Annotated in this window: 202 protein-coding genes and 1 riboswitch (1 of these 203 cut by a window edge); of the genes, 88 read left to right on the forward strand and 114 right to left on the reverse strand. The window is 43.1% G+C overall.

Features of this window, described 5'->3' with window-relative positions; translation table 11 throughout:
- Positions 1–149: 149 nt before the first annotated feature.
- The 7 genes from aer2 to L4D20_RS00055 all read left to right on the forward strand — a co-directional run bounded on the left by aer2 (position 150) and on the right by L4D20_RS00055 (position 9,251).
- Positions 150–3,296: an aerotaxis transducer Aer2 gene (aer2, locus tag L4D20_RS00025; protein WP_428800714.1), complete on the forward strand. Its 3,147-nt coding sequence runs from the start codon at positions 150–152 to the stop codon at positions 3,294–3,296.
- Positions 3,281–4,150 carry a CheR family methyltransferase gene (locus L4D20_RS00030; protein ID WP_428799518.1) on the forward strand — a complete coding sequence of 290 codons (870 nt, stop codon included), beginning with the start codon at positions 3,281–3,283 and terminating at the stop codon, positions 4,148–4,150. Before aer2 ends, L4D20_RS00030 begins: the two co-directional genes overlap by 16 nt.
- Before the next feature lie 96 nt (positions 4,151–4,246).
- The gene (locus tag L4D20_RS00035) at positions 4,247–4,888 is read left to right on the forward strand and encodes a chemotaxis protein CheD (protein ID WP_428800715.1); all 642 of its coding nucleotides are present in this window, start codon (positions 4,247–4,249) and stop codon (positions 4,886–4,888) included.
- Positions 4,888–5,922, forward strand: coding sequence for a protein-glutamate methylesterase/protein-glutamine glutaminase (locus L4D20_RS00040; RefSeq protein ID WP_428799519.1), 1,035 nt, complete (start codon positions 4,888–4,890; stop codon positions 5,920–5,922). The genes L4D20_RS00035 and L4D20_RS00040 overlap by 1 nt, the downstream gene beginning before the upstream one ends.
- 111 nt (positions 5,923–6,033) lie before the next feature.
- Positions 6,034–7,179 carry a methyl-accepting chemotaxis protein gene (locus L4D20_RS00045; protein WP_428799520.1) on the forward strand — a complete coding sequence of 382 codons (1,146 nt, stop codon included), beginning with the start codon at positions 6,034–6,036 and terminating at the stop codon, positions 7,177–7,179.
- A 9-nt stretch (positions 7,180–7,188) separates the two neighbouring features.
- Complete coding sequence (locus L4D20_RS00050) at positions 7,189–7,488, forward strand: STAS domain-containing protein (RefSeq protein WP_428799521.1); 300 nt, start codon at positions 7,189–7,191, stop codon at positions 7,486–7,488.
- Positions 7,489–7,550: 62 nt separating this feature from the next.
- Positions 7,551–9,251 carry an ATP-binding SpoIIE family protein phosphatase gene (locus L4D20_RS00055; protein ID WP_428799522.1) on the forward strand — a complete coding sequence of 567 codons (1,701 nt, stop codon included), beginning with the start codon at positions 7,551–7,553 and terminating at the stop codon, positions 9,249–9,251.
- A gap of 61 nt (positions 9,252–9,312) precedes the next feature.
- Here the strand turns inward: L4D20_RS00055 and L4D20_RS00060 are convergent, their stop codons facing one another.
- From L4D20_RS00060 to L4D20_RS00085, 6 genes are all read right to left on the reverse strand, one after another.
- Positions 9,313–10,134, reverse strand: coding sequence for a heme ABC transporter ATP-binding protein (locus L4D20_RS00060; RefSeq protein ID WP_428800716.1), 822 nt, complete (start codon positions 10,132–10,134; stop codon positions 9,313–9,315).
- A 44-nt stretch (positions 10,135–10,178) separates the two neighbouring features.
- Positions 10,179–11,231 (reverse strand): FecCD family ABC transporter permease, encoded by a 1,053-nt coding sequence (locus tag L4D20_RS00065; RefSeq protein ID WP_428799523.1) that lies wholly within the window; start codon positions 11,229–11,231, stop codon positions 10,179–10,181.
- 8 nt (positions 11,232–11,239) lie between these two features.
- Positions 11,240–12,034: a heme/hemin ABC transporter substrate-binding protein gene (locus L4D20_RS00070; protein WP_428800717.1), complete on the reverse strand. Its 795-nt coding sequence runs from the start codon at positions 12,032–12,034 to the stop codon at positions 11,240–11,242.
- An 80-nt stretch (positions 12,035–12,114) separates the two neighbouring features.
- Entirely contained in the window at positions 12,115–12,543 is a 429-nt protein-coding gene (locus L4D20_RS00075; protein WP_428799524.1) for an ExbD/TolR family protein, read from the reverse strand.
- The gene (locus L4D20_RS00080; protein WP_428799525.1) at positions 12,540–13,313 is read right to left on the reverse strand and encodes a MotA/TolQ/ExbB proton channel family protein; all 774 of its coding nucleotides are present in this window, start codon (positions 13,311–13,313) and stop codon (positions 12,540–12,542) included. Before L4D20_RS00080 ends, L4D20_RS00075 begins: the two co-directional genes overlap by 4 nt.
- Before the next feature lie 2 nt (positions 13,314–13,315).
- On the reverse strand, positions 13,316–14,164 hold the full coding sequence (locus L4D20_RS00085; protein WP_428799526.1) for an energy transducer TonB: 849 nt from the start codon (positions 14,162–14,164) through the stop codon (positions 13,316–13,318).
- Between the two features lie 147 nt (positions 14,165–14,311).
- Between L4D20_RS00085 and hutW the strand changes: the two genes are divergently transcribed.
- From hutW to L4D20_RS00115, 6 genes are all read left to right on the forward strand, one after another.
- A complete protein-coding gene (gene hutW, locus L4D20_RS00090; protein WP_428799527.1) occupies positions 14,312–15,700 on the forward strand; it encodes a heme anaerobic degradation radical SAM methyltransferase ChuW/HutW in 1,389 nt (462 codons plus the stop codon).
- A 10-nt stretch (positions 15,701–15,710) separates the two neighbouring features.
- A complete protein-coding gene (hutX, locus tag L4D20_RS00095; protein WP_428799528.1) occupies positions 15,711–16,229 on the forward strand; it encodes a heme utilization cystosolic carrier protein HutX in 519 nt (172 codons plus the stop codon).
- Entirely contained in the window at positions 16,226–16,771 is a 546-nt protein-coding gene (hutZ, locus tag L4D20_RS00100) for a heme utilization protein HutZ (RefSeq protein ID WP_428799529.1), read from the forward strand. Before hutX ends, hutZ begins: the two co-directional genes overlap by 4 nt.
- 180 nt (positions 16,772–16,951) lie before the next feature.
- Positions 16,952–19,081, forward strand: a complete 2,130-nt coding sequence (locus L4D20_RS00105) for a TonB-dependent hemoglobin/transferrin/lactoferrin family receptor (RefSeq protein WP_428799530.1) — start codon at positions 16,952–16,954, stop codon at positions 19,079–19,081.
- Positions 19,082–19,263: 182 nt separating this feature from the next.
- Complete coding sequence (locus L4D20_RS00110; protein WP_428800718.1) at positions 19,264–20,970, forward strand: ABC transporter ATP-binding protein; 1,707 nt, start codon at positions 19,264–19,266, stop codon at positions 20,968–20,970.
- Positions 20,971–21,252: 282 nt separating this feature from the next.
- Positions 21,253–22,929, forward strand: a complete 1,677-nt coding sequence (locus tag L4D20_RS00115) for a flagellar assembly protein A (protein WP_428799531.1) — start codon at positions 21,253–21,255, stop codon at positions 22,927–22,929.
- 514 nt (positions 22,930–23,443) lie between these two features.
- On the opposite strand, the gene L4D20_RS00120 is transcribed toward L4D20_RS00115, so the two are convergent.
- A complete protein-coding gene (locus L4D20_RS00120) occupies positions 23,444–25,273 on the reverse strand; it encodes an ABC transporter ATP-binding protein (protein WP_428799532.1) in 1,830 nt (609 codons plus the stop codon).
- 309 nt (positions 25,274–25,582) lie between these two features.
- Here L4D20_RS00120 and L4D20_RS00125 point away from each other — a divergent pair, with 309 nt between their 5' ends.
- Entirely contained in the window at positions 25,583–26,581 is a 999-nt protein-coding gene (locus L4D20_RS00125) for an arginine deiminase-related protein (RefSeq protein ID WP_428799533.1), read from the forward strand.
- A gap of 83 nt (positions 26,582–26,664) precedes the next feature.
- Here the strand turns inward: L4D20_RS00125 and L4D20_RS00130 are convergent, their stop codons facing one another.
- The gene (locus tag L4D20_RS00130) at positions 26,665–28,338 is read right to left on the reverse strand and encodes an amidohydrolase (RefSeq protein ID WP_428799534.1); all 1,674 of its coding nucleotides are present in this window, start codon (positions 28,336–28,338) and stop codon (positions 26,665–26,667) included.
- Positions 28,339–28,553: 215 nt separating this feature from the next.
- Here L4D20_RS00130 and L4D20_RS00135 point away from each other — a divergent pair, with 215 nt between their 5' ends.
- Together L4D20_RS00135 and L4D20_RS00140 are read left to right on the forward strand one after the other, a co-directional pair.
- A complete protein-coding gene (locus tag L4D20_RS00135) occupies positions 28,554–28,814 on the forward strand; it encodes a DNA polymerase III subunit epsilon (protein WP_428799535.1) in 261 nt (86 codons plus the stop codon).
- A gap of 231 nt (positions 28,815–29,045) precedes the next feature.
- A complete protein-coding gene (locus tag L4D20_RS00140; protein WP_428799536.1) occupies positions 29,046–29,825 on the forward strand; it encodes a TSUP family transporter in 780 nt (259 codons plus the stop codon).
- Here the strand turns inward: L4D20_RS00140 and L4D20_RS00145 are convergent.
- The 5 genes from L4D20_RS00145 to L4D20_RS00165 all read right to left on the reverse strand — a co-directional run bounded on the left by L4D20_RS00145 (position 29,767) and on the right by L4D20_RS00165 (position 36,267).
- A complete protein-coding gene (locus tag L4D20_RS00145; RefSeq protein ID WP_428799537.1) occupies positions 29,767–30,621 on the reverse strand; it encodes a LysR family transcriptional regulator in 855 nt (284 codons plus the stop codon). The two genes, L4D20_RS00140 and L4D20_RS00145, sit on opposite strands and share 59 nt — an antisense overlap.
- A gap of 36 nt (positions 30,622–30,657) precedes the next feature.
- Entirely contained in the window at positions 30,658–31,314 is a 657-nt protein-coding gene (locus L4D20_RS00150; RefSeq protein ID WP_428799538.1) for a hypothetical protein, read from the reverse strand.
- A gap of 308 nt (positions 31,315–31,622) precedes the next feature.
- Positions 31,623–32,786 (reverse strand): acetyl-CoA C-acyltransferase FadA, encoded by a 1,164-nt coding sequence (gene fadA, locus L4D20_RS00155; protein WP_428799539.1) that lies wholly within the window; start codon positions 32,784–32,786, stop codon positions 31,623–31,625.
- 15 nt (positions 32,787–32,801) lie between these two features.
- Positions 32,802–34,946 carry a fatty acid oxidation complex subunit alpha FadB gene (gene fadB / locus L4D20_RS00160; protein ID WP_428799540.1) on the reverse strand — a complete coding sequence of 715 codons (2,145 nt, stop codon included), beginning with the start codon at positions 34,944–34,946 and terminating at the stop codon, positions 32,802–32,804.
- Between the two features lie 13 nt (positions 34,947–34,959).
- On the reverse strand, positions 34,960–36,267 hold the full coding sequence (locus tag L4D20_RS00165; RefSeq protein WP_428799541.1) for an acetyl-CoA hydrolase/transferase family protein: 1,308 nt from the start codon (positions 36,265–36,267) through the stop codon (positions 34,960–34,962).
- Between the two features lie 376 nt (positions 36,268–36,643).
- Here L4D20_RS00165 and L4D20_RS00170 point away from each other — a divergent pair, with 376 nt between their 5' ends.
- The 10 genes from L4D20_RS00170 to L4D20_RS00215 all read left to right on the forward strand — a co-directional run bounded on the left by L4D20_RS00170 (position 36,644) and on the right by L4D20_RS00215 (position 50,299).
- Entirely contained in the window at positions 36,644–37,423 is a 780-nt protein-coding gene (locus L4D20_RS00170) for a hypothetical protein (protein ID WP_428799542.1), read from the forward strand.
- A 43-nt stretch (positions 37,424–37,466) separates the two neighbouring features.
- Complete coding sequence (locus tag L4D20_RS00175) at positions 37,467–38,438, forward strand: linear amide C-N hydrolase (protein ID WP_428799543.1); 972 nt, start codon at positions 37,467–37,469, stop codon at positions 38,436–38,438.
- Positions 38,439–38,645: 207 nt separating this feature from the next.
- Entirely contained in the window at positions 38,646–39,653 is a 1,008-nt protein-coding gene (locus L4D20_RS00180) for a helix-turn-helix domain-containing protein (protein ID WP_428799544.1), read from the forward strand.
- A gap of 222 nt (positions 39,654–39,875) precedes the next feature.
- Positions 39,876–41,900: an oxidoreductase gene (locus L4D20_RS00185; protein ID WP_428799545.1), complete on the forward strand. Its 2,025-nt coding sequence runs from the start codon at positions 39,876–39,878 to the stop codon at positions 41,898–41,900.
- Positions 41,901–42,107: 207 nt separating this feature from the next.
- Positions 42,108–44,573, forward strand: coding sequence for a diguanylate cyclase (locus L4D20_RS00190; RefSeq protein WP_428799546.1), 2,466 nt, complete (start codon positions 42,108–42,110; stop codon positions 44,571–44,573).
- 289 nt (positions 44,574–44,862) lie between these two features.
- A complete protein-coding gene (glgC, locus tag L4D20_RS00195; protein ID WP_428799547.1) occupies positions 44,863–46,080 on the forward strand; it encodes a glucose-1-phosphate adenylyltransferase in 1,218 nt (405 codons plus the stop codon).
- 100 nt (positions 46,081–46,180) lie between these two features.
- Positions 46,181–46,774 (forward strand): LysE family translocator, encoded by a 594-nt coding sequence (locus L4D20_RS00200; protein ID WP_428799548.1) that lies wholly within the window; start codon positions 46,181–46,183, stop codon positions 46,772–46,774.
- Between the two features lie 36 nt (positions 46,775–46,810).
- The gene (locus L4D20_RS00205; RefSeq protein WP_428799549.1) at positions 46,811–47,659 is read left to right on the forward strand and encodes an AraC family transcriptional regulator; all 849 of its coding nucleotides are present in this window, start codon (positions 46,811–46,813) and stop codon (positions 47,657–47,659) included.
- Positions 47,660–47,896: 237 nt separating this feature from the next.
- Entirely contained in the window at positions 47,897–49,654 is a 1,758-nt protein-coding gene (locus tag L4D20_RS00210; RefSeq protein ID WP_428799550.1) for a methyl-accepting chemotaxis protein, read from the forward strand.
- A gap of 213 nt (positions 49,655–49,867) precedes the next feature.
- Positions 49,868–50,299 carry a hypothetical protein gene (locus L4D20_RS00215; protein ID WP_428799551.1) on the forward strand — a complete coding sequence of 144 codons (432 nt, stop codon included), beginning with the start codon at positions 49,868–49,870 and terminating at the stop codon, positions 50,297–50,299.
- 79 nt (positions 50,300–50,378) lie between these two features.
- On the opposite strand, the gene L4D20_RS00220 is transcribed toward L4D20_RS00215, so the two are convergent.
- Both L4D20_RS00220 and L4D20_RS00225 read right to left on the reverse strand, forming a co-directional pair.
- A complete protein-coding gene (locus L4D20_RS00220) occupies positions 50,379–52,079 on the reverse strand; it encodes an O-antigen ligase family protein (RefSeq protein ID WP_428799552.1) in 1,701 nt (566 codons plus the stop codon).
- A gap of 54 nt (positions 52,080–52,133) precedes the next feature.
- Entirely contained in the window at positions 52,134–55,421 is a 3,288-nt protein-coding gene (locus L4D20_RS00225; protein WP_428799553.1) for a carboxypeptidase regulatory-like domain-containing protein, read from the reverse strand.
- Positions 55,422–55,664: 243 nt separating this feature from the next.
- On the opposite strand from L4D20_RS00225, the gene L4D20_RS00230 reads away from it, so the two are divergent.
- On the forward strand, positions 55,665–56,387 hold the full coding sequence (locus tag L4D20_RS00230; RefSeq protein ID WP_428799554.1) for a winged helix-turn-helix domain-containing protein: 723 nt from the start codon (positions 55,665–55,667) through the stop codon (positions 56,385–56,387).
- A gap of 46 nt (positions 56,388–56,433) precedes the next feature.
- On the opposite strand, the gene L4D20_RS00235 is transcribed toward L4D20_RS00230, so the two are convergent.
- Positions 56,434–57,321 carry a LysR substrate-binding domain-containing protein gene (locus tag L4D20_RS00235; protein ID WP_428799555.1) on the reverse strand — a complete coding sequence of 296 codons (888 nt, stop codon included), beginning with the start codon at positions 57,319–57,321 and terminating at the stop codon, positions 56,434–56,436.
- A gap of 140 nt (positions 57,322–57,461) precedes the next feature.
- Here L4D20_RS00235 and L4D20_RS00240 point away from each other — a divergent pair, with 140 nt between their 5' ends.
- Positions 57,462–58,421, forward strand: a complete 960-nt coding sequence (locus L4D20_RS00240; protein ID WP_428799556.1) for a DMT family transporter — start codon at positions 57,462–57,464, stop codon at positions 58,419–58,421.
- Between the two features lie 105 nt (positions 58,422–58,526).
- A complete protein-coding gene (locus L4D20_RS00245) occupies positions 58,527–58,949 on the forward strand; it encodes a GNAT family N-acetyltransferase (protein WP_428799557.1) in 423 nt (140 codons plus the stop codon).
- A 132-nt stretch (positions 58,950–59,081) separates the two neighbouring features.
- Here the strand turns inward: L4D20_RS00245 and L4D20_RS00250 are convergent, their stop codons facing one another.
- From L4D20_RS00250 to L4D20_RS00270, 5 genes are all read right to left on the reverse strand, one after another.
- Positions 59,082–59,855 (reverse strand): AAC(3) family N-acetyltransferase, encoded by a 774-nt coding sequence (locus L4D20_RS00250; RefSeq protein WP_428799558.1) that lies wholly within the window; start codon positions 59,853–59,855, stop codon positions 59,082–59,084.
- A 126-nt stretch (positions 59,856–59,981) separates the two neighbouring features.
- On the reverse strand, positions 59,982–60,986 hold the full coding sequence (locus L4D20_RS00255) for an enolase C-terminal domain-like protein (protein WP_428799559.1): 1,005 nt from the start codon (positions 60,984–60,986) through the stop codon (positions 59,982–59,984).
- A 9-nt stretch (positions 60,987–60,995) separates the two neighbouring features.
- The gene (gene dgcN, locus L4D20_RS00260) at positions 60,996–61,994 is read right to left on the reverse strand and encodes an N-acetyltransferase DgcN (protein WP_428799560.1); all 999 of its coding nucleotides are present in this window, start codon (positions 61,992–61,994) and stop codon (positions 60,996–60,998) included.
- Positions 61,995–62,104: 110 nt separating this feature from the next.
- Positions 62,105–62,977, reverse strand: a complete 873-nt coding sequence (locus L4D20_RS00265; RefSeq protein WP_428799561.1) for a LysR family transcriptional regulator — start codon at positions 62,975–62,977, stop codon at positions 62,105–62,107.
- Between the two features lie 134 nt (positions 62,978–63,111).
- Positions 63,112–64,017: a LysR family transcriptional regulator gene (locus L4D20_RS00270; protein WP_428799562.1), complete on the reverse strand. Its 906-nt coding sequence runs from the start codon at positions 64,015–64,017 to the stop codon at positions 63,112–63,114.
- Between the two features lie 137 nt (positions 64,018–64,154).
- On the opposite strand from L4D20_RS00270, the gene L4D20_RS00275 reads away from it, so the two are divergent.
- Together L4D20_RS00275 and L4D20_RS00280 are read left to right on the forward strand one after the other, a co-directional pair.
- Positions 64,155–64,604 carry a DoxX family protein gene (locus L4D20_RS00275; protein WP_428799563.1) on the forward strand — a complete coding sequence of 150 codons (450 nt, stop codon included), beginning with the start codon at positions 64,155–64,157 and terminating at the stop codon, positions 64,602–64,604.
- Positions 64,605–64,673: 69 nt separating this feature from the next.
- Positions 64,674–65,498, forward strand: coding sequence for a DODA-type extradiol aromatic ring-opening family dioxygenase (locus L4D20_RS00280; RefSeq protein ID WP_428799564.1), 825 nt, complete (start codon positions 64,674–64,676; stop codon positions 65,496–65,498).
- Positions 65,499–65,596: 98 nt separating this feature from the next.
- Here the strand turns inward: L4D20_RS00280 and L4D20_RS00285 are convergent, their stop codons facing one another.
- Complete coding sequence (locus tag L4D20_RS00285; RefSeq protein ID WP_428799565.1) at positions 65,597–66,031, reverse strand: acyl-CoA thioesterase; 435 nt, start codon at positions 66,029–66,031, stop codon at positions 65,597–65,599.
- Positions 66,032–66,262: 231 nt separating this feature from the next.
- Between L4D20_RS00285 and L4D20_RS00290 the strand changes: the two genes are divergently transcribed.
- Complete coding sequence (locus L4D20_RS00290; protein WP_428799566.1) at positions 66,263–67,900, forward strand: sensor domain-containing diguanylate cyclase; 1,638 nt, start codon at positions 66,263–66,265, stop codon at positions 67,898–67,900.
- Positions 67,901–67,983: 83 nt separating this feature from the next.
- Here the strand turns inward: L4D20_RS00290 and L4D20_RS00295 are convergent, their stop codons facing one another.
- A complete protein-coding gene (locus L4D20_RS00295; RefSeq protein WP_428799567.1) occupies positions 67,984–68,877 on the reverse strand; it encodes an EamA family transporter in 894 nt (297 codons plus the stop codon).
- 145 nt (positions 68,878–69,022) lie between these two features.
- Here L4D20_RS00295 and L4D20_RS00300 point away from each other — a divergent pair, with 145 nt between their 5' ends.
- Positions 69,023–70,408 carry an aminotransferase-like domain-containing protein gene (locus L4D20_RS00300; protein ID WP_428799568.1) on the forward strand — a complete coding sequence of 462 codons (1,386 nt, stop codon included), beginning with the start codon at positions 69,023–69,025 and terminating at the stop codon, positions 70,406–70,408.
- A gap of 114 nt (positions 70,409–70,522) precedes the next feature.
- On the opposite strand, the gene L4D20_RS00305 is transcribed toward L4D20_RS00300, so the two are convergent.
- Together L4D20_RS00305 and L4D20_RS00310 are read right to left on the reverse strand one after the other, a co-directional pair.
- A complete protein-coding gene (locus L4D20_RS00305; RefSeq protein WP_428799569.1) occupies positions 70,523–71,839 on the reverse strand; it encodes an amidohydrolase in 1,317 nt (438 codons plus the stop codon).
- 251 nt (positions 71,840–72,090) lie between these two features.
- On the reverse strand, positions 72,091–74,097 hold the full coding sequence (locus L4D20_RS00310) for an alkyl/aryl-sulfatase (RefSeq protein WP_428800719.1): 2,007 nt from the start codon (positions 74,095–74,097) through the stop codon (positions 72,091–72,093).
- A 284-nt stretch (positions 74,098–74,381) separates the two neighbouring features.
- Between L4D20_RS00310 and L4D20_RS00315 the strand changes: the two genes are divergently transcribed.
- From L4D20_RS00315 to L4D20_RS00330, 4 genes are all read left to right on the forward strand, one after another.
- Entirely contained in the window at positions 74,382–75,278 is an 897-nt protein-coding gene (locus L4D20_RS00315) for a LysR family transcriptional regulator (RefSeq protein WP_428799570.1), read from the forward strand.
- A 373-nt stretch (positions 75,279–75,651) separates the two neighbouring features.
- Positions 75,652–76,206, forward strand: a complete 555-nt coding sequence (gene ectA / locus L4D20_RS00320) for a diaminobutyrate acetyltransferase (protein WP_428799571.1) — start codon at positions 75,652–75,654, stop codon at positions 76,204–76,206.
- Between the two features lie 10 nt (positions 76,207–76,216).
- Entirely contained in the window at positions 76,217–77,482 is a 1,266-nt protein-coding gene (ectB, locus tag L4D20_RS00325; protein ID WP_428799572.1) for a diaminobutyrate--2-oxoglutarate transaminase, read from the forward strand.
- A 15-nt stretch (positions 77,483–77,497) separates the two neighbouring features.
- Positions 77,498–77,884 carry an ectoine synthase gene (locus L4D20_RS00330; RefSeq protein WP_428799573.1) on the forward strand — a complete coding sequence of 129 codons (387 nt, stop codon included), beginning with the start codon at positions 77,498–77,500 and terminating at the stop codon, positions 77,882–77,884.
- A 182-nt stretch (positions 77,885–78,066) separates the two neighbouring features.
- On the opposite strand, the gene L4D20_RS00335 is transcribed toward L4D20_RS00330, so the two are convergent.
- Entirely contained in the window at positions 78,067–78,996 is a 930-nt protein-coding gene (locus tag L4D20_RS00335) for a LysR family transcriptional regulator (RefSeq protein ID WP_428799574.1), read from the reverse strand.
- Positions 78,997–79,067: 71 nt separating this feature from the next.
- Between L4D20_RS00335 and L4D20_RS00340 the strand changes: the two genes are divergently transcribed.
- From L4D20_RS00340 to L4D20_RS00360, 5 genes are all read left to right on the forward strand, one after another.
- Positions 79,068–80,039 (forward strand): DMT family transporter, encoded by a 972-nt coding sequence (locus L4D20_RS00340; protein ID WP_428799575.1) that lies wholly within the window; start codon positions 79,068–79,070, stop codon positions 80,037–80,039.
- 23 nt (positions 80,040–80,062) lie between these two features.
- Positions 80,063–80,434: a nuclear transport factor 2 family protein gene (locus tag L4D20_RS00345; RefSeq protein ID WP_428799576.1), complete on the forward strand. Its 372-nt coding sequence runs from the start codon at positions 80,063–80,065 to the stop codon at positions 80,432–80,434.
- Positions 80,435–80,456: 22 nt separating this feature from the next.
- Positions 80,457–81,038, forward strand: a complete 582-nt coding sequence (locus L4D20_RS00350) for an NAD(P)H-dependent oxidoreductase (protein ID WP_428799577.1) — start codon at positions 80,457–80,459, stop codon at positions 81,036–81,038.
- A 66-nt stretch (positions 81,039–81,104) separates the two neighbouring features.
- Positions 81,105–81,905: a helix-turn-helix transcriptional regulator gene (locus L4D20_RS00355; protein ID WP_428799578.1), complete on the forward strand. Its 801-nt coding sequence runs from the start codon at positions 81,105–81,107 to the stop codon at positions 81,903–81,905.
- A 77-nt stretch (positions 81,906–81,982) separates the two neighbouring features.
- On the forward strand, positions 81,983–82,615 hold the full coding sequence (locus L4D20_RS00360) for a LysE family translocator (RefSeq protein ID WP_428799579.1): 633 nt from the start codon (positions 81,983–81,985) through the stop codon (positions 82,613–82,615).
- A 127-nt stretch (positions 82,616–82,742) separates the two neighbouring features.
- On the opposite strand, the gene L4D20_RS00365 is transcribed toward L4D20_RS00360, so the two are convergent.
- The 3 genes from L4D20_RS00365 to L4D20_RS00375 all read right to left on the reverse strand — a co-directional run bounded on the left by L4D20_RS00365 (position 82,743) and on the right by L4D20_RS00375 (position 86,255).
- A complete protein-coding gene (locus tag L4D20_RS00365; RefSeq protein ID WP_428799580.1) occupies positions 82,743–84,260 on the reverse strand; it encodes a protein adenylyltransferase SelO in 1,518 nt (505 codons plus the stop codon).
- 80 nt (positions 84,261–84,340) lie between these two features.
- Positions 84,341–85,615, reverse strand: coding sequence for a sensor histidine kinase (locus L4D20_RS00370; protein ID WP_428799581.1), 1,275 nt, complete (start codon positions 85,613–85,615; stop codon positions 84,341–84,343).
- Entirely contained in the window at positions 85,587–86,255 is a 669-nt protein-coding gene (locus tag L4D20_RS00375; RefSeq protein ID WP_428799582.1) for a response regulator transcription factor, read from the reverse strand. The genes L4D20_RS00370 and L4D20_RS00375 overlap by 29 nt, the downstream gene beginning before the upstream one ends.
- 108 nt (positions 86,256–86,363) lie before the next feature.
- Between L4D20_RS00375 and L4D20_RS00380 the strand changes: the two genes are divergently transcribed.
- Positions 86,364–87,623, forward strand: coding sequence for a DUF5666 domain-containing protein (locus tag L4D20_RS00380; protein WP_428799583.1), 1,260 nt, complete (start codon positions 86,364–86,366; stop codon positions 87,621–87,623).
- 82 nt (positions 87,624–87,705) lie between these two features.
- On the opposite strand, the gene L4D20_RS00385 is transcribed toward L4D20_RS00380, so the two are convergent.
- The 10 genes from L4D20_RS00385 to L4D20_RS00430 form a co-directional block, all read right to left on the reverse strand.
- Positions 87,706–88,560, reverse strand: coding sequence for a carbon-nitrogen hydrolase family protein (locus tag L4D20_RS00385; RefSeq protein WP_428799584.1), 855 nt, complete (start codon positions 88,558–88,560; stop codon positions 87,706–87,708).
- On the reverse strand, positions 88,557–89,564 hold the full coding sequence (locus L4D20_RS00390) for an ABC transporter ATP-binding protein (RefSeq protein WP_428799585.1): 1,008 nt from the start codon (positions 89,562–89,564) through the stop codon (positions 88,557–88,559). Before L4D20_RS00390 ends, L4D20_RS00385 begins: the two co-directional genes overlap by 4 nt.
- The gene (locus tag L4D20_RS00395) at positions 89,542–90,567 is read right to left on the reverse strand and encodes an ABC transporter ATP-binding protein (protein ID WP_428799586.1); all 1,026 of its coding nucleotides are present in this window, start codon (positions 90,565–90,567) and stop codon (positions 89,542–89,544) included. Before L4D20_RS00395 ends, L4D20_RS00390 begins: the two co-directional genes overlap by 23 nt.
- Before the next feature lie 31 nt (positions 90,568–90,598).
- Positions 90,599–91,492 (reverse strand): ABC transporter permease, encoded by an 894-nt coding sequence (locus tag L4D20_RS00400; RefSeq protein ID WP_428799587.1) that lies wholly within the window; start codon positions 91,490–91,492, stop codon positions 90,599–90,601.
- Positions 91,493–91,495: 3 nt separating this feature from the next.
- The gene (locus L4D20_RS00405; protein WP_428799588.1) at positions 91,496–92,515 is read right to left on the reverse strand and encodes an ABC transporter permease; all 1,020 of its coding nucleotides are present in this window, start codon (positions 92,513–92,515) and stop codon (positions 91,496–91,498) included.
- Positions 92,516–92,539: 24 nt separating this feature from the next.
- Positions 92,540–94,105, reverse strand: coding sequence for an ABC transporter substrate-binding protein (locus L4D20_RS00410; protein WP_428799589.1), 1,566 nt, complete (start codon positions 94,103–94,105; stop codon positions 92,540–92,542).
- 431 nt (positions 94,106–94,536) lie between these two features.
- Positions 94,537–95,331: an alpha/beta fold hydrolase gene (locus tag L4D20_RS00415; RefSeq protein ID WP_428799590.1), complete on the reverse strand. Its 795-nt coding sequence runs from the start codon at positions 95,329–95,331 to the stop codon at positions 94,537–94,539.
- A gap of 73 nt (positions 95,332–95,404) precedes the next feature.
- Positions 95,405–96,013 (reverse strand): class I SAM-dependent methyltransferase, encoded by a 609-nt coding sequence (locus tag L4D20_RS00420; protein WP_428799591.1) that lies wholly within the window; start codon positions 96,011–96,013, stop codon positions 95,405–95,407.
- 12 nt (positions 96,014–96,025) lie between these two features.
- Positions 96,026–97,201: a MerR family transcriptional regulator gene (locus tag L4D20_RS00425; RefSeq protein ID WP_428799592.1), complete on the reverse strand. Its 1,176-nt coding sequence runs from the start codon at positions 97,199–97,201 to the stop codon at positions 96,026–96,028.
- A gap of 99 nt (positions 97,202–97,300) precedes the next feature.
- A complete protein-coding gene (locus L4D20_RS00430; protein WP_428799593.1) occupies positions 97,301–98,218 on the reverse strand; it encodes an NAD(P)H-binding protein in 918 nt (305 codons plus the stop codon).
- Positions 98,219–98,301: 83 nt separating this feature from the next.
- Here L4D20_RS00430 and L4D20_RS00435 point away from each other — a divergent pair, with 83 nt between their 5' ends.
- Positions 98,302–99,180, forward strand: coding sequence for a LysR family transcriptional regulator (locus tag L4D20_RS00435; RefSeq protein ID WP_428799594.1), 879 nt, complete (start codon positions 98,302–98,304; stop codon positions 99,178–99,180).
- A gap of 92 nt (positions 99,181–99,272) precedes the next feature.
- Here L4D20_RS00435 and L4D20_RS00440 read toward each other — a convergent pair whose 3' ends face one another.
- Together L4D20_RS00440 and L4D20_RS00445 are read right to left on the reverse strand one after the other, a co-directional pair.
- Complete coding sequence (locus tag L4D20_RS00440; RefSeq protein ID WP_428799595.1) at positions 99,273–99,554, reverse strand: hypothetical protein; 282 nt, start codon at positions 99,552–99,554, stop codon at positions 99,273–99,275.
- Positions 99,555–99,741: 187 nt separating this feature from the next.
- Complete coding sequence (locus L4D20_RS00445; RefSeq protein WP_428799596.1) at positions 99,742–100,740, reverse strand: NADP-dependent oxidoreductase; 999 nt, start codon at positions 100,738–100,740, stop codon at positions 99,742–99,744.
- Positions 100,741–100,898: 158 nt separating this feature from the next.
- Between L4D20_RS00445 and L4D20_RS00450 the strand changes: the two genes are divergently transcribed.
- Positions 100,899–101,798, forward strand: coding sequence for a LysR family transcriptional regulator (locus L4D20_RS00450; RefSeq protein ID WP_428799597.1), 900 nt, complete (start codon positions 100,899–100,901; stop codon positions 101,796–101,798).
- Positions 101,799–102,024: 226 nt separating this feature from the next.
- Positions 102,025–102,504, forward strand: a complete 480-nt coding sequence (locus L4D20_RS00455; protein ID WP_428799598.1) for a YehS family protein — start codon at positions 102,025–102,027, stop codon at positions 102,502–102,504.
- A 174-nt stretch (positions 102,505–102,678) separates the two neighbouring features.
- On the opposite strand, the gene L4D20_RS00460 is transcribed toward L4D20_RS00455, so the two are convergent.
- From L4D20_RS00460 to L4D20_RS00525, 14 genes are all read right to left on the reverse strand, one after another.
- Positions 102,679–102,981: a hypothetical protein gene (locus L4D20_RS00460; protein WP_428799599.1), complete on the reverse strand. Its 303-nt coding sequence runs from the start codon at positions 102,979–102,981 to the stop codon at positions 102,679–102,681.
- A gap of 154 nt (positions 102,982–103,135) precedes the next feature.
- Positions 103,136–104,056, reverse strand: a complete 921-nt coding sequence (locus tag L4D20_RS00465; RefSeq protein WP_428799600.1) for a LysR family transcriptional regulator — start codon at positions 104,054–104,056, stop codon at positions 103,136–103,138.
- 196 nt (positions 104,057–104,252) lie between these two features.
- Positions 104,253–105,665, reverse strand: coding sequence for a hypothetical protein (locus L4D20_RS00470; RefSeq protein WP_428799601.1), 1,413 nt, complete (start codon positions 105,663–105,665; stop codon positions 104,253–104,255).
- Positions 105,666–105,839: 174 nt separating this feature from the next.
- Positions 105,840–106,961 (reverse strand): carbohydrate porin, encoded by a 1,122-nt coding sequence (locus tag L4D20_RS00475; RefSeq protein ID WP_428799602.1) that lies wholly within the window; start codon positions 106,959–106,961, stop codon positions 105,840–105,842.
- A 135-nt stretch (positions 106,962–107,096) separates the two neighbouring features.
- The gene (locus L4D20_RS00480) at positions 107,097–108,446 is read right to left on the reverse strand and encodes an MATE family efflux transporter (RefSeq protein ID WP_428799603.1); all 1,350 of its coding nucleotides are present in this window, start codon (positions 108,444–108,446) and stop codon (positions 107,097–107,099) included.
- A gap of 47 nt (positions 108,447–108,493) precedes the next feature.
- Entirely contained in the window at positions 108,494–109,594 is a 1,101-nt protein-coding gene (locus L4D20_RS00485) for an ABC transporter ATP-binding protein (RefSeq protein ID WP_428799604.1), read from the reverse strand.
- A gap of 5 nt (positions 109,595–109,599) precedes the next feature.
- Positions 109,600–110,433, reverse strand: coding sequence for a carbohydrate ABC transporter permease (locus L4D20_RS00490; RefSeq protein WP_428799605.1), 834 nt, complete (start codon positions 110,431–110,433; stop codon positions 109,600–109,602).
- 56 nt (positions 110,434–110,489) lie between these two features.
- Positions 110,490–111,401, reverse strand: a complete 912-nt coding sequence (locus tag L4D20_RS00495) for a carbohydrate ABC transporter permease (protein ID WP_428799606.1) — start codon at positions 111,399–111,401, stop codon at positions 110,490–110,492.
- A 107-nt stretch (positions 111,402–111,508) separates the two neighbouring features.
- The gene (locus tag L4D20_RS00500) at positions 111,509–112,765 is read right to left on the reverse strand and encodes an ABC transporter substrate-binding protein (RefSeq protein ID WP_428799607.1); all 1,257 of its coding nucleotides are present in this window, start codon (positions 112,763–112,765) and stop codon (positions 111,509–111,511) included.
- Positions 112,766–112,770: 5 nt separating this feature from the next.
- Complete coding sequence (locus L4D20_RS00505; RefSeq protein ID WP_428799608.1) at positions 112,771–113,553, reverse strand: inositol monophosphatase family protein; 783 nt, start codon at positions 113,551–113,553, stop codon at positions 112,771–112,773.
- Entirely contained in the window at positions 113,550–114,257 is a 708-nt protein-coding gene (locus L4D20_RS00510) for an MBL fold metallo-hydrolase (protein ID WP_428799609.1), read from the reverse strand. The genes L4D20_RS00505 and L4D20_RS00510 overlap by 4 nt, the downstream gene beginning before the upstream one ends.
- 143 nt (positions 114,258–114,400) lie before the next feature.
- Entirely contained in the window at positions 114,401–115,195 is a 795-nt protein-coding gene (locus L4D20_RS00515; RefSeq protein ID WP_428799610.1) for an inositol monophosphatase family protein, read from the reverse strand.
- A gap of 138 nt (positions 115,196–115,333) precedes the next feature.
- The gene (locus tag L4D20_RS00520) at positions 115,334–116,329 is read right to left on the reverse strand and encodes an ABC transporter substrate-binding protein (RefSeq protein ID WP_428799611.1); all 996 of its coding nucleotides are present in this window, start codon (positions 116,327–116,329) and stop codon (positions 115,334–115,336) included.
- A gap of 312 nt (positions 116,330–116,641) precedes the next feature.
- Positions 116,642–116,833 (reverse strand): hypothetical protein, encoded by a 192-nt coding sequence (locus L4D20_RS00525; RefSeq protein ID WP_428799612.1) that lies wholly within the window; start codon positions 116,831–116,833, stop codon positions 116,642–116,644.
- Positions 116,834–117,154: 321 nt separating this feature from the next.
- On the opposite strand from L4D20_RS00525, the gene L4D20_RS00530 reads away from it, so the two are divergent.
- Both L4D20_RS00530 and L4D20_RS00535 read left to right on the forward strand, forming a co-directional pair.
- On the forward strand, positions 117,155–117,415 hold the full coding sequence (locus L4D20_RS00530; RefSeq protein WP_428799613.1) for a DUF5062 family protein: 261 nt from the start codon (positions 117,155–117,157) through the stop codon (positions 117,413–117,415).
- Positions 117,416–117,490: 75 nt separating this feature from the next.
- A complete protein-coding gene (locus tag L4D20_RS00535; protein WP_428799614.1) occupies positions 117,491–117,850 on the forward strand; it encodes a GNAT family N-acetyltransferase in 360 nt (119 codons plus the stop codon).
- Between the two features lie 99 nt (positions 117,851–117,949).
- Here L4D20_RS00535 and L4D20_RS00540 read toward each other — a convergent pair whose 3' ends face one another.
- Positions 117,950–118,510, reverse strand: coding sequence for a type II secretion system protein (locus tag L4D20_RS00540; protein ID WP_428799615.1), 561 nt, complete (start codon positions 118,508–118,510; stop codon positions 117,950–117,952).
- 150 nt (positions 118,511–118,660) lie between these two features.
- Between L4D20_RS00540 and L4D20_RS00545 the strand changes: the two genes are divergently transcribed.
- Positions 118,661–119,191 (forward strand): GNAT family N-acetyltransferase, encoded by a 531-nt coding sequence (locus tag L4D20_RS00545; RefSeq protein ID WP_428799616.1) that lies wholly within the window; start codon positions 118,661–118,663, stop codon positions 119,189–119,191.
- 81 nt (positions 119,192–119,272) lie between these two features.
- Here L4D20_RS00545 and copI read toward each other — a convergent pair whose 3' ends face one another.
- From copI to L4D20_RS00585, 8 genes are all read right to left on the reverse strand, one after another.
- Complete coding sequence (gene copI / locus L4D20_RS00550) at positions 119,273–119,836, reverse strand: copper-resistant cuproprotein CopI (RefSeq protein WP_428799617.1); 564 nt, start codon at positions 119,834–119,836, stop codon at positions 119,273–119,275.
- Between the two features lie 97 nt (positions 119,837–119,933).
- A complete protein-coding gene (locus L4D20_RS00555) occupies positions 119,934–123,083 on the reverse strand; it encodes an efflux RND transporter permease subunit (RefSeq protein ID WP_428799618.1) in 3,150 nt (1,049 codons plus the stop codon).
- Positions 123,080–124,798, reverse strand: coding sequence for an efflux RND transporter periplasmic adaptor subunit (locus tag L4D20_RS00560; RefSeq protein ID WP_428799619.1), 1,719 nt, complete (start codon positions 124,796–124,798; stop codon positions 123,080–123,082). The genes L4D20_RS00555 and L4D20_RS00560 overlap by 4 nt, the downstream gene beginning before the upstream one ends.
- A gap of 24 nt (positions 124,799–124,822) precedes the next feature.
- The gene (locus L4D20_RS00565) at positions 124,823–126,286 is read right to left on the reverse strand and encodes a TolC family protein (RefSeq protein ID WP_428800720.1); all 1,464 of its coding nucleotides are present in this window, start codon (positions 126,284–126,286) and stop codon (positions 124,823–124,825) included.
- A 90-nt stretch (positions 126,287–126,376) separates the two neighbouring features.
- Positions 126,377–126,754 (reverse strand): hypothetical protein, encoded by a 378-nt coding sequence (locus L4D20_RS00570; protein WP_428799620.1) that lies wholly within the window; start codon positions 126,752–126,754, stop codon positions 126,377–126,379.
- Positions 126,755–126,916: 162 nt separating this feature from the next.
- Positions 126,917–129,106 carry a bifunctional diguanylate cyclase/phosphodiesterase gene (locus L4D20_RS00575; protein ID WP_428799621.1) on the reverse strand — a complete coding sequence of 730 codons (2,190 nt, stop codon included), beginning with the start codon at positions 129,104–129,106 and terminating at the stop codon, positions 126,917–126,919.
- 523 nt (positions 129,107–129,629) lie between these two features.
- The gene (locus L4D20_RS00580; protein ID WP_428799622.1) at positions 129,630–129,833 is read right to left on the reverse strand and encodes a pyrophosphatase; all 204 of its coding nucleotides are present in this window, start codon (positions 129,831–129,833) and stop codon (positions 129,630–129,632) included.
- A 313-nt stretch (positions 129,834–130,146) separates the two neighbouring features.
- On the reverse strand, positions 130,147–130,533 hold the full coding sequence (locus tag L4D20_RS00585; protein ID WP_428799623.1) for a PilZ domain-containing protein: 387 nt from the start codon (positions 130,531–130,533) through the stop codon (positions 130,147–130,149).
- 445 nt (positions 130,534–130,978) lie between these two features.
- Here L4D20_RS00585 and L4D20_RS00590 point away from each other — a divergent pair, with 445 nt between their 5' ends.
- Together L4D20_RS00590 and L4D20_RS00595 are read left to right on the forward strand one after the other, a co-directional pair.
- A complete protein-coding gene (locus tag L4D20_RS00590) occupies positions 130,979–132,283 on the forward strand; it encodes a DEAD/DEAH box helicase (protein ID WP_428799624.1) in 1,305 nt (434 codons plus the stop codon).
- 99 nt (positions 132,284–132,382) lie between these two features.
- Positions 132,383–132,574 (forward strand): YwbE family protein, encoded by a 192-nt coding sequence (locus L4D20_RS00595; RefSeq protein WP_428799625.1) that lies wholly within the window; start codon positions 132,383–132,385, stop codon positions 132,572–132,574.
- On the opposite strand, the gene L4D20_RS00600 is transcribed toward L4D20_RS00595, so the two are convergent.
- Together L4D20_RS00600 and L4D20_RS00605 are read right to left on the reverse strand one after the other, a co-directional pair.
- On the reverse strand, positions 132,571–132,741 hold the full coding sequence (locus L4D20_RS00600; RefSeq protein WP_428799626.1) for a hypothetical protein: 171 nt from the start codon (positions 132,739–132,741) through the stop codon (positions 132,571–132,573). The two genes, L4D20_RS00595 and L4D20_RS00600, sit on opposite strands and share 4 nt — an antisense overlap.
- Positions 132,742–132,946: 205 nt before the next feature.
- Positions 132,947–133,432 carry a VOC family protein gene (locus L4D20_RS00605; RefSeq protein ID WP_428799627.1) on the reverse strand — a complete coding sequence of 162 codons (486 nt, stop codon included), beginning with the start codon at positions 133,430–133,432 and terminating at the stop codon, positions 132,947–132,949.
- A 398-nt stretch (positions 133,433–133,830) separates the two neighbouring features.
- Between L4D20_RS00605 and L4D20_RS00610 the strand changes: the two genes are divergently transcribed.
- Positions 133,831–134,202 carry a hypothetical protein gene (locus tag L4D20_RS00610; RefSeq protein ID WP_428799628.1) on the forward strand — a complete coding sequence of 124 codons (372 nt, stop codon included), beginning with the start codon at positions 133,831–133,833 and terminating at the stop codon, positions 134,200–134,202.
- A gap of 135 nt (positions 134,203–134,337) precedes the next feature.
- Here the strand turns inward: L4D20_RS00610 and L4D20_RS00615 are convergent, their stop codons facing one another.
- Positions 134,338–134,631 (reverse strand): 4-fold beta flower protein, encoded by a 294-nt coding sequence (locus L4D20_RS00615; RefSeq protein WP_428799629.1) that lies wholly within the window; start codon positions 134,629–134,631, stop codon positions 134,338–134,340.
- Between the two features lie 298 nt (positions 134,632–134,929).
- On the opposite strand from L4D20_RS00615, the gene L4D20_RS00620 reads away from it, so the two are divergent.
- The gene (locus tag L4D20_RS00620) at positions 134,930–135,940 is read left to right on the forward strand and encodes a LacI family DNA-binding transcriptional regulator (RefSeq protein ID WP_428800721.1); all 1,011 of its coding nucleotides are present in this window, start codon (positions 134,930–134,932) and stop codon (positions 135,938–135,940) included.
- 792 nt (positions 135,941–136,732) lie between these two features.
- Here the strand turns inward: L4D20_RS00620 and edd are convergent.
- Complete coding sequence (gene edd / locus L4D20_RS00625) at positions 136,733–138,529, reverse strand: phosphogluconate dehydratase (RefSeq protein ID WP_428799630.1); 1,797 nt, start codon at positions 138,527–138,529, stop codon at positions 136,733–136,735.
- Positions 138,529–139,059 (reverse strand): gluconokinase, encoded by a 531-nt coding sequence (locus tag L4D20_RS00630; protein ID WP_428799631.1) that lies wholly within the window; start codon positions 139,057–139,059, stop codon positions 138,529–138,531. The genes edd and L4D20_RS00630 overlap by 1 nt, the downstream gene beginning before the upstream one ends.
- A gap of 175 nt (positions 139,060–139,234) precedes the next feature.
- Between L4D20_RS00630 and L4D20_RS00635 the strand changes: the two genes are divergently transcribed.
- From L4D20_RS00635 to hpf, 3 genes are all read left to right on the forward strand, one after another.
- Positions 139,235–140,611, forward strand: coding sequence for a GntP family permease (locus L4D20_RS00635; RefSeq protein ID WP_428799632.1), 1,377 nt, complete (start codon positions 139,235–139,237; stop codon positions 140,609–140,611).
- 127 nt (positions 140,612–140,738) lie between these two features.
- Complete coding sequence (locus tag L4D20_RS00640) at positions 140,739–141,347, forward strand: bifunctional 4-hydroxy-2-oxoglutarate aldolase/2-dehydro-3-deoxy-phosphogluconate aldolase (RefSeq protein ID WP_428799633.1); 609 nt, start codon at positions 140,739–140,741, stop codon at positions 141,345–141,347.
- Between the two features lie 391 nt (positions 141,348–141,738).
- The gene (hpf, locus tag L4D20_RS00645) at positions 141,739–142,095 is read left to right on the forward strand and encodes a ribosome hibernation-promoting factor, HPF/YfiA family (RefSeq protein WP_428799634.1); all 357 of its coding nucleotides are present in this window, start codon (positions 141,739–141,741) and stop codon (positions 142,093–142,095) included.
- 88 nt (positions 142,096–142,183) lie between these two features.
- Here hpf and L4D20_RS00650 read toward each other — a convergent pair whose 3' ends face one another.
- From L4D20_RS00650 to L4D20_RS00670, 5 genes are all read right to left on the reverse strand, one after another.
- Positions 142,184–142,501 carry a hypothetical protein gene (locus L4D20_RS00650; RefSeq protein WP_428799635.1) on the reverse strand — a complete coding sequence of 106 codons (318 nt, stop codon included), beginning with the start codon at positions 142,499–142,501 and terminating at the stop codon, positions 142,184–142,186.
- A 226-nt stretch (positions 142,502–142,727) separates the two neighbouring features.
- A complete protein-coding gene (locus L4D20_RS00655; protein WP_428799636.1) occupies positions 142,728–143,288 on the reverse strand; it encodes a dihydrofolate reductase family protein in 561 nt (186 codons plus the stop codon).
- Positions 143,289–143,509: 221 nt separating this feature from the next.
- Positions 143,510–144,256, reverse strand: a complete 747-nt coding sequence (locus L4D20_RS00660) for a hypothetical protein (RefSeq protein WP_428799637.1) — start codon at positions 144,254–144,256, stop codon at positions 143,510–143,512.
- 139 nt (positions 144,257–144,395) lie between these two features.
- Positions 144,396–144,884, reverse strand: a complete 489-nt coding sequence (locus L4D20_RS00665) for a hypothetical protein (protein WP_428799638.1) — start codon at positions 144,882–144,884, stop codon at positions 144,396–144,398.
- A gap of 80 nt (positions 144,885–144,964) precedes the next feature.
- Complete coding sequence (locus L4D20_RS00670) at positions 144,965–146,779, reverse strand: alkyl sulfatase dimerization domain-containing protein (protein WP_428799639.1); 1,815 nt, start codon at positions 146,777–146,779, stop codon at positions 144,965–144,967.
- Between the two features lie 171 nt (positions 146,780–146,950).
- Here L4D20_RS00670 and L4D20_RS00675 point away from each other — a divergent pair, with 171 nt between their 5' ends.
- Positions 146,951–147,865 (forward strand): LysR family transcriptional regulator, encoded by a 915-nt coding sequence (locus L4D20_RS00675; RefSeq protein WP_428799640.1) that lies wholly within the window; start codon positions 146,951–146,953, stop codon positions 147,863–147,865.
- Positions 147,866–147,873: 8 nt separating this feature from the next.
- Here L4D20_RS00675 and L4D20_RS00680 read toward each other — a convergent pair whose 3' ends face one another.
- Both L4D20_RS00680 and L4D20_RS00685 read right to left on the reverse strand, forming a co-directional pair.
- Complete coding sequence (locus L4D20_RS00680) at positions 147,874–148,173, reverse strand: hypothetical protein (protein ID WP_428799641.1); 300 nt, start codon at positions 148,171–148,173, stop codon at positions 147,874–147,876.
- A gap of 113 nt (positions 148,174–148,286) precedes the next feature.
- Positions 148,287–149,495 carry a DUF1254 domain-containing protein gene (locus L4D20_RS00685; protein ID WP_428799642.1) on the reverse strand — a complete coding sequence of 403 codons (1,209 nt, stop codon included), beginning with the start codon at positions 149,493–149,495 and terminating at the stop codon, positions 148,287–148,289.
- Positions 149,496–149,708: 213 nt separating this feature from the next.
- Here L4D20_RS00685 and L4D20_RS00690 point away from each other — a divergent pair, with 213 nt between their 5' ends.
- Positions 149,709–150,623 (forward strand): LysR family transcriptional regulator, encoded by a 915-nt coding sequence (locus L4D20_RS00690; RefSeq protein WP_428799643.1) that lies wholly within the window; start codon positions 149,709–149,711, stop codon positions 150,621–150,623.
- 89 nt (positions 150,624–150,712) lie between these two features.
- Here the strand turns inward: L4D20_RS00690 and L4D20_RS00695 are convergent, their stop codons facing one another.
- From L4D20_RS00695 to L4D20_RS00705, 3 genes are all read right to left on the reverse strand, one after another.
- The gene (locus L4D20_RS00695) at positions 150,713–151,180 is read right to left on the reverse strand and encodes a hypothetical protein (protein WP_428799644.1); all 468 of its coding nucleotides are present in this window, start codon (positions 151,178–151,180) and stop codon (positions 150,713–150,715) included.
- A gap of 9 nt (positions 151,181–151,189) precedes the next feature.
- Entirely contained in the window at positions 151,190–153,145 is a 1,956-nt protein-coding gene (locus L4D20_RS00700) for an alkyl/aryl-sulfatase (RefSeq protein ID WP_428799645.1), read from the reverse strand.
- 223 nt (positions 153,146–153,368) lie between these two features.
- A complete protein-coding gene (locus L4D20_RS00705; RefSeq protein ID WP_428800722.1) occupies positions 153,369–154,232 on the reverse strand; it encodes an AraC family transcriptional regulator in 864 nt (287 codons plus the stop codon).
- 151 nt (positions 154,233–154,383) lie between these two features.
- Between L4D20_RS00705 and L4D20_RS00710 the strand changes: the two genes are divergently transcribed.
- A complete protein-coding gene (locus L4D20_RS00710) occupies positions 154,384–155,532 on the forward strand; it encodes an iron-containing alcohol dehydrogenase (protein ID WP_428799646.1) in 1,149 nt (382 codons plus the stop codon).
- A 261-nt stretch (positions 155,533–155,793) separates the two neighbouring features.
- Positions 155,794–156,942 (forward strand): iron-containing alcohol dehydrogenase, encoded by a 1,149-nt coding sequence (locus L4D20_RS00715; protein WP_428799647.1) that lies wholly within the window; start codon positions 155,794–155,796, stop codon positions 156,940–156,942.
- A gap of 129 nt (positions 156,943–157,071) precedes the next feature.
- Here L4D20_RS00715 and L4D20_RS00720 read toward each other — a convergent pair whose 3' ends face one another.
- Complete coding sequence (locus tag L4D20_RS00720; RefSeq protein ID WP_428799648.1) at positions 157,072–158,349, reverse strand: HAMP domain-containing sensor histidine kinase; 1,278 nt, start codon at positions 158,347–158,349, stop codon at positions 157,072–157,074.
- 62 nt (positions 158,350–158,411) lie between these two features.
- A complete protein-coding gene (locus L4D20_RS00725; protein WP_428800723.1) occupies positions 158,412–159,107 on the reverse strand; it encodes a response regulator transcription factor in 696 nt (231 codons plus the stop codon).
- Between the two features lie 393 nt (positions 159,108–159,500).
- Between L4D20_RS00725 and L4D20_RS00730 the strand changes: the two genes are divergently transcribed.
- Positions 159,501–161,123, forward strand: a complete 1,623-nt coding sequence (locus L4D20_RS00730) for a hypothetical protein (RefSeq protein WP_428799649.1) — start codon at positions 159,501–159,503, stop codon at positions 161,121–161,123.
- A 76-nt stretch (positions 161,124–161,199) separates the two neighbouring features.
- Positions 161,200–161,688 (forward strand): type II secretion system protein, encoded by a 489-nt coding sequence (locus L4D20_RS00735; RefSeq protein WP_428799650.1) that lies wholly within the window; start codon positions 161,200–161,202, stop codon positions 161,686–161,688.
- 79 nt (positions 161,689–161,767) lie between these two features.
- Here the strand turns inward: L4D20_RS00735 and L4D20_RS00740 are convergent, their stop codons facing one another.
- Positions 161,768–163,369, reverse strand: coding sequence for an MFS transporter (locus tag L4D20_RS00740; RefSeq protein WP_428799651.1), 1,602 nt, complete (start codon positions 163,367–163,369; stop codon positions 161,768–161,770).
- A 356-nt stretch (positions 163,370–163,725) separates the two neighbouring features.
- Here L4D20_RS00740 and L4D20_RS00745 point away from each other — a divergent pair, with 356 nt between their 5' ends.
- Positions 163,726–164,088, forward strand: coding sequence for a MarR family transcriptional regulator (locus tag L4D20_RS00745; protein WP_428799652.1), 363 nt, complete (start codon positions 163,726–163,728; stop codon positions 164,086–164,088).
- Positions 164,089–164,276: 188 nt separating this feature from the next.
- On the opposite strand, the gene L4D20_RS00750 is transcribed toward L4D20_RS00745, so the two are convergent.
- The 3 genes from L4D20_RS00750 to L4D20_RS00760 form a co-directional block, all read right to left on the reverse strand.
- Positions 164,277–165,719, reverse strand: a complete 1,443-nt coding sequence (locus L4D20_RS00750) for a DUF1254 domain-containing protein (RefSeq protein WP_428799653.1) — start codon at positions 165,717–165,719, stop codon at positions 164,277–164,279.
- A gap of 101 nt (positions 165,720–165,820) precedes the next feature.
- Entirely contained in the window at positions 165,821–166,462 is a 642-nt protein-coding gene (locus L4D20_RS00755; RefSeq protein ID WP_428799654.1) for a Crp/Fnr family transcriptional regulator, read from the reverse strand.
- A gap of 145 nt (positions 166,463–166,607) precedes the next feature.
- Positions 166,608–167,759 carry a DUF1254 domain-containing protein gene (locus tag L4D20_RS00760; protein ID WP_428799655.1) on the reverse strand — a complete coding sequence of 384 codons (1,152 nt, stop codon included), beginning with the start codon at positions 167,757–167,759 and terminating at the stop codon, positions 166,608–166,610.
- Between the two features lie 167 nt (positions 167,760–167,926).
- On the opposite strand from L4D20_RS00760, the gene L4D20_RS00765 reads away from it, so the two are divergent.
- Entirely contained in the window at positions 167,927–168,847 is a 921-nt protein-coding gene (locus tag L4D20_RS00765) for a LysR family transcriptional regulator (RefSeq protein WP_428799656.1), read from the forward strand.
- A 47-nt stretch (positions 168,848–168,894) separates the two neighbouring features.
- Here L4D20_RS00765 and L4D20_RS00770 read toward each other — a convergent pair whose 3' ends face one another.
- The gene (locus L4D20_RS00770) at positions 168,895–169,878 is read right to left on the reverse strand and encodes a hypothetical protein (protein ID WP_428799657.1); all 984 of its coding nucleotides are present in this window, start codon (positions 169,876–169,878) and stop codon (positions 168,895–168,897) included.
- A 260-nt stretch (positions 169,879–170,138) separates the two neighbouring features.
- On the opposite strand from L4D20_RS00770, the gene L4D20_RS00775 reads away from it, so the two are divergent.
- The gene (locus tag L4D20_RS00775) at positions 170,139–170,687 is read left to right on the forward strand and encodes an outer membrane beta-barrel protein (RefSeq protein ID WP_428799658.1); all 549 of its coding nucleotides are present in this window, start codon (positions 170,139–170,141) and stop codon (positions 170,685–170,687) included.
- A 73-nt stretch (positions 170,688–170,760) separates the two neighbouring features.
- Entirely contained in the window at positions 170,761–171,171 is a 411-nt protein-coding gene (locus L4D20_RS00780) for a hypothetical protein (protein ID WP_428799659.1), read from the forward strand.
- Between the two features lie 39 nt (positions 171,172–171,210).
- Here the strand turns inward: L4D20_RS00780 and L4D20_RS00785 are convergent, their stop codons facing one another.
- A complete protein-coding gene (locus tag L4D20_RS00785) occupies positions 171,211–172,239 on the reverse strand; it encodes a polysaccharide deacetylase family protein (protein ID WP_428799660.1) in 1,029 nt (342 codons plus the stop codon).
- 445 nt (positions 172,240–172,684) lie between these two features.
- Here L4D20_RS00785 and L4D20_RS00790 point away from each other — a divergent pair, with 445 nt between their 5' ends.
- The gene (locus tag L4D20_RS00790; RefSeq protein WP_428799661.1) at positions 172,685–172,903 is read left to right on the forward strand and encodes a DUF6500 family protein; all 219 of its coding nucleotides are present in this window, start codon (positions 172,685–172,687) and stop codon (positions 172,901–172,903) included.
- A gap of 83 nt (positions 172,904–172,986) precedes the next feature.
- Here the strand turns inward: L4D20_RS00790 and L4D20_RS00795 are convergent, their stop codons facing one another.
- Both L4D20_RS00795 and L4D20_RS00800 read right to left on the reverse strand, forming a co-directional pair.
- Positions 172,987–173,166, reverse strand: a complete 180-nt coding sequence (locus L4D20_RS00795) for a putative periplasmic lipoprotein (protein ID WP_428799662.1) — start codon at positions 173,164–173,166, stop codon at positions 172,987–172,989.
- A gap of 226 nt (positions 173,167–173,392) precedes the next feature.
- Entirely contained in the window at positions 173,393–174,094 is a 702-nt protein-coding gene (locus L4D20_RS00800; RefSeq protein ID WP_428799663.1) for a glutathione S-transferase, read from the reverse strand.
- A gap of 277 nt (positions 174,095–174,371) precedes the next feature.
- Between L4D20_RS00800 and L4D20_RS00805 the strand changes: the two genes are divergently transcribed.
- The gene (locus tag L4D20_RS00805) at positions 174,372–175,019 is read left to right on the forward strand and encodes a hypothetical protein (protein ID WP_428799664.1); all 648 of its coding nucleotides are present in this window, start codon (positions 174,372–174,374) and stop codon (positions 175,017–175,019) included.
- A 159-nt stretch (positions 175,020–175,178) separates the two neighbouring features.
- Here the strand turns inward: L4D20_RS00805 and tenA are convergent, their stop codons facing one another.
- The 9 genes from tenA to L4D20_RS00850 all read right to left on the reverse strand — a co-directional run bounded on the left by tenA (position 175,179) and on the right by L4D20_RS00850 (position 183,663).
- A complete protein-coding gene (gene tenA / locus L4D20_RS00810) occupies positions 175,179–175,865 on the reverse strand; it encodes a thiaminase II (RefSeq protein ID WP_428799665.1) in 687 nt (228 codons plus the stop codon).
- A gap of 37 nt (positions 175,866–175,902) precedes the next feature.
- Positions 175,903–176,853 carry an ABC transporter substrate-binding protein gene (locus tag L4D20_RS00815; protein WP_428799666.1) on the reverse strand — a complete coding sequence of 317 codons (951 nt, stop codon included), beginning with the start codon at positions 176,851–176,853 and terminating at the stop codon, positions 175,903–175,905.
- Between the two features lie 101 nt (positions 176,854–176,954).
- The gene (locus tag L4D20_RS00820) at positions 176,955–177,806 is read right to left on the reverse strand and encodes an ABC transporter permease (RefSeq protein WP_428799667.1); all 852 of its coding nucleotides are present in this window, start codon (positions 177,804–177,806) and stop codon (positions 176,955–176,957) included.
- Entirely contained in the window at positions 177,799–178,629 is an 831-nt protein-coding gene (locus tag L4D20_RS00825; RefSeq protein WP_428799668.1) for an ABC transporter ATP-binding protein, read from the reverse strand. The genes L4D20_RS00820 and L4D20_RS00825 overlap by 8 nt, the downstream gene beginning before the upstream one ends.
- Positions 178,619–179,515: a bifunctional hydroxymethylpyrimidine kinase/phosphomethylpyrimidine kinase gene (gene thiD, locus L4D20_RS00830; RefSeq protein WP_428799669.1), complete on the reverse strand. Its 897-nt coding sequence runs from the start codon at positions 179,513–179,515 to the stop codon at positions 178,619–178,621. The genes L4D20_RS00825 and thiD (L4D20_RS00830) overlap by 11 nt, the downstream gene beginning before the upstream one ends.
- A gap of 101 nt (positions 179,516–179,616) precedes the next feature.
- Positions 179,617–179,728: riboswitch (TPP riboswitch) on the reverse strand.
- A 112-nt stretch (positions 179,729–179,840) separates the two neighbouring features.
- Positions 179,841–180,779 (reverse strand): ParB/Srx family N-terminal domain-containing protein, encoded by a 939-nt coding sequence (locus L4D20_RS00835; RefSeq protein WP_428799670.1) that lies wholly within the window; start codon positions 180,777–180,779, stop codon positions 179,841–179,843.
- A 136-nt stretch (positions 180,780–180,915) separates the two neighbouring features.
- Positions 180,916–181,710, reverse strand: coding sequence for a carbon-nitrogen hydrolase family protein (locus tag L4D20_RS00840; RefSeq protein WP_428799671.1), 795 nt, complete (start codon positions 181,708–181,710; stop codon positions 180,916–180,918).
- Positions 181,711–181,794: 84 nt separating this feature from the next.
- Positions 181,795–182,130 (reverse strand): hypothetical protein, encoded by a 336-nt coding sequence (locus tag L4D20_RS00845; RefSeq protein ID WP_428799672.1) that lies wholly within the window; start codon positions 182,128–182,130, stop codon positions 181,795–181,797.
- A gap of 69 nt (positions 182,131–182,199) precedes the next feature.
- Positions 182,200–183,663 (reverse strand): aminotransferase-like domain-containing protein, encoded by a 1,464-nt coding sequence (locus L4D20_RS00850; RefSeq protein ID WP_428799673.1) that lies wholly within the window; start codon positions 183,661–183,663, stop codon positions 182,200–182,202.
- A 96-nt stretch (positions 183,664–183,759) separates the two neighbouring features.
- Here L4D20_RS00850 and L4D20_RS00855 point away from each other — a divergent pair, with 96 nt between their 5' ends.
- Positions 183,760–184,659, forward strand: a complete 900-nt coding sequence (locus L4D20_RS00855; RefSeq protein WP_428799674.1) for a DMT family transporter — start codon at positions 183,760–183,762, stop codon at positions 184,657–184,659.
- Positions 184,660–184,770: 111 nt separating this feature from the next.
- Here the strand turns inward: L4D20_RS00855 and L4D20_RS00860 are convergent, their stop codons facing one another.
- Entirely contained in the window at positions 184,771–185,601 is an 831-nt protein-coding gene (locus L4D20_RS00860; protein WP_428799675.1) for an HDOD domain-containing protein, read from the reverse strand.
- A gap of 156 nt (positions 185,602–185,757) precedes the next feature.
- On the opposite strand from L4D20_RS00860, the gene thiD (L4D20_RS00865) reads away from it, so the two are divergent.
- On the forward strand, positions 185,758–186,579 hold the full coding sequence (thiD, locus tag L4D20_RS00865; protein ID WP_428799676.1) for a bifunctional hydroxymethylpyrimidine kinase/phosphomethylpyrimidine kinase: 822 nt from the start codon (positions 185,758–185,760) through the stop codon (positions 186,577–186,579).
- A gap of 214 nt (positions 186,580–186,793) precedes the next feature.
- The gene (locus tag L4D20_RS00870; RefSeq protein ID WP_428800724.1) at positions 186,794–187,504 is read left to right on the forward strand and encodes a phosphatase PAP2 family protein; all 711 of its coding nucleotides are present in this window, start codon (positions 186,794–186,796) and stop codon (positions 187,502–187,504) included.
- Between the two features lie 70 nt (positions 187,505–187,574).
- Here the strand turns inward: L4D20_RS00870 and L4D20_RS00875 are convergent, their stop codons facing one another.
- Positions 187,575–189,236, reverse strand: a complete 1,662-nt coding sequence (locus L4D20_RS00875; protein ID WP_428799677.1) for a methyl-accepting chemotaxis protein — start codon at positions 189,234–189,236, stop codon at positions 187,575–187,577.
- Between the two features lie 254 nt (positions 189,237–189,490).
- On the reverse strand, positions 189,491–190,255 hold the full coding sequence (locus L4D20_RS00880) for a DUF4344 domain-containing metallopeptidase (RefSeq protein WP_428799678.1): 765 nt from the start codon (positions 190,253–190,255) through the stop codon (positions 189,491–189,493).
- Between the two features lie 150 nt (positions 190,256–190,405).
- Here L4D20_RS00880 and L4D20_RS00885 point away from each other — a divergent pair, with 150 nt between their 5' ends.
- Positions 190,406–190,762, forward strand: coding sequence for a YibL family ribosome-associated protein (locus tag L4D20_RS00885; protein WP_428799679.1), 357 nt, complete (start codon positions 190,406–190,408; stop codon positions 190,760–190,762).
- Between the two features lie 130 nt (positions 190,763–190,892).
- On the opposite strand, the gene malT is transcribed toward L4D20_RS00885, so the two are convergent.
- The gene (gene malT / locus L4D20_RS00890) at positions 190,893–193,601 is read right to left on the reverse strand and encodes an HTH-type transcriptional regulator MalT (protein WP_428799680.1); all 2,709 of its coding nucleotides are present in this window, start codon (positions 193,599–193,601) and stop codon (positions 190,893–190,895) included.
- A 508-nt stretch (positions 193,602–194,109) separates the two neighbouring features.
- Between malT and L4D20_RS00895 the strand changes: the two genes are divergently transcribed.
- From L4D20_RS00895 to L4D20_RS00910, 4 genes are all read left to right on the forward strand, one after another.
- Positions 194,110–196,563, forward strand: coding sequence for a glycogen/starch/alpha-glucan phosphorylase (locus L4D20_RS00895; RefSeq protein WP_428799681.1), 2,454 nt, complete (start codon positions 194,110–194,112; stop codon positions 196,561–196,563).
- 142 nt (positions 196,564–196,705) lie between these two features.
- Entirely contained in the window at positions 196,706–198,886 is a 2,181-nt protein-coding gene (gene malQ, locus L4D20_RS00900; RefSeq protein ID WP_428799682.1) for a 4-alpha-glucanotransferase, read from the forward strand.
- 204 nt (positions 198,887–199,090) lie between these two features.
- Positions 199,091–201,271, forward strand: coding sequence for a 1,4-alpha-glucan branching protein GlgB (gene glgB / locus L4D20_RS00905; RefSeq protein WP_428799683.1), 2,181 nt, complete (start codon positions 199,091–199,093; stop codon positions 201,269–201,271).
- 459 nt (positions 201,272–201,730) lie between these two features.
- On the forward strand, positions 201,731–202,480 hold the full coding sequence (locus tag L4D20_RS00910) for a TerC family protein (RefSeq protein WP_428799684.1): 750 nt from the start codon (positions 201,731–201,733) through the stop codon (positions 202,478–202,480).
- Between the two features lie 104 nt (positions 202,481–202,584).
- Here the strand turns inward: L4D20_RS00910 and L4D20_RS00915 are convergent, their stop codons facing one another.
- On the reverse strand, positions 202,585–203,508 hold the full coding sequence (locus L4D20_RS00915; protein ID WP_428799685.1) for a LysR substrate-binding domain-containing protein: 924 nt from the start codon (positions 203,506–203,508) through the stop codon (positions 202,585–202,587).
- A gap of 102 nt (positions 203,509–203,610) precedes the next feature.
- Here L4D20_RS00915 and L4D20_RS00920 point away from each other — a divergent pair, with 102 nt between their 5' ends.
- On the forward strand, positions 203,611–204,867 hold the full coding sequence (locus L4D20_RS00920; protein ID WP_428799686.1) for a D-amino acid dehydrogenase: 1,257 nt from the start codon (positions 203,611–203,613) through the stop codon (positions 204,865–204,867).
- Positions 204,868–204,893: 26 nt separating this feature from the next.
- Here the strand turns inward: L4D20_RS00920 and L4D20_RS00925 are convergent, their stop codons facing one another.
- Together L4D20_RS00925 and L4D20_RS00930 are read right to left on the reverse strand one after the other, a co-directional pair.
- A complete protein-coding gene (locus L4D20_RS00925) occupies positions 204,894–205,385 on the reverse strand; it encodes a phosphatase PAP2 family protein (protein ID WP_428799687.1) in 492 nt (163 codons plus the stop codon).
- A gap of 312 nt (positions 205,386–205,697) precedes the next feature.
- Positions 205,698–206,579: a LysR substrate-binding domain-containing protein gene (locus L4D20_RS00930; RefSeq protein WP_428799688.1), complete on the reverse strand. Its 882-nt coding sequence runs from the start codon at positions 206,577–206,579 to the stop codon at positions 205,698–205,700.
- 127 nt (positions 206,580–206,706) lie between these two features.
- On the opposite strand from L4D20_RS00930, the gene L4D20_RS00935 reads away from it, so the two are divergent.
- Genes L4D20_RS00935 through L4D20_RS00950 form a run of 4 tightly spaced genes read left to right on the forward strand, consistent with a single transcriptional unit; the run spans position 206,707 to position 211,215 of the window.
- Positions 206,707–208,050 carry a 6-phospho-beta-glucosidase gene (locus L4D20_RS00935; RefSeq protein WP_428799689.1) on the forward strand — a complete coding sequence of 448 codons (1,344 nt, stop codon included), beginning with the start codon at positions 206,707–206,709 and terminating at the stop codon, positions 208,048–208,050.
- Positions 208,050–208,835: a carbohydrate deacetylase gene (locus tag L4D20_RS00940; protein WP_428799690.1), complete on the forward strand. Its 786-nt coding sequence runs from the start codon at positions 208,050–208,052 to the stop codon at positions 208,833–208,835. Before L4D20_RS00935 ends, L4D20_RS00940 begins: the two co-directional genes overlap by 1 nt.
- Entirely contained in the window at positions 208,831–210,294 is a 1,464-nt protein-coding gene (gene nagE / locus L4D20_RS00945; RefSeq protein ID WP_428800725.1) for an N-acetylglucosamine-specific PTS transporter subunit IIBC, read from the forward strand. The genes L4D20_RS00940 and nagE overlap by 5 nt, the downstream gene beginning before the upstream one ends.
- Positions 210,295–210,300: 6 nt before the next feature.
- Positions 210,301–211,215: an SLAC1 family transporter gene (locus tag L4D20_RS00950; RefSeq protein ID WP_428799691.1), complete on the forward strand. Its 915-nt coding sequence runs from the start codon at positions 210,301–210,303 to the stop codon at positions 211,213–211,215.
- Positions 211,216–211,510: 295 nt separating this feature from the next.
- Here the strand turns inward: L4D20_RS00950 and L4D20_RS00955 are convergent, their stop codons facing one another.
- The 4 genes from L4D20_RS00955 to L4D20_RS00970 form a co-directional block, all read right to left on the reverse strand.
- On the reverse strand, positions 211,511–211,990 hold the full coding sequence (locus L4D20_RS00955; RefSeq protein WP_428799692.1) for a P-loop nucleotide/nucleoside kinase family protein: 480 nt from the start codon (positions 211,988–211,990) through the stop codon (positions 211,511–211,513).
- Between the two features lie 66 nt (positions 211,991–212,056).
- Positions 212,057–212,623: a pyridoxamine 5'-phosphate oxidase family protein gene (locus tag L4D20_RS00960; RefSeq protein ID WP_428799693.1), complete on the reverse strand. Its 567-nt coding sequence runs from the start codon at positions 212,621–212,623 to the stop codon at positions 212,057–212,059.
- 43 nt (positions 212,624–212,666) lie between these two features.
- Positions 212,667–212,972 (reverse strand): antibiotic biosynthesis monooxygenase family protein, encoded by a 306-nt coding sequence (locus L4D20_RS00965; RefSeq protein ID WP_428799694.1) that lies wholly within the window; start codon positions 212,970–212,972, stop codon positions 212,667–212,669.
- Between the two features lie 145 nt (positions 212,973–213,117).
- A complete protein-coding gene (locus L4D20_RS00970; protein WP_428800726.1) occupies positions 213,118–213,699 on the reverse strand; it encodes a LysE/ArgO family amino acid transporter in 582 nt (193 codons plus the stop codon).
- Positions 213,700–213,862: 163 nt separating this feature from the next.
- Here L4D20_RS00970 and L4D20_RS00975 point away from each other — a divergent pair, with 163 nt between their 5' ends.
- On the forward strand, positions 213,863–214,762 hold the full coding sequence (locus L4D20_RS00975) for a LysR family transcriptional regulator ArgP (RefSeq protein WP_428799695.1): 900 nt from the start codon (positions 213,863–213,865) through the stop codon (positions 214,760–214,762).
- A 208-nt stretch (positions 214,763–214,970) separates the two neighbouring features.
- On the opposite strand, the gene phnX is transcribed toward L4D20_RS00975, so the two are convergent.
- The 3 genes from phnX to phnW form a co-directional block, all read right to left on the reverse strand.
- Entirely contained in the window at positions 214,971–215,789 is an 819-nt protein-coding gene (phnX, locus tag L4D20_RS00980) for a phosphonoacetaldehyde hydrolase (RefSeq protein WP_428799696.1), read from the reverse strand.
- A 67-nt stretch (positions 215,790–215,856) separates the two neighbouring features.
- Positions 215,857–217,263, reverse strand: coding sequence for an aspartate aminotransferase family protein (locus tag L4D20_RS00985; RefSeq protein ID WP_428799697.1), 1,407 nt, complete (start codon positions 217,261–217,263; stop codon positions 215,857–215,859).
- Positions 217,260–218,381 carry a 2-aminoethylphosphonate--pyruvate transaminase gene (gene phnW, locus L4D20_RS00990; protein WP_428799698.1) on the reverse strand — a complete coding sequence of 374 codons (1,122 nt, stop codon included), beginning with the start codon at positions 218,379–218,381 and terminating at the stop codon, positions 217,260–217,262. Before phnW ends, L4D20_RS00985 begins: the two co-directional genes overlap by 4 nt.
- A 245-nt stretch (positions 218,382–218,626) precedes the next feature.
- Between phnW and L4D20_RS00995 the strand changes: the two genes are divergently transcribed.
- The 4 genes from L4D20_RS00995 (at position 218,627) to L4D20_RS01010 (ending at position 224,730) form a co-directional block, all read left to right on the forward strand.
- The gene (locus L4D20_RS00995) at positions 218,627–219,634 is read left to right on the forward strand and encodes a putative 2-aminoethylphosphonate ABC transporter substrate-binding protein (protein WP_428799699.1); all 1,008 of its coding nucleotides are present in this window, start codon (positions 218,627–218,629) and stop codon (positions 219,632–219,634) included.
- A gap of 153 nt (positions 219,635–219,787) precedes the next feature.
- Positions 219,788–221,167: a (R)-1-hydroxy-2-aminoethylphosphonate ammonia-lyase gene (gene pbfA / locus L4D20_RS01000; protein ID WP_428799700.1), complete on the forward strand. Its 1,380-nt coding sequence runs from the start codon at positions 219,788–219,790 to the stop codon at positions 221,165–221,167.
- Positions 221,168–221,255: 88 nt separating this feature from the next.
- A complete protein-coding gene (locus L4D20_RS01005; protein ID WP_428799701.1) occupies positions 221,256–222,656 on the forward strand; it encodes an FAD-dependent oxidoreductase in 1,401 nt (466 codons plus the stop codon).
- A gap of 328 nt (positions 222,657–222,984) precedes the next feature.
- Positions 222,985–224,730, forward strand: a complete 1,746-nt coding sequence (locus tag L4D20_RS01010; protein WP_428799702.1) for a hypothetical protein — start codon at positions 222,985–222,987, stop codon at positions 224,728–224,730.
- Between the two features lie 99 nt (positions 224,731–224,829).
- Here the strand turns inward: L4D20_RS01010 and L4D20_RS01015 are convergent, their stop codons facing one another.
- Both L4D20_RS01015 and L4D20_RS01020 read right to left on the reverse strand, forming a co-directional pair.
- Entirely contained in the window at positions 224,830–225,189 is a 360-nt protein-coding gene (locus L4D20_RS01015; RefSeq protein ID WP_428799703.1) for a glutaredoxin family protein, read from the reverse strand.
- Positions 225,190–225,266: 77 nt separating this feature from the next.
- Entirely contained in the window at positions 225,267–228,395 is a 3,129-nt protein-coding gene (locus L4D20_RS01020; protein ID WP_428799704.1) for an EAL domain-containing protein, read from the reverse strand.
- 541 nt (positions 228,396–228,936) lie between these two features.
- Here L4D20_RS01020 and L4D20_RS01025 point away from each other — a divergent pair.
- Both L4D20_RS01025 and L4D20_RS01030 read left to right on the forward strand, forming a co-directional pair.
- Positions 228,937–230,043: a putative 2-aminoethylphosphonate ABC transporter ATP-binding protein gene (locus L4D20_RS01025; RefSeq protein ID WP_428799705.1), complete on the forward strand. Its 1,107-nt coding sequence runs from the start codon at positions 228,937–228,939 to the stop codon at positions 230,041–230,043.
- 15 nt (positions 230,044–230,058) lie between these two features.
- Positions 230,059–230,686, forward strand: the 5' end (the start) of a protein-coding gene (locus L4D20_RS01030; RefSeq protein ID WP_428799706.1) for a putative 2-aminoethylphosphonate ABC transporter permease subunit. 1,094 nt of this gene lie beyond the right edge of the window; the window shows 628 of its 1,722 coding nt (coding positions 1–628); it begins with the start codon at positions 230,059–230,061; its stop codon lies off the right edge, out of view.

Raw genomic sequence — 230,686 nt, forward strand, 5'->3', positions numbered from 1 at the left:
CCACAGAAGAGCATTTGATTGGCTACTGTATTGATGGCTTCCATAAAGACCCATCGCACCAGCGTCAACTGCTCTCTAATGTAAACAACCTACCTTACAACACCGTGATTGATGTGAAGGGCGTGAAAATAGAATTGAACGTATCGGCTATGATCGACTCGGAAGGTAACTACGTAGGTAATACGCTCGAGTGGGATGACGTCACTGAGAAGTTCAATCGAGACAACGAAGTGGCGCGCTTACAAGCTTCTGTAGACCAATCGCAAACCGCGATGATGATGGTCGATCGAGACTTCCTCATTACCTACGCCAACGCCAAAACACTCACATTGTTGAAAACGCACGAAGCCTTATTCCAAACAGTGTGGTCAAACTTCAAAGCCACAGAAGAGCATTTAATTGGGTACTGTATTGATGGCTTCCATAAAGACCCCTCGCACCAGCGTCAATTGCTTGCGGATGTAAACAACCTACCTTACAACACAGTGATTGATGTGAAAGGGGTGAAGATTGAGCTCAACGTAGCGGCCATGATCGACTCCGAAGGGAATTATGTGGGTAATACGCTTGAGTGGGATGACGTCACAGAGAAGTTTAATCGAGACAATGATGTGGCGCGCTTACAAGCTTCTGTGGATCAATCTCAAACGGCGATGATGATGGTCGACCGAGACTTCCTCATTACCTACGCCAACGCTAAAACGTTCAAGTTGTTGCAAACGCACGAAGCGTTATTCCAAACCGTGTGGTCAAACTTCAAAGCAACCGAAGAGCACTTAATTGGTTACTGTATTGATGGTTTTCATAAAGACCCGTCGCACCAACGTCAACTGCTCGCGGATGTAAACAACCTGCCTTACAACACCGTGATTGATGTGAAAGGGGTGAAGATTGAGCTCAACGTGGGGGCAATGATCGACTCGGAAGGGAATTATGTCGGTAACACCCTAGAGTGGGATGACGTTACTGAGAAGTTCAATCGAGACAACGAAGTGGCACGCTTACAAGCGTCCGTCGATCAATCGCAAACGGCGATGATGATGGTCGACCGAGACCTAATCATCACCTACACCAATGCGAAAACCATTGAGTTACTGAAAACCCATGAAGCCTTGTTCAAAACTGTGTGGTCGAACTTCGAGGCAACGGAAGAGCATTTGAATGGCTACTGTATCGATAACTTCCATACTAATCCTGCGCATCAGCGCCAGTTATTGGGTGACCCTAATAACTTGCCTTTTAGCACTGTTATTGATGTGAAAGGGGTGAAAATACAGTTAGACGTATCCGCAATGCTGGACTCAGCAGGCAACTACGTAGGTAATACGCTCGAATGGGATGACGTAACTGAGAAATACGCAAGAGATAATGACGTAGCAAGGCTTCAAGCAGCCGTTGGTCAAGCGCAAACTGCGATGGTGATGATTGATCGTGACTTCCTGATTACCTATGCAAACGATTCAACAATAACGCTATTCGCAACGATTGAAGATCAATTAAGAACCGTATGGCCAGGGTTCACAGCCTCGGAAGAGTGGTTAATGGGGCGTTGTATCGATGAGTTCCATAAGAACCCACCGCATCAACGTAAGCTGCTATCTGACCCTGCGAACTTACCGTACAAAACCGATATTCAAATTGCCGATGTGCTGATTGAGCTGAATGTAGCCGCAATAACCGACGCAGAGGGAGAGTACATTGGTAATACGCTTGAGTGGGCTGATGTAACAGCCGAAAGAGCGAAAGAGCAGCAAATCGGCCGCTTAGCGTCAGCGGTTGAAGGGATGACCACCAACCTGATGATGGCCGACAGTGAAGGTATTATCCGAGACATTAACCCCTCACTGATGACATTGCTGAAATCTCGTGAGTCGGAACTAAGGGCGGTACTGCCAGCCTTTGATACCAATAAATTAATTGGCGCGAACATTGATATTTTCCATAAAAACCCAGCGCACCAACGCAGTATAATAAGTAACCCTGATGCTTTACCGTTTACTTCAAATATTGCCGTTGGTGGTCTGGAGTTCACGTTAACCTGTATAGCGATGCGAGACTCAGAAGGCACTTACATAGGCCCTGCCCTACAGTGGGAAGATATCACTGAGCAGCAAGATGGCCAGCGTCAAGTAGAGTCGCTGATTCAAAAAGCTATTGTGGGTGACTTGAGCGAACGAATTGATACCACTGTCTATAACGGCTTTATGAAAGAACTAGGTGATGGTGTTAATAACTTACTCGATACGCTTGTTAAGCCACTAGGAGAGTGTATCGATGTTATGAGTGGGGTTGCCGACGGTAACTTAAAAGACAGTATGTCTAACGACTACAACGGTGAATTTGCTCGCTTAGCGGATGCGGTCAATACCTCTATCGTGAACCTAAGAAACATGGCCGAAAAAATCACAACCTCTTCGGCCCGTGTAGCCACCGCTTCTTCTGAAATTGCTGATGGTAATGATGATTTGAGCCAACGTGTTGAAGCGCAGGCTGCCAATCTAGAAGAAACCGCAGCTAGTATGGAAGAGATGACCGCAACCGTAAGACAAAACGCTGACAACGCCAAAGGCGCTAATGAACTGGCTGATGACGCTGCGACGAAAGCGGGCAAAGGTGGTGATGTGGTCGGGCAAGCCGTTGCGGCGATGTCGGGCATTAACAACGCGAGTAAGAAAATTGCAGACATCATCGGCGTTATTGATGAAATTGCCTTCCAAACTAATCTACTTGCACTGAACGCCGCGGTAGAGGCTGCTAGAGCGGGTGAACAAGGTCGAGGCTTTGCGGTTGTGGCGGGTGAGGTTCGTAACCTTGCACAGCGAAGTGCCGCAGCAGCAAAAGAGATCAAAGGGCTTATCAACGACAGTGTTGAGAAAGTGGATGAAGGTTCTCGCTTAGTCGATGAATCGGGTGCCACACTTAAAGAGATCGTTGATGCGGTTGCTAAAGTAACAGAGCTTATCGCACAGATAGCCTCTTCAAGCATTGAGCAATCGAGCGGTATCGATGAAATCAACCGAGCCATTGCCACCATGGATGAAATGACTCAGCAGAATGCCTCTCTGGTAGAAGAAACATCTGCCGCCAGCGCCTCGTTGAAAGACGAAGGGAAAGTTCTGCTTAACCTGATGAACTTCTTCACAACAGACAGCAATGTCGCAACGCTTGAGTCTAAAAAAATAGAAACTAAAGCACCGGAAGCTCCTCAAAATAATGTCAGTGAACTACGCTCTAATAAGGCGGTAAATTCTGGTTTTGATATGGGCGAGGATAGCGACGAATGGGAAGAGTTTTAACTCAGGCTGAGGGCACAGCCACGATGGAAAGAGAGTTCGAGCTTACCGATAAAGACTTTAAGTATATACAGTGGTACATGCATAAACACGTCGGGATTTACCTGTCCGACCGTAAACGAAATATGGTTTACGGTCGGTTAAGCCGACGAATGCGGGCCGCAAGAGTGCTTAAATTTGCTGACTATCGGACGATAATTGAAAGCTCAGAAACCGAGCGGATTAATTTTATTAACGCCCTTACAACCAATAAAACCGAGTTCTTCAGAGAGTACCACCACTTTGAATTTCTAGAAGGTCCAGCTATAGAACAGTGGCGACACCAGGGAAATAAAAGCGTCAACATTTGGTCTGCTGGGTGCTCAACAGGGCAAGAGCCATATAGCTTAATCTCTTCACTGTATGTGGCGGGGGCATTTGATTTTTTTGATAACGTGAACCTGTTTGCCTCGGATCTTGATACCGCCGTCCTAAATCATGCAAAAGAAGGCGTCTACGACGAAGAGGCGATAGAGAGTATTCCAGACCGTTATTTAAAATCGTGTTTTGTAAAAGGAAGGGGGACACACCTAGGCAAGATAAAGATTAAGCAAGGCTTGCAGAAGCAAATTATATTCAATCAGCTCAACTTGTTTGATAAGTGGCCGAAGATGGCAAAATTTGATCTTATCTCTTGTCGCAATGTGATGATCTATTTTGATAGGGATACGCAAGCTAAATTGTTACAGCGGTTTTATGAAGCACTAACGCCCACTGGCATTTTGTTTATCGGCCATTCAGAAAGTGCCGCTTCAAGCAGTGATCTTTTTCATCATCTTGGGCATACCATTTACGTAAAAAAACAAGAAGAACAATAGCTAGCTGCCTCCATCAACAAACATAAAGATAATTGGAAAGGTAGAACAGTCAGTCGATTTAAGAAAATACGTTTCATACAACGAGGCTCATAAATGATGGCATTTCACGTTCAAAAGCGGCACACAGAAAACGCACACTTTAGCCGCTTTTATCATCCTCGGCATCAAAGTCACGTCGTTAAGGTTATGCCGGGTGGCCTTTATTGTACTGATCATGATGAAGTCATCTGTACGGGTCTTGGTTCGTGTGTTGCCGCGTGTATTTGGGATAAAGAGTTACACATTGGCGGTATGAACCATTTTCTCTTACCTTTTGATAGCAGTGACCAACTTCGTCACTGGCACGCAACTGAGGTTGTTTCTACCGCATCACGCTATGGAAGCCATGCGATGGAGATGCTAATCAATACCCTTATCTCAATGGGATCTGACCGATCGCATCTGCGCGTGAAACTATTTGGTGGTGCACAAATGCTCGGGCGTTATTCAATGATTGGAGAGAAGAATATTGAATTTATTAACCGCTATGTCGAACAAGAGCAATTGATAGTAGAAGCCCATGATTTAGGTGGTTTAGAGCCGCGGAAAGTTATTTTTGAACCAATGACGGGCAAAGCGTGGCTAAAACGAATTCCATTTACTGAAGTTCATCAATTGCAGCATCAAGAAGAGAAATACGCGACAGAGCTGGGTAAAGAGAGTCACAAAAATCATGATGATGATGCGGAGTTATTTTAATGAGAAAAACCAAAGTACTTGTTGTTGATGATTCACCTGTTTTTAGAGCCTTATTGACTCAGATTATCAATTCAGACAAAGAGCTAGAGGTAATCGCTGCGGCAGAAGATCCGTATGAGGCTCGGAAAATGATCAAAGAGTTTAATCCTGACATCATCACTCTTGATATAGAAATGCCCAAAATGAATGGTGTTCAGTTTTTACGAAATTTAATGCGTCTACGACCTATGCCAGTGGTGATGATATCCACGTTAACTCAGCATGGGGCAGAAGCGACACTTGAAGCGCTTGAAGCCGGAGCTGTTGACTATTTCCCCAAACCTTCAGTCGAAGAGACCGGTGAGATTGTTGATTACAAAACCGAAATAAATGACAAGATTCGAATGGCGGCGAAAGCCAATGTACAAACGGCTAATTCGGTTGAGGCCGCACCAGAAATCGATCCTTGTAGTAAGCAAACAGATATTGAAATTATTGCTATCGGTGCATCAACCGGGGGAACGGAAGCAGTTAAAAATGTTATGTCTGCACTTCCCGCTGGATTACCACCAATTATCATCACACAGCACATCAGCGCGATGTTTACCCGCTCGTTTGCCAAGCGTTTAGATGATGCCAGTGACATTGAAGTGAAAGAGCTCACCGCGTCGAAAGCCCCGCTTGTTAATGGCTGTGCATACGTTGCTCCAGGCGATAAACATTTGACGGTCTTTCGTCGTGGTAACCATCTATTTTGTCAGTTAGATGATAGCCCGCCAATGAGTCGTCATAAACCGTCGGTCGATATGATGTATCACTCTGTCGCAGAAGTTGTTGGTGATAAGGCGATAGGTGTATTGCTGACGGGCATGGGGAGCGATGGAGCGGAAGGCATGCTGAATATGAAAAACAAAGGCGCCATAACCTTAGCGCAAGATGAGCAATCTTCCGTTGTGTGGGGTATGCCCAAAGTAGCTTATGAAATTGGAGCGGTAAAAAAACTAGTGTCGCTCTCACAGGTTCCAAAACAGTTGTATGACTATATTTATAAGTAAGAATGTAGCAATACGGTAAGCGTTAGAAAATAAAGACGCTGTAGTCTATCAAAACCGTCATATATAGATAAATGATAATTAAAACTCACTGATACGTCAGGAAAAAGGCTTATGAATCAACGTAGACTTTCTAAAAAGTCCAAGAACCTTATCGCATTGGCTGTACAAGTTGCCCTTCTTGCTGTTTGGATGTTCCTATCACAAAACATATTTCACCTAGGGCTGATGCTCATTGTTGCAGCCGTTCCGTGGCTTGTATTGTCAGCTGGTGAGCCTGAGGTCATTGACGATGGCAATAGTGAAGAATCAGAGCTGCAACATAGTATTGCTGAAGAGCTAAAACTTATTTTGAAAGATGGAATTCCTAAAGTAGCTGACCCACTGGGAAAGCAACACAGTATTATCGATGAGTCGGTGGAAACACTTAACAACAGCTTTTTTAGTTTGCAAAAAGCCAGTGAAGAGCAGAGTGCGGTTTCAGGCTCTTTAGTTGATGGGTTACTGGCGAACCAAGACAGTGAATACGATCTTGCATCGGTTCTACCTAAAATTGAAAAAATCATTTCAGAATTTGTTGGCACTATGGTCAATATCTCAGAGAAAAGTATCTCCGCTGTGCACAGTATCCATGATATGTCGGACAAGTTAGGTACGGTATTCAAACTATTAGCACAAGTGAGAGGCTTGTCAGAACAGACTAACTTGCTAGCACTAAATGCAGCCATCGAGGCTGCAAGAGCGGGAGAAGCCGGCCGAGGTTTTGCCGTGGTTGCGCAAGAGGTAAGAAATTTATCTAAGCAGGCAGAAGAGCTTAACTCGGAGATTGAAAAAGAGATCAATATTGCTCAAAGCACCGTAAAAGAAGCCAACAGCACTGTTGGAGAGATGGCATCTATTGATATGTCCACCGCTATTGAATCGAAAGAACAAGTGGATGATATGTTGAAAGGTGTTCACCAAGTCAATATCGAGATAGAGCAAGAAGTGCATAAGATTCGCCAACTTGGTGTTGAAATGCATCGTCACGTGGGGGATGGGGTTCGGGCATTGCAATTTGCTGATATCGTTATGCAGCAGGGTGATTATGCCAAGGAGTCAATGGAATACTTGATGGAAGTGGTGAATGCACTAGAGACTCACCATGAGGATGCAGAGCTTAAAGAGGTGTTATCAGACATATTAAGCCGCTCAAAAAACAGACGAGCACCAGCTGCAAGCCAATCAAGTATTGAAGAAGGCGAAGTGGAATTATTCTAAGGAAAGCATATGACGGTTGAAACAAAAATAGACACAACTTCGAAAAAAGTGACTATCGCGATTGAAGGTGCATTTGGCTTTAATTTGGTTCAGGAATTTAGAAAAAGCTACACCGATAGGAAGGAGTATCGTTTTACCATCGATTTACGCAAGGTTGATTACATCGACAGTGCGGGCTTAGGTATGTTGCTTAATATGCAAAACTATTTGAGCCAACCTGATGGATCGATCAACATCACCAACACCTTGCCGCAAGTGAAGAAAATATTGCTTATTTCTCGTTTCGATAAGAAGTTTCAAATTGACTAACCCTAGGTTCAAGGGCTTTTACAGAGTCTATTTTTACTAGGGAAGAGCAAGGGAGAAGAGCAATGCGATTAATGATTGTTGATGATCATGTGACCAATCGAGAGTTATGTGCCTGCATACTAGCGGATCTCGCGACTTCTATTGATACATTTGAAACGGGCGAAGGTGTCGTCTCTTCTATGAAAAAAATGGAAGAACTGCCTGACGTTATTCTACTTGATGTGATGATGCCGAAAAAAGATGGTTTCACCACTGCTGCTGAGATACGTGAAGCCTTTCCCGATATCCATATCCCTATCATCTTTTTAACCGTACTTGACGACCATACGTCTTATGAACGTTGCCTAACCTTAGGTGATGACTTTATTGCCAAGCCTGTGGAACGTAATGTCATTATTGCGAAGGTTCAAGCACACTACCGTATTGTAAAAATGCACAAAGAAGTGGTCCACCAGCGCGATCAACTGAGCCACTTTCAAGAACAAGTTCAATATGATTACTCTATTTCTGAGTCCATTTTTACCAACTTGATGGAAGAGATGAGCTCGCAGGTGAGTCATATTTACGGTGTAAATTATATCTCCACGCCATCCACCGTCTTCAATGGCGACTTAATTGTAGTAGCCAACCGCCCTCATGGCGGCGCGTATGTGATGGTTGCAGATGCGACAGGGCACGGGCTTCCTGCTGCTATCTCTGCCATTCCTGCAACTCGAGCCTTTTTTAGCATGGCGGAGAAAGGGTTATCGCTTGGCGAGATCGTTAACGAGATTAATAACTCGCTGTCAAAATTTCTTCCTATGGGAATGATGCTGGCAGCCAGTGTCTTTGAGATCCGGGCTAATGGTTTTGAAGTTTCTTGGTGGGGCGGAGGCCTTCCTGATACTTATGTACTGGATAAAGATGGACAGATCATTCGCCGATTGAGGTCTAATCATATGCCATTAGGGGTTTTAGATTCCCATGAATTTGAAACAGATATTGTGCATCTCACCTTAGAGCCTGATCAGCAAATCTTAAGTTATACCGACGGCGTTACAGAGGCCATGAATGAGAGTGGGGAGCAATTTGGTCAAGATCGTCTTGAAGCGGTACTGCAAAATGGAAAGGCGAAAATACCGACTATCTATGATGCGGTAAGAGAGTTTTCCAATATGAAGGCGGATGATGACCTTTCTGTGTTGTCTATGACATTCCCAATCATTAATGGTAACGACAGTGAATCGATACCGACTGACTTTTACTACAGTCATATTCCATTAGAAACCACGCTTCATTTTCCTGCGCACGTGTTAAAAACGGTCAGCGTTCTCAGTGAGGTTCGCCAATATTTATCAGGGATCTTAAACGGTGGTCAACATTTAGATTTGGTTTGCTCGGTACTTTCAGAGCTGTTTGCCAATGCGATAGAACATGGCTTATTGGGGTTGGAGTCCTCTTTAAAAGAAGACCCTGATGGTTTTTTTGAATTTTATCAACTAAGAGAGGAGCGTTTAAAAGCACTGAGAGTAGACGCTTGGGTTAAGCTACACGTCGACTATCAGCCGGAAGATGAGAAGCTTACTATGACGTTAGAAAACAACGGGGCGTCATTTGATTATCATCACCTCAATGATATCGATGAGAGCAACAGCTTAACGCACGGGCGTGGTATCGTCCTCGCAGCTGAGTTGTGTGACTCTCTTAGGTACTCTAATGAAGGTAAAAGGGTCACCGCGGTATATCGCTTTAACTCACCACACGGTTTCCCAAGTTCAGCATAGCGTTAGGTCTAGTGTCTGTGGGACTAGTCTAATCGATAGACAGCGGATTAGACCTAGCAAACTAACTAAGAATCACAGGGTGTCCCTGCTTTGGATGAGGCATCACGCTGACGCTAAAATCATAAACCTGTTCAATAATCGTTTCTGTTAAGACCTGCCATGGTGTCCCATCAGCAACAATATTTCCTTGGTTCAATATCATGACTCTATCGGCGTACTGCGCGGCGAGATTTAGGTCGTGCATGACAATAACGACTGCCGCCCCTTGCTCAGTTAACCGTTTAGCCAGCGATAAGGTTTGGTGCTGATGAGAGAGATCCAGTGCCGACGTGGGTTCATCTAAGAGCAATATTTTTTGTCCGTTAGACTGCGCCAATTGAGTTAACACCCGAGCAAAATGTACTCGTTGCTTCTCCCCGCCAGATAAGCTTGGATACAAACGGTCTGCTAGATGTTCAGTATCCGTAAGTTGCATGTTCTGTTTCGCTATGTCGGTGATAGTCGAGGCACTTGCTTGCAGTGGAATACCGCCTAATTCAACCACTTCTTTCACGCTAAAATTGAAACTCAAACTGCTCGATTGAGGAAGCACGCCAAGATGTTTTGCGAGGATTTGTGGGGCCCATTGTTCAGATTTTTTTTCGAAGAAGTGAATATCACCTTGTGATGAATACTCACCCGTAATCATTTTAAGCAGTGAGCTTTTACCTGTTCCATTAGGGCCAAGCAAGATGGTCAATTCGCCAGCATTAATATGAGTGCTTACTTTATCCAAAATCATTTTACTGCCAAGAGTCAGGCTTACTTGGTTAATCGAGATAACGTGCTCGGAAGTGGCAGATGATTGAGTGACAGGTTGTTGAGTAATAGAGTGTTGAGCCATAGAGTGTTGAGTATGCGAGTGAGACAATTGCGCGGTATGAGACATTAGATGCGCCCTTTCTGTTTTATAAGTAGCCAAATGAAAAATGGTGCGCCTATCAAGGCTGTAACGATTCCTACGGGCATATCGAGTGGAGCGACAGCTGTTCGTGCCAACATATCGGCAATGAGCAGTAGCAACGCGCCAATTAGCATAGAGATAGGAAGCAGTGATTTATGATTAGGGCCGATCATCATTCGCCCAAGGTGCGGAACAATTAAGCCAACAAAACCGATCATTCCCGATAAGGCGACGGTGACGCCAACCCCTGCAGCAGTCAGCAAGATAAGTTGTCGTTTTAGCTTTTGCACCTCAATCCCCATGTGCTTGGCCTCTGCTTCACCGAGCAGAAGTGCGTTCAATGGTTCTGCCTTGCGGTAGAATAGAATGAATAGCGTAATCAAAGTGAAAAACGCAAGGAGCAAACCGCCCCAGTTAGCGCCAGCAAGTGATCCCATGGTCCAAAGTGATAGGTCACGTAATGCTTGATCGTCTGCGTAGTAGTTCATCAAACCAAGGCCAGAACCTGCTAGCGCCCCGATTGCTACGCCAGCCAGAAGCATCATCGTGACAGACGTGCCGTTTGCACTTGTTCCTAGGCGATAAACCACCACGGTCGTCAATGCACCACCAATAAATGAAAACAGCGGTACGGTGCCAAACAGAAGTAATTGTGGGTAGCTTTGAGCCAGAGAGCCAAATAGAACAATCGCTATCGCCGCACCAAGCGATGCACCAGCACTGACCCCAATAATGCCGGGGTCTGCGAGTGGGTTACGAAATAGCCCCTGCATGACGGTGCCACACAATGCCAATATTGCTCCCACAGCAATTGCCAATAAGGTGCGAGGTAATCGAATCTGCTGAATGACTAAGGTGATGTGTGCGGGCAGATCAGCACTTCTTAATGACATTGGAAGTAGAGCCTGAATGCTATCGATGATCGATATATCCATTGGCCCTAAAGCGACTGAGCTGATGATGGCGCAGTAAAGAGCGACAAATCCCGTTAGAAATAATAGGCGTGCTGGTATGCGGGTAATGCTTGATACAGACATAAAATTAACTACTTATTGAAACGTTGGTTGAGCTGCTTGGCGACTTCTAAGCTATGCAGACCGAACCCCCCAATTAATGCACTGCTTGGAACTGAGATGATTTGCTGCTTACTTCCTGCTGGTGTAGCGGCAAGCAACGGAAGTTTTTTGAGGATCTCTTCTTGCCCACCAAATGTTGCCCAAGAACGGTCACTAACAAGGATGTAGTCTGGTTGCAGGGCAATAATGGCTTCGTAAGAAAGAGGCTTATACGAATGAATCATTTCGGCAGCTGGATTCTTAGCGCCGGAAAGAGAAATGATTTTATCGACGGGAGTTTCTGTTCCAGCCGCTGTTGCTGGACGATCTTCACTGAGCATGAGAAAAATAACCGTAGGTGATTTATCAAGTGCTTGGTGGGACAGCTCTTCAATTTCACTGTCAACTTGTTGTTTGAGTTGTTCGGCTTCGATCTGTTTATTCGCGATCTCACCAACAATATCGATACGCTGATGAAGCGCTGATAAAGAGTTATCCGATGGGAGTGTCATTACTTCAACATCACTCGCTTTTAATAGTTGTAACGTTGTCTCTGGGCCCATTTCACTAGAACCAATGAGGCGCGTGGGATTCAAAGCCATGAGACCTTCAGCAGACAGTTGGCGGTGATAACCAACTTGTGGGATCTCCATGTCTTTGACAAAGCTCTTACTTGTCACATCAACTGCGACAAGTTGCTCTTCAGCCCCAAGAGCAAAAAACAGCTCAGTAATGTTCGAGCCAGCGCTGATAATGCGCTCCTCTGCGACAGCAGAAAATGACATTGTCGTACAAGCCAGAGTAGTAACCGTTAGTGTTTTAAGTAACAGTGCTTTTACAGCACGAGAAGTGGGTACGTTTTTCATTATTTTGTCTCTTCATCCATAATGATGCTGGTGGCGTTCATTTTATTTTTTTGCATAAAAGCAAGCAGTTGGAGCATTTTTTCGACCGGTACACTTTTATCTGAACCGATGACAAGATCTCGCTTGGGGTACTGATTAGAAGTAGCAATTAGCGCTTTGGCGAATGAATCCCAATCGCTAAAAGTCTGTTGTTCTATGGCCCAGTAGGGAGCTTGGAGCATGAGATTGATGGCAATCACCTCTGAGTCAACTTGGGTCAGTACGCTTTGCTGTTCTGTGGTTGGAATATCAACATCCATTGTTTTGATATCGATATTGGCCGTTAATAGTAAGAACACCATGACGATAAAAATGATATCCAGTAGCGGGGTTAAATCCGGTTTGAGATCGTCACCATTAAAGACTGAATTTTGTTTGCTTGTGATCATGCGGCGTGTTTGCTATCTGATGTTGTTGATTGCTGAGAACAATCCGAAGATAACGAAGATTGGTGCGGTGTCGATGTACTGTTTTTTGGAGCACTCTGTTTATTTCTTAAGTGGCACTGTTCATTTCGTAAATCGCATTGATCAAAACTTATCCCTTCTAATAGAAGGTTGCAGTGGTTGAGCCCGTGTTCAATTTTGCTTAAGTTACTGTCAGCCCACAGGTTAAACAGCTGAGCGGCTGTGATGGCGGGCAGTGCAATCAGAAGGCCAGCAGCTGTCGTTGACATAGCAAGGCCCAAGCCTTCAGCAAGTAAAGAGGGTTCAATCGAACCTTGAGATTCCCCCAGAGTTTGAAACATATCAATCAGCCCTAATACGGTACCTAACAGACCAACTAACGGCGCAATGACACCAATAATGGAGAGGATTTTTAAACCCGAGGTGTACGCTTGTCGTTTTTTTTGTAGCCAGATGCTGACGGCTTCTTCTCGCAATGATTTTTCAAAATAACGATGGCTAAGGAGCATCCCCGCGCCTTGTTCAAGGGTATGCTTTTTCGCAATGAGTACATTTGAATACTCATTGACACTCTCCGCGTTTTTCATATCAAGTTGGCGCAATGTGTGCAGTAGAGATTTACTTCTTGTCCGGGTATTGAGGAGTAAAAAAACAGATCGTTCTAATAAGAGCATGATGACTAGAAATGACATGATCGTAAGCGGCCATGTCATGAGCCCGAGCTGAGAGTGGATAGAATTAAGAATATGCATAATTAGTTTAGTTTGAAATTGACTGGAATTTGAACACGGTGAGCGATTGCTCGTCCGTCATTTTGGTGTTGGCGAAATTGCCACTCCGAGATCCCTTTCAGTGCAGCACTATCGAGAATTTGATGGCCAGATGAGTTAACGATCAACAACTTAGTTTGATCTCCCTCAGGGTCAAGCCACACTTCGACTAAGACAACGCCCTGGATATTTCGACGCTTAGCGCTACGCGGATAATCGATCGCAGAAGGTCGAGTTTCAAAGGTTGGTTTGGTGATAAGTTTCGGTGACGCACTCGTCGCATTGGCGGTAGTAACTGGTGACTCTGGTTTTTGCTCAACAGACTCGCTAGGCGTCTTTTGTGATGCGAGTTGTTTAGGTTCAGCCTGTTCTGGTTTGTTTGTTTTTTCTTCTGCTGGTTTCTGTGCTGGCTGTTTAATGGGCTTGTTTGACGTTTTAGCCTGCGCCACTGGATCGTTTTTTAGCTGTGGCGCTTCTACTGGCTTCGCTTTTGGTTTCTCTGGCTTTACTTTTGGCTGCACAGACTTAGCTCGTACAGATTGAGCTAGTACAGGTTCTGCCAATACAGGCTCAGCCTTAGGTTGCGGTTTTATAGTCGATGCAACTTTCGTTTTAGTGGTGGTTTCAGTCTTACTAATTGGATTCTCTTTAGTTACCTCGGTTGCGGTGCTCTGTTCTACAGCAGGTGCAGGGGCAATAAATTGGATACTGACAGATTTTCCAGCAGTAGAAGCAACAGGTGAAATCGTTATAGGTTTGTAGCTTGCAGAGAATGCAGCACTATGAATTGCAACGGAAAGCCCAGCAAAGATAGCGTACCTTTTTAACTCCATATACCTATTCCTTCGGTCCATTTCAATCATCAATAAGACTGATTATCCACTATATGCGAATGAGATCAATTATTATTTACATTATTGTTTGGTCGGTATACCATACAGTCAAATTGAACGGATCGATAAAATAAACATATAAATCTTATGGTTACGATTGATACCTCAGACGTCGATTTAGTCGGCCTCTCTACACCAGACCCACTTCGCTTTGCATTCGGTAAAAAAAAGGGTGCTCATGCAGGTGGGAACATGAGTGCCGTATCGCCCGATAAAGTGCAGATGCAGCTGAATACCGCTTTAAGTGTCTCGGCGACAAAAAGAGGGTCTGCTCGCTGTCTTTATATCCACATTCCGTTTTGTCGAGTTCGTTGTACTTACTGTAATTTCTTTCAGTACGCCTCATCTAAGCAACTCATGAATCAATACTTCGAAGCACTAGTGAAAGAGATTCGTTGGAAGTCTTCGTTTGAATGGACGCAATCTGCACCGTTTCAAGCGGTGTACGTTGGTGGCGGAACACCAACGGATCTCTCTGCTGAGCATTTAGAGGTGCTGGGGAAACTGATTCGTTCTTCGTTCCCGTTGACGGCTGATTGTGAGATTACCCTCGAAGGGCGAGTTAACCGCTTTGATGACCAAAAGTTTGAGTCAGCTTTAGAAGGTGGCTTTAACCGTTTTTCTTTTGGTGTTCAGAGCTTTGACAATACAGTTCGACTGGCGGCCAAACGTTTAGACAAAAGCGATTATGTGATGGACAGGCTGCAATCGATGGTGAGCTATAACGCGGCTCCCATTGTTATCGATCTACTGTATGGGCTGCCGCATCAAACCCTAGAAAATTGGCTGCATGATCTTGATAGTTATATTGAATCAGGTGTAGACGGTGTTGACCTTTACCAGCTTATTGAAATGAAAGGGCTGCCGATGGAGCGCGCGGTTGAGCAAGGCAAGTTGCCTATGCCTGCTGACACGGCAATGAAGGCGAGCATGTTTAAAATGGGTGTTGAGTTTATGGCTACGCACCATCAAAGACGATTAAGTGTTAATCACTGGGCATCGGGCAACCGCGAGCGCAGCGTTTATAACAGCCTAGCTAAAACAACGGCTGAAGTGTTGCCCATTGGTGCAGGTTCGGGTGGCAATGTAAACGGTTTTGCCATGATGCAATATCGAGATATGGATAAGTACATTGAGGCGATCGACCAGAAGCTCTTTCCTATTAATGGTTTGATGCAGGTTTCTGAGCAAGCCCCTATCAACAGCGCTATTAAGTCTGCGTTTGACCGTGGCGTATTGTCTCAAACAAGTTTAGATAAAATCGCGGGTTATCCATTATTTTCAGCGTTAAAGCCTTTGTTCGATGCATGGCAAAAGAATGGCTTAGTAGAAGCAGATTATCAATACGTACAACTCACGTTAGCGGGTCAGTTTTGGTCAGTCACATTGGCGCAAAATGCCATTCAAGTGATTCAGTCATTTTCTAAACAAAAGATCAGCTCACAAAAATTAGAAACAGCTACCGCAGTAGCGTAACGGAGATAGGATGTTTGTAAGTAATTCATACCTAGAAGTAAAACAAAAAGTAGCGAATGTGTTAGCCCAAGATAACGGCACGCCAGTCTCTTCAATGGCAGAACAGCTCGGCTTGACCGAAGGTGAGGTGACGTTCGCACTCCCTGATGAGTGTGTGGTAACCATTAATGGTGTCCATACAGAAGCGATCCTAACTCAACTTCCAGATTGGGGAAAAGTAACCACTATCGTGCACTCTTTTGGCTCCATTTTTGAATTTAAAAACCCGTTCCCTAAGGGAAAAGTAGCGCATGGCTATTACAACATCATGGGTAAAGAAGGGTTGCACGGACACCTGAAAATTGACTTAGTGAAGCATATCGCTTTTGTCAGTAAACCTTTTAGGTCAATGGAAAGTCACTACATTGGTTTTTATACCCATGATGGCCACTGCATATTTAAAGTTTACCTTGGTCGCGATAAAAGCCGCCAATTAATCCCACAGCAAATAGAAGCATTTAAAGAGTTAAAGAAGGAATTCATCGCGTGATAGATAAACAGCAAAGACTACAAGACCGTCTAGGACCAGAGATTCAAGAGTTTAGAGACAACTGTCAGACACTGCAACTGGCGACGCTTAATAACGGTGTGCCTCATGTTAGTTATGCTCCTTACGCACACACTGAAAATGGTTACTTTATTTTGATCAGTGATATTGCTCAGCATGGCCAGAATTTAAAGCATACCAAGTGTGTGTCTATCATGATGATCGAAGATGAGTCTCAAGCGAAGTCTATTTATGCTCGCCGTCGTTTAAGCTTTGACTCACAAGCTTCGTGTGTGGATAAACAGTCAGAGATGGGTGTTGAAGGTATCACGGCGTTGCGTCAACGCTTTGGTGACATCATTGATAATCTCAGCACATTAGATGACTTTAACCTTTATCAGCTGGTACCAGAACAAGGCCGCTATGTAAAAGGCTTTGGTAAAGCGTTCAATGTGTCTGGTGATGACCTACTCAGCTTCCTTCATCTTTCGGAAGGGCATATGAGAGATAAAAAAGAGGCTCAGTTGGCAGTAGAGCCAAGCTAGTCACTCGTTATTTCTAAATCACACATTATTTCTAAATAACTTAGCACTAAATAATAGATTAGCTCTACTGCTCAATAGAGCCGTTTAAATTAATTAGAACAATAACAAATCAACAGTTAGACCAGTTCATTGTGAGCTGGTCAGGGGACTTTTCGCCTCAAATTTAGGGAATGGATTAACATGTACAACAAAACACCTTTAGCAGTGATGGTCACTGCGATCTTGGCTTCTAACGCTGTCATGGCTGAAGAAGAGGTATTTACCTTAGATCAAGTCGTCGTTTCATCGACTCGCACCAACCAAACGATTCAAGATACCGCCGCTTCTGTCACGGTAATTAGCGATCAAGAGATCGAAGAGAACATGGTTAACTCTGTGGCTGAGCTGTTTAGCTATACGCCGGGCGTTGATGTTCAATCGGATTCTCGCCAAGGTATTCAGAGTATTAATATCCGTGGCATGGAAGGGAACCGTATTAAGATTTTGGTCGATGGTGTATCTCAGCCTAACCAGTTTAAAAACGAGTATTCATTCATCAACTCTGGTCGTGTTGATGTTGATGTCGATATGCTGAAATCGGTTGAAGTGGTCAAAGGTGCGGCATCCTCGCTACAAGGTAGTGATGCTATTGGTGGTATTGTTGCATTTGAAACAAAAGATCCAACGGACTTTCTAAAGGACGGTAAAGACTTTGGCGGTCATGCGAAATTTAACTTCTCGTCAGCAGATAACACATTTAGTGAATCTGTTGCGCTTGCTAACCGAGTAGGCGATCTTGAAACTTTAGTCGCGTATACGCGTCGAGATGGCGAAGAAGTGGATAACTTTGGCAACATGGACGAGCAAAGCTCAGATGCCAATAACCTGCTTTTAAAACTTCAGTATCAAATCAATCCAGCTCACCGTGTTGAGTTTACTGGAGAGTACGTTAACAGCACGGTGAAAACTGACTTTACCGATGATGCTTACACCAACTACACAGGTGAAGATATCAGCGATCGCTACCGTATTGGCCTTAAGCACATCTGGGATATGCAAGCGGCTGCGGCTGATACACTGACTTGGCAGCTTGATTACCTAGCCAAAGATCAGCAAGGCATTACTAATCGTACCTATATTACGCCGAGCCGATCATACAGTGCTGGTAATGTACAAAAGAAAGATTACGTATACAGCGATAAAGGCGTTCAAGCCGATGTTCAGCTAGACAAGTACTTTGAAACCGGATCAGCAGAACACTTTGTGGTGTATGGTGCTTCATTCTCTAACAAAGACATTTCAAACACTAACCATGAATATAACTCAATTCAAGATGACATCACGGTGTTCTACATGCCAGAAGCCTCTGAAACCCGTTATGGTTTCTTTGCTCAAGATGAAATCACCATTGGTAATCTGATTTTAACTCCTGGTGTACGTTTTGACTCATTTGAAACAGACCCTGGCAGTAACTTCCCTGATGGAACTTATGATCCAACTCTTTACAAAAAGTATTCTGATTCTGCAGTAACAGGTCGACTGGGTGGGCTTTACACTGTAAACCAAGAAAACAAAATTTTCGCGCAAATTAGCCAAGGCTTCCGTGCCCCTGATTTCCAAGAGCTATTCTATTCATTTGGTAACCCAATGCATGGCTATGCGAGCGTTCCAAACCCAGATTTAGAAGCAGAAGAAAGTGTGTCTTATGAGCTAGGTTGGAGACACGATGTTGCGGCGAGTTCAACTGAGTTTGCCATTTTCTATAGTGACTATGATAACTTCATTGATACGGATTCAACGTATGCAAGTAGCGGTCTGTTGGAATATCAATACGTGAACATTGATGAAGCAACGATCAAGGGTGTTGAAGTTGGTAATACTCTAGATTGGTATGAGCTAACCGGTAGTGCTGAAGGTATAACGACTCGTATTGCAGCAGCGTACACAGAAGGTAAAGATGGTAATAATGATGCATTAAACTCGGTGAACCCGTGGAATGCAGTCATTGGTCTTAATTATGATGCGCCTTCAAACGTTTGGGGTTCTTCACTAAAAGTGACTTATACAGCGAAGAAGAAGCAAAGCGATGTGACACCAGGTACTGACCGTATGGGTAACACTGAAGACGCGTTCACACCAGAAAGTTCAACGGTTGTTGATCTAACCGCTTACTATGTTCCAATGAAAGACGTAACACTTCGCGCTGGTATCTTTAACGCGACAGATGAAGAGTATTACAACTGGAGTGATGTTCGCGGTCTAACTGAGGAAGATAAGTTCTATACTCAAGCTGGCAGAAGCTTTGCGGTGACAGCGAAATATGAGTTCTAATTTCTCTTTTTAAATAGGGAATGCTTTTCTTAATAAAGAAAATCCTAAGTTACCGCTCTTCTTATGAAGAGCGGTTTTGTTATATTGGTTCGTTATTATTTTTTAAGGTATAAACTTTGACGACATTATTTATTAATCGAACGTGGCTTATTGAGCAAGCTTCTAAGCATAAACGAAAGCTTATTTCCGCGAATATTGTTGCGGTTTTTGCAACGATATTGAGCGTGCCCATTCCTTTGCTTATGCCGTTGTTGATTGATGAAGTGGTGTTGCACCAACCTGCCTCTGGTATTGCGCTGATTAACCAGATAGTGCCACTGAGTTGGCAAACCCCTTTCGGCTATGTCGTGATAGTAACGGCGCTTGTGGTGATCATGCGTATTGCTAGTCAAGCGTTGAATATCTATCAGACTAGGCAATTTACACTGATCTCTAAATCTCTCACTGGGAAGATACGTGAGCAGTTACTGACTAAGCTTGGCAGGATTAGCATGCGTCAGTATGAAGAGAGAGGCAGTGGCTCTCTGACGTCCCACTTCGTGACTGATATTGAAACGATAGACAAATTCATTGGCAGTGCGTTGAGCCGATTTTTAATCGCGATATTGAGCACCATCGGCATTGCAGCGGTTTTGTTCTGGCTTGATTGGAAACTGGCGCTCTTCATTGTGTTGTTGAATCCTGTGATTGTCTATTTGTCGCGTTTGATGGGGCAAAAAGTCAAGACGCTGAAAAAGCGAGAGAATAAATCCTTTGAGCGATTTCAGCAGCGCCTTGTTGAAACACTAGAGGGTTTGTATCAGTTACGAGCCTCCAACCGTGAGCAACAATACCTGACCAAGTTAAAGAGTGATTCGAACGATATTCGAGTTGATGCCGATAATTACGCATGGCAATCAGATGCCGCCAATCGCATGTCATTTTTAATGTTCTTGGTGGGCTTTGAGATATTCAGAGCGGCGGCGGTGGTTCTAGTGCTTATGGGCGATTTAACCGTAGGGCAGATCTTCGCTATTTTTGGTTACCTTTGGTTCATGCTCTCGCCAATTCAAGATCTACTTAATATCCAGTACTCATGGTTTGGCGCGAATGCGGCGATGAAACGGATTAATACTATTCTCGCGCTTGAAGAAGAACACCGACCAACCCCAACGGTTAACCCATTTAAAGACAATGAATCCTTTGAGATTGAGTGTCGCAACGTCAGCTTTTCATTTGATGGTGAGCGCAAGGTATTAGATAACTTGAATATTACCGTTGCGAAAGGTCAGAGAGTGGCGCTTGTTGGTGCATCTGGCGGTGGTAAGTCGACCTTGATTCAACTGTTGTTAGGCATCTATCAAAAAGAGAGTGGCGACATATTGATCAATGGTTACCCTATTGAACAAGTGGGTTATGAAGCTCTACGGTCTAAAATAGCCCCCGTGTTACAGCAACCGATGATCTTCAATGACACGGTTAGGCAGAACTTGACGCTTGGTGAGTCCTATACGGATGCTCAGCTTAATGAGGCACTATCTGTAGCTCAGCTTACAGAGGTGGTTGAAAAAATGCCTGATGGACTCAGCTCTCAGCTTGGAAGGCAGGGGGTTCGCCTTTCTGGGGGACAAAGACAACGGTTAGCGATTGCGCGTATGGTACTGACCAATCCTGATTTTGTTATTTTAGATGAAGCAACATCAGCGTTAGATACTGCGACTGAATCTGCACTTCATCGAGCTATGAGTGAGTTTTTAGTGGGTAAAACCACGCTCATTGTCGCGCATAGACTTTCTGCGGTGAAACAAGCGGATGTGATTTATGTGCTTGAGGATGGCAATGTTATCCAATCAGGACAACATCACGAGTTAGTCGAAGAAGAGGGACTGTATCAAACTCTATATGGTTGATTAGATCGGTAAGAAATTATAGAAAGTGATTTAATAACCCGTTATTGCATTAATGTAGTAACGGGTTTTTTTGTATGCTTTGTCCGTTATGGCTTCATTTATGCAGGTTATTGGTAACGCGTTAAAATGCATCTTAATCTACTATTAAGTTACCGTTACAATTTATGGAATAAAGGTCACCTTAGTGATGCATGCCTTAATTTTGAGAATGATGTATTTTTCACCTAAAATAAATTGTATAAACTGTAAAAAATGGACCCATTCCTTTAACAGGTACGTTGTATGTGGAAAAACTTCATCTCTTTTTCAGATGATAAACAGCAAGTCATTGCGCGATTGACAGTAGATATTACTGTCGATAATAACTTCGATGCGAGAGGTCTGGAAGAAGCTCTTACCAATATCGAGGCGGGACATCTTTGTGTTATTGAAGAGAATGTCTTACGTTTTGTTACGCGTGCCAAAGAGCTAAAAAAAGACGCATACGACGGAATATTAGTGGCAGAAATTCGCAACGCAGAAGCGAAAGTCGATCTTTCTGACCATGATATGTTAGCAAGTATTACTGTTACTGGCGCTTATGGTGGGCGTGGTTTAAGAGGCAATGAAATTGTTCACTGCTTGTCACAAGCACACATCACTAAAGGGATTAATAAACTCGCGCTTAAAAAAGTGCTGGTGGTGAGTAATCAGCTGAAAGCGGGAGAAACCTTCACTCAGGTTGTGGCGAAAGGAGTGAGCCAGATTCAAGGTAAAGACTCCAAGTTCATCCCTATGGTAGAAGATGTGACTAGCCAAGTGTTAGCGCCTCAAGCTGAAGGTGAGGATGACAAAGTTGATATGCTTAACCTGGGCGAGACGATTACCGTTGATGTTGACCAGCCGTTAATGAAGCGTATTCCAGCAACAAAAGGCACAGCAGGCATTACCGTACAAGGCAAAGTGATTCCCCCGAAACCAGGTAATGACAAACCACTTTCTGCGGGCAAAGGATCCCACATCTCTCCGACTAACCCCAATCTATTACTTGCTAGTCTATCTGGTATGCCTATCTTGAAAGAGAGAACGGTTGATGTAGATAACGCACTTGTCCTTAATAATATTGGTGTCGCAACAGGCCATATAAAATTCAAAGGTTCTATTGTTGTGAGTGGCAATATTGAGTCAGATATGGTGGTGCGAGCAACCGGATCGATTACTGTTGGCGGTTTTATTGAAAGTGCTGATGTACAAGCTCAGGGCGATATTGAAGTGGCTAAAGGGATCATTGGCCATACTACTTCTGAAGGTGATGCCAAAAGTTGTGTCGTTAAATCAGGCGGGCTAATTCGAGCCAATTACGCTCAGTTCTCAGAGTTGCAGGCTGCGGAAGATATCTTTTTGTCAGTACACTGTTTAAATAACGTTTTGCGCTGTGGCAAAGACCTACACGTCAATGATAGTTCAGACAAGCAGGGAACTTTAAGTGGCGGTATTGCGAAGGTTGGCGGTAAGGTGACGTGTATTAACCTTGGTGTGGAAGGTGATACTGCAACGCATGTAGAGGGTTTTGCTAAGTTCCCCATGTTTAAAGAGCGCATTTCTAAGCTAAAAGCACGCTATAAGCTCGCACAAGAGTCGACCATGGAAGTGATTAGGCGTGAGTTAGAGTTTAAGAAAATCCCAAAATCTCAGCGAACTGAAGAACAAGAGAGCGAGCTTGAGGCGTTTAAGCTTCAGGCCAATACTAAGCTCGAAAAAGCCAAGTTTGCGGTCGATTCATGCAAAGAAGAATTTGACGCGTTATTAGCGACGAATACCGTTGAGGTGAAAAATAAAGTCTATTCGCATGTCACGGTACAGTTTGGCGATGATAAAGTGATTACCAAGCGCAGCCACGGACCAAGCGTCTTTACGTATAACCAATACGAAATTAATTGTGCGTCGATGATGGGTGATGAAGCGGTTGCAGAGCTATAATGAAGCGGATAATACCTAATTATTTAGATTCAAAAATACTTACATGATAAAAATACTTAGGCTCTAAAAATGTTAAAGCTGGCTATAAGCCAGCTTCTTTTTGGTTAAACATTTTATTGGTAAGCCAGTTTACGGCTTCTTTGCATCTTTATTGGTGTCTTTCCAATACTGAATTCTGACGCGATGCAATTGTGCTCTTCTTGTTTTTTTCATTATATCCCTCACTTTATACAACAGGGCGCTCTTCACTGAGCTAACTATTGACTCTATCTTCGTTTGAGTCTGTATTGAATTTAGCCTTGAATTGCACATTTCGCCACGATCTACCTCACATTATTTAGTAACAATAGTAAGACATTGAGTCGATATTGTGATCTGTATTGATGATTTTTGACTGGGTGGTCAGAGTAATTTTCGAGGTGAATTGAAGCGGGATTTCTATTAATCATTAATATATAAGAAAAAAGGGAGCATATAGCTCCCTTAGTCATCATTATTAAAACGAGTTTAAGAGTTACTCTTCAGAGATAAAGCCACCCGTTTGATGTGCCCAAAGTTGCGCATAGATTCCCTTTTGAGTAATGAGCTCTTGGTGCGTACCTTGTTCAACCACACTGCCTTTATCAAGAACGATTAAACGGTCCATAGCTGCGATGGTGGACAGTCGGTGTGCAATGGCAATAACGGTTTTTCCTTGCATCAACTCATTCAAGCTCTCTTGAATTGCAGCTTCTACTTCAGAGTCGAGTGCAGAGGTTGCTTCATCCAGTACCAGTAAAGGTGCATCTTTTAATAGCACGCGAGAGATAGCCACGCGCTGGCGCTGGCCACCAGAGAGCTTAACGCCACGTTCGCCCACTTGAGCATCGTAACCCGTATTACCAAATGGGTCGGTCAGCGCTTCGATAAACTCATCGGCGTGTGCCTGTTTGGTTGCTTTAATCAATTCCTCTTCAGACGCATCAGGGTTGCCGTATAAAATGTTGTCTCGAATAGAGCGGTGCAGCAGTGAGGTATCTTGTGTCACCATACCGATATTGCTGCGCAGTGAATCCTGAGTAATATCAGAGATCACCTGGCCATCAATTTTAATCTTGCCACTTTCCACATCATGGAAGCGCAGAAGAAGATTAACCAAGGTGGATTTACCAGCCCCTGAACGCCCAACAAGACCCACTTTTTCACCTGGTTTGATATCAAGGTTGAGGTTACTAATCACACCTTTGTTTTCACCATAGTGAAAACTGACATCTTCAAAGCTAATCCCGCCGTGAGGTACGGTCAACGGCTTAGCTTCTGGCTTATCTTGAATATCTACAGGTTTGGCCAATGTTTTCATGCCATCAACGACAGTACCCATATTTTCAAATAGAGCACTGACTTCCCACATGATCCACATCGACATACCGTTAATACGCAGCGCTAAACTGATCGCTATGGCGATGGCACCAACCGTAATCGAACCGTCCATCCACAAAAATATAGATAATGCAGCGACTGAGAAAACCAGTACGTAATTGGTGATTTCGACTAAAACATCAAAACCAGTTACAAGACGCATCTGTTTGTAGACAGTACCAAGGAAACCTTGCATGCCTTCTTCAGCGTATTCCGTTTCCCGTTTGCTATGAGAGAACAACTTAACCGTAGCAATGTTGGTATAGCTATCAACTATGCGCCCCGTCATGGTTGATCGAGCATCAGCTTGTTCGGCTGCAATTTTCTTGAGTCGTGGTACAAAATAGAGCTGAATCCCAACATAACAACCAAGCCAAACTAGCATGGGTATCATTAATCGCCAGTCAGCATAAGCAAGCAGCACCACCATAGAGCCGAAGTAGACCGATACGTAAACGAATACATCCATCGATTTCATGACGGTTTCACGTACTGCAAGCGACGTTTGCATTACTTTGGTGGCAATTCGGCCCGCAAAATCGTCTTGATAGAAATTTAGGCTCTGTTTTAGTAAGTATCGATGCGCCAACCAACGGATCGACATGGGATAGTTACCCAACAGCGTTTGATGAATCAATAGGGAGTAACCAATGACAAGCACCGGCATGACGATAAGCAATAGCACGCCATAGCCCATTAATGAGCTGCCGTAATCTTGCCAAAATGTCTCAGGGTTACTGGTCGATAGCCAATCAACAAGCTGGCCCATGGCACCAAAAAGTGACACTTCAACAATAGCGACAATCATAGACATGACTGACATGATTATCAGTGGGATTTCAAATCCACGGGTGTAATAACGACAAAATGCAAAAATACCGGTTGGTGGCTGTCCTGGCTCTTCGTCGGGAAAAGGCTTAGTGAAACCTTCGAATTTTTTGAACATAAATCATCCTAATATTAAGCCCATTCTTAGTGTATTTATCAGTTGGTGGTAAGTACATAAGAGAAAAAGTAAGGCCAAGCCATGTTATAACGATTGGATATGAAATGTCATCAATATGTTGTGCTGTGGTGGTTACCCACAACGGGTTATATAAATATTTATCGAATACGAGACAGTAAATTTAACTGAAAAATCCTCAAGGCACAGGAAAAACCAATTGTTGCTGACTGATTTATTAGTAACTTCAGTAAAATCACTCTTAACAATGTGTTTACAATTGCAAATCGTAAGTTAAAAAGAGCCAAGACGATGTTGCAAAATAAAAAGCAGACGGCTGCACCTGACCAAATTTCAAATATGCGTAACGTGCACATTCAAAACGCGAACTGCGTGGTAATGGTGTCACCAAAGGAGTTCTCTTTTAATCCAGAGACCGCAGCAGACAATGAGTTTCAACATCGACCCGATCTAACACCAGAGCAGGTTCATCAACAAACGATGAATGAGTACCGTACGATGGTTGCGGGGCTTCGTGGTGAAGGGGTGCAGGTGATCGATTTTGATTATTCGATATCAGACACAGCGACCCCCGATGCTGTTTTTCCGAATAACTGGTTTAGCACCACCTCATCAGGTGATCTCTTTACTTTTCCAATGGCATGTAAAAACCGCAGACATGAGGTGCGCGTTAATGAGCTTATTTCAGCGCTGAACGATTCTGGCCGAAATGTTGACCATGTCGATACACTAGAGGACTATGCCGAGCAGCAAGCGTACTTAGAAAGTACGGGGGTGATGGTTAAAGATCACGTCAACCGCACTATCTATGCCGCTCTATCACAACGCTGTGACAGAGAAGTTCTAGAAGAGTACGCAAAACGTATTGGCTATCACCGTGTGATTTCGTTTCAGACTGCTCTAGAGTCAGGCCAGCCTGTCTATCACACCAATGTGATGATGGCGATTGGCGAAGGGTTTAGCGTGATTTGTGACGAAGTTATCCCTGAGTTCGAACGCCGATTTGTAATTAAGTCGCTGTCGAAAAGCAAGCAAGTGATTTCAATTTCTGTCGAGCAGATGAATCAGTTCTGCGGCAACATTCTTCAATTAGAAACTGTTAATGGCAATAAAGTCATCGCGATGTCGCAATCGGCGTACGATGCGTTTTCGCCTGCTCAATTAGCTCAACTATCCACGCATGGAAAACTGCTGCCCTTTGATGTCAGTACCATTGAGTCGATTGGTGGTGGTAGTGTGCGATGCATGCTTGGTGAGGTGTTCTTACCAACACGCAAGAAGCTGCTATAACCTGAGTCAGGGCCATTAATCTCGTGATTTTGGCCCTTTTTGTTTTTGTTATCTTTTACGTTGTGCGCTGTAATTTTCGTTATTTACTCTTCACTATCAAAGACGATATTTCCTCGTAGCAGCGTCATAAGAATTTCAGTCTCTGCAATTTCATTCGCTGGAAGTTGCGTTATATCATTAGCCAAAACAACCAAATCAGCAGATTTCCCTAACTCAATCGAACCTGTAATGTCATCAACTCCTAAGCTTCTCGCTGCATTGATGGTGTAAGCACTGATAGCGGAATGAATATCAGGAAGGCCCGTCTTGTTCATCTTTAAGCTGTTCGCGATGCCAACAAGCGGATTGATATCATGGACGTTCCAATCGCTGCTTAAGGTGACGTTAGCGCCGGTGTCGAAAATCGCTCTCGGGTTCATCAATGAATCTGCACGCTTAGCTCCTATAAACGCTTCTGCCCATTGATGGTCATGCTGCGCGACATAATCAGACCCGCCTTGAAAATCAGCGGTTACTTCTAGCTTGGCGAAACGAGGGATGTCTTTAGAGTCGACTAATTCGGCATGGGTTAATGTATAGGCCTTGTCGGAACCTTGCTTTTGAGCATGTTCGATAGCGTTTAATGACTCATGAACCGCACCATCACCAATGGCATGAATGTGAGCGCTGTATCCGATTTTATCAAGCGCATCTAGCCACGACTTCATCTTCTGTGGGGGAATGTAATTGATGCCATACGGCTCATCAGGAATGTAGGTGTTTAAATAGGGGGCCAGTGTTTTTGCAGTGCCGTTAATCAAGATGCCATCACTGTACATCTTTACTTGGTCAACAATGAGCAAGCGGGACTTATCACTGGAATGGACAGATTCTAGGAACTCCAATTGTGGAGGCATAGAGTCGGTTGGGTAAATCCACGGACGCAAAGATACTCGAGCGGTTAACTCATTATTCTTTTCGGCCTCTTTCCATACTTCATACCAGCCTCGCTTCCAATATAGGCGTCCATCGCCAATGGTGGTAATACCATGTTTTGCCGCTTCCTCAAGGCCGTTCATTAATCCTTGGTAGCTTTGAGAGAACTGATTATCAAGGCTATTCCACGCCATTTCCATCACGAGATCCCCTGCATTATCAAAGAGGATCCCGTTAAGCTCGCCGCTTTGATCGTCTTTGAGGATCTTTCCCCCTTGAGGCTCAGAGGAGGTCTTAGTGATTCCGGCTTTTTTAAGCGCGGCCGAGTTCACCCACATCGAATGCGACGTTTGTTCCATTAGTACGACGGGTTGCTTTGGAAAGATACGGTCAATGATCTCAAGAGGCGTGTAGCGATCTTCGTCACTCAATATGGCTGCCAAGGAAAAACCATAGCCCATGATCCAGTCGTCTGATTGGGCGTTTTCACGACATGCGTTTAAATAAGGGATCTGCTCTTCCAGTGTGGCATCTAAGCTTAGTTCGCAATTTCCGCCTGCTTCTGAAGCCGCTTCGAAAACATGGTTGTGATTATCAATAAAGCCGGCCATGACATAGGCGTGTTCAAGGTTGATGACCTCTGTTTTGTCCGTCATGTAAGGCTTTATTTCTGAACTCTTCCCAATAAACATAATCTTGCCATTGTTAATCGCAATCGTATCAGCCTGATTGTGTCCGTAAATAATGGCGTCGGTTAACAGAGTATCGGCTTTCATCGCGGCTTGAGTGAAAGGACTCGTGGTTAGGCTTGCGATAATAGCCAATAGATAAGCGTGCTTCATGCTTCTTCCTTATGTATGACAATCATTGTGAGTATAGATTGTGATTCCGTATGTTTAAAAAAGAGCCAACTATCGTGGTCAATATAAATTGCAGCGTATGTCTCGAAGGCTATTATGCTAAAATCCTTTTATCAGCACTATGAATGTTCAATACATCTCATTTTCAACTGAGCACATTGAAATAGTACAACGATTAATTAAACAGGATATGAGAGATGAGCAAGTTAACAGCCGCAGAACGTAAAGCTCGTGATGACGAACGATTTTCGCAGCGAGTGAGTGAGCGTAGAGAAAAAGGTGAAGACGTCATTGCCTATGCGCTTGCTACTAAAAAAGCGGTGAAGTTTCTTACTAAATCAGAGCGTAAGGCGATGAATGTGAGAAAAGCAGAACTTCAAGAAGAGAAGCGCCTTAAAGAAAAAGAAGAGCTTGCAAGGATTGAAGCGTCGTTTAATGGTCAGGAAGATCAAGAGTAAGCAGACTCCAAGCCTTAAAACAATAACCCCATTTATTATTTCAAATAAATGGGGTTTATTTTTATCTATTCACAATGAAGGCTGATGAGGATACCCACTGACCCTATTAAGTAATGCTTAGGTTTGATGTTAAACAATTCCTATATGGAATAGGTTTCTATCCTCTATTTCGCTAGTGTTGTTTTTATTAATGGGTAACATTACGTCATCATTTTCAATTTAGTGGATGTAATGGATATCACATTAGACGTACTCGCGATGCTTTTTTTCATCGCAGGCCTAGCGGGCTTTATTGATGCAATGGCTGGCGGTGGCGGGCTTTTGACTCTACCTGCGCTGCTTTCGGTTGGTGTTCCTCCGACTCAAGCGCTTGCAACCAATAAATTACAAAGTTCATTTGGTAGCTTCTCGGCCTCTTGGTATTTTGTGCGTAATGGCATCGTAAACCTAAAAGAGATGCGACTTGCAATCTTGTGTACATTTATCGGCTCCGCCATCGGTGCGGAGTTAGTTCAACATATCGATGCGGGCGTGCTGACGAGCCTCATTCCCATCCTTCTACTTGGTATTTCACTTTATTTCTTATTAGCACCACAAGCCGGTGAGGGCGGTGGAAAGCCGAAATTATCGGAATCGATGTTTGCTTTTTCAGTAGGGACGGGCGTTGGTTTTTATGATGGTTTCTTTGGCCCCGGTACGGGTTCAATTTTTACTATCTGTTTTGTTGCTATTGCGCAGCTTTCAATAGTTCATGCGACAGCTAGAACCAAAGTGCTTAACTTTACCTCTAATTTGGCGGCACTGTTGTTCTTTATTATGGCGGGTTTACCTATCTGGGAGATAGGACTAGTCATGGCAGTAGGTGGTTTTATTGGTGCAAGAATGGGCGCAAAAATGGTAGTCACTAAAGGCAAAAAGTACATTCGTCCACTGGTTGTTGTGATGTCGATGGTTATGGCGTTAAAGCTACTTTGGGCACAGAATTCTCAATGGCTGCTATCACTAATTTAACACGTGGAAGTTTAAGGGCTGAAGGGCGATACACAACATGAACTGGGCGAGTTAACGAGGCCAAAAACTCAAAGTCAAAACAGTGAGCTTCACTTATATGCAGCGTTTTGATAATAGAAAGCGGTACTAAGGCAGGCGATACACCTTGAATTGCTAATTGTGCCGCAGCAGTATACGAGTCCATCTGCATGCTTGGGGTTATGCCCGCTTGTTGCAGCAAACCTGCTTGGTAAGTGTTCGCTGGATTATTTAAATCGTTAGTGATTAAGCTCGGCGGTGGGGCGGTAAGTGGGGACTTACTCACTACCTTAAAGGGTTCATTAAACAGATGAGTCGCATGAAGGCCGATTCGTGCATTGAGATGTCCTGCGCACAGACCAATTAGTGCATCACCAGATTTTACGTGCTCAATAATTCTAGGCGTGTGATTGGTGGTGATTGTGACATATGGGTCTTGCATGAGAATGTTAGGTAACATTTCACTTAGATAACCCGCCACTAATGTCTCTGAACAATCGATACGAATGACCGAGTGATCATCAATCGTTTGCTCTTCTGCTATTAGACCTCTTAGCTCATTAAGGCTTGGACCAATTTTCTCGATCAATGCGATAGCATCGGAGGTTAGCCTTATCTGCCGACCTTCAGGCTCAATTAACTTTTTCCCAAGCTTCTTTTCAAGGTTCGCTATGCGTTTGCTAACCGCCGATTGTCCAATATAAAGCCGGCTTCCAGTGCGGCTCATGGTTTTTTCTTGAGCGAGAACTAACAGGGTTTCGATGCCTTCTAGTAGCATGGTTATCCGATGAAAATTAGGAATTAGAGTTAGATACTAGCACAGTGAAGTATTAGTTTGGCTCAACCGGTTAAGGTTATCGCGATCCTCCATTAATAAATTCATCGCATCGAGATACTGATACAAACCATTTCCGTCTAGTTGATATGCAGTGATTTTCCCTTCTTCATCCACCAAACCACTGTTTTTAATGTCATCATCTAAGCCTGCTGCGACTAATAAGCGGTGCAGACAACCACTTTGTTTATTCTCTACCGCCAGAGCCTCTTGCCGAAGCTTATTGTTGAGTGTGAATAGCTCTTCTCTTTCCTTAGGCAGCTCTATTTCGGGTGAAAACTTATGGTGCAGCAAACTGCCGACAAAGTAACTGAATATCAAACCCACAACAGTAAAGATATTAATACCCGTAGCGAAGTGGCTGACCAAGATAACCAGTAATGACAATGAAGTGATCCAACTTAATCGATACAGCTTTTGCTTTCTTGCCTGCTTACGCTCGGCGGCAAGTGTGGCTTTGTTTAATTCAAGCAGCTTTATGCAGCCCGGCTTCAAATGAGAGTCGTACAGTTCAATGGCGGCTGAAATATCTTCAGTTAGCGTCTGTTTCATTGATTGTTTTTTGCTTCCATCGACTTGAGAGAGGAGAGGCTCTATGGTTATTTCGGTATCTCGTGCGCTTTCTTTGTGATTCATAGGCGATCTCTTTCTGTCTTAGTTTGCTCGGGTTTAGTTAGATGCTAGCAAGTAGGAAGGGTTTGATTGGTGACTGACAAATAAGATTAATGAAAAGAAAAAGGTGTTATCGAATTTTATGATTTTAATCCTTCATCTGACTTTTACACTGTAAAGCCGCACTGTTTATTGGTGGCAAATATCAATTAATTGTTCAAACAAAGAAGCCCTAAACTCGTTGTTTCGAATAAGAGTTCAGGGCTTTTTATTGCACATATATCTAGACAGATCTGTTATTTATCTAAAGCAACTTAGATAAATGGCGTAGGTTACTCGACACGCTCAATAATAGTCGCGATACCTTGTCCCATACCGATACACATGGTCGCTAGGCCGTAACGACCTCCACGCTGTTCCATGATATTGATAAGTGATCCCACAATACGTGCACCAGAACAGCCCAGTGGGTGCCCAAGAGAAATTGCGCCACCGTGAAGGTTGACTTTGTCTTCACGTGAGTCCCACAAACCTAAATCTTTTAGACAAGGAATAGCTTGCGCGGCAAAGGCTTCATTCACCTCTGCAAAGTCTATGTCGCTGATTGATAAGTCTGCTTTTTTAAGCGCGCTGTTGGTGGCTGGAACTGGTCCGTAACCCATAATTGCAGCGGGTACGCCTGCTGTTGAAGCCGAAATGACACGTGCTCTTGGTTTTAGGCCCAATTCACGTGCTTTGTCTTCACTCATGACAAGTAAACAAGAGGCACCGTCGGACAATGCAGATGATGTACCTGCCGTCACCGTACCGCTCACCGGGTCGAAGACAGGGCGTAGCTTCCCAAGTGACTCAACGGTTGTTTCTGGACGAATTACTTCATCGTACTTTACCAGAGTAGGGCAGCCATTCTCGTCGTGACCCATCATAGGTACTATTTCATCATCAAAACGGCCCTCTAGCGTCGCTTGATGTGCAAGTCTGTGTGAACGAGCGCCAAGCTCATCTTGCTCTTCACGACTGATCTTATGCATTTTACCTAACGCTTCTGCGGTTAACCCCATCATGGCAGAGGCTTGCGCCATGTGTTTATTGAACGGGTTCATGCTGATGCCTTTCGTCATCGGAACGTGGCCCATATGTTCTACACCGCCGACTAAGACAATATCTGCATCTTCGGCTTTAATTGCTCGCGTTGCCATGTGCAGCGCATCCATCGAAGAGCCACACAAACGGTTAACCGTAGTTGCTGGTGTTTCCTCGGGTAAACCTGCTTGCAGCGCAGCGGTTCGAGCCAAGTTAGCACCTTGCTCTTCTGTTTGCTGAACACAGCCCCAAATGACATCATCAATTAACGATGCAGCCACTTTCGGCTGACGCTCAAACATTGCTTTCATTAGGTTTGCAGATAAATCATCCGCACGCGTGTGTCTGAATACACCATTTTTTGAACGCCCCATCGGAGTACGAATCGCGTCAACAATTACTACATTTCTCATTGTTCTTCTCCGAAGTTAAGCGTAAAAAGCTTGGTTTTTGGTGGCGCGTTCAGTAAGCCCTTTCGGTACTTTGTAAAGCTCGCCAAGGTGTTGGTATTTTTCGGCAACGGTAAGCAAGTTATCTAAGCCAAATTGGTCCATGTAGTAGAACAGACCGCCTCTGAATGGAGGGAACCCTGTACCATAGACAAACGCAATGTCTCCCTCAGCAGCGGAAGCAATGATGCCTTCGTCTAAACAACGAATTGCTTCAAACATCATTGGTAGCATCATACGCATTTGGATATCTTCGCTAGTGAGCGATTGTGGTGCGTTTACATGCTCCGCTAGAAGAGCGTTGGATGATTCACTGGCAACAGGTTTGATGCGACCACGGCGGTCGGCTTCGTGCGCGTAGAATCCGCAGTGAGATTTTTGACCAAGCTTACCGTTATCAACGAATTTCTGAATCAGATTCACTTTTGGAGTCGCCAAGCGCTCGCCAAATGCCTCATTCATGACGTCGATACAGTGAGAAGCGGTATCCAAGCCAATAACATCAAGTAGTAATCCTGGTCCCATCGGCCAGCCAAACGACTTACTCATCACTTTATCGATGGTTGTAAGGTCGCCACCGTCAACGACGAGTTGGTTGAAGGCAAGGAAGTATGGGGTTAAGCAGCGGTTGACGAGAAAACCTGCGCAGTCGTTGACTACGATAGGCGTTTTACCTAGTGACAGCACATAACTCACGGCTGTCGCGATGGTTTCATCAGAGGTCTTCTCACCTCTAATCACCTCAACTAATGGCATCTTATGTACAGGGTTGAAGAAGTGGATGCCGCAGAAGTTTTCTGGATGCTTAAGCGCATGAGCAAGGCCGCTGATCATCAAGGTTGATGTGTTTGAAGCGATAACCGCGTTGGGAGCGACTTGCTCTAACTCTGTTAGCACTTTCTCTTTGATGATTGGGTTCTCAACGACTGCTTCAATAACAAGGCTGTTCTTCTCCAAAGAGATATTATGTAGCGTTGGCGTGATGCGGTTTAGAACCTCCCCCATAGCAGCTGGCTTCTTACGGCCTCTTTCGACTTGCTTGGAGAGCAGTTTGTTGGCCTCGGCTAAACCTAACGCGAGGCCCTGTTTATTGATGTCTTTCATCACCACATCAATGTTTTTGTCAGCGGTTACATAGGCGATTCCACCGCCCATGATACCTGCGCCAATCACGCCTACTTCATCAATTGATTGGGCAGACTTAGCCGTAGATTTGGCTTTTGATTTCACGTTCAAATCACTGACATAAACGTTAACTAATGCGCCAGCAACGCCTGACTCTACGCACTTCACCACGCCAGCGCGTTCAAGTGATAATGCTTCGTCACGACCTAGTTTAGCCGATTTAAACATGGTGTTTAAAATGACGTTAGGTGCAGGGTAGTTCGGCCCTGCCACCTTTGCAGCCATGCCTTTTGCGACGGTAATAGACATGGAAACTTCGTGGTCATTCATTGGAAGTGGAGAGCGCTTCTCTTCCTGACGTTGACGCCAATCCAAATCACCATTTAAACAGGATTGTAGAATTTTCTCTGCTTGCTCAAGTAGGCAGGTGGTTTTAGGGTTGATGACACCATCGATAACGTGATGCTCTAACGCTTGTTCCGCTTTAAATTGCTTACCTGTGGTGATCCATTGAATGGCGGTATCGAGCCCTGCGATTCGAGGTAAACGTGTCACACCACCCCAGCAAGGCATGATGCCAAGTTTAACTTCAGGTAGTAGTAGCTTTGCTTTCGGTGTTGCTATTCGGTATTCAGCTAGAAGCGACAGCTCGACCGCACCACCTGCTGCAAAGTTATTGATCACAGCGACTTTAGGTGTGTCAAGGTCCTCTAATCGATTGAGAATGCCTTGTGACCACGCAAGGTAGCGATCAATGGCATTTTCCCCACCATCAAAAATACCTTCAAACTCTTTGATATTCGCGCCAGCGCTAAACACAGTTTTGGTCGAGTGAAATATGAGTCCAGCAGGCGTGTTGCTCTCTAGCTGCTCAATGCACGTTTCCAGCTCGGTTAATGCACTTTCACTCAGCGTGTTCATGTGATCTTTTTGCGAGTCTAAAACGAGTTCGATAAACTCACCGCGTTGAATCAGGCTAAAATGTTGGCCTTTAAACATAATGACAGTCCTATTATTTGATTAAGCCACACGCTTTAGCGTCAGACAGGAGTGATTCACGAAATTCAGGATGGGCGATGTTGATAAGAGCCAAAACGCGCTCTGGTGTGTTTAAGGCACGTAAATCCGCGGCGCCGAATTCAGTCGCTACCACTTGAACATCATTTCGTAGGGTGGTGACAGGTGTGCCAGCAGGAAGAGCTGTTCGAATCGTCGATTCTAAACCTTGCTTGCCTTTGTGGGTCGATGCCAGTGCTAGAATGCTGATGCCGCCTTTAGACATGCGCGCTCCACGCACGAAGTCGACTTGACCACCAGAGCCAGATATTTGAGAGTGACCAACACCTTCTGAGGCGACTTGACCAACTAAATCAACCATCACGCAGGTATTGATTGAGGCAAAGTTATCGTTTTTAGCAATGATGTTAGGATTGACCACATCGGTGACACAACCCATCTCTATTTGGGGGTTACCATCAATGTAATCGATGAGATCTTGTGACCCTGCCGCAAAGGCTGTCACAATTTTATTTGGCTTGTAGTTCTTGCTTGCACAGCTTACCGCGCCCGCTTTACATAGCTCCATCATTGACTCAGTAAACATTTCGGTATGAATACCTAGATTAGCGTGACCTTTCAAAGCCATACCCAATGCATTTGAGATAGTGCCGATACCGATTTGTATGGTCATGCCATCTTTAATGTAGGGGGTTACGTGCTCAGCGATGGAGATCTCTAAGTCAGAAGGCTCCGCCCCTTTAGGGCCAGCGATTGGATGGTGGCCTTCGGTTAAGAAGCTAACTTCATCAACATGAATCAAATTGTCTTTATTGGTGATTTTGGGCTGGAACTTATTCACCACAGCGATGATTTTTGTTGCGCTTTGCAAAGCGACTTTATTGCCAACGCCTCCGCATGCACCCATGCTCATGTAGCCATTTTCATCAGGTTCAGTTACTTCAACCATCATACAATTAGGTTGAATACGGTTGAAAATTTCATCGAAGTTTGAGAAATGGAAGTTGGTGACTTCAATGTTGCCATGTGCTTGAATTTTTCGCTCAAGTGGCCCCATAAACAGGCTTTTATGATGGACGATAGATTTATATTGCGGTTTTAAAAAATCGAAGGGGTGAGTCAATAGACCGGCATAAAGCTCGAAAGGCTCCAGTTTATCTAGGTGTTTATCTAATTCAAGTAAAAGCATTATTGGTGAAGATAATAAACCACCAGCCCAAACCTTATCGCCTTGCGATAACTTATTAACTGCTGAATTAAGGCTTATTGTTTTTTCACTGTAACGTTCTTGCCATTTGTTCATAATTATCATCTCTATAGTAATTAAATAACTGAATATATTAATTGTAGATTTATAAATATATTAAGTTCCTAATGTAGGGTAGAGACTTTCCATGTCTTCTCTTTCTAAATTACATGGATACGAATGTCGATACTTGGCTTAATAGGTCAGTAATTTAACTAAACTAGACAATGTTTTTTTCTATGGATTAGATCACAAAACACTCAAGTAAAACTGGTTGTATATTCGTGGTTTATTTGTCGTGAAAATAACTATATTTCTTTGGCACTTTAGGACATTCGTTATACTTATTTGGTCACAAAAATAGAAATTCGATCAGCGTCAATAATTGATATTTTTATCGATTTAGACTGGCCTCAAATTCAATTGAGGATTAATGATGAGACGACTTAAGAAGTGCATGTACCCAATAGTGTGTGTGGCAGTGCTACCGTTGAGTGCATATGCACAAGAGACAACAGAAGTTGACCCTGGAGATATGACAAAAGTCTATACCCAAGTGGGAGCATCCATTGATAGTGATAGCAACATAAAACTGTTGGGCTCAATTTCAGGCACGTATGACAATAATGATAGCTTCCTTCTCTATGGTGAAGTTACCTTTGGTGATGCGGGTTTCGATGATGAAGATTACGGTGTTGGCTACAATAACGGGCGCTTGCAATATTTTCATGTGATGGACAGTGGGGTGACAAGCTTTCCTAAAGTTGGTTTTTCCGTTGATCTTATTCATAGCGCTCTTCCTCAAGTCAATAATGAAGATGATATGACGCTCGCCTCGTTCGGTGTAGTGGGTATGGTAAACCCAATGTATACCGAGAAGTTTATGGCATTCCCAAATATCGCTTATACAAAAGGAAAAATGTATGGCGAAGATGTTGATGGGTATTTAGCTACGCTATTCTTAACACGTCGTATTTCCGAAAATAGAAGCTATATTGGCTTCTTCCCTGAATATATGTCTATTTCTGGTGATGATATTGAGCGTGAAAGCGCTAAATTAAAGTTCCAAATCGGCACACCTATTACTGATAGCCAGAGACTTTGGATGATGACAACGTATGAGCATCAGGAATCAAAATTAAATTATTTAAATATAAATCAAGGGTGGGTCAACTCTTCACGCATAGAACTTGGATTTAAATATTACATCTAATGTTGTCAAATTATTAATATAACCAACAAAAATAGGTATCCGCATGAAAAAATCAATTATTGGTTCCGCTTTACTTGGTGCTCTAATTTCTTCAGGGTCAGTACTGGCTTGTTCAAATGTATTTTGGGATAGCCCAGAAGGTGTTGTTTTAACACGGACAATGGACTGGATGGAATCAACGCAACCATTACTATTGACCGTAAGGGAAGGAGAGAAGAGATACTTCCATGGTAGTGAGTCTGAAAACTCATACACGGTAAAACATAACTTCTTGGCTGTTGCTGGCTATGGAAAATTAGTGGGTGAAGGGGTGAATGAAGAAGGACTTCATAGCAGTTTACAGTATTACCAAGATATGAGTGCAGAGAAGGCATCTGAAACTCAAATCAGCCAGAACGAATACGTCGCTTACATTCTTGCTAATTACGCATCGGTACAAGAAGTACTCGATAACGTCGAAAGTATTGATTTCGGTCTGACAACCATTCCTACGATGGCAGAGCCTCCGCTTTGGCACTATATCGTTTCAGACAAATCCGGTGACCGTGCTGTTATTCAATACGATAAGGATGGCATCAAGATTCACCGAGGTGAAGATGCTCGAGTTGTTACTAACACTAGCCAAGCCGGTTTACTTGAATCGTGGAATAAAAAAGAAAAAGAGCTAAAAGACTCTGGTGGGTATAACAGCACTTTTGCTCTAGGGGCGGGTAACACGGAATCAGAGCAAAGATTCCTTTACGCGAATTACTACGTGTCTCAACTAGAGACGGCTACCTCACCGTTAAATGCAATGATGGCAGTAGAAGGAACGGCGTTTAAGGTGCCTCAACAGGCGGCGTATAAGCCGGGTACTGTACTAGCGACTTATGCTACGGAATACACAATTACTTATAATCTTAACTCTGGTGATGTGGTGTTCAAATACAGCGGAGAGAATTGGTCTCAAGAGCAGTGGAACTACAAAACGATCCTAGCGTCTGATGTCGATTTAGCTAAGCCGCTTTATTTGTAATAAAGAGATGTAAAAAGGTGAGTCGTAGAAAGGAAGCGTAAGAAAAAAGAGCAAGGATAGCAGGTAAGCTTTTTAGCGTAGTTAGCGTCGAAAGGCAGATCTGTGGATAGTCGAAGTAGAGTCTATTCACAGATTCGCTTTTTGGAGTTTGTTTTTCAAATAAAGTTTTTTATCATCAAAGGGCTCTTTTATTAAGGTGTTATTTGTATGAACAGTTCGATTCCTCCTTCCTTGTCGGTACACAAAGGGTGGTTAACGCTCATTGCTAAAGGGTCCAAGGAGTGCGGCCTAAATATACATGATCACTTTCCTGGCAGTTTTAATAAAAGTCTTCGTCATAACGTGTTGGATATGCGCAATACTCTTCAGCACATGCATGCAAGTCAATCGGGTGATCTCGTTTGTCTCAAAAGCGCCAAATATGTCGACCCTTTAACTTTCGGTTCGTATTCTTTAACACTTTGGACTGCCCCTGACCTAAAAACACTACTTAAATATGCTTGCGATTATTGCGCAGTGCTAGGAGCGCCAGTACGCCTTAATTACCACGAAAGTCAGATAGGGGATGCCGAACTCTGGTTGTCCAATAATGAACCGAAAAACAAAGAATCCCATGTGACCTATTTAGGGATCACCTTATATTTGGCAACGTTGGCCACGATGATTCAGGCGATTGTTGGAGACGAGTCGTTAAAGGTTCATTTCAAGCTAGTCGATTTCCCATATTCGGAAAGCAAAAAGTCTCTGATCGAGCAGCATTTAAACTGCATTATTTCTGAAGGCAGCCCAATTAGAAAGCTCTGTATTGAGCGAAAGTATCTTCACTTACCTTTACCAGGTTATGACCAAGAGATACATTTTAATGCGAAGAATATCTTAAGAAGAGAGGCTGCTGAGCTAGAGAAGAATGACATCGTCTTACAAGTTTACAATACGCTCAATCAGTTCAAAAACTTAGAAAATATGTCGGGTGAAAAAGTAGCAGGGGCGATGCTACTTAATATCAGAACCTTGAACCGAAGGCTGGCAGAGGTAAATACGAGTTATCGTGGTGTATTAGAAAAATACAAGCTTGAACGTGCACTTCATTTACTGGAAAACCCGGCCATCAATATGACCGAAATTGCTTTTCAACTTGGATTCTCTGATCTCAGTACTTTTTCTCGCGCCTTTAAACGCTGGACCGGAAAAAGCCCAACTAAGATTATTCAATGAGACCAAGTTGTACGACTATAGTTACTAAAAGGTTATGTAATTCAATGGCTTTTGGTCTTGCCTCTGACTGGGCTAATGATCTAAATCAAAGCAATGTGTATCGTGACATTTTGGCCAAACCTATGTCCTATAGAGCCAAACTTGAATGCTGAAATATTGATTAAATAGCTCCAGATTCTGCAAATCTACGATATTTGCATTTAATTTACTGGAGCAATATTGATGCTAAAAACAAATCACAAAACCTTATTTGAACCCATGCATATCGGTAAAGTGAAACTTAAAAACCGATACTCAATGGCACCAATGGGGACGCTCGGCTGTGTTGACGCTGATGGAGCCTATAACAGTCGCGGCGTTGAGTATTACGCAGCGCGTGCCCGTGGCGGTGTAGGCCTTATTATCACGGGTGTGCAGATGGTTGAGAATGAACTTGAACAGTTCCCTATGCCCTCACTCCCTTGTCCAACCAATCACCCAACAGCCTACATCCGAAGTGCTAAAGAGATGACTGAACGTGTTCATACATACGGTACGAAAATCTTTGCCCAGTTAACCGCAGGGTGGGGCCGTTCATGTATTCCTGGTTTTACTCCTGTAGATAAATCGATCGCCCCTTCTGAAGCACCCAACCGTTTTGACCCTTCGATTACCCATCGTGAATTGACCACGGAAGAAGTGCAGTATTTTATCAGCAAGTTTGTTGAGTCGGCCGCCATTGCGCAGAAATCTGGTTTTGATGGGGTTGAAATACACGCAGTACATGAAGGTTACCTACTTGACCAGTTCACCATGAAGTTCTTTAACCAAAGAACGGATCAATACGGTGGCAGTTTTGAGAATCGCTACCGTTTTGCGGTTGAAATCGTTCAAGGCATTAAAGCGGTATGTGGTAAAGACTTTCCTGTATCACTGCGTTACTCAGTTAAAAGTAATATGAAAGGTTTCGGCCAAGGCATATTGCCTAATGAAGTCGCTGAAGAAGTTGGCAGGGATATGGAAGAGGGCCTAGAAGCTGCTACATATTTACAAAATGCAGGTTACGATGCGTTAAATGTGGATGCTGGAACCTATGACTCATGGTACTGGAATCACCCACCAAACTATTTTGAGCCAGGTATGTATCAACCATACTGTAAAGCGGTATCTGAAGTTGTAGATATACCTGTATTAATGTCAGGAAGAATGGAGAATCCTGATCTCGCAGCACATGCAGTCGAAAACGGCATTGCTGATGGTATTAGTATGGGACGTCCATTGTTGGCAGATCCTGATGTAGTGAATAAAATTCGTCGTGGCCGCTTTGATGAAGTGCGCCCATGCCTTTCTTGTCACTTAGGCTGCTTGGGCAGAATGGCTGAGATAGGTAATCTTTCATGTGCGGTTAACCCAAGTTGTGGACGTGAAGAAGAATTCAAACTTACGCCCGCCTACAAACATAAGAAAGTCGTCGTGGTTGGTGGTGGTGTTGCTGGTATGGAAGCCGCTCGTATTGCTGCGGATCGAGGCCATAGCGTTACGTTACTAGAAAAGTCTTCTGCACTAGGTGGTAATGTTATCCCAGGTTCTCAGCCGGAATTTAAGCACGATGATAAGCTTCTTATTCAATGGTTTGAAGGTGAAATGACGCGCAAGAACGTTGATGTTCGTTTTAATACCGAAGCGAATAAAACAACGATCGAAGATCTACAGCCAGACAGTGTTATTTTCGCGACAGGTTCACGTCCGTTAGATCTAAATTGGCTTGAAGGTAAAGATCTTAAGCATGTGATGACAGCAGAGAAACTGTTGATGTCACCTGATCTTATCTCAGGTGAAAACGTGTCGATTGTTGGTGGTGGTCTTGTTGGTGCAGAAGCGGCGCTTTGGATGGCGCAAAAGGGCAAACAAGTAACATTGATTGAAGCTGATGACGATATTATTGGTGGCCCACACGGGACATGCTTTGCAAACTATCAGATGTTGAAAGAGTTGCTGGTTCAAGAAGAAGTGACCACCTTGACGTCTACAAGGTTAGTTAAGGTAACGCCAAACGGTATTGAGGTGAAGCTAGAAAGCTCGGAGCTAAACCTAATTCAAGCCGACCATGTCATCTTAGCTTTGGGCTATAAAGCGGAAGACCATTTGCACGAAGCGTTGGCTAATGAATTGGATGTTGATGAAGTCTTTAATATTGGCGATAGCCAACAAGCAAGAACCATCATGACCGCGATTTGGGATGGCTATGAAGTAGCTCGTCACCTTTAGATTTAACTAACGACTCGCTCTAATACCGCCGACTTAAACAGTCGGCGTTTTATTTTAAAGATTATTATACTGGTAAGCACTCTTACTGAGTGCTCACTATCTCCGCTATCTTGACCGTCAATCACCGCTTGGCTGTAGATCAAGGCCGAATAATTGACTGGAGAATAGACTGCTATACTTGAGAAAATCCATCGTTTAGCCGTACCGATGAAAATTCCCTTAATATTGCTTCTGTACTTACTCCTACCATTACATGTCATGGCGACAGAGATCGCGCTGTTTGTTCCTCGTAACGAGACCCTTGCATGGCAATCTCAGATCAAATTTGCTCAGGCAGCGGCCAATGATCTCGGTATCACGTTGCGAGTTTATAACGCAAATAACCAGTCAAAAACGATGCTAAGTCAGGTAAACGAAGCTTGTAAACAAGGGGTCGATGGGATTTTGTTTATGAACTACGAGCAGATTGGTGAAAAAATATTATCAATAACCGAGCGCTATAGAACCCCTGCAATTTTGTACAACACAGGCTTTATTTCCGATGACTTAGTCCCTAGAACGAAGTATAAATTTTGGATAGGAAGTATTACTCCTGACGATCAAAAAGCAGGTGCGTTGCTGGCTGAACAACTTCTCATTAGTGCGGATGAGGAGGAGCTTAAAGAAGTGAATATGCTGGTCATAAATGGCAATCAAAAAGAGCTTTCTGCACAACAGCGTAATCAAGGCCTTTACCAAATAATAAAGCACCATCCAAAAGTTTCGGTTATTGCTGAAGGTGATACTGGGACAAGTTGGAGCCGGATTGAGGCGAAAAATCAGTTTAAGAAACATTTCAAACAACACCCGGAAATTAATGTTATTTGGGCTGCTTCAGACGAACTTGCTTTAGGCGCTAGGGATGCAATGGCTGAGCTTTCCTTGCCAATGGATAGCGTCATTGTGGGTGGTATTGATTGGTTGCCGGAAGCGCTTGAAATTGTCAAAGGGCCATTACCTTATGTCTCTGTCGGTGGCCATTTTACCGAATCAGCTTGGGGATTAATCCTGTTAAAAGATTACCTTGCTGGTAATGATTTTGCTGCTGAGTCGAGCCAGTTTCATACCCGGATGTATGCAATTAATTGGAACAACATAAATACATTCGACAGCTTTATTAGTGATAATTGGCAACTCATCGATTTTAAAGCACTCTCAAAAGAACACGATAACGAAAAGCTATACAATTTCAGCATCAAGCATCTACTTGATACCTACTATCAAAATACCAAAGAACTTGAACTGACCGATGAAGAAACGGATTGGTTGAAACAGCACAAGACTCTTCGGTTGGCCATTGATATCGACTGGCCCCCGTTTGAATACGTTAACAAAGAGGAGAGATACCAAGGTATCGCAGCTGATTATATAAATCTGATTGGTGAGCGCTTGGATGTAAAACTGATCCCAAGTATAAATATGAGCTGGGCGGAAGTGGTCAACGCTGCTAAGCGGCGAGAGCTGGATATCTACCCTGCGTTAGCGATTACTGATGGCCGGAAAAGTTATTTGAACTTCACTCAGCCCTATCTTAGTTTTCCAATGATGATCATCACCAATCAAGATATCCCTTATGTCGCCGACATTAACGCATTGAATGACGCAGAAGTAGCGGTTGTTAAGGGATATGCCTCTCATGAGCTGCTCCTTGAGCATCATCCAGGAATCAAGCTGTTTGAAGCTGATAATATCTCTGATGCATTGAAAGCGGTCTCTTCAGGTAAGGTTACTGCATATATTGGCAATATTGCGACGGCCAATTATGTGATGACGCGTGAGGGCTTTACCAATCTGAAAGTTTCTGGTGTTACTCCATATCGTTTTGAGCTGAGTATGGCGGTTCGAAGTGATTGGCCAATCTTACAACGCATCTTGCAAAAGGCGCTCGACTCAATTTCAGAAGCGGAGAAGAAGGCGATCTATTCTCGATGGGTGACGGTTCGTTATGAGCACGGTGTTGATTACAGTCTTGTTTGGACGGTTGTGGTTGTATCGTTACTGGTTTTAATGCTGCTCAGTTACTGGACTCGGAAGCTCTCAAGCCTGAACCACAAGTTGAACAACGAAGTTATGGAGCGAAAAGAGATTGAGCAACAATTGCGGCAGGAAAAAAAGAAGATTGAAAAACTTGCCATCACTGATTCTCTGACTGGACTATTTAATCGTCGCCATTACAACGAAGCATTACCTTCTGAGATTCACAGAGCGAAACGAAGTGAGGAATGGCTCAGCTTTGTGATTCTAGATATCGACTATTTTAAGCAGTACAACGACAACTATGGCCACCATAATGGTGATCACCAACTGATCTCGCTTGCTAATGTCTTGATGGAAAAATGTCACCGAGCATCAGATTTCTGCTTTCGATTGGGGGGCGAGGAGTTCGGGATTATCTTTTCAGGTCTATCTCCTGAAGAGGCTGAAACCTTTGTTGAAGGGATTAGACAAGCCATTGAGGCATTACAGCTTGAACACAAATATAGCAATGCAGCATCCGTGCTGACAGCATCATTTGGCCTTGTGACCTCTAAAGCGCCAAAACAAAAGATGGAGGAACTGTATGAGGCAGCAGATGCAGCGTTATACAGGGCCAAAGATACTGGGCGTAATCGAGTTGAAAGCTTAGTACTCTGATTGGTGTTGTTAACGGGCTTAGGGCTTCTGTATTCGAAGGACGACTCTGACGGGTTCTACTCTAATAACTCACATGACAGCGTATAACCTGCGCCTCGCCACTTACCTAAATGCAACTTTATAGTGCATATAAGCCTGCAATGAGCCCTCCTTTGGTTCAATCTTAATTAATCTGTTAAAAATATCTTTATATTACAGTCTGTTAATCATTGGAACGATATTTGTACTGCATTACTTCATAGGATTTAATGATTAAATTCGTAATGGACGTAGTTAGGGAGTGATGGATATGAAAGAGACGTTGACGGTAGTACTCGCCGGAGGAATGGGGTCACGCCTATCGCCACTGACGGATAATCGAGCTAAGCCCGCTGTGCCTTTTGGGGGGAAGTTTCGAATCATTGATTTTACACTCGCCAACTGCCTTCATTCCGGGCTACGACGAATCCTAGTGCTGACGCAATATAAATCACATTCACTCCAGAAACACTTACGGGACGGGTGGTCAGTGTTTAACCCTGAGCTTGGAGAGTACATTACGGTCGTTCCACCACAGATGCGTAAAGGTGATAAATGGTACAGCGGAACGGCTGATGCTATTTACCAAAATTTATGGTTACTATCGCGAAGTGAAGCGAAATACATTGTCGTACTGTCAGGCGATCATATCTATCGAATGGATTATGACCCAATGTTAGAGCAACACAAAAAGAGCGGTGCAGATCTGACGATTGCTTGCATGAACGTTCCGGTACAAGAGGCAACAGAGTTTGGAGTTATGGCCATTGATGAACAAAAGAAAATTGTCTCTTTTGAAGAAAAACCAGAAACCCCGGCTTCACTTCCCGATGACCCCGACCATAGCCTAGCTTCTATGGGTATTTATATTTTCACCTCTGAAGCACTTATTGATGCGCTAGAAAATGATGCAAAAACTACGGGTTCAAGTAACGATTTCGGTAAAGATATCATTCCAAAACTGATTGATAAGGGGAAGGTATTTGCCCACAAATTTGGTGGTGATGATGGGCGAGTTACGAAAGATGCTTATTGGCGAGATGTCGGTACCATCGACTCATTTTATCAAGCCAATATGGATCTTTTAACGCCCGTTCCGCCTATGGACTTGTACCAAAAGGACTGGACTATACGTACGTACGAGCGTCAATTACCTCCAGCAAGAACGACATCCTCAGCAACAGGCAATGAAGGCATCTTTATTAACTCACTGATCTCAAGTGGCGTGGTTAACTTTGGAGGGGCGGTTCAAAACTCCGTGCTCTCATCAAATGTTAAGATTAACGATGGTGCGACTGTCGCTGACAGTATTCTCTTTGATTACGTTGAAGTTGGAGAAAGCTGCCAATTAAAAAACTGCATTATCGATAAACATGTCAAAATCCCTTCTGGTACGGAAATAGGGATTAACCCGGCAGAAGATGCCAAAAAATTCACGATCTCTGAAAGAGGAACCGTCGTGGTACCGGAAAGCTATGTGTTTGAGTAACCATAATCAAAAGAGTTAACGGGAATTCTAGGCTGCAATATCGTTCAATACTGTAAATCCGTCATCATTTATCTTGTCTGCATAAAAGGAGAATGATGATATGAACAGTTTGTTTTTTGCCATGGTGGTGTTTGCATTTGTAGGTGCTGTTACGCCCGGTCCTGTTAACTTATTGGCGACAAGTACTGCAGTGAATAGTGGTATGAGAGAGGCGTTAAAGCATGTGACAGGCGCTTCAATTGCTTATGCTTTAGTGGTTTTTTTTTCCGGTAGCCTGCTGCAGAGTATGGCCAAATTATTGCCTAAGTTGGAGCTTGTTATGCAGCTGGTTGGTAGTGCTTTTCTTCTCTATCTTGCTTATCGAATATACACAGCGCCCACTGCCTCAATTGAAACTCAAACCAGTAACGGCATGAGTTGGTGGGTTGGCGCATTGACTCAACTACTAAATCCTAAGGCTTGGCTCGTAGCCATGTCAGGGGTAAGTTTGTACGTGATAGGGCAAGACAGCCCCCAGCAGTCGCTGGTTTTATTTACTTCGGTTTCACTCGTTGTTTGCTTTATTGGTGTTGGAGTTTGGGCAGTGATCGGGCAACTATTAGCCAAAAAACTTGAAAATCCAGTAAAACAGCGTCAGTTTAATAGAGTGATGGCGGTGATGCTTGGAGTGTCGGTGAGCTTGATCTGGGTTTAATTTTTGTTTATTAATCGAATTACTTAGGGATGGGTGATGAAAAAGGATAACAGCGCGAGCTTTAAGCAGAGTACGTTGATCCCTTGGATAGAGCTCAGAGTTGCCGATCGTAGCACTGCTTGTTATCAAGCTCACTCCCATGATGAGTTTTCTTTTGGTCTGATACAGCAAGGTCGTGCTGCTTATCAAAATCGTGGTTCAACCCACCAGATCGGAGCCGGCGATATCGTAACAATCAATCCTGCTGATGTGCATTCATGTAACCCAGAAGCAGGAACATGGTCTTATAGCATGCTGTTTGTCGATACCTTGAAAATGGGTGAGTTTCAAAAAGAGGTATTAGGCTATGACCGAAAAATGCCGCTGGCAGATTACACACCATTTCTTCATGATCTAGAGCGCAGTCATGAAGTGGCTGCCAAATTTCAAACACTATTTGGCTCATTGCAGTCAGAGTCTAGCCCATTACAAGCACAGGCATGCTTGTATGATTTTATTGAGGCAAGTTTAGGTAAGGCATCCGCTCAATCTAAGAGAGAGCAGCAGCACCCTCATCTTAACCGTGTTCGCGAGAAACTCTTGGATGGTATCGATCATGTGATTCAGTTAGAAGAGCTAGCGGAAGAAGTGGGTTTAAGCCGTTATCAGTTATTGAGAGCATTTAAAAACCAATATGGTTTACCCCCTCATGCGTATTTGATGGACGAGAAAATCAAGCGTTCTAAACGTATGCTGAAAACAGGACAAGATATCTCTGAAGTCGCCTATCAATTGGGATTCTCCGATCAAGCCCATTTTCAACGCCAGTTTAAGAAAAAACTCGCGGTGACACCGAAGTTCTATCAATCTCACTTTATTACACCGAACACAGTCATCAACAAATAACACTGAGCTATACGCTTTTATCTCGATATTCAGCTCCTACAAAAAGTAACTCGTTGAACCTCTTCCCCAATCCCACTTTTTATATTTGATAAGTGAATACATGCACTGAACTCTGGTGCTTTGTCTATTTTGTGAGCTATTTATAATTATCATGTTGCGATAATGTTAATATCGACAATAAGTTAACACTATTTCTCATAATTAAGACGTAGCTCACTCGACAGAAGGGATCCGATCATGTGGCTAAATTGGCTAACGAATGTTTCATTTCGAATCAAGATGTATGTGCTAGTAATGGGTATTATCGCTATTACTATTATTACCTCTTACTTAAGTGCGAATTACTTTATAGGTAAGTCGGTACACGAGATGGATTCAAAGAACCTTGATATTCAAATGTCGTTAATTAAAGACAAAATTCAAGGTGATATTGAGCAGCAAATTAGCATGGCTGAAAACCTTCAATTCAGTTTGTTAGACATTACAAGAATCGTTGAAACGACTAATTTTTATGACGTTGTTAAAGTCACCATGGGTATCTCTTTCTCTAAAGATGGCGCAGTGGATGATGAGGTTCGAGCTGAGCTATTTCAAACCATGCTAGAGGCCGCAAACGGAGAAGTACAGGTGAGTAATATCATCACTCACGATGGCAAACCTATGCTGACCGTAGTGGTTCCTAGAAGGAAAGGGCTTGGGGATATTTTCTATATCGACCTGACTCAAACTCAGAGCCTATTTGATGACTTTTCCAGTCAAGGTTTCAATTTCGTATTAAACGATGTGGCGGGAAATGAGCTTAAAAGTGGCGATCTTGTTGGTAATTTCATCGAAATTCCAGATAACTTTAACATAAAGGGTGGTCAATGGAGTTTAACTGGCTACATTGATGCGAATGTTATTCAAGAGAGCGTCTCTTCAATTAACCAACAAATTACTTTGGCTCTATTTATCTCTTCATTGGTGATTGCGCCATTGGGGATTGTTCTTATTAATGTCGCCTTTAGGCCCATTGTTTCTTTACGTCAGATCATTCTCGACCTTGCCAGTGGTGATGGCGATCTTACTCAGCGTTTGTCGGTTAAAACGAAAGGGGATCTTGGTTGGATAGCTGACGGTGTAAACCGATTTATTGAGAGTTTGCAGTTGATGATGATTGATATCAGTAAGTTTACCCAACAGACGAATGGTGAAGTGCAGACATTGCAACAGCGAGCAGAATCGAATCAAGCGTTATTGAATGAACACCAGAAAGAGACCGAGCTTGTTGTGACTGCAGTTGAAGAGATCAATGCAACGACCAGTTCTGTTGCCCAAAACGCAGCTGTTGCTGCAGAGCTGACGACTCAGGCCGCGCAAGAGGCGTCAGAAGCAAAAGAGATGGTTAACGTGGCAGTAAACAGCGTGAATGCCCTTGTTGAAGAAGTCGATAGTATGTCTCATTCGGTAATGACGATGAGTAACGACACCAAACAGATAGCCGATTCGTTGCATGTGATTGGAGAGATTGCGGCGCAGACGAATTTACTTGCGTTAAATGCAGCAATTGAAGCGGCGAGAGCAGGGGAGCAAGGCCGAGGCTTTGCGGTTGTTGCCGATGAAGTCAGAAACCTAGCGTCACGAACACAAAATAGCACCACTGAAATTGAAGAGATGCTGAATAAACTGCGACAAGCCAATGACAAGGTTGTCTCGAACATGGACATCACTAAATCCAGTTGTCATGAGACCGCAGAAAATACCAGCCAAGTTATCAACTGCCTTGATGCAGTGAATACATCTGTTTACAAAATCAGCGACTTATCAGCAGAGATCTCAGTAGCAGCTGAAGAGCAGAGTCAAGTCTCTGAGGAAGTGAGTCGTAATATGTCAGCCATTGGAAAAGTGATCCATACCATTAATAACAACGGCCTTGAAAGCGTTAAAAGCGTGACCGAGCTAAGCTTACATAACCAACAATTGGCTAGCATTGTTGGCAAATTCAAGGTTAGTTAACTACCGATATGTGCCCATAACTTGAAGTTTTGGGCACACTAGCCAAAGCTATTTTCCTATGTTAAGTTACCCGCAGGCTGATTGGACGCCTACCTCGCAAAAGCATCCGTACCAATATCAGCAACCTAATCAGTTGCACATACAATTTATTCAGTTTATACGCTGAACACCTTCTGAAACCGATAGCGAGTAGGTTCAATATAGGAGAATATTATGCGTATTGAACAAGTAAACCTTGTCGAAATATGGCTTTATGAAGCCAAGTTATTACAAAAATCAACCAAATCTGATCAGCTTTCAAGCTCTCTGCCGATTTTACGTCGACTGTTAAAACACAGTGTGCTCGTTGGGTTATCACTGCCTGAATTGCAAAAAGACGTGACCATTATTCAGCGTAAGCACTTACTTCAGCTTATCTCGATAGAGAACGGTTTTAAAAGTTGGGTCGAGTTTAAAAGTGTTCTCGAATCATCAATCAATTCTTCTGATAAGTACTTACCTCAGCGCATTAAGCTGAAGAATATTGGTTACCCTGCGCTGTGGTTTTCAACCATGGATGAAGCACAGTCATACGCCAATATTCATGGTGGCGAGGCGATATCAGTGGGTACTCAAGCGGTGATCGCGCCAAGCAATGATGAATAATTAAGGTGATAAGTAAAGAGCATGACTGATACTGAAAGTGATGCTCTTTACTTTATCTTGTATACCTATCAGGTGTACGTTAATACGAATTTTGTTTTGCTTGGCAGTTAGCACTTTCTTCAATCAGCCTAGTCGCATCAGCGTAGCTAGGGTAGTGGGAAAGAAGACGGGCAAGAGTATATATGGCCTGTTCACACTGCTGGTTCTTCAGTAGCAATTGGGCAAAATAATAACGACCATAAATATGTTCTGGGTTTAACGCTAAAAACTGCTTGATAGTTATTAACGCGCTTTCTTTATCGTTATGCCTCTGATAATACGCTTGGGAAAGGCTCAGTAGCGCTCGGTCATTACCTGGATAAATGGCTGCTGATTTTTTGAGTTTGCTGAGTTCTATATTGTACCCCGCGCTATGGTGATAGTAATGAGAGGTCAAGGTGATGATAGTGTACATAGGCACGAAGAGCATCAAATAGGAAACCCCTTTCATTAAGTTATTACTTTCTAAGGGCTCTGATTCCTTATGTCCAGTTAAGCAACTGAATAGCAGTATGGCGAAAATATAACTTAGAGGTGATAAAAACACCTGGCTCATTAATGAATGAAGTAGAAATGTCGATGTGGCTATTAATACCCAACCATGCATAGGTTTTTTCCATACGAACTTTAATGTTTGAATGACTAACCACGCATACATTAATAGAAAGAGAGTCCCACCTACCCAACCTATTTCTGTGTACATTTTAACGATGAAGTTATGCGGTGTTCTTAGAATTTGACGCTCATTGATGTAGTTAGATGCGTTTTTTTCTCCTACTTTTGCGTAGGCAGGATGGTGATACTCAAAATTATTGATTCCAACACCTAAAGGGTTGTCAATAAGCATATCCCAACTATTCATTAGCATATTTAATCTAGGTTGATAGGCACTAACCGGGCTGGTGGTGATGGTCGACAACTGTGATAGTACTTGGGTTTTGTTTTTCGGGCTTGAAACTGAGTATGTGCCCAGTATGTTGATGGCAAATAGAGAGATGCACAAACTAAGGACTATGAACAATGAAAGTTTTAGTTGGGAAGTGAAAGCGTATCGCCTCGTGTATAGACTACGAGCTAGGTAAATAGCAACCAGCGCTAAGCTTGACAAAATTAGGCCAACCATCGTGGTTCGTATATTCGAAATTTGTAATACGTAAAGTAAGACAGAGATGGCAAATAAGGTTGGTAATAGTGTGGTTTTGGGGTGTTTTTTACGAAACAGATAAAAGAATAATGCGGGTAGCCAAATATTGAAAATGTGGCCTGCGTTATTGGTAAAACCGATGGGAGTAAATGCTCCATTACTAACATGTAAGCCAATCACACGCTCTATTAGAAAAGCAATGGAAAAGACAATGCTGGATGCGACAGAGCTATGAATGAGGAGCGTTATCCGTTGGGCGTGAGTGTACGCTCTGTTGAGTATGGAGAATGAAAGGCCAAAAAGGACAAAACGTAAGACAAACTCAATGCTGGCGTATTGGTGGCTTGCCCAAAATATTGAACTCACCATTAAATACCCAACAGATATAAACAGTAGACTTACTAGGGACTGATCAATGGATAAGTATCGTCTTTGGGTAAAGATGAAAGTACAAAGAAGAATGTCGATGACTAGCCACTTTGGCACGTCATGGCTGTAATAAAATCCGCTCCAATGTAGGCTTGAAGTGACGGCAAGCACCAGAGGAAAAACCCGTAGCCAAGTGCAGTTAGTAGGCTGAGAGTAGTCAATATTCATAAAATACACTCGGTATGAGGAAGGTAGGAGGTTCTCCTCCTACCTTTAGGTTGGCTAGTGAGCGAACTCTACAACAAGTTCTAATTGATCTAACCTAAGAGAAGAGTGCACTGTACTTTCGTTATTCATGGCGAGTAGTTTAAGAATAGTACTGCCCATTACCGCGTTATTTAGAGCGTTGAGTCCATTTTGTGTCAGTGCGCCTTCAGAACCTGACTGACTAGTTGGAATGGTAGATAAAAGGCAATCTTCATCAGCTCGTACGCATGCCGAATCAAACGTTGTATACACTCCCTCTACTGTCAAAGTCTCATTTTGATTGCCGAGATAGATATGAGCATCAGCATTGCTCCATGATTTATGCACTAGCTTAGCACTAGTAATGAGCGCACCTTGCGGGACAGCACTTAAATCAAAAGCAAAGTATCCACGTGTGTTTTCACCGGTAAATGTTGGATTTCTTTCATAGTATGAATACGAATGTATGCACGCTTGTTCTTCACCAGAGCTAGGAGCGTAGGGGTCACCGTAAGGGTCTGTTATGGTCCAGCAATAACCCATTTGGCCATCATGGGTTTGTAAGGTAGAAAGGGTGATTGATTCCTGAATGATCTGGGTACTGTCAAGAACGGTTATTAAAGGAATGAGGGTCTCACCACTAGCATCATTGCTTATAAATTTAACTTTAGCACGGTCCTGAGCCCAATTGCTTCCTGTATATGTTACTGAAACCGGATTCTCATCATTCTGAGCAAGAACCATTTGAGGAGGGGTCACTTGCCAGTTTGTAGCAGTGCTTCCATCATTGTTAATTACTTTTATGCTATCTATATTTAATAATTGACTGCCTTTGTTTTTAACTTTTAAGACCGTTGGAATACTATTTTTACTTACTTTTACCGATGATCCATTGTGTTCGACACCTCTCAACTGATTATTAATTTCTGCCTTTACTGTTAGATACGCTTGTGAACCATCGAGTACAATTGTCCTTGAATAGGCTTTCCCGTACCCTGCTTTTCCTTCAGTATGCTCTAGATAAAATTGCATTGAGCTTGGTTTACTACTTAATCTATTATTAATATCTAAATCAGATTGGCTCTGTTCAGCTGATACAGTGTATGAAATAGATTCCCATTGCTCTTGAGTTGCGGTTGGCGAAAAAGGCACTTTAGTGGTAATTCTACCTAAATGATCGGCTGTGACTGTTTTTCCATAAGCAAAGTTCCCTTCCCCTTGTAGGTGGATATTAGCATAAGGTACAGCATTCCCTTCAATATCCACAACATCAAATGTCACTCGTATCCATGGGCAATAACTAGATGTAATAACACCACACGAGTAGTCAAAATTCCACCAACTAAAATGAGATACTTCACCAACATATTGACCGTCAATAAGAGTAGCAACACCATCTTCAACCCATTGGCCCGTTGATTCATCTAAGTGCCACAATGGTAAAGTTAAAGGTGCGGTATCAGGATTGGCAATAGACATACGAATTGTGGCTTTTTTATCATTAGCTAGTTTGATTAGATTACCACTGCCGTCGGATAGTTGCGCAGCAATGACACCGAAGGAAATAATATCAACTTCTTGTGGATCTCCTTGATCGTCAATCGTAATTCCGGTAAACCCTCCCGGGAAAGCGTCAAGGAAACTAGAATCTGATGGATTTAAAGCGATATGCGCAACTTGTACGTTTCCGGTGTACAGGCTGCCATCTTCCAAGACGAAAGCATTGTTTGGGAATTCGATAGTCGCAGTCTTTTTAGGGTAATCGATGTCGGAAGTTATTATTCCACCAGAGGTGCCATTAACTGTAGAATAGTCAGCAATAAACAGTCGTATGATTTCTTTATTTGTGGAACGATTAGATGCAATCTGAACCTGTTCTATGAAAGAGAGATAGCCATTGCGTGAGACCTCAAGTGTGTACTTACCTGATGGAATCGCTTCTATCTTGAATTCCCCAGTGTCTTGGTTGCCAAAGTTACTTGCATCGTAGTGCAATTCATTACCTTGTTCATTAGTAAGAGTAACTAAATAGTCATTTATTGGGGAGTTAGTATGTTTATATTTCACAAACCCAGTTAGTGAGCCTTGCTCAACGACGATAGTTTGATCACCTGTTACTTCAAATTCATAACTTGCCGAGCCACTGCGTTCTCCTAATAAATTGAAAGCGACAACATCAAGTCGATAGTGACCGGATATGTATTTGCCGTTAAAAGTTGTAGTAAGTGGAGATGTTGCGGTATTTACAGTAAACGAAGAGCCAAACTCAACGAGTTGACCATTTAGATACCAAGTTCGAATGATATTGCCATAGCTATCATCGCCTTCTGGTACATCTGCGGTGACGGTGAACTCTGTTCCGGAATCATAAGCAAATTGTGTTGGATGACTATCAGGGTTTGCGATATTGATAGGCAATTTATTGTTGAGGTTGAGTTCAATACCAAGGTCAATTGAACCGATACCTTTTACGCCTTTTAGCGTTTGGTTTACGACGGTCGGTTGTCCTGCAATGATTCTTATTGTCTCTGCAAATCCACTCGATAGGTGAACTTTAGCGTCTGAGTTATTGCCATCGTGTATAGTAAATACTAGTGCGTAGTATCCAGAATCAATGCTGTTATCAAGACTAAATCTAGTCACATAGTTATCAGCATCATAATCGGACACTGCAATAGATATTCCATTAACTTCCTCACCATCATTGTTCTTTAGTTCAATGGTAGGGGTTGGAGAAAGTGCAATGTTTTTGGGCCAAATAACTTCAAACTCAAATGTCCCTTTTCCTTCTTCCATTGTCAGTTCAACTATAGACGGTGTGGTCTGGTCGGCATTTACCGTCATGGTCTTCTGGCCACGTGCGAACTCATTACCATTCTTATCTCTTGCAGTTACGGTGACATTCCATGGGCCAATAGCTAGCCCTTGTACACTTCTTGCCCCTCGGTCGTTAGTTGCGAATTCGAAAGTCTCGCCATCAGGCCCAGAGCCCTGAACCAAAAAACTATCGGCTTCTAAGTCCAGCGTAGGCTCATTTGTTGTGTGGCTGTATGGTGAAAGTTCGGTATTATAGTTTGAAATATTTGAATCGGAAAAAGTTGTCGTATTTTGCTTATTGCTTCTATTTAATAATGTAGAGTGTGTAGAATCTGATTTAAATTGTGATGCGTTAGTCTCATCTTGTAAGATTATATCTAGTGTCCCCGTTCTTCCTGAGTTGCTACTTACACCAGAGTTATCTCCATCGCTTCCGCCATTACATCCTGTAATGATTACAGAAAATAGCAATATATAGATGTAATATAATCGTTTGCTTATATTCATTTGTCTACTCTCCAATTGAGTTGTTTTCATTATTTGTTGGTTTTTGTTGTTGAGCGTAATAAATGTATTTGATCTATTTGATTGCGTTTGTCTGTATTTACACTTTGTTACTTAAAGTGATGATTAATTGTCTTTAGATGGGCATGAATGGATTATTTACAAACTGTTACTTTCGACTGTTGAAGAAGGGAATTTATTAAGGAATATTGTTAATACCATTAGTCTTAATAGGTTGGAAATGCTATGGATAGCAATGCATACAAGGTTCTTTACGTATCAGATAAAAAGGTTGGCCACAGCTTATATCTGTCATTTTTTGAGTTGGGTATGGAGGTAGTTAGGTTTGAATACACACGGTCTAGATTTAATCGACTATCAGATTTTATTGATAACTCCAACAGTAAAATTCATTCGATAATAATAGATGTGGATTGTATCGATGAACTTTCAAAGAATGATATTAATATGGTTCTATCGATTATTGATGTAATTAAAATTATTAGAAGTAAGTCTTTGTCTAAGATAGAGAGAATACAATTTATGAATAGTGGTATTGATGATATTGTAATTAACGGGATGGATGAAGATGAATTGGCCGTTAAAATGATAAACCTAATACAGAGAGTGTTTCCAAATCCTGAGATCGGATTCGATTTGTTTAAAATAAACTATGGGAAAATAAGGCTTGACCCTGAAACTCGACTATTAAAGGTTGAAGGAGAAGAGACGTTATTGACAGATGGAGAGCATCAGATATTACTGCATTTGATAGGAAACAGAGGGCGATATAACTCAAGACAAGAGCTTTCTAAAGCACTGGGTAAAAACTATCACTCAATAAGTAGTCGTTCAATAGACATGCTTATTGGACGATTGAGGCGAAAGATTCATGATGATCCTAAAAAGCCTGAGTATATCGTAACTTCACGTGGGCAGGGTTATATGCTAACTGATCAGTATATGTAACTCGTGACAAAAATAAGCGAGTCAGTTTGGATATATGTATATACACTCATATGGAGAACTCGCTTTGAAGCCATGATCTTAGCGCTAGAACACTCTCAGATTTTAACTTTTCAGGTAAACACGCAAAATAGAAGCTCTGCTTAGGGTGTTTGATTGAGCTACCTACCTCGACAAGCATGCCGTGTTTGATTTCGTCTTTAACAAACTGTTTGTGAGTCACAAATACGCCGAGTTTTCTTGAGGCGGCTTGCACGGCGTGGACTGAGGCAATAAAACTCAAGTTTCTATGCTGGCTTGGTGTTGCAACCTTATTGGCGAGGCACCAATACTGCCAATCCCCGTCTCGGCGATCATTGGTGGCAAAAATAGCGGGGAATCTGTCCAGTAGCTCTTTTACGGTTGAACCTTCTTCAGCCAAATCTGGATGACACACCATCACCAGTTCATCATCGCCTAGCTTTTCGCAGTGATAATCTTGCCAATCTTCATGTGTCCCATGAATCAGCGCAACATCGACGTTCTCTCGTTCAAGATTGAAAGAGCCAATGAGGTTGGACACACGCACATCGAGATTAGGCGCATGCTGCTGAAATTCTTGCATACGTGGGATCCACCAATGAATCGCCAATGAGTTAACCATATTGAGAGTAATACGATTGGCATGTTCAGGCTGCTGAATGGATACCGATGCATCAACGATCTGCTCAAGGGCTGGCGCTACCTTCTTATAGTAAATTCTTCCCTGACTGTTGAGCTCTACCTGACGGCCGACACGTTTAAAAAGAGGCAGTCCAAGTTGCGTTTCTAGACTCTTTACCGATTGGCTGACGGCAGAGTGGCTGATATTAAGCACTTCTGACGCTTTCGTCATGCTGCCTGTCTCTGCTACGGCAATAAAAGCGTAGATGCCTTTGAGGGGAACGAGTGCTTTCATGGTTAATCCCATTTTCATTTAAGTAATAGACTATTTAGTGAATAGATTATTGTTAAGTTTTTCTAACAGGTTTGGTTGATATTACTCGCTTTTTTGTTGTACGTCATTTTCATAGACTACGCGCATCAAAGGAGAGTTGTATGTCCACTGAATATAAAGCCGCACTGCTTATGCTGTGCTCGACCTTAAGCCTATCTATGACAGGCCTTGTCGCCAAGTTTCTGACCGGAGAGTTTAGTCTCATGACTTTACTGTTTTTGCGTCTGTTTATTCCCGCAGCCTTAATGTTGACTGCAGTAGCGAGTATCAAATTTGTTCTTCCTAAGAAAAACTTAATAAAACCGATAATGACGCGAGCTGTGTGTGTTGTCGGGTGTCAGATGTGTTTTCTCGCATCCTTAACTCAATTAACCTTGGTTGAAAGTGTGGTGCTCTTTGCAACGGGGCCACTGTTTATTCCTGTGCTTGAGCGCGTGTTTTTTGGCATCAAGATTAAGACAATTACAAAGCTTGCGTTGTTGGTTACGTTTTCCGGGGTGTTACTGCTGACAAGTGATGGAAGCAGCATAACCTTTAAACCTGAGATGTTGATAGGCTTGGGGGCTGGGATGTTCAACGCAGGATCGCAGCTGAGTTTGTATCGCTCAACTAAGGGAGATATGTCGCCAAGTGCCATCAATGGATGGAGCTTTCTCTTCAGTTCGATATTGGTGTTACCAATCAGTTTATGGTTTGGGTTATCAGAGTTGGACATGGTTATTCTATCGGCGCCAACAGAGTACTGGCCGATATGGCTTGCCCTATTAGCGTTAGCAACGGTGACGATTAGCAATCAAATATTCCGCTCTATGGCGTATAAATTGGCAGATAGTAACTCACAGTTAGCACCGCTAATTTTTACTCACTTGTTGTTTACTCTGGCTTGGCAGCTGATGTTTTTCGATGCGGAGATGACGCAAGAAAAAATACTAGGTGTAACACTGATTGTCGTTGCAAGCTTAATGCAAACGCTGATGCCTAAATTGAAGCAGATGTTTAAGTCGAATGGTCTACCAAGGTTGGTTCGGCTGCCTAAATTGCAGAGGATAGAAAGGCTGTAAGGTAGGAAAGCTGTAGGTTCGGTAACGTTAGTCGCGTACTTGTATTTTCTCCTTTTATTAGAGATGCTTCAGCAAATATTATAAGTAAGTAATACTGGTGGAAAAATGCAAAATATCGATTTCTCAAAAGGAGAACTGGGCGAGCATGAGCAGAGCCAGTTGACCGAAGGATTTGAAACGCATAGCCAAGTTCAAGAGGCGCCTCCTTATCAAAAAGATCGTCTAAATTGGACGGTTAAAGATGATAGCGGGAAGCTTGTTGCAGCCATTACTGCTGATCTTCTGTGGGGATGGTTGTATATCGATGAGTTATGGGTTGATGAAAGCTGTCGAGGAACTGGGATGGGTAAACAGCTGATGAGTAAAGCCGAACATCATGCTAAGTCGAAAGGCTTATCGGGCATATGGCTATGGACTCAAAGTTGGCAAGCACCAGGTTTTTATCAGAGTTTAGGTTATGAAGAATTTACCCGATTTGAGGATTTCCCTAAAGGGCATAGTCGCATCGGTTTAAGAAAATATTTGTAGGAAAGGGTTGTAAGAAAACGCTTATAAGAATGTATTTATAAGAAAAATATGGATAAGCAAGTTCAAGCCCTTTGCTGTAGAAGGGCTGATTTTCCACTCATATCTAAAGTGTTTATTTCTCTAAACAGAATATCAATACCAAGATTTAGGAATAGGCTTGTTGTCGAGAAATAAGTCTTGGTTTTGCTTTAGAAAGGCTGTCGTGATATCAGCCATCTGTTTCGCACTAGCAAGAAAAACGCTTGCTTCTCCTACTTGTCCCCAGTGGCCAATGCCAAGCTTGATAAATGGCTTTTCTAGTTTGCCATAATGTTCATGGATACTTTTAATCGGACTCTTGTGGCGATGTAAGACCGTGTCAATAATATGCTCACCTTTGACAATCTTGATTGCTTCAGGGATTGGGTCTATTCGGTTTGGGATTTCGCACCACTCTTCCACACCGTGGATATAAGTGTTTCGTGTCAGCGGACAGCCGAGAAATAGAATTTGTGCATCTGCATCATACAACTTTCCCCATACTCCATCTCTTGGACAGGGTGACGTCGCCTTTTCTTCTCCAGCAATAAATTGTTCTGCATTGTTCCCAAGAGCAGCAACTGAGTGGGTAGGGTGAAGCGACCGAACGACACCGGTTCTGTTTCTAAATAACTCACTCAATATCCCCACACATGTTGGCTCTTTCTCAGGGTCAAATATGCCATCAGCCAGATTGTGCTTGTCCCAACTGTGAGTGGGTAATAATAGTAGACCGTTAGACATGAGCTCAGATAAGGCATCGAGTACGGTGTCTGCACCACCTTCAACCGATCCTATTGCCTTCATGGAAGAGTGAACAAGCAAAACACCATTAGGGTCGATGCCAAGACGATTTAAATCATCAATAAGATTTTGTTTAGTGAACATAATGCTTTTTCTTCTATCTTCTATGTAGGTAGAAATGGGTAGAAAGTTATTTTACAAAACTATCAGTGAAAAACCACTCTCAGCGACAAGCATAACTTGTAACGAAGAGTGGCTAAGCAGCTGAAGCTATTCGGTTGTAGATTGGGCCATTGGCACCAAAATTTGACCTGATTGATATTCCAACCCATTGATTTCTGGCACGCCTAATAATACAGGACCGTCTAAATCAACAACCTCAGCTCTCGTCGCAATGGGTAACGCGGCTTTCATCGCGATGGATGTTCCTAGCATACAACCAACCATGATACTCAAGCCTTGCTGCCTAGCTTGGCGCTCCAGATTGAAGGCTTCTGTTAGCCCGCCTGTCTTGTCGAGCTTGATGTTGATCATTTCATAGCAGCCTAAAAGTGCAGGGAGATCTGCTGAAACATGGCAGCTTTCATCGGCGCACAGTGGAATAGGGTGCTCGATATGACGCAAACATTCATCTTCCCCTTTCGGGACAGGCTGTTCAATCATGGCCACTTGATAATCAGCCAACTCGTTAAAGAGCGACTCTAACGGTAACCCTAGCCATGCTTCATTAGCGTCTAAAATCAATTTGGCTTGTGGGGCTGCGCCACGCACGGCAGCAACACGCTCGATGATTTGTTCACTGTCCAATTTCACCTTTAGAAGTGTCGCTCCTAACTTTACATAGCCTTTCGCCTGCTCTGCCATCGCTGATGGAGAGTCTATAGAGACTGTCATTGCGGTTTCAATTTGTGAGGAAACATCAAAATAAGGGCTTGGGAATGTACTCTCTGCTTGTAGAGCCGAAAGCTGCCATAGTGCACAATCAATTCCATTACGAGCAGCGCCAGCGTGGACTTCATCTTGCAGTAATTGCTTAACTTCATCAGCACTCGGTGGAGACGCTAGAGATTGCATTTTGTTGGAAAACTGATTGATTTGTTCTATGACGGATTTCACTGACTCGCCATACCGCGCATAAGGCGTGCACTCACCAACAACCGTAATGCCAGCTTGCTCAATCGTGACACGTACAACATCAAGGTGAGTACGGGTTCCACGCGCAATACTAAACGGCCTTGCGAGTTTAATGGCTACGTGTTGAGCGGATATTTTCATGCGATTTTCCTAAACAAGCTGATCGATAATGCTTTCTACACTAAATCGTACTGGGTCGGTAACTGGAAGTTTATAGTGTTCACTCCACTGCGCACAAAGCTCTCTGGCTTCATCTTCTGTGAGGCTAGAAGTATTTAAACAGATGCCGACCACAGATGCATTAGGATTGGTTAATCTTGCCGCTTGTTGATTAGCTGCAATCGTCTGTTCAATCGTGGGTAGTTTTGCGTGAGGAAGGTGTCGGATATGTTGGCGACCTATCTCATGGCAAAGTACCATTGCATCTGGTTGTGCGCCATGCAATAGCCCCATACTCACACCCGCAAATGAGGGATTAAATAGTGAGCCCTGACCTTCGATAATATCCCATTCATGATCTGTAAAATCTGGGCTTACCGCTTCAACGGCACCTGATATAAAATCGGCAACCACGGCGTCAATAGAAATCCCGCTACCTTGAACCAAAATACCGGTTTGTCCGGTTGCTTTAAATTGGGCATTCACGTTACGCGCTTTAAGCGCTTTCTCTATTGCAAGAGCAGTAAACATTTTGCCAACAGAGCAGTCTGTCCCCACAGTTAATAAGCGTTTACCAAGGCGCTTTTTACCTGACCCTACATCTAGTGGTTCGTCAAAATGACGCACATCATGTAAGCGGGTTTTCCCTGCTTCTTTTAGTGTTTGTAAGGGTTCTAAGTCAGACAACCTTTGGTGCATTCCGGACGCAATTTCAAAGCCCATTTCAGCAGCAGTAGTGAGTGTCTCTTGCCAGCTTTCAGGGATCACGCCACCCGCATTTGCCGTACCAATCACCAATGTTTTGGCGCCTTGAACTTGCGCTTCTTGCAAGGTTAAGTCGTTCAACCCTAATGACACTGTTTCTTCGGTCAAACGGAGTTGTCCAACGCAAACATGAGGTCGCCATTGATGAATACCGCGCGCTGTTTTAGCGGCTAGTGGATCAGTAACATCACCAAGAAAAAGTAAATAAGGTTGAGAGATAGACATAAGAATCCTTGCGTTATAGCCATTAACAGTTGAAGCGTCAGCTTAAGCAATACTGTCCGCCGTGCCGAATACCTATCTATTAATAGCCTATAACGTTAGGTTATACCTGGCTAGGAAATCGCCTCTTTTAACTGCTGAATGAATTGCTGCGCGGTGATGGAAAGGGGCTGATGTTCGGCATGTAAAATCGAGACATGCAAAGGAATAGTGGGTTCTAGTTGTAGGATCTGAACCTCTTTTGAATGTTGATACTGTTGCGCCGTCCATGGATCTACAATAGCTGATCCTGCTTTGTGTCGAACCAATTCCGCGGCAGCACTGTAGCTTCGCACTGAAATTTGGTGATGGTAGTCAGGAGCCGCACGCCCGATAGCTTGATGCAATAACTGCCCAAGCGGATCACGAGGATCCAGACCGATAAGTGGCAATGAATCTTCCAGTAACTCTGTCAGAGTAATGGTTTTTTTCTCTTGAGCCATCGGTGTTAGCGTCACCATACAACGGGTCAATAGTCTTTCATGGTTTACGCCTGCTGGTGCGTCGTCTCCAAAACAGACGGCAACATCCAATTCGTTTTTGAGCAGTGACTGACACAATTCATCACGATTTGCTGTCGACAGCTCAACAGATAAGTTTTTATCGTCACATAGAGCAGAGATAATAGGGCTGAGTAAAGCGCTGGCCAGAACAGGAGGCGCACCAACTCTTAGGTGCAAGTTTCCTTTTTTTACCTTGTTGGTTAAGGAGCGAAACTGGCCTAATTGTTGATAGATGCGTTCGGCTTCAGGTAACAGGGTTTTCGCTTCTTGGGTCGGTACTAAGCGACCTTTGACACGGTCAAACAACTGAAAACCAAGCTGCATTTCGGTATGAGACAGGACTCTTGTCACATTGGGTTGAGAGACATGGAGGTTTTTGGCCGCTCCCGAGATCGTTCCCGCTTGCATAATGGCATAAAAAATTTCGAGTTGTCTCAGGTTCATTACGATTCAGTCCTTAAAGTCACGATTTCATTCTATTACAGCCGAAAATTGAAAGCTGTAGCTGAACACTAAATTCAAACTATCTGATGGGTGAAGTGGTTGTTGTCCATTGCTGTGTATGTAAGCCACTGCGTTTATTCTTCCTCATCCCAATAGGGAGTATCTCCAAAGTAACCGCTGACAAAATCAATAAAGGCGCGTGTTTTTACAGGCAAAAATTGGCGGTTAGCGTAGATAAGGTATAACCCAATCGGTTTTGGTTGATGCTCGGGTAAGAGCTTAATTAGCTGACCACTCTTAATCGCATCTCCGGCGATAAAGGTCGGCTGGATGGCGATTCCGCCCCCCCAAATTGCAGTATTAACCAATAGGTCTCCATTATTGGCAGTAATTGCGCAGCGAAGGTTTCTATCTGACACACTTGTTCCGAGTATGTTCATCACCAAGTTTTGATCGGCATACGAATAGTTTAGAAAGTCATGTTCTGCGAGATCTTCCTGCGTTTTCGGTGTGCCGTGTTTCTGCAAGTAATCAGGGGAGGCTAACAGGGCAATCTGAATGTCGGTGATCCTTTTAGCGATGATGGTTTCACTTTTTAAATCACCGATTCTAAGCGCGACATCAACCCCTTCTTCGACGATATTGACCTTGTGATCGGTGAGATTCAAATCGATTTTCACTTCAGGATAACGCTGTTGAAAGTCGATGAGCAGCTTTGGCAAATGACGATGACCAAAAGACATTGGCGCGTTGATGGTCAGAACGCCTGCCACTTTTTGGTGCCAATCGCCTAAAGAGTTTTCCATTTCATTAATATCACTCAGCACTTGAGCACATCGAATGGAATAGAGGTGGCCCGCTTCGGTTAGATTGATTTTACGTGTGGTTCGATGTAGTAACCGAGTTTGAAGATTATCTTCGAGTGCTGAAACGTACTTACTGGCCAGTTGTGGTGAGATTCCCCGTTTCTCGGCCGCTTTAGAGAATGCGCCTTCTTGGACCACCGACATGAAGGTTTTCATCATTTCTAATTTATCCATACCTCACCTTTATAAACACTGTGTTGATAATTATTCAATGTTAGCGTTATTTATCAATAAATACACTTCAATTAATCTAGCTACATCAACACGAACCTTCATAACAATAACGTCGAAGTCCAAAAAGGAATAGAGCCATGAATACTCAACTAATCAACAAAATCTTTAACTCAAACAATAGCTTTGCACCACTTCTTCTTCGCCTACCACTAGGCCTAATTTTGATGGGTCACGGTGCTCAGAAACTCTTTGGTTGGTTTGGTGGCTACGGGTTAGAAGCCACAGGGCAATGGATGGCGAGCATTGGTTACACCCCCGGTTTTCTAATGGCATTACTGGCCGGTAGTGCAGAATTCTTTGGTGGGTTGGCATTGGCAATCGGCGTGTTAACGCGTCCAGCCGCAATTGTCAGCGCATTCACTATGCTGATGGCCATGATGGTACATATCGGTAACGGCTTGTTCTTAAGCAACAACGGCTACGAGTTTGCTCTTATCTTGCTCGCATCTACCTTATTCCTTGCTGTATCTGGCGCAGGTCGTGTATCAGTCGACAAACTCATCAGCGCTAAGCTGGCTAAAGCCTAAGTATTAACGAAAACCTAAGCATTAACCAAAGCCTAATTGATTAAGACGTGGGTAATAAAGGAGATGAGCATGAATACTAACAAACAACCGGCGTATTTTATTTCCCACGGGTCACCTATGCTGGCGATAGACAACAGCGAAACGGCTCTGTTTTTACAGAGTCTGGGTCAAAGTATTAGTAAGCCCAAAGCTATCGTTGTGTTCTCTGCACACCTAGACACACAGGAGTCTATTACGATTACATCGGCGAAAAATCCGACATTGATCTACGACTTTTACGGCTTTCCTGCGCCTTTATATGATATTCAATATCCAGCGCCAGGTGATCCTAAGTTGGCACAAAGAATCGATTCTATGATTCGTGAAAAAGGGCTGTCATCCAATTTGGATTCTCAGTTAGGGTGGGACCACGGAGTCTGGATGCCATTGAACTTGATGTTTCCACTGGCTGATGTTCCAGTGGTGCAGGTGTCAATCAGTAGTGCCCTTGGCCCTGAAGTGAACTACTTATTAGGTCAAGCGTTAGCACCATTACGAAACGAGGGTGTCATGCTGATTGGGTCGGGAGGCATTAGTCACAACCTTCGAGAGCTATCAAGTACTCGACCAACGCCGAACCGTGAGGGGAAGATGAAAGAGTTTACCTCGTGGATAGAGACAAAACTAAGTGAAGGTGATCACCCATCGTTACTTAACTATCTCGATGATGCACCGTATACCCTGTTTAATCACCCGACACAAGAGCACTTTTTACCACTACTGGCAGTGTTGGGTAGTACTTTAGATGAGACTGACAGCTCAGAGAAAGTGGCTAACTCGAGCGATAAGGTTCAGCGGCTGCATAGCGGTGTACAGCATGAGATACTAGCAATGGATGCTTATCAGTTTGGTTAGTTGAATATTATTGTAGATTGAAACTAACCAACTTTCTGATTCACACTGTAAATTAGAATAAGCGGGAATGTTTCCCACTTGGCACCTCAATCGACAGATTAATATGCCGCCTCTTCTAAATTAAGAATCGATTTTCGTATCTCTTCTGGAAGTTCCGCTTTGGTGTTGCTTTTGAAATTAAACATTACACAAGTCGCCTGGCCGACGGTACTAATTTTTCCTAGCTTCTTACTGGCGATATGATATTCCATCGTAAATCGGTCAGATTGAATATCCGTAACTTTAGTGCCAATCAATAGCGTGTCAGGGTAGGTAATCGGAAGCTTATAGCGACAGTTCGTTTCACCAAGAACTGGGCCTACCTGGCTTTGCGCAATATCCACAAGCAGACCAATCTTTTCGAAGTACTCTAGTCGAGCCGATTCAAAGTAACGAAAATAGACGGCATTATTAACGTGCTGTAGAGCGTCCATCTCCCCCCACGCGACTGGGATTTCAGTGATAACGGGAAACCCTTCCAATAAATTGTCCATTACTGTTCCTTGCTTAGATTATTAATTGAGTTTTTATTCTAAATCGAATTATTAAAGCGGTGGGAATAATTGTTAATGAAATGTGACGTGTAGATGCTTGGGTGACTTTCAACGTATTAAATCTAGACTCATTCAAAACGAAAAGGTTGCTGTAATTACCGTATAGAATCCGTTGACTGCTTAATCTCTGCTAAATTTATAGAATCGATGTCATTAAAGTAGGGAGGGGAAATGGTGCCAACAGTTAGAACTGTATTGCTGCCCTCATCTATTTTGATTGTACTTGGCATCATTGGATTGGTTGTGATTGATCATCAGCTGCGCAGTAAGATGGCTTTAAGAGTCGAAAATGAATTGCGTCGTATGGCTGAGTCCTCGCTTGTTGCGGTAGAGCTTTCCAACAGACCGCTATCAATAAAAAATATTGATCCTGTTGCTAAGCATATTGGTTTGGCGACGAGAATGAGGATCACCTTCATCGATATGTCGGGAAAAGTTATGGGGGATTCCAGTGTTGGGGAAGACTTGATTGCATCAATGTCGAATCACTTAGATCGAAGTGAGCTTCTTAAAGCAAAAGAATTAGGAATTGGTGATGCAATTCGCTATAGCGATTCACTCGGCGATGACTACTTTTATGTCGCTATTTATAAGCCGATAGAAGTGCAAGGCGAAGAAGTTTACTACTACACAAGAGCGGCGATACCCGTTGATGTCCTTAAACATCAAATCATTGAGATGCGGATGACTTTGTCGTCGATTCTATTCGCAGCCGTAATAATCATGAGTGCAATCGCCTTTCTCATTATTCGCTGGGGAGCTCTCTCTACATTGCGAAAACAGGCTTCATTAGAAACTGAAATTAACCAAAAAACAGAAGAGATAGAGCGAATGCATGACTTGGATTCATTGCTCAATGCGAGCAGTGATTTGGCAGACGCGAGAAAAGTGGTCAGTAAAATTATCCCTACTTTGCTAAATGAGACGTCAGGCTCTATCTCAATCTATAAGTCATCCCGTAATCAACTTAAAATGCAGCTTTTTTGGGGTGAAGAGTGGCAAGACGGCCTCTATTTCAATTCAGATCAATGCTGGGCTTTGCGTAAAGGTCACGAGCATCTCTCTCGGCTGGATGCTTCGCAAGTCGATTGCGAGCACTTTACTCAAGATAAAACCAATGCAACGCTTTGTATCCCGCTAATTGCTCACGGAGAAACTATCGGCGTTATGCATGTATTGAAAGCTGATTTCGAAGAGAAAGCGCTTGTCATTGCTAAGGCGATAGCTAAACGTTTAGCCATGTCGATTGCCAACATTGAGTTAAAAACTAGCCTACGGCAATTGGCGTTCAAAGATCCTTTAACGCGTCTGTATAACCGCCGCTACCTGTTTGAAACACTTCAACAATGGGTCTCTATCTCGCAACGAAAACAGACTGAAATCGGCATTATTATGATCGATCTTGACCACTTCAAGCAGCTTAATGATAGCTATGGGCATGATGTGGGTGACAAGGTTCTCAAGACGCTATCGCAATACTTTTTAGAGGCAATGCGAGCCAGTGACATTGTTTGTCGCTATGGGGGCGAGGAGTTCTGTATCGCTATCTCTGATACGAATGCGAATGACCTTATCCACGTTGTACAAAAATTGTGTGAAGGCGTGGCAGCGGTCTCGATAAAGTTAGATAGAACGCAGAGCATAAGTGTGACAGCATCAATGGGCGCATCTATCTATACCAAAGAATGCAATACCATTGAAAATACCATTACAGAAGCCGATGAAGCTTTGTACAACGCAAAAGAAGAAGGACGAAACTGCGTCCGGTTCTCTAGTTTTTTGAACAATAAACTAACCAAGTCTGGTTGAACCGAACAGGGGTCCCATTACTAATGGAGAAAGTGAACGCATACGATCATCCCCATGATTAGCATGCGTTCTTATCCCGTTTACTACTTTACGGTAGCCGGTATTGAAGCGATAGAATGCGAAGATTTAGGTGGTCTCACTATCAAACTGATTCCGACCAGAAATAGGCTACATGCAACAACCTGAGCTGTCGATAATGTCTCTTCGAAAATCACAAAGCCACTTAATAATGCGAATACAGGAACCAATAGACTCAGCGGTGCAACGGTACTGATTGGGTAGCGGATCAGCATTTTGTTCCAGACCCAATAGCCAAACAACGTGGTTGGGTAGGCTTGGAAACCAACGGCTAAGGTCGTGTTCCAGGTCCAGTGCTGTATTGAATCCCAAAGTACCTGTTCACCATGGATAAATACAGCCAGTAGAAGAAGTGGCAACGGCGCAACCAACATTCCCCATACGTTAAATACGAAAGCATTTTTGGTTTTCGATGCTTTGACGATTAAGCCAAAGGCGGTCCAAGAGACGGCGGAAATAGACACCAAAAATAGCCCGAACCCAGTGACGTTACCATTGGTGAACGCGATTGAAATGACGAGTGCAATCGTTGCGATAAGAGCGCCGATGAGCTTACGAGTAGGCAAACTCTCTTTGAGAATGAAAACACCGACCGTCATACCAATTAATACATTGGTTTGAAGTAGCACTGATGACATCCCAGACGAGAGCCCGGCGGTAATTGACCAAGAGGCCATTCCCCAAACACCAACACCAAAGAGCAGTCCATAACTAATGACATAGCGCCATGGTACGTCTGGTTTTGGAATAAAGAAAACCACGGGAATAGCGGCGATGGCGAAGCGAGCTGCCGTTGAAACCAGTGGGTTCACATCTGAAACCCCAAGCTTGATCATTGAAAAGTTAAACCCCCAAATGATCATTACAGTAATGCTGAGTAATAAATCTGTTCTGTTCATAATGCTCTCCCTTGTTTGTAACGGCCCCTCCGTTGAAAATCAGTATCTCTTGAATCACAATTAGGATACAGATACAATTTTTTACAATTAAAGCAGTACAATTTACGGTCTGTTGCGTTAACACAAGCGGTGAGTCTAAAAAACTATGAGTCTATATAAGAGCTTGGCAAAACAATTTATTGATGACATTCAAGCTGGTCAGTTAGTCCAAGGCAGTCGGCTGCCGTCACTGCGTCAACTATCCAAACAGCACTCGGTGAGCCTATCAACGGCGGTGAGTTGTTATCAAGAGCTAGAGTCAATGGGTTGGATTACCGCTCGGCCTCAGGCAGGTTATTATGTTAGTCAAAAGTCATCACCTCACTCGACGCCTAACTGGGTTGCGTTTAAAAGCCGAGTGTCCACCCCCTCATCAAACTCTCCGGTCTATTCTCAATTTAGTGGCCCGCTAGGTGTGTCTAATTCTGATATCACTGACGATACGGCGTTAGAGTTGGAACGCAGTTTTCGGCGAGTGATGAAGCGAATGGGAAAACGACTGACACGTTATCCTGAGTTCCAAGGCGAATTGCTGCTTAGAGATGCGTTATCCCATCATTTCTCAAAGCAAGGTGTCCATTTTCCATCGCAAGATCTAGTGATCACCTCTGGGTGCTTGTCCGCCATTAAAGCAGCGTTAGAGTCTTGCAGCCACGAAGGTGATGCCATCGCGATAAGCTCACCCTGTTTCAATGGCATCATAGAACTGCTCGGCCAGATGTCTCGTAAGATTGTTGAAATACCCTCGTTGGAAGACGGCATCGACTTAGACCAATTGGAAACACACTTTCAGCAAGGGAATGTACGCGCTGGAATATTTTGTACGTCTCACATGAACCCGCAAGGGATCACCATGTCGACGCAGCAAAAGCAGCGCTTGGCAATAATGGCAAACCAATATCGCATTCCCGTCATTGAAGATGATGTGTATGTTGAGCTCTCATATTCTGATCACTACCCTTTACCCGCCAAATATTACGATACCGATGGTTATATTTTATGGTGTGGTTCGATCTCAAAAAGCTTATCACCTAGCTATCGATTGGGTTGGTGTTTACCGGGACGTTATCTGGATAAATACCGGAGTCGGTTTGGTTCAGGTTGCTATGGTGTCGCGATCCCGCTTCAATTAACGATTGCTGATTTAATAGAATCGGGCCATTACGCAAAACATCTGAAAAAAAAGCGTTACGATTTGCTGGCGTATCGTATTGACTACCTAAATTACTTGTCTAAACACTTGTCGGCTGAGGCATTGATCAGTGATTCGCAGGGTGGATTGGTTCTATGGCTACAAATACCGGGTTTGGATGGGGAAAAATTGGCTCGTGACGCCATTCAGCAACAGCTTGATATTAGGGTAGGCCAGACGTTCACGACGCTCGATTTTTATAAAGATTGTGTCAGAATCAATATCGGTCACCCGCTGCAAGGGCAAGCCAAAACAGACTTGCAGCTATTGATTGATCTAATTGAACAAAATCTGAGTTAAGGAGAGAGCACAAGGATGGATAGGGAAGACCGTTAACCCGTCACTAATAGACGGGTCAATAGTTATGGATCAGGGTTAATAGTTAAGGATCTCAGCTTTAATACTGCCCTTAGCTTAATCTAGAAACTCCATTACCACAGAAGTGAGTGCGGCAGTGCCTGTCGGTACAGCGCCTTGCTCAACCACGAATCTAGGATTGTGGTTGATGACTTCAGGCATTTTACCTTCATTGATGAATCCATCCCAAACGGCTTTTTTGGCTGCGCCGACTTCAACGTAAACAATTGGTACCTCAGGGTATGGATGAGACAGCATATGGAAATCTTCAGAGCCCATCACTGGCGGGAACCCTGCGTAAACGCGCTCTGCTCCTAGTGCCTCTTTCATTGCATTCGCGGCAATTTCACTTTCTGCTACAGGGTTGATCACAGGCGTAGAATAGCCTTTCATTTCGTAGCTAGGCATTTTGTCTTCAGACATACCGTACATGCGAGCAACGTTATCAGTGACATCTTTGATGCCCTTTAGCATCGCGTCTCGCTCTTGAGTGCGATACCAGCGTAAGTTTAGTTTTAAGGTTGCGCTATCAGGAATGATATTGTTTTCAGAGCCCACATCAATCGCGCCAACGGTGAGTACCGCGGGCTCACCTTGGTCGGTCATGCGAGAGATGATGGTTTGGTAACCCATGACCGACATCGCTGCCATCACGACAGGGTCTTTCGCTGCGTGAGGTGTTGAACCATGACCACCGACGCCTTGGATGGTGACATCAATTTGGTCTGTCCCAGCCATTCTTCGGCCATCACTGATCGCAACAGCATCTTCAGGAAGGACAGGATGCGTGTGACCCGCAATCAAAATATCAGGAACAGGGACTTTGTCGTATAGACCGTCTTCAACCATGGCAGTGGCACCCATGATCATCTCTTCTGCTGGTTGAGCCACCAAAATAACCGTACCTTGCCATTCATCTTTTCGTTCGACTAACTGTTTTGCCATGCCAATCAACCAAGTGGTATGCGCATCGTGACCACAGGCGTGCATCGCCCATATGTCATTGCCAAAGCGGTCAACGCTCATTGTTTGAGATCGGTAATCTAGGTCTGTCTGCTCTTTGATTGGTAGGGCATCCATATCTGCGCGAAACATAACCGTCGGCCCATCACCATTTTTCATAACGCCTGCAACACCAGTACGTGCGATACCTTCATGAACTTCAAAACCAAGCTCCTTTAGTTCAGCTGCAACCAGTTCAGCGGTTTTAAACTCCATAAACCCAATCTCAGGGTTAGCATGAAGGTGTTCAAAGATTTCAACAAGGCGAGGAGTGTCGTCTTCAACTGACTCCAAAATAGTCGATTCAGACGCCAAACCAACACCACTCCATAGGCCAGTTGTAATGATTAAAGTAAGCAGTGATTTTTTCATGGTTAACCCTTAATGAGTTGTAATAGTCAGGTAACTAGACGCTTGGCCTAGGCTGAAAGGTCGATTTACACTCAATATACAGAATAGGATTAGTCAGGTTAAATTACGTGTGATGGATCAAGTCCTCACATTGCTTTAAGGGGTGCAGAGGTGTTGAATTGAATACTGTGGTTTTTTTCGTCAATAAAAAAGCCACAGACTCAAAGGAGCTGTGGCTTAATCGTTTTATTCAACAGAGTTTGGGTTATTCGTTACTCTTTGATAAGAGGAAGAATATCAAACTTACGGTTTGGCTGTTCCATTGCTCCTTGAAGCGCTTGAACGTTCGCGGCTTCACCAGAGAATCCTGCCATACCCGTTTCAAGTAGCTTACCTAGCGTCACTTGCTGAAGCAGTACGTTAGAGAAATCTGCTTTGTGGATGAAGAAAGTCGTATCTGCATCTAGCTGTTTGTCTGTTTGTACCGTTGTCATGTTGCCGTTTGATACTTCAGTGTAGAAGAACTCGTTCGTATCTGGATGAACGGTCGTCAATGTGAAGTCCAGACCAGCTTCGATGGCTTTCACGGAATTCACACGAACTGCGAACATATCAAAGATTTTAGCCGTTGGAGCGTTAGCAATGATATCGGCAGACATTTGATCCACACCGTCTTTCACTTCATTTGTACGTAGCTCAACTGCGCCTTGCAGGTAGCTGTTACGCCAAGCCATTGTTTCTGACTGGTAACCTTGCTGCTCAAAGCTATCCGCCAAAGCATTACGGAATGTCTCGTTGGCTGGGTCACACTGAACAAGGTCGTTAAACAGCTGTGACGATTGTTGGTAACGACCCGCTTCAAAGTGAACCATACCGGCATTGTATAGCGTATCTGCGCCTGCAGCTTCAACATAAGTACATGACTTATCAATGGTAGTCAGTGGGTTGGTGTTCACTGGGTTCATGTCGTGGTAACCCAAGTACAGGTTAACAACAGCGCGAGCATTGTGGCTGTATGAGCCGTGGTAACCATTGGTGTGCCATGTATTAAACTGCACTTCAGGGATAATTTTTTCAATTTCACGACCCACATCGTTAATCGTTACACCGTTGTTGGCCAAACGCATTGACTGGTTGTGAATGAAGCCGTAGTTATCACGTTGAAGCGTGATGTACTCATTGATGGCTTCTGTTTCCCAAACAGGTGCTGAGTGAGATGAAGTCAGTGCTTCGATACGGTCACCGTAAGCAATCTTGATTTCAGTTAGGTACTTAGTCCAAGCAAGAGAGTCACGTACTTTTGCGCCACGGAACGTATAGATGTTGTGCATGCCGTGGTAGGTTAATTCACCCGTAAAGAGCGTTTTGTACTCTTCAACCCACGTTAGGATTTCAACTGGAGCTTCTGCGCCTGGTACGTTAGTAAATTCAAACGTTAGGCCATCAATTTTGTGTTGCTCAACTTTATCAACGATTTCAAAGTTAGGCGTGATAAGTGTTAGGCCACCTTTGGTGCCTTTCGTTAGGCCGATAGCCATGTCAACTTGACCACGAGCGTTTAAGCCAAGAGTCGTGCCGTATTGGTAGTCAGTACGACGTGACATGGCATTACCCGCAACCATGTTTTCATCAGCAAGCGCGGCTACAAAACCTTCAGGAGCTATGATTTTTACATCTTCAGCAAAATCAGCTTCCAGACCTCGAACGCCTCCAAAGTGGTCACCATGCGGGTGAGAATAGATCACCGCGTGAATAGTGTGAGGTGCTGGAAGGTGCAATTTAGCGAATTCCCACGCATCTTTCGTTGTATCGTCAAGTAGGCCTGGATCGTTGATTACGTAGCCTGTTTCTGTACGAAATACTGTGATGTTAGAAACGTCACTACCGCGGATCTGGTAAACACCTTCAACGACTTCATAAAGGCCTTGAGCTTGATAGTTCATCAGGCCTTGGCGGAAGATAGAAGGGTTCACTGTGTCAGGGTATTGCTCTGGGTTAACATTTTGCATGAAATCAATGAATGGAATACGCGCTAAGCCTGCATCGTGGTCGCCGAATGAAGCGATAAGGCCACGTTTTTGCTCTTCAAATGCCGTGCGGTTTTTAAAGGGAAGGCGCTCGGCTAGTTGACGGTTGGCTTCAATCGTATGTTCAGTCGCTGCATTACCTTTGTAGCGTGCCATTTCATAAGCGTCGAAGTGCTCATGATCGTGTGATTGCGCCGCAACATTTAAAGACAGCGTACTTAGAATAGCGATAGATAGAGTCGTATTTCGCATCATTGTTTCTCTCAAATATAAGTAACAAGTAGTGGTATGTATCGGCCCCTTCGCAGATTCATTTTCTGCTTGGCCTTTACCGTTGTCGATAGAATACGCCTGCCCTCAATGCTCTCCAATAAACCAGACTTTAGTTAAAACATGAATAAATCGTATGTTTAATTTATATTTGGCTTAATTATTTTGTATATGAATTATGATTAATTGACCTGATGTTTGATCTGTATCACTAATGAATATTCGGAAATAGATACTTTATAAGCTCAATTAAGGTAAGAGTTGCTATGGAAAACAGATTTGATTTTAATTTGCTGGTTATTTTTCTAGAGGTCTATCAACAGCGTTCGATCACCTTGGCGGCCGACTCGTTAGGTCTTACGCAGCCAGGTGTGAGTTACGCTTTGAAGCGATTACAAAAGACTTTGGGTGTTGAGCTGTTTGTGCGTGAAGGTAGAGGGATCTCGCCAACATTAAGTGCGATACAGTTAGCGAACCAAATTTCACCAGCGTATAGCACAGTTACCGATGCGATCAGTAATGTGTCAGGTTTTGACAAACAAACGCCGCGTTCTTTTCTTGTGCACGTTAATGAATCGATGATGAATCTTTTGTTGCCTTTGACACTTCAAGATACTGACATGGGCAATTGTGAAATCGAATTTAGGCTAACGCCAGACAGTGAAGATGAACTGCTACAACAACTTAATCTACAAAAAGCAGACTTGGCGATCGATATTGGGAGCCTGCCTAGTCAATCCTATAACAGTGAGTTTTTCTTCCAAGAAGAAGCAACATTGGTATGCAGTAAAGACCATCCCCGTATTCAAGGTGCAGTTACCCGCCAGCAGTTTTATGAAGAGAAGCACATTACGTCGAAACTACGAAGAGGAGACTTAACCGTTTTAGAGTATATTGCAGATGAGGTGATGTCTGAACGAAAAGTAAGCTGTGAATGTAGTTCACTGGTTTCACTTATGGGGTTGGTTTCTGAGAGTGATTGCTTAGGGATAACCTCAACCAGTATTGCCAATAAATACTCGGAGAAATTAGGTCTTCAATGCTTAACGCCACCAATAAAAAGTAAACCCGTCGTCCACAATATGATGTGGCATAAACGAAACGAATTTCACCCTGCACATATTTGGTTGCGCCATAAACTCACTTCTCTGATTGCTAATTGAAGCTAAATTTACGTCCTTACCCTTTTATTTAGTCCTTATTTTTTTCCAATATTTCATGTCTTTTTTATTCAGTTTCTAGCGCTCATAAACTCTTAAAAACACGGTGTTGTATGAGCGTCATATCTTGCGTTTTATTCGTGATAAAAACGGCCGAAAACTATCTTATTTATGCACTGTAAAAGAGCGTTTCTAATGAGTGCATAATGAAAATAGATTAGAGTTCTAACCATTTTGTTTTGAGCTAATTGCCGTTATATGTTGATCAAGATCGCAAAAATTGGTGTTTGTTTTACCAATGTTTGATTTTGGTCTCCTAATATGGACGATAGTGTTTAAAAGATTTGTTTAGAGTTCAAAGGAAATGTATCTACATATGATCGCATCAGCACCTTGGGTTATGTACCCAGAGATAGGTGAAGACCCTATTAAAAAATGGACTTTTTTTGAGCCTAAAGCAGAAGATGGAGATGATGTTTATAGCCTGATTGCTTCGTGTCCCCCTCTCGACGTTAACTCGTCATATTGCAACTTTCTTCAATCAACGCATTTTAGCCAAACCTGTGTTCTTGCGCGATGCGATGGTGACATTGCTGGCTTTATTTCGGGTTACAGAAAACCAGATGAGCCCAATACTCTGTTTGTTTGGCAAGTGGCCGTTTCTCCTCGATATCGAGGTAAGGGTTTGGCGTATAGCATGCTAGAGGAGTTATTGAATAGGGATATTCTTAACGACATAGATGCTGTGGAAACCACGATCACTGAAGAAAATGATGCTTCTTGGGCACTGTTTAAGAAACTGGATAAATGCAATGGGGAACGTGGTGAAGTCAGTACGTTTCTCGATGAAAAAACACATTTTAAAGGAAAACACGATACCGAATATTTGTATCAGATTCCCTTAATTCAATTACCTAAAAAAGGAATATAAACCGTCTATCATGGATATTTTTAGCAAGCAAGAATCTAAAGTACGTTCATACTCAAATAGCTTCCCAGTTGTTTTTAAAAAAGCGAAAGGGTGCTGGCTTGAGACCAACAAAGGTGAGCGTTACTTAGACTTTCTTGCCGGTGCGGGATCACTTAATTACGGCCACAATAATCCTATTCTCAAACAGGCATTACTTGAATATATTGAGATGGATGGGATCACCCACGGTCTCGATTTGCACTCAAGCGCAAAGGCTGGGTTTCTCACGGCATTGGAGCGCTATATTCTTAGTCCCCGTGAACTTAATTACAAAGTTCAATTCACTGGCCCAACAGGAACGAATGCGGTAGAAGCCGCACTTAAACTCGCGCGTAAAGTCACAGGCCGTAGTTCCATTGTTGCATTCACTAATGGCTTTCATGGCTGTACTGCAGGTGCCCTTGCGGCAACGGGCAATCAGCACCATCGCCAAGGGGCGGGGATGAGCCTTAACAATGTCACTCGAATCCCTTTTGAAGGGTATGCGGACATTGATGGCCTTAAACTTTTTGAAACTATGCTTGCTGATAACTCGGCAGGGATGGATAAGCCTGCTGCAGTGCTTCTTGAAACCGTTCAAGGAGAGGGCGGCTTGAATGTGGCGTCGAATGAGTGGCTACAGCGACTTAGCCTGATTTGTAAGCAAAACGATATATTGCTTATTGTTGATGACATTCAAGCGGGTTGTGGTCGAACTGGTACGTTCTTTAGCTTTGAGCCTTCTGGTATTAATCCTGACATGGTGACCTTGTCTAAATCTATTGGTGGCTACGGTTTACCAATGGCCGTGGTATTGCTAAAGCCGGAATTAGATATTTGGCAGCCGGGCGAACATAACGGCACATTCCGTGGCAATAATCATGCGTTTGTCACAGCTGCGAAAGCATTGGAAGTGTATTGGTCTGATAATCAGTTTGAAACGCATATTACTCAGTGTTCAGAGACAGTTTCAGCGGTTATTGAACGTTGCATCAAGCGCCACCCTAAACTGTTTGTTCAACAGAAAGGCCGAGGCATGATGATCGGTGTTGAATGCGTCAATGGTGATCTGTCGAGCGAGATCGCAAAGGTCTGTTTTGATACCGGTATGGTGATTGAAACCGCCGGCCCTAATGATGAAGTCGTGAAGTTTTTCTGCCCACTAACCATCACCAAATCAGAGCTAGAACAAGGCTTAAGTATTTTTGAAAATGCAGTTGAGCTTGTTGTAGAGAAGCACTTCAAAAAAGCATCGTAATTAAGGAAGAGTAAGATGATTGTTAGAACATTGGATGAGTGCCGTGACAGCGAGCGCAGAGTAGCATCGGAAACGTGGGAAAGCGTTCGTATGCTCCTTAAAGATGACAATATGGGTTTCTCTTTCCATATTACGACCATCTTTGAAAACACAGAAACGCACATCCATTATCAGAACCATTTAGAGTCGGTTTATTGCATGATCGGCGAAGGTGAAATTGAAGTGGTTGGTGGTGAAACTTACCCAATCAAGCCGGGTACGCTGTACATATTAGATAAGCACGATGAACATTATCTAAGAGCGTACAAGGACAAAGAGATGGTCATGGCGTGTGTGTTTAATCCGCCAATTACCGGAAAAGAAACGCACGATGAAAATGGTGTTTATCCTCTCATCGATTAATGACGCTTAGAGGTGTGATCATTAGATCAACGACGATCTGATTCGTCGACATAATAAAAATATAGCCCCTAAGACTTTAGTCATTCCTTGAAATCTTAGGGGTTCTTTTATTAGTGATGTTTAACTGGATTGAACTCTACAGTAGCTCGTTAAAAGTAACAGTAAAGTTACTGGGGAAAGTATTACTTGCTTAGAGCCTCGCCTAAATAATCAACAAATGCCCTTACTTTGACTGGCATATGGGCACGCTCAGGAAAAATAGCCCAAATGTTTTTTTCTGGCATTTGGTACTCTGGTAGTAATTGAATTAGCTCCCCGTTATCTATGTATGGCTGCGCGATGAAGTCAGGTAAACGTGCGACTCCCGTTCCCTGCAAGCATGCGGCTAACAGCGCTTCACTGTTGTTAACTCGGTAATTCCCCCTAACCGCGACAATCTCTATCCCATTTTTATGTTCAAAGTGCCACTCAGTCGTTTTCGATGAATAGCTGTAAATCAGAGCATTAAGTTTGGAAAGGTCAGTAGGGGTGCTAGGCGATGAAATTTCGTCTAGATAGTCGCCAGAAACACAAATAAGGCTTCGGCTCGGCAATAGTTTTCGGGCAACTAAGGAAGAGTCGCTAAGCTCACCGCCTCGAATCGCAATGTCATACCCTGATTCAATAATGTCCGAATATTGATCGTCCATGACCATTTCAATGTCGACTTTTGGGTACTTTTTTAGAAAGCCGGGAATGAGTGGTGCGATCTTCAATCGACCGAAAGACATAGGAACGCAGATTTTAAGCTTGCCAATGGGAAGTTGCTGACGGCTTGTTGCAGAGTATTCAGCTTGTTGCATCCAGTAAACTGCGTTTTGAGCGTTACTAAAATAGTGTTGCCCAGCTTCTGTCAGGCTTACTTTTCGAGTGGTTCTATGAAGTAAACGCACCCCCAATGTGGCTTCTAATTGATTGACGCGTTTACTGACGGCTGAGCGAGAGACATCGAGGTGACGGGCCGCTTCGGCAAAGCTTTCTTGCTCGGCTACGGCGAGAAAGTAGGGTATCGCGTCTAGGTTTTCCATTAGTATTGTAGAGTTATTGGAAACAATGTAATGAGTGTATGCCATATTATCATTCAAATCGATTGATAATATTCTTTCCGTTATTGAGTCAGAGTAAATAACGTTGAGGAAGCATCATGGCCAACCATTCTTTGGTATCAGGAAAGACGAATCAAACCAAATCGGTTGAATCGGACACGTCGCAAGTCTCCTCATTGTTGTACATTATCTGCGTTGGTGTTTTCGTCGCGGTAAATTTTTCCTTGGCGAAGTACAGCGTCATGAGTGGTCTTTCGCCATTAGTGGTTTTAGCATTGCCACTGCTAGGAGCGACGGCGATTCTATTGAGCTACCTGGCTTTTAAAGCTCAATTGAATTCACTCAAAGTTGGTCACCTACGCTATTACGTTGTTGCTGGCCTATTGGGTGTAAGCCTGCCCAATTTAGCGTCAAACTTTGCACTTCAGGAGCTCGAAGCCAGTACATTTAGCATCCTGATCACCTTATCACCCTTATTCACATTATTGCTTTCCGTGCCATTTCAAAAGCAAGGCTTGTCTTTCAATCGAATCATTGGAATAGGTATTGGCTTTGTCGCCGTTTCATTTGTGACCTTATCTCCCGAACTCGATTTAAAAGAGGATGGTCAAGTTCTACTGCTTGCGGTGTCAGTGCCGTTATTTTTAGCCATGGGCAATATCTATCGCAGTAAAGCGTGCCCGATTGATTCGGACCCCATTGCGCTAGCAACTGGCGTTCTGTGTATTCAAAGCCTGATTTGGTTGCCTGTAAGTCTGAGTGTCGACGGTATTGATGGGATTTACGTTGTTCCACATTTGAACAGCCTTATTTTACTGCTGATGGCTCTCATATCTGCATCCGGTTATTTACTGACTTTTAAATTACAGAAGTTAACCGATGGCTTGGGCTTTAGTCAGGTCGGTAATGTGGTGACAGTGACAGGGGTGGGCATTGGTATCTTGTTTTTTTCTGAGATATTCCACTACCGTTTGATCATTTCTTTAGTGCTGCTATTTGTTGGACTTGCCTTAACGAATGCACCGTCAAAGCCCATTACTCCATTCAACAACACGCAAAGAAAAATCTGATATAAACCCACAAGGAAATGAAAATGAATAATCCAACCGAATATATTCAAGCACTCTACCAAATTGTTGATAGTCGAGATGCGACCGCTCTGTCTGAATTGCTTCACCCAGAGATAAGTTTCAGGTTTGGCAACGTAGATCCAGTTCAAGGCAAAGATTCTGTCGTGGACGTCAATCATCAATTTTTCGATTCTATCGCAAAAATGGGTCACAGTTTTGATGGTATCTGGCAACAAGATGATGTCATTATCTGTAATGGCGAGGTTAATTACGTAAGAAAGGATGGCAGTTTTTATGCAGCCAAATTTGCGACATTTTTAACCGTCAAAGAGGGACTGATTATCGATTACAAAATCTATGCCGATGTATCTCAGCTCTACGCCACAAACACATGACTTGAAAGATAAGGAATACGTAGTGAAATGTTTGGTTGTATTAGCCCACCCGCTTGAAAATAGTCTTTGCCGTCATTTATCCGATAAAACAGTCGAACACCTAGGCTCCAAGGGATATGAAATAACCGTTAAAAACCTTTATCAAGACGAATTTGACCCAGTATTGAGCCAATCGGAAAGGCACAGCTATTATACGAACCCCTTTGATTCGACACGGCTTTCCAGTGATATTGCTCAATTACGTGAAGCGGAGTCACTCGTACTGATATTTCCGACATGGTGGTTTGGCTTTCCAGCGATCTTGAAAGGGTGGTTTGACCGCGTATGGGCTCCGGGCCATGCTTATGACCACGCCTCTGATCTTGGTGCGATTACACCTCGATTGGATAACTTAAAAGAAGTGAAGGTACTGACGACATTAGGCTCACCGTGGTGGGTAGATACTTTTGTCTTATGGAAACCAGTAAAACGAATTCTAAAAATTGCTTTATTAGGGGCATGCACCAAGGGATGCAAATTCAAAATGTTGTCATTCTACAAAAGCGAGAGTGCTTCAACGTCTCGTGTTGAGCGTTTTGTTGGTAAAATTAAGGCAACGTTTTAGTGACAAATTCTTGAGGATGTCAGTCGTATTGATTCAAATGATCACGCTAAGGATTGGAGGATAGATTTGGAAACATCGAAAATATGGCGAAACGAAACGTTTTCAGGTGTAGAGCTTTTGTCTGCAAGTTACACCACGTTTGAGTTTTCCAAACATTGGCACGACGAATTGGCGATAGGCATTATCGAAGAGGGTGCTGAAGGCCTTCTCTATCGTGGAAGTAATCTAATCATACCCAAGCGTCATATCGTCGCCATCAACCCAGCTGAAGTTCACACCGGATTTTCAGGAGGTTCTGATGGTTGGCGCTATCGAATGTTCTACTTCAACCTCGAAGAATTGGCTCATCAATTTGCCAATCATGGCATGCCAATTAACCCGATTATTGAACGTCCACTGATCTTTGATGAAGCACTGTTTGATGAATTATTGCAGCTTCACATATCGTTAGAACAGTCAGCCTTTGAGTTGAGCAAAGAGTCGTTCTACATACTGGCACTTGAGAAGCTGTTTACTCGCTACGGCTCTGCGAGGGAAGATAAAGCGTATAGCATTTGTAGCCAAAGCAGTTATTTAGCGAGAGACTTTATATGCGATAATTTTGATTCCAACCCTTCTCTGGCTGAATTAGAACAAGTCTCTGGTTGCTCAAAGTTTCAATTGATTCGAAGCTTTAAAGCCGTATTTGGTATTACTCCGCATCAATACCTTCTTTTGATAAAAGTGAAGAAGGCCAAAGCGCTGCTAGCGCAAGGCTCAAGTTGTGTCGACGCTTCGCTAGCCTGTGGTTTTTATGATCAAAGCCATTTTACGCGTAATTTCAAAAAGGCGTTTGGCATCTCCCCGTCGAATTATCGAGCTCGATAAATCCGTTTGTCAATTTTGTACAAGATCCCACATGGCTGATTGATTACTGTTTCATTTCTTTTTCAAGGAGGTGAAATATGAGTCTGTTTTTGACGTGGTTGGGGGTAATGTTCCCTCTGGTGTTTAGCCCTGGCCCTGCCAACATCGTGTTTGCGGCATCAGGTGCAAAGGTGGGTATTAAGCGCTCTGTAGCCCTAGTGGCTGGCGTAGATTGCGTGTTCATTATTAAGTCGGTCATTATTGGTTATGGGCTAGGGGAAGTTGTTCAATCTCACCCAAGCGTCATGAATGTGATGCAGTTGGTCGGCGCAAGTTATCTCGTTTATTTAGCTGTGAAATTCATTAAGTCGAGTGGCACTGATCATGGTGGGGAGTCGAAAGAATTGAGTTTTTTTGATGGACTGATCATTCAGCTATTAAACAGCAAAGGCTGGCTGATGGTTTTTTTGATGTTCACTCTGTTCTCAGCACAATCGCAGGAAACCTTTGGCGGATATGGTATTGCGGTCTTGATTGTTTGGTTGGCGCTCTTGAATATTTCGACGCACTTTCTCTGGGTGTCAATTGGCGAAGGCTTGGCCAGAATTTCCAGTAATCCAGTGTATGAAAAGTTACTGAACTTCTTTTATGCGGGCTGTTTATTGGTGGTCAGCTTGTGGCTAATGTTTGATAACCCGATGATTAAATCCTGGTTAATAGCAAGTAGTTAAGGGGAAGGGTTAATTGAAGTTGTGTGCGATGTTTCAGTTAATTTGGTGAAAACTGAATTAACTGAAACATTGGTGAGCTTTAAACTCACCAATGAATTACGGCTGACCTAGTGGTAGTTCAATGCGATTAAGTGCCACAAAACGTTCGATAAGGGCCAAGGTTGCTTGGCGCAGGCTGTGCGTACTCTTCACAATTATCTTGCTCTTCAAACGGATTCATCAGCACAGACAGCAATCGCTCAAAAGGCTGGTAATTACCATCTTGCTCTGCCGCTGATAGTGTTTCTTCCACTTTGTGGTTTCGAGGGATATACGCTGGGTTATGGGCGTTCATTAACGAAACCCTTTCTGCGCTTGGTATTTCATTTGTTTCAAGTCGTTCTAGCCACTTAGTTTGCCACTCTTCCCAACGTTCAGTTTGAGTAAAGAGAGTGATTGTTTTGCTTGAGTCGCCACTGGCAGCATTGGATAAAGAACGGAATAAATTGGTAAAATCGACCTTCTGTTCTTTGAGTATTGTGAGCAATTCTTGAACGAGTTCGTAATCCCCATCCTCTTGATTGCTTATGCCAAGTTTGGATCGCATACCGTCAAGCCAAAGGCCTTGATAACATGCTAAAAATTCGTGAAGCGTGTTAGTGGCAAGTTCAACGGACTCTTCTTCATCTTCTGAAATAAGGGGCAGCAGAGCCTCAGCTAAACGAGCCAGGTTCCACTGGGCAATATGGGGTTGATTACGGTAAGCGTAACGACCCTCAGCATCAATAGAACTGAAGAGCGTATTAGGGTCATAGTGATCCATAAATGCGCATGGACCATAATCGATAGTTTCACCTGAAATAGTGGTATTGTCGGTATTCATTACGCCATGAATAAAGCCCACCAGTTGCCACTTAGAAACAAGCTCAGCTTGGCGCTGACAGATTGATTTCAGTAACTGGAGATATGGGTTGTCTGATGCTTTGGCTTCAGGGTAATGACGCTCAATGGTGTAGTCTGCGAGTTGTTTAAGCTTATCTTGATTGTCGTTGGCGGCAATATATTGGAATGTACCTACGCGGATATGGCTCGCCGCAACGCGAGTGACAATAGCGCCTATTGCGGGTTGATTACGCCAAATTTGTTCGCCTGTCGTGACCGCTGCTAATGCTCTCGTTGTGGGAATCTTAAGTGCGTGCATCGCTTCCGACACGAGATATTCACGCAATACTGGCCCGATAGCTGCTCTGCCATCACCAGATCGAGAATAGGGTGTGCGACCAGAGCCTTTAAGCTGAATGTCTTTACGCAGGCCTGCGGTATCGATAACCTCGCCGAGAAGCAGTGCTCTACCATCCCCCAGTTGTGGGTTGTAATGGCCAAATTGATGCCCTGCATACACTTGGGCAATCGGGTCTGCTCCAGTAATTGGCAGGTTGCCTGAGAACACTTGAGCCAGTTGTTCGTCATCGGTCGATTGAATGTCGATATTTAATGACTCAGCTAGCGAGTGATTAAATTTGATAAGTGCCGGAGAAGGTGCTGGTTCTGCATTTTGTTGATGATAGAAACCAACCATATCTCGTGCATAACTGTTATCAAACGGAACATGGAATGTGGCTCTGTTTTCTGAAGTGACATCTTGGTCTGTTTTATTTTTAGCCACGGTAACACCCTATCTGTTGGCGGTAATTATTTGTTTCAATGAGCAGTAGTACACTTTCAATTGTACTTTGAAGGCTAGCTTTACATATCTTGATGCGGACGGCTAGAAAAGTGTATCTGCGTTTCATAGTTCACTTGGGTTTGATGCTGGTGGTATTGCCAACCCATGCGCTCGCAAATTCGCCCAACAATGACCAGACCTACGCCATAGCCCCTTTGTTTATTATCGCCTAATTCTCCACAGGGATTACTTATCGACAACGTTGTATTCGATAATGAGATGGACACCGTATCAGAGCTATAGCTGAAGGCATTTTTTAATAAATTATTGATGACGACAGTGACTAAGCTCGTTGGTGCGTGGCAAGTCTCAGCCTCATTAATGGTGAGCAAGTATTGCTCATTATTGGATTGTTCGGCTAACGAAATCGCGCTGGTCAGGGTGTCAATCTGTCTACGCAGTAGTCGCTCAAGGTCTATTTGTGCGAAAGAATCTAAGTCGATAGTTTCTTTACCCAGAATCAAAAAAGCATCGGTTAGAAGTGCCATCTCATCGCTAGCCCGTTCAATACGATTAATGGCTTTGAGTGCGATAGCGGGTTGATCCGGAATTTTTTTCAGTAACTCTGAGGAGCCTTTTATCACCATAATAGGCGATCGAAGCTCGTGGGAGGCAAAGCCGCTGAATTCCTGCTCTCGTTGGAAGCTTTTAGCAATGGCTTGCTTACTTTCAAGGAGCACTTTTTCAATTTCTCTGGTCTCTTTAAACTGGGTATCTACCGTGAAATCAGGATGCTCTGGCGTTACGTTATGAATTTTGTTCTCGATCTGACTGAGTGGCGCAGAGAGTGAGCGAATTAAATAGAGGCTATAAAGCAGCATCCCAATCCCGACTAGGCCCCCTAATATGAGTGTGGTTAGGTGTAGTATCGCTTCATAGTCATCAAGGTAATCGTCTGCTTCGTCTTTAAACACAATGTAAAACAGCCCAGATCCAGAAGGGTGCTTGGTAACAAGAAAGTGCTTTTCTTCTTTTAAGAATCGATGTGCGTAGAAGCCTGGCTGGTCATATTTCTTGAGCCAATCTGGACGATCTGTTTCGCTCCAGTAGCTATAGAATTCATTGGGATTTGGATCAGGGGCTAAATCACCAACGTTTTGATAATCTCGATGGTAGCGGCTTGATTCGGTATCAATCCAATGGTGAAGGCTGATCACTTCCATTTGGTTTTCCGCCCAATAGATCATGCCCCAAAAAATCGCGAATAATACCAGTGCAGGCAGGCCAACTCCCCAGCGAATTTTTTTATAAATACTTGGGTAGGGATTACGCTTTGAATTTGTAACCTTGGCCATGAACGGTCTCCAGCCTTGAGTGTGTGAAGCCTTTATCCAGTGCGAGCCTTAATCCATAGACATGACTTCGAAGCGCGTCGCTCGACGGGGTGTCCTCGCCCCAAACATGATGAATTACATCCGTTCTAGATACGAGATTAGGAGCTTTCTGAACCAATAGCGTCAGTATTTTATATTGGATTTGAGTCAGTTTTACTGGTTTATCTTGTCGGTAGGCTTGTTTTGTTTCGGTGTTAATCGAGATGTCTTCGTATTGAAGAAGACCAATGTCTTTTCTCTCTCCACGATGTGAGAGTGCTCTTAACCTAATCGCTAGCTCTTCCATGGCGAAGGGTTTAACAAGATAGTCATCTCCCCCTGCGTTGAACGCTGAAATTTTGTCTGCTAATGAGTCTTTAGCGGTCAAAAATAGAATCGGTGTGCCGCAGTACAATTCTTTACGTAGTTTTGACGTTGTTAAAATTCCGTCAAGTTTCGGCATCATGATATCCATGATAATTACGTCATATTTTTGTTCTGAGGCCAATGAAATAGCGGCTTCACCATGGTAACAGCAGTCAACAATAAACCCCTCGAGCTCCAAGTAATCAGAGATGGTTTCGGCAATTTGTTGATGGTCTTCGACGACAAGTACTTTCATTAATAGGCTCTACTTTCTTTCTTCACGTTTGCTTCACGACCTGATCGCTAACATGGCGGCAAATTTTTCAGCTCCAGTTTGTCGAGCGATAATCCAAATAGGTAAAAAATGAATAAGTCGATATTGGCACTGTGTGTAGCGCTGTCGTTAACTGCTTGTCGTAGTAGCGATGATAATCAAAGTATATCTAATTCTAAGACGGGCATGGTTGATGGCCAAGTAAATCAGCTGTCAGTTTCTAATCAGACCCTTGAAGTCAATGGTTACCCATTACGTGGCAGCAATGCACAAGTATCGTACCGTGATATCGACATGTCTTTCGAACATCTGGATAACGGTATGCGTGTTCAAGCTAACGTGGTTGATAATAACATCTCCGAGTTAAAGCTTGATCCTTCATTGGTGGGTGAGGTGACGTTTAGAGAGGGTAACCGTTTTACAGTAAACAGCATTGACCTTGAATTTTCCACCCTAGCCAATATCCAAGTCGGTGATTGGGTGATGGTGACTACTTATCCGCAGGTAGATGGCACTATTGAAGTCGTGTCTGTACAGCTTATGCCTCAAATCGATTTTGTTGAGATGGAAGGCACAGTGACTAATTTTAACGCTAGTCAGTATCGCTTTGCGCTCAACGGGGTTGAAGTCGAGTACAGCAATGCAGTAATCAAAAATGAAAGTGATCTTAAAAATGGTGCGTGGGTTGAAGTGTTTGGTGACATGGCGGCGAACAAGCTAATCGCAACTGACATTGATGTGACCGATTACACTAAATACGACGGTGTTGAGATTGAAGGTATTCTGACTTGGGTGAATAGTGATAAGACTATGATCCAGCTAAATAACCACCTCAATATTGCAGTTACGGATCGCACGGAGTTTGATGATGGTAAGCGCGAAGATCTTGCCGTTGGTCGTTGGGTTGAAGTTGAGTTGCTATACCGTAATGGTCGCTTAATTGCCGATGAAATTGAGTTTGAAGACGACGGTGATTTTGTCAAAGGCAAAGAGTTTGAAGTTGAAGGTAAAGCAGACTATCAAAATGGCGTGTTTAAGATAAATGGCATCGAGATTGAGATTAACCATAACACGGACTTTGATGACGGTTTACATACTGGGAATTTGAATGATGCGTGGGTTGAAGTCGAAGGTCGCTATCTTAACGAATCATTCATTGCTCATGAAATTGAACGTGAAGATGAAGACGATGATGACATTGAGCTAGAAGGTCCTGTTCTGGGTGATAAACAGAGCCCAACCTTATGGGGGTATGAAGCTAGTGACAGTTCGCTCGATAAACATCACGGCTTCTGGGTCGATCTTGATTGTGACTTTGACGGCACTTACTTGTCTGATTGCGATGATTAATCGTTAGAGCTTAGCAAGAGTGAAGAACTTTTAAGGGCAGCACCATGGTGCTGCCCTTTGTTTTTGTGTTTATACAAAGAGTTTATTTGGGGACTTCTAACTTGCCTAAGTTAGAAAACATAGCGCTCTCCCTTTCTACAGCCCCTTCCTGTTTGTACTGTGGAAACTCGATGGGATTATCTCGAAAGCTCTTTAACGGTTGCCCTAGACCATGAATACCGCGCTCGCGGGTGCGTCTAACGCGTGACAAATCCAGTTCGACCGCAATGACTTGCTCAGTTCTGTCTGCTTGGTAGATAACATCACCTTCAGGGCCAACAATGATTGATTGCCCATTCCCTTGGTCACCCGAACCGTTGATATCTACAAAGTAGCATTGATTGGTGATCGCATGGGTTCTGGCGATACAAAGCTCTAACTCCCGATCGATGGTACCGGTCATTGTCGGATGAATGATAACCTCAGCCCCTTGACAAACTAGTGCTCGAATGGTTTCTGGGATCCACATGTCGTAGCAGATGGAAACGCCAAAGGTACCAACGTCAGGGACATCAAAAGTGACGAACTGGTCGCCATTCGCAACGTCTTTTTCGTAGGGAAGAAATGGGTAGATCTTATTGTATCTTGCGACAATTTCGCCTTGCGGATTGATCACTGTAAGGTGGTTCAATATGTCGCTATCGACACGCTGATAATACGATCCTGGAACAAGCCAAATATTGAGTCGTCTTGCTAAGTCGCACAGTGCTTGTTCTAACACCTCAGTGTCTTCAACAATATTGTGCTTTCCTGCGCCAGTAAGTGCTAACTCACTGTAGACCACCATATTGACCCAAGGATAGAGCGTGCAGGTCTGTTCAGTTTTCTTTACCAGAAGATCAAGGTTGTTGTGCATCTCGAGCTCTAGCTGAAGCCCTGCAATAGAAAAATAGCTCATGAAGGCTCCTTGATCTGGTGACATGCGGCTTGGTATTGCTGTGGGAAGTGGCATGCGACTGAGTGACAGTTCCGAGTTAGTAGAGGTGAAGACGTTGTGCAATGTTCTTGTGCTTCAGGGCAACGCTGGTGGAAATAACATCCTTTGGGCTTATTAAATGGGCTAGGAATCTCACCCTTTAGCGCTTTTAGAGTGTGTCGCTTGGTTGGATCGATTGACGGTATCGAAGCGATTAATGCCTGAGTGTAGTGGTGCTTTGGCTGACGAAAAACTTGTTCAACAGGGCCAGACTCGACGATTTTCCCAAGGTACATAACCAGCACTTCATCAGCGACTTTTTCGACTAACGCCAAATCATGGGTGATGAAAAGGTAACTAAGCTGACGCTCTTTACGTAATTGGTTAAGCAAGTTAATCACGGTTGCTTGTACTGACACATCAAGCGCAGCCGTGGGCTCATCAAGTATCAGCAATTTGGGTTTTAAGGCTAACGCACGTGCTATACCAACACGCTGACGTTGACCACCTGAAAGCTCATGTGGCATACGCTTACTCATCTGCTCATTAAGACCCACAGCCGAAAGCGCGTCTAATACTTTCGCTTGCCGATCTGCTTTACTGAGTTTGTAGTGAGTGGTGAGAGGCTCTTCGACGAGTTTATAAACGCTCAGTCGTGGGTTCAAACAAGAATAAGGGTTTTGAAATACGATGCCGTAGTGTTGGCGCAGCGTTTTCATTTCACTGTCTGTAAGCGTGTCGAGATTTACACCGTCAAATTCAACACGGCCGCTATCGGGTTTAATGAGATGTAAGACACTCATGGCGATGGAGCTTTTACCGCAGCCAGATTCTCCAACAAGGGCTAAGCAGCGGCCTTTCTTGATAGTAAACTCAACATCTGAAAAGGCTTGCAGTGGCTTGCCTTCCACAAGGTAACGTTTTGAGAGCCCGTCTACTTTTAAAGTAGGGCTAGCTGAATGGTTAAGCGCAGAGGTGTTTGTCATGCTCGCCCTCCTGTATTTGAGTTTCGACTTCTGATGGTTGAACGAGTGTTGAGTGATGACAACGCACCATGCGCCCTTGTTGCCAAATCTCGGTTGGTGGTCGTTGCTGACACTGTTCGCTGCTCGATTGGCAACGCTCATAAAATGCGCACCCTTTTGGCGGTTTGCGCATATCAGGTAACCCGCCCTTGATGGCGTAAAGCGTTCGATTCTGGTTACCAAGCTCTGGTACGGACTGCAGTAATCCTTGCGTGTAAGGATGCTGTGGATCGGAAAAGAGCTGAGTGATCTCTGCCTGTTCAACGATTTTTCCGGCGTACATCACTGCAACTCTGTCACACATTGAGGCAACGACAGAAAGATCATGAGTAATGAAAATAACCGATAAGTTTTCGCTGCTGACCAACTCCCGAAGAAGGAGGATGATCTGCGCTTGAATCGTGACATCTAATGCGGTTGTCGGTTCATCAGCAATCAGAATTTTAGGCTCGCAACTGAGCGCAATGGCAATCATGATTCGTTGCAGTTGCCCGCCTGAAAATTGATGAGGGTATTTGTTTAAAGCGATATTAGGATCGGGTAAATGAACTTTGTTTAGCGAGGCAAGGCATCGCTTTTCCGCTTCTGTGCGAGAGCAAGCGTGATGGGCGATAACGATGTCTCGCATTTGCTGACCAATGCTGAAATATGGGTTCAAAGCGGTCATTGGGTTTTGGAAGATCATCGCAATGTCTTTTCCCCGAATAGTACTGAGATCCTGATCAGACGCGGTTAAAAGATTACGATCGTTATATAAAATCTCTCCTGAGATCAGGGCGTTTTGAGGAAAAAGCCCTAAACACGCAGTGGACGTTAGGGATTTTCCACACCCTGATTCTCCAACCAAACCTAAAAGTTCTCCGTGTTTCAAGTTGAGACTACAGCCGTTGATGGCATGAACCTTTGAGAGGAATCCAGGAAAGTGAACATGCAGATCCCGAATTGATAATATGGTTTCATTCATAGCTTATTCCTTGCTAATTCTTACTAGGAAATTAGTCCTTGCCGGTGAATTTAGGGTCAAGCGCATCTCGAAGACCGTCGCCCAATAGATTGGTGGCTAAAACGGAAATGAAAATCGCAAGCCCAGGGAATACGGCCGTCCACCAATATTCGAGAAACAGTGATTGTGCATTACCTATCATTAAGCCCCACTCAAGAGTCGGTGGTACTGCGCCTAAACCTAGGAAACTGAGTGCTGCAGCCCATAAGATCACGTAGCCAAAATCCATTGAGACTTGAATCAAAAGCGGCGTCATTGCATTCGGTAATAAATGGCGAAACATAATGGCAAAGTGGCTGACACCAATGGACTTCGCTGACTCGACATAGAGTTCGTGGCGAACTGTAAGCACGGAAGCTCGTAAGATACGGGCATACCAAGGAAACCAGGAAAGCGCGATAGCAAGCATGACATTAAATAACCCAGGGCCTAATATCGCGATCATGCAGATTGGCAAAAGCATTGGTGGAAAGGCAAGGAAGATGTCGGAGAAGCGCATCAAGATAGTATCGATTCGTCCACCGCTGTAACCCGCAATCAGCCCAATGGGTAACCCAATCAGTAGCGATAAAACGACGGTCACTACACCGATGGTGAGTGAGGTTCGCCCCGCATAAACCACTTGCGAAAAAATATCGCGACCTAAATTATCCGTACCAAACCAGTGCTGCGCATTGGGTGATTGTAGCTTGTGAGCAAAGTTGATTTGGCTTGGGTCATAAGGAGCAATCCAAGGTGCGAACGCCGCCATCAACAACATAAATAGCAGCAATGCTGCGCCAATGAAAAGTAACGGATAACAACCAAATTGGTATTTTAGCCAAGCCCATTTATACGTCAGTGAATGAGCTGGTGGCGCTTGAGTGTGTGAAGAGAGCGTGTCCATACGTTACTCCTGAGGCGTCAATCTTGGATCAACCGAGAAGTAGATCAAATCGACAATAAAATTCACCATAAGGTAGCTACCTGAAAGAAACAGCGTGACCCCCATGACCGCGGGAAAATCATTGGTAATAACGGCGTTAACGACATAGCGCCCTATGCCCGGCCAATCGAAAACAGACTCGACGATGACGCTATTGCCTAGCATGAAACCATAGGTCAGCCCGACAACGGTAAGCAACGGAATTAACGTGGCTTTAAGAGCATAGAAAAAATAGATTCGCTTGGGGTTTAATCCGTAAGCGTGCCCAGTACGCACGTAATCTTGCTTGAGCACTTCGACCATTAAGTTTCTTGTGGTTCGAACAAAGATAGCCAGTGTTGAAAGGCTTAAAGTCAGGATGGGCAGAATCATATGATTCAGTACATCATTAAACACCAACCAGTTTTGGCTGAGTGCTGCATCAAGAAGGAAAAATCCAGTGATCGGTGAGAAGCCGCTGTCTATCATTAACTCTGCCGATATTCGCCCTTGTAGAGGAAACCAGCCGAGTACGCCATAAAAGAGCATCTGCAGCATGATAGCGAGGAAAAAAGAGGGAACAGCAACGCCAATGATGGATAGGCTACGCGCCCCTTGATCCACCATCGTGTTGCGCTTTACTGCCGACCATACGCCAATCGGGACACCAATCATGACGGAAAGAGTAATAGCGATGGTGACCAATTCAATGGTCGCCAACATGTGTGATTTAATATCCGCGGTGACAGTTTGGCCGGTACGTAAACTGACGCCAAAATCGCCCATCAATGCATTTTTTACGTAGCTGGCGTATTGATAAAGAAGGGGCTGATCCAACCCCAACTCTACTTTAGCTTGCGCGACTTGCTCAGCAGTCGGTTTAGCACCTAACATCATCTCAACAGGTGAGGAAGGCAATACCCGAGTTAAGAAAAAAGTGATGGTCAGAACACCGAACAGTATGCCCAGTAACATCCCAAAACGCTTAAACATATATCGTTTCATCTGACCATCTCCTTACGACTAGCCTTAATCTTTGGTTAATGGATAGAAGAAGGTAGCGGTGTAAGCTGGGTTTGCTCTTACGCCTGCTAACTCTTTACGGTAGATATTTCGCCCTTTTAGATCGGCATAGAATATCGCTACGGCATCATCAACCAATATACGCTGCGCTTGTTGGTACAGATCAATGGCTTGAGGCCTGTCTGAGCCTTCCAGTTGTACGCCCTTATCAACCAGTGCATCGTATTGAGTGTTGGAGTAGTGCGACAGGTTAAATGATGCATTCTCTTCGGTACGGAACAGACCAATCAACCAATCTGATGGTGTAGCATAGGTTGGCCACCATGTCATAGATTGAAGGTTTGGAGCGGTTCGAAGGTTCTTCGCATCATTCCAAATCTTACCCCATGGCCCCGGTTTTAACTCCAGTGAGACACCGATTTGACGAAGGTTCTCTTGATACAGAAGCGATGCGTTTTTGTAAGATTCTGAGGAGTTAATGTACGCCAACGAAATATTCCAATCGCTTTTCGGTACACCTGATTCTTTTAGCAGCTCTCTTGCTTTCGCTAGGTTAAATTCCGGAGCTTTGATGCTTTCATCCGCCCCCCACATGGTGCTCGGAATGGCCCCTTTTGCTACGGTTGCCCCGCCTGCATAAACATAATCAACAACCGATTCATAATCCCAAGCCAGCGACAGTGCTTGACGGAATTTAACGTTATCCGTTGGATATTTTTGAGTGTTGATCAAGAACTGAGAGTTTTTCCACGAGGCGGTATCTTGCACTACGATGTTCTTATCATTAGCTAAAGATTGTACTAAGTCGGCTGAAGGCAAAGAGATGAAATCTGCGTCACCTGCCTTGATCATTTGAACCTGAGTAGCAGGGTTAGACACGAGCTTTAGCACGACTCGATCAAGCTGCTTATCGTTCCATCCTCCCCAAAAAGAGTCATTTTTATCGAGAACTACATGTTGCCCTTTCTGCCACTGCGACACTTTGTAAGGGCCTGTTCCGGCCGCGTTGCCTTGGTTGAACCACTCACTGCCTTTGTCTGCAGCGGTTGGTGAATAAATGTAAGCGCCGTATTGGGACGAGGCAATGAGATCAATCGCAGCAGGTGTTTTGGTTTTGATTGTTAATGTGTAGTCGTTGCTGGCTTCAATTGAGTCAACTGATGACCAGATGTAGTAAGCGCCTTTTTTCATGTCGATAGTGCGCTGTAGTGATAGTTTTGCGGCTTCGGCATTGAAAGGGCTACCATCATGAAACGTGACATTCTTTCGTAGGTTGAATGTCCATGTCAGTCCGTCTTGGCTGACATTCCAATCAGTGGCCAAAGCGGGAGTAAACTTCTCGTCACTTCCTGGTGGGTTGTACCAAAGAAGTGGTTCGTAAACATTACTGAGCATCACTACTTCCATAGAAAAGGCGATGGCGGGATCCCAGTCCTTAATATCGGCATACATAGCGTATGTTGCCGAGTTAGGGGCAGATGCGATAGTAACAGGCGTGTATAGAGCGCCGAGAGTGATAATTCCCGACAAAGCGATTCGAGCAGGCAATGAATGTAATTTAAGCAAAGACATACTAATTCCTTATAGAAATGATTTTACCGATTAGTAACGTTTAATTAACAATAATCACACTAGCAAAACACCCATATAGCGGATAGAACCAGCCAAGCAGTGTTGATGGATCCAGATATGGGCAAGAGGAAACTGGGTGTTTATGGCAGTTGAATGTGGAAGAAAATTGGTGACTTAATCAAAAGATCTAGTTCAGTCAGGGCCTAGGGCAACACTACAGATATCCGTGTAGTGCTATGTGAGACGGAAGTTTTTCGCTATCTCTGGTTTTTAAAAATAAGAATGAGTAGCCCAGATTCGTGTCGACTGATATTACAAACATTTAGTTACAATTCGAGATGAATAGAAGAGGCATTTTACGGACGATAAACTGTCAGTGAGGAGGGGGCAGGATGAGTATTGAATGAACCGGTCTGTGAAAAGGTCAATGATTACGGCTCGATATCTGAGTTTAATCCCGCAGCTTTAAGGCACTCTTCAGCATGACTGGTGACCAAGAAATGGCTCGCTCCATCAATGACATGCTTATCGCTGTTTGGTAAGTGTTCGTTTAGGTGATCACAAATCGCATTCGCGACCGGATTTGATTGAGTGCCACACACGAGCTGAATAGGTACTGTGCATAATTTTAAATCTAACAGAGTATAAGAGGCAGCCAAATCCATATCCCAATGGCGAATGTTATTTTCAACCAAGGGTTCCATCCCTTGCTTAATAAAATCAGGGAGTGAATCGAACGCGCCTTCCCCAGCCCAAAAGTCGATAACCTGACCACAAACATAGGGTATTTTCTTGGCAGTATCACGTCGATAGGTGGATAAAAACGTGTCGACTCTATTGGTCATATCATTATCTTCTGAACGCCTTAAAACCCAGACGGATACAGGTTCAAATAGGGTGACTTTTCGCAGCTTTAAGCTTCCTTCTAAAGCTTGGGCTAACGCAATGCTGGCTCCAACTGAATGACCAACTAGGTGAATAGGCTGATCGGTTAACGCTGTGACAACCTGTTTCAATAGGGTTAGCTCGGTTTCCATGGAAGGGTTAGAGAAATCAGTCGGTTCAGGTGCACCGCAATGGCCGGGAAGCTTAATCAAAATACAGTGATAGCGCTTGCTAAGCTGTTTAACCATCTTTTTCCATGTGGATGTAGACGCGTAAGAGCCGTGGAGAAAGACGATGGTATCTCCACTTCCATACTGCTCAAAATAGGGCGCTATGTTCATAGGTATTCCATGTAGGAGTCGCAGATCTGAAGAAGGCTAGCAAAGGTGAGTATAGTTCATGGGGAAAAGATAACTACTTCCTCATCACAATCGTAAAATCTTCATTCGCGTACCCTTCAATTATTTCAACGTTAGGACACAAGGTTTTGCAGTAGAACAAAACACCTTGTTTATTGTATCCAGTAAGTAAGGTTTGTTTAGGAAAAGAACTAGCGTCGAGCAGGTTAAATATGACGGTTTCATGTGCCATTTCATACATACGAGTAATTATCTTGGTGATGTAGTTAGGATCTCGGCTTCGATAGTTTAAAGAGCCGCTAGCAACGACGATATCCGCACCCTCAATAATGAATTGGCTGATATCGCTACGGATAAACTGGCAGATATCTCGTTCATTGCGCAGTCTTCGTTTTGCTGCTTTTAAAAACTGGTGCTGCTGATCAACACCTGTGTACGTAGACAGTTGGGAATCCAGAGAGAGATAATCATAGAGTTCACCATAGCCACACCCAAGATCAAGCAGGTGCTTACCATTGAAATTAGCAGCCTGCTTAATCACCTCGAAGCGTGCAAATTGAGATTTGTCGCTAGACCAACCTAGGATCTTTGAAAAATTTCCCGCCCACTTTTTAGTACGATTGTAGTGAAAAAGATAAATGTTGAGTCGGTCTAAAAGATGCACAGTTTAAGGGCCTTAGGTTACTTTTTGTAATATAAACATTTGATAACCAAACTCGCCTAAGAAGTGTTGATAGATCTCTACTTCTTTTGCTATGTCTTGAAGCGCTTGCGCTGTTGGCATCGTGGCTGTGAGATCTTCAAGACGCTGTTTTAAAGGCATCCAGTAGTTTTTCCAAGACTGTTGACTAAGCGAGAAGTGTTGAACCACTTCATAACCTGCTGCTTTGATCTGCTCTAATCTTTTGTCGACAGTTTGAATGTCGGGGTATTCACTCGCCCAAAATTTAGAGGTCTCTTCACTTGGGTTATCAGTCAACCAAACTAGGTCACTCACCATCAGCATACCACCATCTTGAAGTAGCGGTCGCCATTGTTTCAGCGCATTGGGTGTCCCCATAATATACGCACTGCCTTCTGCCCAAACTAGATCAAAGCTAGCGTTATCAAAAGGCAGTTCTGTCATGCTGGCGCAGACTGGGGTTACTCGACCTGTTAAGTTATCTTTCGCTAACGTGACATTAAGCCGTTTTAACGCAGACTCTTCATTGTCTACCGCTGTGATTGGAGCATCACATTGATTTGCAAGAACCGTGGTGGCTAAACCATTGCCGCAGCCAATTTCTAAAATTGAGCGTGGCGGTTTAGGTAAGTGAGTAAACGCTTTTAGTGTATCGCTTTCACTGCCGGGGCCCCAACGTTCTAGTGTTTCGAAGACGGTCATAAAGTCCGCCATGTATTGTTCGTGTTCGTTCATGTCTTTTGATAGCCATTTTAATCGCAGCGCTTCTTTCTCGTTAAAGCCCTGCTTAATTAACCAATCTAAATGTGCATCAGGCGCGAGCTTATCGACGCCCTCGTGCCAAGCTTTGAGGTCTCCCTCACCGAGCATGGCGGAAAGTAACTGCCGAGATTGCTGCTTTTTTTTGATCTCTTCATCTAGTGTGCGAAGCCGATTCTCAAGCAGAGTTCGGTCTACTTTCGCCTCTAAGCACGCCTTACACTCATTGAGCGTTAGACCGCCTGCTTGAAGTTGCTGAAGCAATAGTACGCGCTGAACATCTTTGTCTGAATAGACTCGGTAGCCATTAGCCTGCCTTTGCCCTGAAATCAGCTTCTGCTTTTCATAATAGAGTAGGGCGGTACGCGATAGCCCTACTTTCTTAGCCAGCTCTGAGATGCGATACGCCATTAAAAGATCCACATAGTTAGAGTTTATACCTTAAGTATATAGAGACTTTAAACCGTAAAGCTATAGACAGGTCAATCAAAGATTCACTATTATTAGGCACTATTTAGAGTTCGAAAGCTGGGGAATAATATTAGCTAGTGAAGTTGTAGTGTATTTGTCACCTAATGCCGCTTTCATTTTCTGTCCATCTAAAAGAACTGGTTGTTGCCATAGGTAACGCATTTTGAACACCTCCCTAACTAGCGGTACAAAAGGAACTATGAGTTTATACGCCCACCAATGAAACCGTGTAACCTTGAGCGTAATGTTGTGTGAAGCAAAAGCTTGCTGCCAATCGGCTTGGGATAGCCTTAAACCGGGGTCATGCCACACTTCAAATTGAGATTGTGGTTGTGAAAGTAACTTGGCGCTATTGGCACATAAATCAGGTAAAAATGACCAAAAATGATTGTGATTTTCATTGTGGGGAAACGCTATGGTAGCTCGGCTCTCCTTCTGTTTTAGTGTCATATCTAACCAAGTCAAGTGGGTGTCGGGGCCAATGAAATCACCGGCTCTTACTATGGTGACCTTCGCGCCATTTTTAGTGGCTGTTCTTAGTCTGTTTTCCATTTGCACACGAATCTTTCCTTTCTCTGAAATAGGCTTCATTGGCGTATTTTCTGCAATTAGATCTGAGCTAGGGGAGAAATTGTAGACATTGCCAGGAAATAGAATGCGAATGTTCATTTTCTCAGCGACGCGAACGGTAGGCTCTAGCAAAGAAAGAGCCTCTTCGCCCCAGCGGTAATAGACCGGATTGACGGCGTAAACAATTAAATCAACACCTTCTGCAGCGTTGGTCACGTGTGATTCATTGTTTGCGTTGGCAGTCATAATTTCTTGCGATGGAAGCCATGTCGGTGCTTTGGATTTATCTCTCATCAACGTGCGAATATTCCAACCTTCTGCTACTAATGCGAGTGCCATCTGTTTACCAAAGTTGCCTGTAATGCCTAGAATAAGTGCTGTTTTCATCTTGTTTCCTCCAGTTGATGGCACTATTCTATAATTTGATTTCAAATAGAGAATAAGCAGAATTTACTTGTGGATATTCATATATGAATAACGATAACTGGCAATGGTGGCACTATTTTTTATCGATAGCGGAAAAGGGAAGCCTTAGTAAAGCAGCTGAACAGCTGGATGTCTCGCAACCGACATTGAGTCGTCAGTTGCTTTCAATGGAAAAACAGTTGGGGCATTCACTGTTTGATCGTAGCACTCAGGGCTTAACGTTAACCAACTTTGGCGAGAGCTTAGTTGAAGAGTGCAGGCAGATGCAGGCAAGCGCAGAGCGATTAGAAAGATTAGCTGCTGGGCATAAATCAACCTTGAGTGGTCGTGTTCGTCTTGCTGCCAATGAGCTGGTGGCACTTTACTACTTACCTAAAATTTTGCCGCTATTTATGCAGCGCTATCCTGAAGTATCCGTTGAGGTCGAGGTGAGCAATCTTGCAAGTAATCTCGATAAACGAGATGCTGATGTTGCGGTACGTATGTTTGCGCCAATCCAGCTTGATTTGGTTTGTCGCCGAATCATGGAGATCCCACTTGGTTTTTTTGCCAGCAGTGAATACTTAGCTAAAAATGGTGTTCCTAAGTTTCCTGATGAGATCTTTAAACATCGGGTGATTGGCTATGACCGTGATAAGCAGTTTGAGAACGCAGGGCAAAAATTGGGCTGGGAAGTGAATAATGAGCACTTTTTAATGCGAACAGATTTTATGCCGATGCACCTTGAGTTTGCTCGTCATCATGGGGGGATTGTCGTCACCCATAAGAACCTTTGCTTTGAAGCGGGCCTTAAAGAGATAAACGCAGGTATAGACTTACCACCCCTGCCTGTTTACCTAGCTTGTCATCGCGATGTTCAGCACAATAAGAAGATTCGAGTATTGATGGACTTTCTAGCTGAGCATTTACCGACTTTGATTTAAAGCTAGCAAGTGAATAGAAAGTAAGCGAATGGATAGAAAGCTATCCACTTACTCACTTTATTCTGGCTGCCTAGGTCAACAAACCCTAGAAACTAGATAATTGAGATGCTCTCTTTTTCGATGACTGACGTAGCATTAGCGCGTTCAATTATTTTAAGTAATACCGTTTGAATCACTTCGCTCTCTCTTGCGTCGGTATCGCTGTTAAAGCGCTCCTCTTGAACTTCGCCACCTTCTTCGAGGGTAAATTGAACAGAAACTCCAGTCGCACAGTCTGCATTGATGCCAAAATATTCGATGCAGATTTGTGGGTAGCCTTTAAAGCCTTTGTTAACTTGTTTTGCGATTCGCTTTTTTGCCTTGTCTACATTCATATTTCACCCTTGTTATCTTTAAAACTGGAAAAGAGAAAGCACGGTTTACATTGTAAAGTGACTGTCTAGTTAATCAGAGAGTAACACGTGATCAATGAATAATCAGTGATAGAACAAGGAGATATTAATCGAGTAAATAGAAAACCTACTAGTAATGCTAACCACTAGTAGGAAGACTATTTTTGAACTAGAGCTTCACAATCAACTTACCTTTATTTTCACCAGTCAGCAGAAGATTTAAACCAGACATTGCACTCTCTAGCCCATTTAGAACATGACTACGATATTGAACCTTACCTTGCATCACATATGGGGTCAGTTTGCTCAATAACACGGGAACATCGCCAAAGTGATCGGGCATTGCAAAACCTTGAACGGTGATACGTTTTTTAATGAGATTAATCCAGTTTGGGCCGAGAGCAGGGTTTTCGCTCGTGTAATCAGCAATCATGCCACACACGACGATTCGACCATGGGTATTCATTCGATTGTAAATATAGTGCTGAATAGGGCCACCAGTGTTTTCAAAAAACAGGTCAACGCCATCGGGAGTTAACTCAATCAACTGTTTATCAAGGTCATCTGATTTGTAATTGATTGCACCATCAAAACCTAGCGTATTAACAATCCAATCGGCTTTTTCATCACTGCCTACCACGCCAATAACACGCATTCCATCGGCTTTAGCCAGTTGTCCAACGATTGAACCTACAGATCCAGCTGCGCCCGTGACCACCAAAGTTTCTCCAGCTTTAGGCTTACCTATATTAAAAAGACCTTGAGTTGCCGTTAATCCAGGAAGGGCAAATACAGACAATGCCATTTCCGGGTCAATTTCAGATTGTACTTTGTTGATGCCTTGTCCATTAGTCACGGCGTATTCTGTCCAACCAATCATACCCATAACATTATCACCAACAGCAAAGTCCGGGTGGTTAGACTCAACAATTTCCCCATAGCCACTTGAGCGCATCACAGAACCAAGATCAACAGGTGGGATGTAGCTATTTGTATCAGGGCTCATCCAACCAAGCATTGCAGGATCCAGTGACATGTGCGTCTGTTTAATCAGAACTTGCCCCGGGCCAGCCGCTGGGATCTCTTTGGTTTTAACCTCAAACAGGTGCGGGCCAATTGGATTGTTATCTGGGCGTTGGGCTAACAAAATTTCGGTGTAGTGGCTCATGGGTGTTCCTTATTGTTTTTGTCATTGGTACAAAGTTGATGAAACGATTATTACCTATTATTTAAGTGGTATATAGTAGGCGAAAAGCTAATCTCTATTGTCTTTATAACAATAATTGGCGTGTGAAACCCTCACCCAAGAAAAGGAATCGCTGACTGATGGATCAAATTAGAGCATTAAAGTATTTCTCCGCGACCGTCGAGGCCGGGAACTTCACTGTGGCCGCTAAGCGCTTTGGTGTGCCAGCGTCATCAGTCTCTAGGCGTATTGCCGATCTGGAAGAGAGTTTGGGCGCACAGCTGCTGACAAGAACGACACGATCGGTAGTGCTAACTGAGGTTGGGCAACAGTACTTACAGCAAGTAAATAGTATTCTGGCGCAACTTGAGCAGAGTGACCAAGCAGTTCGCGATTATCAAACGATACCCACTGGTACATTAAAAATAAGTGCAATGGTTGGGTTTGGAGAGCAGGTATTAACTCCCATCTTGGATGAGTTTTCGACACTCTATCCGGATGTGTTATTAGATGTAGTGTTAAGTGATGAGCTTTCGAAGCTAAACCGTGACGATGTCGACATAGCTATTCGGGGAGGCTTTGCTCCTGACGAGAGAGTGGTTGCTATTCATTTAATGGATAATGGGTTTGTTGCGGCGGCATCGAGAAAATACTTGGAGTTCGCAGGCGTACCTAGCAGCACTCGTGATTTAAGAAATCACAAGGGATTATATTTTAAAACTCCGGCTGGACCCACGCCATGGCTAAGTGAGGTGGAAGGGCAGTGGCAGGATGTATCTGCTCCAAGTGTATTAACAACAAATAATGGCAAGTGGCTGGCGAGAAAAGCGATTGAGGGGGCTGGTATTGTTATGATGCCGCGTTGGGCATTGCAGCCTTACTTTGACAGAGGTGAACTGGTTGAATTGACATTCCATGAGCCACTAAGTATTACTCAGAATCAAAGCCTTGGAGTCTACATGCTGTACCAGAAACTAAGCTATGCGACACCAAAAGTAAAAGCGGCGGTGGATTTTATAACCGCAAGGGTGAAGGGCTGAAAAATATCACGACATGATCTAAAGGTATCCAATGCGCGATTTCCAGTGTGTCGACATTGTATCATCATACTGATTTGCAATAGGGCTAATAAGCTTTAGTTCTAAATACGAGTTGGATTGCTGGGTATGATTTGCTTACTCTTAGTATTTATCTACCGATAATAAGCGCTCTCTGTTAGAGTCGCCCTCAACTATACTTATCCCCTGACCTTTTTTAGGACATCCTGTGACTAACAACGAACTTTTTCGCCGTATCCAACATGCATTAAACCTTAAGAACTCTCAAATTATCAAAGCTTTTGAGCAAGCAGATGTCACTGTGGCTCACGATAAAGTAGCTGACTTTTTGAAAGAAGAGAGTGATAAATCGTTTACTAAAATGAAAGACAAAGATCTCGCTGTATTTCTAAATGGTTTTATCAATCTTAAACGTGGAAAAAAGGACGGTGATCAGCCCAAGCCTGAAGTCGAACTTACAAACAATATGATTTTCATGAAACTGCGTATTGCATTGAACATGAAAGCGGAAGATGTACTTGATGTTTTGGAAGTGGTCGGCATTAGTTTAAGTAAGTATGAGATTGGAGCTTATTTCCGCAAGCCAAATAACAAGAACTACAAAGTGTGTGAAGATCAGTTGCTGTGTTCGTTCTTAAATGGTGTGCAGTTTACTCATCGACCAGATTCTGAAGAGTTTGCAGGTTAAGTAATTGTAGTTACCTTCAAGAACAATAAAACGAGAGCTCACTGTAGCTCTCGTTTTTGTATTAACGTTTAGGCACTGACTGAATACTGAAACAAGCCAATAGTTGGCACTACTGCCTTAACAAAAACCGTCACTGTATTTTAGGACGAGACATTTCCGCATTAGGCATGCACGTTATGCGAAACGCTCACCAGTACTTTGGTCATCTTCATCGTACGTGAATCCACCACCGGTTTTCTCGCTTGGGTCAAGGTATGCGAAACGCTCACCAGTACGTTGCTCGTCTTCATCGTAAGTAAAGCCACCGCCAGTTTTCTCACTAGGGTCTGAATACGCCAGAGGCTCTGTTAATACATGTTTCGCCTCAATGATGTGATTCTGAGTACTTGGTGGTAGGTTCGAATTATTCGCAGGACCAGCCATAGCTGTTGGAATTGAGATTAGAGCTGCGATAAGAGTAAGTCCGATAGTTTTCATAATGATACCTGCTAGAGTTGGTGTACCGTGAGTGAACTTCGGGTCTGAATCACTCTTCGTTGAAAACAATATTACTCGCATGGCTAGGATTCAAAAATAGACAGTGTTGAATCTTAATCGTTCAAAAATGAATGATTAAGAGTTTGGCAATAAATTAACCTTTTGGTTGAGAAAGAGAAGATAAAAACTCTTCAGGATCGTTAAACCGATCTAGAATCATCTCTTTAAATGCGCTAACACGTGCAGAGGCTAGTTTTCGGTCTGCCCATACTAGATAGGAACTGCCAATAGGGCATTCGACGTCTGGGAGTAACGCAATAAGTTCTCCATTTGCTTTAAATTTATTGAAAGACTCCATCGGAATGAGACAAATGCCGATTCCTGCAAGTGCTGCTTGAATAATCAATCGAACACTAATTACTGAGTACCGAGGAGAGGGAGGGATTTTTAACCACTGACCTTCCTGTTTGAACTCCCACTGAGTCATTTTATTGCTAGAAAGCAATTTATGTTCAAGGAGGTGTTCAATGCGTGTTGGTTCACCGTACTGCTCGAGATATTTAGGGGAAGCTGCAAGAACCAATTGGCTCTTGAGTAAATTACGTTGAACTAGGTGCTCAGCGCGTGTTGGCGTAGTCACAATTGCAAGGTCAATCTGCTTATCAAAAAAGTGCTCGGTATCTGGCAGAAATTGAATTGATATATTCACATCGGGGTGCAATGACATGAACTCTATCGCAAGCTCTTGAACAAAAAACTCAGCGAAGGGCTCAGGGCAGGAGATACGTATGTCGCCTGTGAGAGTCGGTTGAGTATTGGAAAGCTCTAGCCATTGCTCGTCAAGTTGACCAAAAATAGGCGCAAAACGCTGATAGTATTCTTCGCCAGAGGTGGTTAACTGAAACTGTTTGGCGTTCCGGTGCACCAACTTCTCTCCAACTTGGTCTTCTAAGTAAGAGACCGCTCTAGACAGTGTCGGAGCTGATACGTTAGTGATAAGACTCGCCGCCGCAAATCCACCAGACTCGACGGCTTGGCAAAACAGGTACAAGTTAGAGATATCTTTAGGTTTCATATTTGAAGGCTTTAAGTTGCTTAACTGACGAATTTGTAGGCTTGCTAAAAAGTTATTGTATTTGTGTTAGCGAGTCAATGAGCATTGTGACGGCTGCCCAGTAACACACCTTGTTAATGTATGGTAGGTTAAAAGAAATCCAGCAGTTCGAAGCAGCTGGATTCCTTAGAGGTAGATTATCGATAGGATCTAAATCTTATAAATTAAAGTTAGGGTTCGGGTTCCACGGGGCTGTTTGCCCTGCCTCTATACTGTGTGTACAAACGATATCGTTGCCTAAAGCTGCATTGTGGTGCTTGCAAGCTTTATCACCGCGCCTTGATAATTCGTTACGCCATAAAGGTCCACGTAAGCTATGGTTTTCATCACCCCAATGGTCCCAGCTGTGTTGATACAACATCCAATCTGCCGCTAGTGAACTGTTTTTATCATGAAGATTGACCAAGTTTGCTTTGGTGTCCCATCGGTAATATTTCTCACCTGCTCCTACATTTCGGTAATCTGCCATTACGGCGCAGCCACCCGATCCACCTTCACGGTAGTACGAAGCATTGGATGATTTTCCGTTGTAAACTATCGGCCTTTTGAACCCGTTGTCGTTGTGATAATCAAATTGTTTGTCGCCTTCCCAGCTCCTTGTATACCAAACGCCATGAACATCATAAGTGACTAGCATTTTATCGGGGTTGTTTTTTTCAACTCGAACCATGACTCGTTCCCAGTCAGCTCTATGAATACCAGACGAGGCAAAACATGCTTGTTGGTGGCCGTGAAATATCCAGTAATTAATATAATAGTAACCATTGGCTTCTTGGAAATGGAACGAAAGCGGAATTCGCCCATCTTCGAGCATTCTTTTATCGCGGCTACAGATCATGTCACCACTAAATTCAGTGAAGCCATTCTCTCTCAATTGATAATATTCATTGGGATCCATAGGGAGGCAGTTCCCTTTTTTCCCACCTCCTAACTTTTCTTGATCAAAGTAGAAAATAGGGGCGTGCCTAGAAGCAATTTTGAAAGCATTTTCACATTGACTATCCCCTTGGCAGCTTGCCTCCATTGAAGATTCGGTTGTGCTCGTGTTGGACAGGTAGTCAAGGTCCCATTGTTGGTGTTCATTACCTGAATTGGCGCACTTAAATATACCAATACGAGAATTAATGTTTGAATCTCGTTTAAAAATGTCCAAGCAGTGATTTGTATTCTCTGCTCTAGTTATGCGCTTTTTCCCTAATGAAAATTTCCATTGTTGATCCGCATTGCCACTACACCCAGTTAATTCAACTTGATTCTCATATCCCTTATAGGTCAGGCAATAGTTGCTTTGAGAACGTATTTGAAAGGAATTATTTGAAGTTGGGTGAAAAGTGAATACATCGCGTTGGGCATTTTGATATTCTTCACATCTTTGTCCCGTTAGCCCTTTATTAATACCTTCTTTATAAGATAAACAAATGGGTGCAGTCTCACTACCATAAATGTACTGTGCTGCTTTAATTTGAACAGGCTCATACTCTCGTATTTCGGTTGAAAAATATTGAGCGCTTACCTGTGGTGAAAGCAAAGCGCATACAGCTAAAGATCTAATATTAAAAAACTTAAACATAACTCCTCCTTTAGATTGAACGATATAATTGAACGAAGCTATGGTGACAGGCCCGCCTGAGGTTTTGGTTACAGAGTGATTAATTGTTGAACTGTAAAAAGGGTGTATTGTCACACAAGAGACTTAAAAAATTAGCCCTACAGAAACGCAGGGCTAAAGAGTATGGAGCTAGGCTTAGAAGTAGTATTTGAATCGAAGACGTAGCCCTTTGTCTTTGTCTTCATTAAATGAGATGACACTGTTTGTGGTTTTGTCGTTGACTTTTGTATAGTAAGCACCAAGATAAATCGAGAAATCTTCCAGCGTCATGACATCGCTAAACTCGTAAGAAGCATAGACGGTATCTGATGTAGCTTTTCCTTCTGCCCATCCACTAATTTTCTTATTTTCAAATTTGTTCTCTGCAAAAATGTAACCAATACCAAAGCCGTGGATAAGAGCATTAGCCCCTAATGTTAGATTTTTTTCATCGACCGCATCCATGTAGGCAACGTTGGCGATAAGCTCAATATTATTAAGATTGTATTTACCCGTAACGCCATAGCCAAGACGATCAGATATGTCGATCTTCTCACCACCACTGGTGATGATAACAGCGTCTTTAACCAAGTTCATTTCCATAGAAGCCGCTAAGCTTAAATCACCAAGTTGATATTGAACAACAGGGCGAAGCAAAGCCGAGTCTTTATTGTTGGTTACCTCTAGACCGTGGTACGACATCGTTCCATCAATGGTTGAGTCACCAAAAAGCACGGAGCGATCTCCAATTAAAGTACCTAACTCAACATACAGATTATCAAACTTCTGAGTGTACATAAGTTGCCCACTCGTGCCGCGACCACGACCTTCTTTCATCTGGTAAGCGTATACCTCGCCATCTTGATAAAGGCTATTAGAAGTATTACCTGAATACTCTAGGAAAGTATCTTGCCCAACAGGGAACATATCAAAAGCTTCAAAACGGCCGACTCGCAAAGCCCAGCTTTCTTTTTGGCCGAATGAAAACCAAGCATCATCGGTAGAAATAGAACCGTCGGTGCCCATTTTAGGCTGAACGCGAACCTTAAATATTTTGCCATTGTCGGTAAAGCGTTCCCCGTCGAAGTTCAGTCTAATTCGTCCATCTTGGTCAAAATTAGTACTGTCAGATTCGTGAAGATCACGATAGTTAAGATCAAACTCGACGTCGCCGCCTATTGAAAAGTTACCGTTTTCATTATCAATAATGCTAATCCCAGAATTTGCATTAAAACTAGATAGAGCAACCACAGAGGAAATAAATATAGCTTTGTTCATGTTAATACCATAATAATTAAGTTTAAGAATGCTCGCCTACTGGATAATAGGTAGTCGACTGTATTGTTAGACTTTAACTATTTCACTTATATTAATGGCAATAACATAAAATAAACTTTTAGCTAATTTTATGTTTTAATTTATCGCAATTGCTTTTATTGATTGTTTATTCCTTGGTCTATATTTACTTGATAGTATTTTAACTGCTTCCTCAATTAACATGGAAATGACAACACCATGTAACCCCATGTTTAATGTGAATAAAGATATATAGCAAAGTGGTAGCCCGATTAAATATAAGCAGATTATATCTTGATACAAACAATATCGAACATCCCCAATGGGCCTAAGAATACCGCAGATCAGTGTAATTGTTATCGACTTGAAAATAATAAATCCAAATAAAATTGGAGACAACGATTTGAGTTCTATCAAGTGGAGTGTGGAAAAACTACTCAATAAGTACTGACCATAAATGATGAGCAAGATAATGAGCGACCCCATAAAAGCACCGATGGCGATGATACTCGAGTCATGTGATAATTTATGCACAGTACTATGGTCTTGTTTTCCAATTGCGTTACCAATAAGGACAGCGAGCCCCATTGCAAATCCAGTGATGAGAAAACTGATTACCATTTCAAAGGTTGCGATCACACTGAAGACGACGAGGTTATCCGTAGAGCTCTTAGCTACCATAGCGTGGTAAAGAAAAACTCCGACTGAAAACGCCAAACTATTGATGATAATGGGAACGGAAAAGTGAGCTATTTTATGGAGCTCTGATATTTTTATGCTCTTTAATATGGGAACCGTTCGAGTGAGAATCCATGGGCATTTATGTTTTGTATAGATAAATAAAATGAACATTTCTATATAACTACTTAGTACAGTGGATATCGCAGCTCCCTTTATTCCCATCGCTGGTATATAGTCTAATCCGAAAATAAAAATACAGTTAAATATGACATTAATAATGAATCCAGATAGTGATATTAATAATACCTCTTTTGTTATATGGATCGATCTTAGAATTGAAGAGAGACAGAGTATTATAGCGATGGGAACGCAACTATAAGATGACACACCTAAATATAAGCTGCCTAATTCAATAATTAATATATCACTACTGGAAAAAGAAATGAAAACACCTGAATAACTTAGTATGTAAACAAGAATTACCCCCAAGAATAAAGAGAGAATTAGCGCATGGTTTGTAAGTAACGATAGTTTTTGCTTATTTTCTTGACCAAAGTATTGGGCTGAGAGTATTCCCACGGCGGTCGCAAGTCCCATGGATGTGATGCCAGCAATAGCGAGTATGCGGGCACCTAATCCCGATGCCGCGACATCTATGGGGCTTACTTGAGCCAACATAGTCACATCGACAAGTTGCCTGCTTGCTACTATTAGTGTTTGAAAGGCCACCGGAATCGCTATTGGTAACACACAGGAAAGTGTTGATTTAAGAGTGTAATTATTCATAGGTAAGCTTTGGAATGTGGCTGGAGGTTCCCCTCCAGCACAAAGATTTATGCTACATCGAGAGCTTGAAAGTTGATCTCGATTCGTGATTCGTTGATATCAAACAGATGAATCGCTTCTTTAGGAAAGGTTAGATTAACGATGTCATCCATTTTGTATTGATGTTGCCCTTCACTTTTAGTCGTAATGATTTGTTGTGAATCTGTAAGCTCTGAATAAATAAGAGTTTCACCACCTAACTGTTCTTGATAACGAACAATGGCAGAAACAGTGAACCCATTTTTATCTCGACTACAGTCTCTAACGCTATCAATCAAAATATGCTCAGGGCGAATTCCAATAGTATAGGTTGCATCTATAGCCTGGCGACCTATGAGCATAGATGCTTTACTGACATGCTTTTTATCTAGAGTATCCAAATCGATAAAATTCATTTTTGGTGAACCAATAAACCCAGCGACAAATATATTCTTCGGTTGGTTATACAGCTCTAGAGGTGTACCAACTTGCTCTATTTCCCCGTCATTAAGCACAACAATTTTATCTGCTAGTGTCATCGCTTCAACTTGATCATGGGTAACATAAATCATGGTGGCTTTATTCATTTGGTGCAACTGAGCTAGCTCCATTCGCATATGAACCCTTAGAGCGGCATCAAGGTTAGAGAGTGGCTCGTCAAAAAGGAATATACGAGGGTTTCTAACGAGTGCGCGGCCAATAGCAACCCTTTGACGCTGACCACCGGAAAGCTCTTTGGGTTTACGCTCAAGGTAGTCGGAGAGCTTTAAGCTTGATGCGGTCTGTTCAATTTTTTGTTTGATCTCGGCTTTTGAGTTTCCTTGAACTTGAAGTCCAAATGCCATGTTTTCATACACGGTCATGTGTGGATAGAGTGCATAAGATTGAAAGACCATGCCGATACCACGATCTTTGGGTGATAAGTTGTTGACGGTCTCATGGTCAATCATTAACTCACCAGAGGTGATCTCTTCTAATCCGCAAATCATACGTAGCAGTGTTGATTTACCACAACCTGATGGCCCAACGAATACGACAAATTCACCGGCTTGAATCGAGAGATCCACACCCTTAATAATCTGAGTTTGACCAAATGATTTGGTCACGTTCAATAGCTTTAAATTAGACATAATGTTTATCCTTTTACTCCACCCACCGTCAGTCCTGAAACGATGCGCTTTTGAAATATGAGAACCAATACAATCAGTGGAATGGTGACGATGACAGAGCCTGCGTTAATCATTCCCCATGGAATCTCGTGTTCGCCGCCACCTGACATCATGGCTATGGCGACAGGAACCGTTCGCTTGTCATCGGTGATGGCAAAGGTCAATGCGAATAGAAATTCGTTCCATGCGGTAATGAACGCCAATAGACCAGTGGTGACAATTGCAGGAGCCATTAACGGAAAAAAGATATGCCAGATAATAGTCACGGAGCTTGCACCATCGACAATGGCGGCTTCTTCCAGTTCATGAGGAATCTGTTTCACAAAGGTGGTGAGTACCCATACGGTGAACGGGAGCGTAAATATCATGTAAGAGAGTATGAGACCCGGCAAAGAATTGTATAAACCAATGGAGCGCAATAGTTCGAACAGCCCGGTTAACACAGCAATAGAAGGAAACATAGAGACAGACAGTATTGATATCAGTATCAAGTTTCTGCCGCGAAATTGTATACGCCCAAGCGCAAAGCTTGCTGTCACGCTTAAAAGCAGCGATAGGATCACCACCGACGTTGCCACGATAAGCGAGTTAAGAATGTTTGTACCAAAATTTAGGTTAGAAAAGACCGCAATGTAGTTGGTCAAATCAAGCACTTCCACCCAAAGACTTGGGTGAAACAAGGCCGAACCTGTTTTAAGCGAAGATATGATGGCGTAATACAGCGGAAAAACAGAGAAGCTAAAAATAGCAAAAACAAGGCAGTAAAAACCCATCGGCTTTGCCCATTTTCCCAAAGACATCGTGCTGTTCGTCTTCCGTCTGGGTTGAGATTTTAGAATTAACGCATGGTTGTTCATTATTGAACCTCCAATTTCTTTTTGCTAATGGCGATGTAACCTATCGTTACGAGTGAAACCATGAAAAACAGCAGGGTAGATGCGGCACTGCCGTAGCCCGCAGACTGAAATTCGATCATATGTTGACGCGCATAGGAGGCCATAGACATAGTTTGTTCGTTATTAGGCGTTAACACGTAAATCAGGTCGAAGACTCTCATGCCATCGAGAATGCGAAATATCACGGCCACAGTGATGGCAGGCATGATGAGTGGTAGCGTGACTTTCCAAAATACTAACCAAGCAGGAATGCCATCAACTTTAGCCGCTTCATAGCAGTCCTTTGGCACCATTTGTAGACCAGCTAAAATCAGCAGCGCCATAAATGGGGCGCTACGCCATATCTCAATAAAGATGATGGCATGCATGGCGAGAGTGGCGTCAGCTGTCCACGCTTTAGGCGCATCAATCCAACCTATACTCATCAATATTGAGTTGAATATGCCAAATTGATCATGAAGGATCCAAGCCCACATTTTGGCGGAAATGATCGAAGGAATTGCCCAAGGGATTAGAACGGAAGCCCTCAAGATCGTGCGCCCTTTAAATGGTGTATCTAAAACCAGTGCGATGATCGTTCCTAAAATTGTAGTGAAAAATACTGAGACGATCGTGAAATAGAGAGTATTGCGGACTGCGTTCCACCAGATTGGATCAGCCAATATACCAAACCAATTGTCACCATACTGAACGATGAAGTTTTCCAGACCTATCCACTGAGGGACATGAAAAGCGTCTAGTCTTGCATCAGTAAAAGCCATCCATAAAGTGCGCATCAGGGGCCAGCCCGCCACCGATACGAGCACGATAAGCATGGGTAAAATAAACAACCAAGCAGATAAGACTCTGCTTTGGCTTAGTGTCAGTTTCATACAACTACCTTGAAAGTAGCTGGCTAGCTTGCCAGCTACTTGCTCTTCTAACTTAAAAGGAACTTGATAACTCGTTTTCTGCTATGAGTAATAACGGACTAGGGCTATTACCAACGACCACCACGAGACAGTTGTTGCAATCTAGCTTCTGCATCTTCAAGAGCCACTTTCGATGATTTTCTGCCTGAAAGAGCGTCATGCGCTGCGTTGTAGATATGGCTTGATACTTGGTTGTAGTGGCTACCTGTCACTGTTGAAGGTCGAACTGTCGCATTGAGGACGATTTCCTCCATCATGCTAAATAGCGGGCTCGCTTCTTGAACTTCTTGGTCTTGATAAACGGCCAATCTAGTAGGACCGTACCCTGAGCGGATAGCACGGCGCTTTTGCTCTTGAAATGAGGTTAGAAACATTACTAAATCTGCAGCTTCATCTTGGTTATCTGAATAGCGTGAGACGGCTAATTGCCAGCCACCTAGTGTGGCTGCATGTACTCCATCATCAGAGCCCTTTGGCATTGGAGCCACGCCGACCTTCCCTTTAATTACGCTGTCATCTGATTGAGCTAAGTTGTAAGCGTATGGCCAGTTATGCATGAAAACGGCATTGCCTGATTGAAACACGCCACGGGAGTCTTCAACGGCGTGGTTAAGCACCCCTTCTGGTGAAATGGTCCCAATCCAGCCTTTTGCCATATCTAACGCGTCTTTAGCAACTTGGTTATTGATGCTGATATCACCGTTAGTTTCCACAAAGTTACCACCGTTGAACGCTTGAACCCATTCAAGGAAGTTGTACGTTAAGCCTTCATACGCACGGCCTTGCCAGACATACCCCCACATATTGTCTTGGCCAGATTTGCGTTCCATCTTCATGATATAAGACGCGGTATCTGTCATTTCATCGTAGGTTGTTGGTACGTCACGTTGGTATTTTTCAAGCAGATCTTTACGATAGAAATTAAGAATTGGGTCAGCAAACCAAGGCACTGCAACAAGCTGATTTTGGAAGGTGTTGTTTTGGATCAGAGCGGGAATGAACTGCTCTTTCTGTTCTTTAACATAAGGAGATAAGTCAATAAAATGAGAGCCCAAAATACCAGGCCAGATGACATCAATTTGGTAGACATCAATATCTTTTGCCTGCCCGGATAATAGTTGCTGATACATAGCCAATCGGTCAGTCGATGTGTTTGGAGTAGTGACAACTGAAACCTTATTCCCAGTCCGTTCAGCCCATTGATTAACACCTTCGACACAAACCTGATGTTCAATACCTTGAGAGCCACAAGCAATCGTGATCTCTTTAGCCATTAACGGAATAGACGCAGACGCTATTGACGCAGCGATTAATAATTTTTTCATGGAGGTTACCCTTGCTCTTCGGTGAAAGTAGGAAAAAATGTTTCAATATTTAGGTGCTTGTTTGTGGCGTAAACTTCACAACCTGTGAAGATTTCTTGTAGGCTCGCTTCGACTGCTTTTCCACCAGCTTCTTGAACCAGTAACGCACCAGCTAAGAAATCCCAGCTATTTAGAAAGCGCTCGTAATAGCCATCTATTCGGCCGCATGCCGTGTGAGCTAATGAAAGTGCGGCACTACCAAAGCGTCGATAGTCGGCTTCGTTACTGCGTAAGCCATCGATAATGTCGTGGTAGCTAAAAGCACTGTGCCATGCGTGGCCTATACCCAAGACAGCATGCTTTGGTTCTTCAGTTTTGCTGCACTGAATCCTCTCTCCATTTTTCCATGCGCCAAGGTCTTTTTCGGCATAGAAAAGCTCATCGGTGACAGGGTCATAAACCACGCCTATCTGTGTGCCTTCCTCATCTACCCATGCAAGCACGATGGACCAGAATGGAATACCTCTTGTAAAATTACTGGTTCCATCAATAGGGTCGATGACCCAAATAGGTAGGCTTTTATTATCACAACCTAGCTCTTCGCCTAAGATTTTGTCATTGGGAAAGGATGCTTTAATGCGATCTCTAATGTGGTTTTCAACAGCGATATCGGCTTCGGTAACCCAGTTGTGTGGACCTTTGGATTCAATAGATAGGCTATCCATCTTTAGTTGGTAGCTAGTTGCTAATTTTCCTGCCGATTTGGCAATCTCTTTTGCGGTTTCTAAGCGAGCGCTAAAAAGGTTCATGAATTGACCTCAATGTTTTGTCCGGTGTGTAATAGTTTGAATCCGGTGTAGCGACTATCACGCTCAAGCTGCGGTCGGTTTAGCTCTTTAAAGTGATATAAGTAGATTTGTTGTTGATGTGGAAGTTTATCTAACAGCTCAGAGATACCAGAGTGACCATTACCGGAATCAGCATCAATTTCGCATTCGTGAATAATGGAGTTCGAACGATTCATCAGTGCTAAAGAATCTAAGGATGGTTTACCATCGCCACTGATGAATAGTGCCTCATTAAGCAGTAGGCTATGGTTTGGAACGCTGTGTTGAGTGAGGGCTGTTTCAAATCTGCATCCTAGGATTGAGCCAGACAATGAAGTCTCCCAAATTACCTCAAATGGCATGACTTGTTCATGCTGAATTCCTAATTGGATGAGCAACTCAAGTGTATTTTTCTGACTCTTTTGACAAACTAGATAAAGCGGTTTGGTTCGTCTTATGGAACACCAATAGTTCATTATAGTCGCCAGTCCCAAGCAGTGATCGGTGTGGGTATGAGAAATAAACAGCACGTCTATTTCGTCGGCAAGCCCTTGAGCCCATAGTTGAGACGGTACCGTTGGCCCACAATCAAACAACCAATGCCCATTACTTGTGCCAATGTGGAAGGCTGAGTTTGGAGATTCTCGATCAAACGCGTCTCCTGTTCCAAGTGTTGTTATATACATAGCTGCCTCCTAATCGGTTGAGGCAAATGTTACATAGAAAGGTGAATTAGAAGGTGACGAAATGATGAAGATGTTACGGTTAATTCAACCCGTTTGTAATATAACTGACAAATAGTCTGAGACAGGTGATGAGATACTTTCATCTAAAAAGTCGATGGAAATAGCGCAAATCGGTTGAGTTTTCCATTGAGCACTCGAATCTCAGCACCTCTTTGAATGACATCAAGCGGAAGTTCAAACACCTGTCCACCAGCCTCTTTAACAAGTAGCCACCCAGCAAGAAAATCCCAAGCGGGGAGGTAAGCTTCATAGTAGCCATCCAATCGACCGCATGCTACGTATGCCATAGACAAAGCACACGAACCGAATCGTCGATAATCTGCGCTGAGTTTAGTTAACGTCTTTAATTGAGAAAAGTAATTGCACTCTCTTCTGAATGCGTGTCCGACTCCTATAATTGCCTTTTCTGGTGTATTGGTAATGCTGACATTAACTCGGGTACCATTGAGCCACACACCGGTATCTACCTGAGCACTAAACAATTCATTAGTCGCTGGGCTGTAAACAACTCCAACCTGCACTACACCATTGCGATAATAGGCTATAGACACTGACCAATAGGGTATTCCATGAAGAAAATTTACCGAGCCGTCAATCGCATCAACAACCCAAATGCCCGATTCATTCTTATTCGGTGGCTCAAAACCATGTTCTTCTCCTAATATTCCGTCCTCAGGGTATGCTGTATGAATGCGTTCTCGAATAAAGGTTTCGACCTGGTAATCCGCTTCTGTTACTAAGTCATTTTTGGTGGGGTATTTCACATTTAAGGCGTGTCGTTTGAACGAGTAGCTGAGTGCAAGGCTGCCTGCGTCCTTTGCGATAGAGGTCGCGAACAATCGTCGTTCGGTTACGGTTTGGGCTTCATCGAGATTCATGAATATTGAGTTTTGTCAGTAGGTCAGTGTGTTGAGGGTAGCGCTTATGTGTGAAGATTTGATTAATAGTGATTTTGGCTTAAAGGATAACCCCCCTAAATCTTGATTTCAAAATTCAGGGGTTTTCATTAGTCTTACTTAAAGTGCATTTTCAACGTTAGATGCCACGTCAGCTGAAACCCATGTCTTCCATGTGTCAGCGTAGTTTTCTAAGAAGTAGTACATCGCTTCTTCAGCATCCGCTTGGTTGTCTTCCATCCATGCTAATAATTGACTCATTTGTTTATTGGTGAACCCGCGATTAGCAAAGTACTCGTAAGCGAGTGGCTCATTTTGAGCGAACGCCTCCGTTGTTACCGTATGAACCGGAGCGGGTGGGAACATGGTGACTTTTGGAGATTCACACTCTGGCTGAGTGGTGCAATTTTGGAACTCTTCAATATCAATACCCGAACCAAAATCGACCTGAACCATATCGTACTTACCAAGAACAGGAGTAGGCGACCAGTAATAACCAAACCAAGGTTTTTCACGCTCGTACGCTTTTGCGATGGTGGCCGCCAGTGATGCGCCTGTTCCCGGGTCAACCATGTCAAAGCCATGATCCTCTAGGTTCATTGCATCGAACAGGTGGCCAGACGTAATCTGGCACGTCCAACCTGCCGGGCAGCTATAGAAGGCATTCATTTCTTTGTCTTCAGGATGCTCAAACAGATTTGCATGCTTGATGACGCCTTCAATGGTTGCCATCTCAGGGTATTGTTCAACAAGATAAGAAGGAACCCAAAATCCTTCTTGCCCACCATCAACGAGAGACTTACCTGCGTAGCGTAGGCGTTTGTCTGCAACCCCTTTATCTAACGCCTCTTTAATGCCGTTAGTCCAAAGTTCAGGCGCAACATCAGGTTGCCCCTTTTCGATCATGGAGGTGCCCGTTGGCACACTGTCGCCCGGTATTAATTCGGCATCACACATATAACCATTGTTGAGAATAAACTGATCAATATGGGCCATTAAGCTTGCGGAGTTCCAGTTCATGTCGGCAATCGTAATATCACCACATTCATCGGCACTCGCATGAGCAGAAAATTGAGACAGCATAAGCGTTGCAAGTATTGAGACTTTTATCTTCATTCGACTGATCTTCTTAGTATTATTCGATATGTAAGTCTATATAAAAGAAGTGGAGTATTTCCGTCAATAGTCTTTATCTTCGACGTGTGATTTTAGTCAACTAAATGTACATTTGTTCCTAATGAATGGGTCATTAATTTAAGAGTATTAAGGCGGAGTCTATGGCTTGAAGTAGAAGCTAGGAGGCGCAGTTACAAAGACGCCCTTAGGTGCTGATATGGGGTTAAGTAGGTGAAGCAAGAGGGTGCTAATGTGCATCCTCTTATTATGTTACCTACGAAATAAACGATCGTTTAGCTTAGCTGATGTTGCTTAGGCGTCGATCTCTTTTGCTCGGTTTTTCCAATTATCAGCGAGATATAGTACGGCGCTGAATAGTAGAAAAATGACGGACAGAACAAGTAAGGTTGGCATTTTCAATACCCAAGCAAGGGTAGCGCCAACGAAAGCAACGAAGCAGCTTAAACGACTGGATGTCATGATTTGACCGAGTTTAATATTCATAGAGCCTCTACTAAATAGGTATCGAATTTCATCGCGCTGATTATGTCACCAACGACCAAAAAGAAAGCTAAATTAAAATGAATAAAAAGATGAATAAGTGACAAAACTAGGCAAGTGATTGATAAGTTCATATAAATGTAAAGGAACTCTGCCGTTCACATCCTATGTGGTTTCTCATTTAATGCTTTGTTGTGCTTAACTGCGTTACTATTTTTCATAAGGTAATAATTAAAAAGAGACTTTTTAAATTGAGACAAGTGTAATCTCGTAGAATTTTCTGTTTGATATACTCAAGGTTCAATCGATACAGAGAGTGATGATATGTCGAAAACTGCAAAGATAATGAATGAAGATAAGCTTGTTAAAAAGGCATTGGAAGTCGGCTCTAAGATGGCAAAACTACAAGGGTTTGATTTACCAGAGTCATCTGCACCTATTAAAGTGAAAGGGGTCTATTTATTTTTAGTTGGCGTAAATCAAATAACGCCATTGCCTGAGAGTAAGCTAGACGGTGCAAATATTAAAAAACGATTGGCACTGTGGATTCATAACGCGTTACCCGATAACGACCCTCTAAAATAGAATAATTATACAGGCCATTTTAAACCTAAAGTGGCCTTGCTTTCGTCGAGAACCCTTCAAGGCTATTTCAATAAGATGGACTTAGAACTAAGAGACATTACCCGAGAAAACTTCTATCAAATCTGTCTACTTCAAGTAGCACCAGAGCAAGTTAATCATGTGGATAGTAATTCTATCTCTTTGGCTGAAGCTAACTTTATGGCGTTTCCTTGGTATAGAGGCATATATGTCAATGATGCGCCTGTTGGTTTTATTCTTGTGGATGCAAATACTAAAACGGGAAAGTTTGCCTTGTGGAGGCTGATGCTCGATGAGTCACACCAGTCCAAGGGATTTGGTCGTAAAGCAATTCAAGTATTAGGTTCTGAACTGACAAAGGAATTTAGTATTACTAAGCTATTTACCAGTGTTGTTTCTGGCAAAGGTGGTCCTTAGCGCTTTTATGAAAACTGCGGTTTTAAAGTAACAGGTGCTTTGATTGAAGGGCGAGAAATTGAGCTGTGTCTACATATTGATTTTTAAAAGCAGTGAACTTTAACAGCCTAGAACGATAGAACCTGAGTGATTCACTTCTTTGGAAGCTTCGTTAATATAAAATGCATAGCAGCCATTTGAGTTTAAAGTGTAGCCTTTTGGCCAAATGTAGGAGGCTCGGTCTAAGCCGCCGTTGGAACTTAACGAATAACCCGGCACTTCAACATATCCCGACTTTCCAACGAACATATTGCCTAATATACAAAATTCAGGCTCATCACAGGGGATCGTTTCCCAATCTCTTGTCCACGATTCAGGAACGGTTATTTGCAATAGTGCTCTTAGTGTTCCGGCGCTCGCTGCTGGCATTCTCTCAGTTAAAGAAATGGTTTGGCCAGAGTAGTCGATGCTGGTGTCGGCATTATCTATTTCGATGCGTGCGTTGGCTAGGTCTAGCGCTGACTTTAAAGCGCCTCCCACGCCAAGTACAGTCGAAGCGACAGCGTCGCTCTTTAGGTTTAAAAATCTAGGGGCAGCAACAACAGCAAGAATACCTATAATCACGATAGAGACCACTAACTCAATGAGCGTAAAGCCTCTAATAACTCGTCTTCTATCCATGTTTAGATTATAGCCTATTGATTCCACAGTTCTGGTGTGAAAAGTTAACATAAAGTGGCCAGACGTACACTTAACATATGGCATTTTGTAATTGGACCATTTGAGTTAACGTTAAGTGCAAGTAAATTTTAATCGATTAGAGGAGGCCGAATGTTAGAAAAGTCTATTGCTATTCGACCAGCAGCCCCTGAAGAACTTGAGCAAATATATTCCCTAGTTACCTCAAACGGTGAGTGGACGAAGTTTAATGGCCCATACTTTTCTTATTCTCATCCAACCCTAGAGGAATTCGCTAAGAGTACATTTAAAAAGCTAGTATTAGGTTTAGATATGCAGCTAATAACGGTAAATCTGATTCCAGTCGGTACGGTTAACTGCTATTGGGAGTGTGAAGAGACTCGATGGTTAGAAGCGGGCATCGTGCTCTACGATTCTGAATATTGGGGGCAAGGTATTGCTGCTTTGGCTGTACCTCTTTGGGTAGAAAACCTATTTAATACTCGAAATATTGAACGAGTAGGTATGACGACTTGGTCGGGAAACCCAAGAATGATGGCACTAGCCACAAAGCTGGGATTTAAGCTCGAAGCGAGACTACGTAAAGTTCGTTATTACCAAGGTGAGTACTTTGATTCGATAAAGTACGGCGTGCTTCGCACTGAGTGGAAAGCTGGCTACTAATGTGTAGCCAGCGAAATAGTGGTTCGTCGGTTTGTAGTTAGTACATTATCTGTTTAGTACTTTAGTAAAGTGGGAAGTGCTCTAAAGTAAAACACTTTTCGTCATCCCTGCTTCATGGTGACCCGCAATATTACAAGAGAACTCAACGTTGTTATCCCCGTGGAAGTGCCATAAAAGCTGCTTTGCTTTACCTGGCTGTACCATCACAGTACTGCCGTCGCTATGATCGTGATGCTCGGTCATCATCTTCATCATTTCTCGGTGTTTGATTTGTTCATCCATCGAGCCAATAGAAAACTCGTGCTCGATTTTACCGGTGTTCATCACTACAAATTGCACCACATCATCAGGTTCAATCGTCACATCACCTTTAAAGCTGATTTTCATGTCATCGCTTAGAACAACGTGTACTACTTTATTCGGTTGAGCACCTTTGGCAGGCATCCCCACGGCTGACATACCTTCCATATTCATCATCATCGAACTACTCATATTGGAGTGGTCCATTTTGCTATGATCCATTTGAGAGTGGTCCATTTTTCCATGGTCCATCGACCCGTGATCCATGTTGCCGTGGTCCATCTTCATTGCAAAAGCAGAGGTTGAGAGTATTGCGATGCTCAGTGTGATAAGCGATTTTTTCATTTTTCTTTCCTTATGTTTATTCTTTGATTTTTGGTTACTTATTTTTCGTAAGTAATGCGAGCCGCTTGCGCACGGCCCGCGTGAGTTTGGTTGCTTTTTATTGGCCGCTTGTTGGTGGTAATGGGTTGTTCGTGATTTCTCTGCGTTTCCATAGTTGGAATACGGCTGGAAGTACCAGTAATGTGAGAAGTAACGCCGAGGCCATACCGCCAATCATTGGGGCCGCGATACGCTGCATGACTTCAGAGCCAGTGCCGTCGCCATACATAATTGGGATTAAGCCGATTATGACCGTAAGAACCGTCATCATGACCGGGCGCACACGCAAGCCTGCCCCTTCACCGATAGCGTCAGTAAGGTCTTGTGAAGTCAGTGGTTTACGTTCTTCTTGGGCGTGGAGTTTTTTGTAGTGCCACGCTTGATTGAGGTACACCAACATAATGACGCCGATCTCTACCGCAACACCTGAAAGGGCGATAAAACCAACCCCAACAGCTATTGAGAAGTTGAAGCCAAGAATGTGCATCAACCAAAGCCCGCCAACCATAGCGAGTGGTAAGGTCCCCATGATGATTAGTACCTCACCAACACGTCTGAAACTCAGGTAAAGCAGCAACATGATGATGGCAACCGTGACAGGTACCACCATGGTTAATCGCTCTTTCGCGCGCTCCATGTATTCGTATTGACCAGACCATGCAATGGAGTAGCCTGCCGGAAGAGCTAACTGTTCGCTAACCGCTTGTTGAGCTTCTACGACGTAAGAACCAAGATCTCGACCATCGATATCCACAAAGACCCAGCCGTTCGGGCGGGCGTTCTCAGTTTTAATCATTGGAGGGCCGTCTTCATAGCGAATATCGGCAACATCGGCGAGTGCGATACGCGCCCCATTGGCTGTCACAAGAGGGAGGTTTTGTAGCTTCACAACAGAGTTACGATAATCTTGCGGGTAGCGGACATTGATAGGGTAGCGCTCTAGCCCTTCAACTGTTTCTCCAACTTTCATACCGCCAACTGCCGTTGATACTACTTGCTGAATCTCTTTGATGCTCAAACTATATCTCGCAGCAGCGAGGCGTTTAATGTCGATGGTGACATAGCGGCCACCTGCGACACGTTCGGCGTAGACAGAAGCAGTGCCTGGTAGCGCATTTAGAATGGGCTCCAATTCAGCACCTATACCTTCAATTACTTTAAGGTCAGGCCCCGCGATTTTAATACCGATTGGCGTTTTAATCCCCGTTGCCAGCATATCGATGCGAGTTTTTATTGGCATAACCCACGCGTTGGTTAGCCCTGGAAATTTCACCAAGCTATCAAACTCGGCACGTAGTGAGTCGGTAGTGACACCTTCTCGCCATTCGCTGCGAGGTTTGAACTGAATAACACTCTCAATCATGGTGAGTGGCGCAGGGTCGGTGGCGGTATCTGCACGACCAATTTTCCCCCAAACGGTTTCCACTTCAGGAACGGTTTTAATCAGCTTATTGGTTTGTTGCAGTAACTCACGCGCTTTACCGATGGAAATGCCTGGATAAGTCGTTGGCATGTACATCAGATCGCCTTCATCCAATGGTGGAATGAACTCACTACCAAGCTGACTGGTTGGATAATAGGCCGACGCCATTAGACCTAGAGCGGCAACAATGATGAGTTTTGGGTACTTAAGGCTTAGATTCAGCATTGGGCGATAGAGCGCCACAAGCCCCTTGTTCACTGGGTTTTTGTTTTCTGGAAGAATATTACCGCGAACAAAGTAGCCCATAAGAACAGGTACTAAAGTGATTGCTAGACCCGCCGATGCCGCCATTGCATAGGTTTTAGTGAAGGCGAGTGGCGAGAACATCTTGCCCTCTTGTCCTTCTAGTGCGAATACCGGAACAAAACTGAGCGTGATGATAATCAGCGAGAAGAACAACGGCGCTCCGACCTCTTCGGCTGCTTTGCTGATAACCTGCCAACGGTTTTTATCCGTCAATGGGGTGCGTTCAATATGCTTATGCACGTTTTCAATCATTACGATAGCCCCATCCACCATGGCACCGATCGCGATGGCGATACCACCGAGTGACATGATGTTGGCGTTGATACCTTGCCAATGCATAACGATGAACGCGCTTAAAATACCAACGGGTAAACTGATGGCAATAACCAGTGATGAACGGATATGGAACAAGAACAGAGCACAGACTACGGCCACAACAATGAACTCTTCAATGAGTTTCTGCCATAGGTTTTCGACTGCGGCATCAATGAGCGTAGATCGGTCATAGGTCGCGACTATTTCTACACCTTCTGGCAAGCCTTGTTGAAGCTCGTTCAGTTTACTCTTAACGTTGTCGATGACTTCACTGGCGTTCTCACCAAAGCGCATAACGATGACACTGCCCACCGCTTCGCCTTCGCCATTTAGCTCAGATATACCACGGCGCATCTGTGGGCCTATATTGATTTCGGCAATGTCACCTAACAACAGAGGTGTGCCTTTATCGGTCACCTTAAGCGGTAGCGATTTAATGTCTTCGATGCTGCTTAAATAGCCAGTAGTACGGACCATGTGTTCAGCTTCGGCCACTTCAACAACCGATGCACCTGTCTCTTGGTTACCATCTTGGATTGCCATGTTCACTTGCTGAAGCGTTAGGTCGTAAGCGCGGAGCTTGGCAGGATCAATTTGCACCTGGTACTGCTTGACCATACCGCCTACGGTAGCAACTTCTGATACGCCCTCTACCGTTTGCAGTTCGTATTTTAAGAACCAATCTTGCAGGCTACGTAACTCTGCTAAATCGTGTTGGCCTGTTTTGTCTTGTAATACGTAGCTGTAAATCCAGCCCACGCCGGTGGCATCAGGCCCAAGTGTTGGTTTAGCGTTAGCTGGAAGGTTAGGAGCTACTTGGCTTAGGTACTCCAATACTCTAGAGCGGGCCCAGTACATGTCGGTATCGTCGTTAAAGATGATGTAGACATAGGAGTCGCCAAAGAAGGAGTAGCCGCGAACGGTTTCTGCGCCCGGCACTGCAAGCATGGCAGTGGTCAGTGGATAGGTGACTTGATCTTCCACCACTTGCGGAGCTTGACCCGGATAGCTGGTTTTAATAATTACCTGCACATCAGAGAGATCAGGCAGCGCGTCAACAGGTGTGTTTTTAACGCTATAAAGCCCTGCCAATGTGAGGAAGATACTGGCAATTAAAACCAAGAATCGATTATTGATCGACCATCGAATAATGGCGGTAATCATTGGTTATCCCCCATGTCGTGAGTGTCAATGTCGATTAAAGAGGGTTCAGCGCCGTCTTTGCTGACTAGAAATCGCACCGACTGGCCTTCAACCAAACCAGACAAATCGACATCTTCCCCAACCGAAAAGTTCATTTCGCCAGCTGCCCAGCTCCACTCAGGCACCTCGGCGTGTTTGAGAGTGATCATGCCAAAGTCAGCCATCAGCATAGAGATCTCGCCATCTACCCATAGCTCACTGGCAATAACGGTGTCGTCGACGTTAAGGGTGACAACATCGTACTGCCCTGATTCGCCTTTTTGCATTTCAAAGTCGATCATCTGGCCTTTGCTCAGTTGAGACATGTCAACGTCTTCGGCAATGTTGAAGTTCATCACCATTCCCGGCCAATTCCATTCTGGTACTGGCTGGTGGTTAATGGTCAGCATGCGATGGCCTTCCATCACATCGGTGATTTCTCCCTTCGCCCATGCGGTCTCAGCCGCTGGCTCTACTCCATTGATACGAGAGAGGTCAGCCGATTGGCTTGATTCTGAATCGATCATAAAGTGAGCTGAAGTCACGATGCGATCGTTCTCGTTGAGACCTTGAATGACTTCGATTTTTTCACCGGCTTCACGTCCAACTTCAACGCGAGCTGAGCGGTATTTACCATTACCTTGTGAAAGCACCACACGTGTCATGCCGCCAGAGCGAATGACTGATGATCTTGGAATCGCCAGAACGCTATCGCTAGATTCTGGTTGCAAAGCGATATTGGCAAACATATTTGGTTTCAAGTCACCATCTGGGTTGGCAAACTTTAGTCGCACTCTAAGGGTACGAGTTTTGGGGTCTAGGATTGGGTAAACGTAATCCACGATGCCTTGCCACTCTTGCCCCGGTATCGCATCAAGTGTCATGCTGGCTTGGCTGCCTGTGGTGATCCAATGAGATTGACGTTCAAAGACTTCTGCATCCACCCACACTTCATTAAGTGGCCCGGCACTGATAACGGTTTGAGCAGGAGAGAGGTAGCCTCCTTCGCGAATATTCAAACTGGCTATAACGCCATCGGCTATCGCTTTGATTTCGATGGTTTGAGAGGCTCGGTTTGCTTTTACGATCTGTCTGATTTGTGATTTATCAACGCCTAATGAAACCAAACGATCGGTAGCGCCGCGTATTAACCCTTTGTGACCCGCTCTATACGCATTAAGCAACTCTTCTTGAGCTTTCACTAGTTCTGGCGAATATAGTGTGAACAGCACGTCGCCTTTGTTTACCTGCTCGCCGATGGCGTTAACATTGAGTTTTTCAACCCAACCTGCAATACGAACATTGGTTTGCCAAACGAGGCTGTCATCGAACGCGACATAACCAACGGTTTCAATACGAGGCGATAGTTTTTCTTGCGTCACTAGGGCGGTTTTGACCCCAAGATTGTTCTCTACCGCAGGGTTAATGGTGACAGTTCCGGCTTCTTCGTTCTCCCCTGCAAGGTCAGAGGCATAGACAGGGACAAGGTCCATCCCCATGGGTGATTTGCCAGGTTGATCTCGGCGATAGTTCGCATCCATTGGAGCAACCCAATAGAGAGGCTCGTCTGCCCCTTTTGCGTCAGAAGAGGCCATGGCACTCATATCGTGGCCTGTTGGCATGATGAAGTGGCTTACTCCAAAGCCAACAGCACTGCCAATTAGCAAAGCAAGCGTTGCGATTTTTATTGTTTTCATAATCTATTCCTAATTCTTACGTCATTACTTCTGAGTGTCTGCGAGTGAACTCTCTGCGCCAGATTGGTTTTGATGGGCACCTTGTTCGTCACTGTTCAAATTTGGCAGTTCAACATTGAAATCGAATCCACGGAGCAGCGAAGCTAGGTTGCTGTTGACGAGGTTTAAATCGGTGAGAAGACGTTGCTGTTCAAGTTGCAATGCCAATTCATCACGACTGGCGGTAATGACAGTATTAAATTGCGCCGTATTGTTTTGATAGCCTCTTTCCACGGCTTCAGAGCGAGATTTTGCTTGGGGCAGTAGCGAAGATTGATAGCGATCCAGACGTTGTTCAAGGTTACTCTTGTCGATAAGTAGCGTATTTACCTTGGCGTTCATTTGGCTAAGTAGGGTGTCTTTTTGAGACTTAGCAGCCCCAACTTGGTATTGCGCCGCTGAATGCTGTCTGTCTTGGCGGTTACCAGTAAACAGAGGCACATCCATTGTGACGTAAGCACTGACGAGATCAGAAGCAGGGTCACCCATCATTCCATTGGCCTGTCTATAGGCGTACATGACCTCGACACCGAATTGAGGAGTATAAGCTTGCTCAGCAATCTCGACTTGAGTTTGATTGGTAGAAATAGCGACGTCGGCCATTTGAACCATAGGGTGCTGGTTAAGTTGTTGGTAGTGTTTGGTTGAATCTGTAGAGCTATTTAAACGCTGCTCAAGTAAGTCCCAATCCAGTTGATTACTCGCTTGCAATGAGTCAGTGCGATAGAGCCAATCAGACTCTAACCACTCTGACAGTTGAGAAATCAAGCGATGCTGCATTTGCATGTTCGCTTGTAGCTTCTCTTCAATCTGGCTGACTTGCAGCTGTGCATTCAGCAGATCTTGCGCTTCGCTTTTACCAATTGAATAGTTGGTTTGAATAAAGCTTTCCATCTCTTGCATGAGTCGATGGTTCTCAAGCAGCACTTTATGCGCCTGTTGCTGGTAGCCAAGCTCTAGCCACAGTTGAGTCATGCTGTTGGCGACGTCGAGTTCTCGAGCGGCTATTTGCAGTGTCATGCCATCGGCCTGTTGATTGGCTTGGCGCTGTTGAAGATCAAGTGTAGAGCCACGGCTAAATTGCTGCATCAACCCAACCGAGATGTTGGTCATCGGATCTTCGTCGAACTTAAAGCTATCGACAGGTAGGCCACCAAACCCCACTTTGAGTTTTGGGTCAGCGAGAGTGGCACTGGCAATGCCCGTTTCACGTATCGCATGAGATTGAGCTTGAAATTGCTTGCGGCCGTTATCAGTATTAAGCGCAATATCGATTAATTGAGCTAATGATATCTGAGTGCTAGTGGCGTTATTGTTAGCGGTAGTCATGGTATTAGCATTAGCCTGCTCTGATGTTACTGCAGAGGCATATACAGGCGCAGCAATACCAACTACAGCACTGATTGTCAGTACTAAAAATGTAGGTTTGATATTCACTTTGGTATCCATATCCATGCGCAGATCCTGCGCGTGAAAAACTCTTTACGCTCTTAGGTCAGTGAGACTAAGAGATCGTAATACGAATAAATAAGAGTTGGATTAAGCGATTGGGGGGCGATAGAGCGACTGAGGTCGCAACACTCGATTCCCTTGTGATAGTGAGGAAAAGAGTGATTTTTTATGATCAAACAGAAGTGGCGTTGTGACGTTCGGAGTAAATACTACAACGGTTGCGCAAGTGGCACTACAGCAGGTGTGTGCTGATTCATTGTTACTTTCACAATGGGGGGATGAACTCATCGTGTCAGACAGTGTCTGCATTGAGTCGCGCTTGGTAAGTGAGTGCTGCTGGTGCCGTGAGTCATCGGCAGATATTTGGCTGTGACACGGTGAAATATTACTTTGTAGCTGCAGGTCGTGATCGAGCATTTTGAAGGTCATCATCGGTGCGCTCGAGGCAACACTCGTCGTCAGCATTACTATAATGCTAACAAACGTAATCCAAATTATGCGTATAGAAGATAACCGCATGACAAGCCTTCAGAAGTAAATTCAATGCGATAATAGAGGTTGCCCCTAGGGTAAGGTCAAGACTCTTTTGCTAACCTTCTACTTTGTAATAGGTTTCTTTAATAAGTATCACTCAGTGTTAAATGTCACATCAGCTTTAAGGGTGAGATACTCCATCATCTTAGATTGGCTTACGGGTTTGGCTTTTAAAAAACCTTGAATGTAGTTACAGCCAAATTTTTGCAGTGAGGCCAACTGCATTTCCGTTTCCACGCCCTCCGCCACGACACCCAATGAAATAGTATGAGACATGGAAATGATGGCTTGGCACAGCTTTGCTGACTTATGACTTGGGTTCCCTATGTATTGAACAAAGCTTCGGTCAATTTTTATAATATCGACTGGGTATTCGCTAAGAACTGAAAGGGATGAATAACCCGTACCAAAATCATCGAGATAAATAGTGGCCCCGAGTCGCTTTATCTCATTAAGTGCGTCGACGGTACATGATGAATTACTCAACAATAGAGACTCTGTTATTTCAACACCTAGCAAGTTCGTTGGAAATTTATACCGGCTTAACGCGTGCTGCAGTGTGTGAACAATATGATCGGACTCAAACTGTTTAGCGGAAACATTGATGTTGATTCTTGGCAGTTTAGCGTATGCGTTACCTATATAGAGCTGTTCTAATAGTTGGCACACTTGCTTAACTATCCAATCGCCTATTTTTATGATTAGCCCAGTCTCTTCAGCAATTGGGATAAATTCCGCTGGGGATATAGAGCCTTTTTCTGGGTGATCCCAGCGAAGCAGTGCTTCAAAGCCGGAAACTTGATCGGTCTGCTGACAATAAATGGGTTGATAGGCCAAAGAGAGCTGCTCTTCCTTTACTGCGGTAGTAAGCTCTTGCTCCAGCACAAAACGATGCTTAACTTGAGTGAACATCTTCTCATCAAAAAATATCACCTTTTCAGTACCAGAATTTTTTGCCTTGTACATCGCTGTGTCGGCCTCACGTAAAATACTGGCAATGGGCTGAGATGCCGAAGTGACAACAGAAACACCTATACTTGCGCCAATATGGCAAGTTTGTCCTTTGATGATATAGGGCTTCGCGATCAGCTTTGAAAAACGTGAGCAGAGATCTTGTAATATCCGTTCATCAACCTGATTGGGTAGACAAACGACAAATTCATCCCCGCCAAAGCGGAAGCAACTGTCATCTCGGCGTGCGTTTTTTTTCAGGCGCGTGGCAACTTGCTGTAATAATAGATCGCCAATGATATGCCCCATTGAATCGTTGATGATCTTAAATCGATCCAAATCGATAAATAGTATTGAAAAGCCATCACTCGCTTGTTTTTTAATTTGTGTGAGCTGATTTTCAAGCGTTTCACTGAGTGCCTGACGATTAAATAAGCCAGTTAACTCATCTTGCGTGGCTTGAATCTCAAGGCTCCGGGTTTTTTCTTTTACGAGTTGATCAGAAATTTTGAGTCGATGAGCGTAGAAGCCAAAGCCCCACGATACTGATGCTGTCAGAAGCAGTATTAATACGACAGCGGTTGAACCATAGATCAGCATGCCAATGCCGTCATCAATGGTAGAGATTGATATTTTCCATTGCTGGTTGATGCTAAGCAGCCTCACTTTCTGTGAGTAGGTGATCTCTCGTTGGTAGTATCGGGTTTTGCTTAACTCAAGATTAAGATGGGATTGGAAGAGAATAGTGTGAAATTGCTGGTTCGGCTTTAGGTTAACCACTGAGATATTAAGCTCGTTCGAATTGATTTCGCCTTGCCATGTTACACCCAGAAATTCATGAAATAGAATACTGACGACGACAAACCCTTGCAGTGTACCCTTATCACTTACTACGGGTAGAAACAGTTTGATACCGTGATTGCCACCTTCATTAAAAGGGCTGGTCGCAATAGTCTGTTGAGAGAGTGCCTGTTTCATTGCGGCCGCATCATCACAATGAGTATCAAGCCTCTCGCCCAAATAATCACTTGCTTCAAATTGGGGTGAGATGTAGTAAACCGGTAGCGTTGCATTATCTAACCATTTTGCACACGACGATACTCGTTCCACATTAGGCAATAGTTGAAAGCCGAGCAACCCATTGCTCTGAGCGCTCTGTTCGAACGGTTTTACATCATCAAGGGCGATCAGTGGTAGCCAAAATAGAGAATGGATTCCAGAGCCAATTCCTGTTCGATCTTTAAGAAAGTGCTGAAACTGAGCCTGTGTAGGGTTATTCCCATTTTGAATGAACTTTTGGCTTGAGTAGATAAGCTCAGACAGAGAGTTCATTGATTGCTCTAGTGACTTAACCTTGCTGTTAAATCGTATTTCAAGCTGATCGTTTAACCGCCTAGACTCGTAAAACTCAACGACTAGAAAACTTGAGATTGCAATGGCGATGCCTATCGTCCAGATCGTGAGAAAGGATTTGTGGGTAAACGAGAACGTCAATGTAGGGGCTCTAACAGCGAGTATTATCAATAGAGATTATCATATTCAAACCATGAATGGTAATGGGTCTTATTTAGATTTATCGTGCCGCTCAAGCATTAAAGCTAATCAGGGTATATTAATAATGACAACTAAAAAGATTGTGTTAGCAGTGGAGCGGCGGCTGGCGCAGCATTGAGAGTCAAGTTGGTGGAGCCTCTGGTAAACAGCCGTGACTGCTACTACTGTCGCTAGTGCGATGATGGGGCAATAGCTAGATATAGAGCGAGCAGAGAGCCAGATAGAGTTAAAAAGTAGGTAGTGGTTAGGGGGAGGAATTGGTGAACTTAATTACACATCCCTGTGTAATGTATTCTGTATATCAGTTGGCTTTAAAGCGCTTCATAAATTGACTAAAGCGTGGAATCAGGCTTTGTATAGTTGGCGCATCGGGGATGTCATTTACAAAACTAATAAAGCGTAGCGCCTTATTTTTATCTCCTTGAGCAGTCCCTGCTAATATAGCTTGAGCTAAAATCACATGCTCAGCGGTAACGTCCTTATTCGAAAATTCGTGAATCAACATAGAAAATCCTAATAAGTATAAATACGGGTGTGATAATACAATATTTTGATGGTTGTATCGATAGCTTATGGCATTCATCAATGTCAGATTCTTGTGAAATCAAGACGCTACTGGTAGCAAAATATTCAGCTTCATCTTAGTTGCTATTAAATATATTTCATATCAACAGGTTAACTGATAACCCACTAGGGTAAGGTGTACTGGTTGCCCCGTTGTCGAAATAGGTAAGAAAAAACGGCGCTTAGTTGTTTGGGTCGTTGAGAGTTTTGCTTTCTGGACGGCGAGGTGTATGAATGTTTGCCAGTAGTGGCTATCAACTAAAAACAAACTCAGATGGCGCGCCTATAAAAATCATGTCAGATATTCCAAGCGTTTTATCAAATTTAATACCAACTCTAAAGTTACGTTTCCCCAGTTCCTGCCTTAAATATGAAACGGTACCCTGTAGCTTTCTAGGCCCTAGCTTGATTTCAATTTTTTCTCCCATCTCAAACTTACTGCGGCACTCTATACCTAACCCACCTTTAGAGAGATCGATAATTTCCATAGGTGTATAAGTTGAAAGTAGTGTTCGCCTTCTAATGTAGGCTTTAGTCCCTTTCATGTGCATTCTAGGGTAAGCGCGAAGCTCTTGTTTAGATCTGTTTTTTAGATCGTCAGGCGTTTTTTGTACTTGCTTTTTTGGCGTGAAAATAGTCATTTATAATTCTAATAATGGTGAAACGTGCACCAAAAGTCGTACACATTGAGTGAGTAATGATTTAACAAGTAACCGAGATATTTGCATACCGAACGCATGACGAAATCGTTATAAATTAGATCTTGGTATGGCGTATTGATTATATGGAAGCGGTTAATATGAGGTCAAATAACAATTAAGTATGTATATCTTGTTGTTATTTATGTCACTAATTCAATTACACTGTTCACAGTAGCCTTGTCGTTCATTCTTAACGTTAACTATTTGAAATTTATTAACCATTTCAATGAAATATGAGAACGGCTCGAAATAGGGTTTTGTTGTCGAAATTCTAAATGCGAATAAAAAGCAGCAAATATTGATTACAGTAATCATTGATCTACTTCACAGAGCATAAATGCGCTAAAATGCACGCCACTATTTTAGCCTAGAGCCCTATTACCGAATGACTACAGCTTCTACTCCGACCAATAAGCCAAACAGCTTTACTGAACTTGCCCTTATTCAACCTTTGTTAGCCCGTCTAACTGAGCTTGAATATCAACAACCTACACCAATTCAAGCGCAAGTTATTCCAAGTGTGTTAGCTGGCCGCGACTTAATTGCTGGGGCGAATACGGGATCGGGTAAAACTGCGGCATTCGCATTGCCTCTGTTACAAGACATTTTTGGTCAAAAAGAATCTGGTAAAAATCATAGTGGTAAAGGTAACTATGTTTCAGGGCTAATTTTGGTACCCACACGTGAGTTGGCGAAACAAGTTGCTGACAGCATTAAGTCGTATGCCGTGCATTTTAACGGTGCGATTAAAACCGTTTCTGTGTTTGGTGGTGTTTCAGCCAATACGCAAATGCTTGCGCTACGTGGTGGTACAGACATTCTTGTTGCAACACCGGGTCGATTACTTGACCTAATTTCAAGCAATGCCATTAAGCTAGATCGTGTGAAGACCTTAGTACTTGATGAAGCAGACCGAATGTTAAGCCTTGGCTTTACTGAAGAGCTATCTGAGTTGCTGGCTCTACTGCCAAAGCAAAAACAGACACTCTTGTTCTCAGCTACTTTCCCAGAGCAAGTACAGACTCTTACTCAAGAACTGCTTAATGGCCCTGTTGAAATTCAATTGCAAAGCGAGGATGCGAGCACATTAGTACAGCGCGCGTTTACCGTGAATAAAGGTGAAAAAACAGCGGTGTTAGCACACTTAATTAAGCAGAATGATTGGCGACAAGCTCTCGTGTTCGTTAACGCCAAAAATAGTTGTGAGCATTTGGCCGATAAACTGTATAAACGTGGCATTGAAGCTGAAGTGTTCCACGGTGATAAAGGTCAGGGTTCTCGTACTCGTATATTAGAAGCGTTTAAATCGGGTGAAATCGAAGTATTAATAGCAACCGATATTGCGGCTCGTGGTCTCGATATTGAAAAGCTTCCAGTGGTTATTAACTTTGATTTGCCGAGAAGCCCATCAGATTATATGCACCGTATTGGTCGAAGTGGTCGTGCTGGTGAAGTGGGGTTAGCTCTGTCTCTGCTTGATTATGAAGATTATCATCACTTCAAAGTTATCGAGAAGAAAAACAAAATCCGCCTTGAACGTGAAGAAGTTGCTGGATTTGAAGTGGATGATGTTGTTACTGAAGAAATGTTAGCAGCGAATAAACCGACTGCGAAACCTGCCGGTTTAGGTAAGAAAAAACGTAAGAAAAAAGACAATGGCAATTCTGACATTTGGTTAAGAAATTCGTAATTCGTTTGCTCTGATTGATGAGTGCTCGTCGATATTGACTGGCGCTCATTGTCGTAATCGAAATGACAGTAATAGTAGAAAAATATTAAGGTAAAGAGAATGAGCGGAACTCAAAGAACAAATATTCGTCCGGGATTGGCAGTGCAGATTGTGCTTAAAAAAGATCAGCGTAGTGGTGTACTCACATCAGGCATAGTGAAAGATCTTTTAACTAAGTCACCAAACCACCCTCATGGCATTAAGGTACGACTAGAGAGTGGCGACGTCGGCCGTGTCAAAGTGATCGGTTAATCTTTTTTCTCGATCGTGATTTCAATATTTTTACTATCGCCAGCAAACCACTTCTGAACATACAATGAGCCAACAATAGGTGCGGTTCCTTCTTCTGGAACTTCTTTATAGCGCACACTGTTTTTGGTCTCTTTTTCGTATTCAAATTGAACGACTTTCTTCGACATTTCTTACTCCATTGAACATGACTTTTCGATTGATTTTGGCATATTGGCTTACAAACCAGCTTCATTTCAACCGTTTTGTTGTCAGTTTTTAGATGGGGTAGGTTTTATAATACTCAGTAGTTTAAAATCAGCGATGAAAAAGGGCTGGCAACAGTGTTGTTATACACTTTACCAACCCTTCGTTAAGATTGTTTATGTTTGATTATTACTCATAATCTGAAGCGTAAGTCTCTTCATAAGTATGTGAGTAAAGCTCGAATAGGTTACCAAACGGGTCTTCTAGGTAAACCATTTTCGCCTGTTTACTGTCGTCTTCAGGGTGGTAGCGCATCACATCCATACGTACTTTACCGCCAAGCTGTTTTACCTTTTCCATTACGCCTTCAAAGTCGTCTGTTTGTAGACAGAAGTGGAATATACCTAGACGAGAAAAGTCGACTTCGTGGCGCTCTTGGCGCTCTTTCATTTCAAATAGCTCAACGCCAATGCCATCAGTCGTTACAAGGTGTGCAATGTTGAATCCTTTAAAGCCTTCACCAAATACGGCAATACACATACGGCCGATTGCTGACTCACGTTCTTCGATGACTTTTGTATTGTTCATTACGATACTTAGACCTAGTGCTTGAGTGTAAAACTCTACCGCTTTATCCATATCGCCAACCATAATTCCCACGTGATTCATTTTCATAACTTTCCCCAAACCCAGATGATTAATTCGTATCGTGTTTCGATGTAGTCACTATAGAGTTCTATTTTTATTTCGTAAAATTATCAAATATTATTAATTTGATAATGTTTTGTTATTGTCGAGAGGGTAGGGTATGACAGCTACTGGTATGGAAAGAATGGTTGAGCTTGTTGCAATCCCTTATGTTCGAGATCTCGTGATGTAATATCTCTCTGGTGGGAATGGCATTTATCTCAATGTAATTATGTTTATTTTCAGCAACAATAGGGCGTATTTAGGGATAAAGTTAATGCTGAATGATCAACGAGCGCGTAAACTAGAGAGATTAAACGGTGTTGAATATTGATATTATTCAATAACCCAGAGAATAAACCCCAATAAGGGCAGGAGAAATAGAAATGAGCCATGAAACAAAAACAATGGAAGTGCCTGTAGCAATCGCCGAGCGAGTGCAAACGCTGATTGACGCTTATGAAGTTCAAGAGAAGTTCAAAGCAGCGCAAAAGGAGGTGGTGAATAACTTCCTTGCTATGGATGGCCTGAGTTGTGAAATGGCTGTATACAGTTTGGCTCAGGAAGACTTATTGGACACTCTTAGATTTGTATATGAGCTTTCTGGCACAAACAGTAAGTTCGTTAAAAACATCCTGACTCAGTCGAGAGAGAACCCGAAGAAAGTTCTATCTGATGCTCAAAGATCATCGGCTAAAAGCTTGTTGTTTAACCTAATTAATGACCCTTCTGTTGTTTCGGCAATGAAAGAGTTATAGAGATCATTTGTTCAGCTAATCTTCTGAAGATAGGTTCGAATTGAAAAATTACGCGTTCATCTGTACTTATTCATGATGACTATAGAGCATTCATGATAGCTCTAAAGCATTCATGCTAGATGTAACGCGTATTTTTTAGATTTCAGGAAACTCTTCATAACCGGTATACATGGCATAACCTTTAAAGTCGCTACATGCCTTGATGGCAGCCTGATCGCTATAGGGCTTAAAAGGCGCGCCTCGAAGTTCTCTCTTTCTTTGGCAGAAGATTAACCGTTCGCCATCCATGACCTCTCCTAGATAAACACCTGTCGGGCTGTATATATCGCCGTCAAACATTTTACCGACGTGTTTCCCTTCATTGGTCCAAAGATCTTCGCGGTCGAAATAGCCGAGTGACTTTCCACCCCAAGTCCAAACTGACCTCATCTGTCTCTCCTCTGTAAGCAACTTCAATTTCGTTATTCGTCATTTTATCCTCTGACAATGAAACGGAGTGAAATTAATCCTTTTAGTTATTAATTGGTTACAATTTTTTTAAAGGCAGGTTTGCTATGTCGTCAAATCATCGATAGATAAATGCAAAATGAGGGGGAGATTAATAGAAATATTATTCGTAAGTTGCCGATTTCTTGGCCAATTTCTAAATATGACGTACGATCCATAATGGACCGATGAGTTATTTGGTGATAATGTTACTAGTAACATTATAATTATAAATTAATAGATTATGAGCATAGATCAATCGTCAAGACCCACCCTTCAAGATATTGCTGACAAGATTGGCATCACTAAAATGACCGTCTCTCGTTACATGAGAAACCCCGAGTCAGTTGCAGAAAAAACGCGTGAGAAGATCGCTAAGGTAATCGAAGAGGTCGGCTATATCCAAAACCGCGCCCCTGCCATGTTGTCGAAATCATCCAGCAAAGCGATTGGTATACTTCTGCCTTCTTTATCCAACCAAGTTTTTGCTTCCTTTGCAGAAGGGATTGAAGAGGTCACCAAGGCAAATGGTTATGAAACGCTTATAGCTCATATTGGCTACAGCCCTGAAGAGGAGGAGAGTAAGGTCGCGTCGCTACTCTCTTATCAGGTCGATGGCCTTATTTTTACTGAAACGCAGCATACCAAGCGAACATTACAGATGATTAAAACAGCAGGCGTTCCAGTTGTTGAAACCATGGAACTACCTGAAAACCCGGTGGATATGGTTGTCGGATTGGATCACAAGCAGGCATCTTATACTGTTGTAAAACAGATGATTGAAGCAGGTAAGAGAAGCGTGGCGTATTTTGGTGCGCGATTAGATAGCCGTACGCAGCTTCGTATGGATGGTTATAAGCAGGCGGTAGAAGAAGCAGGGTTAACACCTAAATGCATTCTTACTGAAGCGCATTCAAATTATACCCTTGGTGGTGAGTTGTTAGAAAAGGCGCTCGTTCAGTACCCAGACCTTGATGGCATTTTTTGTACCAATGATGATATTGCCATTGGCGCAATGATGTACGCACAAGCGAACAATATTAGTGTGCCAAAACAGCTTAGTGTCGTGGGGTATAACGCATTAGATATTGGACAGGCTATATCACCAAAGCTAACCAGTGTTGACTCCCCTCGATATGAGATTGGTAAGAAAAGTGCAGAGCTGCTTATTGATGCTTTAGCAGGGAATAGCTCTGAGCAAAAGGTGTTTGATCTTGGGTTCACTATCTCTACTGGTGAAAGCTTAAATTGACTCTTTATTTAGAATTAACTGGTGCATTAATAAGGTGGCGCTATCAATGCTGTCTGACTTATTGTGTGTCCGTTATTTGATTGAATTGTATCGTAAATTATACGCATGCTTGCCGTTTATTAATCTAGATATACTCACAGTTTTTCGTTGGTAATTACCGAATATCTTATTTTGCTGTTGCTCTCGCAGCGTGCCATCTACCTTGTTCGTTTATCCGAACTTTATGGGTAATATAAAGATGAACTAAGCCAGTGGTTAGAGCGTTTAAATGACGAAAATTTTCCGAGACTATTTCCTTAGCTGTTTGACGTCAGACTGATATTTTCAATTTTCGCCACGTTCTCTTTTGTCATTCTCAGTACCATAGCAGCGTTAAAAAACGTAGGGCTAGTCGCTGAACAGTTCATCCCAGTGCTATTCGTAGTTTCGATAAAGCTTTGCCCTTAATACTTTTAATGGGTGTGGCTTTTAGTAGGTGATCTGTCATAGAGACAATTCGTTAGCTGCTGTCAGTATTCACGTTTTATCTACATGACGTAAATGTACGACACGAGGAGAGGCAACATGGAACTATTTAAACTAAAGATAAGCAAGTTGAGACTCAGTAAATTAAAGCTGTGTAAATTAAGGCTCTGTAAGTTGAAGCTCAGCAAATTGACGTTATGCAAAAAAGTGAACCATAGTAAGGCAGTACTGAGCTAAACAGATTGAACAAAGCTTTTGCACCCAAACACTCTTCCCTTGATGAATAGTTTGAGTGAAAAGCTCAGTATTTTCTACTATGGTGAGCACCTAGAATAAGAAGCTTGCACCGTGCTCTGCGCTTGATACGTTTTCACGCATCACTTTAAAGATATCTCGTCCCCACGTTTGCTGGGAAACTTCAGTATCAATATGGTTCAGGCTTCTTGCGCAAGTATCCGCTAGGTTCTCAAGCGAGCCCGTTTGGCAATCTAAGCGGATAATATCGCCATCGTTAACTAGGCCAATAGTGCCACCTTGTAATGCTTCCGGAGAGACGTGAATAGCGGCAGGGATCTTTCCTGACGCACCTGAAAGTCGTCCATCTGTCACAAGGGCAATCTTAAAGCCTGCTTTTTGAACGTTACCAAGAATCGGCATGAGCTTATGTAGCTCTGGCATGCCATTCGCTGCGGGTCCGTTGTAATTTACAACGACAATGCAGTCACAATTTAGCTCGCCATTTTGATAAGCCGTTTCAACGTCGTGCTGAGAAGTAAAGACTTTAGCCGGTGCTTCAATTACCTGATACTCCTTCGCGACAGCCGATACTTTGATCACCGCTTTGCCTAAGTTTCCGTTCAGAACTTTAGTTCCGCCCGTCGCTTGGAAGCTCACTTCTGGCATTGCAATAACATCAGGATTTGTGCTCTCACCGCATGCGCTCCAAACCAATTCGTCATTGATCAGCTTTGGCGTTGTCATCTGATCTTCAAAGCTGCCAAAGACAGGGGTGACGTCGCTATTGAGCAGTCCACTTTGATGTAGACGTTTAAGTAATACTGGTACACCACCGGCTTGTTCGAAAGCGTTGATATCAGCAGGGCCATTCGGGTAAACCTGAATCATGAGTGGAACAATATCAGACAAATCGCTGATGTCTTGCCACGTTACGATGATGCCTGCCGCACGCGCAATAGCGACCATATGAATGGTGTGGTTAGTACTGCCACCTGACGCCAGCAGTGCCACAAGTCCATTGACCATGTTCTTTTCATCAACCACTTTGTGAAGGGGTTGATAGCTTGGTGATGCACTGTTCATTGCCGCTATACGTGCTGACGCGTTATCGGTTAGCGCTTGGCGAAGCTTTGTATTTGGCGGTACAAATGCTGATCCTGGAAGCATTAATCCCATCGCTTCAAAAACCAATTGGTTGGTATTTGCTGTGCCGTAGAATGTGCATGTGCCAGGGCTGTGGTAAGCGTTACACTCCATATCTAGAAGGGCTTCGGTTCCGACTTCGCCTGCTACATATTTTTGTCTGACACTGACTTTTTCTTCATTGGTGATACCTGTAGGCATTGGGCCAGCAGGTATAAATGCCGTTGGAAGATGGCCAAAGGTTAAAGCGCCCATCAATTGTCCCGGTGCAATCTTGTCACAGATACTGAGCAGCAATGTGCCATCAAACAAATTATGACTAAGTGAGAAGGCGGTTGATTGAGCGATCAAATCACGAGAAAACAGTGACATATCCATGCCTGCTTGGCCTTGAGTCACGCCATCACACATTGCAGGAACGCAACCGGCTACTTGGGCGGTATTCCCTGACTTTCTTAGCGTCGCTTTGATTTGATCTGGGTAATCTTTGTAAGGCTGATGAGCACTGAGCATGTCATTGTATGCGCTAACAATAGCAAGGTTACTACGCGTTAAATCAAGGATTTGGCTCTTTTCGGTTGCACATGAAGCCGCGACACCATGGGCTAGATTACCGCAAGAGAGTTGACCTCGACCTTTACCTTGATTGGCTTGCTCTGTGACTTTAGCTAAGTATTGCTGACGTAGTGTTTTACTGCGTTCAATGATGCGTGTAGTCACATCTAGAATAACCTTATGTGTCATTACACGCCCTCTGCTTGGTTAGATTCAAGTTGGTGAAGCTCGAAAATGGCACGATCGAGTACTTGCTCCATGGTTCCGTTGATGCTGACACTTGCAACCCCTTTTTCGTCACTCGGGTCTTCTAAAATTGCGAATTGGCCTTTCACCATGTTCTCTTTCATGAAGTGACCTTTACGAGCACGCATTCTCTCCATGATTAATTCAAAATCACCGTCCAAATAGAGGAATTTAACGTTTTGGTTTCCTTCACGAATTTGATCTCTATAGATTTTTTTAAGTGCAGAGCAGACGATGATACCTGTTTCATTCTTGCTCTCTAGGCTATAGGCCGCATCACGAATACGCTCTAACCAAGGGGAGCGGTCATCATCATTTAAAGGTTCACCACGAGCCATTTTTTGAATGTTTGCTTTAGGGTGTAGGTCATCACCATCAATAAACTTTGCTTTTAATCGTGCAGCAAGTTGCTCGCCGACCGTGCTCTTACCACAGGCACAAACACCCATCACAATAATACTTTTACCAGTCATTACGCTCCCTCATGATTACTCTGAGCTAGATCTCATTTTTAGAATTCAACCGAAAATATGGCTTTATCTTATCGGTGTTATCGGTAACATGTTACCCGTAACTTTGAGATTTGTGAACTAAAACACAAACTCAAACAGTGATAAACTCAAATTAACGTGAATTAAAGGTGTCTTAATGGACCAATTAGCCCAAGCCGCGGATCCTACATTTCTGCTCGGTGTTGCAGTGCTCGCGATCATCGCGTTGCTTATATTGATTATAAAATTGAAAGTACATGCTTTTGCCTCACTAACGCTTGTCAGCTTAGGTACGGCGATTGTGACTGGCGTACCTTCTGAGCAGGTTGTACCTACAATGATGGGCGGCTTTGGCGGCACCTTAGCGTCGGTTGCATTACTGGTTGGTTTAGGGGCAATGATTGGTAAGATTCTTGAAGTAACGGGCGGTGCTAAGGTATTGGCTGATACTTTGATTGGCCGCTTTGGTGAAGAGAAAGCACCGTTAGCCTTGGGTATTGCTTCACTGTTGTTTGGTTTCCCAATCTTCTTTGATGCTGGCCTCATCGTCATGATGCCAATCATCTTTAGCGTAGCAAAACGCTTTGGTGGCTCACCGATTAAGTACGCATTGCCTGCTGCCGGTGCCTTTGCGGTAATGCACGCCTTTGTTCCGCCACACCCAGGGCCTGTTGCTGCAGCTGAACTGCTGGGTGCTAACATTGGCCTTCTGTTATTTGTTGGTATTTTGGTTGCTATTCCGACTTGGTATTTAGGTGCTTACCTATTTGGTCTTTATGCTGGTAAGAAATTTGATATTCCACTGTCTAAAGCTTTTTTCAATGCAGATGCGATTGTTGATGAATCAAAGCTGCCAAAATTTGCAACGGTAATGACAATCCTAGTGTTACCTGTACTGCTTATTTTCATGGACACAGGTCTTAATACGCTTGCCGTCGCGGGTGTTATTGATGGTTCGTCTCCGTTAGTTGAATTTTTACGTATGATGGGTAAAACACCTGTCGCTCTTTTGATTACCCTGCTTGTGTGTCTACTTATCTTTGGTAAAGACTACGGTATGGCGAAACTTGAAAAGCTGTGTGGTGACTCACTTGCCCCAATCTGTGCCGTTATTCTTGTAACCGGTGCTGGTGGTATGTTTGGCGGTGTACTACGTGCCAGTGGTATTGGTGAAGCGTTAGCGGGCGTACTTTCTGATACGGGTATGCCAGTCATTGTCGCTGCGTTTGTTATCTCTACTTGTCTACGTGTTGCGCAAGGTTCTGCAACGGTAGCACTAACAACGACGGCTGCGCTTATCGCTCCAACAGTAGCTGCGACGGTTGGTCTTTCTGAGCTAGATTTATGCTTCATTGTTATCGCTATTGCGGGCGGTGCGACAGTGTTGTCTCACTTTAACGATTCTGGCTTCTGGTTAGTTTCTCGCTTGATGGAAATGGACGAGAAGACAACACTAAAAACATGGACGGTAATGGAAACGCTACTTGGTAGCATCGCGTTTATTATCGTTGGTGTACTGAGCTTCCTTCTTTAGATTGATAAAGCTGAAAGTTTATAAGTAACGAAATTTTCAAAGCTAAGCGAATAGTCGCTTAGCTTTTTAGTAGATGCAGCCTGATGCATCTATGTTTTTTAAGATTAATTGGTAAGGATATTAGAAAATGAAAACGATTGAACAGCGCTTAAAAGAGATCAAAATTGTTCCTGTTATTGCAATCAATGATGCAGATAAAGCGGTACCGCTTGCGAAAGTGTTGGTTGAAAATGGTTTACCTTGCGCGGAAGTAACTTTTAGAACAGACGCTGCCGCTGAGTCAATTCGCCTTATGCGCGATGCTTACCCTGAGATGTTGCTTGGTGCTGGTACTGTACTTAACGCCAAGCAAGTGGATGCTGCAATTGAAGCGGGTGTTGATTTTGTTGTTAGCCCAGGCTTAAACCCTACAACAGTGAAATACTGCCAAGAAAAGAACATGCCAATCGTACCGGGTGTGAATAATCCAAGTTTGGTAGAGCAAGCGATGGAACTTGGTCTAAAAACATTGAAGTTTTTCCCTGCTGAGCCATCAGGTGGTATCCCTATGCTGAAAGCTCTGTCAGCGGTCTACCCAGTTGAATTTATGCCTACAGGTGGCGTGAGCCCAAGTAACGCAGCCGATTACCTAGCATTACCATCAGTACTAGCTTGTGGTGGTACTTGGATGGTACCTAATGCACTAATTGATGCGGGTGATTGGGAAGCGTTGGCAAAATTAGTAAGCGATATTTAATTGGTGCTTGACTAGGTAGCTGTCTATTTATTAATTGATAATTTAGCCACTAACATCTGATCAGTCATTATTGGCTATGTTATAAACTACTAGGTTTTAAATAACTATCTGGTAAATAAAGAGTTACTGAATCTGATAAGACTTAAGGTACGAAAATGCTTTAAGTCTTTTTTGTTTCTGCAGAGAAAGACAAAAGGATAAGTGGTTGAAAAGTGGGCAATAGTGCGACTTCGACATTCTAAATGGTGAGAAAAGTGTCTTATTTCAAGGGGGGAAGGGAAGAATAATTAATAACACTGAAGTAAATCACACAAGTGCAAAATTAGACTTGGTCAGAGTGCCTGTAGTTTGCTACGTTTAAATGACATAGTGACTGGAAAGGTAGAATTATATGAAAGTAAATGTTCAAACACATCATGTATCAATCAGTGACGATTCTCGTAAAGAAATTGAAAGTAAATTTGAGAAAGTATCCGCCCATTTTCCTCAACTAATCAGCAGTGACATCATCATCACAAAAGAGCACGGCCAACACCAAGTGGAAATATTCACTAACTACGAAGGCGCACGTGTATCGGCAAAATCAACGAATGATGTAATGTATCCTGCTATTTCTGGCGCATTGAAAAAACTAGAAGCAGGGCTTCGTAACCGTAAGGGACAGCTGAAATCAGACCTACACGAAAAGCCAACTAGTACTAAACCAGAAATCGCGTCAGACATTATCCAAGAGATGAAATTAGTTTAATTCGCTCTTAGCGTAAAAATGGAGAAGCCAGCATTAATTGCTGGCTTTTGTGATCTTGGCGTTTGAATAACAAGGTTCCGATTGATTGTTAGGGCTTACACTGTGCAGCGATTAAGCGTTGATGACGCAGATTAATATGAGAGATAAGCTTTTGCCACTTTTCGGCTAAATAGTATTGTCCAGATTGAAGAAGTTGCCCTTGAGCATTTTCTATCATGGAGAGCGGCATGCTTTGGTAGATGTACTCGAACGTATTACTATCGAGCTCAGAGGCATCTTTCGCCCAGTTTATTTCAGAAGATAATCCAGAAGCATAAATTCGCGCTGCCTGTGTTTCTGGTGATGAGACTTCGGTTTCGGTTAACTGATTGAGCAGTATCTTGAGTCGTTCGAATTTCATTTTCATAGGTAAGAGTCCTTTTAGATAGCATAAAACGTTATCGGTCTATGTTTCTTATGCCCTATCTATCAAAGAGTAGAATTGTTTTAGCTCAAATAACAACCAAAAGAACTGTTTTAACAATGCGAAACCAAGTACATATCAAAAGTGCTATTAAAAGATGAAACGGTTTCTTCTGTTTCATCTTATTGAAATAACAGCGAAGTCTGTCAGAAACACTAGCCTATATGCCTTAGTAACTCGCCTTGTAACAGACTTGAATAAAATCGTTTGGAAATGCCTGAGCACTCGCCTGTTCTAGCTTAATTGGGCTGTTTGTTGGCCCAAACAGTGGAATACCTTGACCAAGAATGATAGGCGCGCGAGTGATGGTCAGTTCGTTGATAAGCTCTAGCTGTAAGAAGGCTTGAATAGTGGTTCCACCGTCGATATAAGCGTGAGCATATCCTTCAGACTCTAGTTTACTCACCAATATATTGAGATCGCCTTGATACATCTCGACTCGGGTTTTCATGTTGTCAGGCGCGTCAGAGAGCGTGTTACTGAGGACGATAATGCGCGTATCACCATATGGCCATTGCTCATCGGTAAGGTTCATGCTGGCGATTTTTTCCATACACTTACGGCCCATGATCATGCAGTCAACCGATGCGATATATTTTACGAATCCCATGTCGGCTTGATCGCCCATCTCTGCTGCTTGGTTGCCGGATGTGTGTAACCAATCGACACCTCCATCTTGTGTGGCGATAAACCCATCAAAGCTTGTTGCGATAAACACAGAACATTTCATATATTGATCCTCCTACACAGTTGTCGATAGACGATACGTGATCTGAAGTACATTGGAAATGAATTTTGAGGGAGGAGTAGATTGAAATGGAAGTGCAAATTTAAGCTCACCCGTGATGAGTGAGCTTATTCTTAGAAGCCTTTCTATTTTGTAGTTGGTCGTGCCTAGTCACTGATTTTTTATTGTTAAAGATTAATAGTGAGAGATTATCTTTTCTTGGGTCATACAGCCGCTGGTGTTAGTGCCCAGAACATCATAGTGGTCACACTGGGAATACTCAGGTGTGAGAAATCAAATTGGTCATAGAGGTACGTTGGTGGGATATCTTTCGCTAGGTTGGTTTGGCCATCAATAAAGATAATTTCACTATCGACTTTCTCTGCGTAAATGTAGTGGCTGTTATCCCTGATAAGTTCTTCCTCTAGACCTACGGCGACAACAAAACGCGTCCCACTTGGGTATTCGTTCATTTCCTGCCAAGCTTCGGACGCTTTTACATTAGATTGATCTAGCTTACGCCAAATGCTGCCAGTTGGTGTCGATAGCTCAAAGTCCATTTTAGATACTTTGTGGGTGAGATAATTTGATATCCCAACCAGTTGTTGCTCTACCGTGGGGCTATGCTTGCCCCAAAAGTGATCACTGGTGTTAGTCAGTAACGCTTCCGCCTCGTCAGAAACCGATGCGGTGGTTTGTCTTGTTGCAATGCCTGTTGCGTTCAATGAGCAGTTAGAAAGCATGCGAGACTCATTACCCGTAATCAAAGCAACGTTTATTAGATCTCCAACTTCATTGGTGATTGCCTCGCCTGAAAGCAGCAGAGTTGGTGCTATGGCTTGGTTTTGTTTGTCGACGGCCGTTTGGATAGCAGGAATGCGCACGTCATTTATTTCGTTAGATGTCATTGAGAAAGCCGATGGAATCGCCCCTAAAGTAAATAGGATGGTAGCAAGTTTTGAATGTTTCATGAGTATATCCTTTGTGGTTGTAAAAGGGATAAGGCATGAACTGCGCCACATTGGGTAATTTCAGCGCATCGTTGTGTAAGAACATGTTTCATTTTGAGTTTGTAGGATTGCAACAGTGTTAAACGGGGGTCGAGCGTAGTTAGTCCACACGCAGTAGCCCTAACTCTACCGCTTGAAGTAAATCAATCTGTTCTGACGCAAGTGAATAAAGCGTAGATTGTGTTAACGCTATGTTGGCTTTGTCATCACTTGGTTTTGGAATATCAATCTCTGCCATTCTGCCATTACCTAGATGATATTGGCTCCACAAAGGCACATCAATAATGACGATATGGCTACTTGGGAAGTCATCTTTTGTTAGCTGCTGAGCAAGCAGGTGCAGCCACCACGAGATCTGTCTAAAGCCTGACTCTCCACTAAGAACCTCATCAAAAGGCTGTAAATCACCTTCACTGATGGCTTTGTTAGTTGCTAACGTTACCGCCAATGTATGGCGATAATCAGCGGTTTGAAATGACATTACATTGTCTTGTTCTGACATGTGAAATGCACAGGCGTTAGCAGTGGAGTAGGGTAATAACGCAGCAGCGAAGATTGATACGAACCGTAGCCAATATTGTTTATACATATTGGGATCCCTTTATATGGAAAAAGAAAAAGGAGCACAGCATGTACTCCCTTATATGTGTTTAAGTTTGTTGTCTCCGTTTATTGCACTGCAATCGAGATCGGGTAGACATTGAAATCGAAAGCTTTACCAAATTTTTGGATATCTGCTTTATTGCCTTTCACATCAGCTACGTTGCTTAGCTCAGTTTCTGCACCGGTGAACAACTGATCGAATTGAGGGCGCGTTGTTGTTACTGTGACATCGTTACCTTGCTCGCCATCCACTATCTCAACAATACCATTACGTAAAATAACGGTGTAGATCTCATCTGTATCAGAGAAGTGAATTTGGTAGCTAGTCTCTGTACCGCCTACGGCTTCAGGTAGTACTTTGTAACGTAGACCTTCAAGCAGAGTAGGGGTAGAGAAGCCCGCTATCATATTTGGATTAGCTAACATGCCTTTTGCCAGTTGATTTACAAGCTGCATGTTTAACACACCATCAAGTTCATCAGCACCTGCTAGGTAGAAACCACGGTTTGATGAATTAATGCTGGCATATCCCAGGTTGCGAAGGCCCGCTGCCTTTAACTGACGAGCTTGAACATCACTTTGATCGACTCGTACCAGTTTGTCAGAAAGAGTGACTGACCACTTTATTTCACCACTTTCTAGTGCTCGTTCAGCCAGTTCAACAACGCGTTCTCGACCGCCCATCGCTTCAATTAATTTCTGCGCTTCATCCACTTTTGGTAATGGGTCAAGGTTTGCTGGATTACCATCCCACCAAGAGACATAACCAGTGTAGTAAGAACGCACGTTGGTTTTAACATTTCCATAAGTTTGAATAGTGAATGGGTCAAGTGTTAGGTAATCAGGGATTTCTATCTCATTGGCAAGATCATCAGGCCCTTTACCTTGGTTGATCAGTCGGATTGCTTGGTCGTGTTGAAATTGCATTGCATCGCGATAGGTCACCAAGATGTTGTCTACCTTGTCTTTGCCGTATTCAGGTACACCGTGACCTGGCAGCATGTGCTCTGGCTCATAAGCTCGAATCGTATCAATGGCGTTGATCCATGCGTCAGTATCGCGGAACTTAGTGCCCCGTGGAGAGTGCAATTGAGGAGCAGCTGGCCCTTGAAGTTCATCACCAGTGAAAATGGTTTTGTATTGAGGTACATAGGCAATCATGTGACCTGAATTTTCACCGCCAGAGTATGAGAAAGTCATCTCTAAACCTGCAACTGTAATTGTTTCTTCACCCTCGATTGTACGTGTAGGGGCAATGAATGATGTAGGTCCAGTCGTAAGGTGACCACAACAGCCGGTTGTGAATTGTTCACGGTCTTCAGGTTGCAATACCGCGCCATACATCATCATCGCGCGTTGGAACATGAGTGGCCCTGTTGCTGAGTTCTCAGAAACAAAGGCGTCTAAAAATGTACTGTCTGCAATTACTTCGACATCGCCGTTTTCGACTTGTTCTGGGGTAATAAATGCACCCACACCACCTGTATGGTCAGCGTGTGCATGCGTGTAAACCACGGCTTTGATTGGTTTGTCGCTTAGCTGCTTGATTTTGCCTGCGACGGGCTTCATTTGTGTTTCGTTTAAGCCGGTATCAATGATGATGAGACCTTCTGGTGCATCAATAACGTGGATTGAGGCAAAGGCATTCTCAGCAACGATCGTCCAAATAGGTGCGCTTGGGTGTTGGTATAACGCTTCTTCAAAATGATTGGCATGATTTACAAAATACTCGGGAGCATAGCGTTTTACTTGGTAAGGATTATTCCCTGCAGAAAGCTCGACATCGTGATAGGTGCGAGTTTCCAGATCTGGCATTGCAGTGGCGGTAACGGACAAAGGAAAGAGAACAATAGCAGCGGTTATTACGGATTTTCTAAACATAATAAGACCTATATAGGTGTCGTTAATCAAAGGTGTATCTCATTTGTGTTTAGGTTACTGAGTTTGTTAATAACAAACTAATTACCCTTGTCTATTTTGATTATAACGAATGAGTTATAATCTAGGTGTGTTGTGACATCATAGTCAGAACGTAATAAAAGGTAGAGAACAGTGCGTCCATTCCATCAGCTTGATTTGAATTTATTGAGGGTATTTAAAGTGCTCTCTGAAGAGTTGCATACGGGAAGAGCAGCAGAGCGATTACATATCGCCCAACCATCAGTTAGCCGCTCTTTAGCAAGGCTAAGAGATCATTTTGAAGACCCATTGTTTGTAAAAACTCGCGATGGTTTAACCCCCACATCGATGGCTGCTCGGCTCGCTTTGGTTATTCCCAATACCTTAAATCAATTGTCAGACAGCATTGATTCCCTTGAAACGTTCGACATAACCCAAAAATCGGGGCAGCTACGCATTGCGGTAAACTCATTTTTAGCTTTGACACTGCCTGCGAAATTGCATTTGAAGCTGCAAAGCGTTGCGCCTGAGATTCAACTTGAAGTCGAGAATTGGGGCTCTTCAACGGTTAATAAGCTAATAAAAGGTGAGTTGGATTTCGCGATTAACTACTACCCCTTAGATGTACCCAAAGAGATCATCAGCCATCCATTAACTGTGGATAGGTTCCAGTTATTAGTGAGAAGTGACCACCCATTGGTCGGTAAAAAAAGTACGATAGATGACCTAGCGACTTACCCTTGGGTGACTGCCATAGTGAAAGGATGGAATGAGCAGACGACACTGGTGAGCAGATTACTGGCGGATAAAAATGTACCCATACAGATGAACTATCGCTCCGAGGTATTTAGCTCAGTAGTGCAAGTGACCGCGGAAAGTGATGCCATATTGCCGTGCTCCGCACTGCTATCTGAGAATCTGTTTCCCCAATTAACGTCAATTGACGTTCCAGACAGTATTGAGTCGCCAAGCGAAGAGGTTAGGATTTACGCGCATCAGCGCTTAAGGCATGACCCGTATCATGAGTTTTTGTTTTTAGTGATCAAGGATATTGTAGGTAGGTTATGAAAATAATCTTACATAGTGTCCTCATTCTTCTTGCCCATATCGAGTAATCCATTGTGCTTGAAATAACAGTCAACGAGCATCTCTAGGGTTTTTCTTTCGTTAAGACCTTTGGCCACCCAAACAGATAAAAAGCTATTGCAAGTCATAATGCATCTCTTTGAGTATATATGGCGGTTGTCTTGGCTGAGAGAGCCATGGTCTCGCTTTGGTATTCTTTTTGGGATTTCGATATGCCCTAAAAAAAGTTCATCCTTTGTGATTTCAATTTTTTGTCCGTTTAGCTCACCACCAAAGAGTTGAATTATCATTGTGTTGTTCCCCATTTATTTAAGACCGGTTTACTTTCCGCGAGCCATGAAGCTGCAAGAAACAGCCTCATGTTTATTTAATTGTGCGTGGTATTACTCAACTAGTTGGCGGACTAATAGCTAGCGGTTTGAATATTAAAGTTAAATGGTCGAGACATATTTGACACTTTGTGAGCACCGTAGTAACGCACTATGTAGTAGTACTCTTTACCATCGTGAACAGGCATCCAGTACGACCCATCTTCTACTTGTTCACTGGCGAAAGTAATGGTGATGTTGCCGTTCTCATCCGGTAGAGTGTTGTATGCGTTGAAGACGTCGTTTTGTCTAGCGTAGGTGTTACGAGTTTTTCCGTCGTAACGAGTTACGGACCAGAAGTGATCGACATTAGCGTCATAAGGAAGAGTAATAACATGCGGGGTCGACCCATTTAATGTGTCGCCTTTATTATTTGATCTCCAAGGTTGATAGATAGCGTGGCCGGTTTGGAAACCTAAGTGCCCAATAACACCAATTGCGCGACGTTCATGATTTTCAGATGCGTAATCAATGTGGTCAAAAAGCCCTGTATTATCTAAAACTTCAACCGCGCCACTGAGGTAACGGACTCCTACTTTTAAGTGGGTGACTTTGTAGTCAAACTGTGAGAAATCAGACACTCTGGTCAATTGAGTGATATTTTTTTCTGGTACATCGTGTGTCTCTAGAACCCACTGAACAGGTGCTGTTTTTACATATTCCATACTCTCTTTTGAGGTCGGTGCGTCGATTTTTAGAGCGTCTTGAATTGGGTATACCTCAGCCGTTGCATCTGGTGTATATACTTGCACACGAATGAATAAGTGTGGGTAATCAGATGGACTAACGATGACATTTTCTGCGCCTACACGTTCTATTGCTGCACTGTAATCTGTTCCCGCTCTCACTACGGCAAATTCCCCTTCTGGGTGGTACTTATCCATAATGGTGTAGTGCTCTTGATCCGTTAATTGAAACGAGAAGTAACGATCATTTGCCACTTTGGGTGTGGTGAAAAATACAGGGCCATCCGTTAATTGCAGTACCGCTTTTGAGTAAATATGGTCAAGCGCAGGTGTCACTACATTGTCAGTTCCTTCCGTTGGAAGTTCACGAGTATGGATGAACTTGTTAGTACCGCCAGCCTGATTGACGACATCAACCATGAAGTTTGCATGATGAGTGATGATGTAGCCTTGGTACATCTCTTGTGTTGCAGGTTTTATAAGGTGCTGCACGGAAAGTGCACCGATTACTGCTACTGATGCGGTAGCGCCAAGTAGTATTTTGGTTGTCTTTTTCATGGTATTCCCCAATTGTTGCAGTAGATTAGAATTTGCAGTCTTAAAAGAGTGCGGCATTGCTATGGCTTTTGTTTACTAGCTCTATGTCGTAGCTACTGCTGTGCTTTGTTAGAGGAACATTAAGGTTTTTAGTTATGCGTATCTAATGACTAGTTTGTATTTTGATTATACTATTGAAGGTATAACGTATGCGTGGTGAGGAGTAATGAGACAATGCGTCCATTTCAACAACTTGATCTCAATTTATTACGAGTTTTTAAAGTTCTATCAGAAGAGCTGCATACTGGTCGCGCAGCGGAGCGGTTATGTACTACTCAACCTGGTGTTAGCCGCTCACTATCTCGATTACGAGATCACTTCGAAGATAGGCTCTTTATTAAAACCCGAGATGGTTTGGCTCCAACCCCTATGGCAGCGCGTTTAGCTTTAGTCATTCCTAATACTCTTGATAGCCTTTCAGACACGATTGAGTCCCTAGAAGTTTTTGATATAGAGAAAAAGTCAGGGGTTTTGAAAATTGCAGTGAGTGCATTTTTAGCGGTTTCTCTACCAGCGAAACTGCATTTAAAGCTGCGAGAAGTTGCCCCAAATCTTCGCCTTGAGGTTGAAAACTGGGGAGCTGCTACTGCTAATAGTCTGGCAAAAGGGGAGCTAGACTTTGCTCTTAATTACTATCCAGTCGAGTTGCCTAAAGAGGTTATCAGTCGCCCATTAACGGAAGATACTTTTCAGCTTCTAGCCAGAAAAGACCACCCCTTAGTGGGAAGTACGGTTCCAATAAAAGAGTATGAAAATTATCCTTTTGTCTCAACGATTGTTAAAGGCTGGAATGATAGAGCAACGATCGTAAGCCGCATTATCGCCAATAAAAATTTATCGATTGATATGTGTTATCGTTCGGAGGCATTTAGCTCTGTTGTACAAGTTGTCGCTGAAACAGACTCTATTTTACCTTGTACTGCTCTATTAGATGAGAAGCAATTTCCACAGCTATCACGTGTTCCAGTGCCAGAAGGAGTAGAAGTCCCTGTTGAAGAAGTCCGTTTCTATTCACACCAGCGTCTAAGACATGACCCTTACCATGAATACCTGTTTACTCTGATTAAAACGATAATTGACGAGCTATAAATTGGGACGCTGTACTCTAGCCTAGACAAATAAAAGCCCTAAGACTTAAACGAATTAGGGCTTTTTTCGTATTCAAAGTGGACACTTAATTAGCTAGAAAACTGAACCACCCCCAAATCTACCGCGGTTTGTAAATCCACCTTGTCTTGCACTAACGCTTGCAGCGCTGCTTCGCTGAGCAGCATCACAGAGGAAGGCGTTGCAGATGACGGAGTAGCGTGAACTTCAACGCGGTTTCCATTGGTGACTTTCGTCCACAGGTGGCTATCTACGAGATAAATATACGTGACTGATTCAAGGTCAACCTTTTGATCTTTTGCCATCAAGGTTAACCACCAACTGGCTCGTTTTAGCCCTTGTTTTCCTTCAAGTGCTTCAATGCGTTGTAAGTGATTGTGTTCAAGTGCTTCTTGGGTTGCTATCGCAATATCCAGTGAACCTGGGAAGCTTTCAGTAAATGGGTTATTAAATTGCCCATCATAGGAGCAAGCGTTAGTCGCAAAGCTTGCCCCTGATGTGGCGAAGCCTAATAACAGCAATGAAAATAGTGGCTTCATATTCGCTTCCTATGGTGTGACGATGTTGAACCAGAAATTAAAGGTATCAAGCATGCTGACAAAGTCCTTAAAGACCTTCTTATCACCCTTCAGTTTAATGTCACCATTTGCGATGGCTTTCTCTAGGGTTGTTAAACCAAGCTGTACATCATCCAATGCAGCCTTGGTCAGTGTAATGGATACATCTGGGTCATCATCCAACTTCGTAGTGTGGTTAAGTACGGAGTTTTCGATGTAAAGGGTGTACTCCTCATTGAGGTCGGTAAAGTTGATATTCAGTGTGTAATCTTTACCTGCAGCTTTTTCTGGCAACAATCTTACGGCTAGGTAGTCAAAAAGCATCTCTGGTGGCATGTTTTTAATGATGTCAGGTGATGCGGTATTTGTACCACCTGAAGAGGGTGTGCCATTTCGAAGCTCATACGCACCTTGTAGGTAGACCGAACGCCATGGGCCTGATTCTGCTTGATACCCTAGCTGTTCATAGGCGTCAGCTAGTAGAGACTTACCCTTTTTACTTTGTGGATTGGCAAACACGACATGTTTAAGCACTTCTGCTACCCAACGATATTTCCCATCATCAAAATCTTGCTTAGCTTTAGTAATTACCGCTCTTTCGCCGCCCATGTATTCCACGTATTTCACTGCGGCATTGGTTGGTGGTAGGTTATTAAGATCCGATGGGTTACCGCTATACCAACCCATGTAACGCTGATAAACCGCGCGGCTGTTGTGTCGAAGGGTTCCGTAGTATCCGCGAGTGCTCCAGTTATTCTCAATTTCTTCTGGGAATTGAATGATCTCTGAAATCTCAGAGCCAATGTATCCCTGGTTCATTAGGCGAACCGTTTGGTCATGGGTGTATTTATACATGTCACGTTGAAGTTTGAAGTAGTCAACGATCTCTTCTTGTCCCCACATTGGCCAGTGGTGACTTTGGAATTTAACATCGACTTCATCCCCCCACATTTCGATCGTTTCATTAAGATAGAAAGACCACTTCAACGCATCACGAACTTGTGCGCCACGCAGGGTTAAAATGTTGTGCATCGTATTGGTGCTGTTCTCAGCCATCCACAACGCTTTTTTCTCGGGTATCCAAGTATTGATTTCGGTTGGTGCTTCTGAGCCAGGTGTGTATTGGAATACCATTTTTATTCCGTCAATCGTATGCTCTTCACCGGTTTTTTCGATAATGAGAGTCGGGCGAATGAGTGTCGCTAGACCTGTAGAAGTGGTTTGCCCTAAGCCGCCATTGACACTGCCTTGAGCGTTTTTAGGAAGCAGCGCACCGTACATATAGATTGCACGACGACCCATCGCATTACCTGCGATGACGTTTTCAGAGACAGCATGCTCAGTAAAGCCGTGAGAGGCAATAATTTGGACGTTACCAGCTTTCACATCTTCTTCATCAACGATGCCACGTACACCGCCAAAGTGGTCGATATGACTGTGGCTATAGATGACCGCTGTGACAGGGCGTTCGCCTAATTCCGAATTAATAAACTCTAATGCGGCTTTTGCTGTTTCTTGAGAAATCAGTGGGTCAAAGACGATCCAACCTTTGTCGCCTTCAACAAAAGTAATGTTGGTTAAATCGTAACCTCGAACCTGATATATGCCATCGGTGACTTTAAACAGGCCGTTAATGACATTGAGCTGTGCATTTCGCCATAAACTCGGGTTAACACTGTCGGGGGCTTTAGCATCAAGTGTGATGAATTTCTTGTACTCTTCAAGATCCCAGACTACATCTCCGTTGTCGTTAGTAATCGTCACGACATCTTGCTTTGCGATAAAGCCTTTCTGAGCACGTTCAAAATCTTTGGTGTCTTTGAAGGGTAGTGTTTTATAGAGTGCTTGGTTAGTATCGATAGTGGACTGGCTCGCAGGCTTGGGCTCAGTTGCGATGACTGCCGTCGATATCACTATCGATGCCAACGATATAGCAAAACGGTTCATAGTTAGTTCCTTCTTTATGTGCGCTGTTGCGTAAATAAAGCGTAGAAGATAACTCGTTAATTTTCTGAGAATTATTAAGACATTTTTGGTTTTATGTCACGGCTCACAATGACGCGTGAGGTTACTGGAGTAACCGTTAATATTGGAAGGTAGAGTTAAGAAGGCCGAATGACGAGCCTTCCTATATTGGCGCTAATGTTGGTTGCTATATTGCTAAAAATGGTTATGTCATCTGTGAAGGAGATAGCTGAAAGTGGCGTTTAAATTCTCTAAAAAACTGCGATTGGCTGCTGTAACCGACAAGGTTGGCCGCTTCGCTGGCTCGTTTCCCCTCGACAGTGATGAGCTCTTTCGCTTTATCTAAGCGTACCTTTTTGACGTATTGCATTGGCGATTCACAGGTCACTTCTTTAAAAGCACGATGGAAAGCAGACACACTCATGTTGGCGTCTTGAGCTAATTCATCGACATTAACGGGTGATGAAAAGTTACCGTGTAATCTATTCAGGACTTTGGCTATTCTCGAGTAGTGACTGTCTTGTGCTACTAGCCCCATTAAAGTATTCCCTTGTGGGCCAATCAATACTCGGTAGACGATCTCTTTAACCAAATCTGTTCCTAGAATCTTGGTTTCTGCATCATCTTGTAGGCACTTTAGCAACCTGATACAAGCATCTGAAAGGTCGTCAGTGACTTGCGCTTTTTGCAAGCCTCGAGTTGAGGTCTTCGGTACGGAAACATCGAGTTGATCGACTAATTTGTTGAGAAGAGGAAGATCAACATCGACACATAAGCTCAGAAGTGGTTCGTCATTATCATTGAACGCCTCGCATTCTAAAGGCAGTGGAACACCAATGACCAAGTAATCACCCACACCATAACTCACTGCATTTTCAGCTAAATGAATACGTTTGCTGCCTTGTCCCATAATGATGATGCCTGACTGATACAGCAAGGGCCTACGAGGGCTTGATGTTGGAGCATAATAGAAACTGACCCCATCCAATTTGGTTTGGAATATACCTTCAGTAGCCGTTAACCCGTTTGAATGGGCGTAGGCTTGCATTGCACTTGTCAGTGTTTTCATCATTACTCTCCGTTCTTTAGCTAATCGCTAATCTATATGTTAAAGCAGGAATAGGCAACGAAATTCGATTTTTTAACCTTTTTATAAGTTACCTCGATAGTATTATGCACCCAGATAATGAGGCAGACTAATAACAACGGAGTAATGGCGCATGAAGTTTAATTATGTAAACCCAACAAAGATCTTATTTGGACAGAACCAAATTGAGTCGATAGCGGGTGAGATTAGCAGTGATCAGAAAGTACTGGTTATTTATGGTGGAGGCTCGATTAAAATCAATGGCGTTTACAATCAGGTTGTATCGGCGTTAAAAAATCATAATTGGGTTGAGTTTTCAGGCGTTGAGCCTAATCCAACGAGAGAAACTCTGGATAAAGCCGTTGAGCTTGTTCGCCGCGAAAAGATTGACTACATATTAGCAGTTGGTGGTGGAAGTGTAATTGATGGCTCAAAATACGTTGCTTCTTCAGCGTTATACGAAGGTGACGGTTGGGATATTGCTTCAAGCAAACATGAAGTGGTCAAGGCACTTCCTCTAGGCGCGATCCTGACACTGCCAGCAACGGGCTCTGAGTCTAATGGTGGTGCTGTGATTTCGAGTCTTACTACTCAAGAGAAGCTCGTGTTTTTCTCTCCACTTGTTCAGCCATTGTTTGCAGTGATGGACCCTGATGTGATGAAAACTTTACCAGAGCGCCAACTTATTAACGGAGTGGTCGATGCGTGGGTTCACGTGTGTGAGCAGTACCTAACAACGGTAAATCAAGCCTATGTACAAGATGGATACGCAGAAGCGCTATTACGCAGTTTGCGAAAGTTAGGCAATGATTTTAATCAACGTGATAGTGACGATTGGCGTGCGAACCTAATGTGGTCTGCAAACCAAGCACTTAATGGGCTTATCGGTGTCGGTGTAGAACAAGACTGGGCGACCCACCAAATGGGCCATGAATTAACAGCGATGTTCGGTGTTGATCATGCTCGTTCTTTGGCGATTGTTCAGCCTGCTATGTTACGTAACCAAATTGCGACAAAACGAGCGAAGCTAGAACAAATGGGTGTGAACGTGTTTGGATTAGAATTGAGCGAAGATTTAGCCGAACGCACCATTGCATCGATAGAAGATTTCTACCAGAGTTTGAATGTTGAAACACAACTAACCAACTACGTAGGAGAAAAATCTCAAGTAATTGAAAATCTCTGTCATCAAATTGAGAGTCATAATCCACAAGGCTTAGGTGAGCATCAAGCAATTAAGGTGACTGATAGCAAAACAATACTAGAGGCGGCAATTAAGTAACGATTTAGAATCTACCCCTTCTAAAATAGCGCCACAATATGAATTGTGGCGTTTTGTTTTCTAGTGGAATCGATTTCGCTCATTGCGCTAGTCCATAGAGTTCATATAGCCACGTTCCCGATTACACATTGTGGGATAAATCTCGCAGGTAAAGTAGGATTAGGCATTAAATTAGGACTTTTATCTATTTTTAATATTATCCTTCGGAGTATTATGCACTAGTGACAATGATAAAGACTTATAACAATTAAGGAATAACACATGAAATTCAATTACGTGAACCCGACTCAAATCCTGTTTGGACAAAACCAAATTTCCGCAATCAGTGAGCAAATAGCTCCTGAGAGTAAAGTGCTGGTGATTTATGGTGGCGGTTCTATCAAAAGCAATGGTGTTTATGACCAAGTGACATCTGCTCTGAAGAATCATAACTGGGTTGAATTTTCAGGTGTTGAGCCAAACCCAACAAGAGAAACGCTAGACAAAGCGGTAGCACTGGTACGCAGCGAAAATGTTGACTATATCTTAGCGGTTGGTGGCGGAAGCGTTATTGATGGCTCTAAATATGTGGCAGCAGCGGCTATGTACGATGGTGAAGGTTGGGATATTCCGGCTGGAAAACACCAAGTGACTCAAGCTGTACCACTAGGTTCTATCTTAACCTTGCCAGCAACGGGTTCAGAGTCAAACGGTGGCTCTGTCATTTCAAATGCCGCTACCAAAGAAAAACTGGCGTTCATGTCTCCACTTGTTCAACCTCGATTTGCAGTGATGGACCCAGATGTAATGAAAACACTGCCAGATCGTCAGCTAGTTAATGGCGTTGTTGATGCTTGGGTACACGTTTGTGAGCAATACCTGACCACGGTTAATAATGCGTACGTTCAAGATGGCTATGCAGAAGTATTGCTTCGTAGCTTGCTCAAACTAGGCGGCGACTTTGATAAGCGTGACAGCGATGAATGGCGTGCAAACCTAATGTGGTCTGCAAACCAAGCACTTAATGGTTTGATTGGTGTTGGCGTAGCTCAAGACTGGGCAACACACATGATTGGTCATGAACTAACGGCAGCATTCGGTGTTGACCACGCTCGTTCGCTAGCCATTGTTCAGCCTTCATTAATGCGCAATCAATTAGCAACTAAACGTGGGAAGCTTGAGCAAATGGGTGTAAACGTCTTTGGTTTAGCGCAAAGTGATGATCTAGCTGAACGCACCATTGAAGCGATTGAAAGCTTCTACCAAGGCCTAGGTGTGGCGACGCAATTAACCGATTACGGGTTAACGGCAGAGCAAGCTGTCGATAAAATCACGGCTCAAATTGAGAGCCACGGTTTATTGGCACTGGGTGAGCATCAAGCGATCACATTAACTGAAAGCCGTAAGATCTTAGAAGCTGCAATTCAGTAACTTAAAGCGACTTACTATTCCTGTAATTGAATAGTAAGTATTAGAAAAGCGCCACGATAAACTCATACAGAGATATCGTGGCGTTTTTGTTTTGGGCTTACCTTTGTATGTACTTATCTTTGTTATGACCTAGAGCTTCGGAATAACGATGGTGAACCTAGCGCCTCCTAGGTGACTGTCATCAACGGAGAGAGTCCAACCTAGATTTTTGGCAGCTTGATTGGCAATAGCCAACCCTAGTCCAAAGCCGCCATTGTTGAGGTTTCGACTTTCATCTAATCGAGAGAAGGCTAGGAAGATCTCGTGCCGTTTACCCAACGGTATCCCTTGTCCGTTGTCTTCTACGTCTATCGTCCAACTACATTCAAATTCATTAATAGAAACGTCGACGGTGCCGTTCCCATAGTTGATGGCATTTTTTATTAGGTTATCGATAGTGAGTTTAGCAAAACATTTAGCGCCAAACGGATGTTGTTGCGATAGGGCTGGGTCTATACGTAGCGTCGTGTTTCTGTCGCCAAACATTGCAATTCGGTGGTTACATATTTCAGCCAAGTGCAATTTCTCTGAGTGCGGAACCGTGCTGGTGCAGCGCTTATTAGTCAGCCGAGATAACTGTAAAATATCAGAGGTGAGTAGCGAAATATCTTCGATATATTGGTCGATATTGTCATGAAGCTGCTCTCTGTTAATGGTATCTTCGCGACGCAATAGATCACTTGCCATTTGAATTCGGCTAAGGGGTGTTCGCACTTCGTGTGGTATCGCGTGGGAGAAGATTTGAGACTCTTTTACTCGAGTTTCGATATCGTCAGCCATGACATTAAAACTCTCAGCAATCTCCTTTATTGGGGAGATATGATAAGCGTCAGCTCGGACACTCAAATCCCCTTTACCAAACGCTTCTTGAACCGCCAGTAATTTATTGATTCGTTTATTTACGCGGTGCAGAGGAAGGTAAAGCAGTACGGCAAGCGCGATACTCATGGTGATAAATAGCATCAAGAAAAAGTGGTTATCTCTGTCTTCATACCAAGGCGTTTCTGCACTGATGGGATCTTCAGTCTCGGTAAATAGTAGGAAATCGGATGAATTTGGAATAGGAAGCGCGACAGCAAATAAGTCGATGTCGTTGATGTGTATTTCAACGCCGTTTTTGTTTGAAAAAGGTTCGCAATCTATGCAGTATCGCGTGATCTGCTCTGAGCCACTGATAACTTGCAATTTATAGTCGTAGAACGAATGCTCTTTTTTATCACTTAAGTGTTGATACAGCCCATCGGTTTCAAAGCGGCTATTGACATAATGTTGTAGGTGAGAGGATGCCGTATCAAGGACGGTCTCTCTATCGCCTTGGCGGACATAGTCATCGCCTAGCTGAATAAAAATGACAAATGTGATGATCATGCCTATTAAACTTTCTAGATATAAGCACTTAAACATAGATCTTGGTTTGGTTGTGATCTTCACTAGCTGCAACCTACTAACTTGTAGCCTTGGTTTCTGACGGTTTTGATGGCAGCACCAAATACTTCAGCTTGAATCAGTTTTTTACGTAAGCTAGAAACGCGCATGTCGATTGAGCGATTATTTGAACTGTATTCAATCCCTCTCACTGCTTGACAGCAATGCTCTCTTGAGACAGCGGTACCGGCATGTTCAATTAACACTTGGAGAATTTCAAACTCAGACTGAGTGAGGGCGATTGGCTTTTGTTGATAGTACGCCGCTTGATTATCACTGCTAATGACAATGCCGTAGGCATCGGTGATGTAACTGGGCTTTTGAGCCAGTTTTGCTTGGTTATAACGACGCATCAAAGCTTCAATTCTAGCCACGAGAATATGGCCCCTGATGGGTTTTGTCATATAGTCATCGGCACCAAGCTTGAGCAATGACACTTCACTCATCTCATCTTCTGATGCGGTCAGAATAATGATCATGCCTTGATAGAACTCTCTTGCTTCACGGCAAATATCAACCCCCGATTTCCCAGGAAGCATGAGGTCTAAAATAACCAGATCAGGCTGAGTGAGTTTGATCTTATCTAATGCTTGTAGCCCATCGCTAATAACACTGACTTGATAGCCTTCCGCTTCAAGATACATTTTTGTTAGTTGGGCAATAGCAGCGTCATCTTCGACCAATAAAACGTTACAACTCATTTTCATTCACTCTACTTATGTATTTGCGTCGCATTATATGGAAATCGATTGCGCCGACAATAACGGTGAGAAATTTATCCTGAAATTGGAGTATTTAATTCATTACAGTCAATGCTTACATCTGCTTACAAAGCGAATTTTAATGGATTGGTGTTCTGTTTAATAACCTGATGCATAGGAGAAAAACGTAAATTGTGAGCAGTTAATATTCATATAAGACTATTTGTGAAGAAATGTGATGAATTACTTCACCCTAGGCACCTTACGAATTATTGACGCAGTCAATGTATTGTCTTTTGTACACCTAGACATTTCCCTCTTCGCTATTACTATTCGCCTCGAAAAAGCCCCCAAGCACGATTAATTTTTTTGACGTATCTAGCAGGAAAAAGCATGCTCAAAACGAAATATATTTACACAGCATTATTGGCTGTAGCACTCACTGGTTGTGGCTCCGATGATGGTAAAGGTGGGACGAGTGGCGGCTCCTCTACTGGGAATACTGGAACAAAAAGCAGCCAAGTGGTTACTATCGGATCTATTTCGAAAACTCTTCCCCAGACTCTGGATATAGCTACAAGCTCGGGTTTTAACATGTACATCCCTGTCTCGGTTAATCAAACCAAGTCACGATCTGGTGGTCAGTTAAACACCAATGAGACGATTCACATCATTGCGTATTTTGATGAAAAAAAATACGTAACGGATGAAGAGCGGGCAAAGCAGCGCAACATTACACAACGTAAAACTGAGCGCGCGGCAAACATTATGCAGCACTTTTTATCTAACCTGCCAGAGTCTACCTACGGGGTCGATAAATCTTCAATTGCTCAACTCATGGCAAACCGTCAAGCGACCTTGATCCTTACTGCAAACGATGATGAAAATGATCAAATGCTGACTAAGCTCTTTGTCGAAGAAGCGTTTCGACAGGGTAAATTGCAGCAGTGGGTTGATGATGCTGATCAAAAAAATTCTAATAAACTCGATACCTCCAGCGTTGAGAAGTTCAGCAATACACTGGCCCAGTTTGATGCTGACTACCCTGCTCAGTTTAAAGCGGTGATGGATAAGATATTAGTTGGTATTCAAACGAGCCAGAATAGCCAGAAATGGCTTGTTCATAGCCAGTCGTTAATGTTTAGAGAGTTAACGGTTGAGGGCGATTGTCACTACATGAGTAACTTTGCCAACTACTGTGAAGATTTAGGAAAGCATGCGGATCGTGACGCTGGTTTTGAGGAAATCCTTCACTTAGTTCAAGCGCAAGGTATCGCACCTAACCCTAAGTTCAAAGCGTTTCAGGATCAATTCCAGCAACGTGCTCTTGATTTGTATAACCGACATGATGCCGGTCAAGATTCTGTTTGGCAACCAACGCAATCAAGCTGGAACGATTGGCTTTCTGACGATATCGATCCAGAACTTGGGCCAAGTTATTCGCATGAATATTTAGCGGCTGCGTTTGAGGCGTACATGGGAATGTGGGAACACCGTTCTTCAGGCCTAGACAGTTATCAGGCCTTAACTCGACGTGATATGCGTAATGACGATTTTGAAGCGGCATTTTGGATAGAAAACATGTTCCACGACTACCTTCAATATACTGCTCATATCGATTCAGCTGGCGTTGAAACTTATTATAAAAACCGTTTCGCTCAAGGTGGCTTAACTCCAACGTTTCATATGTCTAAAAGTACTCATCCCCCTGTGGAACCGTATACCTTCAAATCTCGTTGGTTGGTGAATGCGAAGATAGTTGGCGATGTGGCGATGAATTTAACCGCCAATGACCAAGACAACACCATTGAGGGAAATAGTCAGAATAATGTAGTGGACGGTAAAGATGGCGTTGATACCTACATCGTGTCAGAAGACTTCTCTAACTGTACAATTCTTCATCAAAAGTACACAGACTCAGTGAACTGCCCAAGCACGGGAATTGATGAGCTGATGAACTTCGAGAAAGTTAAGTTCAACGATCAAGTTATTAGCCTAACAAAGTTAAACGGTTGATAGTCATTATTACAGGCCTATCTATTAGGTTGATCGGTTAGGCCTGTATCTGCGTGAAGCTATGTTTGGATGGATTATGAAGCGACAACAAGGATTCTCACTGTTTGAGATGGTGATCGTGATTGCAGTTGTTGGGCTTTTGTCTGCCGCTGCAATTCCGAGTTACTTTAATGTAAGAGACGGAGCGAAAGAGGCCATCATTCTCAATACTGGGCAAGCTGTCATTAGCGCCAATGCTTCTGTATTGGGTGAGGCAATACTTGAAGGTAAGGATGAGGGGCGAACCAAAATCGGTGAGGTAAAGGTTTGGAACGGTAATATTGTATTGAGAGCTAATAACTTAGAGCGAGCATTAAAGACAAATTTACAGGTCGTTAATTACAAGCTCTTTAATCAAATTGGCAATGAAGATACGGCTATTCTTCACGGCGTGTACATTATGCATCGTGAGGATTATCAATCGTATAAAAGCTCTGGGACATTACCGTCGTGCTTTGTTCGAGCTGTTCAACGTAAGAATGGTCAGGGCAAGCCGATGATCGATACGAATACCAATATGTGTTAACCGCCTATCAGTTGTCTTTTAGAGAGCCCCATCCCTACGAATAGGGCTCTTTTGCATGTTTGCGGGTCTATACCGGGCCTTAAATCTTATGGGGTATATGTCGCGTCATCCATAGCCCTAAAAAAGATAACAAAATGATCATATATAAAGCCGTACGAAACGATTCGAGTCTTGCTTGAGCATAGATATCAGAGAGTGTGTTGATGTCCTCTTGAGATAGATTCGCTTGGGTCATCATCTCGATGCTTTGAGCGTTGCTGACAAAAGGAATTGAAATTTGGTCAGCGATCAATGTTTGTGTTTCGCTCGACATAGCAGGGTGAGCGTTGACCTCCGACTGAACATTCCCCGATAGAGAAAACAACAGTATAGCTCCCGACACTGCAATACCTAATGCACCACCGAGGTTTTTCGACGTTGCTTGAGCACCACCAGACTGTTGAGCTTCACGTTCACTTAATGATCCCGTTACGATAACCGGTGCGAAACTCATTAAAAAGCCTGCGGTAAGACCAATGCATAGTAAGCCAAAGTAGGCGATTAATGAGAATGAAGTAACGCCAGCACCTATGCTTAAAGCCATAATTCCTACAGCTAATAAAACGTAGATGAGTTGGCTAAAGAATTTCATTGATAGTAGCGCAATAAGTTTAGGAGTGATGATAGATCCAATGATGAGGCCAGCAGCAAGAACAGAAAAAACCATTCCTGATTGTGCTGCACTAAGGCCCAATGCCAATTGCAGATAGATTATGACTAAAAAGGCGACAGAGGCGGTGAGCAAGTTAGATGCAAGCATCATATAGAAGCCAGACAAAACGGTTTTGTTTTGAATGAAGCTCTTCGGTACTAACGCGGAGCCGTGCTTTAGTTCAAAGTTAGCTTCCCATGAAAAGAACAGCTTCAGAAGTATCAATCCTAACGTGATCATTGGCAATACTGGCGAGTAGCCAAATAGATGTACATGACTCAACGGCTGAACGACGCCCCATGAAGAGATCATTAGAAGGCTAATAATGATGCTCAGTAGCGCAGTGCAACTTAATAGAATACCGACAAAGTCTACTTTTACGGTCTGTTTTGACCTCGCCAACGGACTAAGAAAACGAGTGAATACCAATATTGTAGCGAAGTAGCTTGCGACGACTAAGTAGGCCGTTTTAAAACCGAAGGTATCAATGATTAGACCTTGTACTATCGGGGCAACAGCAGCTAATACGCCTAAACATGCCGCGATTACCGCAAAGGCTAGACCACGATCTTTACCTTGGTAAAGTGCCGGTATGTGCGCTAAAACTGAGGGAATAAGCAGACACGCACCAATAGCGGTTAATCCTCTACCCGCTAAGATGAATGTTTGCATATTGGGAGAGAAAGCAGCAAAAACTGACCCTAAAATGGCGAAAATTAAGCCGATTTTAAACTGGTTTCGCCAGCCGATAATTAAGCCTGTAAAGCCACCGACAATCATTAGTGATGCTGCCAACATAGCGTAGGTTGCGTTGGCAAATTGAATTTGTGGCATGGTTGCATTGAGTTCTTGAGTGAGAACTTCTGCCGCCACTTGCATCGTTGAAAGGTCTAGCAAGGTACCAAGCTGCGCTAATATTAGAACAATTAAACTTAACCACTTAACAAAGCCTGTCGGGCTAGGGGCGGTATTGGTGTTGGCCTGAGTCATAAATTCTACCTGATAAAGTTTTAATTTTAAGTTGCTTAAATTTTTGAAATAAATTTAGTTTGAGATAAGGTTTGGTCACTTGGAGGGCACCGGAACCGTTACACTGACAATGTTAATTACATAGGTGTTGAACACGGCCTTGTGCTACTTTCTATTTGCCAGCATTGCTAATGATTAGAGTGTCTACGTATTGTTCGGGTAGGGTAGCTATTTCACAAACTGCTTCAATAGCTATTTTATTTAGCTATAATCCTAAGTTGTTGTTTAATTTGTATTTGTTGTTTTTAAAGAATGTCAATTGTTGCGAGAGTTAATCTATGGACGTCATTAATTTCTATAAAATTTATCGTGTATCAATGGAGTTTAAAAAACTAATACATGATGCGTACCCAAAGAAAATGTCGACGTTGGAATTCTTCATTTTGTTGCATGTTGGTCGGCAAGAGGGCGGATGCTCGCAATATGATTTAGCGAAAGCGATGTCTTTACAGTCGAGCAGAGTAAACCCGTTAGTCCGAAAACTGGTGGAAGAAGATCTATTGGTAGAGCACAGCATTGAGTCGAATCGCAACAAAATGAGTATATCGACCACCGATAAAGCCGATACGATTGTCGCTGAGGTCATTGATACTTCGCATAAAAAAATTGATTATGTTGAAGGTCACAACAAAGAATACGGTGAGATGCTTGATTTACTGTTTAAGAAGTTGATTGATTAAAAAACACGGAATTATGAGTTAATCAGTTCTTGTTTATATGATAAGTTTGTATCAGCTAGAGCAAGGATATTTTGATAAAGGTTTCATTTTACCTAATGTCAAACAACAGAATAACTAAATTTCAGTAACAAAAAGGCGAACACAATGCTCGCCTTTTGGGACGTGATTTCAGTGTTATTCGATAATGACTATTTAGAGGTTCTCTGAAGGTCATTCAAAACAAAGCTACCATCAAAAAATCCTTTTTCAGGTCCGTATAGCCTAAACAATAAGAAAAATTCTTCTCCCTTATTTAAATTCATGCAGTTTACCTTACCCTCACAATTGGAAGACCAGTTGACCGTTGCGCTACCGTCATCATTAAATACAGTAGAGGGTTCATTTGACGCGATACCAACGGTTTCTGCATCAATTAAGAATGCCCCAGTTTGAGTGCTGTAGGTTAACGCAGACCAGAAGCGTCTTGCTGGGACATTCGCTGGGACATGTAGGGTATAGTCATTGTCCCCATTTAATAACAAACCATTTTCGTCTTTACCATTTTTTATATAAGTTGTTGATTTACTATCGGCTAAACTCGCTGGTGGTGCAAAGTAGAAATAGAATGTGGTGCCCCGAGATTGATAGTCGTTCCAATTGGCATCAACATAAGTTGCATCAGTGGTCATCATGGTACGTGGCACAGGCAAGGTCCACTGTGCTTTATCACCCCATAAACGTTCTGCATAAGTGGCAACATCGTACTGAACCTCTTTATGCAGCTGCTGAGTTGCTTGTGACAGCAATTCAATTTGAGTTGGGCTAGGGTTAAATGGTTTTCCTTTCTCTATACCTAAGCTTTTCATCATGCCATAGAAGGCTTTTTCATCTGCTTTGACGACTTCATTTTGAATACGTTGATTTGCAATTTCCCAATAGCTCTCATCAAACTTAATCGTTGCATCGTACAGTTTCCCAGACCAGTCAATGTGGTTAGTTTGTTTTGATTTGTCGCTATATGGGTACACTTTAACTTGCTTAACATACTCCACGTGTTGTGCCATATCTTCAGCTGAAGTCGTCGTTGTTAATGAACGCATAGATAAATAACCACGGTACGTATCGTAGTTTACCGCGATATATTCAGATGGGACTTCACCTTGGTAATTCGGACCAATAAGTAGGTACTTGCCACCTTTTCCGGCATCGGCCCCATCTGGACCTACATCTTGAATTGGTTTATGCCATGAGTCTAAGAAAGTACCAAAAAATGCATTTTCTTCGGTTGATGCGGGTAACTCGATAACAATGGCGTCATGTTTTGATAAATCAGGATAGACATGGACATAAGGGCTATTATTATTTGCCGTTACAGCCTGAGCAAGGTGGTCCATTGGTTTACTGTAATAGAATACGCTTAAGTCATCACCACCGAAATCTTCAATTGCTCTAGTAGCCATGGCATCCCATAAAACCTGAGGCATGATCCAGTGACCAGCTTCAATAGCACGACGAAGAAAACGTGTTTCCTCGATGGAGTTGGCTTGCTGCTGTTGTTCGATTATTAAGTCGGTGTTGTTAGCTAGGATAGGCGTGCTGATGGTAAATAGGGCCGTCGACGCGATAGATAAAGCAATGAGTGATTTGCGCATAATATTCTCTCTAGTTGATAGTGTATGGGCTTGAGAGAACTTTATCCTGAACGGTTATTATGAATTTCGCAGCATGCGAAATTGAAGTGAAGAAACAAAAATTATTTCAACAGAGTCACTTTTTTATACCCTTGGGTAATTACATTATCAGTTTCAAGTTTTTTCATTAGTCGTGAAATTTTATGTCGACTGGTGCTGAGATAGGAAGCAAGTTGATCGTGAGTAATTGTGATGGGATTGTTGGGATCTTGAAGCTGTTCTAGTCGTTCTAATACTCGTTGCTCAAGTGGTTTGGTTGTGATGCTGTCGAATTTATAATACATGGTACGCAGGCGCGCTACGACGTTCTGGCAGATGAATTGGTGCAATTCATAACTAACGGTTGGGTCTTGCTTTAACTGCGACCATGAGATATTGAGCTCCATGACATCAGTCAATGCAGTTACGGTATAGGGAAGGGGCAGTCCATCAATATAGGCCGCGTCACCGTACCAAAATCCGTCACCGCACTTCTCGACGATGACATAGTTTCCTTTCTCATCAATATATGACACTTCCACTTTTCCAGAAATCAATAAACCAATGCGGTTGGGGGTGTCTCCTTGACGAAATACCTGGCTTCCAGTTTTGTGAAGCAGAGTCTGATGTTTGAGGGAAAACAGTTGGTGCAGATGAGGGTATATTTCAGGGTTGATATACTGTTTGAGTAAAAGGGTTATGTTTGCAGTTTCGGTGTTAGTCATATTTATAAGCTCACTTCTAGAATAGCGATGCATTGATTAGGGTAGCCCATAATATAACTGCAGAAAAATCGTTTCTTTGAACTGATTGAACGTTGGGAAGTAAAAAGCCACCAATTAGGTGACTTTAATAGAACTGAAGGTTCATTTAATCACAAAAATTTTGAGTAGTGACCACATTCCCAACGTCTGGGCCATAGAAACGCTCGACGTAATAGTAGGGTTCACCTGCGTTTACTGGCATCCAGTAGGTATCATCTTTCGGGTCTTCTGAGCTGAACGTGATTTGGATATTTCCTTCTTCATTCGGTTTGGTGTTGTAGGCGTTATACACGTCTTGAGCATCTGGCAGCGTATTGCGTGTGAGTGCGCTGTAACGAGTGATTGACCAAAACTCGGATACGTTATTTGCGTAAGGCATAGTGACAACATAAGGTTTTTCGCCGTTTAAACGCTCACCATTACATTGATTGAAAATACCCGTGTAATACGCGTGCTCTACTGGTAGCCCTAAATGCCCAACAATCGCCGCAGCGCGATTTCGCGGATCTTGAGAACCAAACTCTTCACTGTCTATTGGCCCAAACATGCCCGTATTGTCGATGATGTTTTGAGCGAAATATTGGCCAGCCCATTGGAACATCTGTTTGTGGGTATCGGCGTTGTATCCAATAGAGTCTTCTAACAGAGTGCCATTTTGTGGGTAGGCGTCGTGCGTTTCTAAAGTGAATTCGATAGCATCATCAAAATTCAGTTGGCCTTGTTTTCCAGTCAGTTTGATTTTCTGTTGAATTGCTTTGGTATTTTCTACATCGTTCGGCGTTTTGACTTGAGTACGGATGAAAACATGCGGGTAATCACCGCGGCTCATAATAACCTTGCCCTGTGGTACGTCACCTTGGTAGTCGTGTCGTACGAATACATAGCGTCCATTGGGGCGAATTTCATCGAAAGTTGTGTAGTGCTCTTGATCGGTAATGTGAATTGAGAAGTAACGGTCATCTTCTACAAAAGGCATCTCTAGAACAACTGGGCCATGGGTCAAATCGACAATAGCCTTGGTATACAGATGATCCAATGCCGGCGTAACGACTGGGTCAGTGCCTTCTGTTGGAAGTGTTGTGGTGTGTAGAAGAGTGTTCGTTCCCCCCGCCTGTTCGGCGGTTTCCTTCATGTACTCAGCGTGGTGGAAAGCTTTGTAGGCGTGCAAATCAGAAACCGTTGGCTCCGCAATATTTTGCGCAATTGCGGTTCCGCTTAATAGGACTGATAGAGTAATTGCTAGGTATTTAACTTTCATAGGTCACCTGTTGTCAGTGTTCATCATCAAATGGAATAATCGACTTTTTTTCGTTAAAGACACTATAAATAGGTGATCGGGGTTAAAATAATGAAACGTTGGTAAAGGTGTTATAGCAAATTGTAATATCATGATTATTCTGAAATGAAACGTAGGGTGACGTGGGCATGAAACAATTAGATCTAAATTTACTAAAAGTTCTGCGAGCACTCTTAGAACAAAAAAACACCAAGAAAGCGGCAGAAGTCCTCTATTTAAGCCAACCCGCGGTGAGTCGCTCCCTGAGCCGTTTAAGGGATTACTTTGATGATGAACTGTTTATTCGAACCTCACACGGGCTAGAACCAACGGCTAAAGCGGAAGAAATAGCAGGGCGTCTACCCATGGCAATGGATCTGCTTTACGATGCGGTGAATGGTGGGGAAGTATTTGACCCTAGTGTTTATCACGGTAAAGTCACGATTGCTTTGAATGGGTTTATAGCACAATGGCTTGCACCAGAGATCATTACCCGGATTGTAAAACAAGCCCCTAATATTGAGCTCCATCTGACCAACTGGGAGTCATCAACGCCAGATGCGATTATGGATGGACATATCCATGTTGGTGTTAACTATTTTCCACTGGACCTCTCAAAGCAGTTAGTGCAGGCAAAGCTAGGGATGGATAGCTTTGTGGTTATCGGTCGTAAAGAACACCCGTTATCATCTGTGACTATAGAGCCTGAGGACTTTAAAACTTACCCTGTCGCATCGCAATTGATCCCAAATTGGAATGAGCATCAGAATCGCACCGCAGAAGGGCTGAAAGCGTTTGGCATCACACCTAAGATCCAACTGAGAAGTGCACATCTAAACATCATTTTAGATGCGATAAACAATACCGATATTGTGTTCCCATGCTCTGAACGTTTAGCAAACAACATTTCAGATGAATATAAGATGTGGCGTATTAGCGGTAAATTAGAGATACCAAATGGGGAGTTTGCCGCCGTTATTTCGAACAAAACGCGCAAGCACCCTTTGCACAGCTGGTTACTTAGCTGCATCAAAGAGTGTGCGAAAAAGGCGGCATTAAAGAAGCTCTAAATTTAAAGTAATTTGTTTTGGCTAAGTGAGCGTCGCTTTAACACCACTTAATTAGTATTCGCTAAAAACCAGATGTTAATATAATCAGCCAATGGTTTAAAAGCAGGGTTTGACCAATTGATCGACTCGGCATCCCCCGTGCCGATAGAGCCACTATTCTCAAAGTCAGTGCCGTTTGATCCTTCAAGTTCACCGACGCTGTTTTTGGCCGGATCTTTCATGTAATCGTGAGTCATACCAATGATTGCACCCATATTGAGGTTTGAATCTAGAATATGAATGGGATCTCTGTTGCCTGTTCCGTCCGGGTCATCATCAGGATCAATTGAGCATGTGTTTTTTGGTAGTTGGCCATTCCCATAGTTGCACTGGTTGTAAATCAGATACTCTGAAATACCTTGCTTTGATTGAGAATCAAGGATTTGTAAGAACTCATTGTAAGCAATTTTTAAAGCGGCACCCGCAGAGCTATTGTTGTTTTCATCAACATAATAATCAAAGAGTTGAATGAGCTTTTGGTAGGCGGCCAATTTGGTACTCTCATCTATGTAGATTGTATTGTTATTACTATCTTTATCCTCAAGATGGGTATAAACAAGTTCAATACCATCGATGACCTTAGCCATGCCATTCACTTCGTTTCGACTATCAGCAAGTGCGAGAATAAAATCATCAATTGAAGATAAGTTCGAAGGGTCGGGTGCGTCTTCAATAAGCCCTATCACCAATCGTTTATTGTTTAATAGTACTCTTACATCATCATGGCTATTGTCTATGAAGTCTGTGATTTGCGTTACGACCCTCTGTTGCTGTTCGTCTGTGACTGTCGCGCCAAGCTTTAGGATGTATATGCCGTTGTCAAAATGACAGTTTGGAACATCATTACGAGTTGAGCAGTTATCTACAGCTGTCTTAAGAGAAACACTTGTTGTGTGGCGATGAGAGTTTGTCGACTCAGACTGAATAGTTGCTTCATTACATGCTGTTAAAGCAAAGCAACTGAAAAATATGGTCATGGATGTATATTTCAATTTCTATTCCAAATTTGGTGGGCAATAAGCGAATAATTAATGTGAGATAGATTGTAACCTAACTAATTACTTATACGGCGAACCCTTACGTTGGCTTACGTGAGCTTACAAACAAACCAAAGAATTGGTGCTACTATTTTCTCGTTATCTACTATTAATATAAATCGCATTTATATTCTCACTTGAGTCTTGTTTATTAATTGTGTAGTGATGATCAATTAATAAATTTAATATTTAAATGCAACCAAAGAGAATTAAAAATGAAAAAATCAGTATTAGCCCTTTCTATTATTGTCGCGTCTTTATCTACATCTGCTATTGCCCGAGATGGTGTATACGTGAGTGGCGCTTATTCAATGATGTATCAAGACGCTATAATTTCAGCAACTAATGATGTTGAAAATGGTTACGCAGTAGCCGCTGGATATGACTTCCCAATGGGCAGCTTTTTTGTATTGGGCGCAGAGGTAGAATATAAAAATCTAGGCTCTACTACAGAAACGGTCTTATCTGACAGCCTTAAAGTGTCTATGTCTTCTTATGGTGTAAACATATTGCCAAAAATTTATCTTGGTGATAGCTTCCACGTTATGGCTAAGTTAGGTTTCCACAAGATTGAGGCTGATCTTACTTCTACATATCCAATGCCAGCATCATTAACAACCGCAAGCGATACGGCTTCTCTACTAGGCTTCGGTCTAGGTTATGACTTCACTGAGAATGTTGCAGTTCAGACAACGTATGAAATTCACAATATTGCTGGATACAATACCGCTTCTGCTAATGTGGGTCTAAAATATACTTTTTAATTAAGAATTATGTCCGACTAAATATCGGATATTATCGTTATATAATTAGAGACTATTTATTAAGTGTAATGTAATGAAAATTAAATTAATCCAAGCTAGCGTTCTAATGTTGATTAGTTTATCTAATATGACATTTTCAGCCAGTAATTTATGTTTTGAAACTGAGGTGGATGAGTTTACATGTAATTTAAATAGTAAAATAGTCTCTATTTGTACTTTAGGTGACAGACACATCTATCGCTTTGGTAAACAATCTAATATTGAGCTTGAAATTGAGTCTAGAGATACCATCGAATATTACACTTTTAGTGGCGGTGGAGAGAGGGTTATTACGTTTGTAAATGGTCAATACTCATACGTTATTAACTCTCGAACGATAAGAGCGGAATATATACTAGGTGGATGGACATCTGAGACATTTGCTAACTTAACAGTCAGCAAAGGCTCAGAGGAACTGGTGACTTTAGAATGCGAAGAACCTTGAGTGTTTATAAAATGACTAAGCTATCATGATGTAACACTGTTATTGACTCGACTGTTCCGCTTCAACTTGCCATTGCTGTGATAGCCAATAATAGGGAAACCCGTTTCTATGTGGCGCGGTACAGTTAATTCTATGACGTCCCTGACGGAGCTCTTTCGGTGGTTTGACGGTAAATGAAAGCTCGTTTTGCCAATCGACATTAATTGGCTGTCCTTTAAAGAAGCACTGTAAATGTGGGTAGTGAACTTCATTCGATGGGAGTAGTTCAACCGATAGTGTTGGAGTTGTGTCGGTCGTTTGGGGATCAGGCAAGTTTGCGTAATCAAGAGGCAACGGAGATGCGCTGATCTTATAACGCAATGAGGAAACGCTAGCGTAATTACCTGCGGTATTAAACCGTGGTAGCGCTTGCCAGTCACTTGTTGTGCCAATCGAGCCAGACTGTTGCCCAAAGGCGATGTACCCTTGTTCACCTAGCCACTGTTTTAATTCGTTATTGTACTCACCATAAGGGTAGGCGAAGAGTTTAGGCGCGTGACCAATATGATCAGTGATGGTTTGCTGAGCCGTTCTAATGTTTCTGGTGACGGCGTTAAGCCAATCTGATTTGCTTAATGCTTTTTTTACCAAGTGGTCATGATTTATGGTGTGGTTAGCGATGGTCACACCGTCATCAGCCATTTCCATCAGTTGGTTCCAAGAGCAATAGTCAGGGTAGTTTCTGCTTATTGGTTCGGTGGTGATAAAGACTGTAAATGGGAGCCCGCGTTTTTTAAGCTCTGGGTAGGCCGTTTCACACACGGAAAGGAAACCGTCATCAAAGGTGAGAGCAAGACTCTTTTCATCAAGCATTTCTCCTCGGCGAATCTTCTGAACGGCTTCTTCGAGATCGACGACTGTGTATCCTTGTGCTTCAAAGTGTTCAAGTTGAGCGATAAAGTCGGCGACTCTGGTTGAAGTCGTGTGGGCTGTGTCATCTGAAATATGGTGGTAGAGAAGGACATTGAGTGGCTCAGCAAAAGCACTACTGCTTACTAAACACAACATAAGGAATATTTTCTTCAACACGTATCTCCGATGATCAATTATCACGTCACTCAAGGGAAGTGTATTTCGACTTATCGTTTTAATTGACAATAGTGTGTAAATTCTCATTATAAGAGTGTTTCATAAGGTTACCTGATGTGTGAATCATTGAGTGTAGAACACATAATTTACGGTATATGACCCAGGTAAATGTGTTCATAACCACTTGATAACATACATATTCCAATCTCGTTTTTCTTGCCCGTTCAGGCACGTTAGATCATAGCTTTTACCTGACGGTTTTCGTTCAAAAGGTGTGACTAACTCCCTAGTTTTCAAGCTTTGGCGAATAAGCGATTCTCTGGCCATTGCGAGCCCCATTCCATTTCTTATGATGTTTCACTGTGTTTATATACAGCTTTGATCTTGTGCCATATGACAATAGTCGTTACTATCCAAACACATGTACATGCCAGTAAGAGATAGAATGCGAGACTCACTAAGAGAAAAAATCATTCAAGTTTGCAATAAAAAAATAGCTCAAAAAGGCGAGGGCGTCGGGGTATCATTCTATGCTTTTTTTGCTAATAAAAACGATGATCCTGAACTACTGATGGAAGCGGCAACGTGGTGGATACACACCCACAAACTCGACCATTTTGAAAAAGCAGTGAAAATTATGGCGATGGTGGACAGGGGAGATTAGGTAACTTGTGAGGTGAACCTGATACCCGACCAAAGGTACTAATAAGATTAGCGTTCTAGCCGGGCTTAGATTGTTTCAAATGATTAGAAAAAAGCGTGGATGAGGGTCATTTGATCAGTCACAGGGCTATCTGGGAAGAAAGAGTTTTGGTTCATGTTCTCTTGGTTACTGCCTACATCTTTATTATCGATATTTGTGTAAGAAGCAGAGGTGCAACCACCAATAAAGGCAACGGCGAGTAGAGCTAATAGTATTCTTTTCATATGTCATTCCTTAACAAGTAAACAAAATATCTAGTCTTAGGCTAGCCTAAGCTTTGATTCCTTTATGTTATTTAATTGTAGTTAATTTATTGCATTTGATATGACGTTTTGAGTATATCTAGGTGTGTATTATTTGGCTTAAGATCACAATCTTGAGTGAGTTTTTTGTAATGGTAAAAATTCGATAGATTACTAGAATACTTAATCTAAATAGCCGCCTTTGAATCTATGATTGGGTGCTGCGATTACTTTTATTCTGCGGACCAAAGTAAATGTCTTTTCGATTTTCTAACCACAACTCATGCTTTTCCATCACCTTAGAAAACATCGCACTTTGTAAATAGCTATCCAGCCATTGACGTAATTTGGGATATGGACTTTGCAGGTACCATTGTCTTTCGATTCGAGCAAATTTGCGAATAAACGGAACCAACGCAATATCAAGAAGGCTCTCTTTATCAGACAGCAGATACCGATGCTCTGTTAGCCTAGCTTCTAGATTTTGGATATGAACTTCACAGGCTTCCCTGCACTCACCTAAGTTGTCTTCGTGGTACCTTTTAGCACAGCTGTAGGCGTTGAACGCAGGAATAAAATCACGCTCAAATTCACTAATTAAAGTCACCATTGTCGGTAGCTGACTCTGATCGTCGGTATGCAGAAGGTTATCTGGGTCGTTTTGCGATAGTGCCCAGAGCATAACCTCTAGGCTCTCCTCTAAAATCATGTCTTTGTTTGCCGCTATGTTCTTTTCAAGTACAAGAACTGGCACGCTGCCTTTTGGCGATGCGGCTAGCATCTCTTCAGGCTTGTTATTGAGTTTTACAGCGCGAATCAAAACTTGCTGCTGGGATTTAAACAGAGCAATGCGGGCACGCATAGCGTATGGGCAATTTTGTAATGAGTAGAGGATAGGTGTGTTCTGCATGGAGGCGTGTTATGTGTTTAAGGGGCTTCTTTCTAGCCTAACGTGTTCTAGAACACATCGACAGGACTATTTTCAGGACGGAATTTTTGCTCTCATTGTCTTTACTATCTTGTCTTATTACTTTTATCAATAATAATGAAAGTAACATAAATATGATGATTAGACAGTTTGTCTGGGAATCATCATTAGACTCGTCAGTTATTAGTACATTGGTTGGTAATTGCTCAAACTCTGAATTATCAATGTCGCTAGGTATATTCTAAGGAAGGACTTACAAATGATTAAGTTAGAACAAAACTGTAAAGTTAACAATAAATTACAAGAAGTTGGGAAAACCCTTTACGTACCTCAAGGCTATGTCGGTTTTTGCTTCCAACCTACTAAGTTTCCTGATACTCGTCGCTCTGCCTTATTCACAACAGGAGTAGGCCCGTGTCACTGTTTAATCATCGTAGAGAACGAATCTAAGAGTGTACTTCTTTGCCATCTCGATGGTGATTTTACTAAAGAAGCGGTGGCTCATACGACTAAGTTGATGAAGATTTTAAGTGAAGGTAGTGGGTCAAAGAGCCCTTACTTTAGTGTATCACTGGCATCATCTAGCCCGATCGCAGACACAAAAGAGCGAGCTCAGAATGTATCTGCGGCGATCACCGCGTTCTGTGGGAGTGGACTTTCTGGGCGTTTAGATGGTCCAGTCAATGCGATTGAAGTTAACCGAACCGATCATGTCTTTCTAGTGGGTGAAAACACGCACTTAACAGGTGAGGTTGATCAGAATAAGTTTGTTGATAAATCCAGTGGTGCGCCTGGTTGGGCAGATTGGCAGAAGATTGGTGGCATGAGTCCTGGTTTTAGTGGTCGCCGTATCCGACACTTGCTGGACCTAAATGCAGCTCCTAAAAGTTACATCTCAGCGGGTTAGTTAAGTGATGCTACTTAATGCTAGTGTTCAGTAAGCTGAATCTTTAATACAAACAAAAACGACCAGAGTATTCTGGTCGTTTTTGTTATTGGGTTTGCTGTATCTGGCAAGTAACCGCACATGACGATCAGAGCAGTTCCGCCTTATTGGCTAACCAGTTTATCTTTTAATTGGTAACGTATCACTTTGGGCATTTAACCCCTGTTGCCAAAATGCCACTTCCATGCGAGTCGCCGTTTTAAATATATGGATAAGGTTTTGGCCTCGTTCGCTATTGATGTCGACCTCTGCCAAAAGCTGATTAAAGTACTTAGCACCTTCAGCGACACCTGATTGGAACTCTTCACCACCATAAAGGTTAATCCAACTTGCGTATGGGTTACCTTCTAAGACGGTCGTTTCGCTTTCTATCAACCTCTTACCGATAACCGCATAACCAATTGAGCAAGGTGCGAGCGCCGCATAGAGGTCGACTAAATCTCCTGTCATCCCTGCATCTAACACGTAACGTGTATATGCGACCGTGCCAAAATCTTCGGGTTCATTTTCAAGGTCAGATTCAGTTAAACCCCACTGCCCACAGTAGGTAACATGATGACCGATCTCTGAATCCAATAAAGCATGAACGCTAGGTAAAGCGCGGCGCATATCTGCGAGTGTTTTTGCCTTGTAGATAGCAAGAGCATAAGCACGTGCATATTGCTTTAGGAACAAAAAGTCTTGCTTCAAATAATGAAGGAAACAAGGTTGGGCAAGTGTACCGTGAGCTAACTGAGTGACAAAAGCATGCTCAGTATAGTCGTGCCAATCTTGCTCACAAGCTTGAATCAAATCTTGGTATTTCATCGTTTTATCCTGATATGTGGTGATACTGAAAACCGGCTTAGTTAAAAACAGGCACGTAGCTTTCAGCTTTTGGCAATGTTTTGATGATGCCTTTGTCAAACATGAACTGGGCGTAATCGTCATAGCGTTTTAGATCAACCGCAGATGGACGCAGTGCAAAACGCGTTAATGTGTCATTCCAAGCACGTTTGTTTAGCTCGTTATTTAGCGTGTCTGGAGAGTAAGCAACAAACTCATTCCAAGACTCTTGAGGGTGATTGACGATGTAAGTTGTAGCTTGCTCTAGCGCCTTGTTGAACGCTTTGATGGCTTCAGCGTCGTGCTTGTCTGCGTTAGCAACGAAGATCAACTCGTCGTACGCTGGTACGCCGTGCTCTTCAGGGAAAAAGGCTTTTGCTTTAAAGCCTTCTAGCGCAAGTTGATTGGTTTCGAAGTTGCGTAAGCCACCCCAAATGGCATCCACTTTGCCAGAAGCGAGTGAAGAAGATAGTGCCCAGCCAACATTGATGGTTTGAACATCTTCAAAGGCGACGTTTTCTTGCGCTAGCATGGTGCCAATAGTCGCTTCTTCATTGCCTGCGATTGCGATGCCAATCTTCTTACCTTTTAGATCAGCAAGGGAATCGTTCTTACCGTTATCCAACACCATTAAAGTGTTAAGGGGTGTGGCAATCAGCGTTGAAGCACGCACGAGCGGTAGACCTGCTGCAACGTCCATAGTTAAGCTTGGTTGATACGTAACGGCAAGATCAACACGACCAGCGGCAACAAGTTTTGCAGGTGTGCTTGGGTCAGCTGGTTCCTGAATCTCAATGTCAATGCCTTGGTCTTTAAAGTAGCCACGTTCGTGTGCGATAACGATAGGTCCGTGGTTAGGGTTTACAAACCAATCTAGCATCAGTGTCATGTTCTTTTCTGCAGCTAAGGCGTGGCCTGAAGAGAGAGAAGCAAGCAGTGCAATTGCACCCATTAATTTAGTCTTTTTCACGATTATTCTGTCCTTTTGAATGTTATTGTCGTTCTTGTTGAGTTTGATTATTTTCATCCACCACTGCGTTTCAAAGTGGACTGTTTCACTGGAAGATGGTGTTATTTGTTCTCCCATGGAATAGCTTTTTTCAATAGCTTATCGGTAATGAAGTAAAGAGAAATTGAGAGCACGGCTAAGATAAACAGTGCGGCAAACATCTCATCGACGATCATGCGCGCATTAGCTTGTAGCATCAGATAGCCTAGACCTTCACTTGAACCCACCCACTCACCTACAACCGCACCAATTGGCGCAATCACGACTGCAACACGAATGCCTGAGGCAAGAGTAGGTAGAGCTGCGGGTAATTGAATATGACGTAGTAACTGCCATTTAGATGCGCCCATGGTTTTCGCCAAGTCCAAATATCCTGTGGGCGTATTTCTCAAGCCGTCATAACAGCAGGTCGTCACAGGGAAGAAGATGATGATGGCTGCCATTACTACTTTAGAGGCGATGCCGTAACCAAGCCAAAGCATCAGAATTGGAGCAATGGCGAAGACAGGAATGGCTTGGCTTGCGATTAAAATAGGCAGCAACCAACGTTTCAGTGGTTCAAACATCAGCATTTGAAGGGCAAAAAATAACCCCATGGAGAGCCCAAGCAACAAGCCGAGTAAGATCTCCTGCGCGGTCACCCAAGTATGTTTAAGCAACACGTCATGACGTTCGATAAGTTTATGAAACACCTCTATAGGTGCAGGCAAAATGAAACTTGGGAGATCAAATAGAATAACCGCAAGCTGCCAAAGGCCCAAAATCACGGTGCTACTGATGATGAGGCGCAGAGCTGGGTGAGTGACCCGTGCTTTGTTGGTTGCATTTACATTAGCGTCGTTAGAACCCACTGGCTTATTTAACGTTGGATTAGGTTCTAGGTGCTGATTGGGGGCGGTGCGTTGATCAGTCATAATCTTGCTCCAACTGGTTCAAGATCGCTTGCTGAAGCTGAGCACACTCACCATCCAATATTCGTGGAGTGCCTGTTGAAGGAACAGGCAAGGAGTGGGCGTTAGCAGGGGTGCTTTTTAGTACGTATAGATTATCAGCCAAGCGAACCGCTTCTTGTGGATCATGGGTGATAAGAACGACTGTCTTTCCTCTTAGTAACTCACAGGCAAGTGTTTGCAGTTTATGTCTTGTTACTGCATCGAGTGCCGAGAAGGGCTCATCCATCAATACTACGGGCTTGTCTTGCATTAGCGTTCGAGCCAAAGCGACACGTTGACGCATCCCACCTGATAGTTGATCAGGTTTAGCGTCAGTGTAATCAGCGAGCCCCACGTCTTTTAAGAGCTTCTTTGCTTTGGCTTTGCTGCTTGAATCGGATTCGTCACTAGAGGTGGCACCCGATTGAGAAGAGGTAAAACGACTACTCAGACAGACATTATCTATAACCGAGAGCCATGGCAGTAGTAAATCTTGTTGCGCCATATAGGCGATACGGTCGTTAAGCGCTTTATCATCTGAGGTACGAAGTGACCCTTTCCATTCGACTTGGTCTTCGAGTAAACCCGCTAAGTAACGCAGCACGGTCGTTTTTCCACACCCACTACGCCCGAGTAATACCGTCCAACTTGATGCTGCTAAATGCAAGTTGAGATCAGCTAGCGTTGCAATCGAGTTATTGAGGTAGCGCAGACTGGCATTACTGATTTCAATACTCACATTTGTATCGTTGCCAACGCGTACTTCAGAGATCTTATCCTCTACACTTTCCGTATTAACTGACATCGGCATGCCCGGTAAAGAAGTGGTTTACCGGGCCGTGACCATGACCAATCTGCAATTCATCGGCATGAGCGATGGCGTGAGAAATATACTGCTTACCCAAATTAACCGCTTGAGTAAGTTCATTACCTTGAGCAAGAAAAGACGCTATCGCGGAAGAGAGGGTGCAGCCTGTTCCGTGAGTATTTTTGGTTGAGGTACGTTTTGCACTAATCAACCCTGAATGATGTGGAAGAATAAACAAGTCGTTACTGTTTTCATCTTTCTCTAGATGGCCGCCCTTAAGTAAGACTGACTTAGCACCTAATGCGCGCAGATCGTCAACCATGTCCTGCATATCTGATTCACTTTCAGGGACTGATTTTCCCGTTAACGCAGCGCCTTCAGGCAGGTTAGGGGTGATTATGTCTGCAAGAGGAATGAGCTCTTGTTTTAATGTGCTGATGGCAGAATCTTCTAGCAGTAAGTCACCGCTAGTCGCCACCATGACTGGGTCGATGACTAAATGTTTAGGCTGGTATTGTTTTATTTTGTCGGCAACGACTTTGATGATTTGGGAGTCAGCCAACATACCAACCTTCACCGCAATGATATTTAAGTCGGTAAAAACCGCATCCAATTGGCTTGCCACATGGTCTAAAGGGATTGGAAAAATGGCGGAAACACCTTGGGTATTTTGCGATGTGATGGCGGTAATCACAGAACAAGCGAAGCTTCCGGTAGCAGACATTGCTTTGATATCCGCTTGAATACCCGCGCCACCACCACTGTCAGACCCTGCAATGGTCAATACGATAGGTGTGTTAGGGGTTACAACATTGGCTGAAAATTGAGAATTTAAAGACGGTTGAGTGTCCGAAGGTACTTGAGTACTTGAAAGCTGTGTCATGGTTGCTCCTACTATCGAAAAGACGCAGGAGAACAGGCATTGATCTATGAGGGGTGCATACAGAGGAAACCATTGGATGGAAACCATTGAAGTACTATACAGATTAAATGCTTATAGTTCCCTACGCCAGTACAAACTGAATCAGGTTCAACGGGTCTCGAATCTCGATCTCAGCAAACACAGATAACTGTATTGGCTCCCCGACTATTTACATAATCATAACAGTACTTCTTCCACAGGTGTACCGCTTTTAGCTATTTTGAAACAACGCCGCTTGAAGTCTAAAGATGGCTTTTATTATTTTGATGTGACTTGGTTTCGTGGGTTAGTTTATCTGAGCCGTTTTATATTGAAGCGAATAGGTCACCTTGCCTTTATCTTTGCGTATTAGTTTGTCCAACCCTTTTTGATTGAATTCGCGGAACTGTCCCATTTGCTCAGGTGTTCTGTTTGACTCACCCACATTGTCTGTCTCTAATGAAAGTAGGAAGTTGCTCACATCAGTGATTGCCTTAGTGTAACCAGGCTTAGACATTAAATCATAGTCATTTAGGTTGATCGCTTGGCGCACTTCTTTTGACCAGTAGAACTCAAGAAATGGAATTACCTGTTTTGGTTTGTTCCAACCCACGTCACGAGAGAAATACATCAATGAACGATATTGATCGTTTTCGAAATTCTCTAGACCCAGAGACAGTGGCAGGCGAGTGGGTGTAATTTGCTTACCTTCGCTATCAAATAGCCAAGTATTACCGTCAGCGATCATGGCATCCCAGAAAGCCGCCATATTATTTAGATCACGGTAATCCTTTTCTACTACGACGTGAACGGGGAAATCGTTACCTCCTTCAGTCATGGTCCAAAAAACGTTAAAAGTATGGTGACCATCAGTTAGGTAGTAGTCCCCATTCGGCGCGATGACGATGGTCTTCATGTCCTTCTCACGTGCACCGACTTCTTCCTTACACTCGAACGTTGTTGAGTCATGAGCGATTGAAGTTTTTTTGTCAAAAGAGGCTAAACCACGTTGGCCATTGGCTTCACAGATCTCATCAAACAGCTTTTTCTTATCTTGTTCGAATCGACCTAGTTTGTAGTAAACCTGATCGTAACCAACAGATGGCTGAGTTGGGGAGACGTCATTAAGTTTGATTTGAATGACATCACCTTGTGTCACTTTTCCTGCGAATACAGCGGGAGCAGTAAGCAGTGCGCCGATAGTGAATAGAAGTGTTTTTGTTTTTAGTGTTTTATTGATGAGCATGCTACTGACCTAGCCATTTAAATTAGACGATAATTTAAATGGCTAATATTGCAGATAGATGAACAGGAATTCCCTAACGTGAGCCGCTGCTAAAATTGTGTCTCATGCTGGGTTTAGTCTATCAGGTTTGAATTTTTTACTTATTGATGACGAGTCCGATACTTTCTATTTCTTCTGTAAGGTTAATCCCGTTGTATTGAGGAGCCAAGGATAAATCGCCGATCTGAAAAGTCTGCACTGATTGACCTTGTTCTAGTTGGATTAAGACTTCCCCTTTTGGTGTATAAGCTCTGCTAGAACCACAGTATTCTGCCACTATTTCATCCGTGATATCTTTGCCCGTTCTATTACATGTAATGATATGGCAGCCACTCTCCAAAGCACGAGCTTGAGCAATCGAAAAGCTTTGTTGACCATCAAAGTTTGCAGGGTGAAGAATAATATCGGCGTCTTGGTACGCTCTTGTGATTTCTGGGAACCAAATATCAAAACAGATAGCTACGCCAAACTTTAAACCTTTGTATTCAAAAGTTAACGGTGTCTCGCCTCTAGAAAAGTAGCGCTTATCGATCTGGTTTTTACTGATCTTTCTGTATTTGTGGAGCAGACCATTTTGATCAATGACTGCCACGCTGTTGTAATAATGGCCGTCCTCTTTTTCAGCGAGCCCTGCGACAATAAGAGTCTCGTGTTTTTTAGCCAGTGACGTTAATGATTGAATAGTCTCACTGTCATTAAAGTCTTCACCTAAACTGTGGATTTCAGCAGGCTCATTGAATATGTAACCGGTTGAAAACATTTCTGGGAGTAGCGTTATATCCCCGACCACTTGAGCTTTATCCAAGAGTTCTGAAACCGATTCAATATTCTTGTGTTTATTTTTGTATTCGACGTGCAGTTGAATAATGGTGATATCCATATTCTTTTTCATCAATTAACTCTTTTTTGAAACTAAGCCTAGTAGATATTGGATAGTATCCTACTATTTGGTTCGTCACTATTAAGCCGTTGCACGTTAGCTATCATAGGACACGCTATTAAGATCCCACATTTCTAATATGTGTTTAACGTCCTCACATTTACCCATTAAGATTTGGTATTCCGGATCAAATGGTTCACCTATGTAGGTTGTCCTGAGCAACTCATTGGTTTTTAGGTCTACCTGAGTGACAACTCGACCTTTGAAATTTTGGAAAACCGCAAATTGATCACTACGGTAAACAATTTGCTCACGATAAAACCAAAAGTGGTCACTGGTTTTGAGTAACTGGCATTTCAATGGCAACGAGCTAGGATCCGCTGATAAAGCTGATGTTGATAGAAAAAATGCAAACAATAGTAAGCGGCTCATAATCAAATCCTTTTACCACTTGGAAGGTTTTTCCATTTGAAACATAGAGTAATTATAGACAAGCATTCGCTATTTGCTTCCCTGCTGCTTAATTGACTGAGGTTGTTTCTGGCAATGATGATTGATGAGTCTTGCGAGATTTTCTATCGCTTGTTGCTCAGATTGGCTCCCCTCAAGATTGGCGTAAGTTAACCGTAAACAGTGATTAAATTTGTTATTAGTACCGAAAGCCATTCCGGGATAGACGCTGATTTTTTCTTGTTTGCACTCAAGGGAGAGTTGGTGTCCATCCACATAATCTGGAAGTGTTAACCACATAATGAATGAACCAGACGCCAGAGTTAGGTGGAATTGGGCTTGTAATAAAGGATATTGATTTAAATAATGCGTAAGTTGCTGATGAAGCCTTTTTCCATTTGTTTGGTACAAACGACGCATGCGGTTGGTGTGAGAACGGTACTTACCTGTTGTTAGAAACTCAGCGACGGCAGATTGCATCAAATTTAAGCTGCCCATGTTGTCGCTGATGAGGTACTTCTCGATTTTTTGTTGGTATCGACCGGATAGTATCCAACCAATACGCAGCCGAGAGTCCAACGTCTTAGAAAGAGAGTTAACGTATATCACGCGGTCTTGGGTATCCAACGACTTCAAGCTTGGTAGATTTTCATTAAAGCTTAATGAGCCAAAAACATCATCTTCAATAATAGGGATCTCTTTTGACACTTTAAGCAGTGTTTGGCGGTTTTCTAAAGGCATTTGAGAGCCGGTTGGGTTGGCAAAGTTAGGCGTGACAATGATCGCTTTGATGTCCCACAACGATACGGCTTTGGCTAATGCTTCTGGATTGATACCTGTTGTCACACAACTTGGTATTTCGATTACTTTGAGCCCGAGTGACTCCATTAAAAGTAAGTTCCCAAAGTAGCAGGGTGACTCGACGGCAACGATATCTCCTTTGTTTGTAAGTGCGCGAAGTGCAAGACTGATCCCTTGTTGAGCACCGTGAGTCACTGCGATCTCATTATATTTTGCGGGAACACCAAGATCGTGGCTAATCTTAAGTAATTGTTTGATCAGTAAATTATTGCCGGGAGGAATTTGGTAATGGCTAGGAAGTTGACTTTGCATGCGAGCGTGGCGGCCAATTTCAGCGTATAAGCTTTTTATCGCAGGAAAGTTGATATTTGGATGTGCAGAACCCGTTGGCAGCAGCTCTTTCTCACTCGAGTAGGTAAGAATGGATTTACAGACGGACAGAAGATCAACCTTAATGGGCTTATGCTGATCAGTACTGAGCTGATTAGAAGAGCGTTTGGCTAGGCTCACTCTATACCCTGACTTTGCAACAGAATAGATAAACCCAATGGCTTCAAGTTCTTGGTAAGCGCGTATCACCGTATTCTTACTGACCTGTAAATCTGAACTGAGTTGCCGAATAGAGGGCAGCTTGTCATCTGTTTGATAGATACCAGCAGTGATTGCTTGTCTTAAATGCTGCTCGACTTGGTCATATTTGTTTATAACATCCATTCTGTACCCATAGAAATAGTCAAAATTGTACCTTTGTTATGCTTCTGTACCTAATTAAAGTAGCAGTATTGTTAATAGATTGGCTAGTGGGTTTTTATGTTGTTGCGGATGATCCCTTTTATTTTTGTGGTGTTGTGGGCATCAGGTTTTGTTGGTGCTCGTTATGGTCTGCAATATGCTGAACCGGCCACGCTGCTTTCCATACGCATGATCGGAAATGTAATGCTATTTATTATCTTGATCGTGGTGCTTAAACGTTCCGTACCGAAAGGGCGGCTATTTTTTCATAGCTTAGTGGTTGGCATGTTAATTCACGGGTTCTATTTGGGTGGGACCTACATGGCCATTTCACTTGGTATGCCAGCGGCGCTCAGCTCTCTGTTAGTCGGCATACAGCCAATATTAACGGCTGTCTTGTTGCTTTCGTGGGGGAATGAAAAATTTAAACTCTCGCAGTGGATAGGGCTAGGGTTAGGCTTTGTCGGCATTGCGTTAGTGCTAGGCGGTAATATTGATTGGCAGTCTAAGCAACATCAGTGGCTAGCTGTCGGTATATGTATGTTCTCTCTATTCGGAATTACGTTGGGAACCTTGTATCAAAAACGGTTCTGTCGAGGCGTTGATATGGTGGGGAGTGCCATGGTTCAGTATGTGTCGGCAGCAGCGCTATTTATTCCCTGTGCGTATTTTTTTGAAACAAGGCAAGTTATTTGGACAACTGAACTAGCGCTTACCCTAGTGTGGTTAGTTGTGGTTCTCTCGTGTGTGGCCGTCTTGTTACTGCTTTATATGGTTGAGCATGGTGCGTCATCAAGCGTTGCATCTGTGTTCTATTTAGTTCCGCCTACAACGGCACTTCAAGCTTGGTTTATGTTTGAAGAGTCGTTTGATTGGCAGGGGGGGTTAGGCTTTATCCTTGCGGCAATAGCGGTGTATCTTGTGATCAAAAAGCCGAGTATTCGGTGGCGAGCGAATAAAGAGGCTTATGCTAAGTGATACCTTGGATTAAGTAACATGTTAGGCCGTGTAATATGTTGAATTAAAAGATCTCGGCTAGATGAAGCCGAGATTTATATTGTCGTCAGTTAAATACTGAGATCGTTAAGACTAGGCGGCAGTTAGCTGTTGAGCTAGCTCTTTTCCATTGCCACGGAACTTGTCGATAGTAGAAGAGAAGTTTGATGAAATATGCAGTAGGCGAGCGTCAGGGTGCTCAGCAAGGTAGAGCACTTTTTGCTGATCATCTGCAAGGTCATCCCAATCATCATTGATGGCATGAGCAAAATGAAGAAGTACAGCTAACTTAGGTGAAATTTCTGCTTCTCTTGGCTCGTGATAGTGCTCAATAGCGTCAACCATATGATCTGGGAACTTCCATGTTTTGGCTAACTTTGCGCCAAGAGAAGGGGCAGAGACATCGAGCACTTGCTCTTGGGCCGCAATCGGGTTCATGCCATTTTCAACCAGCTCTTGGATCTTAACAGCTTCATCCGGAACCAACGTATGAATCATAAGTTCGCCAATATTATGTAATACGCCAGCGGTAAATACTTCATTACCATCCATACCTGATTCGGTCGCAAGCTTGCTAGAAATAACGGAAACTTCAAAGGTATCAGTCCAATAGGCATCCATGTCGAGTGTGGGTACTTTAGGAAATGCGCCAGATAAAACAGATGCAACGACGAGGGTCCTAACGGGGCCTGTACCTACGCGAAGTAGTGCTTCGTTGACCGAAGAGACCGTTTTGCTGCCGCCAAAGTGAGCTGAGTTTGCCATGCGAAGAAGTCTTGCAGTAAGAACTTGATCGATTGATATTTTTTGCGATAAATCACCGAAATCAACATCCTCTTGATTCACCATGTCGAGTAGCTCTTGCAAAACTGCTGATATTCTTGGCAGTTCATTCAGCCTTGAAATTAGTGCCGCTTGGCTCATAGCCTTTCTCCTTTTTATGTTGGCTCATTTACTATAGTTCAGGATTTTAATTTGTGACAAAGTAGGATTTGAAGTGGTGATATATTCAAGCGGGATAACGTATGATAAGTGCTATCACGAACGCTTGTGTTTTGTATATATTTTGAGGATTAGTTCATGTCTACCCACTCTTTAGCGTCTTCCACCCCAATCGTTTTGACCATTGCCGGTTCCGATAGTGGCGGTGGCGCTGGGATTCAAGCCGATATTAAATCAATTTCAGCAACGGGCGGTTATGCCTGCTCGGTTATTACTGCGATTACTGCACAAAATACCTGTGGTGTATCTGGCATATTTCCTATTCCGTTAGAACATGTTGAGAAACAATTAGACGCTGTTTTTGGTGATTTGAAAGTTGTGGCAGTTAAAATTGGTATGCTTGCAGATACAGAAATTATTTCTCTAGTGGCAGAAAAACTGCGTCAATATAAACCAAAATTTGTAGTATTAGATCCGGTAATGGTAGCAACGAGTGGCGATATGCTGCTTCAACAATCAGCTGTCGGAACTCTAAAGTCGGAGTTATTACCTTTGGCGGATGTTGTGACGCCAAATTTGCCAGAAGGTGCAGCGTTGACGGGTCTACCTTTACCTACAAATGAACAAGAAATGTCACTGATGATTAAGCAGCTACATTCGCTTGGTTCAAAGAGTGTGTTATTGAAAGGCGGTCATTTAGAAAAAGATGACAAGAGTAATGATTTGCTAATCATGGGTGATGAGCTTCAAGTGTTTTCAGCTAAAAGAGTGGCAACAAAGAACACTCATGGAACAGGTTGTACGCTTTCATCGGCCATTGCTTCTTATCTTGCACAGGGTAAACCTCTGATTGATGCTGTTGCGAATGCCAAACACTATATTTCAGGCGCGATTGAGCATGCTGACCAGTTAGATATCGGTTCCGGTCATGGGCCTGTGCATCATTTTTACGCAATTTAGTGAGTAGAGATGGTGACGATTAGATGCGATGAAGCAATTATTGTTTCTTGATGTTAACTGAAGCCTTTGATTGAATGATTTTTCAGCAAGTTGACATCTAGTTGATACTTCTCATGCATATATTCCGTTAATATATCGCCACTTTTGAGGCGGTCGTTAAGAAATAAATGTGAATAGACTATTTAAGAACAAATTTAGCGGCTTGCTACAGCTAATGCTGATGTTGCTAATGATCATACCTGTAACATTACTAACAATTAATATGGATTTAAAGTCGTCAGTAGGCACTGCTTTTGGTGGCTTTATTACGATAGCTACTGATTCTGCCGGAAGTCGTGGTTTTTTAATCACTTTAGCGGTTCTATGTGTCGCTACATTGGCATTGAAACTTCCTCGCAAAACGTTGCTGGCTCATATGATGGTCTTAGCTGTTTTGCTTGTTATTGGTTTCGCAAGCAAGACCAGCTTAAAGGTGATGACGGAAAGCCCACGCCCATACACTGAGTTACTGGCGCAAGATCTATTGATCCCAACCCCTATTCACTTTTATAACCTCGATGAACAGCAACAAGTACAGCTTATTGATGCTGTTTCGTCAGAAGTTAGTCAGTGGCGTACACGTCATTGGCAAGGCGAAAAAGACTATTCATTTCCTTCCGGGCATACAATATTTACCGCGATCTGTGTGGCATTTTTTGGTGGACTGTTTTGGCAGAATAAACGTTATTCGTGGGCAATCGGAGTATTAGTATGGGCTTCTGCGGTTATGTATAGCCGCCTATGGATTGGTATGCATCGCCCTGTCGACTTAGTAGGTTCAACACTTTTTATTACGGGTGTCTACGCTGTCATGCCAAGCTTTCATGTTATTGCTGACAAGGTTTACTCTCGGCTTCCCAAGCGGATTCAAGCGTTACTTGGTTAACAATAAAAAACACCAGCTTGTTTCAGCTGGTGTTTTTTTATGGGGAGATGATTTAATCACATGATTGAGGTTAAACAGTAAACCTTCCGACTAGGTCAGACAGTTCATTGGCGCGGCCATTAAGCTGCTGGCTACCCGCTCTATTTTGATTGGCTAGATCTGCTGATTGACTACTTTGATCAGAGATAACCACTATACGCTGTGATATCTCTTGGCCAACAATACTTTGCTCTTCTGTTGCTGTTGCTATCAGTGAGTTCATGTCCATAATGGTGCTAATCGACTCTTGAATTTTTACTAATGCTTCGGCAGCGGCATTGGCTTCTTTCACGGTACTGTCACCACGTGCTTGGCTAGAATCCATCGCTTTTACTGCATCATCAGATGCAGATTTTAGCTGCTCAATCATAGCGTGAATCTCACCGGTACTCTCTTGAGTACGACTTGCCAGTTTTCTAACCTCATCTGCCACGACGGCAAAACCACGCCCTTGCTCACCAGCACGAGCGGCCTCAATAGCTGCATTTAGCGCAAGTAAATTGGTTTGTTCGGCGATGTCTTGAATCACTTCTAGTGAAGAGGAGATATTCTTAACATCACTCTCTAGCTGAGAAATCACATCGCTCGCTTCTGATACCTCTTGTGCTAGCTCTCGAACTGAATTGGCGGCAGAGTTAACGATCTCTTGCGCTTCTTTTGCATGCTCTTCCGCTTCGTTTGCTGAACCAGCAGCGTGACTCGCGTTATTCGAGATCTCACCAGCTGTTGTGGTCATTTCAGTCATTGCTGTTGCCACTTGCTCGGTCTCTTCACGCTGACCGGAAGCGAGTTCATCAACCATTGCAGCTCGTCCTGACATGTCGTTGGTTTCACTGACGACTTGCTGCCCAACATCGCTCACATTACGAATAATATTCTGCAGACTTTCTACAAAGATATTGAAGTTCTTACTTAAATTAGCAAATTCAGGAATTTTGAAGGCTTCCATTCGTGCGGTAAGATCGGCATCACCACTTGCAAATGAACCGATAGACTTATCAAGTACATCGATTGGGTGCAAAATGCTTCGAGTAACAAAGATAGCGAAAACTGCGACAAGAACAGCAATGAAAACACAGAATAAGACAATAGCCATTAAGCTATCGTTGAGCGCTGTGTTAGCCGAATTGTCCATATCATTAATGACGGCGTCGATGTCATCGGTATAAAAACCCGTTCCGATCATCAAATTCCACTCGGGGATAAACATCGAATAACTTAGTTTAGGCAGGGCATCAGACTGCCCTGGCTTAGGGAAGTAGTAGGTCGTAAATTGACCGGTTTTAGCATTTTTTATTAAATCCTGAATTAAGTAGTTACCTTGCTTGTCTTGTAAGTTGTAAAAATTATCACCTACGCCTTTCGTCCCTTGACCAACAGCGACTCGAACGCCCTTCGCATCATAGGCAAAAATATAACCAGACTCGCCGTATTGCATCGCTTTCAGTGTCGGTAACGCTTCTTCAATTGTCGCGCCTTGTTTCAATAGCGGGTCTAGAGAAGAGCGGGCAATTTGAAGATAACTCTTTAACTCATTTTGCTTCATCAGCATCATACTTGAGTGTGTTCGTTCGAGTTGATGCTGATTAAAATCGGTCGTTTTTAAGTAGGTAAACCACATCATACCGACCGCAATGACGAGCAGTGGCACGATAGATAAAATATAGAGGCGGTTGCGAATTGAAAAGTTCATAGTTACTTCCTGTGGGCAAACGCTGAGGTATGTTCCTCAGTCGAATAATTTTATTTAGTACTAAAAATAAGATTAGACAACTATTTGCTCAATGGGGAGTAAATGAATTGATTAATATGCTCTTCTCCACAGTGTGATTTTGTTATTACATTCCGTTTATTAAAAAGTGTGGCTTTTCAATAATTCACCATATGAACTAGGTGCCTCATGCGTAATTAGGCATGTGCAATCATCCTCTTAAGCTTGGCTATAAGTTACTCTTTCATGTAAACAGACCAGTTTTGGGAAATGTTTTGAAACTCAAATTCACAAAAACCTTTTCTTTCCGATAAGTAGTCATCTTCTACTTCATCCAGTAGTTCTTTATGTGCCTCAGGATCACTGCCATAGACTAGGCACAGAGTGGAGAAATAGCGCTGTAAATCAAAACTGTGCTCGTCAATGTATTCGCCAAAATCGTAATAATCGGGCCTGTCATCAGATTCAAAAGCAAACATATCAGCAGCGCTTATCGCGGCATCTGCTCCATTGTCTATTTCGTTGATCAAAATGATCGTTGCAAAGTTATCTACCGCGTCTTCTTCTTTACCTAGGATAGGGATGTTTTGGTCAACAATGTAAGCATGACCGACTTCGTGTAAAAGGGTATGTAATAAAGTATCAATAGCACCCAGTTGTGGGCTCTTATCAAAACGTTCTTGATATTTATTATTGGTGAAATAGTGCAGAGATTGCTGATAGAACGAATAAGGGATATGAACCTTGTGTTGCTCTGGATCATACATTGGGCCTTCATTACCTCCGTATTGAATGGTTAGCGTATTGTTGAAGGGAAACCGTTTGTTGGCCAATACTGAAACTAATGAGTCTATGCCACTCTCTTTAATCACGTCGAGAATATCAGCCTCTTGCTCATTGGCAGGGGTGAGGTAATTGATTGTGATTGACTCTTTGGCGTGTGCTAACGGAGTAAGTAATGCCATTGCAGTGAATACAAGAGTTAGGATGTAATTGTGCATAGTTCTCTATCCTTGAGATTGGGTTTCATCGTTTCAGTTTAGGTGAGTTGAAGTAAATAGTGACTTTAAACCAATAAAATAACGCTCTATGGGATTAGGGTGAGACTGTGATATACTCCGCGCCCAAAGTTCATCCAAGAGTCATGAGTCATGAGTTCAAAAAAAGAAGTACAACAGTTAAACCACCGCCTAGATAAATGTAAATTTAAGTTAGATGCGGCAAAATCTCGTGGCGATCAAGCAATGATCTCAAAGTTTACGGATGAAATTGAGAAGATTAATAAAAAGATTGCCCAGCTAAAACACAAGCAAGATTACGATATCAATAAAGAACGTAAAGATCTTTCTGATATGCCGTTCTCACGTGAAATTACCAAAGCTGAACAAGCCGATATGGGTAAATTAAAGAAATCAGTTAAAGGTCTAGTGGTTGTACACCCGATGACTAAAATTGGTAAAGCACTACGTGTTGATGCAATGACTGGTTTCGCACCAAAGAAATTCTAATTTCTTAGGTAGCCTCGACGCTATCTTTATAGAAATGAAGATTGAAACGCCTAAACATTCACATAATGTTTAGGCGTTTTTTATTGGCTTGAGGCCGCTTTATTAAAATAGTTAGGCGAGTGGCTAACGACTAAAAACCCATTAACTGCAGCAAGTGTTCTGCTGTCTTGATGGCTTCTTTACGGTTAGCAATGTTGAGCTTTTGATACAGGTTTCGGATGTGGGTTTTAATTGTTGTTCCGGCAACATCAAGCTCCTGTGCTATTTGTTCATTGCTAAAGCCTGAATAGATCAAACCGAGTACCTGCCATTCACGCTGGGTTAGGGGGCTGGTTCTTACCAATTCTGGAATATTTGGGTGATTGACCAGCTTTTCAACAAATTCTTCATCAAAGTGAACAGAACGACTACGCTGCGTGGTTGAGATATCTTTAGTCAGTTGTTGAGCGCGATGGCGTTCTAAATCGCCAAGCTCAGACTTGTTACTTAGCTTTTCAAGTAAATGACCTATCTTTCCACCGTCGACGAGGAAGTTGCCAAGAATGCCTGTTTGATTGGTGAGCTCAAGTGCTTGCTTGAGTTTTTCCTTCGCTTCCTCTTCACTGCCTAGGCTCACCGAAAGTACCGCGTCAACAATCAAATTACGATTGGTATCGGTCAAAAGCTGAGCTTTATTCGCTTCCTTTTGAATGAACGCTAGTGTCTCTTGTGCTTTGTTATGTTCGCCAATATTAATGTAAGCTCGAGTAATATTTCGCCACTGAAGTTGAGTGAAGTGATTACATGCTTCATCGGGTCTAACTGCAGTATCGAGCCACTGCCGTATTGAGTCCAAATCGCCACGAGCTTGCCAAAATAAGATTAAGGATAGAGAGGCATTTGCTGTCCAATCGACGTGGTAAGTTGATTGTTTAAGAAGGTGGTCAATTTGATCAATGAATTTAGCTGCTTTATCAAGCTCGCCGCGACCGATTGCTATACGAGCCAACATCGAGTAGCTATGTAAGTGCTTACTTGAATCATGGTTTCCTAGCACATCTAAACTTTTATAAGCACACTCTTCTGCTTCATCTAAACGGTTCCAGCACCAAAAGACTTGGGCACGTAAGCGAAGTAAAAATTCATGCATGGGTACTTGTTGAAGTTGATGTTCTTCAATCAATTTAAAAGCGTTGTCTTGAACCTCAAATGCGGCTTGAACGTAACCTTGAGCGATCAAAATCTCACTTTGTTGCAGCATTGCCCATAAAGCCTGATGATAAACTTGATACTGGCGTGCAAGTTTTTCAGTTTGCTGCATCATAGGCAGTGCGCGGCTTAAATGACCAAGTACGTGATTGACTTCTCCGACGACTGACGTTGCCACAATTCGGCTACGGTAGACGGTGTGATCCAGCTGACTGAGTGCTAACTCTGCAAGCTCTAATGCTTTTTCTGGCTCATTTTGGTTAATTGCTACTTGTGCGCGTAAAGCATTAAATTCACCTTGCTCTTTAGACGAAAGCTTCACCTTATGCAGCTTCATCTGCTCATCGGCTTTTGCTAATAAGTCGCCAACATCGTTATACCTGTGCTGACTCTGTGCAAGCCACGCTTCAAGCATGCAAAGTTTAGGTTCACTGTATAACTGTGTTGGCTCTAATGTTTTGATCGCTTTTTCAAGAGCTTGTAGCTCTCCGCTGTTGAACATTTTCCAGCCGTAACTGGCCAATATAGAGGCCACCAATTCGCTATCTTTTGCCTGTTGTGCATGCTGCAGGGCTTGATGAGGTGACTTTTGATTTAACCAAGCTTGCGCCGCGGTTTTATGCAGTTGTCGTTCTTGTTGTGGAATGCGAGCCATACGTTCATGAGCAAGGAATTCAGCAAAAAGGTTATGGAATCGATACCAGTTTTGTTCATCTTCTAGTGGGTAGATGAATAGTCCGTATCGATTTAACGATTCGATCATGCTCAATGCGTCATCGCGTTCGGTAAGCGCGCTCACAAGCTCGTCATTGAAGTGATCAAGTACCGAACATTGCAGCAAAAACTGACGCGTCTCTTGATCGAGTAGATCAAAGACTTCTTCAACCAAATAATCCCATAAATGGGCGTGATTAAATTGAGAAACAGACTCGGCTGATTGCGCCAATGTTCGCTTTTGATGTTGAGCTTGTAAGGCGATTAACTGCAATGCAGAAGGCCAGCCTTCAACATAAGTCTGAAGGTTCTTCGCTGTGTCATTATCAATGCCATCGGCAACGCGTTGATTGAAAAATCGAGTTGTCTCTTCTGTATCGAAGGCAAGCAGATCGTTGCCGATTTCGATCATCAGATCACGCACACGTAAATTGGCAGTTCCTAAAGGTGGCGCAGCGCGGCTGGTGACGACAAGGGTAAGGTTGTCTGGCATATGCTTAAGGAAGAAGCGCATTGCTTCATGAATGTCGTCATCTGAAATGAGGTGATAATCATCCAGTACAAGAAAACACTCTTGGTGAAAGTTGGAGAGCTCAGCAAAGACTTCACTAAATAACGAGTGCAGCGACGAGAATTGACGCTTCTCAGCCAATGTTTGAGCATTTGGACAGGCGTTATCTGTCCCTTTATTCAATGCTTGAAGCAGATAGTTAATAAAGCGAAATGGGTCATTGTCGCTTTCATCGATGCTATACCAGCCCACATGCGATTTATCAGACAACCACTGAGAGGCCATCGTTGTTTTGCCATATCCGGCAGGAGAGCGAAAAAGCACAAGCTTATAACAAGGAGCCTGTTGCAGTAGATCTAGGACTCTAGGACGTACAATCGCATTATGAAGTCGACCAGGTCGAGTTAATTTCGATGGAATCCACATCTTTTTAATCCGTAATTATTATGATCAATCGATCGTTAGTTGGGGATAGTACTGGAAGTGATGAAGCACTTTTGTTGATCCAAGGCCAATTTTTCCCTTCAGAGCGTCAAAAATGCACTCTACGCCTTTAAAGTGTGATGAGCATCACGTTAGTGCGGGATTTGTCGTGTCACTGAGTCCTCACTTGTACTAATTTTTATGAAATTTTCAGAAAAATAGACATTACTATGCGATCTGTTTCTCATTTTGAGTGTTCAATCAATAGAGGGTAGATACTTTTTTAATGAATACAGAGTAGGGTAAATGCAAGGGTGATGTGAGGCGAATCACGACTGATTTATCGCTAGCATCGATTTGTGAGATTTAGATCACCGATAGGTATGAGGTACGCCCTCTACGCCCTAGTTACTCCTCCTCAGTCTCACCATGAGTAGGAGGATGTTTTGAATAGCGTGTGGATGCACGATATGTCTCAGATGGATTAAACCAATAAAGTGAGATTTCTATAATGAAACCTACTCAACAAAAGAATTTTAATAAGATCGCATTTCAAGAAAGCGTAAAAAAGCATTTATCAGCAACGTACGCAACGACGATCGAAAATGCAGACAGCCGTGCTTGGTACCTAGCGATGGGGCGAGCGCTTGCAGAATTAACAACTCTTGATCTGCTACAAACAGAGCAAGATAAGAAAATCAAATCAGCGAAAAGCGTTAACTACCTATCGCTAGAGTTTTTGATTGGTCGACTAACAGGCAACAACTTAATCAGCATGGGTCTATACGAAGAGATCACTCATGCAATGGAAGAGCTTGGCCAAAACTTAACAGACTTACTAGAAGAAGAGCGTGACCCATCATTAGGTAATGGTGGTTTGGGTCGTCTTGCTGCCTGTTTCATGGATTCATGTGCGGCACAAGAATACCCAACCGTAGGCTATGGCCTTCACTACGAATACGGTTTGTTCAAGCAATCATTTGAGAAAGGTCATCAGCAAGAAGCGCCTGATGCTTGGCGTGGTGTAGAAGGCTACCCATGGGAAGTTGCTCGCCCAGAACTTGCACAAGAAATTGGTTTCTATGGTCATGTTGAAACATACCAAGATCAAGGCAAAGAGAAACGTCGTTGGGTTCCAGGTATGGCTGTAAAAGCAATGCCATGGGATCTGCCAATCGTTGGTTATGAAAGTGATACGGTATATCCGCTACGTTTGTGGGAGTGCCAAGCAATTGCACCTTTCTCACTAGCAAGCTTTAACAATGGTGATTATTTTGAAGCGCAACACGCACTCATTGATGCCGGTAACATCACCAAAGTTCTTTACCCAAATGATAACCATGAGAAGGGTAAGACACTGCGTCTGATGCAACAGTACTTCCACAGTGCAGCATCCATTCGTGACATCCTTCGTCGCCATGAAGCAGCGGGTCACACACTGGCATCTTTACCAAAATACGAAACAGTTCAACTAAACGATACGCACCCAGCTATCGCTATCCCTGAGCTAATGCGTATTTTGATCGATGAGAAAGGCTTGAGCTGGAATGAAGCTTGGACAATCAGCTCTAAAACCTTTGCATACACAAACCACACGCTCCTTCCTGAAGCACTAGAGACGTGGAGTGAGTCTTTGATTCAACGTCTACTTCCTCGTCATATGGAAATCATCTACCACATCAACCACCTGTTCTTACAAGAAGTTCGTCAGATGTGGCCTGGTGATGTTGAGAAGCAGCAAAAGCTGTCTATCATCCAAGAAGGTTTCCACCGTATGGTTCGCATGGCCAACCTAAGCGTGGTCGGATCTTACGCTGTGAATGGGGTTGCAGCACTTCACTCAGACTTGGTAAAACGTGATCTTTTCCCTGAGTTCCACGAAATGTACCCAACGCGCCTACACAACGTGACTAATGGTGTTACACCACGTCGTTGGTTGAAGTTCTGTAACCCAGCATTGTCTGCTTTGATTACTGACAAAATTGGTTCTGATTGGCCAGCTCACCTTGAGAAGCTAGAAGCTGTTGCTAAGTTTGCCGACGATGCGAAGTTCCAAAAATCGTTCATGGCTGTGAAGAAAGAGAACAAACAGCGTTTGGCTGATTGGGTTTCTGAGAACATGGATATTGAGCTTGATACGAATGCGATCTTCGACGTTCAAATCAAGCGTCTGCACGAGTATAAGCGTCAGCACCTAAACATGCTGCACATCTTATCTCTGTATCACCGTCTACTAAATGATCCAGAGTTTGATATGGCGCCTCGCGTTGTATTCTTTGCAGCAAAAGCGGCTCCGGGTTACCACCTAGCGAAAGAGATCATCTACGCACTGAACAAGATTGCTGAGAAAGTAAACAACGACCCACGCATTGGTAACAAGCTTAAAGTTGTTTTCCTACCAGACTACCGTGTAAGTCTTGCTGAAATTATCATTCCAGCGGCCGACGTTTCTGAGCAAATCTCGACGGCAGGTAAAGAAGCATCAGGTACGGGTAATATGAAGATGGCTCTGAACGGTGCATTGACTATCGGTACGATGGATGGTGCAAACGTTGAGATCCGTGAAGAAGTAGGCGATGAAAATATCTACATCTTTGGTTTAGATGTGGATGAAGTAGAAGCAACCAAAGCTCGCGGCTACAACCCGTTTGATTACTATAATTCAGACCCACTGCTAAAAGCGTCACTAGACCTATTACTTAGTGATGAATTCACACCGGGTGAACCAGGTAAGCTTCGTGTGACTTATGACAGCCTACTTGACGGCGGTGACCCATACTTATGTCTAGCTGATTTTGCTTCGTATGTTAAAGCGCATGAAGATATGGATAAACAGTATCGAGACCAAGCAGGTTGGGCGAAAAAAGCGATTCTAAATACTGCGCTAGTCGGTAAATTCAGTTCTGACCGAAGCATTAGAGACTACGTAAATAACATCTGGAAACTAGAAACGGTTAAGCGTTAATTTTCCAAAAAATTAAGCCAAGGTTTTCCTATGTATACAGTTTAGGGCCTTGGCTTACTCGGTTTAGACTTTAAACAATCCGAGTATCGGTTAGATAAATACCCTACACAAAGAAGGGATAAGTAAACCTTCGGAGAGAGCGATGACAAAACAAACTGCATTACAACAAGTCGCCGAAATGGCTCGACTCGCTGATAGTTACATCAGTGCTTGGGGTGAAGAAGCAAAAGTTGCCGATGAGACACTATTAAGCTTATTAAACTCACTTGGTTACGATACGCGCAATGATGCGGCGCTATTAAAATCGGCTGAAAAGAAACATAAAAAACAGGTCTTAGAGCCTGTTTTAGTCCTTCGGGATGGTGAGCCTGTTGAAGTAGAACTTAACTTAGGTGTGAGCGCGAGAGAAAGTGAATTTAGCTGGCGCTTAGAAACAGAGCAAGGTGACGTACTTGAAGGCTATCTTCAATCTCAAATTGTACGCGATGAGCGTAAAGAGGGTGGCCCTTTAGTATTTACCTTACCTAATGATCTTAAGTGGGGTTATCACAAACTTATCGTGACACGTAAGCGTCGCAAATCGCCGTATGAAATGTCATTGATTGTCACGCCTCAATCTTGCTTCAAGCAAGAAGCGATGAGCGAAGGCAAAAAAATGTGGGGGCCAAGTGTTCAACTCTATACCCTACGTACGTCTCACAACTGGGGTATTGGTGACTTTGGTGACTTGAAACAACTCGTCGCAGATATCGCATCACGCGGTGGTGACTTCGTTGGTTTGAACCCTATTCACTCGCTATTTCCTGCCAACCCAGAAGGGGCAAGCCCATACAGCCCATCTTCTCGTCGTTGGTTAAATATTTTATACATTGATGTGAGCTCAGTCCCTGAGTTTGCATTAAGTGCGAAAGCACAACAGACCGTCGGCAGTGCTGAATTTCAGCAGCGTCTACAGAAAGTACGTGAATCTCACTGGGTTAATTACAGTGAAGTTGCCGATCTTAAAAACAGCGTTTTACCAATGTTATACGCTGAGTTTAAGTCTCGTCATTTAGATAAAAACAGTGAACGTGCACAAGCATTCCTTTCGTTTGTGGAATTAGGCGGAGAGAGTCTAGTGCATCAGGCGGCATTTGATGCATTGCACGCTGATCTTCATAGCGAAAATTCAGATATCTGGGGTTGGCCTGTTTTCCCAGAAGAGTATCGTCAGTTTGAAAATGCTTCGGTACAAAAATACATTACAGAGAACCAAGGCAGTGTTCATCTTTACATGTATCTTCAATGGGTAGCGGATACTCAGATAAATGAAGCTCAATTGCTCGCTGAAGAAAAAGGCATGGCGGTAGGCTTGTACCGTGATCTTGCTGTTGGCGTTGCAGATTCTGGCTCTGAAACTTGGGCAGATAATGGCAGTTTAGTGCTTGATGCAAGTATTGGCGCGCCACCTGATGTATTAGGTCCACTGGGTCAAAACTGGGGTTTGCCACCGCTGAATCCGCAAGTACTACAAGAGACAGGGTATGACGCGTACATAAAACTGCTTCGCGCTAACATGAAGCATTGCGGCTCTTTACGTATTGACCATGTTTTAGGTCTATTGCGTTTGTGGTGGATTCCCAAAGGTGAAGACGCAACGAAAGGCGCGTATATCTATTATCCTGTTCAAGACATGCTAGCAATTCTGGCTCTAGAATCACATCGTCATCAGTGTAGCGTAATTGGTGAAGATCTAGGTACTGTGCCAGATGAGATTGTTGATATTTTGCGTGACGCGGGTGTTAATTCGTATAAAGTGTTCTTCTTCGAAACGTCAAAAGACGATGGCGGATTTATCTCTCCGGCGCATTATGCAGAGCAATCAATGTCGGCTCTATGTACTCACGATATGCCAACGTTACGTGGTTTCTGGCACTGTGACGACTTGAAAATGGGCCATGAAATTGGTCTGTATCCCGACACTGAACAGCTAGAAGGTCTGTATCAAGACCGCTTAATTTGTAAACAAGGCATTCTGGATTCTGTTGCGTGGCATGGTTATCTACCTGAAGGTATTGGCCGTGATGCATCTCAAGTTCCAATGGACTCATATTTAAGTGAAGCGCTTCAATTACACGTTGCTGCAGGCTCATCATCGCTATTGAGTGTTCAGTTGGAAGATTGGCTAGAAATGGATCAACCCGTTAACATTCCGGGTACAGTTAATGAATATCCTAACTGGCGTCGTAAGCTATCGATGAACATGGATGAGATCTTTGCCAAAGAAAGCGTCAATCGCATCACCAAACGTTTAACCGAAGTACGTTCAAAAGCGGAAAAATAGTAATAATCGAACATATATTGCCACTGTTAATACCAGTGGCATATAAAAGTATAAACTTGGTCACTCTAAAATAGACCGGAGTTCGGTAAACTAGATTGCTAATAAAAAGCCTGCTGTATAGCGGGTTTTTTGTTAATAAACTGTAAGTTAAAAAAACAGGCTATAGAAAAATAATTATCGAAAGTTAGGTTAGGAGAACTTAAGTTGAAACAAACAGGGCTTAATAAAATTACGCAAGCATACACCCAACTTTCGCATGCTACATTTGCCGACCCATTTTCATTTATTGGGCCGTATTTGTCAGCAGAGCAAGGCGCACTGCGTGTATGGATACCAGATGCAGATAGCGTAGAACTAGTGATTGAAGGCGAAGAGCGAATCGAGTTAGAGCGTGAAGACTCTTCAGGTTTTGTATTAAAACAGTCACGCGATCTTCGTTTTACTCACTATAAACTCGCGGTCAATTGGGCTGGTACTGAACAGCTTATCGACGATCCTTATCAATATCACACGCTGTACGCTGGTTACGATGAACTGCATAACCCAAAAGAGATGTATCACCAGATGGGTGCGCAGTTTGTTACTTTAGAGCGTGATGGAAAATCTATTTCAGGCACACGTTTCTTAGTGTACGCACCACATGCATCAGCGTGTAGCTTAGTGGGTAACTTCAACTCGTGGGATGGCCGCCGTCATCCAATGCAGCGATTAGATTACGGAATTTGGGGCATTTTTATCCCTGAATTAGAAGAAGGCGCTCAATATAAGTTCGAGATGAAAGGTCCAAATGGGGAAGGCTTACCTCATAAGGCTGATCCATGGGGCTTTTATAGCGAACAGCACCCATCATTCTCTTCAGTTACTTATAACCATGACCGTTATGAGTGGAAAGACAGCCAATGGCAGGGTCGACCTGTCACCGAAAAACGTCGTGATGCGCTTTCATTTTATGAGCTTCATGCTGGGTCGTGGAAGCGTGATGAAGATGGTGAATTCTTAAATTACCGCGAGTTAGCTGCTCAGCTCATCCCATACCTTGTTGACTTGGGTTACACGCACGTAGAGCTAATGCCAGTATCCGAGCATCCATTCTATGGATCTTGGGGTTATCAGCCAATTGGCCTGTTTGCACCAACTAGCCGTTTTGGCAGCCCTGATGATTTCAAATATTTCGTCGATCAGTGTCACCAAGCTGGTTTAGGTGTTGTATTGGATTGGGTTCCTGCGCATTTCCCGTCAGATGACCATGGCTTAGCCAACTTTGATGGTACGCCACTGTTTCATGATCCTGACCCACGTCGTGGTTGGCACCAAGATTGGAGTTCATACATCTACGATTTAGGTCGTGAGCATGTACGTCGATTCCTAGTGTCTAACGCGCTGTATTGGTTTGAACAGTTCCATATTGATGGTATCCGTGTTGATGCAGTCGCTTCAATGCTCTATCTCGACTACTCTCGCAGCCATGATCAATGGGTTCCGAATGTCGATGGTGGTAATGAGAACTACGACGCCATTGCGACACTCAAATGGATGAACGAAGAGGTTTATAAACACTTCCCGAACGCCATGACGATTGCTGAAGAATCAACGGCATTCCCGGGTGTATCTGCACCGACCTTTATGGGCGGCTTAGGCTTTGGTTTTAAATGGAATATGGGTTGGATGCATGACAGTCTTGCGTACATTCAAGAAGACCCAGTTCACCGTCAATACCATCACGACACCATCACGTTCCCATTGATATACGCACATACTGAGAACTATGTGTTATCACTGTCTCATGATGAAGTGGTTTATGGTAAAGGTTCTATCCACGACAAAATGCCAGGAGATGAGTGGCAAAAAACCGCGAATCTTCGTGCTTACATGGGTTACATGTATGGTCAACCGGGTAAGAAACTTAACTTTATGGGCGCTGAAATTGGCCAAACTGCTGAGTGGAATCACGATGATCAATTGCAGTGGTTCTTACTTGAATTTGAACGTCATAAAGGCGTACAAAACCTCACGCGTGATTTGAACCATCTGTACCGTAATGAAACCGCGATGCACGAATTAGACAGTGACCCTCGTGGTTTTGAATGGCGTCTGCAAGATGCATCCGATGTGAGTGTTCTTGCTCATGAACGTATCAGTGATAGTGGTGAACGTGTCTTGGTGATCAGTAACTTTACACCAGTACCACAAGATGAGTTTACACTAGGTGTTCCTATCGAAGGTGAGTACGAGTTACTGCTTAACACAGACAACACGCACTACAATGGCAGCGATTATCACGTGTATCAAACTGCGGCAACACAGTCTGTAGAGAGCCAAGGATTACCGCAATCTCTTTCTCTACGTATACCGCCACTTGCAACGGTTTTCTATAAACTAAAGTGATCGTATCGACTTGAAATTAAAACGATTTACACTGTGAATTGAAAGGTGATCAGCGTAAGTAGATAAGAAGCCGAAGGTTGAAATCCAGCCTTCGGTTTTTTATGTCTCTCTATATCAGATTACATTCGAAGCTTAATTTTTAGGTGTAATGTTGAAAACTCTCTGTTTTCAATTAATTTAAAATTATTTTGTTATCAAACCCTTCGTGCTCTATATAAATAATCTATTGGATAAACCTTGTAGGTGGCTACGGCTATAAGTATGTTCAAAAAGAGAACAGGGTAAATCATTTGAGCACTAATGGTGCATGACATTTCGCTGACAAAGTAACTATTGTCGAAGCAAATTTTTAGTGATTTACTGCAGCTTCTTAAGTTATAGAGGTTAAAACAAATTAATGGACGACCCTTTTAGTCGACTGAACACTTCACCCCGCTTCCACCTTATGGAGGCATCTTTATGTTAGAACTATTCCTACTACCTGAAACCTGGGCAATATTTGCAACGTTGTTCGCGCTTGAAGTAATACTTGGCGTAGATAATGTCGTATTTATTTCAATTCTTTGTGAACGTCTACCACAACACCAACGTAAGTTAGCTCGAAATTTGGGTATTGGCTTGGCGGTAGTTGCTCGGATTGCATTAGTATTTTCGATTTCTTGGGTAATGTCCCTGACTCAGCCGCTGCTTAGCTTTGCAGGTGTAGCCTTTACAGGCCGAGATCTCATTATGATACTAGGTGGTTCCTTTCTGTTAGGGAAAAGCTTGAAAGAGCTGTGGGGTTGGTTAAAGCATACGGAAATAGGTCATTCGACGCATGTAAGAACAGGTCTTGCGATAGTGCTATTACAGATTGTAGCTGTAGATGCTGTCTTTTCCATGGACTCAGTGATCACTGCTGTTGGATTAACTAACGATATTCCAATTATGGTGGCAGCAATAGTGTCATCAGCTATCGTAATGGTTTTGACCGCCGAAAAGATCAATTATTTGGTGACTAAGTTTCCAGGATTTAAGACCTTGGCTCTATTGTTTTTAGTTTTACTTGGTGGCTTGTTAATGGCAGAGGGTTTCGCCATTCATGTCAATAAAGGCTATATCTACTTTGCTATGATGTTCGGTTTGATCTTAGAGTTGTGTCATGTACAACTTAAGAAAAAACATCGAATCAATATTAATAGAATTCGTCCGTTAAAGAGTGCTTATTAAGCTAACTCTAAAGAGTAGAAGATGATATTTGAAAAACGCCCGATGCACGTCATCGGGCGCTTTTTATGGTTGATATGTCACGGTCAAATAATTCATTCAGGAACTTAAACGACTCCGTTCGATTGTGTCGTGAAAGACCGTAGCCACTTTTTAAAAGACTGCCCCGCAGGGGAGTCATTATGAGAGTGAAGAAAGTAACCTGCCTTGGCATGAATAGGTGTAAATGGAGCAATTAATCGGCCACTTGATAGCTCATTTTGAATTAATGCTCGTCGAGCGAGTGCGATGCCCACCCCCGCTTCAGCAGCAGACATTGCCATGTCGGTTCGATTAAAGAAATGCCCTTTATCAGATAGCAGATTGATGTTGTTCGCTTTTGCCCAGTAGCGCCATTCATGATGGCGTGTCGCACCAGACCAAGGCTGAGCATCATGCAGTAAGGTCACTTTAGCCCAATCATTAAGTTGTCCTTCTTTTCCTTTTAACCAAGAATGCGAGTCCAAATAATCTGGGCTCATCACCGGAATCAGTTCCTCTTCCATTAATAATTCAGCTTGAGGGTCGCGGTAGGGGATTGGACCATAATCAATGGCTAGGTCAAAGTCATGAGAAGTATGATCAACTAAAGCACCTTCTGCATAGATCTGAACCTGAATGTCGGGGAACAGACGATGAAAACCCTCCAATCTAGGTACTAACCACTTGAAAGCGAAAGAAGGGGTAAGTTTTAAGCGTATTTCAGAGGTATTGGTTGTGTGAATTTGTAAGTTCGCTAAAGCAGTATCAATATCTTGGAAGCTTGAAGAAGCAACTCGATGAAGAAGCTGCCCTGCCTCGGTTAAGGTCACACCGCGTGAATGTCGAACAACTAATTGCACACCTATATTATTTTCGAGTTGAAGGAGTTGCTGACTGATGGCGCCCGTCGTTAAACACTTGGCTCGTGCTGCACTGGTTAAACTACCGAGCTTGCCAACGTCAACAAATGTCATCAGCGCTGAAGCCATATTACTTTTTAGATGTTTCATTAACTGTCTTTAGATTTTCTATACACTGTTATTAATTCTTATCGATTGTTGCTGCTTTGTAAATCAAACAAACTAGGCTCAGCTAACAAATAGGAAAAAGCAATGAAAGTGATCGTATTGGGTGGAGGTGTGATTGGGCTAACAAGTGCGTGGTATCTCTCTCTTCAGGGGCATGACGTGACGGTCGTTGATAGACAATCAGAGTGCGGGAAAGAAACGAGTTTTGCTAATGCGGGGCAAATTTCTTACGGGTACTCATCTCCTTGGGCAGCCCCGGGGATTCCTTTGAAAGCGATGCAATGGTTGATGCAAGAGCATGCTCCATTGAAGGTTAAACCGAGCCTGTCACCTTCAATGCTATCTTGGGCAAGTAAAATGCTCAGTAATTGTCGTTCATCTCACTACAGTACCAACAAATCAAGAATGCTTCGTTTGGCGAACCATAGCCAATCTTGCTTAACTGAGCTAAGAGCGAAAACAGGAATTGAATACCAAGGCCGCCAATTAGGAACGCTGCAAGTGTTTAGAAATCCTAAACAGCTTATTGCGATAGAAAAAGACATGGCGCTGCTACAGCAGAGTAACACTGAGTTTTCATTGCTTGATACAGAAGGGTGCGTTGAGAAAGAACCGGCACTTAAGCGTGTGCAAGATAAAGTGGTTGGTGGGCTGCATTTACCCAATGACGAAACGGGCGACTGCTTTTTGTTTTGCCAACAGCTCACTGAGCTTGCTAAACAATCTGGCGTAGATTTTCATTTCAATACCGATATTCATTCTTTAACCGCAAAAAATGGTTCAATAGAGTCGGTTGAGACTAGTATTGGGTCATTACGTGCCGACCATTATGTCGTCGCTTGCGGAAGTTATTCTGCTAAGTTACTTGCACCGCTGGGTATTAAATTACCAACTTACCCTGTGAAGGGGTACTCATTAACGTTGCCTATAAAATGCATTGAAAATGCGCCACTTTCTACAGTGATGGACGAAACGTATAAGGTCGCGGTTACTCGGTTTGAAGATCGCCTAAGAATCGCAGGAACTGCTGAGCTAACAGATTTTGATCTTTCGATTCCAGAAAGAAGAACGGCTACGATTAATCGTGTTGTGAATGAACTATTTCCTGATGTAGGCGATTTTGAACAGGCTGAATACTGGACGGGCTTACGACCAATGACGCCAGATGGCACTCCAATTATAGGTGAAACACCGATTAAAAACTTGTTCACCAATACCGGTCACGGCACATTAGGTTGGACAATGGCGTGTGGTTCTGGACAGTTGCTTGCCGATATTATTAGCCAAAAAAGCCCCAGTATTGAGCATCATGATCTGGGTATGCAGAGATACAGTCGATAGAATGCAAATAAACGTAATTGAGATGCTTAGCTTTCAGGCAAAAACAGTTTTAACGCAACCATAGCGGCAATTAAACCCACAGCAAGGCCGGTAATAACATCTCTCCAATGGTGCTTGAAAGCTTTAACTCGGCCTAAGCCAACTAATGATGCAAGGCCGTAAGAGAGCAATCCAATCAACCAACCATGCCACATCATGAGAGCGGTGGAAGCTGCGAAAGCATTAGCGGTGTGGTTTGAAGGGAAGCTGTCATTGCCACTTAAATCAGGGCGTTTGGCGTCAATAAGGAATTTACCGATAAGACCAATGCCTGTTGCGATTGAAACGATGATGCTGGCACTTTTAAACTGCTCCCAATCACCGAGAAAGGCAGGAAAGAGAATTGCGGTACTTACTAAGCCATAAACACCCACGTCACTTAACGCCTGCCAGTTCATCGTGCCTGCAAATTGGATACAGAAATAGATCCAAAGCAGCGCAAGCAAAAAAAGTGGGTGTATTAGAGCGACTGAGAACATTCATCGACAACGTAGTAATGACAGAAAATTCATTATCTATAAAGCTTAAGTAAGGATCGAATTAAGTTTGTAACCAAACATGAGCAATAGGCACATAGCTGTAGGAAGATAATAAAGTTTGATCAGAAAGTACCTATCGATCGGCTCGATAGTTAATGTAATGACAAAGTCGCTTGGTAGTTAAGATACGACAGAATCCCTTGGTGATCACAATCATTACTAGGCCGTTGAAGCTCATTATTGGACAAAACCTTGCTAGCGACTTTCTTAGATTAAGAAATAGTAAATAACTACAAGTATGGAAAGTCCAAATTATTTGGACCCAAAAATTTCATCTTGTATCCATTTGGAGAACAAGCGGTATTTAGGTCTGTGTTCCATGCCGTTCACGGTAACTAACCAGTAATGCTTATCTGTTAGAGCTGCATTAAATGGTGAAATAAGATCGCCTGACTTCAATAAATCTTTAACCAGTATCCAACGTCCCATCGCAATACCTAAACCATTTATTGCAGCTGATGTTGTAGAATGGAAATCATCAACGATAAAGCTTCGATGATTGTCTAGTTCACGTTCTTCTTTGGCCAGCCATTGCACCCAGTTCGACGAGTTAACATTCCTGATTAACGTCAGCCCCGTTAAAGAGGGATGTTCATTGTTGAGATTGTGCTTTTTCGCATACTCACGACTACAAATAGGCAAAATGCTTTCGCGAACAATTTCCTCACAATAAAGCCCCTCAACATTTTCACTGTATACGATGGCCAAGTCCATTGTTTCATCATCAAACCTCTGCGACTCGCTAGAGGTAATGATCTGTACATCAAGGGCAGGGTGTTTCTCTATAAACTTAGGCAAACTGGGTATAAGAACTTGAGAGGCAAAAGATGGCGAGGTGCCAATACGTATCGTGCCCGCTGGGTTAGGGTTTTTTAGGTCGTCGATCACATTATCTACTAATTCAAATGACTGAGACACTGACTTGAAAAGCTGATTTCCTTCTGGGGTTAGGGCTATGTTCCTAGGTTTTCTCACAAACAGAGTACACCCCACTTCTTCTTCGAGACTCTTTATCCGATGGCTGACAGCGGCTTGGGTTATTCCAAATAGTCTTCCTGTTTTCGTAAAGCTAAGTGTTCTGGCTACGCTCAAAAATAGATAAACATTGCTGTGGTTGACTGGTGTTCTAATCATAGATAATTGCCAATATGGATTACTTATATTTATGAGTATATCAACAATCACGATTTGTAAACCAAGTTACCCCCTGTAATTCTAATGCATAAGAAAATTTCAGGTACACAGCACAGAGGAATACAGCATGAGAAAATCATTAAAAGTTGTCGTTATTGGTGCAGGGTCTAGCTATACCCCTGAATTGATTGAAGGGCTATTACGTCGCTCTGACTCACTACCAATTAGAGAGCTATGGCTGGTCGATATTGAGGAAAGTCGCTGGAAGGCCGAAATAATTTTTGAACTCACAAAGCGCATGGCAGAGAAAGCCGGTAGTGAAATGAACATCATTCTTACTGAAGATAGAGCTTCTGCATTGGAAGGCGCTGATTTTGTCTGCTCTCAATTCCGAGCTGGTTGTTTAGAGAGTCGCATCCGAGATGAAGGTATTGCTGCTAAGTATGGAATGATAGCTCAAGAGACAAACGGTATTGTTGGCTTGGCTAATGCTTGCCGAACTATTCCTATTGCACTAGAGATTGCTTATGAAATGGAAGAGCTTTGTCCTGATGCATGGCTACTCAACTTCACGAATCCTTCAGGCATGGTGACAGAAGCGATTCTTCAAAACAGTTCAACGAAAACCATTGGGCTTTGTAACGTTCCTGTGAATATGGAGCGGGGCGCAATGGAGCTGTTAAATGCTGAGCCTCAAGACTTCTTTATTCAAATTGCAGGGTTAAACCACCTTGTATGGGCGAGAAAAATCCTCCACAAAAACCAAAATAAGATGCAGTTCATTATCGATGAGGTTCTGGCCGGTAACGATAAAATGCGTCCGAAAAATATTGCTCCGTTCGAGTGGTCGAGTGCTTTAATCAAAGATATGGGAATGCTGCCTTGTTCTTACCTTCGATACTTCTACGCAAGTGAAGATGTATTGGCAAAGCCAGACTCGACAGAAGGCGAGAACGTAAATCGAGCGGATGTTGTAAAAGAGATTGAAGCCAAACTGTTTGAAGTTTATCGAGACCCTGATCTGGCTGTTAAGCCAAAAGAGTTAGAGCTTCGTGGCGGTCAATATTATTCAGAATCAGCTTGCCGGATGATGAATGCGATTTACAACGATACGGGTGAAATCATGCATGTCAATACGCTGAACAAAGGCGCAATTCAAGGGTTACCTGATGATTGTGCAGTGGAAGTCAGTGCAATGATCAAATCTTCTGGTGCTCACCCTCTAAGCGTAGAGGCGTTCCCTGAAGATACTCTTCGATTAATTCAAACGATGAAGACTTTTGAACGTCTGACCATTAAGGCTGCAATGGATGGAGATGTGAAAACTGCATTGCGTGCTCTTGTCATGAACCCTCTTGTTGGTACGGGTGAGAAGCTTGAAATAGCCCTGAAAGGTACCCTGCTACAAAACCTCGACTTACTTCCAGAGTTTAAGCGCAAAGATATCGAGATTTTGAAGGGGGATTCTTAGTGAAGTTAATTATCAATGCAGATGATTTTGGCCTAACCAAGGGTACAAATGCAGCCATTGTTGAGGCAATGAAAAGTGGACTAGTCACCACGACAACGCTGATGGTGAACCAGTTAGGTACAGATGATGCGATTGATCTAATAAAAACGTACGGATTAACTAATATTGGCTTACATGTGAATTTAACCTCAGGGAAGCCGGCTTCAAACCCTGCAGATATTCCTGATCTCGTTGATAACAATGGCCAGTTTTTAAGCCGTGCTGATCTCACGGATAACAGTATGTCGATATCACCGCAGCAAGTTTATTTGGAAGCGATGAACCAATACAAGTTAGCGGCCAGTAAAGGGGTTGATATTTGTCATGTCGACTCGCACCACTTTTCGGCGTTCTTACCCAATATACGACAAGGGTTTATTCGTTTTGTAAATGAGCTAGGTCTTCCATCTAGACGCCCTGATTATTACGACGAAAAAATCGATGACCTGAACGTCATTACGACGGACCAATTTAGCAGCAAGTTTTATGCGGGCCGCGCGAATGAAAATGGGTTTAAACAAACAGTCTTGGAGCTATTAGAACAAAACCCTAATGGCTGCGTAGAGATAATGGCTCATCCAGCCTATTACGATTCTGAACTTGATTCAGTGTCATCTTATACCGCTCAACGTGAGCTTGAGCTACAAGTTCTCACCTCCAAGAACTTAGCCGAATGGTTGAATGAAAATGATATACAACTCATCACTTTTAACGAATTAGCAAGGAAAAACCATGAAGAGTATTAATGTGTTTGGGTATCTACAGAAGGTCGGCCAGGCCTTAATGATACCTATTGCCTGTTTGCCCGCGGCTGCCATTTTGATGGGTGTCGGCTATTGGGTAGATCCTAATGGGTGGGGTCATGATAACGCTTTTGCTGCGCTACTAATTAAAGCTGGCGGGGCAATATTGAAGAATATACCTCTTCTGTTTGCGGTAGGTATTGCATTTGGTATGTCAAAAGATCGTGATGGCTCGGCGGCACTGTCTGGTTTAGTTTGTTGGCTTGTGGTTATGGTTCTTTTAGACCCAGCTTCGATTGCGATAATTCAGGGGATTGATATTAGCGATGTTCCTGCGGCATTTGATAAAGCTGATAACCAGTTTGTTGCCATTGTTGTTGGTATTATCGCTTCGGTTCTTTATAACCGCTATTCAGAAACACAATTGCCTAAAGCTCTGTCATTTTTTAATGGTAAGCGTCTGGTACCAATTTTGGCGGCGGTCGCAGGTATCGCTATTGCCGGTCTTTTCATGCAGATCTGGAGTGGTCTATTTACAGGCATGACCAATTTTGGCACGTGGATGTATAACCAAGGTGCGATTGGTTCTGGTTTATTTGGCTTCTTTAACCGCTTGTTGATCCCAACGGGGTTACACCATGCAATCAACCCAGTATTTTGGTATGACGTAGCTGGAATTAATGACATGCCTAACTTTCTGGGTGGAGCACAATCTATTGCGGAAGGTCGAGCTGAAATTGGTGTGACAGGACGTTATATGGCGGGCTTCTTCCCTGTGTTGATGTTTGGCTTACCTGCAGCTGGTTTGGCAATGTACGTGACGGCAAAGAAACAAAATAAGGCAAGAGTTGCATCGTTAATGGTTGCGGCTGCTTTCGCTTCGTTTTTCACTGGCGTAAGTGAGCCGATGGAATTTGCATTTATGTTTGCTGCGCCTGCTCTGTATATATTGCACTCTGTTTTCATGGGAATCTCAATGTACATTGCATCGTCAATGGGGTGGATTTCAGGCTTCGGCTTTTCAGCAGGATTTATCGATTTAGTTCTACAGTCACACAACCCATTAGCGACACAGTGGTACATGCTAATACCACTTGGGTTATGTTTTGCTGTTATTTATTTTGTTACGTTCCGATGGGTAATTCTTAAGTTCAACCTAAAAACAGTCGGTCGTGAAGACGAAGATGAAGAAGCCCAAGAGTATAATTCAGCGCCATTACCGTCATCAGAGCTAGAACTAGCACACTCTTACGTTGCAGCTTTAGGCGGGAAAGATAACCTGACAGAAATCAATGCTTGCATCACTCGATTACGTCTTTCGGTTAAAGATAAAGATCTGGTTAACGATAAGAAAATTAAGGCGCTTGGCTCACTCGGTATTGTGCATGTAGGTGAAAAAAACATGCAAATTATTGTGGGCACTCAAGCCGAATCTATTAGTTTACTGATGAAGACGGTTTAAGGATTGATGATGACCGGTAACACCTTATTAAGACTGCCTGTAACATTGATATCAGCATCAATGGGTGTTGCCGGATTAGCCAACGGTATTCAAGCCTCACAAGTGGCTATATTTGAACCCTTGATCATTCCTATTGCATCGCTGGCTGCGTTTATTCTTGCTGTGATGGTGCTAAGTATAGTTGCTCGAATTGCCTTCAATGCAAAAGGTTTGAAAGATGAAATACGTGTAGCGACGAAACGAAACTTCTTAGCATGTATCACGATAACTATTTTTTTGTTGTCGGGCCTTTTGAGTGAGTATGAAGAATATTCGACGGCCTTATGGTTGGCTGGAACGGCAATACAGCTTCCCCTTTTGATTACGATATTAACTTGGTGGGGGATCAGTAAAGATAAATTCTTCATTGAGCTTAACCCTACATTTTTAATTCCACCTTTAGCCAACGTTGTTTGCTCCATTTTTTCACCGATCGAATATATTGGAATTAGCCACCTGATGTATTTCACCGGAATGTTGATTGGTGTTGTTTTTTACATAGCAATACTGGTTAAAACCCTGCAAGGGAAAACTCCCCCTGTTCCTTTGTATCCAACGTTCTTTATTGGCCTTGCTACGCCATCCATGTTTTTACTTGGCTATCTTAAGATAGTTGGATTAAACGATGGCATAGCGGCTGGTATGTACGTATGGTCTCTCTTGGTTATTGTTGCTCTTGCAATAAACATGAAAAAATTTGAGGGGATGAAGTTTGGAGTATCAACGTGGGCTTTCACCTTTCCGCTTGCGGCATTTACAACAGTTACATATAGGCTAGGCCTATTTACAGTAGGGCATTTTTTCTTATCAGCGACTTGCTTAGTCGTAGTGTATGTTGCGATTAAAACTGCAACTAACCTAAAGATTATTCTGAACCCTTAAGGGGAGCTTCGAGAAATAGTCTTGGAACTAAAAAAGAGGAAATACAATTCCACAAAAAAAGGAGTCAGTTGATTCCTTTTCTGTCTTTACTATACGGCGTTAATCCCAACCAGCGAGCTAACCTCTTGCACTGTCATACATGAGAGAAAGTAGGTCAAATGAAAGGTGGTGAAGTGGGCAGTTAGGCAATTTAAACTCACTTTGGGGCAAAAGTGTTTTAGCTGACTTGCCCACCAGACTAGATACAGTCAAAAAGTGATCAATCTTTATTGTGCTCCGACAATAGCTAAGATGATTAACTGTTTGGCGTAATGATCGTTATTGCTTCATCTGATGAGGGTACTTCAAACCAGCTCCAAAAAAGGGTTAGCATTTCAGGTGTCATCTCGTAGGCTTGGTCGCCTCGGGTGTCATTACGAGCAAATGCGCGTTGCTGACAGACGTCAAAATCGACATCAAGATAGATAAGTTCAAAATCGAGGTTATGACTTTCTGCCCACATAGCCATATCGGTTCTATCTTGTTTCTTCCATAAGCCAAGATCAAAAATGACGGGCATACCTAATGAGATCATTTGCAATGCTGACTCTTTAAAAAGAGATTCAAGTGTATTTAGCCTTGCATTGAAGACATCACGTTCCATATGCTCGCCGTAAAGCGGGATCATCCACTCGTCAATACTGAATCGAAAGGCTGAGTGCTGCTCGGAAAGTTGTTTCGCATAGGTGGTTTTACCTGAACCGATAAAACCACAAAGACAATAAAGTTTGGTCATGAAGTTCCTGTTTATGGATGCAATTTCAGCGGTATGCCGAAAAGTAGAACTGGCGTTAGTGCGCCGCTAATCCTCGATGGGTACACCTGATCTTTCCAATATTTCAGTATCAAATCCATCGATACTTTTCTGATTTTTCTTACGCCAATACGCCTCGATATCATTTTTATCGCGTTTATCGAACCAACGATTAAGATCGTCACGATCCTGTTGGAAATCGAAATAGGGGACTGACATACCACATGAGGATTGCACCATATCGATATCAAGAATAAAGATCTGTCTTGTGGCGTGACTTTTCGGGAATAAATCACAATATTTATCCCATTCAGCATCGGTCTGATGGATTATTCGTGCTTGGCCGTATGTACGTAGGATAATCGGTGACCCTTCAAAGGCGCAAAACATTATGGTCATTCTGGTGTCTTGTAATACGTGCGCTGCAGATTCGTTACCGCTACCGGTTAGGTTCAACCATGCGATGGTGTTTGAATCGATGACACGAAGAGAGTCGCCACCTTTTGGAGAAAGGTTTACTCTGCCCGTTGGTGCGGCAGTCGCCACGAAGTAAATTTTTTGCTCTGCGATGAACTCGATATGCTTGTTTGATAAGGCTGTAAATTGCTTACCCATGAACGTCTCCCTGTTCGATAAAATGGATATGAGTTAATTATTCTTACGCTTTGTCAGCAGAAGGGGAATGGTACTTACGGATGATTTCAACGACTTCAACTGTATAGGACTGGTACCATTTCTCTTGCCCTAGTTTCTGGGCTATTTGGTGTTTACTGTCTTGATGCCAGTTTTGAATATCTTGTTGTGAATTCCAATAAGAGATGGCAATTTCCTGGCCTTCTTCAGAGGCGGCGATGAAATCAACACAGTTGTATTTGCTGAATGCGAGCTCTCGCATCGTTGCTACGGTATCGAGATAGTGCTGATCTTGTGTTAAGGGTTTAGCCTTAAAAATGACTGCGAACATTCTTTATTCCTCACTGTACAGGCTTCCCTGCTGCACACGTTTGTCTGTTACATACGTGTCTCTACTACATAGGTTGTAGAAAAAGATAGTAGCACAAGAAACAAGCAGCTCGCCCTCGTCTAACGCAGGGCGAGCATAACTGTGATCAGGATAAAGATTGCAACAGTTGCCATGCAATGAATAGCATGATGATTCCAATTAACGCGTCAATGACCTGCTGCACCTTAGGCTGGTTTAAAATGGGTGCCATTTTTGCGGCAATGGTTGAAAGGCTAAAGAACCAAAAGAACGAAGCAGCAACAATGCCTAGTGCGAAAGGAAGGCGATCAGGCTGTGCATAGCTTGCGCCGATAGAACCAAGCACAACAAAGGTATCGAGATAGACATGTGGATTAAGCAGTGTAACGGCAAGCGTGGCACTAATGACGACCTTTCGTGACATAAACGCCTGATTGGTTTTCATGGTATCGGTTTGCGATTGCCATGCCCGATACAATGACGTTAGACCATAAAACGTCAGGAATAGAACTCCTGCGTAGGTGATAATAGAGAGTGCTAAAGGGGAGGCGGCGAGAAGCTTACTGCCACCAAAAATCCCGCCAAAGACCAAGAATGCATCACAAGTAGCGCAGATCATCGCTACGATCAAATGATGCTGTTTTTTAATGCCTTGATTTAATACAAAGGCGTTTTGTGCCCCAATTGGAATGATCATCGCAGCACCAATACCAAATCCCTGTAGCCATACCCAAGCGCTCATTCTCTATTCTCCATTTGTTTGACTCTATTCCGTGATTAAGTCGTCACTCTCTTCAGTTTTTACAGCTTATGAGATAACCTTGAATAAGTAACTCTAATTAAATTAATGACTGATAAGGAAATCTAATGTCATGATGGATTACAAAGCCGTGGCAGCACTCGATGCAGTGATTTCATTAGGCAGTTTTGATTTAGCCGCCCAAAAGCTATTCATCACTCAATCTGCAATATCCCAACGAATCAAGCAGCTAGAACAGTCAATGGCTCAGCCGCTACTGGTGCGATCGGTCCCGCCGAAACCAACTGCCACAGGACAGAAGTTACTTGGGTTGTATAAACAGGTGAAACTGTTAGAGCAAGAGTGGTGGCCGGATAAGCAGTTGGAAGTGACAGAACTCGCATTGGCGAGCAATCACGACAGTCTGGCGTTGTGGCTTCTACCTGCCTTGAAATCGGTGTTAAGCAACCATGAAGTGGCGTTAAATATTATCTTGGGTGACGAGAAGAATACCTTGGACAAGTTAAGAAGTGGTGAGGTGTTGGCTGCGATAAGCGCAAATGCCACACCGCTTACTGGGTGCAGTAGCGATTATCTTGGTCAGCTTAATTATCGTTGCGTGGCAAGCCCCAACTTTGTATCTCGTTATTTCTCTGATGGTGTAACCCGAGAAGCACTCCTAGCAGCACCCGCGGTCATATTTGATCAATTTGATGAAATGCATCACGCGTTTTTAGAAGATCACTTTGGTTTGAAAGAGGGTCAATGGCGATACCATACTCTGCGATCACCAGAAGCGTTTATTACAATGACAGAGCTAGATATCGGTTATGGCATGGTGCCCGACTTAATGATTGAAGACCGATTAGAAATAGGCAGTTTGGTTGATTTATTACCTGGGCATGGGTTTGCACGTGACCTCTATTGGCATCGTTGGGCATTGGAGCAGGGTATTTTGGCCGAAGTGACGCAGGCGGTACTCAATATGACTCGTACATTTCCTCAACATCAAAAGCCAAACGGTGTCTATTAATTTAGGTCAGTATGGGATTTATAAATTGAGGAATAATTAGGGCGCACCAAAGAGTGTGCACCCTAATATGGATTTAAGCGTTCGACTTATGAGAGCGGTTGATTAATGCGAGATTGAAATGTCATTGGCCGTAAGTTGAGCGGGTAATGCCATCGCATAAATCACTTTCGTATAAATATAGTATAAATCTCTATCGAACAAATTGTGCTTATGGACGCTCACCTTGGCCAATACGACGTTCAATATCTGAAATGACATTGGGTAAATCGTTAATCGTATCAATCAGGTAGTGCGGTGCCGATTTGTTATATTTGTCAGCAGCCTTTTGACGAGCTTGTTCTAGGGTTGTTTCGTCTGCATTCTGAAACTCTTCTAGTGTTAACCCCGCCTCGTTACCGGAAAGCAGTAGACCTACTGTCCACATGCCTGCATTGTGCCCTTCGAAAATGCCCGGTGATGAGTCATCTACCTTCACACACGCTTTAACATCCGTTGCTTCTAACTCTATTAGGTTTTGCAGCGCCATATAAGGAGCAGGACGCCCGCCTTGAGGAAGATCGCCCGTTGCCACAACGGCATCTGGCTTATAGCCATATTCGGCCGCCGCAGGGATTAGAATATCCATGACTTCACGCGGGTAACCAGAGCATGAGCCAATTTTGATCCCTTGCTCTTTCAAACCTTCAACTACTTTAACGGCATTCAGGATAGGCATCGCATGGTCTGCTACTTTGGCTTTTTGCAGGGGCATGAAGGCGGCGTAAATTTTATCGACATCGCTGTCATTCATCGGTTGACCAAACTGAGCAGTCCAGCGTTCATTGACGCTTTCTAGAAGCCCCAGCTGTTGAATATGTTCCCATTTTCCTAAGCCCATCGGAACACGTGCTTCTTCTAGTGAAATATCGAAATCAAAACCTTGACGAAAAGCTTCGACAAAAATCGTTGTTGGTGCAAATGAGCCAAAATCGACAATGGTTCCTGCCCAGTCAAAAATAACTGCTTGTATTGGTGATGTGTTAGTCATAGCTATACCTATAAAATAGTGTTGTCAGTGAAGTGAGGGCTACCCATTTCACCAGTTAAAATGAGAGTTAATAAGTTGGGTAGTTGAAACGAATACTGACCATGCGAATAGCTTCTTCAAAAATGGCGAGCGCTTCGATTAATTGCTCACGCTCTATGATCAAAGGCGGACTAAGCTGAATGACATTACCTTGCGAGACTTTAAAGCTTAATCCGTCATTAAGGCATTGATACAAAACTGCTTCTGCTTCATCGAACGCGCGTGTTTTTGCGATTGGGTCTGTGACCAATTCAACGCCCCAAAGCAAGCCAATACCTCGAACATCGCCAATGATTGGGTATTGTTCTTTCAGCTCATTCAGTTTGTGTTGCATGAATTCGCTATCAAGCTTTGTTTTTTCGAGTAAGCCTTCATTCTCAATGGCTTCCATCGTCGCGAGTGCGGCTGCGCAACCAATAGGGCTCTTTTCATGGGTATAATGGCCCATGGAAATTTGTTCGGCCGTGTTGTACTTCTCTTTAGTGACCATGGCGGCAATGGGGACTAAACCTCCGCCGAAGCCTTTACCAATACACAGCATGTCGGGTTCGATATCGTAGGCTTGATAAGTGAACCACTCGCCGCTGCGACCCATGCCATTCGGAATATCATCGATGATCAACATGACATTGTGTTTGTCACAAATGTCTCGGACACGCTTCCAATAAGCCTTGCTAGGCACTTGAACATCGGTATTGCGAACCGCTTCTGCTATGAATGCGCCTATGCCACCCTCTTTTTCAATCACGTATTCAAGATAATCGGCGTAATGCACATCACTGCCGTCAGCTGAAGGGAGCGCACCTCGGTAAGAAACAGCCGGTGGAATACGCTCAACACCCGCCATTAACGGCCCCATTCCTTGACGAAAACACGCTTCACCACCGACGGAAATGGCATCCAACGATGCACCGTGGAAAGAGTCCCACAATGACACGACTTTAAAGTTCCCCGTGACATGGCGAGCAAGCTTAAGCGCCATTCCAACCGCAGACGTTCCGCCTGGAGCGAACAACACGCGATTTAGATCACCGCCACAGATTTGAGTTAGCTTTTCTGCGCATTCCACTGCAATTTCGTTAGTAAAGCGACGAGGTGAAAACGGCAGTTTCGCCATTTGGTCACTCACTCGCTTTAGTACATGCGGATGACCGTAACCAAGTTGGTGGACATTGTTACCATGAAAGTCCATGTACTTTTTACCCGTGTGATCTTGAATATAGATCCCTTGAGCATGATCCAATGTATCTAAGCAAGGAGAGGACATAGCCTGATGCAAAAACACCTCTGAATCGCGTTTCAACAGAGATTGGGTTTTTTCATCATCAATGGACTGATTCCACTTAATACGGGCCTCTGTGGTATTCACATCGCCTTCACTGCGCAAATGGGTTACGTTAATTGGCGCATCATTTTGACCATTAACTAGGCTCATATTGCTGCTTCCTGCATTTGCGGTTTCCAATACATCGCTTTTTCAATTGCTACAATCAAACGCTCGATATCTTGCGGATAAACCTCGCCAATATTACCGATACGGAAACAGTCAGCGTCAGACACCTTACCCGGATAGATAACAAAGCCCTGCTCTTTCAATTCTTGATAGAAGCGGTGGAAATTGTATTTTTCGTGAGTTGGAGAGTAGAAGGCAGTAATGATTGGTGAATGCAGCGCTTTGTCTAATAACGGCTTAAATCCTAGTGACGCCATACCTTCAACGAGTGTTGTTTGATTGGTTTGATAACGCTTATGACGAGCAGATATACCGCCCTCAAGTTCGAGTTCATTAAGTGCTTGGTAAAAAGCTCGCACAGTATGGGTTGGTGACGTAAAGCGCCATTTACCGTGATTATTTTCCATGCATTGCCATTGATCATATAAGTCGAGACTTAATGAACGTGCGTTTCCTTTACACTGCTCTAGCAATGATTGTTTTGCGATTACAAAGCCAAATCCCGGCACACCTTGTATGCACTTATTCGCCGAACTGATCATAAAATCGATGCCAATTTCATGGATATCCAGAGGAATCCCACCAAAACTCGACATTGCATCTAATATGATGACTTTGTTGTGTTTTTTACCAAGTTTAGCAACCTGTTTAATCGGGTTAAGCATGCCCGTTGTGGTTTCACAATGAACAATCGCGATATGAGTAATCGTGTCATCGTCGATAAGGCATTGCTCAATCGAATCCAAGTTTGGTTGATTCACTTCACCTGGGCTAATGACACGACAATCGATGTTGAGGTAGTCAGCAATTTGAGCAATTCTCGCTCCATACGCACCGTTATCAACAACTAATAATTTGTCTTTGTCACCCATGACACTGCCAATGGTCGCTTCTACTGAGGCTGTGCCACTTCCTTGCATTAATACGCTGGTATAGCCTGAGTGCTTTGTTGCTAAATTGACGAGCTTGTGACGAATGACTTCTACAATTTCTTTGTTGTAATCGTCATCCCAAGTACACCAGTCTTTAAGCATCGCTTCTCTAACGGTTTTAGATGTTGATAAAGGCCCGGGTGTTAACAGTAGGTATTCGTTATTCATTACATTTCTCTTTGGACTACTCCAGAATTTGAATTCACTCTAGCAGGCAATAAAAAGAGAGGTAAATAGCGAGAAGGCTAAATTCATCAAATCTTCATATAAGTATCTTTGCACCGACTATCGACGTCACAGTTTGAATTATGTCGTTAAACTGCCATTTTTTGTTCACAGTTCCGTCATGTAGATCCACTAGGGTAATCACCATCAACTGGTCAATACCAAATAATTGTATATTGGAGAAAATAATGAAAAACCGTTTTATTAAAGGATCGCTAACTGCGGTACTGTCTGTTCTAGCAACAAACGCGTTAGCTGCTGAAGAAGTAACGGTATACACCGCGTTCGAAACTGATTTATTAGCGAAATACAAGACGGCTTTTGAGAGTGAAAATCCAGATATTAAGATCAAATGGATTCGTGACTCGACAGGCATCATGACGGCGAAACTACTCGCAGAGAAAAACAACCCACGCGCTGAAGTGGTGTGGGGGCTAGCTGGTTCTTCTATGGCACTACTAAAAGAAGAAGGTGTTCTACAGCCGTATCAACCAAAGGGTCTTGAAGACTTGCGACCTAACTTGAACGATCCACAAGACAATCAAGCTTGGTTTGGGAATGATGCGTTCTTTAATGCCGTTTGCTTTAACGAGATTGTTGCGAAACAGCTAGATTTGCCAACGCCGACATCTTGGGAAGACTTAGCAGACCCTGTATACAAAGGTCATATCGCGATGCCGAACCCTGCCTCATCAGGCACAGGCTACATGCAGGTATCTGCTTGGCTAAACAACATGGGTGAAGACGAAGCTTGGAATTACATGAAAAAGCTTGATAACAACATCGCTCATTATACTCACTCTGGTTCTAAGCCTTGTGTTCAAGCGGGCATGGGTGAAGTCGCTATCGGTATTTCTATGGCCGTTCGTGGTGCTAAGTTAAAAGAGCAGGGCGCGCCTCTAGCTGTTATTACACCAAATGGAATTGGCTGGGAATCTGAAGCTGTTGGTCTTGTTGCCGATAATGATGCAGCGAAGCGTGTTGTTGACTGGTCTGTATCAAAGTCAGCTAATGAACTTTATGTCGAGTCTTACCCAGTTGTCGCGCATAAAGACGTTGAAGCAGTTGTATCACATTACCCTAATGTTCAAGAAGTGATGGCGGATATGGATTTTGCCAAAATGGGTAGCGACCGCGCAAAAATCCTAGCGAAATGGTCTGAAAAGTTCGACGCAAAATCAGAGCCTAAATCTTAATTAAAAGAAGACGCTAATCAGTCCACCTCGGTCAGAGGTGGATTTTTTGTCTGTGACTCAATGATCCGTAATAACGCTTTTTCATCGAGTAATAGCCAAAAACTAATACCTAAAAGCCAATACCTGAAACCAATAGCCAATTAAGAAAAACACATGTCTGAACAAGTCGTAAATATTGAAGAAATTAGCCGTGAACAAGGTGATGTGAACATATCTCAGCAGCGTCTTGATTATCAAGAAGAACATCTGGATGAAATTTCACGTGAATTAATCACACAAGATCAACAATTGTTTTTGCACCAAAGTTTGAGTACGCCTGTTTTGCATGCACTATCGCATTCGGAAGGTGCTTATATTTATGACTTTTCAGGGAAGCAATATTTGGACTGCCACGGCAATGGCGTCCATGCCGCAGGTTTTAATAATGACCATGTTATTGAAAGCATGATCAAGGCACTAAAAGAGAAAAATACGTTTACGTCTCGCCGTTATACCAACACAAATATCGTTGCTCTAGCGAAAAAATTGGTTGATATCACGCCTGACGGTTTAGATCGTGTTTCGTTTTGCCCCGGTGGGTCTGAAGCCATTGAGCTTGCTGTTTCAATTGCGAAATCATACACCAACAAATGGAAGACGATTTCCTTTTGGGATTCCTACCATGGTAACGGTTTCCAGTCTGCGAGCTTAGGTGGTGAGCGTCTATTTAAAAAACGGCTAGGCCCAATGGTTCCAGGTGCTTTGCATGTGGATTTCCCAAATTATCAAAATAATCCATGGGGCTTTAATTGTCAGCAAAAAGTGGATGATGAAATATTACGCCAGATGCGAACCTTGTTTGAAAAGGAGGGGGATATAGCCTGCGTTGTTGGTGAGCCAATTAGTGCAACTCCAGTAATGCCAAGCCAAGATTTCTGGCAGCGCGTGAAATTGCTCTGTGAAGAGTTTGGGGCACTGCTGATCTTTGACGAGATCATAGAAGGATTTGGTCGAACAGGAAAAATGTTCGCGTGTGAGCATTATGTCACACCAGACATTCTTGTATTGGGTAAGTCACTTGGCGGAGGTTTAGTGCCTTTTGCTGGTGTGGTGGTTGCTGAAAAATACAATGTGTTGGAAACACAGTCTGTTGGGCACTATACCCATGAAAAAAATGGCCTGTGTGGCGCGGCGGGTGTCGCAATGATTGAGCAAATACAAGATAGAAATTTAGTCGAAAATTCAATGTGTTTGGGTGATTACCTTAAAAACCGATTCATCGAGATGCAACAAAAATACGCCATTGTTGGTGCCGTTGATGGTATTGGTTTACATCTTGGAATTGAGATTCTAGATAGCCTTGATAGTGGCGAACGTGGGTTGCATGAAGCCGAGACCATTATGTATCAGTGTTTTGAGAATGGATTAGCGTTTAAGCTTATAGAAAGCAGCATCATTACGCTTCGCCCTTCTTTAGTCATCACCCAGAAAGATGCCCAATTCATAGCCGATACAATTGAACAAGCAATTATAGCGGTAACTAACTCTCGTTAATTTAACTTTGCCGTCTTCAGTCATACCAAAGATCTGTTCGTTCTTTGCAGCAGGGCGGCTAAGTAGAAGTGTAATAAAGGAACTCTCTATGTCATCTCATCAATCTTACTGGCTAAAGCAAGCACTCGAGCGCGAGCCGTCAGATCCGATTCAAACTCTTGAACAAACCATTGCTACTGATGTTGCCATTGTTGGCGGCGGTTATACAGGCTTGTGGACTGCGATTATGCTAAAAGAGCAGCAGCCTGAACTTGATATCGTTATTCTTGAAAAAGATCTTTGTGGAAGTGGTGCATCTGGTGCGAATGGCGGGTGTATGCTGACATGGGCAACCAAGTATCCGACCATGAAACGACTGTTTGGTGAAGAGCAAGCTCAATGGTTAGTGAAAGAATCTGAGAATGTGATTTATGAGATAGAAGATTTTTGTCAGAAAAATAAGATTGATGCGGAGTTGTATCGACATGGTACTTATTACACTGCGACAAATACAGCACAAAAAGGTGGCATAGCGCCAGTTGTTAATGAGCTTGAAAAAGAAGGCATTAATAGTTGGTCCAAATGTGATGACAGTAATATTGCGGAATTAGCCGGTTCACATCGCCATATTGAAGGGTATTACTCACCAGCCGCTGCGAGTGTACAACCCGCATTATTGGTTAGAGGTTTACGTAAAAAAGCGCTCGATATGGGGGTGAAAATCTACGAAAACTCTGCGATGAATAAGCTTGATTATGGTGATATTCCGGTTGTTCATACATCGAAAGGGAAAGTAAAAGCAGGCAAGGTCGTACTGGCTTTAAATGCTTGGATGGTCGCGCATTTTCAGCAGTTTAAAAATAGCATCGTTGTTGTTTCATCCGATATGGTGATTACAGAGCCATTAGGGAACAAGCTTGCTAAACATGGCCCTGAGAAAGGGGCGACGGTTGTCGATTCACGTATTTTTGTACATTACTACCGAGACACAAAAGATGGTCGGCTAATGCTAGGTAAAGGGGGAAATCAATTCTCGTTTGGTAACCATGTCGACTCCATGTTCAATAAGCCAAGTCGATATGTTGACCTGTTAAATCGCTCATTCTCGCGACTGTTTCCAAATCTTGAACAACCAAAAATTGCCGATAATTGGACAGGAGGTTCTGATCGTTCAGTTACCGGACTGCCATTTTTCGATTATTTGGCTGACCAAAGCAATATTGTCTATGGTTTTGGCTATTCAGGTAATGGCGTTGCACAAACTCGAATTGGCGGAAAGATTCTGTCTTCCATGGTATTGGAGCAAGATAATGAATGGACCAACAGCGGGCTAACTCGTGGGCCATTAGGTTACTTCCCACCTGAGCCGATTCGTTGGATTGGCGCAATGATGGTCCGTGATGCTGTAAGGCGCAAAGAAGAAGCCGAAGACAATGAACAAACTCCGATGGTGTGGGACAAATGGTTAGCTAAATTAGCTGGCCCAGCAGGGAAAACAGATAAGGTTTAAACGCGATAGAAATCGTAAGTAGCGTATCCATTTCGTGCTCTAAATTGTTAATAAAAACCGCTGATCATGGTTTAGATGATTAGCGGTTTTTTAGTTTTACTACGTCAGTTATACATATCTAAAATGAATCTATATCATTGATAACAATCCGAAATGCGTTAATTGATATATCTATCTGAATGAAATGTTAATTTGGTGGTCTAACTCGTACTTTCAACAATGTTCACATTTCTTATATTGAACCGATATCTCAAAACCTAATAGTCTTTCTCAATTGTTTCAGTGCTTTATTGAAGCAAGAGCAAAATAATTATAATTAGGGATGATCATGCAATTCAGAAAAACAGCAATATCGATGTCTATTATCACCGTATTAGCACTTGTTGGTTGTGGTGGAAGCAGCTCGTCAGATGGTGGTTCAGGTGGCGAGGATGTAATAGCGACCCAAGGGACATTCATCGATGCCGCAGTTGAAGGGCTCTACTACGTATCACAGCCAAGTGGTAAAAAAGGATTTACGGATGCAGAAGGGATTTATGAATTCGAAACTGGCGATTCCATTACGTTCTTTTTAGGTGGTGAAAATGGCCTGCGTATTGGCAAAACAGGTGCTCGAACGGTTGTTTCTCCATTTGAAGCAACAGGTAACTATCAAAAAGCGATTAACCTTGCTCGTATTCTGCAAACCATGGGTAATACCACGGCAGATTCGATTACGCTGCCTGATAGTGTAATTGCCCCAGACGCTGCGATGATTGCTGCACTGAATAATGTCTCTTTGCATGATATGGATTCAGCGGATGACCTAAAGGCAGAACTTGGTGGTGATGAATGGATCAGTGAAGAAGATGCGTTAGCTCACCTAAATAATTCTTTGAAAGATCTAGAGCGTGGCAGCAATGAAGTTTTAGCCGACTGGCAACGTGGATCGGGTAAATTCCTACGTACCATTGAGTCAAGTCTATCGGCTAAAAATAATATTAATGCAGATGAGCGTCTTTATGTACATGCGGATAAGCTACTCGACCCTGATATATTTGATGCTACGCGAGGTATGTCAAACCAGACGTTCCGATTAGATCAAACTGATTTAGTTATTCTAGAGGGGTCTAATGATTCTACTGTCTCGGAAGCTTATGCTGCTTTGTATCTAACTTGTTTGGATGAAAATGGATTGGATGCCGATTTTATTAATCCAGGGGATTCACACAATGGGATTGCTCAGTGCAATGGCAGTGATTTAGGTTATATCTCAGATAAATTTAGATTAACTGCTACATTCGATTACGCGCTACTTTCTCCGGAAACAGAGTCTGTCGAGGATGAGTACGCTCCTTGGGATGACGTGAAACAGTTTGGTCCATTATACGCTTGTATGGCAGACAAGAACTGTTCTGAAAACGCGTTGACAGGATTTTATGTCACAGAGTTCAATGATGATGAAAGCGAAGACCAAGATTCACCTGATTGGAGAAGAGACGTACTGAATACTAGCTATGATTCCGTTTCTGGTGTATTCACTGAAGTGAAAAATCGTACTCATACCTCTGGTATTTATGAAGGTCGTATGTCTCAATCATTAGGTTTTGCTTACCTTGTCGATTCACCAACCTCTGAGCGCTACGTTGACTTTACAGGTACCTGGAACGTTGTTATGACTCGTCCAGGCTGTGATAAGGTTGCGGGGTCTACTAATGTATATAATTCATCGGGTGTAACAATCTCTGGTAAAGACTTCGAAAATGGTTGTAACCTCGTTGATTTTGAAGAAACGGTAACTTACGCAGAGTTGGCTGAAAAGGATTTCTGGTGGTTTGCTACCAATGGTGATGACAATCTTAGCAAAGCAACACTGACCCAACTCAATAGCACGATCCGTTGGTGTGATATCGATGAAAATGATGGTGAAGTTGATTTTGGGGGTTGCCAAGATGAATATGGAAATAGCAAAGTGAAATTCAACCGTTGGGAATACGCTCCTTCTGGTGCTGATTGGGATCAGGGTATCCTTAATCGACGTACGTTAAATAGCGATGGTAGTGTTGGCACAACAATTTCAATGTACAAAATCTAGTTTTAGTTAGATTTACGATCCAAAAAAGCCGTAGTCCATAATGTATGGTCTACGGCTTTGTTTCATCTTTAACAGAGCAATGAAACGTAGGGAGAGCTCTTACGCAAACTCACTTTCTAAGTAAGTCACAATGTCAGAGGATTCGTACATCCACGTCGTCTTACCTTCTTTCTCAATGCGCAGGCAAGGCACTTTAATCGCCCCACCGTTAGTAAGAAGATCTTCTCTGTGTTTTGGGTCATTCTTAGCGTCGAGCAGGTCAAACTTAACCGATTGACGTTTCATTGAGCGACGAACTTTTACGCAGAATGGACACGCTTCAAACTGGTATAAAGCTAATGAGCTGGCTTTTTTATCCACTTCTTGTTGCAGTGCAGTATCGCGTTTAACGCCTTTAGGGGTAAAAACGAAATTCAATGTCAAAATGACTTTCCCTAAAAACCAACGAATAAACTTCATAATTTCTCTTCTTGATAGGGTTAAAATTTACAATAGTGTAACAGTGTTATCGATCGGGAAGTAGAGTTGTAACCAAACTACTCGTTAATCCAGGCTTCATTGGGTGTCCAATGCGTTAACCAGTTTTGTATCTCTTCTGCTGGCATAGGTGGTGAAATTCCATGCCCTTGGGCTAAAACACAACCCATAGATAGTAACTGGGTACCATGTTCAATCGTCTCTACACCTTCCGCTGTCACTTGGCGATTAAACGCTGAGGCAAGGCTTATCACCCCCATCACAATCGCTCTGTCGTCAGCATCGTCTAGCATGTCTCTTACAAAGCTTTGATCTATTTTTAATACTTCAGCAGGTAGTCGTTTCAGATAGGTTAATGATGAAAATCCGGTTCCGAAGTCATCCAATGCAAAGCTAATTCCAATATCCATGCATGATTTCATGATTGAGAGTACTTCTGTAATATCGCTTAACGCACTGGTTTCCAGAATCTCTAACTGCAGAGAGCTTGGGCTGACGTTAGGGTGTTTTTGAAGGGATAGGGTTAGTTTCTCTACAAAGTTCGGTTGTTGCAATTGGAAAGCATCAATGTTGATACTAACAGGAAGGTTAATATCAGATAACAACCACTGCTCCATTTGAGTGAGTGCCATGTCGATGACTAAATCGGCCATTTTGAGACTGACAGGGTGGCTGTCTATGATTGGCAGGAAACTATCAGGGTATAGCAAGCCATCTTCTGGATGTTGCCATCGAATTAACGCTTCTACACCGACAACTGCGCCAGTTTCCATGTTTACTTTGGGTTGATAGTGCAAAATGAACTCATTCTGTTTAAGGGCGAGTGAAATACGTTCAATAGTTTGGTGCTGGGTTTTGATTGAATCACTTTCATGGACATCGAATAAATGATAACGATTTTTCCCCGATTGCTTAGCGATGTACATTGCTTGATCAGCGTGACGCATTAATTGATCTGCATTGGATTGATCTTGTGGGTAAAACGTAACGCCAATACTGGCAGAGACTTGCATGGTTTGTTTTCCGATAGCGATTGGGCTTTTTGCTGCATCAAGCATACGGTGGACAATCAACTTAAACTCATCAATATCGTCTATACCGACTAACACAACAACAAACTCATCACCGCCAATACGGGCAAGCGTATCTCCACTACGAAGCGTTTCATTCATGCGCTTGGATACGATGACCAGTAACTCGTCGCCAACATCATGCCCATAGTTATCGTTGATCGCTTTAAAGCCATCAAGATCAAGGTAGGCTACGGCAAGTGAAGTCTCATTCACCTCGGCACGATGCATCGCTTTTTTTAGCCGCTCTGCAAGTAACATTCGATTGGGTAAATGAGTCAATACGTCGTAGTGAGCAATGTGTTCGAGTTGCTGTTGCTGTTGCTTAATCGCGGTAATATCAGAGAACAGAGCGACGTAACTTTGAATGGTTTCATTATCATCGCTCACAGCGCTAATGGTCATTAATTCTGGAAAAAGTTCTCCGTTCTTACGTTTATTCCAGATCTCTCCCGACCAATGCTGATGTTTTTTTAGTGAAGTCCACATCGCTTGATAAAAGCTTTCATCGTGGCGATCTGATTTCAATATGCGTGGGTTTTGTCCAAGAACATCTGAACGGCTGTAGCCGGTGATGTCGGTAAAGGTGTCGTTCACATTGATGATGGATCCGGATGCATCGGTGATCATGATACCTTCTCTAGCGTGGGTAAATACGCTAGCGGCTTGTTTGAGCTGATCCTCTGTTTTCTTACGTTCTGTAATGTCGATTAGCTCGACGACTCTTGCGTCCACACCTCGATATGTGATCTCTTTTCCCGTGATTGATATTGGGTATTTAGAGCCATCTTTTCGTATTCCGATTACCTCGTAAGTTTCGCTATAATTCGATTCAACGTTGGCCATAACTTTGTCTAAAAATTCGGGCGAAATGAGATCAAACCCATTCATTCCAACAAGCTCAGAGTAGCTAAAACCTGTAATGTCAGAAAGGCCATTGTTGCACTCTAAAATACGACCCTTGTGATGAATTATGATGCCCCCATAAGTGGCTGCACAGAGGGCTTTGAAGCGTTCTTCACTATGAATCAACGTATCTTTAGTTTCAGCTAAACGAATGTTAAAACGGTGTAAGTAAAATATGATGCTACTAGTCACAATCACCAATAGGAACGCGGCGGACAGAACCAGAAATAACCATTTTGGGATATGGTAGGGCTCAGGGTCATAAATAAAACCGTCGAAGTGTTTGTCATTTTCGATGAGTCCCGATTTAATAAATGTGTTGACCATATGTTGCCAGCGGTCGGGGTTCATATTACCCATTTGAATGAGGTCAGGAATGATCAACTTTCGCATTGCATTCGCTTCGAAACGTAAATGCTCTCTAGATTTCTTTACATCATATTTATTAATAAGGAGATCAATGATCTCTTCACTATTATTCATCGCATAACGCCAGCCTTTGAGCGTCGCTCGTAGCATTGCTTCTATCCGTTCTGGATTTTTATGTAATTCATATTCTGTGGTAAAAAGAATATCACTGTAAAAATCGACTCGGTAATTGATCGGATCAATGATGTTGTAAGGAATACCTTTTTTATCCAAGAAGTAGGGCTCATTGGTGGAATAGGCATTAAAGGCGTCTGCTTTTCCTGAGATGAGGTCATCGAGTTGGTAGCTGCTTGGAATGATTTCAACTTGAGAAAGAGCAACATTTTCATTCAGTAACATGGTAAGAAAATCTGCATCTTCGTTTTTATTGGCTAGCATGACTTTTTTACCAATGAGGTCATGTACGGAGCTTATTTCTGAGTCTCCTAGGGTGATAAGTATCGATGGAGAGTGCTGAAATATGGCTGCTAACGCGACGAGAGGCTGCCCTTGCAAACGCTGATACAGAACTTCACTGTTTCCTTCGGCATACTGTGCTCTGCCTGATAGCACTTCGGAAACAGGTTGGTGGCTAGGGTCACCACTACGGAGTTGAACATTAAGACCTTCCTCTGCATAAAACCCTTTTTCAACTGCGGCATAATAGCCTGCAAATTGGAATTGATGGTGCCACCTCAATTGGAGGTTTACGGTGTCTAGTTTGGGAGGGTGATCGGCGAAAGCGTCAGGGGTGTATGTCAACGAGCAGAAAAACGCGGTAAAAAAAGCGGTTCGAGTGAGCAATGAAAGTTTGCTGGCAAGTGAAAAACTTACCAGCAAGATGGATGAATAAACTGTTTTTAGTAAAGGAATACAATAATTTATTGATCTTTCCCTAGAGCACGACTGATTATCCAATGTATCAACATCCTAACATTGAAGGTTGACTCTACTAAGGGTCAATTCATGAGCGATTAGCAGAATAGCGTCATCAAAAGTGAAGCAAGTGACGGAGTAACCTTGAAATAAACCACCTGAAAGGTCGAGTTTCATTGAGCGCTATCAGGTCCGATGATCCATATCCAAATTTAATATACTTATAAAACTATCGATAAACAAATCTAATAACTCATTGAAAATCAATGCGCATGGAGAATGACGGGATTTAATTGGGAATGATTCTTATTAGTGAGAACGACTTATAGGGATATCGGTTGCCGAGAGTAACAATGTCAATTTAGCTCGATATAGTAAATCTGTCATCTCGTTACTACAAAAGTGTCATGGAAGTGACACACGTTGGATTTAGAGTTGGTATATACCTTTTGTCGTGTGATGACCAACAATGAACCAACCATATCTAAACATCGAAAATGTAGTGAAGAAATTTGGCAATTTCGCAGCACTAAAACAAATCTCGTTAGCTATTGAGCAAGGAGAGTTTGTTTGCTTTTTGGGGCCATCAGGCTGCGGAAAAACCACATTGTTACGTGCCATTGCTGGGCTAGACTTGCCGACATCGGGTGGGATCTTTCAAAATGGCGTTGAGACGACTTTTCTACCACCGGAAAAGCGTGATTTCGGTATCGTGTTTCAGTCTTATGCTTTATTCCCCAATTTAACGGTTCAAGAGAACATTGCAATTGGTTTGAAAAACCAAGGTATCTCTAATCCAGAAGCACTAAAGAAAGTTGAATATTGGTTAGATATGATTGGTCTGCCGACTTCCGGAGAGAAGTACCCCAATCAACTTTCTGGCGGACAACAACAGCGTGTTGCACTTGCGAGAGCATTAGCATTATCACCGGGTATGTTGTTACTTGATGAGCCACTATCTGCCTTAGATGCGAAAGTACGTACTCACCTACGTGAAGAGATCTGTAAGCTACAAAGGAAGTTAGGCATTACGACGATTATGGTGACGCACGATCAAGACGAAGCACTGTCAATGGCTGATCGGATAGTTGTCATGAATCATGGTGTTATTGAGCAAGTAGGCACACCAAAAGAAATTTATCAGCAACCAGCCAATCGATTTGTCGCCGAATTTGTTGGAAGCATGAACTTTATTGAAATGTCAGTAGCAACCAATTCTCAGGTTCGTATCTCTGAATCTTTGCTACCGACACCTGCCATTGATAACCGAAATCTAGAGACAGGTGAAAGGCTCGATCTTGCGGTTCGTCCTGAATCGATCCAGTTTATTGATAACCCATTAATTGGCTTGCCAGTAAGAATATTATCTCAGGAATTTCTCGGTGCCTTCAGCCGTGTTGAATGTCATTTATTGGGCGATGTTTCTCAGCGCACCATTATTGTTGATATCTCAGCTGAGCAAGCTCAGACACAAGACCTAACGATTGGTGAAATTCGGTATATCCAGTTATCACATCATGGTCTTCGCGCGTATCCAGCACTGAGTGCTAATAATGATGTTGTGATTGCCGCTTAACTGGAGACTGCTCAAATGGAAACAAAAACAATGACGTCACTCTCTTCGACCATGCGTTCGCCGATGCATCTATTAAATCGTCTTAGCCGAGATAATGTCGTCCTTTTTACATTGTTGGCTAGCTTGTCGGTATTGATGATTTTATTCATCTTAATGCCGCTTTGGGCGATGCTTGCTAAGAGTGTACAGAATGCGGAGGGCCAGTTTGTTGGATTGGCTAATTTCTCTACATACTTTGCATCTCAAGCACTTTGGCAATCGCTTGCCAATACATTCAAAGTTGGTTTGATTGTCACTACCGTTGTTGGTGTACTTTCTTTTGGTTATGCCTACGCGTTAACTCGTTCTTGTATGAGGTTCAAAGGCCTTTTTCAAGTACTAGGGACTGCACCTATTTTGGTTCCTTCGTTACTACCAGCTATTAGCCTTATCTTTCTATTTGGTAATCAGGGCGTGGCAAAAGAGCTCCTAGGTGGTCATTCAGTCTACGGTGTTATTGGCATATCGATTGGTCTGATTTTTTGGACCTTCCCACATGCATTGATGATATTGACGACTTCCCTAAGAACATCCGATGCTAGATTGTACGAGGCAGCACGAGCACTAAAAACGTCACCATTCAAAACGTTTTTTGTTGTGACAT

Source organism: Vibrio kyushuensis, from assembly GCF_050337325.1.
In the GTDB taxonomy this organism is placed as follows: domain Bacteria; phylum Pseudomonadota; class Gammaproteobacteria; order Enterobacterales; family Vibrionaceae; genus Vibrio; species Vibrio kyushuensis.

Excerpts from the sequence above, each read along its gene's own strand:
- aer2 (WP_428800714.1), top strand. The coding sequence starts at position 150 with ATGATCGACTCGGAAGGTAACTACGTAGGTAATACGCTCGAGTGGGAT.
- L4D20_RS00030 (WP_428799518.1), top strand. The coding sequence starts at position 3,281 with ATGGGAAGAGTTTTAACTCAGGCTGAGGGCACAGCCACGATGGAAAGA.
- L4D20_RS00035 (WP_428800715.1), top strand. The coding sequence starts at position 4,247 with ATGGCATTTCACGTTCAAAAGCGGCACACAGAAAACGCACACTTTAGC.
- L4D20_RS00040 (WP_428799519.1), top strand. The coding sequence starts at position 4,888 with ATGAGAAAAACCAAAGTACTTGTTGTTGATGATTCACCTGTTTTTAGA.
- L4D20_RS00045 (WP_428799520.1), top strand. The coding sequence starts at position 6,034 with ATGAATCAACGTAGACTTTCTAAAAAGTCCAAGAACCTTATCGCATTG.
- L4D20_RS00050 (WP_428799521.1), top strand. The coding sequence starts at position 7,189 with ATGACGGTTGAAACAAAAATAGACACAACTTCGAAAAAAGTGACTATC.
- L4D20_RS00055 (WP_428799522.1), top strand. The coding sequence starts at position 7,551 with ATGCGATTAATGATTGTTGATGATCATGTGACCAATCGAGAGTTATGT.
- L4D20_RS00060 (WP_428800716.1), bottom strand. The coding sequence starts at position 10,134 with ATGGCTCAACACTCTATTACTCAACAACCTGTCACTCAATCATCTGCC.
- L4D20_RS00065 (WP_428799523.1), bottom strand. The coding sequence starts at position 11,231 with ATGTCTGTATCAAGCATTACCCGCATACCAGCACGCCTATTATTTCTA.
- L4D20_RS00070 (WP_428800717.1), bottom strand. The coding sequence starts at position 12,034 with ATGTCATTTTCTGCTGTCGCAGAGGAGCGCATTATCAGCGCTGGCTCG.
- L4D20_RS00075 (WP_428799524.1), bottom strand. The coding sequence starts at position 12,543 with ATGATCACAAGCAAACAAAATTCAGTCTTTAATGGTGACGATCTCAAA.
- L4D20_RS00080 (WP_428799525.1), bottom strand. The coding sequence starts at position 13,313 with ATGCATATTCTTAATTCTATCCACTCTCAGCTCGGGCTCATGACATGG.
- L4D20_RS00085 (WP_428799526.1), bottom strand. The coding sequence starts at position 14,164 with ATGGAGTTAAAAAGGTACGCTATCTTTGCTGGGCTTTCCGTTGCAATT.
- hutW (WP_428799527.1), top strand. The coding sequence starts at position 14,312 with ATGGTTACGATTGATACCTCAGACGTCGATTTAGTCGGCCTCTCTACA.
- hutX (WP_428799528.1), top strand. The coding sequence starts at position 15,711 with ATGTTTGTAAGTAATTCATACCTAGAAGTAAAACAAAAAGTAGCGAAT.
- L4D20_RS00105 (WP_428799530.1), top strand. The coding sequence starts at position 16,952 with ATGTACAACAAAACACCTTTAGCAGTGATGGTCACTGCGATCTTGGCT.
- L4D20_RS00115 (WP_428799531.1), top strand. The coding sequence starts at position 21,253 with ATGTGGAAAAACTTCATCTCTTTTTCAGATGATAAACAGCAAGTCATT.
- L4D20_RS00120 (WP_428799532.1), bottom strand. The coding sequence starts at position 25,273 with ATGTTCAAAAAATTCGAAGGTTTCACTAAGCCTTTTCCCGACGAAGAG.
- L4D20_RS00125 (WP_428799533.1), top strand. The coding sequence starts at position 25,583 with ATGTTGCAAAATAAAAAGCAGACGGCTGCACCTGACCAAATTTCAAAT.
- L4D20_RS00130 (WP_428799534.1), bottom strand. The coding sequence starts at position 28,338 with ATGAAGCACGCTTATCTATTGGCTATTATCGCAAGCCTAACCACGAGT.
- L4D20_RS00135 (WP_428799535.1), top strand. The coding sequence starts at position 28,554 with ATGAGCAAGTTAACAGCCGCAGAACGTAAAGCTCGTGATGACGAACGA.
- L4D20_RS00140 (WP_428799536.1), top strand. The coding sequence starts at position 29,046 with ATGGATATCACATTAGACGTACTCGCGATGCTTTTTTTCATCGCAGGC.
- L4D20_RS00145 (WP_428799537.1), bottom strand. The coding sequence starts at position 30,621 with ATGCTACTAGAAGGCATCGAAACCCTGTTAGTTCTCGCTCAAGAAAAA.
- L4D20_RS00150 (WP_428799538.1), bottom strand. The coding sequence starts at position 31,314 with ATGAATCACAAAGAAAGCGCACGAGATACCGAAATAACCATAGAGCCT.
- fadA (WP_428799539.1), bottom strand. The coding sequence starts at position 32,786 with ATGAGAAATGTAGTAATTGTTGACGCGATTCGTACTCCGATGGGGCGT.
- fadB (WP_428799540.1), bottom strand. The coding sequence starts at position 34,946 with ATGTTTAAAGGCCAACATTTTAGCCTGATTCAACGCGGTGAGTTTATC.
- L4D20_RS00165 (WP_428799541.1), bottom strand. The coding sequence starts at position 36,267 with ATGAACAAATGGCAAGAACGTTACAGTGAAAAAACAATAAGCCTTAAT.
- L4D20_RS00170 (WP_428799542.1), top strand. The coding sequence starts at position 36,644 with ATGATGAGACGACTTAAGAAGTGCATGTACCCAATAGTGTGTGTGGCA.
- L4D20_RS00175 (WP_428799543.1), top strand. The coding sequence starts at position 37,467 with ATGAAAAAATCAATTATTGGTTCCGCTTTACTTGGTGCTCTAATTTCT.
- L4D20_RS00180 (WP_428799544.1), top strand. The coding sequence starts at position 38,646 with ATGAACAGTTCGATTCCTCCTTCCTTGTCGGTACACAAAGGGTGGTTA.
- L4D20_RS00185 (WP_428799545.1), top strand. The coding sequence starts at position 39,876 with ATGCTAAAAACAAATCACAAAACCTTATTTGAACCCATGCATATCGGT.
- L4D20_RS00190 (WP_428799546.1), top strand. The coding sequence starts at position 42,108 with ATGAAAATTCCCTTAATATTGCTTCTGTACTTACTCCTACCATTACAT.
- glgC (WP_428799547.1), top strand. The coding sequence starts at position 44,863 with ATGAAAGAGACGTTGACGGTAGTACTCGCCGGAGGAATGGGGTCACGC.
- L4D20_RS00200 (WP_428799548.1), top strand. The coding sequence starts at position 46,181 with ATGAACAGTTTGTTTTTTGCCATGGTGGTGTTTGCATTTGTAGGTGCT.
- L4D20_RS00205 (WP_428799549.1), top strand. The coding sequence starts at position 46,811 with ATGAAAAAGGATAACAGCGCGAGCTTTAAGCAGAGTACGTTGATCCCT.
- L4D20_RS00210 (WP_428799550.1), top strand. The coding sequence starts at position 47,897 with ATGTGGCTAAATTGGCTAACGAATGTTTCATTTCGAATCAAGATGTAT.
- L4D20_RS00215 (WP_428799551.1), top strand. The coding sequence starts at position 49,868 with ATGCGTATTGAACAAGTAAACCTTGTCGAAATATGGCTTTATGAAGCC.
- L4D20_RS00220 (WP_428799552.1), bottom strand. The coding sequence starts at position 52,079 with ATGAATATTGACTACTCTCAGCCTACTAACTGCACTTGGCTACGGGTT.
- L4D20_RS00225 (WP_428799553.1), bottom strand. The coding sequence starts at position 55,421 with ATGAATATAAGCAAACGATTATATTACATCTATATATTGCTATTTTCT.
- L4D20_RS00230 (WP_428799554.1), top strand. The coding sequence starts at position 55,665 with ATGGATAGCAATGCATACAAGGTTCTTTACGTATCAGATAAAAAGGTT.
- L4D20_RS00235 (WP_428799555.1), bottom strand. The coding sequence starts at position 57,321 with ATGAAAGCACTCGTTCCCCTCAAAGGCATCTACGCTTTTATTGCCGTA.
- L4D20_RS00240 (WP_428799556.1), top strand. The coding sequence starts at position 57,462 with ATGTCCACTGAATATAAAGCCGCACTGCTTATGCTGTGCTCGACCTTA.
- L4D20_RS00245 (WP_428799557.1), top strand. The coding sequence starts at position 58,527 with ATGCAAAATATCGATTTCTCAAAAGGAGAACTGGGCGAGCATGAGCAG.
- L4D20_RS00250 (WP_428799558.1), bottom strand. The coding sequence starts at position 59,855 with ATGTTCACTAAACAAAATCTTATTGATGATTTAAATCGTCTTGGCATC.
- L4D20_RS00255 (WP_428799559.1), bottom strand. The coding sequence starts at position 60,986 with ATGAAAATATCCGCTCAACACGTAGCCATTAAACTCGCAAGGCCGTTT.
- dgcN (WP_428799560.1), bottom strand. The coding sequence starts at position 61,994 with ATGTCTATCTCTCAACCTTATTTACTTTTTCTTGGTGATGTTACTGAT.
- L4D20_RS00265 (WP_428799561.1), bottom strand. The coding sequence starts at position 62,977 with ATGAACCTGAGACAACTCGAAATTTTTTATGCCATTATGCAAGCGGGA.
- L4D20_RS00270 (WP_428799562.1), bottom strand. The coding sequence starts at position 64,017 with ATGGATAAATTAGAAATGATGAAAACCTTCATGTCGGTGGTCCAAGAA.
- L4D20_RS00275 (WP_428799563.1), top strand. The coding sequence starts at position 64,155 with ATGAATACTCAACTAATCAACAAAATCTTTAACTCAAACAATAGCTTT.
- L4D20_RS00280 (WP_428799564.1), top strand. The coding sequence starts at position 64,674 with ATGAATACTAACAAACAACCGGCGTATTTTATTTCCCACGGGTCACCT.
- L4D20_RS00285 (WP_428799565.1), bottom strand. The coding sequence starts at position 66,031 with ATGGACAATTTATTGGAAGGGTTTCCCGTTATCACTGAAATCCCAGTC.
- L4D20_RS00290 (WP_428799566.1), top strand. The coding sequence starts at position 66,263 with ATGGTGCCAACAGTTAGAACTGTATTGCTGCCCTCATCTATTTTGATT.
- L4D20_RS00295 (WP_428799567.1), bottom strand. The coding sequence starts at position 68,877 with ATGAACAGAACAGATTTATTACTCAGCATTACTGTAATGATCATTTGG.
- L4D20_RS00300 (WP_428799568.1), top strand. The coding sequence starts at position 69,023 with ATGAGTCTATATAAGAGCTTGGCAAAACAATTTATTGATGACATTCAA.
- L4D20_RS00305 (WP_428799569.1), bottom strand. The coding sequence starts at position 71,839 with ATGAAAAAATCACTGCTTACTTTAATCATTACAACTGGCCTATGGAGT.
- L4D20_RS00310 (WP_428800719.1), bottom strand. The coding sequence starts at position 74,097 with ATGCGAAATACGACTCTATCTATCGCTATTCTAAGTACGCTGTCTTTA.
- L4D20_RS00315 (WP_428799570.1), top strand. The coding sequence starts at position 74,382 with ATGGAAAACAGATTTGATTTTAATTTGCTGGTTATTTTTCTAGAGGTC.
- ectA (WP_428799571.1), top strand. The coding sequence starts at position 75,652 with ATGATCGCATCAGCACCTTGGGTTATGTACCCAGAGATAGGTGAAGAC.
- ectB (WP_428799572.1), top strand. The coding sequence starts at position 76,217 with ATGGATATTTTTAGCAAGCAAGAATCTAAAGTACGTTCATACTCAAAT.
- L4D20_RS00330 (WP_428799573.1), top strand. The coding sequence starts at position 77,498 with ATGATTGTTAGAACATTGGATGAGTGCCGTGACAGCGAGCGCAGAGTA.
- L4D20_RS00335 (WP_428799574.1), bottom strand. The coding sequence starts at position 78,996 with ATGGCATACACTCATTACATTGTTTCCAATAACTCTACAATACTAATG.
- L4D20_RS00340 (WP_428799575.1), top strand. The coding sequence starts at position 79,068 with ATGGCCAACCATTCTTTGGTATCAGGAAAGACGAATCAAACCAAATCG.
- L4D20_RS00345 (WP_428799576.1), top strand. The coding sequence starts at position 80,063 with ATGAATAATCCAACCGAATATATTCAAGCACTCTACCAAATTGTTGAT.
- L4D20_RS00360 (WP_428799579.1), top strand. The coding sequence starts at position 81,983 with ATGAGTCTGTTTTTGACGTGGTTGGGGGTAATGTTCCCTCTGGTGTTT.
- L4D20_RS00370 (WP_428799581.1), bottom strand. The coding sequence starts at position 85,615 with ATGGCCAAGGTTACAAATTCAAAGCGTAATCCCTACCCAAGTATTTAT.
- L4D20_RS00375 (WP_428799582.1), bottom strand. The coding sequence starts at position 86,255 with ATGAAAGTACTTGTCGTCGAAGACCATCAACAAATTGCCGAAACCATC.
- L4D20_RS00380 (WP_428799583.1), top strand. The coding sequence starts at position 86,364 with ATGAATAAGTCGATATTGGCACTGTGTGTAGCGCTGTCGTTAACTGCT.
- L4D20_RS00385 (WP_428799584.1), bottom strand. The coding sequence starts at position 88,560 with ATGAGCTATTTTTCTATTGCAGGGCTTCAGCTAGAGCTCGAGATGCAC.
- L4D20_RS00390 (WP_428799585.1), bottom strand. The coding sequence starts at position 89,564 with ATGACAAACACCTCTGCGCTTAACCATTCAGCTAGCCCTACTTTAAAA.
- L4D20_RS00395 (WP_428799586.1), bottom strand. The coding sequence starts at position 90,567 with ATGAATGAAACCATATTATCAATTCGGGATCTGCATGTTCACTTTCCT.
- L4D20_RS00400 (WP_428799587.1), bottom strand. The coding sequence starts at position 91,492 with ATGGACACGCTCTCTTCACACACTCAAGCGCCACCAGCTCATTCACTG.
- L4D20_RS00405 (WP_428799588.1), bottom strand. The coding sequence starts at position 92,515 with ATGAAACGATATATGTTTAAGCGTTTTGGGATGTTACTGGGCATACTG.
- L4D20_RS00410 (WP_428799589.1), bottom strand. The coding sequence starts at position 94,105 with ATGTCTTTGCTTAAATTACATTCATTGCCTGCTCGAATCGCTTTGTCG.
- L4D20_RS00415 (WP_428799590.1), bottom strand. The coding sequence starts at position 95,331 with ATGAACATAGCGCCCTATTTTGAGCAGTATGGAAGTGGAGATACCATC.
- L4D20_RS00425 (WP_428799592.1), bottom strand. The coding sequence starts at position 97,201 with ATGGCGTATCGCATCTCAGAGCTGGCTAAGAAAGTAGGGCTATCGCGT.
- L4D20_RS00430 (WP_428799593.1), bottom strand. The coding sequence starts at position 98,218 with ATGAAAACAGCACTTATTCTAGGCATTACAGGCAACTTTGGTAAACAG.
- L4D20_RS00435 (WP_428799594.1), top strand. The coding sequence starts at position 98,302 with ATGAATAACGATAACTGGCAATGGTGGCACTATTTTTTATCGATAGCG.
- L4D20_RS00440 (WP_428799595.1), bottom strand. The coding sequence starts at position 99,554 with ATGAATGTAGACAAGGCAAAAAAGCGAATCGCAAAACAAGTTAACAAA.
- L4D20_RS00445 (WP_428799596.1), bottom strand. The coding sequence starts at position 100,740 with ATGAGCCACTACACCGAAATTTTGTTAGCCCAACGCCCAGATAACAAT.
- L4D20_RS00450 (WP_428799597.1), top strand. The coding sequence starts at position 100,899 with ATGGATCAAATTAGAGCATTAAAGTATTTCTCCGCGACCGTCGAGGCC.
- L4D20_RS00460 (WP_428799599.1), bottom strand. The coding sequence starts at position 102,981 with ATGAAAACTATCGGACTTACTCTTATCGCAGCTCTAATCTCAATTCCA.
- L4D20_RS00465 (WP_428799600.1), bottom strand. The coding sequence starts at position 104,056 with ATGAAACCTAAAGATATCTCTAACTTGTACCTGTTTTGCCAAGCCGTC.
- L4D20_RS00470 (WP_428799601.1), bottom strand. The coding sequence starts at position 105,665 with ATGTTTAAGTTTTTTAATATTAGATCTTTAGCTGTATGCGCTTTGCTT.
- L4D20_RS00475 (WP_428799602.1), bottom strand. The coding sequence starts at position 106,961 with ATGAACAAAGCTATATTTATTTCCTCTGTGGTTGCTCTATCTAGTTTT.
- L4D20_RS00480 (WP_428799603.1), bottom strand. The coding sequence starts at position 108,446 with ATGAATAATTACACTCTTAAATCAACACTTTCCTGTGTGTTACCAATA.
- L4D20_RS00485 (WP_428799604.1), bottom strand. The coding sequence starts at position 109,594 with ATGTCTAATTTAAAGCTATTGAACGTGACCAAATCATTTGGTCAAACT.
- L4D20_RS00490 (WP_428799605.1), bottom strand. The coding sequence starts at position 110,433 with ATGTCTTTGGGAAAATGGGCAAAGCCGATGGGTTTTTACTGCCTTGTT.
- L4D20_RS00495 (WP_428799606.1), bottom strand. The coding sequence starts at position 111,401 with ATGAAACTGACACTAAGCCAAAGCAGAGTCTTATCTGCTTGGTTGTTT.
- L4D20_RS00500 (WP_428799607.1), bottom strand. The coding sequence starts at position 112,765 with ATGAAAAAATTATTAATCGCTGCGTCAATAGCGTCTGCGTCTATTCCG.
- L4D20_RS00505 (WP_428799608.1), bottom strand. The coding sequence starts at position 113,553 with ATGAACCTTTTTAGCGCTCGCTTAGAAACCGCAAAAGAGATTGCCAAA.
- L4D20_RS00510 (WP_428799609.1), bottom strand. The coding sequence starts at position 114,257 with ATGTATATAACAACACTTGGAACAGGAGACGCGTTTGATCGAGAATCT.
- L4D20_RS00515 (WP_428799610.1), bottom strand. The coding sequence starts at position 115,195 with ATGAATCTCGATGAAGCCCAAACCGTAACCGAACGACGATTGTTCGCG.
- L4D20_RS00520 (WP_428799611.1), bottom strand. The coding sequence starts at position 116,329 with ATGAAGATAAAAGTCTCAATACTTGCAACGCTTATGCTGTCTCAATTT.
- L4D20_RS00525 (WP_428799612.1), bottom strand. The coding sequence starts at position 116,833 with ATGAATATTAAACTCGGTCAAATCATGACATCCAGTCGTTTAAGCTGC.
- L4D20_RS00530 (WP_428799613.1), top strand. The coding sequence starts at position 117,155 with ATGTCGAAAACTGCAAAGATAATGAATGAAGATAAGCTTGTTAAAAAG.
- L4D20_RS00535 (WP_428799614.1), top strand. The coding sequence starts at position 117,491 with ATGGACTTAGAACTAAGAGACATTACCCGAGAAAACTTCTATCAAATC.
- L4D20_RS00540 (WP_428799615.1), bottom strand. The coding sequence starts at position 118,510 with ATGGATAGAAGACGAGTTATTAGAGGCTTTACGCTCATTGAGTTAGTG.
- L4D20_RS00545 (WP_428799616.1), top strand. The coding sequence starts at position 118,661 with ATGTTAGAAAAGTCTATTGCTATTCGACCAGCAGCCCCTGAAGAACTT.
- copI (WP_428799617.1), bottom strand. The coding sequence starts at position 119,836 with ATGAAAAAATCGCTTATCACACTGAGCATCGCAATACTCTCAACCTCT.
- L4D20_RS00555 (WP_428799618.1), bottom strand. The coding sequence starts at position 123,083 with ATGATTACCGCCATTATTCGATGGTCGATCAATAATCGATTCTTGGTT.
- L4D20_RS00560 (WP_428799619.1), bottom strand. The coding sequence starts at position 124,798 with ATGAAAACAATAAAAATCGCAACGCTTGCTTTGCTAATTGGCAGTGCT.
- L4D20_RS00565 (WP_428800720.1), bottom strand. The coding sequence starts at position 126,286 with ATGGATACCAAAGTGAATATCAAACCTACATTTTTAGTACTGACAATC.
- L4D20_RS00570 (WP_428799620.1), bottom strand. The coding sequence starts at position 126,754 with ATGCTGACGACGAGTGTTGCCTCGAGCGCACCGATGATGACCTTCAAA.
- L4D20_RS00575 (WP_428799621.1), bottom strand. The coding sequence starts at position 129,106 with ATGAACTCTCTGTCTGAGCTTATCTACTCAAGCCAAAAGTTCATTCAA.
- L4D20_RS00580 (WP_428799622.1), bottom strand. The coding sequence starts at position 129,833 with ATGTTGATTCACGAATTTTCGAATAAGGACGTTACCGCTGAGCATGTG.
- L4D20_RS00585 (WP_428799623.1), bottom strand. The coding sequence starts at position 130,533 with ATGACTATTTTCACGCCAAAAAAGCAAGTACAAAAAACGCCTGACGAT.
- L4D20_RS00590 (WP_428799624.1), top strand. The coding sequence starts at position 130,979 with ATGACTACAGCTTCTACTCCGACCAATAAGCCAAACAGCTTTACTGAA.
- L4D20_RS00595 (WP_428799625.1), top strand. The coding sequence starts at position 132,383 with ATGAGCGGAACTCAAAGAACAAATATTCGTCCGGGATTGGCAGTGCAG.
- L4D20_RS00600 (WP_428799626.1), bottom strand. The coding sequence starts at position 132,741 with ATGTCGAAGAAAGTCGTTCAATTTGAATACGAAAAAGAGACCAAAAAC.
- L4D20_RS00605 (WP_428799627.1), bottom strand. The coding sequence starts at position 133,432 with ATGAAAATGAATCACGTGGGAATTATGGTTGGCGATATGGATAAAGCG.
- L4D20_RS00610 (WP_428799628.1), top strand. The coding sequence starts at position 133,831 with ATGAGCCATGAAACAAAAACAATGGAAGTGCCTGTAGCAATCGCCGAG.
- L4D20_RS00615 (WP_428799629.1), bottom strand. The coding sequence starts at position 134,631 with ATGAGGTCAGTTTGGACTTGGGGTGGAAAGTCACTCGGCTATTTCGAC.
- edd (WP_428799630.1), bottom strand. The coding sequence starts at position 138,529 with ATGACACATAAGGTTATTCTAGATGTGACTACACGCATCATTGAACGC.
- L4D20_RS00630 (WP_428799631.1), bottom strand. The coding sequence starts at position 139,059 with ATGACTGGTAAAAGTATTATTGTGATGGGTGTTTGTGCCTGTGGTAAG.
- L4D20_RS00635 (WP_428799632.1), top strand. The coding sequence starts at position 139,235 with ATGGACCAATTAGCCCAAGCCGCGGATCCTACATTTCTGCTCGGTGTT.
- L4D20_RS00640 (WP_428799633.1), top strand. The coding sequence starts at position 140,739 with ATGAAAACGATTGAACAGCGCTTAAAAGAGATCAAAATTGTTCCTGTT.
- hpf (WP_428799634.1), top strand. The coding sequence starts at position 141,739 with ATGAAAGTAAATGTTCAAACACATCATGTATCAATCAGTGACGATTCT.
- L4D20_RS00650 (WP_428799635.1), bottom strand. The coding sequence starts at position 142,501 with ATGAAAATGAAATTCGAACGACTCAAGATACTGCTCAATCAGTTAACC.
- L4D20_RS00655 (WP_428799636.1), bottom strand. The coding sequence starts at position 143,288 with ATGAAATGTTCTGTGTTTATCGCAACAAGCTTTGATGGGTTTATCGCC.
- L4D20_RS00660 (WP_428799637.1), bottom strand. The coding sequence starts at position 144,256 with ATGAAACATTCAAAACTTGCTACCATCCTATTTACTTTAGGGGCGATT.
- L4D20_RS00665 (WP_428799638.1), bottom strand. The coding sequence starts at position 144,884 with ATGTATAAACAATATTGGCTACGGTTCGTATCAATCTTCGCTGCTGCG.
- L4D20_RS00670 (WP_428799639.1), bottom strand. The coding sequence starts at position 146,779 with ATGTTTAGAAAATCCGTAATAACCGCTGCTATTGTTCTCTTTCCTTTG.
- L4D20_RS00680 (WP_428799641.1), bottom strand. The coding sequence starts at position 148,173 with ATGATAATTCAACTCTTTGGTGGTGAGCTAAACGGACAAAAAATTGAA.
- L4D20_RS00685 (WP_428799642.1), bottom strand. The coding sequence starts at position 149,495 with ATGAAAAAGACAACCAAAATACTACTTGGCGCTACCGCATCAGTAGCA.
- L4D20_RS00690 (WP_428799643.1), top strand. The coding sequence starts at position 149,709 with ATGCGTCCATTTCAACAACTTGATCTCAATTTATTACGAGTTTTTAAA.
- L4D20_RS00695 (WP_428799644.1), bottom strand. The coding sequence starts at position 151,180 with ATGAAGCCACTATTTTCATTGCTGTTATTAGGCTTCGCCACATCAGGG.
- L4D20_RS00700 (WP_428799645.1), bottom strand. The coding sequence starts at position 153,145 with ATGAACCGTTTTGCTATATCGTTGGCATCGATAGTGATATCGACGGCA.
- L4D20_RS00705 (WP_428800722.1), bottom strand. The coding sequence starts at position 154,232 with ATGAAAACACTGACAAGTGCAATGCAAGCCTACGCCCATTCAAACGGG.
- L4D20_RS00710 (WP_428799646.1), top strand. The coding sequence starts at position 154,384 with ATGAAGTTTAATTATGTAAACCCAACAAAGATCTTATTTGGACAGAAC.
- L4D20_RS00715 (WP_428799647.1), top strand. The coding sequence starts at position 155,794 with ATGAAATTCAATTACGTGAACCCGACTCAAATCCTGTTTGGACAAAAC.
- L4D20_RS00720 (WP_428799648.1), bottom strand. The coding sequence starts at position 158,349 with ATGATCATCACATTTGTCATTTTTATTCAGCTAGGCGATGACTATGTC.
- L4D20_RS00725 (WP_428800723.1), bottom strand. The coding sequence starts at position 159,107 with ATGAGTTGTAACGTTTTATTGGTCGAAGATGACGCTGCTATTGCCCAA.
- L4D20_RS00730 (WP_428799649.1), top strand. The coding sequence starts at position 159,501 with ATGCTCAAAACGAAATATATTTACACAGCATTATTGGCTGTAGCACTC.
- L4D20_RS00735 (WP_428799650.1), top strand. The coding sequence starts at position 161,200 with ATGAAGCGACAACAAGGATTCTCACTGTTTGAGATGGTGATCGTGATT.
- L4D20_RS00740 (WP_428799651.1), bottom strand. The coding sequence starts at position 163,369 with ATGACTCAGGCCAACACCAATACCGCCCCTAGCCCGACAGGCTTTGTT.
- L4D20_RS00745 (WP_428799652.1), top strand. The coding sequence starts at position 163,726 with ATGGAGTTTAAAAAACTAATACATGATGCGTACCCAAAGAAAATGTCG.
- L4D20_RS00750 (WP_428799653.1), bottom strand. The coding sequence starts at position 165,719 with ATGCGCAAATCACTCATTGCTTTATCTATCGCGTCGACGGCCCTATTT.
- L4D20_RS00755 (WP_428799654.1), bottom strand. The coding sequence starts at position 166,462 with ATGACTAACACCGAAACTGCAAACATAACCCTTTTACTCAAACAGTAT.
- L4D20_RS00760 (WP_428799655.1), bottom strand. The coding sequence starts at position 167,759 with ATGAAAGTTAAATACCTAGCAATTACTCTATCAGTCCTATTAAGCGGA.
- L4D20_RS00765 (WP_428799656.1), top strand. The coding sequence starts at position 167,927 with ATGAAACAATTAGATCTAAATTTACTAAAAGTTCTGCGAGCACTCTTA.
- L4D20_RS00775 (WP_428799658.1), top strand. The coding sequence starts at position 170,139 with ATGAAAAAATCAGTATTAGCCCTTTCTATTATTGTCGCGTCTTTATCT.
- L4D20_RS00780 (WP_428799659.1), top strand. The coding sequence starts at position 170,761 with ATGAAAATTAAATTAATCCAAGCTAGCGTTCTAATGTTGATTAGTTTA.
- L4D20_RS00790 (WP_428799661.1), top strand. The coding sequence starts at position 172,685 with ATGCGAGACTCACTAAGAGAAAAAATCATTCAAGTTTGCAATAAAAAA.
- L4D20_RS00795 (WP_428799662.1), bottom strand. The coding sequence starts at position 173,166 with ATGAAAAGAATACTATTAGCTCTACTCGCCGTTGCCTTTATTGGTGGT.
- L4D20_RS00800 (WP_428799663.1), bottom strand. The coding sequence starts at position 174,094 with ATGCAGAACACACCTATCCTCTACTCATTACAAAATTGCCCATACGCT.
- L4D20_RS00805 (WP_428799664.1), top strand. The coding sequence starts at position 174,372 with ATGATTAAGTTAGAACAAAACTGTAAAGTTAACAATAAATTACAAGAA.
- tenA (WP_428799665.1), bottom strand. The coding sequence starts at position 175,865 with ATGAAATACCAAGATTTGATTCAAGCTTGTGAGCAAGATTGGCACGAC.
- L4D20_RS00820 (WP_428799667.1), bottom strand. The coding sequence starts at position 177,806 with ATGACTGATCAACGCACCGCCCCCAATCAGCACCTAGAACCTAATCCA.
- L4D20_RS00825 (WP_428799668.1), bottom strand. The coding sequence starts at position 178,629 with ATGTCAGTTAATACGGAAAGTGTAGAGGATAAGATCTCTGAAGTACGC.
- thiD (WP_428799669.1), bottom strand. The coding sequence starts at position 179,515 with ATGACACAGCTTTCAAGTACTCAAGTACCTTCGGACACTCAACCGTCT.
- L4D20_RS00835 (WP_428799670.1), bottom strand. The coding sequence starts at position 180,779 with ATGCTCATCAATAAAACACTAAAAACAAAAACACTTCTATTCACTATC.
- L4D20_RS00840 (WP_428799671.1), bottom strand. The coding sequence starts at position 181,710 with ATGAAAAAGAATATGGATATCACCATTATTCAACTGCACGTCGAATAC.
- L4D20_RS00845 (WP_428799672.1), bottom strand. The coding sequence starts at position 182,130 with ATGAGCCGCTTACTATTGTTTGCATTTTTTCTATCAACATCAGCTTTA.
- L4D20_RS00850 (WP_428799673.1), bottom strand. The coding sequence starts at position 183,663 with ATGGATGTTATAAACAAATATGACCAAGTCGAGCAGCATTTAAGACAA.
- L4D20_RS00855 (WP_428799674.1), top strand. The coding sequence starts at position 183,760 with ATGTTGTTGCGGATGATCCCTTTTATTTTTGTGGTGTTGTGGGCATCA.
- L4D20_RS00860 (WP_428799675.1), bottom strand. The coding sequence starts at position 185,601 with ATGAGCCAAGCGGCACTAATTTCAAGGCTGAATGAACTGCCAAGAATA.
- thiD (WP_428799676.1), top strand. The coding sequence starts at position 185,758 with ATGTCTACCCACTCTTTAGCGTCTTCCACCCCAATCGTTTTGACCATT.
- L4D20_RS00870 (WP_428800724.1), top strand. The coding sequence starts at position 186,794 with ATGCTGATGTTGCTAATGATCATACCTGTAACATTACTAACAATTAAT.
- L4D20_RS00875 (WP_428799677.1), bottom strand. The coding sequence starts at position 189,236 with ATGAACTTTTCAATTCGCAACCGCCTCTATATTTTATCTATCGTGCCA.
- L4D20_RS00880 (WP_428799678.1), bottom strand. The coding sequence starts at position 190,255 with ATGCACAATTACATCCTAACTCTTGTATTCACTGCAATGGCATTACTT.
- L4D20_RS00885 (WP_428799679.1), top strand. The coding sequence starts at position 190,406 with ATGAGTTCAAAAAAAGAAGTACAACAGTTAAACCACCGCCTAGATAAA.
- malT (WP_428799680.1), bottom strand. The coding sequence starts at position 193,601 with ATGTGGATTCCATCGAAATTAACTCGACCTGGTCGACTTCATAATGCG.
- L4D20_RS00895 (WP_428799681.1), top strand. The coding sequence starts at position 194,110 with ATGAAACCTACTCAACAAAAGAATTTTAATAAGATCGCATTTCAAGAA.
- malQ (WP_428799682.1), top strand. The coding sequence starts at position 196,706 with ATGACAAAACAAACTGCATTACAACAAGTCGCCGAAATGGCTCGACTC.
- L4D20_RS00910 (WP_428799684.1), top strand. The coding sequence starts at position 201,731 with ATGTTAGAACTATTCCTACTACCTGAAACCTGGGCAATATTTGCAACG.
- L4D20_RS00915 (WP_428799685.1), bottom strand. The coding sequence starts at position 203,508 with ATGAAACATCTAAAAAGTAATATGGCTTCAGCGCTGATGACATTTGTT.
- L4D20_RS00920 (WP_428799686.1), top strand. The coding sequence starts at position 203,611 with ATGAAAGTGATCGTATTGGGTGGAGGTGTGATTGGGCTAACAAGTGCG.
- L4D20_RS00925 (WP_428799687.1), bottom strand. The coding sequence starts at position 205,385 with ATGTTCTCAGTCGCTCTAATACACCCACTTTTTTTGCTTGCGCTGCTT.
- L4D20_RS00930 (WP_428799688.1), bottom strand. The coding sequence starts at position 206,579 with ATGATTAGAACACCAGTCAACCACAGCAATGTTTATCTATTTTTGAGC.
- L4D20_RS00935 (WP_428799689.1), top strand. The coding sequence starts at position 206,707 with ATGAGAAAATCATTAAAAGTTGTCGTTATTGGTGCAGGGTCTAGCTAT.
- L4D20_RS00950 (WP_428799691.1), top strand. The coding sequence starts at position 210,301 with ATGATGACCGGTAACACCTTATTAAGACTGCCTGTAACATTGATATCA.
- L4D20_RS00955 (WP_428799692.1), bottom strand. The coding sequence starts at position 211,990 with ATGACCAAACTTTATTGTCTTTGTGGTTTTATCGGTTCAGGTAAAACC.
- L4D20_RS00960 (WP_428799693.1), bottom strand. The coding sequence starts at position 212,623 with ATGGGTAAGCAATTTACAGCCTTATCAAACAAGCATATCGAGTTCATC.
- L4D20_RS00965 (WP_428799694.1), bottom strand. The coding sequence starts at position 212,972 with ATGTTCGCAGTCATTTTTAAGGCTAAACCCTTAACACAAGATCAGCAC.
- L4D20_RS00975 (WP_428799695.1), top strand. The coding sequence starts at position 213,863 with ATGATGGATTACAAAGCCGTGGCAGCACTCGATGCAGTGATTTCATTA.
- phnX (WP_428799696.1), bottom strand. The coding sequence starts at position 215,789 with ATGACTAACACATCACCAATACAAGCAGTTATTTTTGACTGGGCAGGA.
- L4D20_RS00985 (WP_428799697.1), bottom strand. The coding sequence starts at position 217,263 with ATGAGCCTAGTTAATGGTCAAAATGATGCGCCAATTAACGTAACCCAT.
- phnW (WP_428799698.1), bottom strand. The coding sequence starts at position 218,381 with ATGAATAACGAATACCTACTGTTAACACCCGGGCCTTTATCAACATCT.
- L4D20_RS00995 (WP_428799699.1), top strand. The coding sequence starts at position 218,627 with ATGAAAAACCGTTTTATTAAAGGATCGCTAACTGCGGTACTGTCTGTT.
- pbfA (WP_428799700.1), top strand. The coding sequence starts at position 219,788 with ATGTCTGAACAAGTCGTAAATATTGAAGAAATTAGCCGTGAACAAGGT.
- L4D20_RS01005 (WP_428799701.1), top strand. The coding sequence starts at position 221,256 with ATGTCATCTCATCAATCTTACTGGCTAAAGCAAGCACTCGAGCGCGAG.
- L4D20_RS01010 (WP_428799702.1), top strand. The coding sequence starts at position 222,985 with ATGCAATTCAGAAAAACAGCAATATCGATGTCTATTATCACCGTATTA.
- L4D20_RS01015 (WP_428799703.1), bottom strand. The coding sequence starts at position 225,189 with ATGAAGTTTATTCGTTGGTTTTTAGGGAAAGTCATTTTGACATTGAAT.
- L4D20_RS01025 (WP_428799705.1), top strand. The coding sequence starts at position 228,937 with ATGAACCAACCATATCTAAACATCGAAAATGTAGTGAAGAAATTTGGC.